Here is a 221298-nt window from a genome sequence, read left to right as displayed (position 1 = left end):
AACAGTCCGAACAGTCCGAACAGTCCGAACAGTCCGAACAGTCCGAACAGTCCGAACAGTCTGATTGGCCCCGCTTGCGATGTCAAAGACCCTGGGCGGCCAGTATAGCCCAGGACGCAGGGACGGTAGGTCGTTTGTCTGACGCAGCCGTCCGTCCTTTGAAATTCCTATGAATTCCGGGCGCGATTGCGTGCTTAGGCGGCGGCGTCCATGCGCCATTCGTGCTGGACCCGGGGATCGGTCTCGACCGTCGCGGCGCGCAGGGTCTGGAAGGCGTCCGGCGCCATCAGCCGCGACAGGGCCCAGACGGCCGCGCCGCGCACCAGCGCCGACGGGTCGTCCAGCAGGGCCTGGGCCGGGGCGATCAGGGTCGCGTCGCCCGAATTGCCGACGGCGTAGAGGACGTTCCGCAGGAAGCGGTCGCGGCCGATCCGCTTGACCGGGCTCTTGGTGAACAGGGCGCGGAAGGCGGCGTCGTCCAGCGCCAGCAGGTCGTGAAGCCGGGGGCTTTCGAAGGCAGGGCGGGGCGCCAGACGAATCTCGCGCGCTTCCTGCGCGAACTTGTTCCACGGGCAGACGGCCAGGCAGTCGTCGCAGCCATAGATGCGCGACCCAGTCATCGTGCGGAACTCGACCGGCCAGGGGTCGGCGAACTCGATGGTCAGATAGGACAGGCAGCGCCGGGCGTCGAGCTGAAACGGGGCGGGGAAGGCGTTCGTCGGGCAGGCGTCGAGGCAGGCGGTGCAGCGGCCGCAGTGTTCGATCTCGGCCGCGTCCGGTTCGATCTCGGCGGCCGTCAGTATGGTCCCCAGAAACAGCCAGTTGCCGTGGGTGCGGCTGAGCAGATTGGTATGTTTGCCCTGCCAGCCCAGGCCGGCGCGCTGGGCCAGGGGCTTTTCCATCAGGGGGGCGGTGTCGACGAAAACCTTGATGTCGGCGCCGTTGCGGGCGGCGATCTGGCCCGCCAGCTGTTTCAGCCGGCCCTTGATGACCTCGTGATAGTCGTCGCCGCGCGCATAGACCGAGATGTATCCGGCCGAACGGTCGGCCAGCTGGTCCAGCGGATTGTCCTCGGGGCCGTAGTTCATGCCCAGGACGATGGCGGTTTTCGCCGCGTCCCACATGGCGGTGGGATGCTGGCGGCGGTCCAGCGTCGTTTCCATCCACGCCATGTCGCCATGCCGGCCCTCGTCCACGAAATGACGCAGCCGCTCGCCCGCCGGCCAGGCGTCGGCCGCCGAGGCGAACCGACAGACATCGAAGCCCAGCTCGGCCGCGCGCTGGCGGATGAAGGTTTTCAGGCGGTCGGACACAGGGCTGGGGATAGCATGGATTTGGGCATGGCGGCCCACGTCGTCGCTCCGGGAGAAGGGTCGTCACGGACCCGGCGCCGCAGGGTTGGAGGCTTCCCCCTTGCTCAGGCTTTCCGTAAGCGCCCTGGCGAACCTCAATCGTCATCCGCGCCCTTGTGGCCAGGATGACGGTCAACTCCAGGCGACGCAGGGAAGGTTTACGCGCGGTCCTAGAAATCCAGATCCGCGTACCAGGCCGAGGGCGGCACGCCGACGAAGCGGTCGGCGAGCAGGGGGCGGAAGCAGGGGCGGGATTTGAGCTTGGAGTACCAGGTCTTCAGCGCCGACCACTGGGCCCAGGGGATTTCGCCGAAATAGTCCAGCACCGACAGATGGGCGGCGGCGATCAGGTCGGCTTGCGACAGGCGGCGGCCGGCCAGCCAGTCGCGGGCGGCGACCAGATCCTCCAGCATCCCCAGGTGGGATTTCAGGGCGTCGCGGCCGTCGCGCAGGGCGCGGGCCTCGGGCGGGCCCAGCTTGAGCAGGGGCTTCTCCATCCGCTCGTGCAGCAGGACGGCGTCGACCTCGTCCATGAAGCGGCGCTCGAACCAGCCGGTCAGGCGGCGCGCCTCGGCCCGTTCGGCGGCGTCGGCGGGCAGCAGCAGCGGCCCCTTCTGCTGATCCTCGATCCAGCCCAGGACGGCGGGCAGTTCGCACAGGGTCAGGGGACGGCCCCGCTCGCTGGTCTGAAGCACCGGCGGCAGGCCCGAGGGGTTCAGGTCGTGGACCGGGCAGTCCTCTTCCCAGGGGCGGACAGGGGTGTCGATCCAGTCGATCCGCGCCTCGCCCAGCGCCAGCCGCGCCGCGCGCGAGGCGGGCTGGAAGGGGAAGTGATAGAGAACGCAGGGATCGGCCATGGCGCCTGAATGCGCCCCCACCCGTTAAACGCGCGTTTACCGCGTCAGGACCACGGCCCCTTGGCCGGTCCGCTGGCGGGCCGGCTGGAGGGGTCGGCGTCCGGCGTCGCGTCGCGCGGGCCGGGCTCGGGCGCGGGCGTTTGGACCGGCGACGTCTGTGTACGCGCGCGCGGGTCGGCGTGGATCAGGATGTCGGCGGACGGATAGAGGGCCAGGATGCGGTTCTCGGCCTCCACCACGATGGCGTGGGCGGCCTGCAGCGTCAGGGCCGGGTCCAGGTCGACATGCATCTGGACCATCATCACCTGGCCCGAAAGGCGGGTGCGCAGCTGGTGGACGCCGAAGACGCGCGGATCGGCCAGGACGGCGCGGACGACGGCGGCGTGGTCCGCCTCGGGCGCGGCGCGGTCCAGCAGCGGATCGGCGGCGTCCTTAAGCAGGCCCAGCGCCCCCCAGAACAGCCAGACGGCGACGATCAGGCCGGCGGCGGCGTCCAGCCCCGGCGCCTTGAGGAAGGCGCCCGAGACCACGCCGATCAGGACGACCAGATTGGCCCCCAGGTCGGCCGCGTAATGGGCGCGGTCGCTCGCCACGGCCAGGGAGCCGGTGGTCTTCATCGCCCGGGTCTGCATCCAGACCAGGCCGGCGGTGACGGCCATGGAGACGACCATGACCCCGGTGGCCCAGCCGCCCGAGACGACGGGGCGCGGGTCGAAGATGCGCTGGATCGCCTCCCAGCCGACGAAGGCGGCCGAGGCGAAGATCAGCCCCGCCTGGACCAGGGCGGCCAGGGCCTCGGCCTTGCCATGGCCATAGCGATGATCCTCGTCCGGCGGGGCGGCGGCCCAGCGCACGGCGAAGAAGACCGCCAGGGAGGCGATCAGGTCCAAGGCCGAATCCGTCAGCGAGGCCAGGACGGCGACCGAGCCCGAGGCGCCCAGGGCGAAGGCTTTCAGCGCGATCAGCAGGACGGCGGCGGCGACCGACAGGCGGGTGATGCGCCGCGCCGCGCGATGGGCGTCGTCCAGCGGGCCAGGCGGCGGGGAGGACGGAGGGGCGGAAGGTGTCGTCATTCCCGCCCCTTGTCGCGCAATCGGGCGCGAAAGCCAACCGAGGCCGGTGCGATTGACGGCTCGCCTAGCGCGGCCCGACTGCGCTATGGGAGGCGCGCGCCGGCCGCCTGTCGCGCGCCGGCGAAAACGAGCAATCCATGTCCGACTGGCTGTCCGCGATCATCCTGGGTCTGGTCGAGGGCCTGACCGAATTCATCCCCGTGTCCTCGACCGGGCACCTGCTGCTGCTGGGACATTTCCTGGGCTTTCAGAGCGCCGGCAAGACGTTCGAGATCGTGATCCAGCTAGGCGCCCTGCTGGCCATCGTCAGCCTCTATTTCAAACGGCTGTGGACGCTGGCGACGCGCTGGCCGTTCGATGCGGAGGCGCGGCGGTTCCTGATCGGGCTTCTGGTCGCCTTCGCCCCCGCCGTCGTGATCGGCTTTCTGGCCTATGGCTTCATCAAAGGCGTGCTGTTCGAGACGCCCCAGGTGATCTGCGTCGCCCTGATCGTCGGCGGGGTGATCCTGTTGCTGCTGGACCGGATGGACAAGCGGCCGCAGTGGCTGGACGCCAGCCAGTATCCGATGCGGGTCTATTTCCTGATCGGCCTGTTCCAGTGCCTGGCCATGATCCCCGGCGTGTCGCGGTCCGGCGCGACCATCGCGGGCGGACTGCTGCTGAAGACCGACAAGCGGTCGGCGGCCGAGTTCAGCTTTTTCCTGGCCTTGCCCACCATGGGGGCGGCGGTCTTCTACGACCTGTTGAAGAACCACAAGACGCTGGATTTCAGCGACATGGGCCTGATCGCCGTGGGCTTTGTCGTGGCCTTCGTCTCGGCCCTGGCGGTGGTGCGCTTCCTGCTGGATTTCGTGTCCAGGCGCGGCTTCGGCGTCTTCGCCTGGTGGCGGATCGTGGTCGGGGTCGTGGGGCTGGTCCTGCTGCAGGCGGGGTTCTGAGACCATGACCACGCTGCTCTACGGCCGGCCGCCGGTCGTGTTCGATCCGCCTGGAGACGCCGTTCAGACCTCGCCCTTGATCCCGGATTCGGCGGCGCTGGAGGCGCAGGAGGCCGGCTCGGCCGATACGATCATGATCTACGCCCCGCCCGGCGTGCTGGAGCGGCGCTATGTGCTGGCCCTGGCGCTGAAGGCGCTGAAGGTCGGCGGGCGGCTGGACGTGATGGCGCCCAAGGACAAGGGCGGGTCGCGGCTGGGCAAGGAACTGAAGGCGTTCGGCCTGGAGGTCGCCGAGACGGCCAAGGCGCACCACCGCCGCTGCATCGTCATCAAGCCCGAGACGGTCGAGGGGCTGGACGAGGCCATCGCCGCGGGCGGGCCGCAGATCGTGCCGGGGCTGGACGCCTGGTCGCAGCCGGGGATTTTCGCCTGGGACCGGATCGACCCGGGCTCGGCCCTGCTGGCCGAACATCTGCCGCCGATGAAGGGCGAGGGGGTGGACCTGGGCTGCGGCTATGGGGCGCTGGCGATCGTGGTGCTGCGTTCGCCCGCCGTGACCAAGCTGAAGCTGGTCGATCTGGATCGCCGCGCCATCCAGGCCGCGCGCCGCAACATCGAGGACGAGCGCGCCAAGGTCTGGTGGGCCGACGCGCGCACGCTGGAGGCCAGGGGCGACAAGGATTTCGTGGTCTCGAACCCGCCCTTCCACGACGGCGGTGCCGAGGACCGGCGGCTGGGCCAGGCCTTCGTCCGCAAGGCGGCGGACCTGTTGAAGAAGGGCGGGGTGGCCTGGATCGTGGCCAACCGGCACCTGCCCTATGAGGCCGAATTGAACGCGGCGTTCAAGCGGGTTCGGCTGGTCGCCGAGGCGGGCGGCTACAAGCTGTTCGAGGCGGTGAAGTGAAAACCCCGACGTCGAGGGTCGACCGCCTGCTGGGGTCGATGGGCTATGGCTCGCGGGCCGAGATGGCGCGGATGGCCAAGGCGGGCGGCATCGTGCTGGACGGGGCGGACCTGACGGATGTGTCGAGACGGATCGCGGTGACGCCCGACCTGCCGACCCGGATGGAGATCGACGGCGAACCGCTGGATCCCGTGCAGGGGCTGGTGATCCTGCTGAACAAGCCGCTGGGCATGACCTGTTCGCACAAGGAAGAGGGGGCGCTGGTCTATGACATCCTGCCCGACCGCTGGCGCCGGCGCGATCCGGCCATCTCGACCATCGGGCGGCTGGACAAGCAGACGACGGGCCTGTTGCTGCTGACCGACGACGGCGACCTGCTGCACCGGGTCATCAGCCCCAAGCGGCATGTGGCCAAGGTCTATCGGGCGGGTCTGGCGCGCCCGCTGACCGGGACGGAAGGCGATCTGTTCGCCGCCGGAGACCTGGTGCTGGAAGGCGACGACAAGCCGCTGGCGCCCGCCGTGCTGGAGGTCGTGACGCCGACCGAGGCCCTGCTGACCGTGACCGAGGGCCGCTATCACCAGGTGCGGCGGATGTTCGCCGCCGTCGGCAACCACGTCGAGACGCTGCACCGCGAACGGATGGGGGGGCTGGTCCTGCCGGCCGATCTGGGGCCGGGACAGTGGCGGCTGCTGAACCCCGAAGAGATCGCCTCGATCTTCGCCTGATTGGACATCGGACGGCCAGATGGCTATCTTGATGGCCATGTCCAGCTATTCCGTCGCCGAAGCCAAGAACAACCTGCCCAAGCTGCTGGATCGCATGCTGGCGGGCGAGACCGTGACCATCACGCGGCGGGGCGTGCCCGTGGCGCGGCTGGAGCCGGCGCAGGCCGTCAAGCCGACATCCGGGCCGATCGATATGGAGTGGCTCAAGCGCGTGCGGATCAAGTCCGAGCCGGCGATGGATTCCGTCACCCTGATCCGCAAGATGCGGGACGAAGAGATTTGAGCATCTATCTGGACACCAGCGTCCTGATGTCCCTGTTCCAGACCGACAATCACACGGCGCGGGCGTCGGCCTGGATCGCCGGCGTCAATGATTTCGTGATGAGCAGTTGGACCGTGACGGAGTTTTCCTCCGCCCTGGCGGTGCGGACGCGGATGCGCAATCTGCTCGACAAGGAACGCCGCGAGTTCGAACTGCAACTGGACCAGTGGTTGAGCGGCAGGGTCGTCCTTTCGGTGGTCGACAACGACATGCTGGAAGCGCGGCGGCTGGTCAGGAACGACGTGAGACTGCGCGCGCCCGATGCGCTGCACCTCGCCCTGGCGGTGCGACACGGTTGCAGCCTAGCCACGCTGGACGAGGATATGGCGGCGGTCGCACGCGACATCGGACTGACGGTGATCGTCCCATGACCACCATGATCAAGATCTGCGGCCTGACGACGCCGGAGACGCTGGACGCCGCGCTGGACGGCGGGGCGGATTTCGTGGGGGCCGTGGTGTTTGCGAAAAGCCCGCGCCATCTGGCGCCCGAGGCGGCGGCGACGCTGTTCGAGCGGGCGCGGGGGCGGGCGGCGATCGTGGCGGTGACGGTCGATCCCGACGATGCGCTGCTGGAACAGATCGCGCGGACGCTGAGGCCGGACTTCATCCAGTTGCATGGGGCCGAGACGGTTGGGCGGGCGCAAGCGGTGCGAACCCTGACGGGGGCGGGGGTGATCAAGGCCCTGCCAATCCGGCAGGCGGACGATTTCGCCGCCGCCGATGAATGGGACCGCCACGCCGACCATCTGATGTTCGACGCCAAACCGCCCGAGGGGTCGGTCCTGCCGGGCGGCGTAGGGCATCGTTTCGACTGGACCCTGCTGGCGGATCGGGCCTTTCGCCGGCCGTGGTTCCTGGCCGGCGGTCTGAACCCGGACAATGTCGCCGAGGCGTTGCGGATCACCGGCGCGCCGATGGTGGACGTGTCCTCTGGCGTCGAAAGCGCGCCGGGTGTTAAGGACGCGGGCCGGATCGCGGCCTTCATCGAGGCCGTGCGCCGGTGGTAATTCCGACGCCTCCCCGCGTGAAAGTCGAAACCGTGAACGCTCAGACGCCTCTGCAAGCCGCCGATTCCGCCCCGCTGGCGAACGCCTACGCCTGGCCCGACGCGAAGGGACGGTTCGGCCCCTATGGCGGGCAGTTCGTGGCCGAGACCCTGATGCCGCTGATCCACGAACTGGACGCGGCCTATAAGGCGGCCAAGGCGGACCCCAGCTTCCAGGCCGAGCTGGACGGGTTCCTGACCCACTATGTCGGCCGGGAAAGCCCGCTGTATTTCGCCGAACGTCTGACCGACCATTTCGGCGGGGCCAAGATCTGGCTGAAGCGCGAGGACCTGAACCATACGGGCGCGCACAAGATCAACAACTGCATGGGCCAGATCCTGCTAGCCCGTCGCATGGGCAAGACGCGCATCATCGCCGAGACGGGCGCGGGCCAGCACGGCGTGGCCTCGGCCACCGTGGCGGCGCGGTTCGGCCTGCCCTGCACCGTCTATATGGGGGCGGTGGACGTGGAGCGGCAGCAGCCCAACGTCTTCCGCATGCGCCTGTTGGGAACCGAGGTCTTCCCGGTCACGGCGGGCGCCGCGACCCTGAAGGACGCGATGAACGAGGCGATGCGCGACTGGGTCACGAACGTCTCGGACACCTATTACATCATCGGCACGGCGGCGGGTCCGCACCCCTATCCGGCCATGGTGCGCGATTTCCAGTCGGTGATCGGCAAGGAGATCAAGCGCCAGTCGATGGCCCGGATGGGCAAGCTGCCCGAGGCCGTGGTGGCCTGCATCGGCGGCGGGTCGAACGCCATCGGCGCCTTCCACCCCTTCATCGCGGACGAGGGCGTGCGCCTGATCGGCGTGGAGGCGGCGGGGCATGGGCTGGATACGCCCGATCATGCGGCGTCGCTGAAGGGCGGACGGCCCGGCGTGCTGCACGGCAACCGGACCTATCTGCTGCAGGACGAGGACGGCAACATCGTCGAGGGCCATTCGATCTCGGCCGGGCTGGACTATCCCGGCATCGGGCCGGAGCACGCCTGGCTGCACGACATCGGTCGGGCCGAATATCGCTCGGCGACGGATGACGAGGCGCTGGAGGCGTTTCAACTGTGTTCGAAACTGGAAGGCATCATCCCGGCGCTGGAACCGGCCCACGCCCTGGCGCGGACGGGCGAAGTGGCGCGCGAAGTCGGCAAGGGCGGCGATGTGGTCCTGCTGATGTCGGGACGCGGCGACAAGGACATCTTCCAGGTCGCCAAACATCTGGGAGTGGAACTGTGATCCGTAGTCTGCTGGCGGCGACCGCCGCGCTTGCCCTGTCCACCCCTGTCCAAGCTCAGACGCCGGCGCCGGTCGCGCCCCAAACGGTCCAGGGCGGTCCGGCCGATGTCGGCCTGCTGCCGGGCGCGGAGCTATCGGCCGATTGCGGCGGGCTGAACAATCTGGCGGGTCGGGCCTATTGCGTGACCGCGCCGCTGGGCCAGATCGGCGCCTTGGCCGACGCCTATATCGCCGATCTGGAAGCCAAGACCTGGCTGGCGGCCGGCGGCGACGACAACCGCGTCGTTTTCATCAAGCGCCGCGAGGCCGGCGGCTGCGACGGCATGCAGATGGTCGCCTTCTACGACACGACCAAGACCGCCGTGGCCGAACTGCCCGGCTATCTGGGCTTCGCCACCATTCCGGGCGATGTCTGCGCCGCCCAATCGGCCGCCCCGGCCGCTGCTGGATCGACGCCGAAATGACCACCGCCCGTATCGATGCGCGCTTCAAGGCGCTGAAGGCCGAGGGCCGCGCGGCCTTCATTCCCTATGTGATGGGCGGCGATCCGTCGCGCGAGGAGGCGCTGGCGATCCTGAAGGGCCTGCCTGCGGCAGGCGCGGACGTCATCGAACTGGGCTTTCCGTTCAGCGATCCGATGGCCGAGGGGCCGCCGATCCAGCGGGCGGCGATTCGGGGTCTGGCGGCCGGTTTCGGCCTGCGCTCCACGATGGATCTGGCCAAGGAGTTCCGTAAGGGCGACGACGCCACGCCCATCGTGCTGATGGGCTATCTGAACCCGATCGAGAGCCTGGGCTATGACGCCTTCGCCGCCTATGCGGCCGACTGCGGCATCGACGGTCTGATCGTGGTGGACTGCCCGCCGGAAGAGGCCGGGCCGCTGGTTCAGGCGCTGGACAAGGTGTCGATCTCGCTGATCCGCCTGGCCACGCCGACCTCGGACGACGAACGGTTGAAGGTGGTGGTCCAGGGCACGTCGGGCTTCGTCTATTATGTCGCCGTCGCGGGCGTGACGGGGGTGAAGGAGGCGGACGCCGAGGTGGTGGCGCCGGCCGTGGCGCGGGTTCGCGCGGCGTCCGGCCTGCCGGTCGCGGTCGGCTTCGGCATCAAGACGCCGGAAAGGGCCGCCGCCATCGCCAGGGTGGCGGACGCCGTGGTCGTCGGCTCGGCGCTGGTGGAAGAGGTCGCCGCCGCCGTCGCCGCGAACGAGCCGGCCGCGCCGCGCGTTCTGGCCCAGGTGAAGCGGCTGGGCGACGCGGTTCGATCCGTCGCTAGTGCTTCCGTGGCGGAAACCGTCTAAGAGCGCGCGGATGAACGACAAGACCAAGCCTCAGGAAAAGCGCGGCGGCTGGCTCAGCCGCTTTGCCCCCGGCGTGCGAAAGATCGTCTCGCGCCGCGACACGCCCGACAATCTGTGGGTCAAGGACCCCGACAGCGGCGAGATGCTGTATCGCCCGGACCTGGAGACCGCCCTGTGGGTGACGCCGTCGGGCCGGCACATGCGGATCGACGCGCCGACGCGGCTGAAGGCCACCTTCGACGGCGGCGCCTATGAGGCGATCGAGACGCCGGACGTGCCCGAGGACCCGCTGAAATTCTCGGACGGCAAATCCTACAAGGACCGTCTGAACGCGGCGCGCAAGGCGGCGGGGCGCAAGGACACCATGGCCATCGGCTGCGGCGCGGTGGGGGGGCAGCAGGCCGTGGTCGTCGTGCAGGACTTCACCTTCATGGGCGGGTCGCTGGGCATGGCGGCGGGCGAAGCCTTCATCAAGGCCGCGCGCGAGGCCGTGGCCCGCAAGGTTCCGCTGATCTGCTTCACCGCCGCCGGCGGGGCGCGGATGCAGGAAGGCGCCCTGTCCCTGATGCAGATGGCGCGCACCACCCTGGCGGTGGACGAGGTGAAGGCGGCCAAGCTGCCCTACGCCGTGGTCCTGACCGACCCGACGACGGGCGGGGTGACGGCCTCCTACGCCATGCTGGGCGACGTGCATCTGGCCGAGCCAGGCGCCCTGATCGGTTTCGCCGGCCCGCGCGTGATCGAGGCCACCATCCGCGAGAAACTGCCGCCGGGCTTCCAGCGCGCCGAATATCTGCAGGAAAAGGGCATGGTCGACCAGGTGGTCGCGCGCGCCGACCTGCCGCGCATGCTGGGTCAGATCCTGTCCATGCTGATGGGCGGAAACCGCCAGGCGGCCTGACGGCCGTGGACCCTATTTCCGAGCGCCTGCGCGCGCGGCATCCGCAACGGATCGACCTGTCGCTGGATCGCATGCGAACGCTGTGCGCGGCCCTGGGCGATCCGCAGCACCGGCTGCCGCCGGTCGTGCATGTGGCGGGCACCAACGGCAAGGGATCGACCGTCGCCCTGATCCGCGCCATCGCCGAGGCCGCGGGCTTGCGGGTCCATGCCTATACCTCGCCCCATCTGGTGCGGTTCAACGAGCGGATCAGGCTGGCCGGAAAATTGATCGAGGATCAGGCGCTGAACGCCATCCTGGACCGGATCGAGGCCGCCGCTTTCCATTCTGGGGGCGAGGCGACGGTGTTCGAAAGCACCACCGCCGCCGCCTTCGTGGCCATGAGCGAGACCCCTGCCGACCTGGCGGTCATCGAGGTGGGCCTGGGCGGGGTGCTGGACGCCACCAATGTGATCGAGCGGCCGCTGTTGAGCGTGATCGCGCCGGTCGATTACGACCACGCCGAGTTTCTGGGGACCGATCTGGCGGGCATTGCGGCCGAGAAGGCCGGGGTGCTGAAACCCGGCGCGCCGGGGGTGGTCGCGCGGCAGCAGGAGGTCGCCATGGCCGCCATCGCGCGCGCGGGCGCCGCCGTCCATGCGCCCCTGACGGTGATGGGCGTGGACTTCGACGCTTGGGCCGAACGCGGCGGACTGGTGTTCCAGAACCAGGAGCGGTTTCTGGACCTGCCCGCGCCAGGTCTGGCGGGCGCACACCAGATCGACAATGCGGGCGTGGCCATCGCGGCGGCTCTGGAGCTGGACCTGCCGGAGGCCGCCATCGCCGAGGGATTGAAGACCGTGCGCTGGCCTGCGCGGCTGCAACGGATTTCGGCCGGTCCCTATGGCGAGGCGGCACGGGCGGCGGACGCCGAACTGTGGCTGGACGGGGGACATAATCCGCACGCCGCGCGGGCCCTGGCGTCGTTTCTGGCGGAGCGCCAGGCGCGGGCGCCACGTCCGCTGGCCCTGATCTGCGGCATGCTGGCCAACAAGGACGCCGGTGGCTTCTTCGCCGCCCTGAAGGACAGCCAGGCCACGGTCTTCACCGTCGGCTTCGAAGGCGCGGCGGCGGACCCGGCGGCCCTGGCGGCGGTCGCGCGCGGCCACGGCCTGGCCGCGACCCCGGCCGGATCGGTGCAGCAGGCCCTGGACCTGGCCCTGCGGCTCGGGGCGGGACGGGTGGCCATCTGCGGATCGCTGTATCTGGCGGGCCAGGTGCTGGCCGCCGACCGCGCGACCTGGCCGGACTAGAGCCCGATCGTTTTAGACGAAACCGCGCCGCGGTTCCGGCTGAAGCGCCGCGTGCGGAACCGGCAGCGCAGGCTCAAGGCGCCGACCAGCCCTTGACCGAGACAACGGCGGCGCGCGGGTCGGCGTCGAAGCGGAGATAGGCGACGGCGTGGCCGCGGCCGGGCACATAGTCCAGGGTGGCGCTCGCCGTCTGGCCGCCCAGGACGCCCTCGATAGCAACGGCGGCGGCCGTGTCGGCGCCATCGTTCTGTACACGGATGGTCGTCACGAATCCGGCGGCGGTCGGCTGAACCTGAACGATGCGGGCGGACAGGGCCGGCGGGGCGGCGGGTTGCAGCGCCTCTCCGATCACCACGGCGACGACCGCCAGGGTGACGCCGGCGCCCAGGGCGGCCATGACCCACTGAAGGATGGGGCGAGCCGTGCGAGGATCGGCTTTATTGTGGGGTCTTGTCCTGGCGGGCATGGGCGTCAGACCAGAAGACGGGCGGCGGCGGCGCCGACCGAGGCGGGAAAGCCCAGGACCACGACCGTCTGCACGACCCCGCTCAGGGCGTGGCCGTCGGTGCGGCCGAACAGGGCCAGGGCCAGAAAACTGACCGTCAGCGCGATGGCGTAGCCGGGCAGGGTGAAGTGGAAGAAGGCGGCGACGGGGTGGTCGGCCTCTTCCTGACCGGCGAACCCGGCCTTGAACACGATCAGATGCAGAAGGCCGATGGAGACGGCGATCAGGGCCAGCGCGTGCAGCGGCGTGGCCTTGTAGGCGATCAGGATCATCTCCTCGGTCGGGGCGACGTTCAGGGCGAAGAACAGGGCGCCGGCGGTCATCAGGAACAGCTCCCCGACATAGGAAGCCTCGTCTTCCTGGGTTTCGCCGGCCGCCTCGCCGCTGAGCTGGCGTCGGGCCAGAAGGGCGCCCATGGCGCCGGGTACGGCCTGAAGGGCGACCATGCCGACCGTCTTGTCCAGCGGCGCCGTCAGATCCAGCACGCCGAACAGAAACAGAAGCACAAGGGCGGCGACGAAGCCGACGGCCAGGGCCACGGCCGTGTCCAGCGCCTCGTTCACCGGGCCGCGCCGGTTCGAGAAGCCGGCGTAATAGGCCAGGCCGTACAGCAGGGGCAGGCCCGCCAGGACGAAGGCCAGGAGACGCCACCGATCCAGCGCCACGCCCGCCTGCCACATCTCCATCGTCATCAGCAGGGGGATGCCGAAGATCAGCGCCCCGCCGAAGGCCCGGCCCAGATCGCGGACATAGCCGCGTTCCTTCCCCAGATCGACAAGCGGCGCGGCGGCGGTCATGGCGCCTGAACGCCCCAGGGACGGTTCCGCTCCGGATGCGGGTCGTGTTCGGGCCGCGCCCCGGAACGATGACAAGAACGATGACAAGAGCGCTTGCCCGAGGCGGTCGGGCTGCCTAAGCCAAGGCGGGTGTCTATTCAGTCCGTCATCATCGACTGCGACCCCGGCGTGGACGACGCCGTGGCCCTGCTGCTGGCCTTCGCCGCGCCCGCGTTGAACCTGCTGGCCGTCACCACGGTCGGGGGCAACGTTCCGGGGGCCAAGACCCAGAGGAACGCCCGCATCATCCGCCAGATCGCCGGGCGCGAGGACGTGCCGGTGTTCGGCGGGGCCGAACGGCCGCTGAAGCGACCGCCTGCGGGCGCCGGAGCGTTTCACGGGGTCGAGGGTCTGGGCGACCTCGAGCCGTTCGAGCCGACGGCCATCGTCGGCGACGGGCCGGCGGCCAACGCCATCGTCGATCTGGTCATGAGCCGGCCGGAAGGGACGGTCACGGTCGTGATCCTGGGGCCGATGACCAATCTGGCCCTGGCGATGCGGCGCGAACGGCGGCTGGCCGAACGGCTGGGCCAGGTGGTCGTGATGGGCGGCGCGCGGTCGGAAGGCGGCAACATCACGCCGTCCGCCGAGTTCAACATATGGGCCGATCCCGAGGCGGCTGCGGCGGTTTTCGGTTCCGGCTGTCCGGTGATCGCCTTCGGGCTGGACGCGACCCATCAGGTGCGCGCGACCGAGGCGCGCATCGCCGCCGTCGAGGCGATCAACAGCGAACCGGCGCGGACGGCCGCGGCCATGCTGCGTTTCTCCCAGCGGGTGGAGCGGGAAGTGGTCGGCTGGCCCACGTTCGATTGGGGGGCGCCCCTGCACGATCCCTGTCCCATCGCCTGGTTGCTGAAGCCCGAACTGTTCGAGACCCGGCCCTGCCGGATCGAGGTGGAGACGACCTCGGAGCTGACGCGCGGCCATACAGCGGTGGAGTTCCGGGTCGATCCGGCGACGGCGCCGCACCGCTGGGCGACGATGGCGGACGGGCAGGGGATGTTCGACCTGATCATCGACAAGCTGAAGCATCAGGCGCTGGAGGGCGAGGCATGAGGATCACCGTCGTCGGTTCGATCAATCTGGATCTGGTCGCCACCGCCCCGCAACTGCCCGCGCCGGGCGAGACGGTGACGGGGGCGACCCTGGCGCGGCATCCGGGCGGCAAGGGCGCCAATCAGGCCCATGCCCTCAAGAAATTGGCGGCCGAGAAGCGGGGCGCCGAGGTCTGTCTGATCGGCCGGGTCGGGAACGATGCGATGGCGGGCGAGGCCCTGGCCCTGATGGAGGACCTGGGCGTCGACCTGGCTGGGGTGGAGGTCGATGTGGCGGCGCCGACGGGCGTGGCCCTGATCGCCGTCGATCCGACCGGCGAGAACCAGATCGTGGTGGCGGCCGGGGCCAATCATCTGGTGACGCCCGAACAGCTGCCGCAGCGGATCGAGGGCGCCCTGATCGTCCAGCTGGAACTGCCGGTCGAGACGGTGGAGGCGGCGGTGGGCCGGGCGACGGGCTTCGTCTGCGCCAACCTGGCGCCCGCCGCCCCGGTGTCGGAGGCCCTGCTGCGCCGCGCCGACCTGATCGTCGTCAACGAGACCGAGGCCGAGTTCTATGGCGACGGCCTGCATCGGGGCGGCGGCCGGGTGGTGGTGACGAAGGGGGCAAAGGGGGCGACCCTGTATCAGCGCGGCGTGGAGACGGCCTGGGCCGCACCGCCCGCCGTCGAGGCGGTGGACGCCACGGGGGCCGGGGACGTCTTCGTCGCGGCCATCACCGTGGCCCTGCTGGAAGGGATGGCGCCGGCCGAGGCGCTGAGGTTCGCCTGCGCGGCGGGGGCCTTTTCGGTCACGCGGCCGGGCGCGCAGCCCTCGGCCCCCGAGCGGCGTCAGGTGGAGGGATTGCTGGCCGAGTAAGGCTTCGCCTCGTCCGTTCATTCCGCTTTCGCGGAGATGAGCGGAAAGACATGCGTTCAGCCGCGACATGACACTGTCACGCCGAAACGGGTTGGCACGGGCGTGCGGGCGAGGTTAGGTCTGGCCCAGGGTTTTGCGGGGTGTCCAGACGATGACGATGCGGAAACGTGGCGCCGGGCTTGTGCTGACGACGGTGTTGCTGAGCGGCGTGGCGCAAGCGGCTCTGGCTCAAAGTACGGCCGCCCCCCTTGCGGGGGGCCAAAGCGCGGCGCCGTCGGCGTCGGGGCCGGTGGTCTATCAGCAGCCGCCGCAGCCGATCGCGGACATCCTGGACGCCAAGCCGACGCCGTCGTCGATGCTGAGCCCGGATCGCAAGACGCTGGTGCTGATGGACAGGTCGAACCTGCCCGGCATCAAGGCGCTGGCCGAGCCGATGCTGCGGCTGGCGGGGACGCGGATCAATCCCCGGAACAACGGACCGGCCGAGAGCCGGGTGTCCTGGCTGACGGGGTTGAGCCTGCAGGCGGTGGACGGGGGGCGGCCTCGCGTCGTCGCCCTGCCCAGCGGCGCGCGGTTCACGGCCCCGCGCTTTTCGCCGGACGCCAGGTCGCTGGCCTTCGTGCTGGACCGGCCGACGGGGCTGGAGCTGTGGGTCGTGGACGTGGCCTCGGCGCGGGCGAGGAAGCTGACCGATCCGGTGGTCAATATGACGGGCGGGTCGGGGTATGAATGGCTGCCCGACAGTTCGGGCCTGCTGGTCGAGGCGGTGCCTGCCGGACGCGGGCCGGCGCCCGACGTGACGACGGCGCCGACGGGGCCGAACATCGAGGAGACGGCCGGACGCGCGGCGCCGGTTCGGACTTATCAGGACCTGCTGTCGAACCCGGGCGACGAGGCCCTGTTCGATCACTATTTCACCAGCCAGCTGACCCTGGTTCCGCTGAATGGCCGTGCGCGGACGATCGGGGCGCCGGCCGTCTATCTGGACGCCTCGGTCTCGCCGGACGGCAAATATATCCTGCATGAGATCGCCAAGCGGCCCTATTCCTATGCGGTGCCGGACGACCTGTTCCCAACCGACATCCGGGTGACGGACCTGAACGGGCGGGTGGTGAAGACGGTGGCCGATCTGCCGCTGAGGGACGACGTGCCGACCGCCTTCGACGCCGTGGCGCCGGGGCCGCGCTCGGTCGGCTGGCGCGCCGATGCGCCGGCGACCCTGACCTGGGTGGAGGCGCTGGACGGCGGCGACATCCGCAAGGCGGCCGAGTTCCGCGACCGGGTCTTCATGCAGGCGGCCCCGTTCACGAGCGAGCCGGTCACGCTGATCGACCTGAAGGAACGGTTCGGCGGCGTCCAGTGGGGCAAGGACGACCTGGCCATCGTCAACAGCCGCTGGTTCAACACCCGGCACGAGACGCGGTTCGTGGTCGATCCGTCCAACCCCGGTCAGGGGCGGGTGCTGCTGGAGCGGAACTATCAGGCCCGCTACGACAATCCGGGCCAGCCGGTGATGCAGCCCAATGCGGCGGGCCGGTCGGTGATGCGCTTCACCCCTGATGGCAAAATCCTGATGCAGGGGGCCGGCGCCACGCCGCAGGGCGAGTTCCCCTTCCTGGCCGCCCTGGACCCGGCGACGGGACAGAGCCAGCGCCTGTGGACCTCGGCCAATACGGACTATGAGTTCGTGGTCGGTTTCCTGGACGCGGACGGCAAGCGGGTGGTGACGCAGCGCGAGACGCGGCTGGATCCGCCCAACCTGCAGATCCGCGACCTGATCACGGGCCAGACCACGGCCTTGACCAACTTCCCCGATCCGGCGCCGCAACTGGCCGGGGCGACGCGCCAGCTTGTGACCTATGAGCGGGCGGACGGGGTCAAGCTGTCGGGGACGCTGTATCTGCCCGCCGGCTACGACAAGGACCGCGACGGGCCGTTGCCGATGCTGATGTGGGCCTATCCGGCCGAGTTCACCGATGCGGCGGTGGCGGGCCAGACGGTGGACGTGCAGAACCGCTTCGTGCGGCCGGGCGGGTCCAGCCATCTGTTTCTGCTGACGCAAGGCTATGCGATCTTTGACAACCCCTCCATGCCCATCATCGGCAAGGACGGGGCCGAGCCGAACGACACCTATGTTCAGCAACTGACGGCCGACGCCCAGGCCGCCGTGGACGCGGTGGTGCGGATGGGGGTGGCGGACCGTGACCGGATCGCCGTCGGGGGCCACAGCTACGGCGCCTTCATGACCGCGAACCTCTTGGTCCACACCGATCTGTTCCGGACGGGGATCGCACGGTCGGGCGCCTATAACCGGACGCTGACGCCGTTCGGCTTCCAGTCCGAGCAGCGCAACTATTGGGAGGCGACCGAGGTGTATACTCAGATGTCGCCCTTCACCTATGCGGACAAGCTGAACGAGCCGATCCTGCTGATCCACGGCGAGGCGGACGACAACTCCGGCACCTTCCCGATCCAGTCCGAACGGTTCTATGCGGCGCTGAAGGGGCTGGGGGCCACGGCCCGCTACGTCACCCTGCCGCTGGAGGCGCATGGATACCGGGCGCGGGAATCGGTGGGCCATACGCTGTGGGAAATGACCCGCTGGCTGGACCAGTATGTGAAGAACGCGCCGCCGAGGCCGGCGGCGAATTGAGGCGCCTGAGCGGTGCGGACCTTCAAAGGCGTGCATCACGACGGGACCGGAGGCGGATCCTCGGCCCGGCGACAGGCGCTTGACGCAACGTCGGCGAAAACCCGAGCGGCGGGAGCCGACGCCGAAGACGGATCGCCCCTCTATTGCCGATTCATATAGGCCTTGGCCTCGTCGGAGAGGTCGATGCGGTAGGCGGAGGATCGGTCGGCGGCGGACATCTGGTCGTTGAACCGTTCGGCCCAGGCCTTGACCGCCTCGGGGTCGCCCTGGTTCACCTTGTCGAAGCTGTCGGCGGCCTCCAGCAGAAGTTGGAGGGCGGCGCTGGCCTTGCCGGTCGGCTTGCCGTCGAAACCCAGTTCGCCGCTCGCCCGCGCGTCTTCCAGGCCCTTCTGCATTTTCATCATGGCTTCGGTCTTCGCGCGCCACACTTCGGGCGTCGAACTGCCTGCCGACGCAAACATGATCTTCTCGTCCTCAGAGAGCCGATCAAAGGCATTCAGGAGCGCCTGAAGTCTTTCTGACGATGGCCGAGCGTCATCGACAGAACTCGAATAACTCATCTCGAATACCTCATGACGAAGGGAGGTGCTTTGGGACAGAAAAGAAGATGAGCTTATGCCCTTGGTCGCATAATCTTTTGTTGCTTGGTTTGCGGTAAAGAGATTTTTCGATGTCTTGCGATATTCAGCCAAAGCGGCCGCTTTGTCCGCCACACTGACCGCTCCGCTTTCGTCATTGAGCGTATCGATGATCGCCTTGAATTTGGGATCGACGTCCCCCCGCTCGGTCGCACCCGCCGAGCCCAGCGATGCCGCAGACGGGCCGGTGGAGACGTTTGTGACGTTGGACATTTAGCACCTGTTCGAAAGGATTCGGCCGAAATCGGAAGTCGCTTCATTCGAAAACCCATAGTTGCGATTCGAATGCTAAGGGGTGATGACGAGCGGGCCGGTTTATTTTGGATCACGCGAGAGTTGATCGGAGACTCGCGCTTGGGGTGTGGGGCAAGGTCGTGCTCGGCGGTCGCTATCGCGTCTTTCAAATCACCCGCCGCCAAGGGAACATCACGATGAAATCCACCCTAATGTTCGTCGGCGCTGCGGCGTCCGCCGTCCTGTTTGTCTCCGCAGGATCGGCTTCAGCCGGAACCTTGACGGCGACGTTCAAGAATATGTCGAGCGACGAGCAATCGGTTACGACGTCGAATTACAACGTTAGTTACCCGGACAGCCCAATCTCTGCTGGAGACACTGGATACGGCGCCCATCAGAATACTAGTTCAAATCCGAACTTAACCGCCAACGCGACATATCAAGGCACCACCACGAGACTCGGCTGCTTTTTCACCGCCCAGGCCGTCTATAACTCTCAGAGAAAGCGTTACACCTTCTCCAGCAACGCCCAGTCTCGCGGCGCCAGCGGGGGCACGACGGCGACCTGCACCTCGCAGATCACCAGTTCGAACTCGACCACGGGCGATTTCAGCGTCACCTATACGATCTCGGGCTTCTGATTCCGGTGCGGGCGCATCGACGGGGCGCGACCTGCGCCCCGTCGATGTCGTTCGGCGCCCTGCTTGCCGGGTTGATGTCTTCGATGGTTCCGTCGATCCCGACCGTCCTGGCGGTCGTCCTTTCGGGTGCGCCGCCCCAGGCGCAGGCGGATGCGCCGCCGGTCGTCGTTCTGGACGACGTGGAGGTGTCGGCGCGTCGCGGCGGCGCCCTGGCCGCGCCCGAGCGGGCGTATGACCCCGCCGCCATCGACGCCCTGGCCGCCCAGGACATCGCCGAGGTCGTCGGGCGCGTTTCCGAACGCCTGGGCGAGCGCGAACCGCCGGTTCTGGTCATCAACGGCCGCAAGGTGGCCGACCCTTCGATCTTCACCCGCTTTCCGCCCGAGGCGCTGGCCCGGCTGGAGGTTCTGCCCCGCGGCGCGGCCGGCCTCTATGGCGAAGACACGGGACGGCGGGTGTTGAACCTGGTGCTGGAGCGGCGGTTCAAGACGACGACGGGCCAGGTCGAGGCGGGCGGACCGACCGATCCGGGAAGCCTGCGCCTTCAGGCCCAGGGGCGCTATGCGGCCCTGGCCGACCAGTCGGCCCTGACGGCCGGAATCGACGTGAGTTCGACGACGGCCCTGAGGGTCCGCGAGCGCGAGGGATACACCCTGCGCACGCCGGGCGACGATCTGGTCACGCTGCTGCCCGGCGCACGCGGCGCCGCCCTGAACCTGGCGGCCATACGCCCGGTCGGCGCCTGGTCGTCCAGTTTCCGCGCCGATCTGCGCCAGGCGGAAACCACCTCCGTCACGGTCCTGAACCAGGACGTCGTGCGATACGGCGCGCGGACGAACACCGTGGCCGCCGCCCTGGGTCTGTCGGGAGAGGTCGGCGGCTGGAATACGCAACTGATGCTGAAACTGGACGTGGCCGCGTCCAGACAGACCGGCCTTTCCGAAACGCGACAGACGCTCCGATCGATCGACGCAAGCGGATCGGCCAGCCGAATCCTCCTGACCCTGCCCGGCGGCGACCTGCGCGCCAATCTGACCCTGTCCGCGACCGAGGCGGGAAGAAGCGGCGAGGGCGGATCGTCGGAACCGGCGGGCGCGGCGGGCACGGAGACCTGGACCGCCCGAATGACCGGCGGCGTGACCATTCCCCTGACCCGAAGGATCGCGCCGGAAGAGGAGGGGCCGTTCGGCCTGGGCGAGACCAGCCTCTCGCTGGGCGGCGCCGTCGGCGGCGGCCAGGCGCTGAACGCCGCGCTGGCGTGGTCGCCGCTGGATCGTCTTCGCTTCGAGGCGCGGCTGAAGACGGATCGCCAACCGCCCTCCGTGCAGCAGCGATACGCGCCCGTCGTCTATGGCGAACCCGTGACCGTCTTCGACCTGGCGCGAGGCGAAGCCGTCCAGGTCGTTCCGATTCGCGGAGGCGATCCCGCGCTGCGAGACGTCGAGACCCGGTCGGTGATTCTGGAACTGAGCGCAGGCCCCTATATGGCGAGCGGCGTCCTTCTGGGGCTGGTCTATGACCAAACGACGGGCGAGGACGGCGTCACCGTGCTGACGACGCCCACACCGGCGCTGGAGGCGGCCTATCCCGACCGCTTCATCCGCGATGCGGAAGGGCGTCTGACGATGATCGATCAGCGCCCGTGCAACCTGTCCGCCAGCGACACCCGCACCTTGACGCTCAATCTGAACGCGGCCTTGCCGCTGGCGACGGACGCCGCCGGAGAAACCCAGTGGATCGGCCTGAACCTGAACGCCGTGCGTCGATTGCGCGACCGGGCCGATCTCGGCGACGGCATGACGCGGATCGATACTCTGGCCGGCGGCGGCCAGCCCCGGTGGGAGGGCGCCCTCTTTCTGGACACCAGCAGGGGGCGGTGGATCGGGAGCGTTTCGGCCAAATGGCGGTCCGCCTATCGCCTTCGTCTCGCGCAAGGGGACGCTCCCGGTGACATCCTGATCCGGGGCCTGACGACGTTCAGCCTGCGCGGCGCCTTCACCCTGTCCAGCCGTCGGGCGCAAGACTCGGAACAGGCCGGGCGCCGGGCCGGCGGCGGACAGATCGTCCTGGAAATCGAAAACCTGTTCGACGCCCGGCCCGGCGCCCGACGGGCGGACGGCCGGCCGGTGCCGGGATACGGCCGCGATGATCGCGACCCGCTGGGCCGGACCGTCAGGGTCCAACTGTCACGGCGGTTCTGAAGGGCTGCGCTGAGAGCGTTTCACGCTTCGCGCCGGCCATCGCCAGTGCCTTTTGATCGCGGCCATTACCGATAGGCGCTTGACCTAACGTCGTCCAAGCGAGAGCGTCGGCATCGAGAGCGACGGTTCGCGTCGCCGAGGGAGACGACGATGCCGAAACGAGACGAGGGCGCCCTGGCCCACCGCGCGACCTACAAGGCCTTTCACATGGTCTCGACGCGCTGGGCCGACAACGACCAGTACGGGCACATCAACAACGCCAAATTCTACGAGTTCGTCGACTCGGCGGTGAACGCCCACCTGCTGATCGCCGACGCCCTGACGGAGTCCATCGGCCTGGTGGTCGATTCAGGCTGTCGCTACACCTCGTCGCTGAAGTTTCCGGACGTGATCGAGGTGGGGATCAAGGTCGACAAGATCGGCACGTCAAGCGTCACCTACGGCTTCGCCGTCTTCAAGCGCAGCGTCGACGTCCCCGCCGCCATCGGCCATTTCGTGCATGTCTATGTCGACGCCGAGACGCGCCGGCCCAAGCCCCTGCCCGAACGCCTGCGCGCGGTGGTCGAGAACCTGAAGGCGGATTGACGGGCGGGATTGCCACAGGCCCCCGCCAGGGCGAAGAGGGACGCTGGCCTACAACGGAAGCGGGCCGTCGAAGATGGCCTAACGGACGCGGACTGTTTAGTTAGCGCCCAATCATCCTTGCAACGAAAAGAAGCGCATGAGCGACGCAACGCCTGCCCCCGACATCCATGTGACCGATTGCCTGAAGACCGTCAGTCTGGATGGGCGGCTGATCGGGATGGATGTGGACGGCCTGTGCCTGATGCAGATCGACGACTTCGACGAGGTGAAGGGCCGCCCCTGGGCGGAGCTGTGGCCCAGCGAAAGCCGGCATCTGGTTCACGGGGCCGTCGCCCGGGCGGCGGCCGGACGGGTGGCGCGGTTCAACGCCGACTGCCCCACCGCAAAGGGCGTCTTCAAGAGCTGGGAAGTTTCCGTCACGCCGATCCGCAACGCGGAGGGCGAGATCATCGCGCTGCAATCCCTGTCGCAGGACGTGACCCGCCGGGAGCGCGAGCGGCGCGAGAACGCCCTGGTCTCGCGCGAGCTTTCGCACCGGATCAAGAACCTGTTCGCGGTCGTGGACAGCCTGTTGCATCTCTCCGCCCGCCAGCAAGAGGGGGTGGGGCCCTATGTCGAAAGCGTTCGGCAGAGGATCGCCGGGCTGGGGCGCGCCATCGCCTTCATTCATCCGCTGACCCCTTCGGAGGTTCCCGCCGCGCCCCGGACGGTGAAGGGATTGATCGAGGCTCTGGCCGCACCCTATGCGGAGACCGGGGCCGTAATCTCGATCGAGGGCGACGACGCCGAGATCGGGCAGAAGGCGGTGACGGCGCTGGCCATGGTGCTGAACGAGCTTGTCACCAATGCGGTGAAGTACGGCGGCTTGAGCAAGCCCCAGGGGCGGCTGAAGATCATCCTGCTGCGGCATGAGACGAATCTGGTCGTCAGCTGGATCGAGAAGAACGTCCTCGACCCCGACAAGCCGATGACGCCGGGGTTCGGGACCAACCTGCTGGATCGAACCGTGCGCCTGCAACTGCGCGGCGACCTGTCGCGGGACTGGACGTCGAACGGCCTGGTCGTGCGGCTGGACCTTCCTCTCGCATGTCTGGCCGACGACGTTTGACGGCCTTCAGGGCGTTTCCGTCACCAGAAGCGTGGCGTTCGCGCCGGTCGTCCCCAGGACGCCCACCCAGACATCGTAGCGGCCGCTGGCGGGGTTCTGGAAACGCACCTCTGCGTCTCCATCGCCATAACTGTCGTCGTCGCAGGACCAGGCGCCGTCACGACGCCGACAGCGCAGCGGGATCGGGAGGCGGCGTATGGCCTCGGCTATGCGGCGGCGCTCAACCAGGCGGGGTACAGTTCCGTGTCCTCTGCGGATTGCTCGGCGTTCGATTCGGTCGCCCAGGCGGAGGCCCGCAAGGCGTGGCTGCGCGAGCCTGCCGTGGGCGGCGGCGGCTCCGTCAGGACGACGTTCAACACCATTCCGGTGAACTGGACGCCTCCGGTCGATGCTCCCAAGCCGTCTCCCGCCCCGCCCGCCAAGCCTGCCGGGGCGTCGTAGGTCCGCGACCGCGCCGGGGCGAGGCGTCGAGACGCGGGCGCCTTCAGTCGTCCAGGCGGCCGGTCAGGAAGAGGACGCCGACGGCGGTCAGGGCGCCCAGGGCGAAGGCGGTGACGACGGCGCCCGCGGCCACGGCCGTGGGCACGGTGACGGGGCGGGCTTCGTACCATTCGACGATGTCCGCCTCGTGCAGGTCCTCGTCCATATAGCCTTCGGCTTCATAGATGGTGTCGTCGGCGGTCATCACTGGGCTCCGTACTCTGGTTCAGGATCAATACCCGCAAAGCGTCGCGGTTCCACCCCCGCCTCGGCCAACCCCAGAGCGTATCGTGACAGCCCGCCGCGCATGAGCTAGGAGGCGCGCCTCAGGTTTCAGACTCTCGAAGACGATCCCATGGCCGGCCACTCGAAATTCAAGAACATCATGCACCGCAAGGGGCGCGCCGACGCGCAGCGCTCCAAGCTGTTCTCCAAACTGTCGCGCGACATCACCGTCGCCGCCAAGTCGGGCCTGCCCGATCCGGCGGCGAACCCGCGCCTGCGCCTGGCGGTCAACAACGCCAAGGCCGAAAGCCTGCCCAAGGACGTGATCCAGCGCGCCATCAACAAGGCCGCCGGCGGCGACGTCGATACGATGGAAGAGGTCCGCTACGAGGGGCGGGGTCCGGGCGGCGTGGGCATCATCGTCGAGGCCCTGACCGACAACCGCAACCGCGCGGCCTCCAACATCGGCACGGCGTTCAAGAAGAACGGCGGCGCGCTGGGCGAGATGAATTCGGTCGCCTTCATGTGGGACAAGGTCGGCAAGATCACCTATGCCGCCGAAGCCGGTTCGGAAGACGCCGTGATGGAGGCCGCCATCGAGGCTGGCGCCCAGGACGTCGAGAGCGATCTGGTCAAGCCCGACATCTACGAGGACGCGCCGGGCCACACCATCTGGACCGCCTTCGAGGACCTGAACGAGGTGGCCGAGGCCATGTCCAAGGTTCTGGGCGACCCCAAGTCCACCGCCATCGTCTGGAAGCCCCAGTCGGAAGTGCCGGTGACGGGCGAGGCCGTGGGCACCCTGTTCAAACTGCTGGACGCCCTGGACGCCGAGGACGACGTGTCCGCCGTCTATTCCAACGAGGACGTGTCCGACGAGGATGCAGCCAAGTACGCGGGGTGATTTCCGCTGAGCGGGGGCTGTGATACGGTCCCCGCATGACCGTGCACGTGACCATCGCCCTGGACGAGGCCGTCAAGGCCAGGCTGGACGCCGTCGCCTTGGCGGAGGGTCGTCCGTCGGGCGATCTGCTGGTAGAGGCTGCAGAGCGGATCGCGCACGAAGAGGCCGCGTTAGAGGCCGCCATTGCAGAGGGCGAAGCTTCATTGGCCGCCGGCAAGGGCATTCCGCATGAAGAAGTCGTGGCGCGACTGCGAGCCCGGCGGGGGCGATGGACCAACGCCGCTTGAAGCTGCTTTGGGCCCCGGAGGCGTTGCAAGACGTCGAAGAGAGCGTTGCTTATATAGCCCGGGACAGTATCGCTGCGGCCATCGCGGTTGAAGACCGCATACTCGCGGCGGCCGAGGGGTTGCTTGATCTGCCTCACAAGGGACGTGCCCGCTCGGGCGGCTGACGCGAGTTGGTGGTCGCCTCCACATCCTTCAAGCTAATCTATCCTCTTGAGGACAGCGCGGTCGTCGTGGTGCGGGTATGGCATATGAGCCGACGCCCGCTCGCCTGACGACAAGCGAGTCGTTCGCACGGAACCGGGCGGCGGCGTAGGCGTATCGAGGCTTCACCATTACGCCGGAGCGCCTCATGGACATCACCCAGCTGATCCTCGACGACCACGCCGAACAGCGTCGGCTGTTTGCGATCATCGAACAGATCGACCCTGAGGACACGGACGCGCTGACCAAGGTGTGGGGCCGGCTGTCGGCCTTTCTGGATGTCCACGCTGAGGCCGAAGAGCGCTTTTTCTATCCCGAACTGTTGAAACAGGGCGAGGGCGCCAACGACGCGGAGGACGGCACGGTCGAGGGCGAGACCGAGGACGCCATCGAGGATCACAACAAGCTGCGCGACGCGGTCAAGGCCGTGGAGCAGCACGAGGTCGGAACCCAGGCCTGGTTCGACGCGGTGGGCGAGGCGAACGTCGTCAACTCCAAGCACATGGGCGAGGAAGAGCGTCAGGGCCTGACGGATTTCCGCATGAACGCCGATATCGAGACGCGCCACGCCCTGGCGGTCCAATTCGCGGCCTTCGAGGCCGAGCATATCACCGGCGTCAAGCCGGTGAACAAGGACCCCGAGACCTATATCGAAAAGCACGGCTGAGGCGGTCGCTGCGACCACGATGTCGCAGGATCGTCCGCCCAAGGAACATCCGCGCTGGGCTTGTCGTTGAGCGCGGATGAATCTGGGCAGTCTTGAAGGCGCCGTCCTGCCGATCCTCGGCGCGGTGATCGCGGGCGGGGTCATCGGCTTCGAGCGCGAATGGCGGGGCCGGGCGGCGGGTCTTCGCACGCACATATTGGTCAGTCTGGCGTCGGCGCTGCTGATGCTGGCGGCGATGTCGCAGGCGGACTGGGCGTTCCGCGCCTTGCCGGACGAGAATATCGTCACCGACCCGACGCGGATGGCGCACGGCGTCCTGACGGGGATCGGTTTTCTGTGCGCGGGCGTGATCTTCCGCACGGGATTTTCGATCCACGGGCTGACGACGGCTGCGTCGCTGTGGATCACATCCGCGATCGGCATTCTGTTTGGAGCCGGCATGTATGCTCTGGGCGCGGCGGCGACAGGGGTCACGGCGCTGATCCTGATCGGGCTGAAGCTGATCAGCAGCCGGTTGCCGGCGCGGACAGTGGTGGACGCCGAAGTCCGCTGGGAGCGGCGCGACCCCTCGCCCGAGGCGGCCGTCGAGGCGGCGCTGAAAACCGTCGATCCCGATGCGCGCCACGACCTGTTCGAACTGATCGACGACGGGACCCGGGTGCGGCGGACGTGGCGGCTGAGCGCGACGGGCGAGGGACCATTGAAGACCCTGGCCGAGCGGCTTTGCGCCATCCCCGGCGTCGTCGCCTATCGCCTGGACCCGCGCGACGACTGAAACCGTTCATTGCCCGCTAACCCTCTTTGCGGCATGAGGGGAACGGATGGCGAACGAACCGATCAGAATCATCGGCCTGGACCCCGGTCTCAGGCGCACCGGCTGGGGCGTGATCGCGGCCGACGGGGCGCGGCTGCGCTGGATCGCGCACGGGGTGGTGACGCCGCCCGAGACCGCGCCCTTCGCCGAGCGTCTGGTGCATCTGCTGGATCATGTCGGGGCCATCTGCGCCGACCACGGCTGCGAGGAGGCGGCGGTGGAGGAGGTGTTCGTCAATGTGAACCCGTCCTCGACCCTGAAGCTGGGCCATGCGCGGGCGGCGGTGATGCTGGCCCCGGCCAAGGCGGGTCTGACGGTTGCGGAATATTCGCCGAACCTGATCAAGAAGGCGGTGGTGGGCGCAGGCCATGCGGACAAGAGCCAGATCGCCTTCATGATCAAACGTCTGTTGCCGACCGCCGGGGACGTGAAGGCCGATGCGGCGGATGCGCTGGCGGTGGCCATCACCCATGCCCAGCTGCGCAGACGGTCCCTGCTGGAAGCGATGCATCGGGGGGCGGCGTGATCGGGCGTTTGCGCGGCGTGCTGGCCGAGGTCGGAGAGGCGGACTGCCTGATCGACTGCGGCGGCGTGGGCTATGTGGCGTCGTGCGGGGCGCGGACCCTGGGGCGGCTGCCGGCGCCGGGCGACGAGGCGACCCTGCACATCCATTCGCAATGGAGCGAGGACGCGGGGCCGCGCCTGTACGGTTTTCTGACGCGCGACGAGCGGCGGGCGTTCACGAACCTGCTGGCCATCCAGGGCGTGGGGCCCAAGGCGGCCCTGGCGGTGCTGGACGTGCTGCCGCCCGGCGAACTGGCGTCGGCGGTGGCGCGCGAGGACAAGGCGGCGGTGGCGCGCGCCAACGGCGTGGGGCCGAAACTGGCGCTGCGGATCGTGACGGAACTGAAGGGCAAACCGCTGGGCGAGATCGGCTTTGCGCCGACCGCGCCGGGGATGCACGTCGAGATCGCGCCGCCGGTTCCGTCCATCACCGGCGAGGCGGTGTCCGCCCTGCTTGGGTTGGGCGTCGCCGAGGTCAATGCGCGCCGGGCCGTGGATCAGGCGTTGATCCGTTTGGGCGAAGAGGCGGAGCTGTCGGCGGTGATCCGCGCGGCGCTGCAGGAGTTGGGGCGGTGATTCTGGAGTGGCGAGTGGCGAGTGGCGAGTGGCGAGACGTGAAAAGTGCTAGTGAGCAAGAGGTGAGCTGCGGCGCGTCTGCGGTCGTCCGTACTCGCTCACCCCTGCGCTCACTTCTCGGCTCACTTTTCACTCGCCAGTCGCCAGTCGCCACGCGCCACTCGGGTCAGCCATGACCCGCATCCTCTCCCCCGAGGCCGAGACCGGCGAGTCGTTCGACCGCGCGCTGCGGCCGCAGACGTTGTCGGAATTCGTCGGCCAGTCGCAGGCCAAGGGCAATCTGAAGGTCTTCATCGATGCGGCGCGCGGACGGGCCGAGGCGCTGGACCATGTTCTGTTGTTCGGACCGCCGGGACTGGGCAAGACGACGCTGGCGCAGATCGTGTCGCGCGAGCTGGGCGTGGGGTTCCGGGCGACCTCCGGGCCGATCCTGGCCAAGGCGGGCGATCTGGCGGCGATCCTGACCAATCTGGAGCCGCGCGACGTCCTGTTTATCGACGAGATCCACCGACTGAGCCCCCAGGTCGAGGAAATCCTGTATCCGGCCATGGAGGATCATGTGCTGGACCTGATCATCGGCGAGGGGCCGTCGGCGCGCTCGGTGCGGATCGACCTGGCGCCGTTTACGCTGGTGGGCGCGACGACGCGGGCGGGTCTGTTGGCCACGCCGCTGAGGGATCGGTTCGGGATTCCGCTGCGGCTGGAGTTCTACACCCCCGACGAACTGACGGCGGTGGTGCGCGGCACGGCGCGTAAGATGGGCGCGGCCATCGACGAGGCCGGCGCGCGCGAGATCGCGTCGCGGGCGCGCGGCACGCCGCGCATCGCCGGGCGCCTGTTGCGTAGAGTGCGGGATTTCGCATCGGCCGAAGGGGCGGAGACCATCTCGAAACTGGTGGCGGCGCGGGCGCTGGCGCGGCTGGAGGTGGACGAGGCTGGTCTGGACAGCCTGGACCGGCGCTTCCTGAAGGCGCTGATCGAGAACTATGGCGGCGGGCCGGTCGGGATGGACACCTTGGCCGCCGCCATCGCCGAGGCGCGCGACGCGGTCGAGGACGTGATCGAACCCTATCTGCTGCAACAGGGCTTCATCATGCGCACCCCCCGGGGCCGCATGGCCTGCGCCAGGGCCTATGCCCATCTGGGGCTGAGCGCGCCCGCCCAGCCCGCCGCCGGACCCGTGCCGGGCGACCTGTTCGAGTGAACGTCGCCTTCGATCCGGGCAAGGATGCGAGCAATCGCGAGAAGCATGGGCTGTCGCTTGAGCGGGCGGGCGAGATCGATCTTCGCGCCTCCCACATTCTCGCCGACGACCGCCAAGATTACGGCGAGCAACGATGGCGAGCCTATGGTATGCTGGATGGGCGACTGCATATGCTGGCTTTCACCTTTCGAGACGGGACGTTGAGAGCCATCAGTCTGCGGCGCGCGAACGCCAAGGAGAGCAAACGCTATGGCTGATCCCAAATTCAGCCTTGATCCGAGCGATTACGAGGATGTCGAGATCGACGATCACGACAATCCGGAATGGACCGATGAGGACTTCGCCAAGGCGCAGCCTCTACGAGACGTGCTGCCCGACCTGTATGCCCAATTCGACGCCGAGCGTGAGGTGGAGTTAAAACTACCCGCCGCCACCATCCGCGCCTTTGCTGACGAAGGCGACGACTGGCGCGAGCGGATGGCCGATGCGTTGACTGAGGCGGCGCGGAAGAAGCACGCGGCCTGATCTCCGATAGGCGGTTGCCAAGCGAAGCGGGCGGGGGTTTGCTGGGGGCGAACCGGAGCTGTCGTCCCATGATCCTGCGCACCCTGGCCGTGATGGCGTTTGCGGCCGGCCTGACCAGCCTGGCGCCGCCTGCAAAGGCCGCGCCGCCCGTCTTCACCGAAAAGCCCTGTCCGGCCGATTGGCCCACCGACGTGCGCCAGGTGCGGTGCGGAACCCTGACGGTGGACGAGGCGCGCGACGGGACGGTCAGCGACCGGCGCATCGGCCTGGCACTGGTGATCGTCAAGGCCAGCGCGCCGTACAAGGACGCCTCGGGTCAGGCGCTGCCGACGGTGGTGATGTTTCACGGCGGGCCGGGCGGGGCCATGGTCGGCGGAGCAGGGCGGATGCTGGCGGCGCTGCGTCGCAACCCGGAAGCCTTCGCCGCGGATCAGGACGTGATCCTGTTCGATCAGCGCGGCGGCGGGGCCAGCGCGCCCTCCATGGACTGTCCGGGGGTGCAGCTGACCGACGCCGGGCCGCCGTCGGACGCCGACCGGGACGGGCTGATCGCCTGTCTGAAGGGGTATCGGGCGCAGGGCGTCGACCTGGACCAGTACAACGCCGCCGCCACCGCCATGGATGTGAAGGACATGGTCCAGGCGCTGAACCTGGGGCGGATCGACCTGTGGGGCGGATCGTACGGGCCGCGCATCGAGGCGGCCGTCATTACGCACCAGCCCCAGATCGTGCGCGCCGCCGTGATGGACAGCCCCTGGCCGCCGGAGGGCAACTGGGCGGTCGGCACACCGGAGCAGGTGTCGGCGGCGGTGAAGATCATCCTGGGCAAATGCCAGGCGCAGGCCGTCTGCGCGGCGCGGCATCCCGACCTTCAGGCCCGGTTCGAGGCCGAGGCGCGCAAATGGCTGGCGGGTCCTGTGACGGGCAAGGACGGCAAGACCTTCACCGTCGACGACCTGTCGGCCTTTCTGATGGACACGACCTATAGCGCCAGAGGGGTGCGGCGCCTGCCGGCGGACCTGGAGAAGATCATCGCCGGCGACCTGAGCCCGGTCGCCGAGATCGCCGAGGACCGGACCTACTATTTCGAGGGCCAGCACATGGCCCATCTGTGCAAGGAAGAGCTGCCGTTCGAATCCAAGGCGCGGCTGGCGGCCGGCGCGGCGGGCGATCCCGTCGCCGAGGTGCTGGTCCCCTCTCTGTCGCGGCTGTTCGACGTCTGCGCGGCCGTGGGCGAACGGCCGGCCGCGCCGATCGAGAACCTGCCGGTCAAGACCGACATCCCGACCCTGTTCGTCGCCGCCGAGATCGACCCCGGCTGCCCGCCGCCCCTGACCGAGGCGGCGGCCAAGGGTTATTCGCGCAGCCAGGTGGTGATCGTGACCAATGCGACCCACGGCGTCATCAACGCCAGCACCTGCACCCGCAAGATGGCGCGCGACTTCCTGCGCGATCCGTCCAAGCCGGTGGACCGCAGCTGCCTGCCGCCGGCGGACACGCCGCTGACCTTCATCGAGGACGGCCCCGCGGCCTGATCGTCCATGCGCGCCCAGACCCCGCGACAGCGTTGGACCCTGGCCCTGGCGGCGGCGGTTCTGGCCCTGTGCGCGGTCGGGGCCTGGATGCGCTGGCGGCCCGTCGCGGCCCCGCCGCCCGAGCCGTCCGACGCGCGCGTGATGCGCCAGATTCGCGCCCTGGCCGGGCCGGGCGCCGAGCTGCGATACGCCGAGGCGGGCCAGAGACGGGCGGTCTGCGGCTATATCGGCCGGACCCACGACGGGCCGCCGGTCCGCTTCGTCTCCATCCCCAACCGCATCCTGTTCAGCGACGACCCCCTGCCCAAGGAGTTCCGCGAACTGCGCCAGCGGTACTGCCCCAGCTTGATGGAAGGGCCGGGCCGAATCGCACCAAGCGGTCGGCGATGATCAAGCAACTTCGCAGGCCGCTGGGCGCGGTCGGCCTTTGGGGCCTGTTCTTCGTGTTGCCCCTGCCTCTGCTGCAGGCAGGCGGACGAACGGGCTGGGCCTGGCCGGGTTCTGGATCGGCCGGGGCGGGCTACGGCGCCTCGCCCGTGATCGGCTGGCGGATGACGATCGGTCTGGCCTTGGCGGCGGCGCGCCGTAAAAGACCGGCATGACCCAGCCCCCCGACCTTCCCACCGCCGGCCGTTTCGAAGGGCGCGACCATCTGCTGCCCGTGCGCGTCTATTACGAGGACACGGACTTCACCGGCCTAGTCTATCACGCCAACTATGTGCGCTATTTCGAGCGGGGTCGGTCGGACTTTCTGCGCGCCATCGGGGTGGGCCACGCCGACCTGCTGGAAGAGGCCGAGCCCCTGGCCTTCGTCGTGTCGGAGCTGAACATCCGCTATCTGAAGCCGGCCCGGATCGACGACGCCCTGGTGGTCCGCACCGTCTATGAGCAGGTGAAGGGGGTGCGGCTGATCATCCGTCAGAGCGTGGAGCGGGCGGGCGAGGTGTTGTGCCGGGCCGAGGTGACGGCGGTGTGCATCCATCTGGACGGGCGGCCGCGCAGACCGTCCAAGGGGCTGATAGAGAAGGTGACGCCATGGCTGGCGGCCAGCGGCGGCGCCGACTAGGATCGCGCCAACAAGGGGAAAACGTCATGGGTTCGGAAACTTACAAGATGTCCGCCAGCGCGGTGATCGTCACGATCCTGCTGTTCGTGCTGCTGGTCGGCGGCGGGCTGGTGGGCTGTCCCTATTACAAGGTCTGGGAACGCAAGATGGCCGGCCAGGCCGAGCTGCAGTACCAGCAGGGCGCGCGCCAGGCGCTGATCGCCCAGGCCGCCGCCGAGGACGAGGCGGCGATCAAGCGGGCCGAGGCGGCGACGCGCCGGGTGCTGGGCTGGACCGACGCGGCCAAGCGCGGCTGCGCCGAACTGGGCCGGCCGGGCGACCGCACCTGCGAGGAGCAGTTGCTGCGCGACGCCGCCACCTATTCCATCGCCAAGGAAGGCCACGAGGGCGTCATCATCAGCGTCGGCGCCCCGGTGTCGGTGGCGGTCGATCCGAATGCGCGCCGGGCGGCGTCCGAGTAACCTGCTGTTAACCCTTATGACGCGCCTGTCAGATGACGGGCGGACGGGTCGGGGCTAAACGGGCCGGACGCCACACAATGGTCACGTCCGCTCGGTCGAAGAGGAACGTGACGATCCCGATTCCGCCCGGAGCGCCTGAATGACCACGCCTGTCGACGCCGCGATGATGAACCCGGTCCAGCTGTTCCTGACCGCCGACTGGGTGGTGAAGGCGGTGATGATCGGACTGGCGGCGGCCTCTCTGTGGTCGTGGACGGTCATCATCGACAAGGCGGTGCGCTTCACCGGGCTGAACAGACGGGCCGACGACTTCGAAAAGGCGGTCCAGTCTGGCCGGTCGCTGGAGGATGTCGCCGCCCAGGCCGGGCCGCAGCCCGAACACGCCCTGCCGCGCATGCTGAGCATCGCCCTGTCGGAATGGCGCGAGGCGCGTCAGAAGGGAGCGCTGAACGATCATCAGGGCGACCTGTTGATGACGCGGATCGACCGGGCGCTGAACAGCCTGATCGCGCGCGAGGGCCAGCGGGTCGAGAACGGTCTGGGCGTGTTGTCGGTGGTGGCGACGGCCTCACCCTTCATCGGCCTGTTCGGCACGGTGTGGGGCATCATGAACGCCTTTGGGCGGATCGCGGCGGCGGGCAACACCAATCTGACGACGGTGGCGCCGGCCATCGCCGAGGCCCTGTTCGCCACGGCCATCGGCCTCGCGGCGGCCATCCCGGCCTATATCGCCTACAACAAGTTCTCGATCGACGCGGGCAAGTTCACGGGCCGATTGGAAGCCTTCGCCGACGACCTGCAGGCCGCCGTGGCGCGCCGTCTGGGCAGCCCCTCGGCGCCGCCGCCCCCGCCGCCCGTCGAAGGCTTCGACCTGAAGCGGGGCGGCTGAGCCATGGCCCTGGGCGGAGCATCCGGCGGCGGCGGGTCGCGTCGCGGGCGGCGGGGGCGCAAGGGCCCCCTGACCGAGATCAACGTCACGCCCCTGGTGGACGTGATGCTGGTGCTGCTGATCATCTTCATGATCTCGGCGCCCCTGCTGACGGTGGGGGTGCCGGTCGAGCTGCCCAAGACCGAGGCCAGCGCGGTCGAGACCAAGTCCGAACCCCTGTCGGTCAGCATCGACCAGCAGGGCGCCATCTTCGTCGGCGACAGCGAGACGGCGTTCGACGCCCTGTCCGCGCGGCTGCTGACCGAGGCGGGCGGCGCGGACAAGGCGGCCGACCGGCCGGTGTTCGTGCGGGCCGACGGGCGCGCCCCCTATCAGGCCGTGGCGCGGGTGATGGCGCGGCTGAGCGCCTCGGGCTTCACCAAGCTGAATCTGATCACCGACACGGCGCCGGAGGCCTGAGGCTTTGCGCCGTCCGAGCCCCGCGATCCTCGGATCCCTCGCCCTGCACGCCGGGGTGGTTGCGCTCGCCTTCGTCTCTTGGCCGCGAAAGACCGACGAGCCGACGCCGCTGGTGGCCTCGGTGCCCGTCTCCATCGTGTCGGAAGAGACGGTCCAGGCGGCGGCCGTCGACAATCCGCAGCCCGAACCCTCGCCCGACGACGCGGCGACCGCGCCGGTGCAGCAGCCCGATCCCGTGCCGCCGACGCCCCAGCCGACCCCGCCCCAACCGCAACCTCAGCCGCGTCCGACGCCGCCCAGGCCGCAGCTTCGCCCCACGCCCGCGCCGGCGCCCACGCCCAAGCCGACCCCCGCGCGACCCCAGCCGACGCCGCCGCGTCCGCAGCCGCCCGCGCCCACGCCGCCGACCAAGGCCCAGCCGACGCCGCGTCCCGCGACGCCCGCGCCCAACCGGCCGGCGCCTCAGCGGCCCGAACCCAGCCTGGACCTGAACGCCCTGGCCGGCCCGCGCCGCCCGACCCCGAACACCGGCCGCCCCGCGGCGGGCCAGCAGGGCGCGGGGACCGCATCCCAGGCCACGGGGCCGCAGATCACGGCCATCTTCAACCAAGTCTATCCGAACTGGATCCTGCCTTGCGACATCCCTGGCGCGGATCAACTGAGGATCCAGGTCGAACTGACCCTGTCGCCCGATGGGCGCATCACGCGGGGGCCCGCCCTGATCAACGCCCAGTCCTCGAACGTCTATCGCGCCGCCGCCGACGGCGCCCTGCGCGCCCTGCGCCAGACCGCGCCTTTCGACGTGCCGCAGGGCTTCCCCGGCGGGGTCTATCGCCCCACGTTCAACACCGAGCGGGCGTGCCGCAATCGGTAGGGTTCAGGCGGCGATCAAGTGAAGCGCTTCGCGCCCGCCCTTGACCGCATTCGGGGAAAGGCGACGGTCGAAGGTCGCCAGGCGACCGCCGTTCGATACCGCCAGCGCCAGAAGATAGGCGTCCGTCACCTGTTCGGCCGCTGTCAGGGCCGATATGTCGAAGCGGTCTTTGTCGGCCAGGCTGACGGCGTCGGGCCAGAAGACATGGCCCTCCATGTCGCGCAGCAGGTTCAGGATGCGGGCCACCTCGGAGGGCGGGCCGACCGGATTGCGATAGCGGGGGCTGCCGACGATGCGGACCAGACCGTTTTCGGTGATCGGGCAGGTCGCCCAGGCGTGGACAGCCTCGCGCTGGAACCAGTCATTGGCGGCGTCATGGAAGACGTGACGCGGATCGACGAGCGCGATCAGCACGTTCACGTCCAGCAGATAGGTCACGGCAGTTCGTCACGAAGCGCGTTAACGTCTTCGATGGTGACGAGAGGGCCGGGCCGGTCCGGCAGAAGCGGGACGCCGTTGCGAAACCGAACCGTCGACGGGCGTTTCTCCAGCGCCTGACGCGCCAGGTCCGACACGACTTCGCCGATCGTGCGGTCCTGGTGGAGCGCGATGGCGCGCGCCGCGTTCAGGACGTCGTCGTCGATGGCCAGGGTCGTGCGCATGAAACCCATATACGACATCGCTCATCACGCATCAATCTTGAGGCGTCGTCCGCAAAGTCGCCCTATTCGCCGGGAAGCTGGCGCGTGTCCGGCGTCCCGGCGATAAGGGACGCCGTGATGCCTTGAACTTTCGGAGACTCCCATGCGTCTGAACCTTCTCATGGCCTCGGTCGCGGCCCTGGCGATGACGGCGCCCCTGATGGTGCAGGCCCAGGCGCCCCAACAGGCTCAGCCGGTCGAGGTCGAGATCGATCAGGGCGTGCTGCGGCCGTTGCAGATCGCCGTGGCGCCCTTCAGCGGCGAGCACGGGTCGGACATCACCAGCGTGGTCAGCGCCAATCTGAAGCGGTCGGGCTTTTTCGAGCCGCTGAATCCCGCCAGCTTCATCGAGACGGGCCTGACCCTGGCCAATGCGCCCAACTTTCCGCAGTGGACGCAGATCGGGGCGCAGGCGGTGCTGTACGGGGCGGTGACGCCGCGCGCGGACAACCGGGTCGACGTGGGCTTCCGCCTGTACGACCCGTACCGCCAGTGTCAGCTGGTCAGCTATCAGTTCACCGCCACGCCCGAGCAGTGGCGCCGGATCGCGCACAAGATTTCGGACATCGTCTATCAGCGCATGACGGGCGAGGCGGGCCTGTTCGATTCCCGCGTCATCTTCGTCTCGGAAGAGGGGACGGCGCTGAACCGCATCAACCGCCTGACCATCGCCGATCAGGACGGGTTCCAGCCCATCTATCTGACGCAAGGGGACGAGGTGATCATGTCGCCCCGCTTCTCCATGTCCCAGCCGGACGAGATCACCTATGTGGCGCTGGGCAAGGATTACAGCCGCATCTATCTGTACAACCTGACCACCGGCCGGCGTGAAAGCCTGGGCGAGTTCGACGGCCAGGTGCTGGCGCCCCGCTTTTCCAACGACGGGACCAAGATCGCCTTTTCGATCATCCGCAACGGCAACACCGACATCTATGTGATGGATTTGCGTAGCCGTCAGCTGAGCCGGCTGACGTCGGACCCCGGTATCGACACCTCTCCGTCGTTCAGCCCGGACGGCAGCCAGATCGTGTTCAACTCGGACCGCTCGGGTCAGGCGCGCCTCTACGTCATGCGGGCCGACGGCTCGGGCCAGCGGCCGATCTCGCGCGGGGGCGGCTCCTACACCGCCCCGGCGTGGAGCCCGAGGGGCGATCTGATCGCCTTCACCAAGTCCAGCGGGGGGCGGTTCTCGACCGGGGTGATGAACCCCGACGGATCGGGCGAGCGCATCCTGTCCTCCAGCTATTTCGAGGAGGGGCCCAGCTGGGCGCCCAACGGCCGCTATGTGATGTTCGCACGCCAGACGCGGGGCGGGGACACGCGGCTGTGGACCGTGGACCTGTCGGGCCGGGTGGTGGCGCAGGCGGGCTACGCCGGACGGGGCACCGACCCGGCCTGGTCGCCGCTGCTGGATTCGCCGCCGGCCAATCTGGGCCTGAACCAGGGCGCGGACAGCTGCCCGAACTGAGGTGTTCGCGCGCGGGAGCCTTTGCGCTCAACACTGCGTTATCGCGTCTAGCGCCCTGAAAACGCCCAAGGCTAAGACTAAAGTCAAGCTTGAGGCCGCCGTCCTCAGAAAGATCAGTCAGGAGACGACCCAATGAAGAAATCCCGCATCCTCACCGTGGCGATGGTCGGTTGCGCCGTCGCCGCCATGGCCGCCTGCACGCGCAAGCCCCCCGTCGATTCCGGCGTGACCGACACCGGCGCCACGACGCCGACCGGCCCCAGCTATCCCACCGTCCCGACCGCCCCGATCACCGGCGGCCAGGTCGGCGCCGCCCAGCCGGGCAGCGAACAGGACTTCGTCGTCAACATCGGCGACCGCATCTATTTCGATCTGGACAGCATCGAGGTGCGCCCCGAGGCCATGCCGCGCCTGGACGCCCAGGCCCAGTGGCTGCTGCGCTATCCGCAGGTCACGGTGCGGATCGAGGGCAACGCCGACGAACGCGGCACGCGCGAATACAACCTGGCCCTGGGGGCCCGCCGCGCCGAGGCCGTTCGCAACTATCTGATCAACCGCGGCGTGCCCGCCGGCCGGATCGACACCATCAGCTTCGGCAAGGAGCGGCCGATCGCGGAGGGCTCCAACGAAGACGCCTGGGCCCGCAACCGCAACGCCCACACAGCCATCGTGTCGGGCGCCCCGCGCTGAGATCGACGGGTTCGTCATCCCAGGCTATGCGCAGCCTGGGATGACGGATGGAGCGACTTGATATCGACAGAGGCGTCGGTCGCAGGCCCGGCGCCTCTTTTCGTTTCGGCGCTTGTCCCCGGCGGCGCGCGACGGCAGAAGGTCGCGGCAGGGAGTTGGGGATCACCGAATGGACATCGAGGGAGCGGGCGGCGTCGTCACGGCGGGTCTGGTCGCAGGCGCGATCGAGAAACCGACCGGCCGGGCGGGCGAAGGCCACGGCCACGGCGTCTGTTCGGACTGCGGCGCGCCGACCAGCGGTAATTTCTGCGCCAACTGCGGCCAGCCGACCCATGTTCACCGCACCCTGCTGCACCTGGGCGAAGAACTGCTGCATGGAGTCATGCATTTCGACGGCCGCTTGTGGCGCACCCTGCCGCTGCTGCTGCTCAATCCGGGCAAGCTGACGCGCGAATGGGTCGAAGGGCGGCGGACGCGCTATGTCTCGCCGCTGGCGATGTTCCTGTTCACCCTGTTCGTGATGTTCTTCGCGCTGAGCTTCATGCCGCACAAGGAAGAGCACGCCCTGCCGCTGCCGCAACAGATCCAGGCCCAGCGTCAGACGGTGGCCGAGGCCGAAAAGGTGTTGGCGGCGGCCGAGCAGGAGGTCGCGGCGGTGCAGCAGGACGCCGAGCCCGCCGATGGCTCCGAACCGCCGTCCGGAATCGGCATTCGGGCAGGCGCGACGGCAGGCGTGCTGGCGGGCGCCAATGCCGCGTTGAATAGCGAGAAGGCAAAGCTGGCCAGTCTCGAGAAGGAGGCGGTCGAGGGCCGCAAGGACGGCCTGACCACCGGCACATGGCAGGCCCAGGTCGCCGACATGGCCCAGCAGGTGAGCAAGAGCGGCCAGGCCCACGGCATCGTCGGCATGGTCGCCAAGAAGCTGAAGAACCCGGACCTGGCGCTCTACAAATTGCAGCAGACCATCTACAAGTTCGCCTTCCTCCTCGTCCCGCTGTCGATCCCCTTCATGGCGCTGCTGTTCCTGTGGAAGCGGGGCTTCACCCTGTACGACCACGGGGTCTTCGTTCTGTATTCGCTGACCTTCATGTCGCTGCTGCTGATGGTGGTGGTGCTGCTGGCCACGGCGTTCAAGGGGGCGGGCGTCGTCGCGGGCCTGATCGCCCTGCTGGCCGCGCCGGTGCATATGTTCGTCCAGTTGAAGGGCGCCTATGGTCTGCGGGTGTTTTCGGCCTTGTGGCGGACGGTGCTGCTGGTGCTGTTTTGCGAGTTCGTGGCCAGCCTGTTCCTGGTGGCGGTCCTGTATCTGGGCTTTGGCCACTGACGCCTTGCGGCGGCCCCAAATCGGTGGAAGCTAGAGGGATGACCAAGCTCTCTCTCTCTCGTGCTCATCTCCTCGCCGCCGCCGCCCTTGGCGTCCTGCTGATCGGGGGCGGCGCGGTCGCCCAGCAGGCCCAGCCCAACATCATGGAGCGGACCGAGTGGGACAACCGGCGTCTGGACCAGCTAGACCGCAATGTGCGGCGGCTTGAGCGTGCCCTGACCCAGAGAAACGCCGCCGGCCAGCCCGTTCTGGTCGAGCCCGACCCCGAGGTCGTGACCCTGCAGGGGCAGATGGGCCTGGTCAGCCAGAGGCTGGACGATCTGGAGGCCACGGTGCGCCGGATCAACGGCGACAACGAGCGGCTGACCTTCCAGCTGGATGAGGCGGTGCGCGACAATACGGCCCTGCGGACCCGCCTGACCGAGGCCGAGAACCGCATCCGGAAGCTGGAGACGGCGGCCGAACTGAATGCGCCCATCGAGGCCAATTCTCCGACCGGGGACGCGGGCCAGGACCTGGCGGCGGCGGTGCGCCTGACGGCCAGCGACCGGCCGCGCGGCGTGCGCGCCCTGGAGACGGTGGCGATCACCTGGCCCAACACTCCGGAGGGACGCGAGGCCAACGCCCGGCTGGGCGACCTGCGCGTGGCGGCCAACGACAAGGCCGGGGCCGTGCCCTACTACGCCACGGCCCTGAAGGACTGGCCGCGCATCGGCTGGGCCGGGGACACGACGCTGAAGCTGGCCGACGCCCTGTTCGCCACCGAGCGCAAGACGCAGGGCTGCGCGGCCCTGGGCGAGTTCACGCGCCGCTATGCGCCCACCGCCAGCGACGCCCAGAAGGCGCGGGCGACCCAGTTGCGGACGGCGGGCGGCTGCGGCTGACCCCGTCCCGGTCTGACAGCGAAACGGGTCTGAGCCGCCGGCTGATCGCGCGGCTGGACCGGCGGCTGGCGTCGGGGCGCGCCGCGCCCGTGGCCCTGGCCCTGTCGGGCGGCGGCGATTCCATGGCGTTGCTGCATCTGGCGGCGGATTGGGCGCGGGCGCGCCAGCGGCCGCTTCTGGCCCTGACGGTCGACCATGGACTGAACCGGGACAGCGCGCGCTGGACCGAGCAGGCGGCCGCGGCGGCGCGGGCGGCGGGGACCGACTGGCGCGGCCTGAAGTGGGACGGCGACAAGCCCGTGACCGGCCTGACGGCGGCGGCGCGGGCGGCGCGGCATCGGCTGATCGCCGAGGCGGCGCGGGGCGCGGGCGCGCGGGTGATCCTGATGGCCCACACCGCCGACGATGTGGCCGAGGCCGACTGGATGCGGGCCGAGGGCGCGACCCTGGGACGTGTCCGCGAATGGTCGCCGTCCCCGGTCTGGCCCGAGGGGCGGGGGCTGATGCTGTTGCGGCCCCTGCTGGACGAACGGCGCGCGACGCTGCGGCGGTGGCTGAGCGCGCGGGGGCTGAACTGGATCGAGGATCCGGCCAACGTCGATCCGCGGTTCGGCCGCAGCCGGGCGCGTCAGGCGCTGGCGGCCCTGGCCCTGGCGAAGGGGGAGGCGGCGCCGGCGCCGCCTCTGGCGACGTTTTCAGGCCAGGCCCAGGCGGACGCGCCGCTGTTCGTCCGCGACGACGGGCTGGTCCGCACGGGGCGGGACATCGGCGCGCCCGCCCTGGCGGCGGCCCTGGTGTCGGTCGGGGGCGGGGGACGCGCTGCCGCGCGGCGACCGTCTGGCGCGGCTGATCGCGCGGCTGCGGGCGAACGCGGATTTCACCACCGTGCTGAGCGGGGCGCGCGTCGTCGCGGCGGGGGGCGAGGTTCTGGTCATGCGGGAGGCGGGCGAACTGGCGCGTCGGCCCGTTCCGCCTCTGCGGCTGACCCCTGGCGTCGAGGCGGTGTGGGACGGACGGTTCGCCTTCACCGCCGCCGATCCCGGCTGGCGCGTGGTCGCGGCCAGGGGGCGTCTGGCGGGCCTTTCGCCAGGAGATCGCGCCCGGCTGAACCGCCTGCCGCCCGGCGCGCGCGGGGCGGCGCCTGTCCTGTTGCGGGACGGCGAACTGGCTCCGGTTCTTGCAGGAGAGGGCGTCGAACGGCGCGGGCTTGTCGCGGAACGGCTCAGGCTGGCGCTGGACGAAACGACGCATGAAGACGATCTGAATCCCGCGACCGATGGCGTAACGCCCCCGAAGCGCCTATTTTCCTGGCCAGACCATTTCAGACCGTCGCCCCCCCAAGGGACGGCGGACGACCGAGGACCCTTATGAACCTGCGCAATCTGGCGATCACCGGCGTCATCATCCTGCTGCTGCTGGCGTTTTTCGGCGCCCTGTCGCAGGGCGGACTGATGACGGGCATGCCCGGCCAGTCGGGCGCCGCCCGCACCGAAACCCTGAGCTATTCCCAACTGGTCCAGAAGGTCCAGGCCGGAGAGGTCAAGCAGGTCACTGTCCGCGTGGACAAGGTGAACGGCGAGCTGAAGGACGGCACGCGCTTCACCTCCACCACCGTCTATCCCAACGAACAGCTGATGAACGCCATGCTGCAGGCCGGCGTGGACATCGACGCCAAGTCGGGCGGCCAGTCGATCTGGATGAGCCTGCTGATCGGCATCCTGCCCATCGCGCTTCTGGTCGGGGTGTGGATCTTCTTCATGCGCCAGATGCAGGGCGGGGCGCGCGGGGCCATGGGCTTCGGCAAGTCCAAGGCCAAGCTGCTGACCGAACACAAGGGGCGCAAGACCTTCGACGACGTCGCCGGCGTGGACGAGGCCAAGGAAGAGCTGACCGAGGTGGTCGAGTTTCTGAAGGACCCCGGCAAGTTCCAGCGTCTGGGCGGCAAGATCCCCAAGGGCGCCCTGCTGGTGGGCCCTCCCGGCACCGGCAAGACGCTGCTGGCGCGCGCGGTCGCGGGCGAGGCGGGCGTGCCCTTCTTCTCCATCTCGGGCTCGGACTTCGTGGAGATGTTCGTCGGCGTCGGCGCATCGCGTGTGCGCGACATGTTCGAACAGGCCAAGAAGAACGCGCCCTGCATCATCTTCATCGACGAAATCGACGCCGTCGGTCGCCATCGCGGCGCCGGCCTGGGCGGCGGCAACGACGAGCGCGAACAGACGCTGAACCAGCTGCTGGTCGAGATGGACGGCTTCGAGGCGTCCGAGAACATCATCCTGATCGCCGCCACCAACCGTCCTGACGTGCTGGACCCGGCGCTGCTGCGTCCCGGCCGTTTCGACCGCCAGGTGGTGGTGCCCAACCCCGACGTCTCGGGCCGCGAACGCATCCTGCGCGTCCACATGAAGGATGTGCCCCTGGCCGCCGACGTCAATGTGAAGACCATCGCGCGCGGCACGCCCGGTTTCTCGGGCGCCGACCTGGCGAACCTGGTCAACGAGGCGGCCCTGATGGCGGCGCGCAAGGACCGGCGCATGGTCACGCACCGCGACTTCGAGGACGCCAAGGACAAGGTCCTGATGGGCTCGGAACGTCGCTCCATGGCGATGAACGAGGAAGAAAAGCGCCTGACCGCCTATCACGAGGCCGGCCACGCCATTGTCGCCATGAACGTCAAGATGGCCGACCCCGTCCACAAGGCCACCATCGTGCCGCGCGGCCGGGCGCTGGGCATGGTGATGCAGCTGCCGGAAGGCGACCGCTACTCCATGAAGTACCAGCAGATGATCGACCGGATCGCCATCATGGCCGGCGGCCGGGTGGCGGAAGAGCTGATCTTTGGGCCGGAGAACATCACCTCGGGCGCCAGTTCCGACATCGAACAGGCGACCAAGCTGGCAAGGGCGATGGTCACGCGCTGGGGCTTTTCCGAGAAGCTGGGCACGGTGGCCTATGGTGAAAACCAGGAAGAAGTCTTCCTGGGCCATTCGGTCGCGCGCAGCCAGAACATCTCCGAAGAGACGGCCCGCACCATCGACGAGGAGGTTCGTCGTCTGGTCACGTCCGGCTGGGACGAGGCGCGCCGCATCCTGACGACCAAGGCCGAGGATCACGAGAAGCTGTCGCAGGCCCTGCTGGAATACGAGACCCTGTCGGGCGAGGAGATCAAGGACCTGCTGGAGAAGGGCGTCGCCCCGAACCGCGACGAGAACAACTTCCCCAACGCCGGGCCTTCGGTCTCGGTGCCGGTGACGCCGGTGTCGGATGGAACAGAGATCGAGGTCCCGGTGGAAAAACCGGCCGCCACCAGCGTGCCGACGGTGCACTGAACCGAGGTTCAGGTCTGAAAGAGAGGACCCGCCGGGAGAGCGATCACCCGGCGGGTTTTTCATTGTCGGCGGCGCCCGCCGTTCAGACGTCGGCCGGATGCTCGGGGTCTTCGATCATGACCGGCGTCAGGCGGCGCTCTGCGCCCGAGGGGTCGCTCCAGGCGATGGTGCTGCCTTCGACCAGGCCGATCAGGCCCGCCCCGACGTGCGACAGGACCGAAACCCTGCCCGCGTCGATGTCGGCCTGGTGCGGCAGGACGATCTGGATGCGGCGGGGTTCGGGGGAGCGGCTGTCGACATAGTGCAGCCAGCGGTTCAGCGGGGCGGCCCCGGAGGGAAGGTCGGCAGGCGCGCAGACGATGGCGCGGTCCAGCTCCTGTTGCAGCAGTCCCGCGACGCCCTCGCCGGGCATATCGCCCACCAGGCGGGACAGGACGTCGAAGTCATCGACGCTGAGGAAGATGTCGGGACGGACGGGTGGAGTGGCGGAGTGCGGCATGGCGTGTCTTTCGCTGGATCGGAAACGCCCGCGCGCAGTTTCGCGTCGGCGGGGCGCCGGATGTTTTCAAGGATTGGATCGATGCCCGGAACGGGGCGAAAGGCGCGCGGCCGTTCCGGGTCAGGCGCCTGCGACGAGGCGGCCTGCGTGGGAAAGGCGTCGAGCCTGGCTGACGAAATGCGCGATCACGGTTACAGGCTGGTCGCATGCCTCATGAAAGTCAAACCGCGCGGACGGCCGCCTTGTCGCAGGTGATGGGCATCGTCAACGTCACGCCCGACAGCTTCTCTGACGGAGGGCGGTGGGCCTCGACGCAAGGCGCGATCGATCAGGCGATGCGGCTGGTCGCGGACGGGGCGGACGTGCTGGACATCGGCGGCGAGAGCACGCGGCCGGGGGCACGGCCGGTCGACGAGGCCGATGAGATCGACCGGGTTGCGCCTGTGATCGAAGGCGTCCGCGCCCGCTGGGGCGGACCCATCAGCATCGACACGATGAAACCGGCCGTCGCTCGCGCCGCCGTCGCGGCCGGGGCGACGATGTGGAACGACGTGACGGCCCTGGGCCATGCGCCGGACAGCGCGGCGGTCGCGGCCGAACTGGGCTGCGACGTGGTGCTGATGCACATGAAGGGCGAGCCGCGCACCATGCAGGCGGACCCGATCTATGACGACGTGGTCGCGGAGGTGCGGGACCATCTGGCCGCCCGCGCCGAGGCGGCGATGGCGGCGGGCGTGGCGCGGGGGCGGATATGGCTGGATCCCGGCATCGGCTTCGGCAAGACGGCGGGCCATAATCTGGCCCTGACGGCGGGGCTGGGCGTGCTGGTCGATATGGGTTTTCCGGTCCTGTACGCCGCCAGCCGCAAGCGGCTGATCCAGGCGGTCGATCCTATGGCGACGGACGCGGGGGACCGGCTGGGCGGCTCCCTGGCGCTGGCCCTGGAGGGCGCGCGGCGGGGGGCGCGGATGGTGCGGGTGCATGACGTGCGCGAAACGGTCCAGGCCCTGAAACTTTGCGCGGCGGTGGACGGCGCGGACTGAAAGACCCGCGACCTAGCGTCGCGGCTGGGCTATGGCGGGGCGGAACACCAACGCGGCCCCGACCCCATGCCCCCGACCCTGATCCCCTATATCGCGCCCATCTTCATGCTGGCCCTGTCGAACGTCTTCATGACCTTCGCCTGGTACGGGCATCTGAAGTTCGATCACAAGCCGCTATGGCTGCTGGTGATCGCCAGCTGGGGCATCGCCTTTTTCGAATACTGGCTGGCGGTGCCGGCCAACCGGATCGGGCATCAGGTCTATTCGGCCGCCGAGCTGAAGACGATGCAGGAGGTGATCACCCTGATCGTCTTCGCGGGGTTTTCTGTGCTGTACCTGGGCGAGAAGCTGACAGTGAACCATCTGGTCGGCTTCGCCTTCATCGGCCTGGGCGCCTTTTTCATCTTCAAGGGGCCGCTGGGCGGATAGGCGGCGCGGCCCCTTGCCCCCGTGGACGGGCTGGGCCATCTGATTACGATGTCCTGGATTCTGTCGATCAATCCGTGGGCGACGCTGGTCGTCGCTGGTCTGTTGGAAGTTCTGTGGGCGTCCGGCCTGAAGAACGTCAGCCCGCAAAGGCCGCTGACCTCGCTGGGCGTGCTGACCGCCCTGGCGGCCAGCATGGCCCTGCTGTGGGTCGCCAGCCAGAAGCTGCCGATCGGCACGGCCTACGCCATCTGGACCGGCATCGGGGCGGTGGGCGCGGCCCTGGTCGGGATCGTCGTCTATGACGAGCCGGCGACGGCGGTGCGGGCGGTGTGCATCCTGCTGATCGTGGCCGGGATCGTGGGGCTGAAGCTGTTTTCCGGAACGCACGCATGAGCCTTGCTGAAGCAGACGCCCGCCGCGCGGGCGGCGGTAGCGGAACGCCCGCTGAAGCAGACGCCCGCCGCGCGGGCGGCGGTAGCGGAAAAGGAATGGGCAGAGTCTTGATCCTGGCCGGGGTCGGACTCGGGCGGCGGCGCGGGCGTCCAGGCCGACATCAAGGCGGTGACGATGATGGGCGGGTTCGCCGCCACGGCGATCACGGCGATCACGGTGCAGAACACCCTGGGGGTTCATGGCGTCCATCCTCTGCCGCTGGAGATCATTGCGGCCCAGGCGCGGGCGGTGCTGGAGGACATCGGGACCGACGCGGTCAAGACCGGCATGCTGGGCTCGGTCGAGGTGGTGGAGACGGTCGCCGCCCTGCTGGACGAGGCCGAGGCCCCCGCCGTGGTCGATCCGGTCATGGTGGCCAAGGGGGGGCATTCCCTGTTGCCCGATGCGGCGGTCGAGGCGGTGAAGCGCCTGATGATCCCGCGCGCCGCGCTTCTGACCCCCAATGCGCCAGAGGCAGAGGCCCTGACGGGCCTGCCGGTGCGCGACCTTGACGGTCAAAGGCGGGCCGGCGAGGCCCTGCTGAAGCTGGGGGCCCAGGCCGTGCTGATGAAGGGGGGGCATGTGGACGGGCCGACGGTGATCGATCTTCTGATGACGCCCGAAGGGGAGACGGTGCTGGAGGCCGAGCGGATCGACACCCGCCACACCCACGGCACCGGCTGCACCCTGGCCAGCGCCTGCGCGGCGGGACTGGCGATGGGGCGGCCGCTGGAGGTCGTGGTCGCCGAAGCCTGGGCCTATGTCGGCGAGGCCATCCGCCGGGCGCCCGGCCTGGGCGCCGGCCACGGCCCTCTGGATCACGCCTGGCCTGTGCGCGGATGAGCGATCTTGAAGCGGAACTGGCCGCCATCGTGCGCGCCGATCCGGGGCTGATGCAGGTGCTGACCACGGTGCGGGCGCTGGACCTGCCCGACTGGCGGTTGGTGTCGGGCGCGGTCTATCAGGCGGTGTGGAACGCCCAGACGGGCCGGCCGCACGGCTATGGCGTCAAGGATTACGACCTGGCCTATTTCGACGCCTCGGACCTGTCCTGGGAGGCCGAGGACGCGGTCATCCGGCGCGTCGCCGCCGCCTTCGAAGAGCCGCTGCGCAGCCAGGTGGAGGTTCGCAACCAGGCGCGGGTCCATCTATGGTTCCAGGGCCGGTTCGGCGAACCCTATGAGGCCGTGACCGCGACCGATGCGGCGCTGGGCCGGTTCGTGGCGCCGGCCTTTGCGGTGGGGGTGCGGCTGGAGCCGGACGACCGGATCACGGTCGCGGCGCCTTTCGGCCTGGAAGACGTCTTCGCCCTGACGATCCGGCCCAATCCGACCCGGCCGCGCGCCAAGGGCTGGGCCAGGGCCATCGACAGCGCCCGCGCCCGCTGGCCCGAACTGACGGTGATCGAAACCTAGTAGGGGCCGTGCTTGCCGTTGGAGGAGAACTCGGGCGGGGCGGCCTTGTGGACATATTGTTCGGCGACCAGCCAAGCCTTGAAGGGGCGCAGGCACCCCATGCACATCGCCACCAGGATCGGCAGGGTCACGACGCCGTGGACCCAGATGGGCGGGTGGACGATGAAGTCGAACGCCATCAGCAGGATCATGCCGACCAGACCCACCGCCGTCATCACGAAGAAGGCCGGGCCGTCCGCCGGATCGGCGAAGCCGTAGCTGAGACCGCACTCGGGACATTCGGTCCTGAGCGTCAGATAACCCTTGAACAGGGCGCCCTTCCCGCAACGCGGACACCGGCAGGCCAGGCCGGTCTTCAGGGTGCTGAGGCGCGGATAGTCGGTCATGCGGGACACTATGCGCGTCTGGCGCCGTCTTGTCGCGTGGGCGACTTGTCCAAGCGGCGGGACGTCATGACGGACGGACGCGGTTAACTGCGATTAAAGGGCTTTGAGGGCATGGGTCGGAGGATATGTCCGGGGCTCCGCACAGCAAGCGCATTCTGAAGACGACCGTGGCCGCCGCCGCGGCCGGCGCCGTCGCCTTTGCGCCCCTGGCCCCCCTGGCCCAGGAGGCCGGTCGCGGACGCGATCCCCTGTCGATCGACATCGGCCAGACCGGCGACTTTACCCGGGTCGAGTTCGGCGGCGTCATCGGCGCGCGCTCTCGCGTCAGCCGCGACGGCGACCAGGTGGTGGTCCGGTTGGGCGTCAACGCCGCGCCCGACGTCTCGCGCCTGAAGGTCGACCCGCCGCCGGCGGTGAAGGGGGTCGAAACGCGCATGGCGCGCGGCGGCGGCACGGACCTGGTCATCACCCTGGCCCCCGGCGCGGAAGCCCGCTCGGGCGTGGCGGACGGGGCGGTCTGGCTGAACCTCTACGCCCCCGGCAAGGCGCCCGAGACGGCTGAGGCCGCAAAACCCGCGACCCCGTCGGTCGTGCCGGTGCGCGCCGTGTCCAGTCCCGAAAAGACCGTCCTGACCTTCCAGTGGGGCGCGCCGGTGGGGGCCGCCGTCTTCCGCCGGGGCGAGGCGGTCTGGATCGTGTTCGACGCCGCCGCCCGGATGGACATGACGGGCGCCAAGGCCCTGGGGCCGGCCAAGGACGCGCGCTGGGCGGCGGGCCCCGACTACACCGCCGTGCGGATCGCGGCGCCGGACGGCCTGGCCGTCGCGGCCGAGGGGCAGGGCGGAACCTGGAGCGTGACCATCGGCGGCGTGGCCGGCGTGAGCCAGGAGGTCGAGGTGAACCGGGCCGACGACGGCTCTGCGGCGCTGGTGGCGCGCATGGCCGGGGCGACCAAGACCGTCTGGCTGACCGACCCCCTGGTGGGCGACCGATTCGCCGCCGTCACGGCCCTGGCGCCGGGCAAGGGGTTCGCGGGCCAACGTTCCACCGTCGATCTGACCCTGATCCCGACGGCGCAGGGCCTGGCCGTCGAGACGCCGACCGACGATCTGAGGGTGGAGGCCGACGGCGACCTGGTCACGATCAGCCGGCCGAACGGCCTGACCCTGTCGGCGCCGTCCGCCGCCCTGGAGACGGGCGATCAGGCGCCGGACGCGCCGCGCCGGGCCGCCCGCCCGGCCCTGATCCTGGAAGACTGGGCGGCCGTGGGCGAGGCGGGCTTTTCCGACCGTTATCGTCGGTTGCAGGATGCGGCGGCGCAGGAGACCCTGGCGGCCGACGACAATCCGCGCGCCCCGATCGAGGCGCGGCTGGCCCTGGCGCGCTTTCTGGTCGGATCGAACCTGAACTACGAAGCGATCGGCGTACTGAACGCCCTGATCGCCAAGGCGCCGAACCTTCAGGGCGAGCCCGAGGTGCGCGGGCTGCGCGGCGCCGCCCGCGTCGGGGTCGGCCGCTTGGAGGAGGCCCAGGCCGACTTCGCCATCGGGGGCCTGTCCGACGACCCGTCCGCCCGCGTCTGGCAGGGCTATATCGCCGCCGAACAGGGCGACTGGGAGGGGGCGCGGCGCAACTTCGCCGCCGGCGCCACGGCCATCGACAGCTTTCCCAAGGTCTGGCGCGCGCGGTTCGGCACGGCCCACGCCCTGGCGGCGGTGCAACTGGGCGACCTGCCCGCCGCGCAGAAACTGCTGGCCTATGTCTTCAGCCAGGACGCCCCTGCGGCCGACCAGCTGGCGGCGCGACTGGTGCAGGCGCGGCTGTTCGAGATGACGGGCGACAAGGACCGGGCGCTGGGCATCTACAAGGCCGTGTCGCGCGCCTCTCTCGACGGGGTCGCCACCCCCGCCAAACTGGGGGCCGTGACCCTGGAGCTGGACAAGGGCGCCATCACCCCCGACCAGGCGGCCCAGCGGCTGGAGCTGCTGAAGTGGCGCTGGCGCGGCGACGCGACCGAAATGGCGGTGATCCGCAAACTGTCGAACATCTATCTGCAACAGGGCCGCTACCGCGAGGCGCTGGACGCCCTGCGCAGCGCCGGCAAGCGGATGGCCGACATTCCGGGCGCGGCCGAAATCCAGCAGGATCAGTCTGACGCCTTCCGCGCCCTGTTCCTGGAAGGGGCCGCCGACGGGCTGCAGCCGGTGCAGGCCCTGGCCCTGTTCTACGACTTCCGCGAACTGACGCCGATCGGGGCCGACGGGGACGAGATGGTGCGCCGCCTGTCGCGCCGCCTGATCGACGTGGACCTGCTGGACCAGGCCGCCGAACTGCTGAAGCATCAGGTGGACGAGCGGCTGGACGGGGTGGCCAAGGCCCAGGTCGCCACCAACCTGGCCACCGTCTATCTGATGGACCGCCAGCCCGAGAAGGCGTTGCAGGCCATCTGGGGATCGCGCACCACCCTTCTGCCAGCCGCCATGAACAGCGAGCGTCGCGCGCTGGAGGCCCGCGCCCTGATGGACCTGGGCCGGTTCGACCACGCGCTGGAGGTGCTGGACAAGGATCAGTCGGCCCCGGCGCGCGAGGTGCGGGCCGACATTGTCTGGAAGCAGCAGAAGTGGGGCGAGGCGGCTCCGATCTACGAGGCGCGTCTGGGCGAACGCTACAAGACGCCGACGCCGCTGACGCCGGCCGAGGAAAGCTGGCTGATCCGGGCGGGCGTGGGCTATTCGCTGGCGGGGGAGCGCGCATCGCTGCAAAGGCTGAACGCGCGCTATTCGTCCTTCATCGCCGGCGCGCGGTCGGGGGCGGCGATCCGCGTGGCCCTGGACGACAATCTGTCCGGCGTGGCGGGCGTGGGCGACTTCGCCAATCTGTCCAGCCAGGCCGACACCTTCGTGGGCTGGGTCAACAGCGCCAAACAGGCGTTCCGCAGGGACGCAGCGGCCAAACCCGCCGCCTGACCGATCTCCGGAAACGAAAACGGGCGGAGATCGCGCCGCGACCTCCGCCCGTCAGAGCTTTGCTCGATCCCGATCGGGATCGAAAAGGCTTAGCCGTTGACGGCGTCCTTCAGCGGCTTGGAGACGCGGAAGCGCACGGCCTTGGAGGCGGCGATCTTGATGGTCGCGCCGGTGGCCGGGTTGCGGCCTTCGCGCTCGGCGCGCTCGGCGGTGTCGAAGACGCCCAGGTTCGAGATGCGGACGTCGCCGCCCGACTTCAGGGACTTGTGGATGTTCTCGACGATGGCCGTCAGAACCTTGCCGGCGTCGGCCTGCGAGACACCGGCGTCCTTGGCGACGGCGGCGATCAGTTCGGCTTGAGTGGTCATAAGAAGCGTTTCCAGTGTTTTGATCGCCCGAGACCGGGCGAGGACCGGGGGATCAACACGGATTTTGCACGGCTTTGCAAGCGCCGATGCTGCGACAACCCCAGCAGGGCCGGGGATTATCCGGTTCCCGACGCCTTCTGGAAGCTCTCGACCAGGCTTCCGGCGACCAGTCGCCAGCCGTCCACCAGCACGAAGAAGATCAGCTTGAACGGCAGGGAGACGACCACCGGCGGCAGCATCATCATACCCATGGACATCAGCACGCTGGCCACCACCAGATCGATCACAAGGAACGGAACGAAAAGAAGAAATCCGATTGTGAACGCCTTCTTCAACTCGCTGATCATGAAGGCCGGCGTGACCACCCGCAGGGGGAGCTCCTGCACGTTCTGGGGCGGCGAAATCTTGCTGAGCCGGGTGAACAGGGCCAGGTCGCCGCGGTCCACCTGGGCCAGCATGAACGTCTTCACGGGTTCGGACGCCGCATCGAACGCCTGGGGCAGCTCCATCTGCTGATCCATCAGCGGGCGGATGCCCGAATCATAGGCGTCCTGCCAGGTCGGGGCCATGACGATGGCGCTGAGGAACAGGGACAGGGAGATCAGGACGGCGTTAGGCGGCGACTGCTGAAGCCCCAGGGCGGTTCGCAGCAGGGACAGGACGACCACGATTCGCACGAAGCTGGTGGTCATGATAACGATGGAGGGCGCCAGGGACAGCACGGTCATCAGGCCGACCAACTGGACCACCCGCTGGGTCAGCCCCGCGCCCGAGCCCAGGTCGATGTTGATGGCCGATCCGCCCTGAGCCGCTTGCTGGGCCAGGGCCGCGACCGGCCAGGCCAGGCAGACCAGGGTGGTGAACAGGGACAGGACCGCCGCGCGCTTCAGCTCGGGGCCGGTCGGCTTGACGAAGAGGGCGGGCCTCATTGGCCGCCTCCGACCTGGCGGGGCTCGATCAGTTCACGGCCTTCGCCCAGGAGGATCAGTCGTTCCTCGTCGTCGACGCGGACCAGGACCAGGCGACGGGCGGGGTCCAGAACCAGGGTCTCGACCACCTGAAGCCGGCGGGCGCCGCGCTCGGCGTTCAGTCGGGCCAGAAGCTGGGGCGCGTAGCGGCGCGTCGCCCAGGCGACCAGGCCGATCAGCCCCAGGGTGAAGGCCAGGCCGAAGACGGCGCGGGCGAGATCGAGAAAATTCATACGCTGAGAGGCCCCGCGCAATTCGCGCCGATGGGCGAAGTCTTAACCACCGCGGTTAACGAGGCGTTGAGATAAGGGCCTGTTAACCATGCAGGCGGCATTTTCTGCCCATCGCGCGCCTTTGCGCCGCACGGGAGACCGCCATGGGCGTCGCCGACATACCGTTGCTGGGTCAGATCAAGGGCCGGCTGAACTGGCTGGACTCGCGTCAGCGGGTCATCGCCGAGAACGTCGCCAACGCCGACACGCCGGGCTTCATCGGCCGCGACCTGAAGCAGCCGGCCGATTTCGCCGCCGCCCTGAGAAACGGCGGCGGGCTGCAGATGGCGCGCACCAACGCCGCCCATATCGCGCCCGCGCGGCCCTCGGTCCGGTTCGACGCGACCAATGCCCCCGATTCGGAAACCACCCTGGACGGCAATTCGGTGGTGGTCGAAGAGCAGATGCTGAAGATGGCCGAGAGCCGCATGGCCTATGACGCCGCCATCGGCTTCTACCAGAAGTCCATGTCCATGATCCGCATGGCCGCCCGCAAGCCCGGCGCCGGCTGAGAAAGATCTGATCCATGCCCGACACCATCCCTCCGTCGAACAGCGCCATGGCCGTCGCCGCCTCCGCCCTCAAGGCGCAGCAGTCGCGGATGCGCATCATCGCCGAGAACATCGCCAACGCACAGTCGACCGCCCGCACGGCGGGTGGCGAGCCCTATCGCCGCCAGATTCCGGTCTTTCAGGCCCGCGAGGTGGACGGGGCGACGGGGGTGGCCCTGGCCGAGGTGCGGCCCGACGCCAGCGACTTCAAGATGGACTATGACCCGTCCCATCCGGCCGCCAACGCGCAAGGCTATGTGATGCGGCCCAATGTCGACACCCTGGTCGAGGCCATGGACATGCGCGAGGCGCAGCGCGCCTACGAGGCCAATCTGAACGTCATCGAGACGGCGCGGTCGATGGACAGCCGCACCCTCGACATCATCAAACGCTGAGGAGCTAGGCCATGAATCCGATGATGGCCGCCAAGGCTTACGCCGCCGTCCAGGGCGGGGGAATGCCCAGCGTCGCCTCGGCCCCGGCCGTCGGCGACGGCGGCTTCGCCGACCTGGTCAAGAACGCCATGACCGACATGGCCCAGCAGTCGCGCGCGGCCGAGACCCAGATGACCCGGTCGGTCCAGGGCCAGGGCAATCTGATCGACGTGGTGACGGCCCTGAGCTCGGCCGAGGCGTCCCTGGAAACCGTGATCTCGGTCCGCGACCAGGTGATCTCGGCCTACAAGGAAATCATGGCGATGCCGCTGTAAGGCGGCCCACGGATCAGACCGCCATGTCGGCCGCCACCCGCCGGGCCAGGTCCAGGGCGGCGCCGCGCAGGTCGGGCACGGCCGTGATCTCCCACGCCGCGCCGCGCGTCAGGGGGCCGATGGCGTAGAGGCCGGGGACGGGGCGACCGGTCAGGTCCAGCGGCCGGCATTCCTCGTCGACCGTCAGTCCCAGGCCCAGCGGATCGGGCTGGACGAACCCCTTGGCCAGAAGGTCGCGGATCAAGAGGCGGGTGCTGCGCGCCACCGCGCCGAGAGGGCCGGTGCAGTTGACGACAAGGTCGAAGTCCTCGCAGACTGCATCCTGGCCGCCGCGCGGACGCCAGCAGACCTGAACCCCCGTGTCCGTCAGTCGGCTTTCGGTCAGGCGGCCGGCCTGCAACGTCAGATCGCCCGTCTTCCGCAGGGCCTCGATCTGGGCGGCGATGGAAGGGGCCAGGCGGTGGCGATGCACGTCCCACAACGGGCGCAGATGGCGCAGGAAGCGGGACCGTTCCACCGGGGTCCAGCTCCGCCACAGGTCGCGGGCGAGGCGCCGCAGCCGGTCGAAGACGGGTCGCCAGTCCTGACGCGCCGAGGCCGCCCGCACCTGGGCCAGGACCTGAGACGGGCCGCCGGAAAAGAGGCCGTCGCCAGGCGGCTGGACCTCGGCGGCGTGGGCGCGCGGCGTCAGGCCCCGGCGCGACAGGGCGACGAACCGCCGGCCGGGCGCGCCCAGGGACAGGACTGTGTCCACCATGGTCAGGCCGGTCCCGATCACCAGGATGCGGCGGGCGTCGTCCAAAGCCTGTGGGGCCAGGGCCTGCGGGTCCAGGGACCAGGGGTTCTCGATATAGAGGGGCGAGGCGCGCAGGGTCGGATCGATGCCCGGCGGCGTGCCCGGCTCCAGATTGCCCAGCGCCAGTACCACGGCGTCGGCGTCGAGCGGCGGCCCGTCCGAGGTGGAGACCCTCCAGCCCTCGGCCGTGCGGTCCAGGGCCTGGGCTTCGGCCGGCATCAGGGTCAGGCGGCCGTTCGACGCCGCCACGGCCCGGTCGCGGATCTCGCTCAGATAGTCGCCGTAAAGGCCCCGGCCGATGAAGCCGTGCGGCGCGGGCGGCGCATCGCGGGCGGCCAGCCAGTCGGCCAGATCGTCCGGCCGGTCGGGAAAGGCGCTCATATTGTCCAGGCGCACGTTCAGCAGATGGCCGGGGTCGCGGGTGTCATAGGCGACGCCGCGCCCGAAGACCGGACGCCGCTCGATCAGGGTGACGCGCAGGTCCGCCGACAGGGTCGTCAGATGCACCGCCGTCATCAGGCCGCTGAAGCCGGCGCCGATCACCGCGACATGCGCGCGTTCCCCACCCACCGTCATCCAGCCTCCATCATCCTGTACGGGCGCACAATGGCGAACCCGACGGCGGATGGCGATAGGCGTCAGGCGCCGTGACGCCGAAGGGCCGTGCGGATGTCGGCGACGATCAGCGGCAGCAGGAACCAGGGCTCGACGCAATAGCGGACGAATAGGCGTTGCGGGTCATGAAACAGGCGATAGGCCCATTCGATCCCCGCCCGCCCCATCCAGCGCGGCGCGGCCTTCTGCACCCCCGCCTCATAGTCGAAGGCGGCGCCGACCGACAGGACGACACAATCGGGAAGGGCGTCGAAATGGTCGGCGATCCACAGTTCCTGACGCGGCATTCCCATGCCGACGAACAGAATATGGGGTCGGAAGTCCGCGATCTCGGCCAGAACGGCGGCGTTGTCGGCCGATCCGGGGGCGGCCTCGAAATAGCCGTGACGGGTGCGGATCTCGGCGTCCGGATAGCGGGCCGCCAGCTTCGCCGCCGCCGCCTCGCCCACGCCGGGAGCGCCGCCGACCGACAGCACGCGCCAGGCCTTGCGGTCGGCCAGGCTCCAGAAATGATCGCGCCAGTCCAGATAGGTGCAGCGGTGGAAGGGCCGGCTGTGCAGGCCCAGAGCGCGCGAGAACCACAGCAGGGGCGTGGAATCGACCTCCACCATGTCGGCGCGGTCGTAGAAGGTCTGAAGTTCGGGCCGTCGGGTCAGCAGATACAGGCTGTGCAGATTGTGATTGGCGATCAGGCTCTTGCGCCCCTCCGCCACGGCCTGCTGCAGGTGGTGCATCACCTCCTCGGGCTTGACCAGATCCACCGCCTGACCCAGCAGGCGCACGCGCTCGCGCGACCGCCGCGCCTTGCGAAAGGCCCGGCGCGGGGCGGCGCGGCGGTCACGCGCGTGGGAAGGCAGGGACGTCTCCGTCATGCCTAGGCTCTAGTCCAGAGCCCCTCAAGACACGGTAAGGGAACAGGCTTAATCGGCGTTCAGACAGCGAAAGGCGCCGCTTGCGCAAGAAATCGGCATCCAGACGAAAATCCCTGTTGACCTCGCCCAGCCCCTCCCTTAGAGGTCCGCGCCTTCCCGATGGAAACGCCGCAAGGCGCTGCCGACGGGGCCCAGATGGCGGAATTGGTAGACGCGCTGGCTTCAGGTGCCAGTGGCTTAACGGCCGTGGAGGTTCGAGTCCTCTTCTGGGCACCAGTCAAGTGATTTATCGCGTTGTTTTTGCACGATAAATCACTTGACTGGCCCTTCGGGGTCCATACGCCTTCCCACACATAGTTCGCGCTTGCCTGCGACGGTCTGCGCTGCCGCGAGACGATCAGCCAATCTGCGCCGCCATCTCGTCAACTCCCGTGGGTCTAACAGGGGTGATCCAGACCAGTTCGACGGCGTCTGCGCTGTCGGCTTCCAACCTACCGGATCAGCTACCCACCGATTGATTTCGGGTTCATGCCAGCCCGCTCCCCTCACTGTGATCTTCACTTGGGCGGGAAAGGTCCTCTGCTTGATCTTCCGGTAAATCGTGGCTCTGCTAAGGCCCGTGCGGACCAAGACGGTTTTCAGGCGGATGATACGGCCTGTGATCTTCCCCCGCAAAAGTGGACGGCGTTAAGCCGCACCGCGCGGCGGCGAGCCTTCTCAAAAAGGGGATGTGGCCCTCCACCGCCAAGCAGGCGTGGCGGGCCGCGTCATATGCGCTGCCCGCAAGACTTCGGCCGGTTGCGGTCCACTGGGCTTGCCGATCCAGGTAGGGGAGACCGACCATCGTTCCAGCTGTCATGTCGGCATCATGAACTCGGCCTATCCGTACCGAGGGAATAACGTGATCGGGGCGACGTCGTTCGCTCCCTTGCTGTGTGCATAGGACATCCTATTCCGTATCGACCCGAACGTTCGCCACGCGGTCTGGAGACGTTGTTTCCCGTCTATTTGATCGCGCACTATGCCAAGAGCCAGCTCTGGCATGCGAGCACCCTGCTGTTCGGTTTCTTCCTGACCGAACTCTGCGGAATCGACGCCAGGTCGATGGGCTGGATCATGGCGGCGTCCCTGCTGCTTAACGCGCTGGCCGATCTCGTCATGGGGATGTGGGGGCGGAGCCGGATAACGGACGAGGCGCATGCCCGGCGCGTTCAGGCGCTGGGCGGGCCGCTGACATGCGCGTTCTTCCTTCTGTTCTGTGCGACGCCGTTCGTCGCGGCGGATGTACGGTCGGCCTGGGCGCTGGCGATGCTGCTTGGCTTTAGGGCCAGCTATCCGCTGATCGACATCCCGCAGAACACACTGCCGGCTCTGCTTTCGCTCGACGATCATGCGCGCTGCACGCTCCTTGCTAATCGCAATGTCGCATCGGGCGTCGCGACGATCGCAGTCAGCGTGATCGCCGCGCCGATTCTGATCCGGGGAGGCGATACCAACCTTTGGATGGTCTGGGCGCTGGTGCTGTCGTTGTTCGTTTGCGGCGCCGCATGCTGGCTGGCGCGTGCGCCTATGGCGAGCGGGACGCTTCCACGCTATGCGCCGGTGCGTCCCCAAGGCGATCTGGGTTTTGCGACGATCCTCTGTGCGCTGGCGATGATGATCGCCGCCAGTGCGGCCTTTCGCCTGGTAGAGCCCTACTATTCGGCGTTCGTCAGTGGCGGTGCGGGACTGTTGCTCTGGGCGGCGGTCGGGGGGACGATCAGCCAGCCCCTTTGGGCATGGCGCCGTCGTCGCCGGTCTGCGGTCTTGAGCCTAGTCGCGGCGGCCGTCACGCTGGCGGGGTCGGCGGCGCTGTTGTTGAGCCCTTTGCGATCTGCATCGGTCGGAGCCGCTCTGGCGGGCATGACGTTCGGCATCGGATCGGGCGGGTTATGGCTGATGCTCTGGAGCGCGATGACGGCGCTCGCCGCACAGGGACGCGCCACCCGCTATGTCGGGATATTCACCTGCGTTTCGAAAACGGCGCAGGCCGCCGCCATCGTCATCGCCGGGCACATGCTGGCGGCGTCGCCCTACCGCCTGACGATGCGCGATCCTTGGTCGCCGCCATCGCTGATGATGACCGGCGCGCTTGCCGCGATCGCCGTCGTGTGCCTCGCACTGGCGATCATTCTGTCCATCAATCGAAAAGCGTCTGGTGGAAAATCAACGACGCGGCGCCGAGCGGTCCCGACAGTTCAGGCTCAAGGCTAGCGACATCCATCACCGTGGGCGGTGCGCGGCGCTCGCGGCGGACCGGCCAGTGATTTTCCGGCAGGTCGATCGCATCGACGATCCGTCGCGCCAGCACCCTGGGCAGTCGCCCGCCCAGGATCAGCGCCTCGCAATCTAACGTCATTCGCAAAGCGCCGAACAGATAGGAAAAGGACTCCTGATGCTCCGCCAGCCATTCATCCACGCCGGGCCAAGTGGGATCGAAGTGCGTGATCAGATCCGACATACCCGAACAGGCGATGCCATGGTCGGCCAGCCGGTCGCGTAACGTCATAAGATTCGGGGTCGCGCGGCCGCTGCTCGTGAACAACCCTGCAATCTCTCCGGCATTGCCGTAACGCCCGCGCACCAGCGTGCCGTTCATCACGATTCCGGCGCCAAAGCCGGCGGCGACGTTAACGTAGCAAAAGCTGTCATAGCGCGCGGCGACGCCCAGCATACGCTCGCCCAGCGCCGCCGCGTTGGCGATATTCTCGACCGAGGTCGGCAGCCCCGTCTGCCGTTCGGTCGCCTCCTTTAGATCGACGAGCGCCCATTCTTCCAGTTCGCGGCCGGGGTTCACCATCGATGGACCGACGAAATAGCCCGCGACCGCGACCCCCATTCCCAGCAGTCGGCGGCGGTCGATACCCACTGTGGCCATTTGATCGAGTCCGAAGCTGACCGCTGCGTCCACCATCGCCGCGCGCGGCATCCCCGGCAAGGTGATCTGGCGCCGTGCACGAACCGATCCCGCCAGGTCGATCAACACCACATCAGCGCGGTCGGTCATCACCGAAAGGCCCAGGCTGAAAGCGGCGTCAGGCTCCATATGAATCATCACGCTGGGCTGGCCGCGCCCGGTCGCGACCGTCTCCCCGCTGCGGACCAAGCCTGCAGCCTCCAGTTCCTCGGTCGCCCGGAACACGGCCGTGCCCGACAGTCCGAGATCGCGAATCAGCTCCGATCGCGACGCGCTGCCCCGTCGTCTGATCGCGGCAAGCGTCGTCCTGCTACGAGCCGATAATTTGGGCGGCGACATAAATAACCTTTCAATTCAATGCAATAAGTCATGACCGAGTGAAAAGGCGGCCAAGTCCTCACGGCTGTCAAATAAATATCATGCTGAACGATATATAACAGGAGAGTTCCAAACGGGGTATTACAATGAAAGCCGCACATCAAATAAGCTTGGCTTGTCACCTATTGCTCGGCACGTCGCTGAGTTGCGCGCTGCCGGCTTTCGCACAGACCGCCGCTTTGCCGAGCGAAGTCCGAGGTGCTGATCCGGCGCAGGTCGATGACATCGTCGTCACCGGGTTCCGCGCGTCACAGCAATCGGCGACGCGGGTCAAACGCCAGTCGGCGGTCATTCTCGACGCCATTTCGCAGGACGATGTCGGACGTCTGCCCGATCTCAACATCGTCGAGGCGAGCCGGCGGATCACCGGCGTGTCGGTGGTGGGCGGCGCCGATCCGACCAAGAACCGCGACATCTATCAGCGCGCAACGATCCGCGGCCTGGATCCGCGCTACAATCTGGTGACGATTGACGGGATCCCTCTCGCCTCGCCCGACTGGGTCTATCGCGGCGCGCGGCTCGACATGCTGCCCTCTTCGCTGGTGTCGCGGATCGAAGCGATCAAGAGCGTCACCGCGCAGTATGATCCACATGCGCTGGGCGGGCAGATCAACATCGTTTCGAAGAGCGCGTTCGACGCGCTCGACGACCGCTTCTTTGTCGTCAACGCCAACGGCGGCTATAACGATACCGTCGGAAAGCTGATCCAGAAGGGCGGGCCGTCAATCCGCGCCGATGCGACCGGCGCATTGCGCTTCGGCCCCGAACAGAGCTTCGGCATCGTCGCCTCGGTCGAATATCAGCGACTGCCCTCGACCGCGCGGGCCGAACTGCCGGGCGACAGCAACGGTGCGGGCTGGTCGTACTTCACCGCCGCCGGCGCACGCACGCCGTTTTCGAACCTGTCGAACGGCTTTCTCGTGCCGGTGCGTAACCAAGATTATTTCTTCGAGAACATGCGCACGCGCCTCAGCGGCAATCTGAAGCTGGAATGGCGCCCAGACGATGCGACGGAAGTGTCGCTGTTCGGCGGCGATTATCACGACAAGGATGTCGAGACCCGCTACGAGATCCTGACGCTGCCGACCGGGACGCCGACGGCAGTCACCGCGACCAGCGGCGCGTTCGCGCAGGGCGATCTGCAGCAAGGGCTGACCTATCAGCCCGTCGCGCGCGACACCTGGTTGATCGACGCCAAGGGGCGTCATGATTTCGGGGGCGGCATCGTTCTCGACGCCACCCTGGCGCGGTCGCAGTCGCAGTATCGCGAACTGCGCGAGATGATAAAGTACGACACCAACCCGCGCGCCGGAACGTCGTCGGCAGGGTTCCTGCCGGCCTATGGCTATGGCTACGCCATCGTCGACGGGCGTCCGCGACTGACGCTCAACGACGCGGCCGCCGCGAATAATCCCGACAGCTACCGCGCGCTCTATTATCGCAACATCAATCGCGATCTCGACTCAACCGTCGACTTCGCCAAGGTCAATATGGGGTTCAACGCGGCCGCCGACGATCGAGGCTTTGGGGCGAATGTCGGCGCGGCGGTCACGCGGACCGACCTGTCCTACGACCAGCGCTATGTCGAATATGTCCCCGCCACGAGCGCCGGTCAGGCGACTATCGGCACATTGACCGGCATCTTCTACGACAAGCGGCCCACAGCGTATCTGACCCCTGCGGCGCCCTATCTGCTTATCAATCGGCCGGCAGCGTGGCAGCGGTTCGAGGCCAATCGCGGGTCGTTCACGACCACCAACCAGATCGCCAACAACGCCGCCGACGATTTCGGTGATCTGGAAACGACGAAGGCGGTCTATGCGCAGGGGCTGGTCCGCGTCGATCGCTTCGACGCGCAGTTCGGCGTTCGCTACGACAGCACGCATCTGGTCGTTGACACCAACCAGGCGCCGACCACGCTCGGCTCGACCGCGTATGAGCCGGTGCGGCGCACGACCGATTACGGCTATTGGCTGCCCTCGGCTTTGGCGACCTATCAGCTTGGCGACGGGATGCGGCTGCGCGCCGGCGTGTCGAAGACGATCGGACGGCCCGACTATAGCCAGTACGCTGCACGCACCTCGTTCGGGATCGGCGCCGACGGCACGTTGATGGTCAGCACCGGCAACCCCGATCTGAAGCCGCGCGAGGCGTGGAATTACGACCTGTCTTATGAATGGTACATGCCCGTCGGCATGATATCCGTCGCCGGTTTCGTGAAGGACATCCGCAACGAGATATTCACCAGCAGTCAGGTGGGACCGGCCGCGACCTTCCAGGGCGTCACCTACCAGAATGTCGTCGTCAGCACGCCGCGCAACGCGGCGGAGGCCAACGTGAAGGGACTTGAGATCGGCTACACGATGAATCACATCGCCGCGCTGCCGGGGCTGGGGTTCAATGCGAACTTCACCCTGCTGGACGGTTCCTATCGCCAGCCGGTGAGCGCCGCGGGCGTCGCATCGGGCCTGCCATCGACGCGCAAGACAAGCGGGCTTACCCAGCAACCCGGTTATATCGCCAACCTGACCGCGTTCTACGCGATCGGGCCGATCGAACTGCGCGGCTCCTACAATCGCATCGGTCGTGCGCTGCAATCGGCGGACGGCGATACGCCTACCCGCGACCTGTATCAGGAACCGCGCGAGCAGATCGACGTGCAGGCGCGCTGGAGGCTGGGTGATGGCGTGGAACTGGTCGGACAGGTGCAGAACCTCACCCAATCGCCGTTCATCGTCCGTCAGGGGGTGGACCGCGCCTATCTGAACTATTTCTTCCCGGTCGGACGGACCTTCTGGCTGGGCCTGTCGTGGAAACCCCAATGGTGAGGCGGCTTGTCGTGGCCGTCTCCGCCGCGCTCGCCCTTGTCCCCGCCGCCGTTATGGCGGCGGGGATCGACCATCGCGACGAGGTGCGGATCGTCCTGAAATTCGTGAAGCGCGACGGCGCGCAGACCCCACCTGTCCGCTTCGATCCGACGTCCTGCAAGGTTTGTCGCGTCGTCGACGAACCGCTGTTCAATGCCGACAATGCACGAGAGACGGTGATCGCGCTCGACGTGCCGCGCCGACGCACCATCGAACTCGCGTTCGAGGCGCGTTCGGGGACGGTTCGTCGGGTGCTGCTGGAGGCCGGGGAAGTGGCCTTGCGGGAGAACGGCGACCATATCGTCGTGGCGCTCCCGCCGCTTGCACAGGACGCGATCACCGCGGCTGAGGTGGCGACCCATATCGTCGAGCCGGGCATGGTGCTGCGCTTCGAGCACGCCGACCCGGCCCGGCGCGCCGGCGCCTATGCCGCCGGCGCTTTTCCCGACCGGCAACGGCGCGCCGCCAATGTGCTGGAATTCGCGCAGCGCCAGGTCGTCCGGACGCTGGGGCTGGGCGAGGAGGCGACGCGACGAAATTGGGGCGTCATTCAGATCATGGGCTTCGACACCAACGCCCCGCACGGCCATGTCGATGCGCCGCCGCATGTTCACATGCACCTGCGCTGGCCGGACAATACCGGCACGCAGATCGGCCATTACTATATCGATGACGATGGGCTGCTGTCGTACAACGTGGTGGGGGTAAAGGGGCTTGGCGCGCCCGATCGGCGGTTCGGTCGCGGCGAAACCTTCGCCACGATCGCGCCGGACGGTGCGACCGCCTACACGCACCGGATCACAGAACGCGGCTGGCTGGAGATCGGCGACGGCTGCGGACGCACCTGCCTGATCCGTCCCGTCGCGGCGGGAGGTTTCGCCGATGGCGCGGTCGTCATCTGTCCCGGCGTGGACGAACAGCGCATCACCGTCGCCGACGATATGACAAACGGCGTGCTGACGGTGACGACGGGCGAGATAGTGGAGGCCTTTTATTATGCGACAGACAGCGGCCTGCTGCTGTCTCCGACCGCCGCTCCAGCCAGCGCTCCATCGGTATCCGCGCAACAAATCGAACCGGCGCTGGACCGATAAGCAGGGCTGCCGGCCCGTCCGCAGCACGTCATCGCAAGTCGGCTCTACGCCCTGACGGTGGCGGCGATTAGCAGCCGACAGTGATCGCTATCGCAGGGTGAGCGACGTACTTTTCCAAAAGTTTCGCCACCAAGGACTTAATCGAGCGACAAGCTGCGAGGGAAGATGATGCCGTGTGGAAAGTCGCTGGCCTTATGGCCCAGCCGCTCAAGGTCAACTGCGACGCAATCCATATTGAGGCAAAAGGACGGCGTAATCCGCTCAGCGCTGGTCAGAAAAAGGCGGCGCGCAGCGGCAGGGCGGCCGCCCCGATGGCGGAGACGTCGCCGGCTATAGGCGAGGCCATGATCGTTGGCACCGGGCGACGACGTCCCGCGGCGTTCGGGGTTGGTAAAAGACAGACGGGACGCCAAAGCTTCGGCCAGTGGCGTCGGCAGACGCCCCCCCAGGACAATGGCCTGGGTATCCAGAACGCCCGATATGGCCGAAACAATTAGGTTCAGGGAAGGTACGGCGGCGGCCACCCAGCGGGCGACCGCAGGGCTGTCGCTCGGAAAGGCGGCCAGCATCTCCGCGATCGTGGCGGGACCGCCGCCCGGCTCCTGAATCATCCGCAAAAGCTGGGTCAGGTTGGGCTGGAACCAGTCGGACGGCAGGATCGAGGCGAACTCGCCGGCGTTGCCGTTCACGCCGCGCATCGGTTCGCCGTTCAGGATGACGCCGCCGCCGAAGCCGGCCGAGAAGTAAAGATAAGCCAGGCTGTCATAGCGCAGTCCCGCCCCGATCATGGCTTCGCCAATCGCGGCGGCGGCGCCGTCGTTCTCGATCCACACAGGTCCGGCGAAGGCGTCCGAGAGCAGGCGATCCAGCGGCGACAGCGCCCAGGCGTCCAGGCCGGGCGGCGGGTTCACCTGGGCGCCGTCGCCGACGAAATAGCCGGTCACGGCCACGCCGAAGCCGAGCCGGCGTTCGGGCGCCGCTCCAACTTCGTTCTCCAAGGCCTGGGCGAGGGCCAGTATCTTGCGAAAGGCGGAGGGCGGCGCGGTGTCTTGCAACCGGATTTCGCGCCGGGCCAGAACCGCCCCGCTCAGATCCATGATCGCCGCCGCCACCGCGTCGGTCATGACCGAAACGCCCACCGCATGGGCGGCGCGGGCGTCGAGCCGAAGCGGCGCTCCTGGCTTGCCCCGACCGGAGACGACGGGGCGGTCCTCCACCACCAGGCCGCGCCGCACCAGCGGTTCGATCAGCCGGGTGATCGACTGTTCGGTCAGGTCCAGGGCGCGTGACAGCTGGGCCCGGGTCTTGGGGCCGCCCCGTCGCAGCGCGGACAGGATCGCGCGTTCGTTGGTCGTCGCCGTGCGCACGCCGTCGTCCCGCAAGAACTGCGGCGCGAATCTTCCGTAACCGACTCCCATCCTTTGGATCATAGCGTCAGGACAGGGCGGCGTCCTGTCGCAAACTCACTCCGTTGGACGTAGCCAACGCACCTTGTAGAGATGCAGGTCGCCGGTCGGGACGCGCAGAACGCGACCGTCCTGACGGACGAAGAAGCCGAACGCCCACCAGCGCTCCTCGGCCTTGACCCAGGCCAGTCGGCCGGCGGCGTCGATGTCGACAGCCTTGACCTGCAGCGCCGGATTCAGCGGTTCCAGCGGCGTGAAGCTTCCACTATCGGGATCAAGGCGCCAGGCGCCGTCGTTGGTCGTGACCACATAGCCAGATCCGTCCGCCGCGCGCGAAAGATCATGGCCGTCGCGTTCGCCGGGCAGGGTCCATCGCTGCGTTTCCCGAAGCCGGGGCGCGGGGCCGTCCCAGTCCGCCAGGGCGAAGACCTGCACCAGATCGTGCGACAGGACGAACAGCGCCCGGCGATCCGGATCCCAAACCGCGCCGTGGCCCGAAGGCAGGGGCAGGGTGATGACGGGATTGTCCCCGTCGGCGAGATCATAGACGTCGAGGCGGTCGCCTTGTTCATGGATGGACAGGGCCACGGCGACCCGATCGTTCGGCAGGAGGGTCGCCGAATGGGCCATGGGGGCGTTGGTTCGGAACAGAACGGCGCCGGACGTCGCGTCCAGAAGAACGACGCCGCCGGTCGAGGCCGTGACCAGGATCCGGTCGCCGCCGACCGGCTTGCACTCGTCGATCCTTTCGAGAAGCGCCGCGCGATAGTCGGCCGGCAGATCGGCCGCCGTGGACGCCTCCCAGCGCCAGGTTTCCCGGGCGCCGTCGGCGGTCAGTTGATAGCGCCTGACTTCGTCGTCGCCGCACGCCAGCAAGGCAGGCGCGGCGGAAGAGGAGACGGACAAGGCTGCGAGAAGCGGAAGGATCATCGAGAACTCCTAGGATGGAAAACCCTCTAACCGATCCGTATGTCACAATTATCTCACCATGGGTGAGTAAATAGCCGCCTGAAGTTTTTGCGCCCCCAAAGGGGTTCTTTTCAGAGGTGGTCATGTCTCGTCGTCAGTTCTCCTTCCGCTCCGTCTGTCTGGCCACGACCCTGTTCGTCGCCACACCCGCCGCCGCCCAGACCGCTCTTCCAGCGCCCCTCCGGACGGGGGGGCAGCCCGCCCAACTGGACGAGGTGGTCGTCACCGGCGCCCGCCTTCAGGCCCGCAACGAGATCGCGGCCAAGCGCGAGGCCGCGATTATCCAGGACTCCATCAGTGCGGACGAGATCGGCAGCCTGCCCGACTTCGGTTTAGGCGAGGCGCTGGAGCGCGCGCCCGGCGTGTCCACGGTTCAAAACAACGATCGCGGGGAGGCGCAATTCTTGTCGATCCGTGGATTGAACGCCGACTACAATCTGGTGGAAGTGGACGGAGTGGCCCTGCCAGCCAATGAGATTGGGCGCCGCAACGTGTCGCTAGACGTCATTCCCTCGTCCCTGGCGCGCCGGGTGGACGTGGCCAAGTCGGTGACGGCGGCGATGAACGGCAACGCCATCGGCGGCGTCGCCAATCTGGTGACGCGCAGCGCCTTCGACGGTCGGGGCCGTCGGTTCGTGGCTGGGCGCGTCGATCTGGGCCATTGGGGCAATGAGCGCAACTTCGCCCGCAGCGGCCTGTCAGGACAGGGCGAGTTCGTCGTGTCCGACACCTTCGGCCCGGACAGACGTTTCGGTTTCGTGGTGTCGGCCAGCCGCTATGTGCGCGACTCGTCCTCGTTGAACTCGGCGGTCGACAACTACAGCTTCTTCGATCCGACGACGCATGCGCGCCTGGCCGCCGGGGATCCCGGTCTGGCCGACGCCGACGTCTCGCCGCAGCGTCGCCGCTGGCTGGCCTATGACAATGTGCGCGAACGCAAGGGCGTCTTCGGCAAGCTGGAGTATCGGCATGGCCCGCTGGAGGCCCGACTGACGGCGGCCGACTTCAGCCATACGAACGACGAGGATCGCCAGTCCAACATCCTGGTCGCCAACGGCAATCCCGTTGCGACATCGATCACCGCCACCGGCGGCTCGGTCGCCTCGGCCAACGCCCAGGTCGATCTGTCCGAATATTATCAGGATCGGGGCATCCACTACGTCGATTTCCGTGCGCGCTGGACGCCGGGTCCGCGCCAGTTTCTGGATTTCGGCGTGAACACGGCCGTCGCCTCCTATCGCCAGGATACGCGGTTGGCGACCTATCGCATCGCCAACACGCCCAATCTCGCCTTCACCTACGAGGTGTCCAAGGGCGACTTTCCCTATTTCGCGCCGGCGAATCCCGGTTTCCTTCTGTCTCCCGCAAACTATCGCCAGTTCGAATACGGCACGGCCCTGGACGATTCTCGCGAGAAGGCCCGGACGGCCAATCTGGACTGGGGCTTCAACGTCGAGTCTCAGGATCGGGGATGGGGGGCTCAACTGGGCGGTTACGCGCGTCGTCTGGAGCGGGCTTATGATCGGCAGGTGGACAACTACCGCCCGTTGTCAGCCAGCGACTATCGTTTGTCGGCGGTCGGGCGGCTGTCGGACTATGCGCCCTATAACGGACGAGGCACACGGATGCTGATCGTCGATCCGGGCTTGGCGCAGAGCTTCTTCGAGGTCAATCAGGCCGGATTCTCGGCGACCACGACCAATACGGCGAACAGTATCTCCTCCGACTACGACGTGAAGGAGGACATAGACGCGGGCTATGCCCTGGCGCGGTTCGCGACCGATCGGTTGACGATTCTGGGCGGGCTGCGCTTCGAACGAACGCGCCTTGAAACCGGATCGGCCGCCTTGGTCGGTTCCGCCTATGTCTATGGCGCGCAGACGTCGCAGTATGACGATTGGCTGCCGTCGCTTCAGGCGAATTACGACCTGACCGACAGGCTGAAACTGCGCGCGGCCGCCAGCCGAACCATCGGACGACCCGACTACGACGATCTGGCGGCGCGTGAGACTGTCTCGGTCAACACCGACGGCGACTTCACCATTCGGGGCGGCAATCCGAACCTGAAGCCCAGGCGTTCCGACAATCTGGACCTCAGTCTAGAATACTACGGCGGGCGCGACGTCATGATGTCGGTGGGCGCGTTCCAGAAAAGGATCGCCGACGAAATCCTGACGCTGAGAACCACCGCCGACGAGATGTACAACGGAGCGCTTGAGTCCGTCACGCGGATCAGGCCCGTCAATGCTGGCGATTTCCAGGTGCGTGGGCTGGAGTTGAACCTGGTCGTGGGACGGATGGACTTCCTGCCTGGGGCGCTGGCGGGCTTGGGCGCTTCGGCCAACCTGACCCTGCTGGACGCCGTTCCGCCCAGCGTGACGATGGGCGACTTTACCGAGCGTCGCCTTCCGAGCCTGTTCGAGAGTTCCGACGTCATCGGCAACGTCAAACTCTTCTACAATTTCGGCGCCCTGACACTTCAGGGCGCCTGGAACCATGTCGGCGACATGCTCTACTCCGTGTCCAACAGCGATCCGACGCAGGACCGGATCGTCAAGGCCAACGACCGCTTCGACGCCCAGGCCCGCTACCGGATCACCCCCAACCTGACCGTGGTGGCCCAGGCCAAGAACCTGACGAATACGCGGCGCCAACGTATGTTCGGCCCGGATTTCGGGCTGCTCCGCGAGGAGCTGGATAACGGCCGCGCCTTCTATGTCGGCGCTCTGTTCCGCTACTGACTGCGGCTAAAGCCCCCGCTGTCGTGCAGCGGGGGCGCCTTCAGGCGCGTCTAGGCAGAGGCGACGCCGACGAAGCTGGCGTGGAAGTCGACAGGACCCAGAATCCAGAGGTCATAGCGGCCCGCGTTCTCCTGAAGAGACCACGTCGCTTTCAGGTGCTGTGCGCGCCGATCGTGTAACGGATCGGCGTGCCGAAGATCGGCAGACTGTCGCCCGTGACGAACTCCATATACCATTGGTTCGGCGTCTCGGTACGGCCGTAGGTGTAGGCGATGTCGTAGTCTAGGGCGAAGGCTCCCCGCACGTTGCGACCGCCCAGATCCAGCACGCCCAGGCGGTTGTCCTCCTGCTTGACCTCGGCGCCCATCAACGACGAGAATCCGTCGATGGCGCCGGCGTTGCCCAGGCTGGTCCTGATGTCGATGTAGTCGTGCAATTGGGCGTTCTTCCACTGGGCGTACAGGCCGCGCAGATGGAAGGCGTCGTTGGTGTTCGGGCGGTATTCGAGGGTGAAATTACCGCCCGTGCGGTCGATGTCGTTCACGAACCGATCCAGGCCGTGGGAAATCAGACGAAGCGGGGTGGATTCAGGCAGCACCACCTCGCTGTTCGGCAGGGCGCCGTCGGGACGCCAGCTGGTGTTGTAGCTGATGTTCTCGTTACGCTCGCCCGTGATGGTCCGCTTCGTGTGGAAGACCACGCCGTAAAGACCCAGGGTCTCATTCGCGTTCAGGAAGGTGGAAAAGGCGCCGGTCAGATCGGTGGCGGTCTTGTCGGCGATGTTCTCGCGGCTGGCGCGGACGGACAGGCTGGCGAGCCGTTCGTTGAAGTCGAACGGGCTGGGCAGGCGGAAGTCGATCGTGCCGCCCACCGCATCGCCGTCCAGGTCGGGCGTCACGCTCTTGACCACGCGAACCGTATCCAGTCCGTCCGGCGGCAACAGGTCCAGCGCCACGGCGCGATCGCCGCGGTTCGAGGTCGCCAGGCGGACGCCGTTCAGCGTGTAGACGTTGAGCGCGCCGTCCAGGCCGCGGATGGTCACATAGCGGGCGTCGCCCGTGCCGCGATCATTCACCGTGCTGACGCCCGGAAGGCGCTTCAGGGCGGCGGCGACGCTGGTGGACGGAATGGTCAACAGCTCGTCGGCGGACACGACTTCCGAGACGATGTCGGCGCGGTGTTGCTCGGTCTCGGCGCGGCGGGTGGCGTTGCGCGCGCCCGTCACGATGATGGCCTCGACCTCCGTGGCCGCTTCCGTCGCCCGTTCGGGCACGGCGGATTGCGCCAAAGCCTGAGCCGGCAGGACAGCGAGCGCGACGCCGCCCAAGAGCGCGCCCATGCGGACGCGGCTGATCGAATGTCTCATGACTGTATCCCGAAAATGAAGCGACGGCCCCGTCCGTCTGATTTCGGCCTCTAAGCCGCCGCCGTGACGTCCATGTGACCTTTTGTGGTATTTTGTTCGAGTTGATGCATCGGCGAGAAGAAACGGTCATTTGCGACGCGCGTGCGTGCATTCTAAGAACGGTTCAGGGAGATCATGCCGATGAACCAAGCCATTCGTCTCGACGGCATCATCACACTGTTGCAGGCGCAGGGGTCTTGCGGGATCGCGGAGCTAGCCGAGACTTTCGGGGTTTCCGAAGAAACCGTTAGGCGCGACATCCGTCGGCTCGAACGCGACGGTGCGGTCCGCAAGGTCCACGGCGGCGTTCGCCTGCCCGACCGACGCGCCGAGGCGCCCTGGCGACAAAGACTGAACATACAGGCCGACGCCAAGCGCCGGATCGCCGCTCGGGCGGCGTGCCTGATCGAACCCGGCATGACCGTGCTGTTCGACAGCTCCACAACCGCCTTCTGGCTGGCGCAGGAAGTCGTGGGCGTGCGCGACTTGATCGTCGTGACCAACAGTCTGGAAATCGCGGGCGAGTTCTGCGCGGGATCCGACGCAAGGGTTTTCCTGTCGGGCGGGGCGGTCGACGCCACCTATCGAGCGGTCTTCGATGCGGACGCCATCGCCTTTGTGCGTCGGTTCGTGCCCGACCTCGCGATCTTCTCCTTCGTCGCGGTCGATGCGGCGCGCGGCTTTCTGGATCACGAACCGGCGGAGGCCGACTACGCGCGGGCCGTTCTGCCGATCGCCCGTCGGCGGGTCTGCGTGACGGATGCGACGAAGTTTCAGGCGGCGGGACGGGTACAGGCGGCGGGCTGGGACCAGATCGACCTGTTCGTCACCGATCAGGCGCCTCCGGCCGACGTGGCGCGCGCCGCCGCCGACAGCCAGACCGAAATCTGGATCGCCTGAGGCGGTTGACAGAGGCCGGTATCGTCAGGCCCTGCGTCTGCGCAGGAACAGGATGGCCGCGCCTGCGACCAGGACCACGCCCGCGAGACTTGTCGCATAAGCGGCTGATACGAAGAACGGCAGCCACGGCAGGTTGATGGAGCTGAAATTCTTGAACAGCAGCAGGGCGACGCTGCCCATATAGCCTGTGGCGTCAGCGACGTAGATCAGGAAACCCGCGGTCGCCACCGTTCCGGAAAAGGCGATCATACGGTCGAAAAGCATGGCGTTGAACGGCGTATAGGCCAGGTACAACCCGGCGCCGCCCGCGATCATCCAGGCGATGGGCGAAAGCAGTCCCTGCTGAAACGCCAGGGTCGAGACACCCAGAAGCGCAAAGCCCGCCAGGATGACGCCGTGCATGAACAGCAGGGCGCGACCGTTGTTCTTCACAAGGATCAGCACGCCCATCGCGACCAGCGACACAGCCGCCACCGGACCTTCGCTGGCGGTGAAGACCGAGGCGGCGTCACCATAGCCCAGGGCTCGCCAGATCTCAGCGGCGAAATTGTCGCGCAGGTCGCGGAAGGCCGTCAGCAGCACATAGGCCGTGATCAACAGAAGCAGCACAGGCCAATGGGCGCCGAGAAAGGCGGCGCGTTCCCTAGCCATCATCGGACGGCGCGCCACCCGTTCCGCCTCGTCGGCGGCGTTGGGCGCAGGCAGGGCGGCCAGAGCCAGAACAGAGACGGCCAGCAGAGGCATGAAGACGACGCCGACCGCCGCGGGCATCCAGAAGGCGCTGATGTGATTATGTTCAATCAAGACCTTGCCGACCGACTTCACCACGCCTGAGGACAGGATGAAGCTGGCGCACAGTATGGCGCCCAGAACCTCGCTGGTTCGTCGTCCCTCCATGAAGCCGAACACCAGGCCCCAGATCAAGCCCAGCGGCAGACCGTTCAGGAATAGGGCGGCGACATTCCACGGCGCTGGCATGACCGCGAACAGAACCAGGGCGATCCAGGAGGCGCCGATCAGGAGCACAATGGCCAGGGCGCGGCGCTGGGCCTTCATCTCGGCGATGACCTTGACCCCGATCAGCTTGGACAAGGCGTAGCCGGCCACTTGGGCGATCACCAACGCGATCTTGTAATCCAGGGCGAAGTCCCAGCCCGGCACGACGTCGAAGGTCGCGGCCGTGAAGGGCTTGCGGAAGGCGTACATGGAAAAGTAGGCGCAAAAACCCGCCAGGCCCGCGAACAGGACGAAGACGACAGGCTTCGCCTGAGCCAGCCACGATCGAATCCGTTTCATCGTTTGACATCATCCCGTTGCACGCATGTGGTCTAGACCACAGCTGCGACGCTTGGGTGACGAGGAAGTGGAAATGGCGAGACGTTATCAGGTCGCCGTGGTGGGCGCGGGAATCGTCGGCCTGGCCTGCGCCCTGGCGGCTGCACGGCGGGGTTTGTCGGTCGTGGTGATCGATCGCGACGCACAAGCCAACGGCGCCTCCATCCGCAATTTCGGCTTCGTCACCGTCACGGGCCAGCCTCGGGGGAACATCTGGAGCCGGGCGCATCGTACCCGCGCCGTCTGGGACGAGATTGCGTGCGAGGCGGACGTGTCGATCTTGCAACGCGGTCTGTGGCTGCCGGTCCGCCGTCCCGAGGCCGCCGCCGTGCTGGAAGCCTTCATGGCCACCGAAATGGGCGAAGGCTGTCGGCTGATGACGGCGGGCGAGGCAAGGGCGCGCGCACCGGAGATCATCGGCCCCGACACCGTCGCCGCCCTGTGGAGCCCGCACGACCTGCGCGTGGACTCGCGCTCGGCCATACCCCGGTTGGCCGCCTGGCTGGCGGCCCGCTTCGGCGTGGAGTTCTTGCGTCAGACCGCCGTTCAGGCGGTCGAGCCGCCGCGCGTCCTGACCAGCCGGGGGATTATAGAGGCCGAGCGGATCGTGGTCTGTCCCGGCGACGATCTGGTCAGCCTGTTCCCCGACTATATGACCGACGCGGGTCTGGCGCGGTGCAAGCTTCAGATGATGCGGCTAGCGTCGCCCGGTTTCGTCCTACCAGCCCCGATCATGTCGGACCTCGGCCTTGTCCGTTACGGCGGTTACGCCGATTTGCCGGAGGCGGCCGCCCTGCGTGCGCGCCTGGAAGCGGAGCAGGGCCAGGCCCTGGCCGACGGCGTCCATCTGATCGCGGTGCAAGACGCCGACGGGGCTCTGGTCGTCGGCGACAGTCATCATGACGCCGCCACCCCCGATCCCTTCGCCAGTGCGGCGGTCGATCAACTGATACTGGACGAATGGCATGCCGCAACAGGGCGACCAGCGCCAGCGGTTCTCCAGCGTTGGACCGGAACCTACGCCTACGGGCCGAAGGCCGATCTGATCGCGGCGCCGCACCCTGACGTGCGCCTGGCCCTCATTACAGCCGGCAACGGCGCTTCCACCGGTTTCGCCTTCGGCGAGGCGGTGATTTCAGACCTGTTTCAGGAAACCTTCAAACCATGACCTCCCTCCGCGATAGATTCGACATGGTCGTCTTCGACTGGGCTGGCACCATGGTCGATTTCGGCAGCCGGGCGCCCGTTCTGGCCCTGATGGAGGCGTTCGCCATCCTGGGCGTCCCCGTGACCGAGGACGAGGCGCGCCGCGACATGGGCCGGGCCAAGGCCGATCATGTGTGCGCCTTGTTCGAACAGCCGCGTGTCAGTGACGCCTGGCGCACGGCTCACGGCGCGACCCCGGATTTTGGGGCTGTCGAGCGGGTCATGACCGAACTCCAGACGCCGATGATCCGAATGGCCCGAGAGACGGCGGACCTGATCCCCGGTGGCGTCGATGTCGTCGCCCGGCTGCGGCAAGAAGGCCTGAAGATCGCCTCATGCACCGGCTATACCCGCGAGATGATGCAGGCGATCCTGCCCCGCGCGGCGGATCAGGGTTACGCGCCCGATCTGGTGGTCTGCGCCCATGAGACGGCCCAGGGGCGCCCGTCGCCCCTGATGATCTACAAGGCTTGCGCCGATCTGGGCGTCTGGCCCCTTTCGCGGGTGGTCAAGGTGGACGACGCCGAGGTGGGCGTCGCCGAGGGGCGCAACGCCGGCTGTTTCACCGTGGGGGTCGCGGCGTCCGGCAATCTGACAGGACTGACGGCCCAAGGCCTGGCGGAACTGGACTCGGATGAGCGGGCGGCCCGACTGGCCGCCGCCGCCGGCCGATTACGCGAGTCGGGAGCAGATCTGGTCATCGACACCGTCGCGGATCTGATCCCCGCCCTGGAGGCCGAGACGGCGCGGCTGACCGCCTGACGTCGATCCTCTAACGCACCCGGATGTCGACGCTGATCTTCAGGGCGTCGTGGCGCCAGTACTCGCGGTCGAACTCGACCACCTGTCCCTGGGCGTCAAAGCTGGTCCGGACCACGTTCAGACCGGGCAGGCCGGACTTGACCTGCAGCGCCTCGGCCTCGTCTCGGGTCAGGGCGCAGGGCTGCATGTCCACCCGGTTGCGGGCCACGGCGATATTGTAGGTGGATTTTAGGACGCTGGTCAGTGAGCCGTCCAGCGGATGACTGAGCAGGTCTGGGGCCATGGCGGCGTCAACGACGATGGTCTCGACCAGAACCGCACGGCCATCGACGGAACGGCGGCGGCGGATGCGGTACAGCGGGGCGCCGATCGGACGGCCGAAGACGGAGGAAAGCGCCGGGGTGCAGGCGATTGCGGTCTTGCTCAGCGTCTCGGTCGTCGGACTGCGTCCCTGCGCCTCGACATAGGACATGAAGCCTTCCCACCGTGTCGGATCATAGACGATGGGCGGGGGCGAGACGTACCAGCCGCTGCGGTCCTTCCGATAGATGATCCCCTCGGCTTCAAGCTGAAACAGGGCCTCGCGGATGGTGCCGCGGGCCACACCGCCGCCGACCTGCAGCTGACGTTCGGAGGGCAGGCGTTCGCCAGGCCTCAATTCTCCCCCCGCGATCCGCGCGGCGATGGTGTCGCGCACCCCGAGGTAATGGAGACTATCCGGCTGACCCATGGCATCGCTCGATCGACGGTCGAGTCCCGCCTGACTGCAAAATGAGAAGTCGTGTTCCGAGGGTCAAGCGACGTTCGTCCCGGCGTACCGTCAGACATCCGCTGCTCAAGCTTCATGAAAATTTCGCCGAGGATCGGCCCCGATCTGGTCTATACCAAAATTGAAGAGGGAGATTTGATCCATGCCAAAAGATCGTCGGTCTTTCCTGCGAGGAGCCCTGGGGGGCGTGGCGGCCGGTGCGACGCTGAATCTGCTGCCGGCGACGGTGCGCAAGGCGATGGCCATTCCCGCCAACAACGCCACCGGCACCCTGATGGATGTCGAGCATGTGGTTATCTTCATGCAGGAGAACCGAGCCTTCGATCACTATTTCGGGACGCTCAACGGCGTGCGCGGCTTCGGCGATCCCCGCCCGCAGCGCCTGCCCGGCGGGGCCAACGTCTGGCGTCAGCCCAGCGACCAGCACCCGGACGGTTTCGTCATCCCTTTCCATGGGGATTCGCGCACCACCGACGCCTATACGGTCGACGGCTCGGATCAGGGACACAAGGCCGCCGTCACCATCGTCAACGGAGGGCGTTATGATCGCTGGGGCCGTTCCGGCGAACTGCACAAGCGGATGGCCTATTACAAGGCCTCGGACCTGCCCTTCTACTACGCCCTGGCCAGCGCCTTCACCGTCTGCGACGCCTATCACTGCTCGACGCTGACACAGACCTATCCGAACCGGCTCCATCTGTGGACCGGCTGCAACGGCGGAGGGAAGGTCGGGGGCGACCCGGAGATGAGCAACTACGGCGAGGACGAGACGCCCAGCGCCGACATGGCCGAAGACAAGTCCATGGCCTACGGTCCGCACGACTGGACCACCTATGCCGAAAGACTTCAGGCGGCGGGCGTCAGCTGGAAAGTCTATCAGGAGTACGACAATTTCGGCGACAATATCCTGTCGGTGTTCAAGCCGTTCAGGCCATGCCCGAAGGACTCGCCCCTATATGAGCGCGGCCGATCCTGGGTGTCGGAAGACAAGACCGGCGCGGACCGCACCCGTTCGGACGGGGAGCAGTTGGTGGAGGCCTTCCGCGCCGACATCGCTGGGGGACGTTTGCCCCAGGTGTCCTGGATCGTCACGGCGGCGGATCTGTCGGAACATCCCCAGGCCGAACCGTCCAAAGGAGAGCACGTCTGCGCCAAGCTGATCGAAGCCCTGGTCGATCATCCCGAGGTCTTCTCCAAGACCATCTTCATCGTCAACTATGACGAGGCCGGGGGCTTCTACGATCACATACAGCCCCCGATGCCGCCGCTGACGCCGGATCAGGGTCACAGCACCGTCTCGGTCGCCGGCGAGGCCAAGGTCTATGGCGCCGACGCCGATCCCGACCACCGCGGCGCCCATCCCCTGGGTCTTGGCGTTCGGGTGCCCGCCATCGTGGTCTCGCCATGGAGCCGCGGCGGATTCGTCTGTTCGGAGGTGTTCGACCACACCTCGACGCTTCGGTTCCTGGAAAAACGCTTCGGCGTCCGTGAGGATAACATCAGTGACTGGCGCAGAACCGTCTGCGGCGACCTGACCTCCGCCTTCGACTTCGCGCGCCCGAACCAGGATTGGGCCACCCTGTCGCTGCCCGCCACGGCCGACTACATGCTGCGGGCCGCCCGGTCCAAGGTCTCGCCTAGCCTGCAGATTCCCGAAAACCAGAGTCCGGCCGTCCAGGACGGGCCGCAACGCGGCGCACGGCCCTTGCCCTATGATCTGGGCGCTCAGGCGCGGGTCGCCGAAGGGGCGGTGTGGATCGATCTCATAAACCGTGGTCGGGCCGGCGCCGTCTTTCAGGTGTTCGACAGCACCGATCGGGCTGGGCCGTGGCGCTTCACCCTCGCCGCCGGCGAAGCCTATGCGGCGGGTCACTGGAACCACGGCGCGCCGGGCCCCTATGATCTGACGGTTCACGGTCCCAACGGCTTCTATCGCCGGTTCGCCGGCGACGCTTCTCGACCTCAGCCCCAGGTGACGGTCGCCGCTGACGTCAAGGGGGTGCTGACCGTCGGTCTTACGAGCGACGTCGAGGGTTCGGTCATGGCGGTTCTGGACATGGACCCGGCCTATCCCCTGTCTGAAGGCGAGGCGCGTCGTCGGCTACCTCTGCATCCCGGCTTGGAAGCGCGTGCGGTCTGGGATCTGCGCGGCAGCGACCACTGGTACGACCTGACCGTGACCCTGGCGGGCGACCCCGGCTTCATCCAGCGCCTGGCGGGCCATGTGGAGACCGGCGCCCCAAGCCGCACCGATCCCGCCATCGGCCGCATGCGTCTGTGACCCTCATGGCCGCATTTCCTTTTTCGACCGCCCCTCAAGACGGATACTCAATGACCTATCCCGTGGATGCTGACGCCTTCGTCTCAGAACTGTCGGACCTGTTCATCCGGCTGGGCGGCCTGCATTACGGCGAAGACGTCACCCAGTTGGAGCATGCAGTGCAGACGGCGCACCATGCGCGGGTCGACGGCGCGCCGGACGCCCTGATCGCGGCGGCTCTGCTGCATGATGTCGGCCACATGATGCAAAAGGCTGGCGAAGATGCGGCCGACCGGGGCATCGACACCCGGCATGAACACATCAGCGCCGGCTATCTGGCGCGCGCATTCGGTCCCGAAGTGACCGAGCCAGTCCGGCTGCACGTCGCGGCCAAGCGGTGTCTGGCGGCGACTGCGCCCGGCTACGTCGATCGACTCAGCGTCGCCTCGCTTCAGAGTCTGGCCTTGCAGGGCGGCCCGATGACCTCCGCCGAAGTAGAGGAATTCATGGCCTTGCCGGCGGCCGAATCCGCGCTTCGGCTGCGCCGATACGACGAATTGGGCAAGGCTCAGGGCGTCGTGGTCGCCGGCTTCGAGGCCTATCGCGCGCTTCTCTGCGATCTGATCGAGCGCACGGCGCAAGCTGATTTGTCATTTCAACGAATGGGGGTTGTTGAATGAGTGAAGGGTTCAATCGTCGCCGCTCCGGCTAGGCGGAGATTAATAGATCGGCCCGTCGTTTCCGGCGGCGCCGTCGCAATCCAATAGATTTCGGCCGGTCCGGGCCGAGCGGTTGATGCAGCCAGGGCGCGTCCGCGCGTCACTGATTGCTGACGCCTGCCTTGAGCTGACCCGAACGGCCGATCCGAACACACATCAGGATCAATGGAGACAATCATGTCGCGTCATCTTATCGCCCGGGAACGGGCCATTCACCGTCACCCCTTCGCCGGGGCCGGCCTGCGCGCCGTTCTCATGGCGGGGTCCGCCGCCCTGGTCGCCACGGCCGCTCACGCCCAGACCATCACGCCGCAATCGACGCCCGCCGAGGTGGACGAGGTCGTCGTGACCGGTCAGCGCCTCAGCACCGCCAACGCCATCGAGGCCCAGCGCCGCTCGGGCGTGGTGTCCAGTGTGATTTCGTCCGACGATCTGGGCAAGCTGCCCGACGCCAACGTCGCCGACGCCCTGGCCCGCGCGCCGGGCATTAACGTCGTGGTCAACCAGGAGACCGGCGAGGGCGAGTATGTGTCCGTCCGCGGCCTAGCTGGCACCTTCAACGCTTATTCGATCAACGGCGTCCGCGTCGCACTGACCGATCCCGACAGCCGCAAGATGTCGATGACGGTCCTGCCGCCCAACGGTCTGAAGAGCATCACCGTCTCCAAGACCCTGACGCCGGACATGGACGGCGACGCCATCGGCGGTTCGGTGAATTTCCAGACCCCGACGGCCTTCGACTTCGCCAAGTCTGTCGCACGCGCCTTCCTCAGCTACGGGATCAACGACCGGGCTCAGGAACAGGGCGAGAAGGACGGCGTCGGTCAGGTCCAGCTGGATTTCGCCAGCCGCCTGCCGTCTGACAGCCGTTTCGGCGCCTTTGTGTCCCTTAACTATGGCAAGAGCAACGGCCTGAACGAGGAGACCGAGAACGACGGCGAGTGGGAGCCCTATCGCTGGCGCCGCAACAGCACCGAGGAGATCGACGCCCGTTCGATGTATCTGCCCGGCATCGACCTCGACTACCGCCGCATCGAACAGGAGCGGTTCGGCGGCAACTTTTCGTTCGACTATCGCGGCGACCGTCACGACTTCTATCTGCGTGGACAGTATAGCCGCCTGGAGCGAACCGGCACGAACGACTACACCGACTTCCGCAGCCGCAAGACCAAGCGCCTCCAGCAGGTCGATCTGGAAGACGTCAGCCTGATCCAGCCGGACAAGGCCGTGGTCGGCTACGGCGCCAAGGGCCGCATCTACGGCTACACCACCGCCCAGATCAAAGACTTCGACGGCGACGGTCTGATCACCGACGCTGACCGCGGCAGCAGTTCGTCCTACTGGTCGCTGTTCGGCCGGTCGGGCGTGTGGAAGCCCGAGACCTTCCAGTTCGCCCGCACCTTCCAGACCCTGGATCAGACTTCGACCCTAGGGACCATCAATCTGGGCGGCCAGAGCCGTCTGAACCGCCTGACCCTGGACTATGACCTGAGCTACAGCGCCGGGGAAAAGGGCGGGCCCGACAACTATTCGGTCTCCTACAACTGCGACGCCTGTTCGGCGCCCTTCACGCAGACGGGCCTGTTATGGTCGTCCTACGATCCGCGCTTCCCCATGCCGCAGCTTCCGGCCTTCGCTCAGAGTGCGCCGAACGATCCCGATCTGCTGCCCTATGACGGCGGCGGCCGCAGCAGCGACAAGCAGACCGACGCCCGCACCGCCTTCCGCTTCGACGCCATCTACGACATGGAAGGCGTCGTCCGTCACCTGAAGGCGGGGGTAAAGGTTCTGCGGTCCGAGCGGGAATACGACAGCACGCCGATCTGGGGCGGTTCGTTCGACAAAACGCCTCTGGCCGGCAAGACCCTGGCCCAGTCCGGCCTGATCGACCGCGAGGTCCCCACTGTTCTGAACGGCCGCTACTACTACGGCGCCATCCTGAACCGCGACCGCGTGACCGCCGCCATCGAAGCGGCCCAGAAGGCCAATCCGATCAGCTATTCCTATGCGGATCTGAACTCCGGCGACAAGCGTGGGCAAGAGACGATCTACGCGGGTTACGGCCTGGCCAGCTTCCAGTTCGACGCTCTGGACGTAATCGCCGGCGTTCGCGTCGAACATACCGAAGTCACCAACACCAACTGGATCGAGGACGGCGCACAGGCCGACTTTGGCGACACCAACAGCCACTACACCAATGTCCTGCCCGGCATCACTGCCGTGTATCGTCCGTCGGAGACCTTCGTTTATCGCGGCGCCATCTGGACCAGCTTCTCGCGGCCGGAGTTCAGCAACATTTCGCGCGGCGTCAGCATCGGCCGGGCGGCGCCCCGTCCGGGTCAGACCCTGGGCGACATCGTCTCCATCAGCCGGGGCAACCCGGACCTGAAGCCGGCCGAAGCCCTGAACCTGGACGTCTCGGCGGAATATTATCCCGACCGCTCCAGCCTGGTGTCGATCGGCGTATTCCACAAGAAGATCGATCACTTCATCTTCACCAACGGCAGCGCCGTGGACGCCGATACCCAAGAAGGCACAATCACTGTCACCCAGCCCAAGAACGGTGAAACGGCGCGAATCACCGGCGTCGAGCTGAACCTGATCAAATCCTTCGAAGGGATGGCGGCGCCGTTCGATGGCTTCGGCGTGGAGGCCAATCTGACCCGCCAAGTCAGCGAGGCCGAGACGGGCCTAGACTATCGCCACGGCCGTCCGATCTCCTTCATCCAGGCCCCGGACCTGATCTACAACGCCTCTCTGACCTATCAGAAGTACGGCTTCGAAGCCCGCCTGTCCTATCAGTACCAGGGCGCCTATATCGAAGACCTGCGCGACAACTCCATCGACAAGTGGGTCCAGCCCAACAAGAGCCTGGACTTCCACTCGCGCTACACCTTCCCGTCCCGGCCTGACGATGGACTTGGACGTGCAGAACATCCTGGACGGTCATCGCTACTACACAACCAAGGGCGAAAGCCCCTCCTATCAGAAGGACTACATGGAGCCCGGCCGTAACTTCCTGGTCCGCCTGGCCTATTCCTACTGAGCCGCTACAAACCAAGGCTCGCCCCCGATTGGATCAGGGGCGGGCCGAATCTTAGGCCGAAAACGGCCTGCGCTGGCGCCATGAGTCCTGAGTCTAGCAGTCTTATGGGCGCCACTTTTCAAACGGCGTCGTATCGAAGGGTGCGGCGCCGTTGTCGTTTGGCCTATTGGAACACGCGCGGCGGCCAGCTGATTGAGGCCGTTTCGTCGCGGGCCTTGGCCGTGTAAGAACCGCGCATGACTGTCTATCTGCACGAGGGCGACCTGCCCGACGATCTGGATCTGGGGGCCGAGGTCGCCGTCGATTCGGAGACCATGGGGCTTCGCTTCCGGCGCGATCCGCTGTGCGTGGTCCAGCTGTCGTCCGGCGACGGAAACGCCCATGTCGTGCGGATGCGCCGGCCCGGTTACGACTGCCCGAATCTGAAGCGGCTTCTGGCCGACCCGAAGGTGCTGAAGATCTTCCACTTCGGCCGGTTCGACATCGCCATGTTCCAGCTTCATCTCGGCGTGGAGACGCGCCCGGTCTATTGCACCAAGATCGCCTCCAAACTGGCGCGCACCTATACTGACCGGCACGGGCTGAAGGACGTGGTGCGCGAGACCGTCGGGGTGGACCTGTCCAAGGCGCAGCAGTCGTCGGATTGGGGGGCGGACGCCCTTAGCCCGGCGCAGCTGGACTATGCGGCGTCGGACGTCCTCTATCTGCACGCCGCCAAGGCGAGGCTGGACCAGATGCTGGCGCGCGAAGGCCGCACCGAACTGGCGGCCAGATGCTTCGACTTCCTGCCGAGCCGTTCGGCGCTCGATCTCGCCGGTTGGGACGAGGTCGACATCTTCGCCCACAGCTGAGGCGCGCTTGACCGATCCCGGCGAACAGTCCCGCATCGCGGCCGACGAGGCCCGCGTCGCCCTGGCCGGCGAACGCTGGCGCGCGCGCTCGCGCCGGGTGCGGCTGTACCGTCGGGTGCTGCCGATCATCATCCTGGTGCTGGCGGGCGGGGCCCTGACCTGGACCGTGTTCCGCACCGTCATGTCGGGGGTGGAGCGCAAGGCCAGCCAGAGTCAGGAAGTGCGGCTGGACAAGCCCCTCTTCCACGGCCAGGACGCGCAGGGCAGAGCCTTCACCGTGGGCGCGCAAGGGGCGATCCGCGACCCCAGGACCGGCCAGTTCCGCCTGGTCGGCCCGGCCCTGCGGCTGAACCTGGGGGGGCGCAAGGTGACGGAGCTGACGGCCGACGGCGGGACCTACGACGAACAGGGGCGCACCGTGACCATCGGCCCGAACGTCCGGATTTCGGACGGCGGAAGCGGTTTCGTCCTGACCACGCCCGAGGCGGTGGTCGACACCAACACCGGAATCATCACGGGTTCAAAGGGCGTTCAGGGTGTCGGCCCTATTGGAACCATCAACGCTTCGTCCTATGCGATCTACGATCAGGGACGGCGGGTGGTTTTCAACGGCTCCGGCGACACCAAGATAAGCGGGACCATCAATCCCTCGGGATCAGGCGAATGACGGCGATGACATCGAAAATCCTGGCGGGGGTCGCGGCCCTGGCGGTCGTGACCCTGCCGGCGGTGGGCGACGCCCAAAGCGCGGGCCGCAGCGTCGCCTCGAACCAGCCGATCGCCTTCGGCGCCGACAGCGGCGAACAGACCGCCGAGCGCATCACCCTGCGCGGTCGCGCCGAGGTGACGCAGGGCCAGAACCGCATCCGGGCCGACGCCATCACCCTGTACCGCAAGGCCTCGGGCGATCCGGACCGGGTGGAGGCGACGGGCACGGTCTATTTCGTGACCCCGACCCAGTCGATGCGCGGGGACCGCGCCGTTTACGCCATCGGTACGGGCGAGGTGGTCGTTACGGGCGACGTGGTCCTGACCCAGGGCCAGAACGTGCTGACCGGCGGGCGGTTGACCTACAACGTCAACACCGACGCCGCGACCATGGCGGGCGCCCCGCGCGGCGCCGCCGGAAATCGCATCCAGGGCGTTTTCTACCCCAGCAGCAACTGAGTCCCCCGTCTTGGCGCGCAAGGAGCTTTCCGCACTGAACCGGGACGAACCGGCGGCCGCGCCGGTCCAAGCCCCCGCGCGCGCCGAAAAGGGCCTGCGGGTGCGCAACATCGCCCGCGCCTTCGGACCGCGCCAGGTGGTGCGCGACGTCTCCCTGACCGTCCAGCGGGGCGAGGTGGCGGGCCTGCTGGGGCCGAACGGGGCGGGCAAGACCACCTGTTTCTACATGATCACCGGCCTGATCCCCCCGGATTCGGGTTCGATCTGGCTGGACGGAGAGGACATCACCGCCCAGCCCATGTACCAGCGCAGTCGGATGGGCCTGGGCTATCTGGCGCAGGAAGCCTCGATCTTCCGCGGCATGACGGTCGAGCAGAACGTCAAGGCGGTGGTGGAGCTGAACTATCCGCCGAAGCAGGTCGAGGCCGAGACCGACCGCCTGCTGGCCGAACTGAACATCGAACGTCTGCGCCACGCCCGCGCCACGGCCCTGTCGGGCGGCGAGCGGCGGCGGGTGGAGATCGCGCGCGCCCTGGCCGGGCGGCCGTCCTTCATCCTGCTGGACGAACCCTTCGCCGGCATCGACCCCCTGGCCATCGCCGACATCCGCTCGGTGATCCGCTATCTGGCCGGGCAGGGGATCGGGGTGCTGATCACCGACCACAATGTGCGCGAGACCCTGGACATCACCGACCGGGTCTCGATCATCTCGGGCGGCGCCGTGCTGTTCGAGGGCACGGCCGAGGAGGCGGTGCACGATCCGGAGGTCCGCCGGGTCTATCTGGGCGAAAACTACGTCTGAGCCTCGGGTTCCTGCCTGCGAAGCGGGGAGGGGGCCGCGGAGCGGTGGAGGGGCTTTTGAAGTCCCGCGGGCGCCTGGGATGCGGTGAAGGACCCCTCCGTCACGCCGCGAAGACGCGCCGCGCCATCTTCCCATTTCAGGGGAGTAGACGATGTTTGTCGGACGTTAACCTCTCCGGCGACATTCTGCCCCAGCAAGTTCCGGGCCAGTTGGGTTTCGGACGGGGTTTTCGGACGTGATCGGTCAGAGGCTGGAGGTCAGACAGGGGCAGGGGCTGGTCATCACGCCCCAGCTGCAGCAGGCGATCAAGCTGCTGCAACTGTCGAACCTCGAACTGGAGGATTTCGTCGAGGCCGAGCTGGAACGCAATCCGCTGCTGCAGCGCGACGAGCCGGAAGGCGACGGCCCCGAGCCGATCGCGACGGTTCCGGACGCCTCCGCCGACGCCGAGATGAGCTTTGGCGACGGGGTCGGCGACGTCGCCGGCTCGGCCTTGGACGCGGGGTCGGACGATGTTTACGGCGACGCGGCGCCGGGCGAACGCACCAGCGACCGTCTGACCGACGAGGCCCAGCCCGGCCTGTCCGACTGGTCGTCGGCCGGCAAGGGCGGGCAGGTGTTCGAGGGGGAGGGCGACCGGCCCGACAGCCATGAACCGACCCTTTGGGAGCATCTGCAGGCCCAGGCGTCGGCGGCCGGCTTTTCGGCGGCGGACCACGGCATCGCCCTGACCTTGATCGATGCGACCGACGAGGGCGGTTATCTGCGCGGCGAACTGACCGAGTTCGCGGACCGGCTGGGCGTTCCCCTGGCGCGGATCGAGGCCGTGCTGGCGATCTGTCACGGCTTCGAGCCGACGGGGATCATGGCGCGTTCGGTGCCTGAATGCCTAAAGCTGCAGTTGATGGAGCGCAACCGATTCGACCCGGCCATGGGCGCCCTGCTGGACAATCTGGACCTGCTGGCGCGGCGCGACCTGGCGGGTCTGAGAAGGGTCTGCGGCGTCGACGCCGACGACCTGTCCGAGATGATCGCCGAACTGAAGGCCCTGACGCCCCGGCCGGGCGCGGGCTTCGGCGGCGAACCGGCCCAGACGGTCGTGCCCGACGTCCATGTGCGCCCCGATCCGGCCGGCGGCTGGCGGGTGGAACTGAACGTCGACACCCTGCCGCGTCTGCTCGTGGACAAGCGCTATCACGGCCTGGTCCAGGCCGGAGCGCGATCCGAAACGGAGAAGACCTTCGTTGCGGAATGCGCGGCCCAGGCCAACTGGCTGGTCAAGTCGCTGGATCAACGGGCCAAGACCATTCTGAAGGTCGCGTCCGAGATCGTGCGCCAGCAGGACGCCTTCCTGGCCTTCGGGGTCGAGTTCCTTCGGCCTCTGAATCTGAAGACGGTGGCCGACGCCATCGGCATGCACGAATCGACCGTCAGCCGCGTCACCTCCAACAAATATGTCTCGACGCCGCGCGGGGTGTTCGAGCTGAAATTCTTCTTCACCGCCGCCATCCAATCGGTGGACGGAGCGTCCTCCCATTCGGCCGAAGCCGTCCGCCACCGGATCAAGACCATGATCGACGGGGAGGGTGTGGAGGGCGACGTTTTGTCCGACGACCGGATCGTCGAAATCCTGAAGGAATCGGGCATCGACATCGCCCGCCGCACTGTCGCCAAGTACCGGGAAGCCTTGAGGATTCCGTCCTCCGTCGAACGACGCCGGATGATGCGCGTCGCCTGACCCAGGCGACCACAAAACCGTGATCCGATTGACACCAAAGCGGGACCGGGGCGTTCTATCCGCATGCAAGTCCAAGTCAGCGGCAAGCAAGTGGATGTCGGCGAAGCGTTAGGCTCGCGCATCTCCCAGGAACTCGAAGACGGGGTCGGAAAATACTTCGCCCGCGGCGGTGACGACGCCGAGGTCGTGGTGTCCAAGGACGGCCATGGCTTCAAGGTGGACTGTTGGGTCCGCCTCGCGTCGGGCCAGACCCTGGTGACGACCGGCTTCGGCGGGGACGCCCATTCGGCCTTCACCGCCGCGCTGGACCGTCTGGAAACGCGGGTGCGTCGCTACAAGCGCCGGCTCAAGGATCACCACATCGGGCCCAAGGGCCTGTCGCCCGAAAAGACCGAAAACGCCGCCCGCGAAGTCGCCCGCAGCATCGTGCTGCGGGACCCCGACAGCGTGGACGACGACGCTTTCGGTTCCGCCGGCGAAGACGGCCCGCCTCCGGTCGGCATGGTCATCGCCGAGACCGAACACGAAATCCGCACCATCACGGTGGGCCGGGCGGTGCTGGAGCTGGACATGACCGGCTATCCGGTGGTGCTGTTCCGCAATGCGGCGCACGGCGGCCTGTCGGTCGTTTATCGCCGGCCGGACGGCAATGTGGGCTGGATCGACCCCGAGCGGACCAAGTCCTCCAACGGCCACGCCAAGGTCAACGGCGTGGCGCACTGATACAACCGATCCCGGCGCGCTCCTTTCGGGCGCGCCGGGGCTTTCTGGCCTTAACGGCTTCGTTTGACTTCGGCGCGGGACGCTCTAAAGGGGCGCTCGCGCAACTTTGCGTGTGTGAGGTTGTCCCATGGACATCGGTGATCTGCTCGCCGCCAATGGCGTGGTCCTGCGCGGAGGCGCGTCCTCCAAACGCCAGGCGCTGCACGCCGTGGCCGAGGCGGCCGCCCATGTGCTGGGCGTCGAGGAAGCGCGCATTTTCGAAGCCCTGATGGAGCGCGAGGCCCTGGGATCCACCGGGCTGGGATCGGGCGTCGCCGTGCCGCACGCCCGCCTGCGCGAGATCGAGCGGGTCACGGGGGTCTTCGTGCGGCTTGACACGCCGGTGGCGTTTGACGCCGTGGATGATCGGCCGGTGGACCTGCTGTTCGCCCTGTTCGCCCCGCCCAAGGACGGGGCCGAGCATCTCCGCGCCCTGGCGGCGGTGTCGCGCGCCCTGCGCTCTTCAGAACTGCGCGAGCAGCTGCGTCAGGCCCGCACCACCGACGCCATTCGCGCCCTGTTCGTCAAGGACCGGCCCGCCACCGCCGCCTGAGGCCGTGCGCGCCTCGCGGCGTTCAGTGGACGGAGACGGGCTCCAGCTCGTGGGCCACGGCGGCGGCGAAGGCGGTGTCGCGGTCCAGCATGACGGCCAGACGTTCGCCGTCCGCACCATGCACGGCATAGAGGGACTGATCGGGATCGATGTCGGCGACGACGTCCCTGAACCTGACCTGCTGATCGAACAAGTCCGAGGCCTTGACCTCGCGGACGTACACCAGATCGGGGGCGCCCAGGCCCGCGAAGTCTTCCTTGGTCATCGGCGTCATGAGGACCGCCTCCTTCATTCTGACAACGCCCGGAGCGCCGGGCGGTTCGACGCCGTGTTCAGGCGGCCGTGATAGGGATGCGCCGGACGGCGCGGTCGGCCTCGGGCCGGATCAGATCAACGTGCAGCAGGCCGTGTTCCAGCCGGGCGCCCTCGACCTCCAGCCCGTCGGCCAAAACGAAGCTGCGGACGAAGCCGCGCGCCGCGATGCCGCGATGCAGGAAGGCCTGTTCGGCCTTGCCGGCTTCGTCGCGCTTGCCGGCGATGGTCAACTGACGCCCTTCCAGGGTGATGGCCAGGTCGGTCGGCGAGAAGCCGGCGACCGCCAAGCTGATCCGCACGCCGCTGTCGCCGATCTGCTCCACATTGTAGGGCGGGTAGCTCTCGGCCGCAGCCTTGGCGGCGCGGTCGATCAGGGCGCGGGTGTGGTCGAACCCCAAAAGGAAGGGGCTGTCGAACAGGATGGTTCGGGTCGTCGTCATCTTGGGTCCTTGCAGGAAAGCGACCGGCGGCCGGTCCCCCGCGATCGGCAGGACCGTCCGTCACGGATGAAGATGGGGGCTGGGCGGGGCCGGATCAACTGTCCGGCCTGTGGGCTCAGTGGATGGCTTCGCCGTGCTGGGTGTAGTCCAGGCCCTCGACCTCCTCGTCCTTGGCGACGCGCAGGCCGGTGGTGAACTTGCAGATCATAAGGACGACGAAGGTGCCGACCGCGCTCCAGGCGACGGCGCCCAGAAGGCCGACCGCCTGTTTCCAGACGGCGGCGCCCTCGGCCAGGGCGTTGACGCTGGTGGTGGCGAACAGGCCGGTCAACAGGGCGCCGGCGATGCCGCCGATCCCGTGAACACCGAAGGCGTCCAGGGTGTCGTCGTATTTCAGCGCGTGCTTCAGCCAGACCGCGCCCGCATAGCAGGCCGGGCCGGCGATCAGGCCGATGAAGAAGGCGCCCTTGGGGTCGACGAAGCCGGCGCCCGGGGTGATGGCGACCAGGCCCCCGACCACGCCCGACAGCAGGCCCAGCAGCGTCGGGCGCTTGCGGTCGAACCATTCGAGGGTCATCCAGCCCAGCGCCGCGGCCCCTGCGGCCAGGATGGTGTTGAAGGCGGCCGTGGCGGCCAGGGCGTCCGCCGCCCCCGCCGACCCGGCGTTGAAGCCTAGCCAGCCGACCAGCAACAGGCCCGTGCCGATAGCGCTATAGACCAGGTTGGCGGGGGCCATGTTGTCGCGCCCGAAGCCATGGCGCGGCCCCAGGACCAGGGCGCAGACCAGGCCGGCCACCCCCGCATTAACGTGGACCACCGCCCCTCCGGCGAAATCCAGCACGCCCAGGCTTCCCAGATAGCCGCCGCCCCAGACCTGGTGGCAGATCGGCGCATAGACGACCAGGTGCCACAGGGCGAAGAACAGCAGGCTGGCCGAAAACTTCATCCGCTCGGCGAAGGCGCCGGCGATCAGGGCCGGGGTGATGATGGCGAAGGTCATCTGGAAGGCGATGAACAGCAGTTCGGGCAGGCCGGGCAATAGCTTGTGCGCCGTCTGGGCCGTGACGCCGTTCAGAAAGGCCGCCTGCAGCCCGCCGATCAGGCCGTCGACCGGCGCCGGCCCCCGCCCGAACGACAGGCTGTAGCCGGCGACGAACCACAGGACCGTCACCAAGGCGAAGGCCCCGGTCGACTGGGCCAGGACGCTGATGATGTTCTTCTTTCTGACCATGCCGCCGTAGAACAGGGCCAGGCCGGGCAGGGTCATCATCAGGACCAGGGCCGTGGACGTCAGCACCCACGCGGTCGCCGCCGGGTCCAGCGCCAGCGGCGCCTGGTGCGCCAGCAGGGCGGGGGCCGCGACGACCGGAGAGGCCAGCGCCGCCCCCGCTGCGAGGACGGCGGCGAAGGCGGCGGGGCGGTTCATCGGCGGCTCTCGATCAGGCGGGTCGTCAGGCGGGGGTCTTCAGGCGCTCGGCCTGGACGGCGTTGGCGGCGGCGATCTCGGTCAGGGGCGCGATCCGGGCGAACCGCGCCAGGCTGGCGGTCCAGTCGCCCAGCAGACGGCGCGCCAGGGGTGAGCCGGTCGCGGCCAGATGCGCCTCGATCAGGGCCTTCAGCCGTTCGGCCGCCGCCTCGTCCAGGTCCGCGATCCCGGCCAGGTCGCCGTTCAGGGCGCGGGCGGCGCCGTCGCGGTCCAGCACGAACACCTCGCCGCCGCTCATGCCCGCCGCCAGGTTCCAGCCGACCGCGCCCAGGACGACCACGCGCCCGCCGGTCATATATTCGCAGCCGTGCGCGCCCAGCCCCTCGACCACGGCCTCCGCGCCCGAGTTCCGAACCGCGAACCGTTCGCCCGCCGCCCCCGCGACGAACAGCCGGCCCGAGGTCGCCCCATACAGGGTGGTGTTGCCGCAGATCAGCTGATCCTCGCGCCATTCGGGCGTGCGAACCGAGATTTCGGCCCCCGACAGACCCTTGCCGACATAGTCGTTGGCCTCGCCCGTCAGGTGCAGCTCCAGACCCCTGGCCGCGAAGGCGCCGAAGCTCTGGCCTGCGATGCCTTCCAGCCGCAGCTTCAGACGGCCCGCCGGACCCTGGGCGCCGAAGCGCCGCACGATGGCCGAGGACAGGGCCGCGCCCACCGTGCGCTGGGTGTTGTTCAGCGGATAGGACAGCTCCAGCGTCTGGCCGCGATCCAGGAAGCGGACCGCGTCCTTCAGCACATGGGCGTCCAGGCTGTCGGCGATGGGCTTGCGCGCCGCCTTGTCGGCCCAGCGCCCGGCCGCGCCCTCGTCCACCTGCACCAGGAGGGGGTTCAGATCGAGGTCGTCCAGGTGCGAACCGCCGCGACGCACCTGACGCAGCAGGTCGGTGCGGCCGATGATCTCGTCCATCGTGCGCGCGCCGAGGGAGGCCAGGATCTCGCGCGTCTCCTCGGCGATGAAGGTGAACAGGTTGACCACCTTGTCGGGTGTGCCGGTGAACTTTTCGCGCAGGCGCTCGTCCTGCGAGCAGACGCCGACGGGACAGGTGTTGGAATGGCACTGGCGCACCATCAGGCAGCCCATGGCGATCAGGGCGGCGGTGCCCACGCCATACTCCTCTGCGCCCAAGAGGGCGGCGATGACCACGTCGCGGCCGGTGCGGACCCCGCCGTCGGTCCTCAGCGTGACCGAGCCGCGCAGATTGTTCAGTGTCAGCACCTGATGGGCCTCGGCCAGGCCGATCTCCCACGGCAGGCCGGCGTGCTTGATCGAGGTCTGGGGCGAGGCGCCGGTGCCGCCGTTGTGGCCGGCGATCAGGATGGCGTCGGCGTTCGCCTTGGCCACCCCGGACGCGATGGCGCCGATGCCCGAGGCGGACACCAGCTTCACCGTCACCCGCGCATCGGGATTGACGGCCTTCAGGTCGTAGATGAGCTGGGCCAGGTCCTCGATGGAATAGATGTCGTGGTGCGGCGGCGGCGAAATCAGGGTCGTGCCCGGCACCGCATGGCGCATCCGGGCGATGAACTCCGTGACCTTGAAGCCGGGCAGCTGGCCGCCCTCGCCGGGCTTGGCCCCTTGCGCCACCTTGATCTCGATCTCGCGGCACTGGTTCAGATATTCGGCCGTGACGCCGAATCGACCCGAGGCCACCTGCTTCACCGCCGAGTTGGCGTCGTCGCCGTTGGGGCGGGGATGATAGCGTTCGGGGTCCTCGCCGCCCTCGCCGGACACCGAACGGGCGCCGATGCGGTTCATGGCGATGTTCAGCGTCTCGTGCGCCTCGGGCCCCAGGGCGCCCAGCGACATGGCCTGGGTCAGGAAGCGGCGGCGGATGTCCGAGACGCTTTCGACCTGGTCGAGGGGGATGGGCGCCGCCTCGCGGAAGTCCAGGAGGTCGCGCAGGGACAGGTCGGCCTGGGCGCGCACCGCGTCCGAATACTGCTTGAACCGGCGATAGTCGCCGCGATTGCAGGCGTCCTGCAACAGGTGGATGGTCTTGGCGTCATGGGCGTGGGCCTCGCCGCCCGCGCGGATCTTGAAGAAGCCGCCGATGGCCGGCGAGGGCAGGGCCTCGCCCCAGGCCAGGCGGTGCCGCTTCAGCGCCGCCTGCTCCAGACCGGCCAGACCGATGCCCGAGATGCGCGACGGGGCGCCGGGGAAGAATTCGGCCGTCAGCGCCCGCGACAGGCCCAGAACCTCGAACTCGCAGCCGCCGCGATAGGCGGAGATGATGCTGATGCCCTTTTTCGCCAGGGTCTTCAGCAGGCCCGCCTCGATGCCGGCCTTGTAGTTCAGACAGGCGTCGCGCAGCGTCAGGCCGGGATACAGGCCCCGGTCCAGACGCTCCTGGAACAGGTCCTGGGCCAGCCAGGCGTTGACCGTGGTGGCGCCTACCCCGACCAGGACGGCGAAGCCGTGCGGGTCCAGCGTCTCGGCCGTGCGGACCACGATGGAACAGTAGGTCCGCAGGCCCGCCCGGGTCAGGCGGCCGTGAACCCCGGCCGTGGCCAGGATCATCGGCGCGGCCAGACGATCGGCCGACCCGTGCTGGTCGGTCAGGACGATCAGGGCGGCGCCGTCGCGGGCGGCGGCCTCGGCCTCGTCCATGATCCGGTCCAGGGCGGCGCGCAGGCCGGCGCCGGGGCGGGCCTCGTCTGACGGCACGTCATAGCTGCAGTCGATCACCACGGTCGAACCGGCGCCGACCGTCTCGACCATCCGCTCGTACATGCCGTTGGTCAGGACCGGGCTGTCCAGCACGAAAACGTCGGTCTGGGCCTCTTCCTCGGCCAGGATGTTGCCCAGGTTCTTGAACCGGGTCTTCAGGCTCATGGCCCCCGCTTCGCGCAAGGGGTCGATGGGCGGGTTCGTCACCTGGCTGAAGTTCTGGCGGAAATAGTGGCTGAGCGGGCGCGGCAGGGCCGACAGGACGGCGGGCGGGGCGTCGTCGCCCATTGAACCCACGGCCTCCTTGCCGTCGCGCACCAAAGCGTCCAGCAAGAGATCCAGGTCCTCGCGGCTGTAGCCGGCGGCGATCTGACGGCGGGTCAGGGCCTCGCCCGAGACCGAACGCGGCTCGGGCCCGGGGCCGATGATCGGCTCGAGATCGACCATATTGCCCAGCCAGTCTTGATAGGGGTGGGCGGTGGCCAGGGCGTCGATGGCCTCATGCTCATCATAGACGCGGCCGTGCTTCAGATCGACGGCGATCAGCTTGCCGGGGCCGATGTGCAGGCGTCGCTTCACCCGGCTTTCGGGGATCGGCACCAGGCCGGCCTCCGAGCCCGCCATCAGCAGACCGTCCACGGTCTCGACGGCGCGCAGGGGACGCAGGCCGTTGCGGTCCTTGCCCGCCACGACCCAGCGGCCGTCGGCCGCGCAGATGGCGGCCGGGCCGTCCCACGGCTCCATCACCGCATTGCAATAGGCGTAGAAGGCGCGGTGCGCCTCGGGCATGACCACGTCGTCCTTGGCCCAAGCCTCGGGGATCAGCAGGGCCTTGGCCATCGGTGCGGGCCGACCGGCGTGGACCAGCACTTCCATGACGTTGTCCAGCGCCGCCGAGTCCGACCCGCCCGGCTGGACCACCGGCTTGACCTCGCGGTCGCGGTCGCCGAAGGCGCCGGCCGCCATGCGGATCTCGTGCGACTTCATCCAGTTTAGATTGCCCTTCAGCGTATTGATCTCGCCATTGTGGGCCAGCATGCGGAACGGCTGGGCCAGTCGCCATTCCGGGAAGGTGTTGGTCGAATAGCGCTGGTGGAAGACGGCGTAGGCCGAAACGAAGCGCGGATCCTCCAGATCGGGATAAAGGTCGCCCAGCAGTTCGGCCCGGACCATGCCCTTGTAGGCGATGGAGCGCGCGGACAGGGTGCAGATATAGACCCCGGCCAGGTTCTCGGTCTTGACCGTCTTTTCGATGCGACGGCGGCACAAATACAGTTCCCGCTCCAGCGCCTCGCCGTCCAGCGGCTGGCCCGCGTCGTCCAGCGGCGGGGCCAGCATGATCTGTTCGATCTCGGGCCGGGTCGCACCGGCCTTGGTCCCGACGACCGACAGGTCGATGGGCGTCTGGCGCCAGCCATAGATCCAGAAACCGCCACGCAGGGCCTCGGTCTCGACGATGGCGCGGGCGCGGTCCTGGGCGCCCAGGTCGGTGCGCGGCAGGAAGATCTGGCCGACGCAGATCGGGCCGGGACGCAGGGACTGGCCGATGGAGGCCACTTGTTCGGCGAAGAAGCCTTGCGGCAGTTCGGCCATGATGCCCGCGCCGTCGCCCGACAGGCCGTCGGGATCGACCGCGCCCCGGTGGGCCACGGCCTTCAGGCCGCGAATGGCGTATTCGACTACGTCGCGGCGCGGCGTGCCGTCGATGGAGCAGACCAGGCCCACGCCGCAGGCATCGCGCTCGGAGTTGCGATCATAGGCGTTTCCGGCTTCCAACCGGTCGCGGGTCTCGTTGTAGGTGTCTAACCAGGTCATGCCGCGACCTCCTCGGTGCGGGTCTTGAAGTAACGGTCGATCTCGGCGGCGGCGTCCTGGCCTTCGCGGACGGCCCAGACGACCAGGGAGGCGCCGCGCACGGCGTCGCCGGCGGCGAAGACGCCGGGCAGGCTGGTGGCGAAGCTGACGGCGCCGACCTTGATCGTGCCGTCGTCGCGCAGGCGCAGATCGGGTTCGTGGGCGGCGAACGGCTCGGGCGAGAAGCCCAGGGCCTCGATGACGATGTCGGCCGGCACGTCGAAGTCGGCGCCGGGCACGGGCACGATGTCGCGACGTTCACCGGGTGCGGCCTCGGTCAACTGCATCCGCGCGGCGCGCACCCCCGTGACCACGTCCCCTTGCGACAGCAGGGCCTTGGGCGCGGCCAGCCATTCGAAGACGACGCCTTCCTCCTCGGCGTTGACGACCTCGCGGGCCGAGCCGGGCATGTTCTCGCGGTCGCGGCGATACAGGCAGGTCACGGACGCCGCGCCTTGGCGGATGGCGGTGCGGACGCAGTCCATGGCGGTGTCGCCGCCGCCGATCACGACCACCCGCTTGCCGCGCGCCTCGTGCCAGCCGTCCTGTTCGGCGTCGCCCAGGTCGCGACGGTTCTGATGGGTCAGATAGGACAGGGCGGCCACGGTCGAATCCGGCCCGCGTCCCGGCGCCGACAGGGTGCGCGGCTGATAGACGCCCATGGCCAGAAGCACGGCGTCGTGACGGTCGCGCAACTCGGTCAGGGTCACGTCCTTGCCCACTTCGCAGCCCAGCACGAACCGGACGCCGCCCTCGGCTAAACGATCCACCCGGCGCTGCACGACGTGCTTTTCCAGCTTGAAGCCCGGGATACCGTAGATCAGCAGGCCGCCCGCCCGGTCGTGCCGGTCATAGATCGTGACCTGATAGCCCTCGGAACGCAGACGGTCGGCGGCGGCCAGGCCGGCCGGGCCGGCGCCGACGATCCCCACGGTCTCGCCGCGTTCGGCGCGCGGACGGATCGGTTCGACCCAGCCCTTTTCCCACGCCTGATCGCCCAGCCAGGCCTCGACCGAACCGATGGTGACGGCGTCCCAGCCGGACTGGTTCAGGGTGCAGCCGCCCTCGCACAGCCGATCCTGCGGGCAGATGCGGCCGCAGATTTCGGGCATGGTCGAGGTCAGGGACGACACGCGCCAGGCCTCGCGCGCCTCGTTCTCGGCCGACAGGCGCAGCCAGTCGGGAATGTTGTTCTGAAGCGGGCAGGCGTTCTGGCAGAACGGCACGCCGCAGTCGGTGCAGCGCGACGCCTGTTTCTCGGCCGTCTCGGTCGAAGGCGGAATCGTGATCTCTCCGAAACCGCGCGCGCGCAGCTCGGCCGAGGCCTTGGACAGGCGGCGGGGTTCGACAACGAATGTCCCGCCTTGCTTCAGGGTCTTATGCATGTCTCGCATATGCCGCAAAGGAAGCCTGATAGGCAAATATTATTGCCGCGAGCCATTATCAGCACGAAAGAAAGAATAAATCGTCCAATATCCGACGTTTCGTCGTCAAATGATGCTGGTTCATGGCGGTTGCAGTGCAACGCTGTTTGGTTCCGCCCTGCGACATCAGGAACCGGCCGCCCTGCGGAGCGTTGCCGATCCTGCAATCAGCAGGAGAGGCGCGATCATGCCGCGATGGACAACACCCGTGGGACTGGCAGGGTGGGCGACGCTGCTTCTCGGCCTGCTTTTGGTCGTGATCGGCCTGGTTCTGACCGTGGGCGGGGTTCAACTCGCCGCGCTGGGCGGCTCCTGGTATTACCTTCTGGCGGGCCTGGCGCTGATCGCGTCAGGCTTTTTCCTTGTCTATCGCGACATCCGCGGGGCCTGGATCTATGGCGCGACCTTCCTGCTCACCCTGGTCTGGGCGCTGTGGGAGAAGGGGCTGAACGGCTGGGCGATGATCCCGCGCCTGGTCGGGCCGCTGGTGCTGATGTTCCTGGTTCTGGCGACCCTGCCCGTGCTGCGTCCCGGTCGGGGCGGCGGTCGCAAGGCGGGGATCGCCGCCCTGGGCCTGGCGGTGCTGACGGTGGCGTTCGGTCTGGTGGTCGGCCAGATCAACAGGCCCGGCGTCGACAGTCCCGTGCCCGGCCAGCGCGGGCCCTTCGGCGATCCGGCCCTGATCAAGGCCGGGATGGACTGGCCCGCCTACGGCGGATCGGACGCCGCCCAGCGCTATTCGCCGCTGAGCCAGATCAACAAGGACAATGTCGGTCAGTTGCAGCGCGCCTGGACCTTCCGCACCGGCGACTTGCCGGGCGAGCGCTGGGGCGCCGAGACCACGCCGCTGAAGATCGGCGACACCGTCTATCTCTGCTCGGCGCGCAACAAGATGTTCGCCCTGGACGCCGCCACGGGTCAGCAGAAATGGGCCTATGAACCCAAGGTGCCGGACGACCAGATCCCCTATACGGCCGCCTGCCGGGGCGTGACCTATTACGCCGTGCCGAACGTCGACCAGGCGCAGCCTTGCGCCACGCGGATCATCGAAGGCACGCTGGACGGCCGCATCATCGCCGTGGACGCCCGGACGGGCGTTCCTTGCCCCGCCTTCGGGACCAATGGGGCCGTCAGCATCAAGGAAGGGATGGGCGACCCCTATCCCGGGATGGTGTCGATCACCTCGCCGCCCGTCATAGTGCGCGGGATCATCGTGACCGGCCATCAGGTGCTGGACGGTCAGAAACGCTGGAACGCCTCGGGCGTGATCCAGGGCTATGACGCGGTCACGGGCCAACTGCGCTTCGCGTGGGACATGATGCGTCCCGAAACCACCACGACCCCGCCGGCGGGCCAGACCTACACCCCCGGCACCCCGAACATGTGGACCACGGCGACGGCGGACGAGGGGCTCGGCCTGGTCTATCTGCCGATGGGCAACTCTTCGGCCGACTACTATTCGTCGCTGCGCCGGCCGCAGGAGAACCAGTATTCCAGCGCGCTGGTCGCCCTGGACGTCACGACCGGCAAGCCGCGCTGGCATTACCAGACCGTGCATCGCGACGTGTGGGACTACGACCTGGGCTCGCAGGTGACGCTGGTCGATCTACCGACGGCGGGCGGCGTCACCCCGGCGGTGATCCTGCCGTCCAAGCGCGGCGAGATCTTCGTGCTGGACCGTCGCACGGGCCAGCCGCTCCACGGCGTCGAGGATCGTCCCGCACCACGCGGCGGCGTCGAACCAGCCCAGCGTGCGGCGACCCAGCCCTATTCGCTGTTCAACACTCTCGCCAAGCCCGACCTGCGCGAAGCCGATATGTGGGGAATGTCGCCGATCGACCAGATGATCTGCCGCATCCAGTTCAAGAAGGCGTCCTATCAGGGCCAGTTCACGCCACCGACCGTCGGCCGTCGTTTCATCGAATACCCCGGCTACAATGGCGGTTCGGACTGGGGCAGCGTCGCCCTTGATCCGCGTCGCGGCGTGATCGTCGCCAACTATAACGACATGCCCAACTACAACCGGCTGGTGCCCCGCGCCGAGGCCGACAAGCTGGGCTGGTTCCCGCGCGACGACCCCCGCTATATCGCCCGCGAGAAGGAGCTGGCCAACCGGGGCGGCAATCTGTCCAAGGCCGAGGGCGCCGGCGATCCGCAGATGGGCGTGCCCTATGCGATCGACGTCAACGCCGGCTGGCGGATGCCCTTCACCGGCCTGCTGTGCAAGGAACCGCCCTATGGCGGCATCCGCGCCATCGACGTGGTCAGCGGCCGGACACTGTGGGACCGTCCGTTCGGCACGGCGCGCAAGAACGGGCCGTTCGCCATCCCCTCCATGCTGCCGCTGGAGATCGGCACCCCGAACAACGGCGGCGCGGTGGTCACGGCCGGTGGTTTGATCTTCATCGCCGCAGCGACCGACGATCTGATCCGCGCCATCGACATCGAGACGGGCAAGACCGTCTGGTCCGACGTCCTGCCCGCCGGCGGCCAGGCCAATCCGATGATCTATGAGCAGAACGGCCGCCAGTATCTGGTGATCGTGGCGGCGGGCCACCACTTCATGGAGACGCCGGAGGGCGATTACGTCATCGCCTATGCCCTGCCCAAGGGCGGGGCATAGGCTTCCCTGGGGGGGCTATCGTGCTTCGCGCTGCTTGAGGCCGGAGAGCGTGGACTTCAGAGGTTGGCGCGGATGACAGCCATCGTTCGCGCCAGCCGCTCGTCGTCGATGCGGCCCAGGCGCGTGGCCACAGCTGTGTCGATCGTGGCGATCTTGGCGGGACGGATGACGGAGGGCGCGGGCAGGCCGGCTTCGGCATAGCGGTCGCCCAACGGCACATCGTCCGCCCATGGCCGGTTTTTGGCGCTGGTGATCATCACGAACCACAACAGCCGCTCGCCGTCGCCCAGCGGCCCGTCGGAAACGACCAAGGCGGGGCGATGCTGGCGGGTGCTGCGGTCGGTATAGGGGAAAGGCACGCGAACGACGTCGCCGCGCTCAAAGTCCGGCATAAGCCTTGCGGTCCGCGTCGCCGTCCCATTCATCGAACGCCGCAAACGGATCTTCCGCCGGCGCCCGACGGGCCTTGCTCAGTATCACCCTGTCGCCGTCCAGATCATATTGAAGTTCGTCGCCGTCCCGCAGACTGAGCGCGGCGCGCACAGCTTGGGGGATGGTCGTCTGGGACTTGGATGTCAGGCGGCTTTTGATCATCCGACCAAGGTAAGGAATTTCCTTACCGGCGGCAAGCCGGGCTTCAGGGCCTGACCTGCCCTTGTCCCCGTACGACGTATTTGTAGGTGGTCAGTTGTTCCGCGCCGACCGGGCCGCGTGCGTGCAGACGGTTGGTGGAGATGCCGATTTCGCCGCCGAAGCCGAACTCGCCGCCGTCGGCGAACTGGGTCGAGGCGTTGATCAGGACGATGGCGCTGTCCACCTGGGCCGCGAACCGTTCGGCGGCCTGAGCGTCTGTGGCGATGATGGCCTCGGTGTGGCCCGAGCCGTAGCGGGCGATGTGGTCGGCGGCCGCGTCCAGATCGTCCACGACCCGCACCGACAGGATGGGCGCCAGATATTCGGTGGTCCAGTCGGCTTCGGTCGCGGGCGTCATGGCGGGAACCAGGACGCAGGCCGCTTCGTCGCCGCGCAGTTCGCAGCCGGCGGCGATCAGGTCGGCGGCGACGGGCGGCAGAAGTTGCGGGGCCGCCGCCCGGTCCACCAACAGGGTCTCGGTCGCGCCGCAGACCGACACGCGGCGCATCTTGGCGTTCAGCACCACGGCGCGGGCGGTCTCCAGATCGGCGGATCGGTGCAGATAGGTGTGGTTCAGTCCCTCCAGATGGCTGAGCACCGCCGTCTTCGCCTCGGCCTGGACACGGGCGACCAGGCTCTTGCCGCCGCGCGGAATGATGACGTCGATGGCGCCGTCCAGGCCGGACAGCATCAGGCCCACGGCCGCGCGGTCGGGCGTGTCGACCAGTTGCACCGCATCGGCCGGGAGACCCGCCTCGGCCAGGGCGTCGGCGATCAGAGCGGCGATGGCCAGGGACGACTGTAGACAGTCCGACCCACAGCGCAGGATGGCCGCATTGCCCGAGCGGATGCACAGGGCGGCGGCGTCGGCGGTGACGTTGGGCCGGCTTTCGTAGATGACGCCCAGCACGCCGATGGGGGTGCGGACGCGGGCGATGTCCAGACCGTTGGCGGGGGTCCAGCGTTCGGTCTCGACGCCCAGGGGATCGGGCACGGCGGCGATGGTCGCCACCGCCTGCGCCATGCCGGCGACGCGCGCGGGCGTCAGCAGCAGCCGGTCGATCTGGGCCTCGGCCATGCCGCCCTGGCGCGCGGCGGCCACGTCGCGGGCGTTGGCGGCCAGGAGGTCGGGCTCGGCGACAGTCAGCTTTTCGGCCAGGGCCTCCAGGGCGCGGGTGCGGGCGGCGGGGGGGGCGTCGCGCAGGCCCTGGGCGGCGGCGCGGGCGCGGCGGCCCCGGTCCATCATCTGTTCGGTCAGTTGGGTCATCGGTCGTTCAGCACCAGGTCGTCGCGGTGGATCAGGACGGCCGCTCCGCGATAGCCCAGCACGGCCTCTATCTCGTCCGAGCGGCGGCCCCGGATGCACGCGGCCTCCTCGGCGGCGTAGGCGGCCAGACCGACCCCGATCTGGCGGCCTTCAGGATCGGCCAGGCGCACGCTGTCGCCTTTTTCGAAGGCACCGGCGACGGCCGTGACCCCGGCGGGCAGCAGGCTCTTGCCCGCCTTCAGCGCCTGAACCGCCCCGGCGTCCAGGGGTCAGGGTTCCGGCCGGCGACAGGCTGCCGGCGATCCATTGCTTGTAGGCCGCCATCGGCCCGTCGGGAGCGGTGATCAGGGTGGCGCGCGCGCCGTCGCGGATGGCGGTCAGAGGCGACAGGGGCTGGCCCGAGGCGATCAGGGTGGCGCAGCCGGCCGAGCGCGCGATCTGGGCCGCCGCCAGCTTTGTGGCCATGCCGCCCGTGCCCACCCCGGCCTCGGCGTTGGCGCCTCCGCCCATGGCCAGGACCTCGGGCGTCAGGGCGTCGATGCGGGCCAGATGGGCGGCGCCGGGGTCGCGGCGCGGATCGGCGGTGTAGAGGCCGTCCACGTCCGACAGCAGGATCAGCAGATCGGCTCGCGCCAGCTGGGCCGTGCGGGCCGCCAGCCGGTCGTTGTCGCCATAGCGGATTTCCTCGGTGGCGACGGTGTCGTTCTCATTGACCACCGGCACGACGCCGTGGGCCAGAAGGGCCTCGACCGTGGCGCGGCCGTTCAGCCAGCGGCGGCGGCGTTCGGTGTCGTCGCGGGTCAGCAGCACCTGGCCGACGACCAGGCCGTGCGGTTCGAACGCCGCCGACCAGGCCGCCATCAACAGGGACTGTCCCACCGAGGCCGCCGCCTGCTTGTCCTCCAGCCGCGCGCCGAGGTCCGGCAGCCGGCCCCGCCCCAGGGCGATGGAGCCCGAGGACACCACGATCACCTCCCGCCCCCCGGCCTTAAGGGTCGCCAGGTCCTGGGCCATGGCCGCCAACCAGTCGCGCGTGGGGCGCCGGGTCGCGGCGTCGACCAGCAGGGACGAACCGATCTTGACCACGACCCGGCGCGCGCCGGCCAGGGCGGCGGCGGCGTCCGGCGTATTGAGGGCGGCGGTCTCCAGCATGGCGGTTTCTGTAACGCCACCGTTTGCGCTTGTCTCTTGCCGAGAGGGCGGAATCCGTCGACCGGCGCGCAATTCCGTGCCGCCGCGCCGATGACGGCCGGACGGCGCTTCGGTCGACCGGCGTTCGGCTGTTACATCATTTACATCGGCGCCAGGGGTTGAACCGGGCGGGTCCGGGGGGTTAGGCCAAGATTCCGCCTCGCCAGGGACCCTCGGAGCGCCATGACAAAGACGAGACCCCTCAAGACCGCGGCCACTCGTAGAAATTTCCTGTCTGGCCTGGGTCTTCTGACCCTGATGGGCGCCGGAGTCTTTCCCATGCCTGCTTCCGCTGAAATCGCCCGCACCGTTGGACGTCACCGCCAGAGGATCGAGGATCTGATCGCGGCCATGACCGTGGAGGAGAAGGCGGGGCAGTTGAACCTGCTGGCCGATCCCTTCCGCTGGATGCCGACGGCGGTGAACCCGCTGGACGGCACCGGCGACCCGGCGCGCGTCACCGCCCTGATCCGCGCGGGCAAGGTCGGCAGCCTGTTCAACGGCATCGGCGCCGAGGCGGGCCGCCGCATCCAGCAGGTGGCGGTCGAGGAAACGCGGCTGAAGATTCCGCTGCTGTTCGCCGCCGACGTGATTCACGGCCTGTCGACCATCTTCCCCGTGCCTCTGGCCGAGGCGGCGGCTTTCGATACCGATCTGGCCTATCGCACCGCGCGGGCGGCGGCGGTGGAGACGGCGGCTTCGGCCGTGCACCAGACCTATGCCCCGATGGTGGACGTGGCGCGCGACCAGCGCTGGGGCCGCAATGTCGAGGGGGCGGGCGAGGACGTTCTGCTGAACAACCTGTTGGCCGCCGCCCGCGTGCGCGGCTTCCAGGGGGAAAAGGGCCTGGCCGACCGCGACGCCGTCCTGGCCACCGCCAAACACATGGCCGGCTACTCCGCCGCCATCGGCGGGGTCGAGTACAACACCACCGACATGAGCGAGCAGACCCTGCGCGGGGTTTTCCTGCCGCCGTTCAAGGCGGCGGTGGACGCGGGCTGCCTGTCGATCATGAGCGCCTTCAACGACGTCAACGGGGTTCCGGCCTCAGGCAGCCGCAAGCTGCTGACCGACATCCTGCGCGGCGAATGGGGCTTCGAGGGCTTCGTGGTCTCCGACTACACCTCCGAACAGGAGCTGATCGCCCACGGCTTCGCCGAGGACGCCCGCGACGCGACGCGCCTGGCCTTCAACGCCGGTGTGGACGTGTCTATGGTGTCGGGCCTCTATATGGAGCATCTGCCGGGCCTGGTGGCCTCGGGCGAGGTGTCGATGGCGCGTCTGGACGAGGCGGTGCGTCGCGTCCTGCACGTCAAGGCGGCCCTGGGTCTGTTCGACGATCCCTATCGCGGCATGGACGCGGCGCGCGAGAAGGCGGTGGTCGGATCGCGCGAACACATCGAACTGTCGCGCGAGGCGGGCCGCAAGTCGGTGGTCCTGTTGAAGAACCAGGGCGGCCTTCTGCCGCTGAAGAAGACCCAGAAGATCGCCCTGGTCGGCCCCTTCGCCGACGATGTGGACAATGTGTGGGGGCCGTGGACCATCTGGGGCGCGCCCGAGCGGCGGGTCTCGCTGGAGACCGGCTTCCGCGCGGCCATGCGCGATCCGCAGAACCTGACCGTCGCGCGGGGCTCGGGGGTGGAGACGCCCTTGGCCGGCGGGATCGAACAGGCCATCGCCGCCGCCCGCGACGCCGAGGTCATCGTCCTGGCCATCGGCGAGGCGACCAATATGTCGGGCGAGGCCCAGTCGCGCACCGAGATCGTCGTGCCCGCGCCGCAGATGGCCCTGGTCGACGCCATGGCGGCCCTGAACAAGCCGATGGTCGTCCTGTTGCGCAACGGCCGGGCCCTGGCGCTGGAGGGCAACGTCAAGAACGCCCAGGCCATCGTCGTCACCTGGTTCCTGGGCGAGCAGATGGGCCATGCGGTGGCGGACGTCGTCTTCGGCGACCACGGCCCGTCTGGTCGTCTGCCGATCAGCTTCCCGCACAGGTCGGGCCAGCAGCCCTATTCCTACGACCGCAAGACGACGGGTCGGCCCGCCAATCCCGATCTGGCGAGCGAGGAATACAAGGCCCGTTACCGCGAGACGACCAATACGGCCCTTTATCCGTTCGGCTTCGGCCTCGGCTATGGCGCCGTGACCTATGGTCCGATCGAGATGGAGCGCGACGTCCTGGATTGGGCCGGGACGCTGGATCTGGCCGTGACCGTGACCAACGCGGGGCCACACACGGCGGAGGAGTTGGTGCAGCTCTACATCCACGACCGGGTCGCCAGTCTGACCCAGCCGGGACGGCTGCTGAAGGACTTCAAGCGCGTGACCCTGAAACCGGGCGAGAGCCAGAAGGTGCGCTTCACCCTGAACGCCCGTCAACTGGGCTTCATCGGGGCGGACGAGACCTATCGGATCGAGCCGGGCCTGTTCGATGTCTGGTTGGCGCCCCATGCCCAGGGCGGGGTCCCGGCGACCTTCCGCCTGGTTGGGCCGCCCTCGATCAGCGACGGGCGCTGAACCTTGCGTTGACGGGGCGGGCCGCAGGGCTTAACGACGCCGCCGTTTGCCTTCGGCCGTCTTTCGGGCCGGATTCGAGTTTAGGAGCCCGCCCATGACGACGACGATTCTTCCGGGCGCGACGGGCGTTCTGGCGCTGGCCGACGGCACGATCCTCCAAGGACTCGGCGTCGGCGCCGTGGGGTCGGCCCTGGGCGAGGTGGTCTTCAACACCGCCATGACCGGCTATCAGGAAATCCTGACCGATCCGTCCTATATGAGCCAGATCCTGGCCTTCACCTTTCCCCACGTCGGCAATGCGGGCACGAACGTCGAAGACATCGAACAGATGGGCGGCGGGTCGGACACCTCGGCGCCCCCCCGCTCAGCAATGGGCGCGATCTTCCGCGACCTGCCGACCGATCCGGCCAACTACCGTTCGGACGCCAGTTTCGACGACTGGATGAAGCGGCGCGGCGTGGTCGGCCTGGCGGGCGTGGACACCCGCGCCCTGACCAAGATCATCCGCGACAAGGGCGCGCCCCACGCCGTCATCGCCCACGACCCGGACGGAAACTTCGACCTGGACGCCCTGGTCGCCCAGGCCAAGGGATGGACCGGCCTGGTCGGCCTGGACCTGGCCAAGCCCGCCTCGACGCTGCAGGCGTTCGACTGGGACGAGGGGCTGTGGGAATGGCCTGAGGGTCATCCGAAGACCGAGGGCCGCAAGTCGGTCGTGGTCGTCGACTATGGGGTGAAGCGCAACATCCTGCGCGCCCTGGCCTCCACCGGCGCCAAGATCACCGTGGTGCCCGCCACGACCACGGCGGAAGAGGTTCTGGCCCGCAATCCCGACGGCGTGGTGCTGTCGAACGGGCCGGGCGATCCGGCCGCGACCGGCGAATACGCCGTGCCCGAAATCCAGAAGCTGGTCGCCAGCGGCAAGCCGCTGATGGGCATCTGCCTGGGCCACCAGATGCTGGCCCTGGCCCTGGGCGCCAGGACGGTGAAGATGGATCAGGGCCACCACGGCGCCAACCATCCGGTCAAGGACCTGACCACCGGCAAGGTCGAGATCGTGTCGATGAACCACGGCTTCACCGTCGATCGCGACAGCCTGCCCGACGCCGTGACCGAAACCCACGTCAGCCTGTTCGACGGCACCAACTGCGGCATCGCGGTCGAGGGGCGCCCCATCTTCAGCGTCCAGCACCACCCCGAGGCCTCGCCCGGACCGACCGACAGCCTGTATCTGTTTGACCGGTTCGCCGATCTGATGGACGCACGCTGAGGCCATGAAACACGGGGCGTCGCGGTCGGCCTATCTGGACTGGCTGGCTCAGGCTTTTTCGGAGGCGGAGAGGTTCGAATCCCTGCCGGATGGGGACGTGGTAGTCGGCTACGCCACCGGATACGACGCCGCCGACATCGCGCCCTTCGTTCTGTCCTTGCGGGCCGTGTTCGACGGGCCGGTCGCCCTGGTGGTCGACGATGCGCCGGAGTTGCGGGCCTTTCTGAGCCGGAATCGCATCACCGCCGTGGATGCGCCGGTCTGGCGCGGCTGGGCGCCTCATCCGGTGATGCAGCGGTTCGTCGCCTTCGCCGGCCTGTTGGGGGACCGTCCCGGCGCGGCCCTGGCCTGCGACGTGCGCGACGTGATCTTTCAGGCCCCGCCGTTCGCGCCCGCGCCGACCGGACTGGAAGCCTTCGTGGAGGCCGAGGGGCCGCTGGCCGATCACGCCTTCAACATGAAACATCTTCGCGCCCTGTTCGGCCAGGCCCAGGCGGACCGGATGGCCGACAAGCCCTGCCTGTGCGTGGGGACGCTGATCGGGCCCCGCGCGGAGGCGGCGCGCCTGTCGCGGCTGATCTTGTCGCTGGCCGCCGCGCCCCGGTCCGAGATCGGCGGCGCCTTCGGGGCGGACCAGGCGGGCTTCAACCTGGCCGTCCACCAGGGACTGATCGCGGCGACGATCCAGCCCAACTACGGCCGGGTCGCCACCCTGGGTCTGACGCCGGGCGACCGGCTGTCGTTCGTGGACGGCCGGGCCGTCAATCCGGACGGGACGGCCAGCCCCATCGTCCACCAGCACGACCGCCATCCGCATCTGGACGCGCCGGTCCACGCCCGCTGGGGCGGGGGGCTGGAGCATCGCAAGCGGGTGCGGCCCAAGTCGGAGAGTCAGAAGTGGGCCAAGCTGAAGGCGTCGCTGCGGCGACGCACGCCTGAACTGCGCTAAAAATTTCCTGTGGTCGTTATCTCGGGCGCAAGGCCAGGGTTACGATCTTCTGGACGTTCAAGGCAGCGGCGAAAAGCTCTCGGCTTCGCGCAGGGCGCTGGCTTTTCGCACGGCCAGGGGCGCGGCGTGCAGCCAGTAATCGGCGTCGTCCAGACGAAGCTCGCGGCGGCGCTCCAGTCCGCGCATCCGGCGCAGGGCCGCATTTTCCAGAAGGCGCGCGTGCAGGGCGCGGGGCGACAGTTCGGCGATGGCGGGAGAGCCGGGGACGGCGACGGCGTCGGGGCCTTGGGGCTCCACCGCCGGACGGGCGATGGCGATGAACATGGAGATCTCGGATCAGGAGGAGGAGAGCGCGCTTCTGCGCCGAGGTAACATGCGGTTAACCACAGTCCCTGTGGATAGTTCCTGACTGCGTCCGAAAAAAGTCCGTGAATCGAGAGACTTATCGCCTCGATCCGGACAAAATGGTTACTGAACTCCTAATCCGAGAGCGGAGCGAAAGCTCGACGACGATCAGAGAAGGGCGACGCCGGTGGCAGTCCCTAGGGGAGTCGAACCCCTCTTTTCAGGTTGAAAACCTGACGTCCTAACCGATAGACGAAGGGACCGCAGCCGGGGCGGCGCATGTGCCCCGGATCGGTCCCTTCTGCAAGCGAAAACTTACGCCGCTTCGGCCTGGACGGGCGCCAGGGCGTCCAACGCCGGGAACAGGTCGGCGATCAGATCCTCCACATGTTCCAGCCCGACCGACAGCCGCACCAGCCCGTCGCCGATGCTGGCCGTCGCGCGCTGTTCGGGCGTCATGGCGGCGTGGGTCATGGTGGCGGGGTGGGCGATCAGGCTTTCGACCCCGCCCAGCGATTCGGCCAGGGTGAAGATCTCCAGCGCCTCGACCAGGGCGCGCACGGCCTCGACCCCGCCGTCCAGTTCGAAGCTGAGCATGGCGCCGGGGCCGTTCTGCTGGGCCTCGACCAGGGCGTGGTTCGGGTGCGACTTCAGCCCCGGATAGTGGACGGCGCGCACGGCCGGATGAGCGGCCAAGCGTTCGGCGATGCGGCCGGCGGTTGCCTGCTGCCGCTCGATCCGGGCGAACAGGGTGCGAACCCCGCGCAGAGTCAGATAGGCGTCGAAGGGCGAGCCGGTCACGCCGGTGCAGTTGGCCCACCACGCCAGGGTCTGGTGATCCTCGGCGTCGGCCGAAACCACCGCACCGCCGACAACGTCGGAATGGCCGTTGATGAATTTGGTCGTGGAATGGACCACGAAGTCGGCGCCCAGCTTGATCGGGTTCTGAAGGGCGGGCGACAGGAAGGTGTTGTCGCACACCACCTTGGCGCCGGCCGCATGGGCGCGGGTGCATATGTCGGCCACGTCCACGAGGCGCAGCAGCGGGTTGGACGGCGTCTCGACCAGAACCAGCTTCGGCTTGAGCGCCAGGGCCTGTTCCAGCGCTTCCGGATCGCCCTGATCGACCAGCAGCAGTTCGAAATGCCCCTTCTTCGCGCGGGCGTTCAGCAGGCGGCAGGTGCCGCCGTAACAGTCGTGCGGGGCGATCAGCAGGTCGCCGGGCTCCAGCAGGGCCAGCGGAAGATCGACGGCCGCCATGCCGGTGGCGGTGATCACGGCGCCCGCGCCGCCCTCCAGCTCGGCCAAGGTCTCGGCCAGGACGTCGCGGGTCGGGTTGCCCGAGCGGCTGTAGTCGTATTTCCGCTTCTGGTCGAAGCCGGCGAAGGAATAGTTGGACGACAGATACAGCGGCGGCATGACCGCGCCGTGGGCCGTGTCCGAATCCACGCCCGTGCGGGCGGCGATGGTGTGCGGATCAGCGGGGCGACGGGTCATGCTTTGATATCCTTGAAGGCGGCGCGGAGGATGTCGCCGACGAAGGCGTCCTCCTTCAGAAAGGCGTCGTGGCCATAGAGGGAGGGCGCCTCGACGAAGCGCCACAGGGTCGGCAGCCGCGCGGCCAGTTCGCGGATATCGTCGATCGGCACCAGCCGGTCGGAGGTGAAGCCGATCAGGGTGACGGGGGTGGAAATGGCTTCCGGCGTCACGGTGTGGCGATCCAGGGAATCGGACATCGACAGCCAGCGCGCCGGGGTGGTGTGGGTGCGATACGCTTGGCCCCGCGCCGTCAGATAGTCGCAGACGGGATAGGGGCCGCCGACGGCCTGGGGCGGCGTGGTCTCGAAGCGGTCGTGGAATTCTTCGGCCGTGCGATAGGTGGTCATGGCCAGTTCGCGGGCCAGGGCGACGCCCTCCTCCGGTCGGCCGGCGGCCACGGCGAACTGCAGGATGCGGCGCTGGATGCCGCGCCAGGCCGTGGCTTGCGGATGGGCGCGGTGGGCGGCGGAGACCACGATCAGCTGATCGGCCCATTCGGGGTAAAGCTCGCCGAAGGCCAGGGCGACCATGCCGCCATAGGAGCAGCCCACGAAGGCGGCGACGCGCTCGACCTTCAGATGGTTCAGCACCAGGGCCAGAAGGCGCGCCTGGTCGTGGGTGGTGATGGTGACGGGGGCGTCCAGGAATTCCGCTCCCGGCGCGAAATCGACGGCCAGGACCTGAAACCGGCTCAGGTCGATGGGGCCGCGCACCGACACGGCGCCCGACCACCAGCCCAGGCCGTTCGTCTCGGTGCGGTGGACGAAACGGCCGGCCGAAATGCCGCCGGCGACCACGACCAGGGGCGCGCCCGCGCGGCCGTGCAGACGGCCCGCCACATTGGGTTGTTTCAGCTGTTCGCCCGAGGTCAGGCGGAAGTCGGCGGGAATGGGAACGATGATGTCGCGGGCGCCGCCGCGGTCGCGCGTCGGCGTCGGCGCAAAGGTTTCGGCTGTCGCGGTGCGACAGTCGGGCTCTTCAAGCAGGGCGGTTTCGTCCAGGGTCATCGTTTGTCATCCGCGTCGTCTCGGCTCAACAAGCCCGGCTGCGGTGACAGAGGGTGGAGCGTCGCCTCGTCGATGCTCCACTCATCTCTCGCGGTCCCGAAGAACCCCGCAGGAGTTGGCACCGTTTCGGGCGGAACCCGATGGTTGCCCCGGCGTCAAAGGGCCTAATCCCTCAGCCGGTCTTGATGAGTGACTTTACGTTGATCAAAGGGGCGGCGCCGGTCAAGCGGAAAATTCAACCTTTATCGCCGTGTTGTGTGACGGCGGCGGGTGCGAAATGGGTGGAAAGAGCCTTGTTGCGAAAAAATCATCCAAGACCGCTTGACAGACCGGGGGTGCGCCAATCACCCTAGGCCAAGATTTCAACCGGACCCGCCCCGTGCCGCAGCGCTCGCTCATCGTCGAAGTTTCCCCCGTCGCCGGCCTCGCCGCGACGGACTTCGTCATGGACGCGATCCTCGGCGCGACTCTGCTCGACGCGACTGTGGGCGGAACCATTATCGGCGGCACGACCGGCACCACCACCATGCCCAGACGGGCGGGACGAGTTTAGCGCGCCGAACCCAGGCGACCGCAGAACCCGAACCCCGCCCGGTCCGCCAGGCGGGGTTTTTCTTTTCACCCCATGCTCCTCACCCGAAAATTCGAGAAACCCCCGATGTCCGCCTCCCTCGCCGTCGTAGAGAAATCCGAGCCCCGGCTCGCCGACCAGCCCGCCGCCGAGGTGGTGGTGCTGAAGTTCGGCTCGTCGATCCTGCGCAGCCCGGCCGAGGCCCCGCTGGTCGCCTCGGCCGTCTATGGCCATGTGCGTGCGGGGCGGAAGGTGGTGGCGGTGGTCTCGGCCTTCGCGGGTCAGACGGACCGACTGCTGGCCGAGGCGCGGTCGCTGGGCCTGGCCCATTCCAACGACCTTCTGCCCGGCTATGTCGCCCTGGGCGAGGAGAAGTCGGCCGCCCTGGTGGCGGTGGCCTGCGATCGGATCGGCCTGGACGCCTGCGCCCTGTCGGTGCGGGAACTGGGCATCGTGGCCGAGGGCGAGCCCGAACATTCGCGCCCCTGCGGCCTGCGTCCCGACCATCTGAAACAGGCGCTGGATCGGCACGAGGTCGTGGTGGTCCCCGGCTTCGGCGCGGTGCGGCCCGACGGGCGGGTGGCGCTGTTGGGACGCGGCGGATCGGACCTGACGGCGGTGTTCCTGGCGGCCGAGCTGGGCTTGAAGAAGGTGCGGCTGGTCAAGGATGTGGACGGTCTCTACGACCACGATCCCAACGACCGGACGGCCCCGGCCCTGCGCTATCGCCGCGCCTCCTGGGACGTGGCGCGCAAGCTGGGCGGCGCCCTGGTGCAGCACGACGCCATCGACCTGGGCCAGAGCCGCGGCGTGGAGATCGAGGTCGCGGCTCTGGACCGCGCCGACGGCACGGTGATCGGCGAAAAATCGGCGCCCCCCGGACCGGCCCCGGCCTTGCCGCCGCTGAAGGTTGCGGTCGCGGGCTGCGGCGTGGTGGGCGGCGGGGTTCTGGCCCGTCTGCTGGGCGACGCCCGCTACGCGGTGGTGGGGGTTCTGGTCCGCAATCCCGACAAGGCGCGCGACATCGACTGTCCGGGCGGCCTGTTCACCGCCAGCGCCGAGACCCTTTTGTCCCGCAAACCCGACATCGTGCTGGAAGCCCTGTCCGAGGGCGAGGCCGGTCACGCCCTGATCCGCGCGGCGCTAGAGGCCGGTTGCGATGTGGCCAGCGCCAACAAACAGGCGGTCAGCCGCGATCCCGCCGGCCTTCAGGCCCTGGCCCAGGCCAAGGGGCGGCGCATCTTCTGGTCGGCCTCGGTCGGCGGGGGCGCGCCCATGGTCGAAACGGTCCGGGCCGCCCGCGCCGCCGGCGAAGTCGTCGGCTTCGAGGCGGTGCTGAACGGCACGGTCAACTTCATGCTGGAACGGCTGGGCGATGGCGCGGCCTTCAACGAAGCTCTGGCCGACGCCCGCGCGGCGGGCTTCGCCGAGGAGGATCCGTCGGCGGACCTGGAAGGGCTGGACGCGGCGGCCAAGGTGCGGCTGCTGTGCCACGAAGCCTTCGGACGCGAGCCCGACTGCGAGGTCTCGCGCGACGCCCTGACCCCGGCGACCTCCGTGGAAGGCGGGGTGCGCCAGATCGGCGCCGCCCGTCTGAGGGACGGCCTGATCCAGCCCTCGGTCGCCCTGACGGCGGACCACGGCGACCCCCTGTTCTCCAGCCTGCGCGGAGAGGGCAATGCGTTGAAGGTCTATGGCGTCGATGGCCGGGTGTGGCGGTGCCGGGGGCGCGGCGCCGGCCGCTGGGCCACGACCGAGAGCATCATGGCCGACCTGGCCGAGATCGTGCGCGCGCGCCGCGCCGACGCGGGTTTGAACTGAACCATGGCCGTCTTCACCCCCGTCTCCCTCGATCAGGCGCACGCCTTTCTCGCCGCCTACGACCTGGGGCAGGTGCGCGAACTGGCGCCCATCGCCGAGGGGGTGGAGAACACCAACTATCGGCTGGAGACGACGGCCGGGCGCTTCGTCCTGACCCTGTTCGAGGGACGCACGGACGCCGCCTCACTGCCGTTCTGCCTGGGATTGACGGCCCATCTGGCGGCGCGCGGATTTCCCTGCCCGACACCCATGCCGGATCGGGCCGGCGGCTGGCTGGGACGGTTGAACGACCGGGCGACGGCGGTGATCGAATGGAAGGCCGGCGCCTGGCTGCGCGACCCGACCGAGGCGGATCAGGCGGCTGCGGGCGCGGTGCTGGCGCAACTGCATCTGGCGGCGGTCGACTATGCTGGGCGGAGGGTCAATCCGGTCGGCCCGGCGGCATGGCGGCGGTTGGCGGATCGCTGCGCGGCGGGCGCTTCGGGCCAGGACCGGGTCCTGCTGGACCAGGCCGAAGACGGGCTGAAGCGGCTTGACGATCCGTTTACGGACGATCTGCCGGTCGGCGCCGTCCACGCCGATTTTTTTCCCGACAATGTGCTGTTCCAGGACGGCGCCGTCTCGGGGGTGATCGACTTCTATTTCGGCTGCACCGGCCCCCTGGCCTACGACCTGGCCATCGCCCTGTCGGCCTGGGGTTTCGACGCCGAGGGGCGAGCGATCCCGTCCGCCCTGGCCGCCTTTCAGCGCGGATATGAGACGGTGCGGCCCCTGACATCGGCCGAGCGCGCGGCCCTGCCGCGACTGGGCGAGGCGGCGGCCCTGCGCTTCACCCTGACGCGCCTGCACGATCGCATCTTCCACGATCCGTCCAAACTGGTCACGCCCAAGGACCCGTCCGTCTTCCTTCGGCGCCTGGACCACTGGCGCGCACTGGAGGCGGTCTGAGACGGAATCGTCGCGCCGGGGAACCGGCGGCGCGGGGCGGGGTTTTCACCGGATGCGGCGACAGCCGCGCTCCCCGAGAACGAGATTTCATCATGACCGACGAATCGATCAACGGCGCCGCCTCCCAGGCGCAGGGCAAGGTGCAGAAGGGCCTTGGCAAGCTGGTCGGCGACCAGAAGCTGCAGGTCGAAGGCGCCTATAACGACGCCAAGGGCCGCTCGCTGGAGACCTTCGGCAAGGCGATGGACGCCGTGGATCGTCTGGTCGAAAAGGCGCCCGCCGACTATCGCGACAAGGCCCGCACCGTGGCGGCCGAGGCGCGCAAGCGTCCCCTGCTGACCACCCTGTCGGTGGCGGGGGTGGGTCTGTTGCTTTTGCGCACCCTCACGGGCGGCGGGCGTCGCTAAGACCACGCCGTTCCTGACGTCAGTGGCGGTCTGAAAAGGCCGTCACGGCGTCCAGTGCGGCCTCCATCGTACCGTCGACGATCCTCAACCGCTCGGGCTGATCGCCCAGGGCGGCGATGACAGGCGCGGGGGCGGGCTCGAAGCCCAGCACCTCGGAAACGAAGCCGCCGAACTTGGAGGGGTGGGCTGTCGATAGGGCCACGACCGGCCCCTTGGCGCGGTCCTGACGACGGGCGACGGCCAGGGCCACGGCGGTATGCGGACAGACGACCCGGCCCCAGGTCTGGTGGGCGTGGGCGATCTCGGCGCGGGTCTCGTCCTCGTCGATGGAGACGGCGGAGACCTCGGCGCGAAGGGCGTTCAGCAGGGCGGGATCGAAGACGACGGCGCCGTCGCGGGCGAAGGTTTCGAACACCGCGCGCGTGGCCTCGGCGTCTCGGCCGGTCGCCTCGAACACCAGACGCTCGAAGTTGGAGGGCGCCTGGACGTCCATGGAGACGCTGCCGCTTTCGACCGCAGGACGCCGCGAATAAAGCCCGTCGTTCAGCGCCCGGGCCAGGGCGTCGTTCTGGTTCACCGCCGCGACGAATCCGTTTGACGGCAGGCCCATGCGCGTCGCGGCGATACCGGCGAAGGCGTCGCCGAAGTTGCCCGTCGGCACGACGAAGGTGGCCGCGTGGCCCAACTGGGCGGTCGCCGAGACATAGTAGGGGATCTGGCCCGCTAGCCGCGCCCAGTTGATCGAATTGACCGAGGACAGGCGGCCGCGTTCGCGCAAGGACGGGTCGGACAGCAGGCCCTTCACCAGCCGCTGACAGTCGTCGAAATCGCCGCGCACGGCCAGGTTCAGGACATTGTCCGCCTGAACCGTGGTCATCTGCTTGCGCTGCACGGGCGACACGCGGTCCAGCGGATGCAGCACCACAAGATCGACCGAACGGGCGCCGGCGAAGGCCCGCACGGCGGCGGCGCCGGTGTCGCCCGACGTGGCGGTCAATATGGTCAGCCGCTGGCCCGAGGCGGTCAGGGCCTCGTCCGTCAGGGCGGCGACCAGCTGCATGGCCAGATCCTTGAAGGCCGCCGTCGGGCCGTGAAACAGCTCCAGCAAGAACAGGCCGGGCTCCAGCTCGACCAGGGGCGTGACCAGCGGGTGGCCGAAACCGGCGACCACCCGGTCCACGGCGCGCGCCAGGGCGCCCTCGGGCAGGGCGTCGCCGATGAAGGGGGCGATGGTCTGAAGGCCGATGGCCTTGTAGTCGGCTTCTCTGGTCCAGGCCTGGGGCGACAGGGTCGGCCAGGCGGTCGGCATATAGAGGCCGCCGTCCGGGGCCAGGCCGCGCAGCAGGGCGTCTGAGAAATCGGTTTCGGGGGAATGGCCCCGGGTGGAGACGTAGCGGGCGCTGGAGGTGCTCATGACGGCTTGGTCCTAGCCAGAGCGAACGGCGGCGTCACCCCGTTTGTGGTCGAAACGGGGATGTTTTTGGCGCCTGTGGCGAGTCTGCGCCCGGTGCGGGACAATTTCCGTGCCGAGCATCCCCTGCGACCTTGCCTGCGCTGGTATCCGGCGACCAGGGGGTCCATGTCTGGAGCATGAGACGACGCGATCTTCTGATCCGGCTGGGCCTGGTCGCCGGCGCCGTGGGCGGGGCCTGGTGGGTGCGCGACCACGTCGTCTGGCGTCGGCCGACGGCCGCGTTCGCCGACGGTCCGACCGACTGGCTTCCCTATGCAGAGGCGCTGGCGACGACCCCCACCCTGGCGCTGAGCGTCAACGGTCAGCCGGTGCGGGCGCTGGTGGATTCAGGCGCGCAATATTCGGCGGTGGATCGGTCGCTGGTGCAGCGGCTGGGCCTGACCAACCTGTTCGACATTCCCATGGTCGCTTATGGCGTGGGCGGCGGGGCGCAGATGGGGCGCGGCGCGACCCTGGACGTGTCGATCGGCGTGGGCGGCCGCGCCCTGCGGCTGGACGGACTGCGCGCCGCGCTCCTGGACCTGGGGCCGCTGGCGGGCGAGGCCGGGCTGGGGGCCGGGCTGATCCTGGGCCAGGACGTGCTGGCCGAACTGGTGCTGGAGCTGGACGCCCGGGCGCGTCGGTTGCGGTTCGCGCCGCGCGCCGGCTGGACCCCGCCTGCGGCCCTGACGGCCCTGTCCGTGCGGCGCGCCGGTCGCGCGCTGGAGACCACCATCACGGTGGAGGGCGCGACGGTGGAGGCGGTGGTGGACACCGGCGCCTCGGCCCTTGTGGCCCTGACGCGCGACGCGGCCCGCGGCGCGGGCCTGCTGGACGGGCGCGAGCGGCGGGCGGGCCGCAGCATCGTTCTGGGCGGGGTGATCCAGGCCGAGACGGTGCGCGTCCGCACATTGACCATCGGCGACGAACTGCATCGCCGGGCCGAGGTGGCCATTTATAACGACGTGCTCGTGCCCGGCTTTCCGCGCGCCTTGGTCGGCATGGCCGCCTTCGCCGAGCGGCGCATGGCCATGGACCTGGGCCGGCCGGGGCTGTGGGTCGCCCGGCCGCTGGAGCTTACGGTGGAACCCTGATCAGCCCGCCAGAGCGGCGCCGACGACCGCCTTGGCCTCGGCCTGGACCGTCGCCAGATGGTCGGCGCCCAGGAAGGATTCGGCGTAGATCTTGTAGACGTCCTCTGTCCCCGACGGCCGGGCGGCGAACCAGGCGTCCTGGGTCACGACCTTCAGCCCGCCGATGGCCTCGCCGTTTCCGGGCGCCTTCGTCAGGATGTCGACGATGGGCTGGCCGGCCAGGGTGGTGGCGGTGACGTCGGCGGGCGACAGGGCGGACAGACGCGCCTTCTCCGACCGCGTCGCCGGGGCGTCCATCCGGGCATAGGCGGGCGCGCCGTAGCGGTCGGTCAGGTCGTCGTAGAGGCGGCTGGCGCTGCTTCCCGTGCGGCCCTGGATTTCGGCGGCCAACAGGCACAGCAAAAGCCCGTCCTTGTCGGTGGTCCAGACCGTCCCGTCGCGTCGCAGGAAGGACGCCCCGGCCGACTCCTCGCCGCCGAAGCCCACCGAGCCGTCCAGCAGCCCCGGCACGAAATGTTTGAACCCCACCGGCGTTTCCACCAGGCGGCGCCCCAGGCCGGCCACGACCCGGTCGATCATGGAGGAGGACACCAGGGTCTTGCCCACCGCCACCTCGGCGCCCCAGCCCGGCCGATGGGCGAACAGATAGGCGATGGCGACGGCCAGGAAGTGGTTGGGGTTCATCAGGCCCGCGTCGGGGGTGACGACGCCGTGGCGATCCGCATCGGCGTCGTTGCCGAAGGCGACGTCATAGGCCGAACCCCCCTTCATCATGCCGATCAGACCGGCCATGGCCGAGGGCGACGAACAGTCCATGCGGATCTTGCCGTCGGCGTCCAGCGGCATGAAGGCCCAGCGCGGATCGACGGCGTCGTTCACCACGGTCAGGTCCAGTCGGTGCCGCGTTGCGATCTCGCCCCAATAGGCGACGGCCGCGCCGCCCAGCGGATCGGCGCCGATGCGGACCCCGGCATTTCGAATGACGTCCAGGTCCAGCACGCTGGGTAGATCGTCGATATAGGCGGACAGATAGTCGAACCGCCCGGCCGCCGCATGCGCCTGGGCGAAGGGGACGCGGCGCACCTGGGTCAGGCCGCCCTCGATCAACTGGTTGGCGCGGGCGGCGATGGCGGCGGTGGCCTCGCCCCCCGCCGGGCCTCCAGAGGGAGGATTGTATTTGATGCCGCCGTCGCGGGGCGGATTGTGCGAAGGCGTGATCAGGACGCCGTCGGCCTGCCGCGCGTTTGTGCGGTTGTGGGTCAGGATGGCGTGGGACACGGCGGGGGTGGGGGTATAGCCGTCGCGGGCGTCGATCAGCACCTCGACCCCGTTGGCGATCAGAACCTCCAGCGTCGTGCGGAAGGCCGGCTCGGACAGGCCGTGGGTGTCCTGTCCCAGAAAAAGGGGACCGTCGATCCCTTGCGCCGCGCGGTATTCGGCGATCGACTGGGCGATGGCCAGGATATGGGCCTGGTTGAAGGCGCCGTCCAGACTGGACCCCCGGTGGCCCGAGGTGCCGAAGACGACCCGCTGCTGCGGATCGGTGATGTCGGGCCTCACCGCCTCATAGGCGCCGAGCAGGGCATCCAGGTCGATCAGGTCTTCGGGGCGTGCGGTCAGGCCGGCGCGGTCATGCATCGTCAGTCAGTCTATCGTTTCGGGAAAAAGGTGGGCGATCAGGCGCCGGAAAAGGTGTCGCACGACGCAGGATCGCCCGACTGATATCCGCGCTGCAGCCATTCGACCCGCTGGGCCGAGGAGCCGTGGGTGAAGCTTTCGGGCGAGACGCGACCGCCGCCGCGATGTTGCAGGGTGTCGTCGCCGATGGCCTGGGCGGTCTTCATGCCCTCTTCGATGTCGCCGGGCTCCAGCGCGACCTGGCCATTGGAGACGGCGGCGGCGTTCCTGGCCCAGACACCGGCGTAGCAGTCGGCCTGAAGCTCCAAGGCGACGGAATAGCGGTTGGCCTCGCCCTGACCGCTGGCGCGCTGCTGGGCCTGACGGACCTGATCCGAAGTGCCGGTCAGGGTCTGGACGTGGTGGCCGAATTCGTGGGCGATGACATAGGCGCGGGCGAAGTCGGCGCCGGAGGCCCCGAGCTGGGTCTCCATCTCCTGCCAGAAGTTCAGGTCCAGATAGACGGTCTTGTCGGTCGGGCAATAGAAGGGCCCCATGGCCGACTGGCCGTAGCCGCAGCCGGTCGGGGTGCCCTGTTCGTAGATCGCGACCTTGGGCGGCTGATAGCCTTCCAGCTTCTGCGCCCAAACCTTGTCAATGTTCGTGCCGATGACGTCGACGAACCGACCGGCCTCGTCCTTGGGCGTGCCCATCTGCCCCTGCTGCTCGGTCGCGCCGACGCCGCCGAACTGGCTGGCCAACTGGGTCGTGGTCGCGGGATCGATGCCGAAGACGAAATAGCCGATCAGGGCCAGCACGCCAACGCCGATGCCGCCGCCTGCGATGGCGCCGCCGCCCAAACCCCGTCGATCCTCGATCCGGCCGCTCGTTTCCCCACCCCGCCAGCGCATATGTCGTTCTCCAGATGACCACCTAAGCTAGGCCGGAACGCGGGGGCGAGGGAAGGGATGCGTGGTCTTAGCGCGGCCGATCCAGCCAGGCGTCGATCTAGCTGATGCCCTGCGCGGTCTGCTGGCGGCGTTCGGCGGCGGACTGGCGCAGCGCGCGCTCCTGTTCGGAGCTGTAGAGGGGGCGGGGCGGCAGGGCGGACGCCGCCGCAGGTTCGCGGGCGGATTCGATGGCGCGCAGGCGAAGCTGGGTCTCGATCTGCTGCTGGCGGGCCTGTTCGGCGTTCGATTGGGATTGGGTGCGCAGGCGGTCGTTCTCGTAGCGATGCTGGTCGGCGATGGCGGCCGGGACGCCGCCCGGATAGGCGCCGTATGGGCGGCCGGGGGCAGGATAGGTCTGGGCGAGGACAGGCGTCGCGGCGGCCGCCAGCAGGGTCGTCAGGGTCAGGAGCGTTCGCATGACTGACAAGTGGGGCGGACGGCCGCGCGCGACAAGCGGAGCCGCAACCCTTTGACTTGCCGTGGGTTCATGGCGCCGAACCCCTTTCCAAAACGGAGTGTATCCCATGGCCCAATCCCTTTCCGGCAAGACCGTCGCCATCCTGGCGACCGACGGCGTCGAGCTGGTCGAACTGAATGAACCGATGAAGGCGCTGAAGGATGCGGGCGCGGTGGTCGAGATCGTGTCGCTGAAGGCCGGCGAGTTCCAGGGCTTCGATCATCTGACGCCGGGCGACAAGGTGACGGCCGACAAGGCGGTGGCGGCGGTGGACGCCTCGACCTATTCCGCTCTGCTGCTGCCGGGCGGGGTGGCCAACCCTGACTTGTTACGCGCCGATGCGGATGCGGTGGCCTTCGTGCGGGCCTTCTTCGATGCGGGCAAGCCGGTCGCCGCCATCTGTCACGCGCCCTGGCTGCTGATCGAAGCGGGCGTGGTCGAGGGGCGCACGATGACGTCGTTCGAGAGCATCCGCACCGACCTGAAGAACGCCGGGGCCAATGTGGTCAATGAAGAAGTGGTGGTGGATCAGGGACTCGTCACCAGCCGCTGCCCCGACGACATCCCGGCCTTCAACGCCAAGATGATCGAGGAATTCGGTGAGGGGCGCCACGAAGGTCAGGCGGCGTAAGCAGGGCGGCCCATGCAGGGCGGCCCATGCAGGGCGGCCCATGCAGGGCGGCCTGACGCGGGTTCGTCCTGCGAAGCCCCGGAATAACGGCTGACAGGCTCTCTGACAGGCTCAAGGCATGGCCCAGACGGAGGATCGCTTGATCTCCTGGTCCTCCAGCTCCCGCGTCGTCGGCACGCGGTATTCGGCTAGGAAGTTCAGGCCCGAGCGGGGGAAGTAGGTGCGGCCCGGATCGCCGATCAGCACCCGTGTCCCCTTCGCCCGCGCCTGATCCAGCCAGGCCAGAACCGCCTCGGTCATCGGTTTTTCGTAGCAGATGTCCCCGGCGCAGATGACATCCACCGGGGGCGGCGGCGCCTCCAGAAGATTGCGGTCGGTAAAGCCCAGGACCACGCCGTTGGCCTGTGCATTGGCCGCCACCGCCGCCTGGCAGAAGGGGTCGATGTCGGCGCACAGGACCTGGGCCGCCCCCGCCCGCATCGCCGCCACGCCGACCAGGCCCGAGCCGGCGGCGAAGTCCAGAACCCGCATGCCGGCGACCTCGTGCGGATGATCCAGCACATAGCGCGCCAGGGCCTGGCCGCCCGCCCAGGCGAAGGCCCAGAACGGCGGCGGCAGGCCCATCTGGCCCAGCTCCTCCTCGGTCAGGCGCCAAATCGGCGTGATCTCATCGGCCAGCCACAGGGAGATTTCGGGCGCGTGCGGCACGGGCTGCAGCCGAGTCTGGCTGCGGACGAAGGCGGCGGGATCGGCGACGGTCACGGGGCGGGGCGTGTCGTCACGCTGCGCAGCACGTCCAGATAGCCGGGCGCGACCTCCACCGCCCGCCCTTGCGGCCGGGCGCGCACGGCGCGGTGCAGGGCCGGCAGCTTCCAACAGGGCACATGCATGAACAGATGATGCTCGGCGTGGAAGTTGACCCAATAGGGGGCGATGAAGGCGCGTTCCCACCAGCGGGCGCGGGTGGTGCGGGCGGCGCGGAAGGCGTTCGTGCCACCGCCCTCGACACAGGCGTGTTCGGCGATGTTTCTCAGCCGCGTGACCATCGGGAACCAGGTCGCCATCGGCAGCAGCCACAGGGCGAAGAAGGCCCACCAGACGCCCGCCGCGATGAAGCCGGCCAGCAGGACGGCGTTGAACGCCAGGAAAGGCAGGACAGACCGTCCGATGACGATGGACTCATAATCGTGGGCGGCTTCGTGCATTCCTTTTGCGCTATCGCTTGTCGGGCTGCTTGAGCGCAGTCCCTTCGCGCTATCGCTTGAGGACGGCGCGGCGCGGATTTGGGCCAGGGGCAGCAGCACTCGCTGCTTGAAGAAGGTCTGGCCGGTCAGGTCGCGGATCAGCTTGCGTCGCAGCGAGGCGGGCGTAACGGGGAAGGGCGCCGACAGCATCCGGTCCGGATCCTCGGGCTGCTGGACGAAACGGTGATGGCGCAGATGATAGGGGCGGTAGTCCTTCAGACTGGCGCCGATGGGCACGGCGCACAGCCAGTGGCCCAGGAAATCGTTCAGGCGGGCGTTCCTGGACAGGCCGCCGTGCGCCGCCTCGTGCATCAGGATGGCCAGGCCCAGCTGGCGCGTGCCGACGACCATGACGCAGATCGGGATCAGCCAGGGGGCCATCACCCCCGCCGTCACGGCCAGGCCGATCACCGCCCAGCAATGCAGAACCAGAAGCGGCCCGACCCAGGCCGAGCGCGTTTGGAACGGCGCCCATTCTTGGGGCGTGAACAGAATCGACGGAGCGATGCGCGGTGCGGCGGGCATGGCGCAGTCTAACCCCGTCGGCGCGTCTGGAAAAGCAACGGATGAATGTGGGGATATCCTGACAAAAAGTCAGGTTGACATGACATCAAGCCAATGTAAGGTTGGCCTTACAAGAAGGAGCTCCCGATGTTCGCTGCCTGGAAGACCGGAACGCCGGCGCATCGGCGCTATCTGATCCGCACGATGGCGTTCACCGCGCCCTATGTCGCCATCTCCGTGGCGATGATGACCACGGACGCCTTCGACGAAATCATGGGCAGGCCGACGGCCTGGGTGCTGGCGGCGGTGGTTTCGGCGCCTGTGATCGGTCAAATCTGGGCGACCCTGGCGCTGATGCGCGAAAGCGATGAATTCGTGCGCGGCGTGACCGCCAAACAGTTCATCGTCGCGTCCGGGCTGACGCTGGCGGTCGCGGCGTTCTGGGGCTTCGGCGAGAGTTTCGCCGGGGCGCCGCACATGCAGACCTGGCTGATCGTGCCGGTGTTCTGGGCCCTGTACGGCATTGTCTCGCCCTTTATCCGGAGCAGCCGATGAAGAATCGTCTGAAGCTGTTGCGGGTCGAACGCGGCTGGACCCAGGAACAGCTGGGCCAGGCGCTGGGGGTGTCGCGTCAGGCGGTGATCGCCCTGGAGACCGAACGGCACGATCCGTCGCTGGACCTGGCCTATCGCATCGCCGCCGTGTTCGAACGGCCGGTCGAGGATATCTTCGAGAACCCGCATTCGGCCTGACCGGAAAGTCAGAATAACCTTACAATTGGAGACTGTGATGTCGAATCCCGTTCGCCCTTTCCGGGGCGTCTTCGCGCCCCTGCGCCTGGCCGTCGTCCTGGGCGCTCTGATCGCCTGCGCCGGCGTCGACAACGACACGGCTCGGGCCGAGGCTCGATCCGGCGGTCCGGGCGCGGCGGCCGCCGCGCCCTTCGTTTCGGACCGGCTGTCGGTGGACGTGGTCGGGCAGGGGGCGGACGTGATCCTGATTCCCGGCCTGGCGTCCTCACGCGAGGCGTGGCGGGCGACGGCGGATCGGCTGAAGGCGACGCATCGGGTGCATCTGGTGCAGTTGGCCGGGTTCGCGGGCGAGCCGTGGCGCCATGGCGACGGCGCTTTCGTCCAGCCCGAAGTCGAGGAACTGGCCCGCTACATCCGTCAGGCCGGGCTGAACCGGCCGGCGGTGATCGGCCATTCGATGGGCGGCCTGAGCGGTCTGTTGCTGGCGCAGCGACAGCCGGGTCTGGTCGGCCGGCTGATGACGGTGGACAGCCTGCCCTTCTACAGCGCCCTGTTCGGTCCGACCGCGACGCCCGAAGGCGTCAGGCCGTTCGCCGACCAGGCGGCCGCCATGATCGTGGGCGCGGACGACGCTCGGTTCCGCACTCAGCAGGAGGCCACGGCCAAGGCACTCTCGCGGACGCCGGAGGAGCAGGCGCGGATCGTCGCCTGGTCGATGACCAGCGACCGCCACGCCGTCGCCTCGGCCATGAAGGACGTGATGACGATCGATGCCCGGCCGGGGCTGGCGGCCATGACGACGCCGGTGACGGCTCTGTACGCCGCCGATGCCGACGGCGGAGCGTCGGCGGCGGGCGCCGACGCCCTGTGGGCGCGCGAGTATTCGGCTTTGCCGGGAGTGACGCTGATCCGGGTGGACGGATCGCGCCATTTCATCATGGCCGACCAGCCCGAACGGTTCGCCGCCTTGGTGGAGGCGTTCCTGGCGCACCCCTGATCCGTGCATCCCGGCTTTCGCCGGGGATGAACGGGTTGTTTATGAGGTCTTCGGCGTCACATCGCCTGCCTTGACCGGGGCGCCGCCGAACTGGTCGGCGTAGGCCGGGGCCAGCAGGGTGCGGAAGGTCGATTGCGGCAGGGCGATCCAGTAGTCGCCGTCCGAATGCGGCCCGATCTGATAGGAATCGAGCAGGAAGGTGATCCCGCCGATCTTGCCCGGCTCCGACCCCGGCGTCAGGATGAAGGGCGTGGCCAGGGCCTTGGGGCAGGTCCACATCTTGCCGCCCAGGGTCGCGGGCTCAGATCCCGGCGAACGGGCCTGTTTGGCCGCGTTGGCGGCGGCGCACAGGGCCTTGTCCAGGGCGACCGTGTCCGGCCCGGCGCGGAACAGATCGGCGAAGCCCAGAGGCCGCTTGGCCGTCTTGTCCCAGACGACCCCGCCATAGGTGACATTGGGGTGGGCGCCGCCCGTGTCCTCGAAATTGGTGCGCGCCAGGCTGATCAGCCTGGGCGTCTCGCCGCCCGGCGAATAGGCGACGGTGCGCGTATAGGGACGGTCGCCGCCGCCCGCCTCGCTGAGGTCCGCCTGGGCGCCCTCGGCGAACTGGCCCAGTTCGCGCACCCCGGCCTCGTACAGGGCCGCGCGCAGGCCGGGGGCGGTCTTCACCGTCTCGGGCAGGGTCAGTTCGACGCTGGCGTAGTCGGTCTTGGCGTCATAGGCCAGCGGCCCGTCCACGGCGGCGGGGGCCGGCGCCGGCGTCGGCTGGGCGGGCTTGTCCTCGCGGCGCTGGCAGGCGGCCAGGGTTGCGGACAGGGTTGCGGCGACGGCGACGGTGATCAGCAGGATCTTGGCGGGGGAGGAGCGCATGCTTTCGGTTCCTATCGCGGGGCGCGTCGGGGGGACGCTAGGGGAGGGGAAATCAGGACGGCGACCAGACTGCGCCCAGGCCGATGGCGAAAAGCAGGATGAAGCCCGCCTCCCGGTTCGACCGGAACAGCCTCAGGGCCAGGGGGCCGTCCGCCGGAGCGATCCGGCGCGTCTGCAAGGCCAGATGCGCGGCGTAGGCGATGAGGCCGATCCAGAACAGCGGCCCCAGCCCGGCCGCCAACCCCGCCAGGGCGGCGAACACCACGGCCAGCGCGTAGAAGACGGCGACCCCCGGCCGCACGGCCGAGGCAAGCCGCCGCGCCGAGGACTTCACCCCGACCATGGCGTCGTCCTCGATGTCCTGAAGGGCGTAGATGGTGTCATAGCCCAGGGTCCAGAAGACGCCGCCGATCCACAGCAGGATCGCGGGCAGATAGACCTGCCAGGCTAGGCCGACGGCGTAGCCGCTGTCGCTGGCGGGCGACCATAGGAAGGGGCGGAACTCGCCAGCCAGGTCGGCAGGGAGCAGAAGGGCGGCCGCCGCCAGGGGCAGGGCGGCGGCGAACCCCATCAGGGCGCCCCAGTTGAAGGTCAGTCCCAGCCAGGCCTGGGGCCACCAGGTGATCCGCTTCATGAAGGGATAGGCCGCGACCAGGGCCAGCGAGCCGACGCCCAGCAGGATCGCCACGGTCGGCAGGGTCAAAAGGATCGACAGGCTGACCAGGCTGCAGCCCACGACGAAGGCCCACGCCTGCTTGACGCTGAGCCGGCCCGAGGGAATGGGTCGTTGAGCCGTGCGGGCGACCTTGGCGTCGAAGTCGCGGTCGACGATGTCGTTGAAGGCGCAGCCCGCCGCTCGCATCAGACAGGCGCCGACGCCGAAGCCGACGAAAAGCCAGACATCATACAGCCATAGATCATACAGGCCCGGCGCCTGGCGATACTGCGCCAGGGCCAGGGCGATCCCCTGCCAGCCGGGCAGCAGCAGAAGCCAGATGCCGATGGGCCGGTCGAACCGCCCCAGCTTCAGCCAGGGTTTCAGTCCTTCGGGCGCATGGCGGTCCACCCAGTTGGCGCCGGCGTCGGGTAGGGGGGCGAACGTCATGCGGCCCAGACTAGCGGCGAAAGGCGCAGGGGTGAAGGCGTGGACGACGCGACCGACCTCGCTGTTCGTCACGCCGGGGCTGAGCGGAGCGAAGGGCCCGGAACCCAGGGATGCCGCAGCGGCGTCAAACGCATCCGGCGACGGAGAGGTCCCCCTGGGTTCCGGGTTCGTCCTTCGGACGCCGCGGAATGACGACTATCGACCATGCGCCGATTGCGCTCAGTTCTGGTGAACTTCCCCCGAGCCCGAGATGCTGCTGTTCAGCTTGGCCGGACGCAGGGCCAGGTTGATGTCGCCCGAGCCGTTGATGTCGACGTCCACCGTGCCGGTGGCGGCGACCGTCGCCTCTCCGGAGCCGGCGATGTCGATCTTGGCGTCCTTCAGCGTCAGGCTGGCCAGGTCGGCGTCGCCCGCACCGGCGATGTCCAGGCTCAGCCGATCGGCGCGGCCCGAGGCCGAGACGTCCGACGACCCGGCGATGTCCAGCGCCAGCGACGGTTGGTCGTAACTGCGGATGGTCAGATCGCCCGAGCCGTTGGCGACGAAGCGGGTCACATTGGGGGCCGTGACGACGACCTTCAGTTCGTCGCGCTCCGTGCGGGCCGAAAAATTCCCGCTGTCCCAGCCGAAGACGACGCGCTCGTCGCCTTCGCCCAGACGGATATGGCCGTCCTCGATCCGCACCCGGTCGGCCAGGGCCTTGGGTCCGGTGACGACCACGGAGTTGGCGTCGCCCTGGACGTATTCGACATCGACGCTGGAATCGACGGTCAGGGTCTCGCCGCCGGTCCAGGCCAGGGTGCGGGTGGTGAGGGGGCCGAGGTCGGCGGCGTCGCCCTGGACCCGTTCGAAGCGAACGGTCTCGCCGTCGCGGTTCTTGATGGTCCAAGCCCAGCCGTGGCGTTGCAGGTCGTGGCCGCCGATGGCGAGGGCGCCGCCCACAGTGACCAAACACAGCACCAAGGCGGCGCCGGCGATGATGAACAGGGTGCGGATCATGCCGAAACTCCCGAAGGCGAGGTGGATTGGGAGGAAGAAGAAGGCTCAAGCGCGGGCTTGAGCAGGCGGTAATGCAGGCGGGCGAACCATACAACGCCGTTGACCAGCCAGATGGTGAAAATGGTCAGGAGGGCCGCGATGAAGACGGCCCCGGCCATCAGGCCCAGCCCCATCAGGATCGCCGCAAAGGGCCCGCCGGGGAAGCCGGCGAAGGGGCCTGCGACCATGACCACCCCGCCGCAGACGAACATGACGACGGCGGCGATGAAGAAGCCGAACACGGTCCCCACCACGCCCATCAGCAGGGGCAGAAGGATCAGGATGTCCAGCGCGCCCAGGCCCAGCACCGCGAAGACGGCGCCGGCGGCGGCGGACGGGTTCTTTTCCTGGCGCCAGCGCTGGATGCCGGCCTCGGCCTTCAGTTCGCGGGCCAGCCGGACCGGATCGCCCAGCGCCGCCGCGACCTCGGCCTCGGTGCGTCCGGCGGCCAGGCCGTCGTCGAAATGGGTCTGGTAGTCAGCCAGTATGTCGTTGGCCGTGGTGGTCGGCAGTCCGACCAGCCCGTCCTTCAGGCGATTGATGAACTCGGCGCGCGTCATTGGGCGGCTCCCTGGTCGGCGTCGTTCGCCACGATGGCGTCGACGGCCTTGGTGAAGGCGGACCATTCGGCGGTCTGGGCGGCCAAGGCCGCGCGGCCCGCCTCGGTCAGGCGATAGTATTTCCGGGACGGCCCGGACGAGGATTCGACCAGATAGGTCTCGACCTGGCCCTCGGCCTGCATCCGCCGCATCAGGGGGTAGATGGTGCCTTCCCCCATGTCGATGGCGTCCGCAAGCCGGCTGGCGATCTCGTAGGCGTAGCTGTCCGCCCGGTTCAGAAGGGCCAGGACGCATAGCCCAAGCACCCCCTTCTTCAGCTGTATCTCGATGGTTTCAGGCACCTCGATCTCTCCCTGTGATGGAAATCGAATACGGCAAGGTATCTTGTGACGCAAGGTAGCTGTCGAAACATGACAGCGATTTAATCGTGGCGCTTAGCGGCCCAGCTTGCGGCGGCTTTGCGGCCGGATCGGCGTTGATCGCTTGGCAAGGCTGGAACGATCCGATAGGTGATCGGCAAAGCGCCGGGCGTGGCAATCACGTCAGCGTGACAGTTGCGATTCGTTCGCAAGCGTCTGCTGAATAACGGTTTTATGGGGAAGACTCCTATGGGGATGGGCAAGCGAGCCCGAGGGACGGTCAAGGGCGCAATCCGCGCCGCGTCCCGGATCGTGCTGGGGGCCGGACTGGCGGTGGCCGCCGCGGCGCCGACCTGGGCGCAGGACCTGATGGGTCAGCCGACGCCGGGCGGGATCGGCTTGCAGCCGGCCGCCTCGCCGCTGAAGCACGACGCGCATTTTTTCCACGACGTGATCCTGCTGCCGATCATCGTCGGCATCACCCTTCTGGTGCTGGGCCTGCTGACCTGGATCGTCTTCCGCTACAACAAGAAGGCCAATCCGACGCCCGCGCGCTGGAGCCACAACACCACGGTCGAGGTGATCTGGACGGTCCTGCCGGTCGTGATCCTGGTTTTCATTTCCCTGTTCTCGTTCCGCCTGCTGTTCGCCTATCACGACATGCCGCGTCCGGACCTGACGGTGAAGGTGACGGGCAATCAGTGGAACTGGGCCTATGAGTATCCCGACCAAGGCGTGGCGGAATACATCTCTAACATGCTGCCCGAGGATCAGCTGGCCTCCCGTGGCCTGCCGCACAGCCTGTATCGCCTGGCCGCGACCGAGCCGATGGTGGTTCCGGTCGGCAAGACGGTGCAACTGGTCATCACCGCTTCGGATGTGATCCACGCCGTCGCCCTGCCGGCCTTCGGTCTGAAGACCGACGCCGTGCCCGGCCGAATCAACACCACCTGGTTCAAGGCCGAACGCACCGGCGTCTTCTATGGCCAATGCTCGGAACTGTGCGGCGTCGATCACGCCTTCATGCCGATCGAGATCCATGTCGTCAGCCAGGCCGAGTTCGAGCGCTGGGTCGCCTCCAAGGGCGGCTCCATGACGCCCAAGGCCGCCGCGCCCGCCGCCGCTCCTGGTGCCGCCCCGGCTGCAGAAAGCGCCGCTGCGACCCCCGCGGCCGCGGCCGCCGCGACGACCCAACCCGTTCCCGTCGCGGCGCCCGCCGCGCCGGCCGCCCAGTAAGAGGCGAACAGAAATCCATGGCTGACGCTATCCTCACCCGTGACGCCGCCCACGACGGGCACGCCCACGACGATCACCACGACCACAAGGTCGGCTTCTTCACCCGCTGGTTTCTGTCCACGAACCACAAGGACATCGGCACCCTGTACCTGATGTTCGCCATCATGGCGGGCATCGTCGGCGGCGCCCTGTCGGGCCTGATCCGCTGGGAACTGGCCGAGCCGGGCATCCAGATCTTCAAGGAAGGCTCGTCGATCCAGCTGCTGGGCCTCGTGGAGCAGTCCAAGCACGGCTATAACGCCGTGGTCACGGCCCACGCCCTGATCATGATCTTCTTCATGGTCATGCCCGCCATGATCGGCGGTTTCGGCAACTGGTTCGTGCCGATCATGATCGGGGCGCCGGACATGGCCTTCCCGCGCATGAACAACATCTCCTTCTGGCTGCTGGTCGCCGCCTGGTGCCTGCTGATCCTGTCGATGTTCGTCGACGGCGGGCCGGGCAAGGGCTTCGGCGGGGGCTGGACGGCCTATCCGCCGCTGTCGACCACGGGCCACGTCGGCCCCGCCTTCGACCTGGCCATCTTCGCCCTGCACGTCGCGGGCGCCAGTTCCATCCTGGGCGCGATCAACTTCATCACCACCATCCTGAACATGCGCGCGCCGGGCATGACCCTGCACCGGATGCCGCTGTTCGCCTGGTCGGTGCTGATCACCGCCTTCCTGCTGCTGCTGTCGCTGCCCGTCCTGGCCGGCGCCATCACCATGCTGCTGACCGACCGCAACTTCCACACCCACTTCTTCGATCCCGCCGGCGGCGGCGATCCGATCATGTACCAGCACCTGTTCTGGTTCTTCGGCCACCCGGAAGTGTACATCCTGATCCTGCCGGGCTTCGGCATCATCAGCCACATCGTCTCGACCTTCAGCCGCAAGCCGGTGTTCGGTTATCTGGCCATGGCCTACGCCATGGTGGCCATCGGCTTCGTCGGCTTCATCGTGTGGGCGCACCACATGTACACGGTCGGCATGAGCATCAATCTGCGCGCCTATTTCATCGCCGCCACCATGATCATCGCGGTGCCGACGGGCGTGAAGATCTTCAGCTGGATCGCCACCATGTGGGGCGGCTCCATCAGCTTCAAGACGCCCATGCTGTGGGCCATCGGCTTCATCTTCCTGTTCACCGTCGGCGGCGTGACCGGCGTGGTCCTGTCGAACGCCGGCATCGATTACAGCCTGCATGACACCTATTACGTCGTGGCCCACTTCCATTATGTGCTGTCGCTGGGCGCCGTATTCGCCATCTTCGCGGGCTTCTACTACTGGTTCGAGAAGATGTTCGGCGTGAAGTACAACGAATTCCTGGGCGCGTTGCACTTCTGGATCATGTTCGTGGGCGTGAACCTGGTCTTCTTCCCGCAGCACTTCCTGGGCCTGCAGGGGATGCCGCGCCGCTACATCGATTATCCGGACGCCTTCGCCCTGTGGAACCACGTCTCGTCGATCGGCTATGTCATCACCATCGTCGGCGTGGTCGTCTTCCTGATCATGCTGCTGGAGGCCGCCATCCGTCGCCGTCCGGGCGTCGCCAACCCCTGGGGCGAAGGCGCCACGACCCTGGAGTGGACCCTGTCCTCGCCGCCCCCGACCCACCAGTTCAACGAACTGCCGGTGGTCAAGGGCGACGACGGCCACTGATCCCGTTTCGGACCGCCAGTGGGCCGCTCTTTCCATAGGAAGGAGCGGCCTTCTGCTTTCCAGTGTGCTATGCCGCGCGCGCAGATGACCGAAGTTCAAACCCCCACCGAGGCCCCGACCCAGGACCGCCCCCCGGTCTCCACCGCCCAGCCGGAAGACTTCTTCCAGCTGTTGAAGCCGCGCGTCATGTCGCTGGTGGTCTTCACCGCCGCGACCGGCCTAGTCGTCGCGCCGGGATCGATGAACCCCTTCGCCGCCGCCATCGCCATCCTGTGCATCGCCGTGGGCGCGGGCGCGGCCGGCGCCCTGAACATGGCGCTGGAGGGCGAGACCGACGCCCTGATGCGGCGCACGCGCGGGCGTCCCGTCGCGGCCGGCCGCATCCGGAAAAATGATGCGATGGCCTATGGGGTGATCCTCAGCCTGTTCTCGGTCATGCTGCTGGGCATGAACGCCAACTGGCTGGCGGCAGGGCTCCTGGCCCTGACCATCGTCTATTACGCCGGATTCTACACCCTGCTGCTGAAGCGCCGGACGCCCCAGAACATCGTCATCGGCGGGGCGGCGGGCGCCTTTCCCCCGGTGATCGGCTGGGCGGCGGCGACGGGCCAGGCGCCATGGCAGGCCTGGCTGCTGTTCCTGATCATCTTCCTGTGGACCCCGCCGCACAGCTGGGCGCTGGCGCTGTATTCAGCCGGCGACTACGCCAAGGCGGGCATTCCGATGATGCCGGTGGCGCGCGGCGCCAAGTCCACTCGCCTGCAGATCCTGATCTACAGCCTGGTGTTCGTGCCGGTGGCGATCCTGCCCGGCCTGACAGGTCTGGGCGGCCTGGTCTATCTGGCCGTCTCGATCCTGGGCGGGGTCGGCTTTCTGGGTCTGGCGCTGCGGCTCTATCGCTCGCGCGCGGGCGACGAGCCCGACAAGGCCGAAGCCGTGGGACGCGAGGCCGCATTGTACGATGTCCGCGCCCAGGCCAAACCGGCGCGCGACCTGTTCGCCTTTTCCATCCTCTATCTGATGGCGCTGTTCTCGGCGCTGCTGGTCGAGGCCCTGTCCGGTGTGGGAGCCTAATGCCATGCGTCTGACGCCCGAAGAACTGCGCGCCCGCAAGCGCCGCAACCTCTGGATCGCCCTGGCCCTGGTCGCCTTCATCGTCCTGGTCTTCGCCACCACCGTCATCCGTCTGCAGCAGAACCAGGCCGACGAGCGGGCCCTGCGCGACGCGGTCGAAGGCGGGCCGCTATGAAACCTGGCCGCAAGAACATGATCGCCGTCATCTGCGTGCTGACGGTGATGGGGATGACGGGCGCCGCCTTCGCCGCCGTGCCGCTTTACCGGATGTTCTGCCAGGTCACGGGCTTCGACGGCACGACCATGCGGGCGGACAAGGCGCCCGACACCGTGCTGGACGAGACGGTCACGGTGCGGTTCGACACCAATGTGCGCGGCGTGCCCATGATCTTCCGCGCCGAAAGCCCGACCCAGCGCGTGCGGATCGGGGAAACGGGCCTGGCCTATTTCGACGTGACCAACACCTCGGACAGGCCGATCCAGGTGCGGGCCAGCTACAACGTCTCGCCCGAACAGACGGGACCGTATTTCCAGAAGCTGCAATGCTTCTGCTTTACCGACCAGACCCTGGCGGCGGGCGAGACGCGCCAGTTTCCGGTCCAGTATTTCATCGCCCCCGAACTGGCGACCGACCGCGAGGCCAAGGGCGCGCGCGACATCACCCTCAGCTACACCTTCTTCCCCTCCGTGGACGCGCCGAAAGCCTGATGGGCAAGCCCGGCGTGGACTTTCCCGGCGTCGGCTGCGGCCTGGTCATCCGGCGGGCCGACGGACGGGTGCTGCTCTACAGACGGTTGAAGGCGCCCGAGGCCGGGTTCTGGAGCATCGTCGGCGGCAAGGTCGATCATATGGAGCCCAGCCTGGAGGCCGCCCGGCGCGAGGCCGAGGAAGAGAGCGGTCTGACGATCGGCGACGTCGACTTCCTGTGCCTGGCCGAAGCCCTGCTGCCCGACGACCGCCAGCATTGGGTCTCGATGATCTATGTCACGCGCGACTTCTCCGGAGAGGCGCGGCTGACCGAGCCGCAGGCCTTTTCCGACATGGGCTGGTTCGACCCCGAAACGCCGCCCCAGCCCCTGTCGGTCTTCACCGCCCAGGCCCTCGCGGCGCTGGAAAAAGGCGGAAAGACGGCGCCCCTCTGGCGCGGTGAAAGAGGGAACGCTATAGCCGAAAGCAAAGGCGACTCTATCGCCTGACGACAGGGATGAAACGCATGGCCGATGCGCACGCTGCTCCGCAGCACGACTACCATCTGGTGCCGCCCAGCCCGTGGCCGTTGCTGTCCTCCATCGGCGCGACCGTCATGTTCATCGGCGCCGTCATCTGGATGAAGGGCCTGGCCCCCGCCGAGGGCGGTCCGATCGCCGCCAACTTCTTGGCCCAGGGCAAGCCGGCCGTCTTCTTCGCCGGCCTGGCGGGGGTGCTGATCTCGGCCTTCGGCTGGTGGTCGGACGTGATCAAGGAATCCAAGGCGGGCGATCACACCCCGGTCGTGTCCCTGGGCCTGCGCTACGGCATGATCCTGTTCATCGCATCCGAGGTGATGTTTTTCGTCGCCTTCTTCTGGATGTTCTTCGACATGGCCCTGTTCCATGAATCGCGCGCCCTGACGCCGGAAGTCGGAACCTGGGCCGACACCGCCAAGGCCTGGTCGACCTGGCCGCCCAAGGGGGTCGAGGTCCTGTCGCCGTGGCAACTGCCGCTGCTGAACACCGTGACCCTGCTGCTCTCGGGCTGCACCGTCACCTGGGCGCACCACGCCATCCAGATCGGCGACCGCAAGGGCGCCAAGATCGCCCTGGCCATCACCGTGGCCCTGGGCGTCCTGTTCACCTGCGTCCAGGCGTATGAGTACCACCACATCCTGCACGAGAAGCTGTTCTTCAACGAAGAGGCCGTGAACTCGGGCCTGTACGGGTCGATCTTCTTCATGGCGACGGGCTTCCACGGCTTCCACGTCCTGATCGGGACGATCTTCCTGGCGGTCTGCCTGATCCGCCTGCTGGCCGGAGACTTCACCCCGCAGAAGCATTTCGGCTTCGAGGCGGCGGCCTGGTACTGGCACTTCGTGGACGTGGTCTGGCTGTTCCTGTTCGCCTTCGTCTATGTCGTCTTCGGTTGATCCAAGACGGGCCTGAGGTTTCCGAGGCGGCGCGGCGGGGCGAGCCATCGTCCCGCGCCGTCGCCGTTTGCACAGACCCGGTGCGGGCGGGTCTGCGGGGGCGGTGTCCGCGCTGCGGGAAGGGCGCGCTGTTCGACGGCTTCCTGAAGGTCCGTCCCGCCTGCGCCGCCTGCGGCCTGGACTATTCGACCATCCAGACCGGCGACGGGCCGGCGACCTTCATCATGCAGATCGCGGGCTTTCTGGTCGGCTTTTCGGCCCTGTTCGTCGAGATCAAATTCCATCCGCCGATGTGGGTGCATCTGGTCGTCTGGCTACCGCTGGTCGTCGTCCTGTCCCTGGCCCTGATGCGGCCGGGCCGGGGGCTGATGATCGCCCTGCAATACCGGAACCAGCGATGAAGCGTTTTCCCTGGATACTGACGGTCCTGACAGCCGCCGCCCTGGTTCTCTTGATCGGCCTGGGCGTCTGGCAGGTCGAGCGGTTGAAGTGGAAGGAAGGGCTGATCGCGGCGGCGGATGCGGCGGGCGCCCAGCCGCCCGCGCCGCTGGAGACCCTTCTGGCCGGGGCGGAAAAGGGTGCGGGGCTTGAGTTCCGCAAGGCCCTCATGACCTGCCGGGGCCTGGCCACCGCGCCCTTCGTGGAGCTTCAGACCATCCATGACGGGGCGCCGGGCGTGCGCCTGATCTCGGCCTGCCGCCCCGAAGGCCAGGTCTTCACCCTCCTGATCGACCGGGGCTTTCTTCCCGACGCCGTCACGGCCCGGCCGGCCGTCGCGCCGTCCACCCTGCCTGTGGTCCTGATCGGTGAGTTTCGCACGGCGCCCAGGCCCGGCGCCCTGTCGCCCCCGCCGCGCGACGGCCGCTTCTTCGCCCGCGACACGGCCGCCATGGCCCGCGCCCTGAACGTCTCAGGCCCGCTGCGGCCCGAGGTGGTCTATGCCCTGACCGCGACCAATCCGGAGATCGACGCCATGGTCGTCTCGGCGCCGCCGGCGGCCTTTTCCAATAATCATTTCGGCTACGCCCTGACCTGGTTCGGACTGGCGATCGCGCTGGTCGGCTTCTATGTGGCGCTGCTCCGTCGGCGAACGAAGAAAGACATTCCTCAAGCAGCCGCGCACCGCGTACGCGGCGATAGGAAAGAGTAGAGTCCTGAGCGCGCAACTGCACACCCTGTCCAACGGCGTCCGCGTCGTCTGCGACCCCATGCCGGGGCTGAAGACCCTGGCCGTCGTCGTCACCATGAAGGGCGGCGCCCGCTGGGAGGCCGAAAACCGTTCCGGCTGGTCGCACCTCCTGGAGCATTTGGTGTTCAAGGGCGCCGGCGACATGGCCGCGCGCGAGATCGTCGAGCGGATCGAGGCCGAGGGCGGCTCCATCAACGCCTCCACCGGCTATGAACGCACCAGTTTCGAGGTGCGCGGCCTGGACGGTTCCCTGCCGCTGGCGATGCAGGTGCTGTCGGACCTGGTGTTCCGGCCCACCCTCGATCCAGCCGAGATCGAGCGCGAGAAGGACGTGGTGGCCCAGGAGATCGCCGAGGCCTTCGACACCCCCGACGACCATGTGTTCGAAATGGTCCAGACGCGCGCCTTCGCCGGCCAGCCGCTGGGCCGGCCGATCCTGGGTTCGGTCGCCAGCCTGAAGCCCGCCGATCGCGCGACCATGGAGGATTGGCGCGCGCGTCTCTATTCGCCCGACCGGATGGTGGTGTCGGTGTCCGGGGCGGTGGAGGAGGGCGAACTGCTGGCCTTGGCCGAACGCTGGTTCGGCCAGGCGACGCCTACCCCGGTCGAAACCCCGGCGCCCGCGGTCTTCGTGGGGGGGCACGCCCGGCTGACGCGCCGGATCGAACAGGCCAATCTGGTCTTCCAACTGCCCGCCCTGGGCGCGACCGATCCGGCCCTGCCGGCCCTTCGTCTGTACGGCGAAATCCTGGGCGGGGGCATGGCGTCCCGCCTGTTCCAGAGCGCGCGCGAAGCCCGTGGCCTGGCCTATGCCATCGACGCCTATCAGGAGCCGTATCAGGACGCGGGCGTCCTGGGAGTCTACGCCGGGGCGGCGGCCGAGCGCGCCGGGGAGCTGGCCGAGGTCTGCGCCCACGAGGTGCGGGGCCTGGCCGAGGCGGGGCCGACGCCCGCCGAAATCTCGCGCGCCAAGGCGGTGATGAAGGCGGGCCTGTGGATGTCGGACGAAAATCCTATGAGTCGCGCGGGCCGCAACGCCGCCCAGACCCTGATCTTCGGCGCGCCGCGTTCCAGCCTGTCCCTAACCGAGGAGCTTGAGGGCCTGACGATCGAGGACGTGCGCGCCGTCGGCGGCCGCCTTTTGGCGTCGCGCCAGGCCGCCAGCGCCGTCCTGGGCCCCAAGGCTGCGGCCACGGCGGGGGAGACCTTCGCCGCGGCCCTGTTCGCCTGAGTTTTTGCAGGAACGCGCGGCGGCTCTTTCGGGTTATGTTGACGCTTTCAAATCCCGGAGATGTCATGCCCGTCCGCGTCGCCCTGATCGTCGGCAGCCTGCGCAAGGGCTCCTATTCGCGCGCCATCGGCCTGGCGATGAAGGCCATCGCCGCGCCCGGCCTGGAGATCGAGCCGGTCCAGATCGACGACCTGCCCCTGTACGATCCCGATCTGGAGACGGACACGCCGCCCCCGGCCTGGACCCGCTTCCGGGACGAAATCTCGGCGACCGAGGCGGTGCTGTTCGTGACGCCGGAGTACAACCGTTCCATCCCCGGCGCCCTGAAGAACGCCCTGGACGTCGGCTCGCGCCCCTACGGGCAAAGCGTCTGGTCGGGCAAGCCAGCGGCCATCGTCAGCGTGTCGCCCGGCGCGCTGGGCGGCTTCGGCGCCAACCACCATCTGCGCCAGCCCCTGGTCTTCCTGCACATGCCCACCATGCAGCAGCCCGAGGCCTATATCGGCAACGTCGCCAGCCTGCTGGACGAGAACGGCCAACTGAAGAAGGACGACACCCGCCAATTCCTCAACAGCTTCACGGACGCCTTCGCGGCGTGGATCGAGAAGACGAAGGGGTGAGACGCCCGAGCTGCAGAGGCCCTGCGGCGGACCCTTCGCCCAATTGAAAACGGCGGCCCGTTGCGGGGCCGCCGTCGTCGTTTCGGATGGGTCCGACCTTAGGCGGTCTGGAGCTGGCCAGCCGATTCCTTGCCCGAACGCTTGTCGCGTTCCAGCTCGTAGGAAACCTTCTGGTTTTCGTCCAGGCCGCGCAGGCCGGCGGCTTCGACGGCCGAGATGTGGACGAAGACGTCCTTGCCGCCGTCGTCGGGTTGAATGAAGCCGTAACCCTTGGTGGGGTTGAACCATTTGACAGTGCCGGTAGCCATTTTAGACCTCCGTTAGAAGTTGACCGAGGGAACGTCCCTGCGGCCTGTCGGGTCTGAATGGGATCGGCCTGGACTCATGCGTTCGCAAGGAGAGTGGGCGTTACGCAGAGAGATCGACGAGGCTCATTAGCGCAGGCTTTTCGGATAAAAGCAAGGCGGGGCGAATTAGGGCGGTTGGGCGACGGAACGGCCGCGCTTCCAAGGCGTTGTCTCTGCTCACGAAAGGTCTACCGTCATGAACCGCACCCATGTGGTCGAGCGTGCCTACCAGCTTGCCCGGACGCCCGAATGTCTGAACACCGGCGATGTCGTGAAGGCCCTGTCGGCCGAGGGCTACTCGAACGCCGACATCTCCCATTTCCAGGGGGCGTCGATCCGCGCCGATCTGAACCGCATCTGCAAGGCGACGGCGGCCCAGGCCGCCTGATCCCGCCTTACGCCAGCCTGCTTAAGCCAGCCCGGCCAGAACCGGCGCCTCGGCCGCGCTGTCGGGGAAGACGCGCGTATCCAGCGCCGCCCGGTCGATGCCCATGTGGTCGCGCAGGACGCCCTTGAACACGGATCGGATGTCCAGGGTCGGGCGCAGGTCTCGATCCTCGAACAGCTGACCCTGGGCCAGGGTGGGCCAGTCGCCGACCGGCCCGCCGCGCTTCAGGGCGCCGCCGGCCAGCAGCAGGGACGAGGCCGTGCCGTGATCGGTCCCTTGCGTCCCGTTGGCGCGGGCGGTGCGGCCGAACTCCGTGGCCGCCACCACCAGGGTGCGGCGCCAGTCGTCGCCCAGCGCCGTCATCAGGCCGGTGGTCAGCTGGTCCAGCCCGGTCAGCCGCGTCTGGAGCTGGGCCTTCTGGCCCGCGTGGGTGTCCCAGCCGTCCAGGGAGACGGCGACGACGTCGGCCCCCTCCGCGCCCGTCATCAGCCGGGCCACCGCCTCCCCCAGGGCGCGCGCATCGTTGCGGCGCACAGACCCGTCGCCCGAAGCCTCGGCCTGGGTCTCGGTCGCCAGGCCTCGCATCAGGTTCGGCCCCAGCAGCGGATCGTCGGCATAGAGGTCCTGCAGCCGCAGGGCCAGGCGGTCGTCGGGCCGCACCTGACTGCCCGGCGACCAGCTTGAGACGGCCGCGTCTCCGCGCAGGATCAGCGGCGTCTGGGCGCCGATCGACAGCCCCTTCAGGGGCCGCCCCCCGGCGGCGGCGATGGCGCGGTTCAACCAGCCGTCCTCCCGCCGGCGCAGGGTGGCGGCGCCGTTCTCCAGCACGTCCTGCGCCTCGAAATGCGAACGGATGCGCACGGGCAGGGCCACGGCGGGCGCGAAGCGCAGCTGTCCCCGACCGTACAGGCCGTGCAGTCCCGTCAGGGCCGGATGCAGGCCGAAACCCTCGCCCAGGGGCAGGGCGCCGTCCGGCTGGCCCGGCGGAGGCACGGCCAGTCCGCCGCGCAGCGGAACATAGGCGGCGTCGCCATAGGGCGGCGTGACGGACAGGCCGTCCATGGCCCCGCGCGCGATCAGCACGACCAGCTTGGGGCGGGCGGCTGGCGACAGGGCCGAGACACGCCCGGCGAAGGCCAGGCTGATCCCGGCGGCGGCCCCGCCCAACAGGGCGCGGCGATCAAGGGCGAAGCGGGTCATCGGCGCTGGAACTCCGGCGACATGAACAGAAGGGCGAGGGCTTCGGGGCGGCTTTCGGCGCGGGCGACGCTCTGTCGGGTGCGCGCGCTCATGCGGTCGCCCAGGGCCTGGTCTGCGGTCTGGACGGGATCGGCGCCCCGCGCGCTCTCGGCCATGGCGCGCGACCAGTCCAGCCGCTTGACCAGGGCGTCCGGCCCGGCCCAGTCGCCGGCGGCATCGGGCCATCCCTGTGGCGAGGGCGGCGAGAACGGCGGCTGGCCCATGGCGATCAGGGCCTGGCGCAAGGGGGGAAGCCGCTGGGGCCAGACGCCCAGGGCGCGATGGGCGGACACCACGAACTCATATGGCGTCTTCACCTTGGCAGGCTGGGGCGTCCAGATCTCGGGCGCGGCGATCAGGGCCTGGGCCACCTGGGACAGGTCGCCGCCCGTGCGCGTCCAGATCCGCTCCAGCCGCGCCGCCAGGGCCGGGGGCGGGTCGTCGGCGACGAAATGGGCCGCGATCCGGTGCGACAGACGCCGCGCCGTGGCCGGGTTGCGGGCCAGGTCGCGCAGGATCGCCTGCCCCTGGGCCAGGCCCGCCTGGCGATAGGTCTTGCCCATGACGGTGCGGGCGCCCGGCTCATGCACATTGGCGCGGAACAGGAAAGCGCCCGTGACGCCATTGTCGCGGTCGCGGGCGTTCGGCGTGGACCAGCCGGTCAGGGCGCGGGCCAGTTCGGTCACATCGCCCTGCGTGTAGCCGCCGTCGACGCCGACGGTGTGCAACTCCATCATTTCGCGTGCCAGGTTCTCGTTCAGTCCGGCCGAGCGGCGGCGCCCGGCGGGACTGTCCGGCCCGACGGAGCGCGCCTGATCCAGATAGAACAGCATGGCGGGGTGCTGTTCCGCGGCCAGGGCCAGATCCTCGAACTGGCCGAAGACGTGGGGGCGGATCGCCTCGCGCTCGAACGGGTCGGCCAAGGCGCCGGCGTCGAACTTGACCAGGGAGACGGTGAACAGGTTCGACCAGAACAGGGCCCATCTTTCCGCAAAGCCGTCGTCGGTCGTGGCGGCGAAGCGGGCGCGCGCCAGGAAGGCCTGGTCCGTGTCGTCGGCGATGGCGCGCCGCGCCGCCTGGCGCGCCTCGCGCTGGGCCTCGGCGGCGGGGTCCACGGCGCCGGGCATGACGCCGGGCATGGCCCAAGCCGCCGGACCTGGCGGCGTGGCCGGCCGGGACGCGGCGGCGCGATAGTCCTGAAGCTGGTCCAGACGCCGGGCCGAGTCGGGAAAGTCGCCAGGCGGTTGGGGCGCGCCCTGAGGCCGGACCTGGGCAGTCAGCCAGCCGCGCGGATCGGGCGCGACGCGGGCGATCTCGCCGGGCCGCGCGCCCAGGCCAAGCCGGGTCAGGGCCAAGGCGGCGTCATGCGCGGATGCAGCCATTGCAGTCTCCTCGTCGCCCCCGAGGAGTATAACGTAACGGGCTAAAATCTCCGTCGCCGTCTTCACCGACGATGCGAAAAATCCGGCCGTCCGATCGGGCGGCTTGTCAGGCGGCCTGGGCCAGCCCCGCCTCGGCGTCGGCGATCAGGTCGCGGTCGTCCACCTGCCACGGATGGAAGTCGGGCTTGTAGAAGGCCAGATAGTCCCCGATCATCCGCCGATACAAACCCGGCTTCAGCCACAGCCAGCGGAACAGGCCAAACCGCGCCTTCCAGCCCACGATTCCGTCCTGTTTCAGCAGCATCAGCGTCGTCTCGCGCACCGTCCGTGTGAAAAGAAGGGTCGTCAGGACCATGGCCCAGCGCCGTATGCGCCAGCGTTTCAGCGGGCTGAGATCGCGGGTCGCGTACAGGAAGACGTCATAGGCCACGCCCTTGTGCTCGATCTCCTCGATGGCGTGCCAGCGCCACAGGCGGGCCAGATCGGGCGGCGATCCCTTCAGAAAGTCGGGGTCCGCCAGCAGCCTGTGGGCGAAGGCGGCGGTGAAATGCTCCAGCGCCATGGTCGCCGCCAGCTGGGCCAGGGCCGGGCGGGCGCGGGCGATGTTCAGGCGGGCCGTCACATGGGCCTCGATCTCGGCGGTCTCGTAGCCGGCTCGGGCGGTGATGGCGTTGAAGGCCATGTGTTCGCGGGTGTGGGCGCCTTCCTGAACGGTGAAGGCGCGGATGTCGGCGGCCAGGGCCGGCGGCGCGTCCTTGGCGAACCGCTTGACCGACTGGATGAAGAACCGCTCGCCGTCGGGGAAGGTCAGGCTGAGGGCGTTCATCACGGCCGTGCCGAACGGGTCGCCGTTCAGCCACCAGCGTGGCGTCGCGGCTTCGCGGTCGATATGCAGGTCGCGCGGCTTGATCTGGAGGTCGGCGGGGGTGGCGGATTTCGCCATTTTGCGGCTCCTCGGCGTTTGTCGTCGATTTCGAGCGGAACATGGAGTTAACTGACATCAATGTCAACTAATGGTCCGGTGAGGCGGCGGCGCGGCTCGGTCGCGCGCGAAGAGGCGCTGGAGGCGGCGCGCGACCTCTTGCTGTCGGGCGGCCCGGCGGCTGTGACGCTGAAGGCGGTGGGACAGCGGATGGGCGTTGGTCACGCCAATCTGATCCACCACTTCGGCTCGGCGGCGGGGCTTCAGGGCGCGCTGATGGACGCGATGGTGCGCGACCTGGCCCGGCGTATCGAAGACGGCCTGGGCGAAGGGCGCGCGGATGTCGAGCCGGGTCGGCTGATGACCGTCGTGTTCGACGCCTTCGGCAAGGGCGGCGCCTCGCAGATGGCCGCCTGGCTGGCCCTGGCGCGCGAACAGGGACGGGCCGAAAGCTTCGCCCAGGTGGTGCGCGATCTGGCCGAGCGCCTGGCGGCCATGGCGCCGGACGATTCCCGCGCGGCGGAACGCGCGCGGTCTCTGGTCATGACGGCCGCCTACATGGCCTTCGCCGAGGGTCTGATCGGAGACATATTGACGCCCATGCTGGGGGCGCCCCAGGGCCTGGGTCAGGATCTGGCGCTGAAGCTGACCGCGACGCTCTTGGCGGAACCGTGAGTGCAGGCCACACTGATCCTGGTGTATGAGGGGTCATGGCCCTATTGGACTGGATGAGCGATGTGACCGGGCCGGTGGTCCGGGGCGAGGGGGTGCTGCTGCGCCCGCCGCGCGCGTCCGACCATGCGGCCTGGGCGGCCCTGCGCGACCTGTCGCGCGACTATCTTCAGCCGTGGGAGCCGGCCTGGCCCGACGACGACCTGTCCAAGGCCGCCTTCCGCCGCCGCCTGTCGATCTATGCGCGCGAAATGGAGCTGGGCAACGCCTGGCCCTTCTTCGTCTTCATCGACGAGGGGCGGACCCTTGCCGGGGCCGTGACCCTGTCGAACGTGCGGCGCGGCGTGGCCGAGACGGGCACATTGGGCTACTGGATCGGTCGTCCTTTCGCCGGACAGGGCCACACCACGGCGGCGGTGCGCGGCGTGGTCGGCTTCGCCTTCGACCGGGTCAAGCTGCACCGGCTGGAGGCCGCCTGCCTGCCCACCAATGTCGGTTCGCGCCGCGTGCTCGAGAAATCGGGTTTTCGGCAGGAGGGCAGAGCCCGGGCTTATTTGAAAATTAACGGCGAGTGGGCAGACCATCTGTTGTTCGGCCTCGTCGAGGACGAGTTCGATCGCAGCGGGCGAGCCCCTTTGCCGTGAGGAAATGAGCAACGCCTTGAAAACCCGAGCCCGATCCCTGGCCTGGGATGCGACGACCGCCATCGAGGCGTTGGCGGCCGCCGATACCGCCCTGTGGATCTGGACGCCGTCGGAGGATCAGATCCGGTTCACGGGCGCGACGCGCGCCCTGGGCCTGGGGCCGCTGGCGCCGGAATGTTCGGGCGCGGGCTTCGTCGCCCTGGCCCTGCCGCAGGACCGGGCCCTGGCCGAACAGATGCTGAAGCCGAAGGCGGAAGGGACCGAGGTGGTCGTGCGCCTGCGCATGCGCGGGTCCGAAACCTGCGTTTGGCGCGGCGTCTGGCTGGAGGACGGGCTGCGCGCCGCCGGCGTGGTGGCCCTGGAGACGCGGCTGGCGGGCCTAGATCGCGACGTCCTGACCGGTCTTCTGGACCGCCGCGCCTTCCTGGCTCGGGTGGGGGAGGTGCTGACCCAGCCCGGCGAATACGAACTGGTCGTCGGCGATGTGGACCGTCTGAGGCGCCTGAACGAGGCCCTGGGCCACGAAAGGACGGACCTGGTGCTGTCAGCCCTGGCCTCGCGCCTGGCCGCCGCCTTTCCCCAGGACGCCTCGGCCGCCCGCATAGGCGAGGACGAGTTCGCCATCATCGTGCCCCGCACCGCCGGCCACACCAGCTATCGCGTGCGCGAGGCGCTGGAACAGCCGCTGCGCGTCGCCGGCTTCGACATCTATCCGACCGTTTCCATCGGCGCCCTGGTGGTCGAAGGCGGCCCCGACGCCCCCGACGCGGCCGAACTGCTGCGCCGGGTCGAACTGGCGGTGGAATCGGCCAAGACCGCCGGCCGGGGCGGATCGGCCGCCTATGGCCGCGCCCTGGAAAGCGACAGTCTCAGCCGCCTGGCGCTGGAGGCGGACCTGCGCAACGCCTTCGTGCGGGGCGAGATCCTGCCCTTCTTCCAGCCCATCGTGAACCTGAACACCGGGGCCGTGGCGGGGTTTGAGGCCCTGGCCCGCTGGCGTCATCCGCGTCGCGGCCTGGTCCCGCCGGACGAGTTCCTGGGCCTGACCGCCGATCTGGGCATGATGAACGACCTGGGCCTTCTGATGATGACCCAGTCGGCGCGCCAGCTGGCCGAATGGCTGGATCGTCACCCCATGGCGGGTCGCCTGTTCTGCAGCGTCAACCTGTCGGTGGGTGAGATCGAACGTCCCCACCTGTGCGAGGACGTGGCCCGCGTCATCAAGGAAAGCGGCCTGCCCAGGGGCGCCCTGAAGTTGGAAGTCACCGAAGGCGACATCATGCGCGACACCGCCCGCGCCGCCGAGATTCTTCAGTCGCTGAAGGATGTGGGAGCGTCGCTGGCGCTGGACGACTTCGGCACGGGCTTTTCGTCCCTGTCCTATCTGGCGCGCCTGCCGTTCGATACGCTGAAGATCGACCGCTATTTCGTTCTGACGATGAACAAGGACGAGGGGTCGGCCAAGATCGTCAAGTCGGTGGTCAACCTGGGCCGCGACCTGTCGCTGGAGGTCGTCGCCGAAGGGGTGGAGAACGCCGAACTAGCCCGCCTGCTGCTGGAGGACCAGTGCCACTACGGCCAGGGCTTCGGCTACGCCCCCGCCCTGCCGGCCCAGGAGGCCGAGGTCTATCTGGCCGAAAGCCTGGCCGACGGTTCGGCGCCGATCAGGCAGCGGTCGGCCTGATCGACGCCTGTTGGCTTCAGCGCAGCACCGCCTCGGGGTCCGCCTGTGGCCCAAGCGTCGCCGCTGCGCCCGTTGAAGTTTTGGACAGCTAGTCATACGGCCACGTTTGGCGGAGAGTGGGTCGTCATGACCGACGCCAGACTGGAGATCGCGGCCGGGTTCGCCACGGCCCAGGGCCCCAAGGCCGACAATCAGGATTTCGGCGGCGTCCATATCGGCACGGCGGCCGAGCAGCGCGAGCATGGGGTGGTCGCCGTCATCGCCGACGGGGTGTCGGGCTCCAAGGCCGGGCGGATGGCGGCCGAGCTGACGACCCGCAGCTTCATCGACGGCTATCTGGACCAGAACCCGCTGAACGGGATCGCGCCGAACGGGATCAAGGCGCTGAGGGGTTTCAACCGCTGGCTTCACGCCAAGGGCCGCAGCGACCCGGCCATGGAGGCGGCGGCCACCACCTTCACCGCCCTGATCCTGCGCGGACGCGAGGCCGTGGCCCTGCATGTCGGCGACAGCCGCGCCTGGCATTTCCGCGACGGCGTCCTGACCCGCCTGACCGAGGACCACACCCGCGCCCAGCAGGGGCTGAGCCATGTGCTCTACCGCGCCGTCGGGATCGAGGCGGACGTCAAGCTGGATGTGCGTCCGGTTCGGCTGGCGCCGCACGACCGGCTGCTGCTGACCACCGACGGGGTCCATGGGGTGTTGGGCGAGGCGGCCCTGGCGGCCCTGCTGGGACGGCGCGGTTCGCCCGACGCCGACGCCAGGGCCATCTTGGCCGAGGTCGAGGCGGCGGGCCAGCGCGACAACGCCACCGCCATCGTCATCGACGTGATCCGCATCGGCGCCCCGGACTGGGAGGCGATCACGGCCGAGGCGGAAGGTCTGGCCATCCTGCCCCCGCCCGAGGCGGGCGACGCCGTCGACGGCTTTCAGCTGCTGCGGCTGGTGGCGGACGGTCGCTACACCCGCCTGTTCCTGGCCCGGGACACGATGGACGAGGCCGCCGCGCCCGTGGTGCTGAAATTCCCCAAGCCCGCCGTGGTGTCCGAACGCGGTGCGCGCACCGCCTTCCTGCGCGAGGCGTTCATCGGCCGCCGCATCGACAACCCCTTCGTCGGCAAGGTCCAGACCCTGGAACCCGGCCGCCAGAGCCGCCTCTATATCGTCCAGCCCTTCTACGCCGGACGCACCCTGCATGCGCGGTTGGCCGACGAGGGCCCGCTGGAGATCGCCGAGGGCGTGGCCGTGGCCCTGAAGCTGGCGCGCGCGGTGTCCAGCCTGCACCGCGCGGGCGTCACCCACCGCGACATCAAGCCCGACAATGTGATCCTGGAGGCGAACGGCGGGCTGAAGCTGGTCGATCTGGGCGTCGCGCGTCTGCGTCAGGCCGAGGAGTTCGCCGAGGCCGAGGCCCCCGGCACCGCCGGCTACAAGGCGCCCGAGATGTATGCGGGCCAGAGCGGCGATCCCGCCACCGACCAGTTCGCCCTGGGGGTGACGCTGTATCGGCTGTTCACGGCGACCTATCCTTGGGGGGCGGTCGATCCGGCCGACGCCCCGCGCTTCGACCGGGCGCCGACACCGGCCTCGCGGCGGCGGCCCGACATGCCGGCCTGGCTGGAGGCGGCCCTGATGCGCGCCGTCGCCGTCGATCCGAACGATCGGTTCGAAGACGTCGAGGAGCTGATCCATGTGCTGGAGACGGGCAGCGCCGTCGCCGCCCAGCCGCCGCGCCATCTGTCGCTGATCGAACGCGACCCGGTGCGGTTCTGGCAGGGGGTCAGCCTGCTGCTTCTGATCGCCCTTCTGGTGGCGATGACGACGCGCTGAGGCGCGTCACGCCTGCTTCAGGCCCGACCGCCCTGGGCGGACAGCATCGCCGCATCCACGCCCAGCTGGGCCAGGGCGCGGGTCCATTTGGAGGCATGGTCGGCGTCGAAGATCAGGTCCAGGTCCGCCTCGGCCGTCAGCCAGACGTTCTCGGCCAGTTCGTCCTCCAGCTGACCCTCGCCCCAGCCGGCGTAGCCCAGCAAAAGGGCCGAACGGCGCGGGCCGGCGACGGCGTCGGTCATGGCCGTCAGGGCCTCGCGCGTTCCCGTCATCGCCAGGCCGTCGCCGAAGGCCAGGCTGTCGTCTCCGATCATCCAGTCGTCGGTGTGCAGGACGAAGCCGCGCTCGCGCTCGACCGGCCCGCCCATCAGCACGGCCCGACCGATGGACTGGTCCGGGGCGGGGGCGTCCAGCTTGTCCAGCACCGTCTTCAGATCCACGCCCGGCGCGGGCCGGTCCAGCCGCAGGCCCATGGCGTGATCCGGGCCGTGGGCGCAGATCAGGATGACGGCGTGTTCGAACCGGGGATCGCCGATGCCCGGCATGGCGACCAGCAACCGGCCGGTCAGGGAAGGGACTTCGCTCATGGTCCGCCTATCATCGGGTCGGAAACGGGCGGACGCAAGGCGGGTGGAACGATCGGCCGTCTGGACGCTTGCGGTCCCGGCCCCAGCTTCTATGTGTCGCAGGCGCTGTTCCCATTTCGGACCCAAAACCGCGGAGATTTTCCATGACCATCCAGATCGGCGATCACATCCCCGACACCACCCTGGCCCAGGCCACGGCCGAGGGTCCCAAGCCCGTCAGCACCGCCGAGATATTCGCGGGCAAGACCGTGGCCCTGTTCGCCGTGCCGGGCGCCTTCACACCCACCTGCTCGGCCCGCCACCTGCCGGGCTTCAAGGACCATCTGGCCGACATCAAGGGCAAGGGCGTGGACACGGTCGCCTGCCTGTCGGTCAACGACGCCTTCGTCATGAAGGCCTGGGCCGAGAACCAGGGCATCGCGGACGACAGCATCGTCATGCTGGCTGACGGCAACGGCGACCTGACCCGCGCCCTGGGTCTGGTGCTGGACGGCAAGGGTTTCGGCCTGGGCGAACGGTCGCAGCGCTATTCGATGCTGGTCAAGGACGGCGTGGTGGAGCAGCTGAACATCGAACAGGGTGGCGAGTTCAAGGTCTCCTCGGCCGAACACCTGCTGGCGCAGCTTTGATCTGCGTCGGTCCAGGCGCAGGCGGCGAAGCGGTCGCCTGGACCGACAAAAGATGAGTACGGACGTCTTCAGCCCCGAGCAACGCAGCGCCGTCATGCGTCGCGTGAAGGGCCGCGATACGTCGCCGGAACTGGCCGTGCGCGCTCTCCTGCGCGCGGCCGGGATCGGCTATCGGCTGGGCGGCTGCGGCCTGCCGGGTCGGCCCGACGTGGTGATGAAGGGGCGACGTACGGCCCTGTTCGTCCACGGCTGCTTCTGGCACGGCCACGACTGCCCGCGCGGCGCGCGACAGCCCAAGACCAACGCCGACTACTGGATCGCCAAGATCGAGCGCAACCGCGCCCGCGACGCCCGGAACGCGGCCGACCTGACCCAGGCGGGCTGGCGCGTTTTGATCGTGTGGGAATGCGCGTTGCGCGATCCTGATTTCGCCGCGCGCCTGACGGCGGCGGTGAGGGCTCAGGCCGCTTCTGCGGCCGCCCGAGCGTCCATCTCGGACAGGACGTGCTGCAGCGCGCCCAACAGGGCCGGCGGCGTCAGGGGTTTGGAGACGAAATAGGCCATGCCTGCGGCCTGGCAGGCGGCGATGTCCTCCGGCGCCGTATCGGCCGTCACGGCGATGACGGGCGTGCAAGCGTTGAGACCGTCGCCGGCCCGCAGGCGGCGCGTCGTCTCTCGGCCGTCCAGCTCGGGCATACGAACGTCCATGAAAATGACGTCGAAAACCACCTCGGCGCAGCGCTGCAGGGCGATCACGCCGTCGGCGGCCGTGGTGATCTCGCAGCCCAGCGGCTGCAGGATCAGCTGCACCGCGCGGCGGTTGATGTCGTGATCGTCCACTACCAGCAGCCGCAGCGGCCGTTCCTGGTCCTCGACGGCCTGATCGAGGGCCTGATCGGCGGCTGGCTCTTCCAGGGGCATGGCGGCCGCCGTCTGACTCTGGGTTTCGGGCGCGGGTTCGGGGGGCAGGGTTGTCCGTTGGCTGGGCGCGATCAGGGCGCGCGCGACCGCCAGCCGGCTTTCGTCCAAGGCTTCCAGCGGCGCCGGCGCCGGGTCTGCGGCGGTTCCGGTCGGCAAAAAACAGGGAGACGGTGAACTGGGCGCCCTGGCCCGGCGCGCTGCGCGCCGTCAGCCGACCGCCCATCAGTTCGACCAGGTTGCGGCTGATAGCCAGGCCCAGGCCGGTGCCGCCGTGACGGGCGCTGACGCCGTCCTGGGTCTGATCGAAGGGGGTGAACAGGCGTCCCAGCTGAGCGGCCGACATCCCAGGCCCGGTGTCGGCGACTTCCAGCAGCATCAGATGGCCGCCGGGCTCCTCGCTCCAGGCATCCAGCCGCAGGGTGATCGCGCCCGTCTCGGTGAACTTGACGGCGTTGGAGAGCAGATTGTTCAGCACCTGGCGCAGCCGCATTGGATCGCCGCGCACGGCGCGCGGAATACGCCCCGCGCTTTGCAGCCGCAGCTTCAGCCCCTTGGCCTCGATCGGCCCGCGCCACAGGCGGATCGTCTGGGCCAGAAGCTTGCGCAGGTCGAAATCCACGGCCTCGACCGTCATGCGCCCGGCGCCGATCTTGGAATGGTCCAGGAGGTCGTCCAGCAGGGCCTTCATCATCAGGCCGGCGTCGGTGATCAGATCGACATTGGCGCGCGTCTGGGCGTCATGGTTCTGGATGTCGGCCGCCCCCGTCAGGATGGCGCCGATGGGGGTGCGCAGGTCATGGCCGACGGCGGCCAGGAAGGCGGTGTGGGCGGCCAGATCCCGCTCGGCCTTCAGCCGCAGGCGATCCGCCTCCGCCTTGGCGACCAGCCCCTCTTCGATGGCTTCGCTCATCTTGCGCCAGCCCAGGACGATGTAGAGGAAGAAGGCGGCGACGGACGCCGTGGCGCCGATGACCAGGGTGGTCGGCGCCTCATAGGCCGCCGTGCTGATCGGGATGGCCGCCAGATAGAGGAAGTAGGGCGCAACATTGGCGATCAGGATGGCCTTTGACCGCCGCGTGTTGATCATGACGAACAGCAAGGCCGCCGGAATGATCAGGGCCGCCAAGATCGCGCCGGCCGCGCCGCCGATCATCCACATCGGCACGGACAGGCTGCCGAAGAACAGGGCGCCCAAAGACACTGTCGCCAGGCCGAGCGCCTTGCGCCAGCGCGGCAGAACCTGTGGATCGCTGATCGCCGCCGGGCGGAAGACCACCTGCTCCAGCAGTTGGATCGCGATATAGGCCGCGACCCACGACAGACAGCCCATCCAGCCGACCAGGGGACTGATCACCAGAGCCACGGCCACGCCCATGCCGACGCGCTGCGGCAGGGCGGCGCGTCGCTGACGCAGGGCGCTGGTCCAGACGGCCTCGGCGTTTTCGAGCTGGGTGCTCTTGGTCATTCAATGTCCCGACCGCGAGCCACCACGGTTCGCATCGGGACATATTGGCGCAGGGGTGACTAACGCTCCGTCAACGCGCCGCGCCGACCGCGTCGGACAAGGCGCTGAAGCCGTCCGCACGCAGACGATTCGCCAGATCGCGCTTGATGCGGCCGACCAGGCCCGGCCCTTCGTAAATCAGGGCGGAATAGATCTGCACCGCCGTCGCGCCCAGCCGGATGCGGGCATAGGCTTCGGCCCCGCTGTCGACCCCGCCGACCGCGATCAACGGCAGACGTCCCTCTGCGGCCTCGGCGGCGGCGCGCAGGGCCTTTTCGGCGAAGGGGCGAATCGGCGCGCCCGACAGGCCGCCGGCCTCGTGCGCCTGAGGGGATCGCAGGGTCTGGGGCCGCTCCAGCGTGGTGTTGGACACGATCAGACCGTCGACGCCATGGGCCAGGGACGCCTCCACGATCAGGCCGATCTCGTCGGCGACCAGGTCCGGCGCGATTTTCAGGAAGACAGGCACGCGCAGGGCCGTCTCGTCGGGCCGCGCCGCCGCGATCCGGCCCAGGAGGTCGTCCAGCTGGTCCCGGCCCTGCAGCGCCCGCAGGCCCGGCGTATTGGGCGAGGAGATGTTGACGGTGAAATAGCCGGCCCGGCCCGCCAGCCGCTTCAGGCCCGCGACATAGTCGGCGGCCTTGTCCTCCGTATCCTTGTTGGCCCCCAGATTGGCCCCGACCACGACCCCGGCGGGACGACGCTCCAGCCGGTCGGCGAAGGCGTCCAGGCCGGCGTTGTTGAACCCCATCCGGTTGATGATGGCCCGGTCCTCGCTCAGGCGGAACAGGCGGGGCAGGGGATTGCCGTCCTGCGGGCGGGGCGTGACCGAGCCGCATTCCACGAACCCGAACCCCAGCCGCGACAGACCGCGCAGTGCCTCGCCGTTCTTGTCCAGCCCTGCGGCCAGGCCCACCGGATTGGGCAGGTCCAGGCCCGCCAGCCGGATGCGAAGGATCGGATCGTCGGCCGCCGGCGCCGGAAACGGCAGGGCCGACAGCCCCTTGATGGCCAGCCGGTGCGCCTGTTCCGGGTCCATGCGGCGCAGCAGGGCGCCGCCCAGATCGATCACGCTCATCGCCCGTCCTCGAATCGCATCTCGCCCGCGTCGGTCACGGCGAAGGGGCGCAGGGCCGTGACAGCGGCGACGGGCAGGGGCGCGTAAAGATGTGGAAACAGGGCGCCGCCGCGCGACGGCTCCCACACCAGCTCTCCGTCGAACCGGCCCAGGTCCACGCTCAGCAGCAGCAGGTCGGACTGGCCTGCGAAATGTTTGCGCGCCGTTTCGGCCAACTGATCCTGCGTCGACATGTGGATGTAGCCGTCGGCCAGATCGACGGGCGCGCCCTCGTAGCGCCCCTCGGCCACGGCGGCCCGCCAATCCGCCGCGTCCACGATCTTGTAGGCGATCTCGGTCATCCGGCGGCGCCCGGAGACCCAGAGTCCAGAGACTGGGGGCCGATGGATGGGGGGGCGGCGGATTGGGGCGTCAGGAAGCCTTCATAGGTGCAGCGTCCCGCCACATCGACGGTGAAGACGGCCGCCGCCCCGGTTGGAAACCCGCCCGCCAGCCGGTCCGTCACGGCGGGCGATGCGGCGCTTTCCGTCAGATATTCGACCGCCAGCACATGGACCCCCGGATTGTGGGCCAGGACCAGCAGGCAGCCCGCCTCCTCTTCGCTGTTCTCCACGAACCGGCGCAGGGTGTCGGCCGAGGCGTTATAAAGGGCGGCCTCGTCGCGCACCTCCACATCGCCCAGCAGGTCGTGCATCTGGGCCCAGGTCTGGCGCGTCCGCGTCGCGGTCGAGACCAGGGCCAGGTCCGGACGCAGGCCGCGTTCGGCCAGGGCGCGCCCCATCAGGGCGGCCTCGTGCAGGCCCGTTTCGGACAGGGGGCGCGCCTCGTCCCCGCCGGCGGGGGCCGAGGGTCGGGCCTGGGCGTGGCGCATCAGGATCAGTCGGTGCATGGGCCTCGCCATAGGACGGTTCGCGCGCGCCGACCAGATGGGACCACGCTCGACCGATCGTCAATCCAGGGCCGCGCCGCGCCGATCCGTCGGGGCGGCGGTCGAGGCGACGGGCTGGGGCGTCAGGGCGGGCTTGGCGACCCGCTGCGCCTGGCCGCTGGGCCGGATGCGGGCATAGGCCTGGCGCGTGGCCTCCAGCAGGATCAGCCCCGCCGCGCCCGGCGCCACATGACGGCCGATCTGTTCGAACCCGTCGGCCAGGGGCAGCAGCGGCCCCCAGGGCGGCGCATACAGGGTCTGGGACCAGGCCAAGGGCTCCAGCCCCGTCTCGCGCACCAGCCGCTCTAGCTGACGACGGGTGAAGGGCCGGCCGTGGCCGAAGGGGGTGTTCTCGGCCCGCGCCCACAGGCCGCCCCGCGCCGCCGCGGCCAGGATGATCCGCCCCGTCGGCGCCAGGGCCCGCACCGCCTCCAGCAGAAGGGCCGCCGGATCGTCCGCCTCCTCCAGCGCATGGACGAGAAGGATGCGGTCGAAGGCGCCGGCGGCGAAGGGCAGGCGCCGGTCGTCCACCAGCAGGGTGCGGTTACGACCCACGCCGGGCCACTGCTCGACGCCCTGCCCGCCCGGCATGGCCGCGACCACGCGCCGGGCGCTGACGAAGGCGTCCAGCCATGGGGTGGCGTAACCCAGGCCCAGCACGTCGCAGTTCGCCGCTTCGCCCCAGGCGTCCTCCAGTCGCCGTGCCAGCAGCCGACGCGCCAGGGCGCCGGTCGGCTCGCCGTAGAAGGTCCGAAGCTCGTCGATGCTGCGCCGCATGGGCTCCACTATAGGCCGGGGATCGTCGATCCTGCTAGGATGCCGCCATGACCCTGGATGTCCATCTGTTCCCGTGCCGCAGCGACAACTACGGCTTCCTGATCCGCGACAGGGCGACCGGCGTGGTCGCCACGGTCGACACTCCCGACGCCGAGCGCATCTTGCAAGAACTGGACGGCCTGGGCTGGGGCCGGCTGGACCTGATTCTGAACACCCACTGGCATCCCGACCACACCGAGGGCAATGCGCGTCTCAAGGCCGAGACGGGCTGCGAAATCGTGGGGCCGGAAGAGGTTCGCCGCGTCGCCCCTCTCGACCGTGTCGCGGCGGACGGCGAGGTGGTCCAGGTGGGCGAAACCCGCTTTGAGGTTACGGGGACGCCGGGCCACACCCTGGGCCATGTCGTCTATCGCGCGGCGGCCGACGACCTGGCCTTCGTCGGCGACACCCTGTTCGCCCTGGGCTGCGGCCGGCTGTTCGAGGGCACGGCCCAGCAGATGTTCGACAGCCTGCAACGCCTGAAGGCATGGCCGGCGCAGACCGTCCTGTGGTGCGCCCATGAATATACGGCCTCGAACGCCCGTTTCACCCTGAGCCTGGACGACCGGCCAGAGACCCGCGCCCATGCCCAGGCCGTTTTCGCGGTGCGCGAACGCGGCGAACCCACCGTGCCGACGCGGCTGGACGTGGAGTTGCGGTTCAACCCCTTCCTGACGGCGACGGACGCCGATCAGTTCGCCGCGCGCCGGGCGGCCAAGGACGGCTTCAGCGGCTGAGCACGTCGTCAGCGACCAGGCGCACGATCCGGGCCGAGGACGGCCGACCCGCCACGCCCGCGCCGGGCTCGATGATGATCCGCAGCGTGCCGTTGCGAAAGCTGGACTGGCCGACGCGGCCCTGGTCCGACACCTCGATGCGACGAATCCTGTCGGCTTCGCGCCGCAGGTTGGGCGAGCGGGCCATGCGGGCCACGGCGTCGATGGCCGTCGACAGGGCGTCGGCCGCTACGGCCTCCGACCCTGGCTGGATGTCCACGTCCACCACCACCAGCCGGCCCAGGGTGCGGCTGGCCCGGTCGCTTTGGCGGACGATGTAGTTCCACATCTGCATCGGCGTCAGGCCCGGCGACGCCAGGGGCGGGGCCTCGCCCGCCTGGGACACCGGCGAGCCCTGCGGCGCCGTGGTGGTGTAAAGGGTCAGTCCCCCGTCCGCCGTGACCCGCAGCACCTGATCGCCGTTGTCGTTGCGATAGATGATGTCGCCGCGCGGCGCGGGCGTGGGGCGCAGCACCCAGATCTCGGTTGAACGGTCGAATCGCAGCAGTGGCCGCGCGCCTGTCACGTCCAGAACGAAGCCCTGGCCCGTTCCGCGCGACATAGCGGGCCGAGGCCGGCAGGCTGCGGCGCGTCTGGGCCTGGCTTTCGGTGGGGGCGACCACGGGCGCGACGACGCACACGCTCGCCGCCGCCGCGACGGCGACGAACGCCATCGCGGTCAGGAGCGGCGATTTTTTCGCCCTGACCGATCCCGTCAACTTCATGGAAGAACGGATGAAAGCCGGGCGCGGCGGATTTTGGGCGAAGGTCGCCTCAACCCACCAGGTACTGACCGCCGTTCAGCGACAGGGTGCAGCCTGTGACATATCCGGCACGCTCGCCCACCAGCCAGGACACCATGTCGGCGATCTCCTCGCCCTTGCCCAGGCGGCCGACGGGGATGTGGCTGATGATGCCTTCCAGCACCTTGGGATCCATGGCGCCGACCATTTCGGTGTCGATATAGCCCGGCGCGATGCAGTTCACGGTCACGCCCTTGCGCGCATTCTCCAGCGCCAGCGCCTTGGTGAAGCCGATCATCCCGGCCTTGGCGGCGGAATAGTTGGTCTGGCCGATCTGGCCCTTCTGGCCGTTGATCGAGGAGATGTTGACGATCCGGCCGTGGCCACGATCCCGCATGCCGTTGATGACCTGGCGCGTCATGTTGAAGACGCTGTCCATATTGACGCGGATCACGTCGGACCACTGGTCGTGGCTCATCTTGTGGAAGAAGCCGTCGCGGGTGATGCCGGCGTTGTTGATCAGGATGTCGATGGGCCCCAACTCGGCCTCGACCTCCCGAGCCGCACGGGCGCAGTCGTCGAAGCTGCCGACATTGCCCTTGACCACCATGACGCCCAGCGCCTGGGCGATGGCCTGGGCCGCCTCGTCGTTGCCGGAATAGCCGGCGGCGACCTTGAAGCCGTCGTCGTGCAGGCGTTGAACGATGGCCTTGCCGATCCCTCGGGTCCCGCCCGTCACGAAAGCTACGCGCGTCATATCGTTTCCTGTCCCTGCGCCGGCCCTTGGCGGGCCTTGTCGGGGTTCAGGATTAACCTGCGCGCGAAACCGCGCAAGGCGAGAATCTGACGCGACGGAAGTTTCATCCTTCCGTCGCGTTTCGCCGATCTTCGCCCTGGGCGATCAAGCGGCCAGCCTTTCCATGTCGATGACGAAGCGATAGCGGACGTCCGACTTCAGCATCCGCTCATAGGCGTCGTTGATCTGGTCCGGGGCGATGGTCTCGATGTCGCAGACGATGCCGTGCCGGGCGCAGAAGTCCAGCATCTCCTGGGTCTCTCGAACGCCGCCGATCAACGAGCCGGCGATGCGACGACGCCGCCACAGCAGCGGCATGGCGAAGACCGGCAGCCCCTCGGTCGTCAGCCCCAGCATGACCATGGTGCCGTCGCGGGCCAGCAGTTGAACATGGCTGGCGATCTCGTGGGTGGCCGAGACGGTGTTGATGATCAGGTCGAACTTTTCGGCCGCCGCCTTCATCGCCGCCTTGTCCGAGTTGATCAGGAAGTGTTTGGCGCCCATCCGCTCTGCGTCCGCCTTCTTGCGGTCCGAGGTGGACAGCACGGTGACCTCCGCCCCCATCGCGGCCGCCAGCTTGACCGCCATATGGCCCAGACCGCCCAGACCGATCACCGCCACCTTCGATCCCGGCCCGATCTTCCATTCCTTTAGCGGCGAATAGGTGGTGATGCCGGCGCACAGCAGGGGCGCGGCGACGTCCAGCGGCAGGCTGTCGGGGATCGACAGGACGAAATGCTGATCGACGGTGATATGGTCGGAATAGCCGCCCTGGGTGATGGGTTCCGACGTGCCGCCCTTCTTGTCCTTGCCGCCATAGGTGCCGGTGAAGCCGGGGATGCAGTATTGTTCGACGCCTTCCTGGCACGAGGCGCATTCCCGGCAACTGTCGACCATGCAGCCGACCCCAACCCGGTCGCCCGTCTTGAAACGGGTCACAGCGGACCCGACCGCCTTCACCACGCCCGCGATTTCGTGTCCCGGAACCAGGGGGAAGGCCGAACCGCCCGTCTCGTCGCGCGCGGCGTGCAGGTCGGAATGGCAGACCCCGCAGTACTTGATGTCGATGACCACGTCGTTCGGGCCGGGATCGCGTCGCTCGAAGCTATAGGGCTCCAGGGGCTGGTCGGCGGCGGGGGCGGCGAAGGCGCGCGTGGCGATCGGCATGGTTTGTCCTTCAGGCTTGCAAGGGGGCGTGGCTTGGGGATGAGCGGGCGGGTCGCATCTCGCAACCGCCGACTCGGCCTATTTCAGCTTGGCGATCAGCGCCTGAGCCGCCGCCGGGTTCCGCACCTTCGCGCCCGAGATGAAATAGGCGAAGACCTCGCCGCGCCTGGCCCAGGCGCGGGCCTGATCGGCCACCGCGTCCAGTTCGGTCGCGGTCATGCCGGTCGGTTCGTCCTCGCGGCTGGACATCAGCCGGGCGTAGGTAAAGTCGGCGGTCGCCTCGTCGATCTGGGGCCAGGTCGGCTCCTCGTCGTCGACCGCGTAGACGATGGCCGCGCCGTATTTGCGGGCCAGATCATAGAACTGTTCGGTGGCGAAGGTCGGGTTGCGAACCTCCAGCGCGTGACGCAGCCGCACTCCGTCCTTCTCCTTGGGCAACAGCTTCAGGAAGCCCTCGAAATCTTCCGGGTCGAACTTTTTCGTGCCCATGAACTGCCAGTTGATCGGCCCCAGCTTGTCGCCCAGTTCGGTCAGGCCCTGGCCCAGAAATCGGTCAAAGCTTTCGCCTCCTTCGGACAGCACCTTGCGGTTGGTGCAATAGCGGCTGGCCTTGACCGAGAACACGAAGCCGTCGGGCGTCTCGTCGCGCCATTTCCGCCAACTGTCGGGCTTGAAGGTCGAATAATAGGTGCCGTTGATCTCGATCGAGGTCAGTTTCGACGCCGCATATTCCAGCTCGCGCTTCTGCACCAAACCCTCGGGATAGAAGACCCCGCGCCACGGCTCGAACGTCCAGCCGCCGACGCCGACATGGATGGGGTGGGTCATGGTCTGCTTCCTTCGTCGTTCGACGGGATGTCTTACGCCGCGGACTGCCAGTCTTCGAGAGCGTGTCGAATGCGCCGGACGAAGACATCGGCGCGGTCGATGCGATAGAGGATGGCGTGGCTCTTGTAGAAAGGACGTGAGCGTCCGCGCTCAAGTCCGGCCGCGCGGCGCCCCGTCCCGGGTAGCCCGAAAGCAAGTTCAGTTTCGTGAGCAGGCCCTCGACGAAGCATCAGGAGGCGCGGCGCAACTGCGCGCGCAGGTTCTCGATGATTTCACGAGGAGACTGGTCGGAAACGCCCGAAGCGTCGGCCTCCTCAATCAGTCTCCGCCAGTGCGCGATCTTTTCGGCCTTGATCTGCTCGCGGCGGATCAGGTCGCGCACCACGTCCGAAGCGTTGGCGTAGCGGCCCGACTTGGCCTGGTCCTCGACCCAGGCCTTCATCTGGTCGGGCAGGGAGATGTTCGTCGCCATGGTCGGCCTCCTGTGCACGGATCCGGTGACCCTTTGGCAAACCTAGTCAAGAAAGGTCAGTAGGCGAAGTCAGCGTAGATGCGTTTGACGTCGCCCTGCCACGCGCCGTGATACAGGTCCAACAGCCGCTCTGCGGGGGTGATCCCGCTGTCGGCGATGTCTTCCAACTCGGACAAATAGCCGCGCTCGTCCACCATGCCGCCCGAGAATTTGGCGCGGTTTTTCAGCCCCTGTTTGGCGATGGCGACCAGGTCGACGGCGATGTCGCGCACCGACCGTCCGGCCACCTCGGCCTTCAGGCCCAGGCGGGTCACGTCGCGGCGCAGGCGTTCGTGGTCTGCGATGTCCCAATCCTTCACCAGGTCCCAGGCGGCGGCCAGCGAGGGGGCGTCGTACAGGACCCCGGCCCACAGGGCGGGTAGGGCGCAGATGCGGCTCCACGGCCCGCCGTCGGCGCCGCGCATCTCCAGATAGGCTTTCAGCCGCACCTCGGGAAACAGGGTCGTCAGATGGTCGTTCCAGTCCTTGAGGGTCGGATATTCGCCGGGCAGGGCGGGCAGTTTCCCAGCCTGGAAATCGCGGAACGACTGGCCCGAGGCGTCGACGTAACGGCCGTCGCGCTTTGCGAAATACATCGGCGTGTCCAAAGCGTAGTCGGCGTAGCGTTCGAAGCCGAACCCGTCCTCGAACACGAAGCCCAGCATCCCCGTGCGGTCGGCGTCGGTGTCGGTCCAGACGTTGGCGCGCGCCGACAGGAAGCCGTTGGGCCGCCCCTCGGTGAAGGGCGAACAGGCGAACAGGGCGGTGGCGATCGGCTGCAACGCCAGCGAAGCGCGGAACTTGGCCACCATGTCGGCCTCGCTGTCGAAGTCCAGGTTCGCCTGGATGGTGCAGGTCCGCAGCATCATGTCCAGACCCAGCGACCCGACCTTGGGCATATAGGCGCGCATGATGTCGTAACGGCCCTTGGGCATGACCGGCACCTGTTCGCGGGTCCACAGCGGGTCGAACCCGGCGCCCAGGAAGCCGACGCCCAACTGATCGGCCACCTGCTTGACCTCCATCAGGTGCTGGCCGGTCTCGTTGCAGATGTCGTGGATGGTCAGAAGCGGCGCGCCCGACAGTTCGAACTGTCCGCCCGGCTCCAGGCTGACCGAGGCGACGAAGCCCTCGGCGTTCCGGCGCTCCAGCCCGATCAGGAAGCCGTTCTCCTCGACCCGCGACCAGCCGAACCGCTCCAGCCCCTCCAGCATCGCCTTGATGCCGTTCGGCCCCTCATAGGCGGGGCGCGCCAGGGTCGTCTTGTCGAAGCCGAACTTCTCGTGCTCGGCGCCGATGCGCCACTGGTCCTTGGGCTTGATCCCCTTGGACATGGCCTCGATCAGAGCGTCTCTGGAAAGCGGCGCGTTCTCGGCCATCTGTAACCCCTGCTGTCGCGGCTAGATGGCGGCTAAAGCCACGTTCCTCAAGGGGTCAAGCAGAGTATTCTATCGTTCCCAATCGCCCACGGCCGCCTGCCACAGGGTCATGGCGGCGATGGCGGCGGTGTCGGCCCGCAGGATTCGCGGCCCCAGCGAGACGGCGGTGGTGAAGGGCAGGGATCGCAGCCGCTCGCCTTCTTCCGGCGCGAACCCGCCCTCAGGCCCGATCAGGATGGACCACGGGCCTTCACCCGCGTCGCGCAGGGCCGAGACGGCGGGCGCGCCGCCGGTCTCGTCGCAGAACATCAGCCGGCGTCCGGCTTCCCAGCCATCCAGCAGGGCGTCCAGCCTGATCGGGTCGTCGACCACAGGCACGTCCATGCGCCCCGTCTGCTCGGCGGCTTCCTCGGCGATGGCGTCCAGCCGGTCCAGGCGGATGCGGTCGGCGTTGGTCCGTTTCGTCAGCACCAGCCGCACCCGGCGCGCGCCCAGTTCGGCGGCCTTTTCCACGATGGTCTCGACTCGCGCCTTCTTCACCACCGCCACGATCAGATCCAGATCGGGACCGAAGGTCTGGGGTCGCATCTGTTCCTCGGCCCGCAGGATGACGCCCTTCTTCAGCACCTCGGCGACCGTGCAGCGCCATTCCCCGTCGCGCCCGTTGAACGCCAAGAGGTCGTCGCCCGCCTTCAACCTCATCACCTGGGTCAGATACCGCGACTGATCCAGCGTGGGGGCGACGGGAGCGGCGGGGGCTAGTGCTCCGTGAACATGCAAACGGATCATGGCTTCAATAGTGAAAACGGCACTGGATTATTTCCAGGCCGGTCTGGGTCGCGCGATAGACTAGGCGATGCTCCTGATCGATACGTCGCGACCAAAATCCCGCCAATTCGCCCTTCAAGGGCTCCGGCTTGCCGGAGCCTGTGAACGGCGTTCGTTGGCATTCTTTGATGAGGGTGTTCAGCTTCTTGAGCGCTTTGCGATCCGTATCCTGCCACTCGGTATATTGAGACCAGGCGCGGGCCGTAAAGAGGACGTTCATTCTTCAATCAGATCGCGCGCCTGGCCACCACCCGCTTCAAGTTCGGCAATTGAGGCTCGCAGCGCTTCGCGGTTGGCCGGGCTGCGCAGCAGATACTCCGTCTCCTGCCACGAGGCGAAATCCTCCAGCGACATCAGCACTGCAGCCGGCTTGCCGCCCTCGCGCGTGATGATGGTGTAGTCGTGGTCCGCCGTCACCCGGTCGATGGCCGAGGCGAGGTTCTTGCGGAGTTCGGTGACGGATATCGCGTTCATGACGACAATGTACGAAGTATCGTACATTGTCGCAAGCGGCGAGTATCAGGCTTTCACAGCGTCCGCGCGATCAAGATCTTCATGATCTCGTTCGTCCCGCCATAGATGCGCTGGACCCGCGCGTCCTTGTACAGCTGGGCGATGGCGTATTCGTTCATGTAGCCATAGCCGCCGTGCAGTTGCAGCATCTCGTCGATGGTCTCGCCCTGGATGTCCGTGACCCAGTATTTGGCCATGGAGGCCGTGGCGGCGTCCAGCTTGCCCTGCAGATGCAGGCCGATGCAGTGGTCGACGAAGACCTTGGCGACGGTCAGCTTGGTCTTGATCTCGGCCAGCTTGAACTGGGTGTTCTGGAAGTCGATGATCCGTTTGCCGAAGGCCTTGCGCTCCTTGACGTAGGCCAGGGTGGCCTCAAGCCCGCGCTCGGCGGCGGCGACGCCCTGAACGGCGATGTTCAGCCGTTCCTGCGGCAACTGCTGCATCAACTGGACGAAGCCCTGGCCCTCGGTCCCGCCGATGATGTTGTCGCCCGGAACCCTGACGTCGTTGAAGAACAGTTCGGAGGTGTCGTTGGCCTCCATGCCGATCTTGTGCAGGTTTCGCCCGCGCTCGAACCCTTCCGCGCCATCGGTCTCGACCACGATCAGCGAGGTGCCCTTGGCGCCCTCGGCCGGATCGGTCTTGGCGACCACGATCAGGAAGTTGGCCAGTTGGCCGTTGGTGATGAAGGTCTTGGACCCGTTGACGACATAGCCGTTGCCCGACTTGACCGCCGTGGTCTTGACGCCTTGCAGGTCCGAGCCGGCGCCTGGCTCGGTCATGGCGATGGCGCCGACCAGTTCGCCCGATTGCAGGCGCGGCAGCCAGCGCGCCTTCTGCTCCTCGGTGCCGTAATGCCAGATGTAGGGCATCACGATCGCATTGTGCAGCGAAATGCCGAAGTGGTCCGCGCCCTTCCAGCCCAGCTGACGCATCAGCACGACCTCGTGCCGATAGTCGCCGCCAAAACCGCCGTCCTCTTCCGGCAGCGACAGGCCCAACAGACCCGCTTCGCCCGCGTCGTTCCACAGCTGGCGCGGCACGGAGGAGTCGGCGATCCACTGCTGCACCTTGTCCAGCGGCGCGTGTTCGTCGATCCATTTGCCGACGCTGTCGGAGAAGAGGGTGATCTCTTCTTCACGCATGAAATCGGGGTCTGGGCTGTTGAGCACGTTCATGGGAAGCCTGTCGACTATGGGACTTGGGAGGGATGATTATGAAGGCAGGTTTGTTGGTGACGGCGGCGTGTCTTTTGGTCGCTGGGTGTGGTGCGCCAGTTTATGACAAGAAAGTCGATGGCCCTTACCGGCTCTTTTCGGCCGACAATCCTGATGCCATATCGCTCTGCCGCCGCTTTGAAGGTGGTGGGGGATGCGCCGGTCTCGTTGGACCGACTGTCATCGCGGTCGGCTATAACGCCACCTACCTTGTTGCTGCGCGGCTGCCTTTTGAAGATCGAGCCCCATTCGATGGGCAGCCGGACAAACTCGAACGGCCGATCCAATACTTCTACGTTGTTCGGGCTCCTCAGGCTGCGATCAGCGACAGGGTCAACGGGCCGCTGGATGAAGCGACATACTTTGCAGAAAGAGATCGGCTGAACTTGCCTAGGCTCATGCCGATCCCTCACTAGTCAGCGCCTCAGAACGCCTCGGCCGGCATGGCCATCAGCACGTCGGCGCCGGTCTTCATCTTCTTCAGATGGGCTTCCGCGTCGGGCAGGATGCGCTCGACGAAGTAGCGGCCGGTCTGCAGCTTGGTGGCGTAGTAGGGATCGGTCGAACCGGCCTCGACCTGGGCTTGAGCCACCTTGGCCATCTGCGCCCACATGTACGCCAGCGCCGTCAGGCCGAAGACGTTCAGATAGTCGGTCGAGGCGGCGCCGGCGTTGTCCGGGTTGGCCATGCCGTTCTGCATCAGCCACATGGTGCCGTCCTGCAGCTTGGCCTTCACATCGGCCAGGCCGTCGACGAAGGGTTTGATGGCTTCATTGCCGCCGTTCTCGGCGACGAAGGCGTCGATCTCGCCGAACCAGGTCATGATGGCGCGGCCGCCGTTGGCGGGCAGTTTGCGGCCAACCAGGTCCAGCGCCTGGATGCCGTTGGTGCCTTCATAGATCATGGTGATGCGGGCGTCGCGCAGATACTGCGAGGCGGTGAAGTGTTCGGTGTAGCCCGAACCGCCGTGGACCTGCATGCCCAGGGACGCGACATGGAAGCCCTTGTCGGTCAGATAGGCTTTCAGCACCGGCGTCAGCAGGCCCATATAGTCCTTGGCCTTGGTGGCGACGGCCTCGTCCTCGGACTTCTCCAGATCGGCGTGCAGCGCGGTCCACAGGATGAAGGCCTGGCCGCCTTCGACGAAGGCCTTGGACTCCAGCAGCATCCGGCGCACGTCGGGGTGGACCATGATGCTGTCGGCCGGGCCGTCCGGGTTCTTCGGTCCGGTCAGGCTGCGGCCCTGCAGGCGGTCCTTGGCGAACTCGACAGCGGCCTGATAGGCGGCGGTGCCGATGGCCAGGCCCTGCAGGCCGGTGCCGAGGCGGGCCTCGTTCATCACCACGAACATATTGTTCATGCCGCGGCCTTCTTCGCCGATCAGCCAGCCCTTGGCGCCGTCGTACTGCATGACGGCGGTGGCGTTGCCGTGGATGCCCATCTTGTGCTCAAGCCCGGCGCATTCCAGGCTGTTGCGCTCGCCCAGCGAGCCGTCCTCATTGACCAGGAATTTCGGCACGACGAACAGCGACAGGCCCTTGATGCCCGGAACCGCGCCTTCGACGCGGGCCAGCACCGTGTGGATGATGTTGTCGGCGAAGTCGTGCTCACCGGCCGAAATCCAGATCTTCTGGCCGGTGATCGAATAGGAGCCGTCGCCGTTCGGCACGGCCTTGGTGCGCACCAGGCCCAGATCGGTGCCGCACTGCGGTTCGGTCAGGTTCATCGTGCCCGACCATTCGCCGGTCGCCATCTTGGGCAGGTATTTCTGCTTCAACTCTTCGGACGCATTGGCGTGGATGCCGGCGTAGGCGCCCGCCGTCAGGCCCGGATACATCGAAAACGCCGCCGAGGCGCCGGCCGTCATCTGACCGAAGGCCGAGGCCACCACGCTGGGCATGCCCTGACCGCCATAGGCCGGGTCGGCGGCCAGCGCCATCCAGCCCGCTTCGGACATGGCCTTGTAGGCTTCTTTCCAGCCTTTCGGACCCGTCACCACGCCGCCCTCGGCCCAGTGACAGCCTTCCTTGTCGCCCGGATTGTTGATCGGGGCGATCACCTCGTCGGCGAACTTGGCGCCTTCTTCCAGGATCTGGTCGACCAGATCCGAAGAGACGTCCTGGAAGCCCGGCTGGTTGGTGTAGCGGTCGATCTCCAGCACTTCGTTCAGGATGAAGGTGAAGTCGCGGACGGGCGCCTTGTAGGCCATGGGTTACGCTCTTGCTTTGAAGGGGTGGTGGTCTTGGTTGAGGCGCGCGCGCAGCAACCGCTCATAGTCCTCGGCGCCCGGCAGCAGGTCGGGCCGGTGCTCGTTCAACTTGGACTCCATCCAGGCGCAGGCTTCCTCGGCCGTCTCGATGGCGCCCTCGATGTCTTCCAACTGCTGTTTCAGCGCCGAGATCTGGGCGCGGTGCCGCACCAGGGCCACGGCCATCTGATGGACGTTGTGATCCTTGCGATCATAGAGATCCATCATCTCCTGGATCTCCTGCAAGGTGAAGCCGATGCGGCGTCCCCTTAGGATCAGCTTCAGGCGCGCCCGATCGCGGGCGTCATAGACGCGGGTCTGCCCCTTGCGCGCCGGGGTCAGAAGGCCCTTGTCCTCGTAGAAACGCAGGGCGCGCGCCGTGGCGCCGAACTCGCGGCACAGCTGGCGAATGGAATAGGTGCGGTGGTCGTCGGCAGTGGCCATGGCGCGACCATAACTTGACGTGCGGGTAAAGGGAAGAGTTTACGCGCGCGTAAAGGTAAGCTTTTTGACGCCCGGCCTTTCGTGCAAAAAGAAGCCCGGAACCTGGGACAGGTTCCGGGCGCGATCCGCCGGGCTGGAGGGGGAGAGGGCCCGACGGTCGAAGGCGTGCGGTTCAGCCGTGGCGACGGCCCAGCAGAACCGGAAGGGTAAGCGCCAGCAGGATGACGTTGACCGCCGCCAGGCCGATGTCCCGATTGACGGCGTGGACCGTCAGCATGACCGCTTCCATCACGGTCAGACCGAAGGCCGAGACCAGCAGCAGCGGCCGGCCGACGCGCCAGGAAACCAGGGGGCTCAGCACGCCCAGGGCCAGCACCAGCTCGACCACGCCCAGCCCCCGCACCATGTCCACCGGCGCCACGGCCGGCCAGCCCATCAGGGCGATCAGATTGCTCATCGGCTCGGTCAGCTTGGCGTAGCCGGCGGCGACGAAGAACATCGCAATCCATCCCTGCAGCGTCCACAGGGCGATGTTGCGATAGGCGGCGCGGCTGCGCGCCTCGGCCGTGGCCTGGGTCGTGGCATGGGGGGCGGCGGTCGACGCCGCAGGAAGAGTGGTAGTCGTCATCGAGAGGGCCTAAATTCGTAACAGTTGCGATATCGGATCGCTCGGTCCCATTCGCAAGAGGGGATATAGCCACGCCTCTCCGATTTGTCATCATTGGATGACATCAACTGATGACATCAGTTGATGACTTAATGTTACAGCCGCCTCAGACGCCATAGCCCCAGGCCGTGCGCGCCGCCTCCAGCCGGGCCAGCTTGGCGTGGAAGGCGGTCCAGTCGTCCGTCTCGGCGATGGGCGCCCAGATCGCCTCGACCTCCTCGATCAGCAGTTCCTCGGGTTCGCGCGCGGCGAACATCGCGTGTTCCAGCCGCTCGATCCGGTCCGGCTCGTGTTCCATCAGGGCGAAGCGGAAGGCGTCGAAGGCTTCGCCCTGATAAAGCCGGGCGCGCGGTCCCGACAGGGCGCGGGCCGAGGAGGCGAAGCCCCCGAACCAGTCGAAGAACAGCGGCTCCCACCGGATCGCCTCGCCGCCTTCCCGCAACAGGGCCAGGGTCGTATCAAGCAGGCGCTGGTCCGCCGCCTCGCCCAGGCTCCGGACCCCCAGCCGCATCAGGAAGGCGGCGCGCAGTTCGCGGATATAGGCCGGGCCGAACCCGTTCAGCGCCTGGGTCAGCGGCTCGACCGCGGCGACCAGCTTCAGACAGCCGGCCAACTGCGTCAGGTTCCAGAACACGGCTTCGGGCTGGCGCGCGAAGGCGTACAGGCCCGTCTGGTCGAAATAGGCGGCCGTGAAGCCGGGGTCATAGAAGGGCAGGAACCGCCACGGCCCATGGTCGAAGCTTTCGCCCGTGACATTCAGATTGTCGGTGTTCAGCACGCCGTGGACGAAGCCCGCCGCGATCCAGCGCGCCGTCAGCCGGGCCGAAGCCTCCACCACCGCCGCCAGCAGGCCGGGCGCGTCGCCGGGCGCGACCGTCGGATGATACAGGCCGCGGACGTGTTCGATAAGCGTCTCGATCTGGTCCCTGCGGCCCAGATAGGCGGCCCGCTGAAACGTGCCGAACCGCACATGGCTGTGCGACAGCCGCACCAGCACGGCCGACCGCGTCGGCGACGGCTCGTCCCCGCGCTCCAGCGCCTCGCCGGTCTCGATCAGGGACAACGCCCGGCTGGTGGGGACGCCCAGCGTCTCCAGCATGGCGGCCGCCAGCACCTCGCGCACCCCGCCCTTCAGCGTCAGCCGCCCGTCGCCCCCGCGCGACCAGGGCGTCCGGCCCGAGCCCTTTGTTCCCAGGTCGAGGAGGCGCCCTGGGGCGGTATCGCTCGCGGCGCGGTCGCTCCGCGCCCCGGCGCCAGGCGTCTCGCGCATCTGCGCGGCCAGGAAGCCGCGCCCGTCGCCCAGGTCGGGGTTGTAGTGGCGGAACTGATGCCCGTGATAGCGCATGGCGAGGGGGCCGGGCTGGCCGGGCAGAGGCTCGAACCGGCCGAAGGCGGCGATCCATTCCGCGTCGTCCAGCGTCTCCAACCCCACCGTCGCCGCCGCCCGGTCGTTGCGATGGCGCAGCACGGTCTGCGGAAACGCCGCCGCCTTAACCGCATCGGCGTAGTCGTCGCCCAGATCGAAGAAACGGGGCTCGGGGCGATAGGCGGGGGAGACGGGCATGACCGCTAGGTGCGTGCCCCAGACAACGAACGCAACCGCGCCCCTCCCATCTTTCGTCATTCCAGGCGCAGCGAAGCGGAGATATCGAACCCCTTGTGCGTCCTTCACCCCCGTCACTCTCGGGGCAAGCCAGAGGATGAGGGTTTGTCGGATGTTCGGGAATCGCGCGTCGCATTGGGACTGTCCGGTTTCGATTGAACCCGCCCGCCGCTCGACTATTCTCCGCCCCAGAGATCAGGTCGCCGCGCGCGGCCAGGCCGCGTCGCGCCCGCGACGAATCCGGTCCGACGCCCGTCGATAACCTGGCGTCACGACAGCTTCAGTTTTTCGATTGGAGGTCGCCGTGGCGCGCAAACCGACCCTGGATTTTCTCAAGACCGAGGCCGCCTCCGGCCTTGCCCTGGCCCTGGCGGCGTTCGCGGCCCTGGTCGTCGCCAACTCCCCCTGGTCGGGCGACTATTTCGCCTGGCTGAAGAGCAGTCAGAGTCTTCAGATCGGCCCGATCCGGCTGGAAGAGACGATCTCCGACTGGATCAAGGAAGGGCTGATGGCGGTCTTTTTCCTCGTCGTCGGGCTGGAGATCAAATACGAGATCGTCCGCGGCGAACTCAGTGATCCGAAGAAGCTGGCCACCCCCGTCCTTGCGGCGCTCGGCGGCATGGCCGGGCCGGCCGTGGTCTATCTGCTGCTGACGGGTTGGATCGGCGCGCCGCATCGGGGCTGGCCCATTCCGCTGGCGACCGACATCGCCTTCGCCCTGGCCGTCTTCGGCGTCGTGGGCAGGGGCCTGCCGTCGTCGCTGCGGGTCTTCCTCCTGACCCTGGCTATCGTCGACGACCTGGGGGCCATCGCCCTGATCGGCCTGTTGTTCAGCCAGGGCGTGACCTGGACGCCGCTTCTGTGGGCGCTCGGGGCCCTGGTCCTGGGCGGTCTGGTCGCCCGGCGCGTTCGCGTTCCCGCGCCCTTCTGGGTTCTGGGTTTCGCCCTGGTCTGGCATCTGACGGTCCTGTCGGGCCTCAGCACCTCCCTCACCGCCGTCGCCTTCGCCCTGATCGTGCCGATCGAACCCCGCGCCGAGGGTGGCCGCAGCCCGCTGAAGGCGGCGATGCACGACCTGCATCCCTGGAACGCCTTTATGATCCTGCCCCTGTTCGCCTTCGCCAAGGCGGGGGTCTCCTTCGCCGGCCTGTCGCTGGACCAGGTCTTCACCCCCCTGGTGATCGCCGTCGCCCTGGGCCTGTTCGTGGGCAAGCCGATGGGCGTCTTCGGCCTGGCCTGGCTGGCCTCGGCCTTGAAGATCGGCGAGCGGCCGACGGGCGCCGGCTGGCTGCAGCTCTATGGGGTGGCGCTGCTGTGCGGGGTGGGTTTCACCATGAGCCTGTTCATCGGCGTCCTGGCCTTCCCCGGCGCGGTCGACAGCCCCGAACAGATCGAGGTCAAGCTGGGCGTGATCGGCGGCTCTGTCCTGTCGGCCCTCGCGGCGGCCCTGGTCCTGGGCCTGGCGGGGCGTCGAAGGGCCTGAAAGTCTGCGAAATCGGGCAAATACTGACCTTACGTCAGGGTATTCTGTCGCTTCATCGACACACAAAGGCGATTCTGCGGCGAAAAATCGTCGCGGGCAACAACGCTCGCTTGTCGCTGGGGCCGAAGCGCGCTTAGCCTTCGCCTTACTGAACGTCTCTCCACGCAGAGGGGCGTCGATAGGGAACAGGAAACCGCCGCGATCGCTCCCGATCGCCGGCCCGAGCCGGGAGGACGCCTATGCGCCGCAACCACCATCTCAGAACCACCGTGTCCGCCGCCGTCGTCGGCGCGGTCGTGTTCGGCTTCGCCGGCGTCGCCGCCGCGCAAGAAGCCCCCACCAATGTCGACGACATCATTGTCACCGCCCAGAAGCGCGAACAGAGCCTTCAGGACGTGCCGATCGTCGTCACTACCCTGTCGCAGGAAACCCTGGCCGGCGCGGGCGTGCAGGACATCAAGGATCTTCAGATCCTGACGCCTGGCATGACCGTCACCTCGACCCAGTCGGAAGCCTCCACCACCGTTCGCATCCGCGGCGCCGGCACCGTGGGCGACAACCCCGGTCTGGAAAGCTCGGTCGGCGTGGTGATCGACGGGGTCTATCGCTCGCGCAACTCGGTCGGCTTCGGCGACCTGGGCGAACTCAGCCGCATCGAGGTGCTGAAGGGGCCGCAAGGCACCCTGTTCGGCAAGAACACCTCGGCCGGCGTCATCAACATCATCACAGAGCGGCCCTCGTTCGATCCGTCCGTCTCGGCGGAGCTGACCGGCGGCAACTACGGCGCCTGGGGCGGTTCGGTCTCGGTCACGGGTCCGCTCAGCGACCAGATCGCCGGCCGTCTGTTCGTCGCCCACCGCGAACGCGACGGTTTCTACGACGTCAACAACGGCGACGGCCCCAACACCCGCAAGGACGACCAGAACCAGAACTACTGGACCGGCCGAGGCCAGCTGCTGATCCTGCCGAACGACAACACCTCGATCCGCCTGATCGCCGACTACACCAAGCGCGACGAGTACTGCTGCGTGGCCGTCCAGACCCGTGTGGGTCAGACCCAGCCCTTCATCGCCGCCCTGACCGCGCCGAACGGTCCCGGCCAGACGCCGCCGAACGCGACCTTCGGCCCCCGTGCCCTTCTCGCGCCTGGCCTATTCCAACCGCGAGACGCCCCAGGAAATCGAGGACATGGGCCTGTCGGCGGAAGCGACCATCGACTTCCCCAGCCTCAACGCCACTCTGACGTCCCAGACCTCGTGGCGCGACTGGTCGTTCCAGCAGGGGATGGACCTGGACTACACCGGCGCCGACATCCTGTACCGCGCCAACGACGGCTCCAACGGCTACGGCGTCGACAACCTGACGCAAGAGTTCCGCCTGGCCGGCACGTCGGACAAGCTGGACTGGCTGGTCGGCGTGTTCGCCACCAAGGAAGGCGTCTATCGCGACGACAGCTACGTCTATGGCTCGGACTACAACGCCTTCGCCTCCCTGCTGCTGACGGCCAGCCTGCCCGCCTCCGTGGGCGGTCCCAGCCCGTCGCGCCTGGGCTGTTTCACCAATCCGAACGGCTTTCTGGTCGGCACGGCCGGCGCGGCCGCAGGCCAGCCGCTATGCGTGATCGGCGCCGTGCCGCCCAGCGCCGCCGCCCCGACCTTCGCCGCCGGCAAGGCGTATGAGGACCACTATTCGCAGAAGTCCGACTCGGTCGCCGTCTTCACCAACAACACCTGGAAGGTGAGCGAGGCTTTCGACATCAATCTGGGCCTGCGCTACACCTACGACAGCAAGCGTCTGCTGGGCCTGCAGGACAATCTGGGAACGAACGGCGCGGCCTGCGGCGGCGCCCTGACCAACCAGAACCCGGCCAACCGCACGGTCTCGCCGATCCCCGGCACGGCCAATATCGCCACCCCGGCCGCCGCGCTGGGCCTGCTGTGCTTGCCCTGGTCCAACCCGCAGTACGACAACCGCCGCATCCAGGAGAAGTTCAGCGACACCGACCTGTCCGGCACGATCAAGGCGTCCTACCGCTTCAACCCCTCGATCATGGTCTATGGTTCTTATGCGCGGGGCTACAAGGGCGCGGGCTACAATATGGACCGGGTGCAGACGGGCGTGACGCCGGACGCCTCGCTGTTCTTCAAGGCCGAGACGGTCGACAGCTATGAAGCGGGGGTCAAGACGACCCTGTTCAACCGCACCATGCTGCTGAACCTGACCTACTTCGACCAGAAGTTCGAGAACTTCCAGCTGAACACCTTCCTGGGCACCGCCTTCGTGGTGGAATCGATCCCGGAACTGACCTCGCGCGGCGTCGACGCCGACATGGTGTGGTTCACCCCGGTCGAGGGCCTGTCGTTCCAGGGCGGCGTGACCTACACGGACGCCAAATACGGCCAGTTCGGCGCCGGCGACATGTCCAACCCCGGCCGCTTCCCGCAACTGTCGCTGCTGCCGGGCGCGCGCGCCTCGTTCGCCCCGGAATGGTCGCTGACCGGCGCCCTGGCGTTTGACCGCGAACTGGGCGGCGGACTGCGCGGCGGGTTCAACCTGTCGGCCAAGTATTCGACCGAATACAACACCGGCTCGGACCTGTTGCCGTACAAGAACCAGGACGCCTTCACCGTGGTCAACGGCCGCGTGTCGATCGGTTCGGCCGACGAACGCTGGACCCTGGACGTCTGGGCCCAGAACCTGCTTGACGAAGAATACACCCAGGTGGGCTTCGCGGCCCCGCTGCAGGGCACGGCCTTCACCAACACCACCACGCCCCAGGCCAACGGCACCTACTACAACATCGCCACCGACACGGCGACCTACAACGCCTACCTGGGCGCCCCGCGCACCTGGGGCGTGACGCTGAAGGTCAAGTACTGATCCTCATGCCGCACGGCGGAACGACGAAGGGCCGACCGGGCGACCGGCCGGCCCTTTTTCTCTGCGAGGGGGCGGCGCTCTCGGCGGTGGTTTCTCTTGAGAACGGCTGTCTTCGCAGGCGGGTCGGGTGCTTTCTATCTGGGCACAAGCTGGTTCGTCGCTTGCGTTGATCCACCGTCCGCTTTCGACACATTGCGGACATTCAGGGCTGCGTTTCCGCTTCCTCAATCATCTCGGTTAGGGTCGCTTGAGAGATCTTCTTGAGGTCTTCAAAGGCAGGAGCAGTCGCCCTATGATCGCCGTTGCCTTCGCCGCTGATGCGGACACCATCATCTGTCTTTGACAGCTTAAAAACGAACGGCATCGCCGGATTGCCCGGTGCTGACACCACAATAAGTGTGGAGTGGTCGGCACAACCATATGCCAGCCACTCCGTCCCGCCAAAGGACCGATGGATGGGACCAGCCATACATTGAAGTGGCTCCGGGGCAGCATGTTGGTCCTGCTGGATCGGAACAGCCAACAGAATATACCCCGATAGAAGCCCGACAATCGACATGGTTGAACACCTCTTCGGATGGACAATGCCCGATGGCATGTCCGCTTTCCATCCATAGCTGACGCTCACCAAGTCCGCATCCCGTCTGCCGACGCCCGCCATGACCAACTGGGCGTCCATCGCAAGAAAAGACCCGGCCGGAGGGCTCCGGCCGGGTCTCATCGTGTCAGGCGCTGCGGCGTAGATCAGCCGATCCGATCCTCGCCCGCCGGTTCCTCATGCCCGTGCTGGCCGTGGAACATCTTGTCCAGTCGGCCTTCCAGGCGGCGCTTGACCCCGTCGATCAGGCTGAACACCACCGGCACGAACAGCAGCGATAGGGCGGTCGAGGTGATCAGCCCGCCGATCACGGCGATGGCCATGGGCGAGCGGAAGGCGGTGCCTTCGCCGAACGCCGCCGCGATGGGCAGCATCCCCAGGCCCATGGCCATGGTCGTCATGATGATCGGCCGCGCCCGCTTGTGGGCGGCGTCCATCAGGGCGTCGTGGCGGTTCATCCCCTTCTCCATGGCCATGATGGCGTAGTCGACCAGCAGGATGGAGTTCTTGGCCGCGATCCCGGTCAGCATGATGATGCCGATCAGGGCCGGCATGGACAGGGACTTGCCCGTCACCAGCAACAGGAAGAAGGCCCCGCCGAAAGACACCGGAAGCGCCGCCAGGATGGTGATCGGGTGGAAGAAGCTTTTGAACAGCAGGACCAGCACGACGTACATCAACAGGATGCCCGTCACGATGGCGAAGGCGAAGCCCATGCCCAGCTCCTGGAAGCTTTCGGCGTCGCCCGACGGCTTCTGGCTGACCCCGGCGGGCAGGGCCTTGATGGCGGGCAGGGCGTTCACCGCCTGCGTCCCCTGGCTCAGCGTCAGGCCGCTCAGTTCGGCGGTGATGTTGGCGACCCGCAGCCGGTCCAGACGGTTGATCTGGTTCGGGCCGGCGCCGAAGGTGACGTCCGCCACCGCCGACAGGGGCACGGTGGCGCCCGACGCCGTCGGCACCTGCAGGTTCTCCAGCACGCCCAGGTCGGATCGCGCCCGTTCGGTCAGCATGACGCGGATCGGCACCTGGCGGTCGCCCAGGTTGAACTTGGGCAACAACTGATCGGCGTCGCCCAGTGTGGCGACCCGCGCCACCTGGCTGATGTCCTGGGTCGACACCCCCTGCAGGGCGGCGACGTCGGCGCGCGGCGTGACCAGGATTTCAGGCCGCACCAGGGAGGCGGACGACACCACGTTGGACAGGCCGGGGATGTTGCGCATCTCCCGCTCGACCTTGGCGGCCGCCGGTTCCAGCACCGCGGGATCGTCGCCGACCAGGGCGATGGTCAGAAGGCTGGACCCGCCGCCCGCGCCCGAGGCGCCGAACTGCACCCGCGCGCCCGGAGTCTTGCGCAGGATGGGACCCATCTCGCGTTCGAATTCCTGCTGGCTCAGCTTGCGGTCCCAGCGCCCGACCAGATTGACGGTCAGATTGGCGCTGCGGACCTCTCCGGACGAGCCGCCCCCGCCGGGGCCGAAGCTGACGGTGGCCGAGCCGACGGAGGAATAGACCGACTTCACTTCGGGCCGTTTCAGCAGTTCGCGGTTGATGTTCTGCACCGCGCCGTCGGTTTCGGCCAGGGTCGCCCCCGGCGCGAACTGCACCGTGACGGTGGAGCGCGAGATGTCCTCGACCGGAATGAACTCGCCCGGCAGTCTGGACGCCATGAAGATGGAGGCGAAGAAGAACAGCACCCCCATCCCCAGCACCCACAGGCGGTGGTCGAACACCCGGTCCGCCACCTTGCGACGGAACCAGCCGGCGCGCGGATGGTGCGCGGCCCGACGCCTGCGCCAGTCGTCGCCCAGGGCCCAGTTCAGGGCCTTCAGATAGGGCGCCATCCAGAACGGCTCTCCGTGTTCCTTGCCTTGGTCCTTCTTCAGCAGATAGGCGCCCATCAGCGGCGTCAGGGTCCGCGCCACCAACAGGGAGAACAGAACGCTGACGCAGGTGGCGATGGCGAAGCTCTTGAAGAACTGGCCCACGATGCCCGGCATGAAGCCGGTGGGGGCGAACACCGCCACCAGGGTCGCCGTCGTCGCCATGACCGCCAGGCCGATCTCGTCGGCCGCCTCGATGGCCGCCGGATAGGGCGGCTTGCCGTCGCGGATGTGGCGGACGATGTTCTCGATCTCCACGATGGCGTCGTCCACCAGAATGCCGATGGTCAGCGACAGCGCCAGCAGCGTGACCACGTTCAGCGACTGGTCGGTCAGGTCCATGATCCAGAAGGTCGGGATCAGCGACAGCGGCATGGCCACCGCCGCGATCAGGGTCGCGCGCCAGTCCCTGAGGAAGATGAAGACCACGGCGATGGCCAGAAGCGCGCCCAGCACCAGGGTCTCGACCGAGGCGTGGAAGTTGTTGATGACGTCGGTAGTGGTGTTGGCCACCTCCTCGATAGTGACGTCGCCCCGCTCCTGATCCAGCTTTCTGATCTCGGCGTTGACGCGGTCATAGACGTCCACCTCCGACGATCCGATGGCGCGCGACACGCCGAAACCGACCACCTCCTGGCCGTTGAACCGGGCGCGGCCGCGCGGTTCGGACCATTCGTCGGTGATCTGGCCCAGGTCGCCCAGGCGCACGCTGCGGCTGCCGATGGGGATCAGGGTCTCGCGCAGTTGCTCGACGGACTGGGCCGAACCGACGGTGCGGATGGCCTGTTCCTCGCCCGCGATCTCGCCCCGTCCGCCGGGCAGGTTGATGTTGGAGGCCCGCAGCTGGTTCGACACCTGGGCCGCCGTCACGCCTGAGGCGGCCAGGCGCGCGGGGTCCAGCTTGATGCGGATCTCGCGGCTGACGCCGCCGTCGCGGCTGATCTGGCTGACGCCGCGCACCGACAGCAGGCGTTTGGCCACGGTGTTGTCGACGAACCAGCTTAGCTCCTCGGGGTTCATGCCCGGCGCCCGCACCACATAGTTGGCGAAGGGGATGGCCGTGAACTCGATGCGCTGGACGATCGGCTCCTGCACGTCGGCGGGCAGGTTCTGGCGGATGCCGCTGACGGCGTTCCGGACGTCGTTCGTGACCTTTTCCAGGTTCACGCCCAGCTGGAATTCGATGGAGGTGGTCGACACCCCCTCGTTGACCACTGAATTGATATGTTTGACCGACCCCAGGCCCGCCACCGCGTCCTCAACCAGGCGCGTCACCTGGGTCTCCATTTCTGTCGGGGCGGCGCCCGCCTGAACCACGGTCACGGCCACGACCGGCAGGTCCACGTCGGGGAAGTTGTTGGTGCGGAGCTTGAAATAGCTCATCGTCCCCGCGATCGTCAGGACGACGAACAGCAGGACGATGGGGATCGGGTTCCTAATCGACCAGGACGAGATGTTCTGAAAGCCCATCGGTCCGGTTCCCTAGCGCGTTGTCGCAGGCGCGGCAGCGGCGGGCGCCGGCTGCGGCGTTCCCGTCGCCGGGGCGACCGTCACATGGTCGCCCTCGCCCAGGAAGCCTGCGCCCTGGACCACGACGCGCTGTCCGGCCTGAACGCCCGTGACCGCCACCCCGTCGCCGCTGCGGATCCCGGTCGTGACGGGGGCGAAGCGCACGACGTCGCCCTGGCCGACGACATAGACCCCTGCCTTGCCTTCCCGGTAGACGACGGCCGATGCGGGCACGACCAGAGCCGGCTGGTCGCCGACCGCGATTTCGGCGCGGGCGAACATGCCCGGACGCAGCTGGGCGTTGGGGGCCAGGGTGATGCGGGCCAGACCCAGGCGGGTCTGCGGATTGACCTCGGGCGTGACGATGCGGACGGTTCCCGACGTCGCTCCCGCCTCGCTGGAGGTCACGGTCGCCGACTGGCCGGCGCGCACCAGGCCCAATTCGGTCTCAGGCACCTGGGCGTCCAGCTCCAGCCGGCCGTCGCGCACCATGCGGAACAGCTCGGTCCCGGCGCTGATGATCTGGCCCTTGGTGACGCTGCGGCTGACGATCAGGCCGGCGACGGGCGCGCGGATGGTCGATTGGTTCAGCCGCGTCTGGGTTTCCGACAGGGCCGCGCGGGCGGCGGCCAGACTGGCGGTGGAACTGCGCTGGTTGGCCAGGGTCGTGTCCAGCGACGCCTGGCTAAGGAAGCCGCGTTCCTTCAGTTCCTGCGCGCGGGCCAGGGCGGCGTCGTCGCGCGCGGCGTTGGCCTGGGCCAGCTGGACCTGGGCCTGCTGCTGGCGCAACTGGGCGCGCAGCAGGACGTCGTTCATTTGCACCAAGGGTTGGCCCTGGCGGACATAGGCGCCTTCGTCGACATACAGGGCCACAGCCGTCAGGCCGCCCGTCTCGGCCGCGACCGGCACCTCTTCCCAGGCTGAGACCGAGCCCGAGGCGCTGACCGTGCGGCTTAGGCTTGTCCGGGTCACGACGGCGGCCGTCACCGTCTGGCGCGCGCCGGCCTCGACCTGGCCGTCCGTCTTGGCGTCGTCCTTGCCGCCGCAACCGCTCAGGCCGGCGGCCGACAGGGCCAGGAGGCCCAGGACAAGGAAGGGGCGGCTCGGCGGGGTTCGGGTCGTCATGGCCACGGACAGAATCCTCGATTGCGGGCGGGCAAGGGGCAGGCGAAACGGACCTCCGGCGCAGGGCCGGCGGGGAGGGGGTTCATACCGTGTCCGAAAACCGTTCTCAAACGCGAAGCCCATTGTTGCAAACGCTTAATGTAACGATGGTCCGGCCTGCGGCGGACGTGCGACTGGCCCCCAGTGCTTACGCATGATAGGGGCGCGCGGATGACGACTCCCCCGATCTCGAACATTCGCAACTTCAGCGTGGTCGCCCACATCGACCACGGCAAGTCGACCCTGTCCGACCGCCTGATCCAGTTCACCGGCGGCCTGTCGGCGCGGGAGATGTCGGAACAGGTCTTGGATAATATGGAGATCGAGCAGGAGCGCGGGATCACCATCAAGGCCCAGACCGTGCGTCTGAACTACAGGGCCAAGGACGGGCAGGACTATGTCCTGAACCTGATGGACACGCCGGGCCACGTCGATTTCGCCTATGAGGTGTCCCGTTCGCTGGCCGCCTGCGAAGGCTCGCTGCTGGTCGTGGACGCCTCGCAGGGGGTCGAGGCCCAGACCCTGGCCAACGTCTATCAGGCCATCGACAACAACCATGAGATCGTCCCGGTCCTGAACAAGATCGATCTGCCGGCCGCCGAGCCCGAGCGGGTCAAGGCCCAGATCGAGGAGGTCATCGGCCTGGACGCCTCGGACGCCGTGGAGTGTTCGGCCAAGTCCGGCCTGGGCATCGAGGACGTGCTGGAGGCCATCGTCACCCGCCTGCCGGCGCCCAAGGGCGACATCGACGCCCCCCTGAAGGCCATGCTGGTCGACGCCTGGTACGACCCCTATCTGGGCGTCGTCCTGTTGGTCCGGGTCTTCGACGGCGTTCTGAAGACCGGCCAGCGCATCAAGATGATGCAGTCCGGCTCGACCCATCTGGTGGACCGCGTCGGCGTCTTCCTGCCCAAGAACACGCCCGTCGATCAGCTCGGCCCCGGCGAGGTCGGCTTCATCACCGCCCAGATCAAGGAGGTCGCCCACGCCGCCGTCGGCGACACCATCACCGACGAGAAGAAGCCGACCGCCGAACCGCTGAAGGGGTTCAAGGAAGTCCAGTCGGTGGTCTTCTGCGGCCTGTTCCCCGTGGACGCCGCCGATTTCGAGGACCTGCGCGCCGCCATCGGCAAGCTGCGCCTGAACGACGCCTCCTTCACCTATGAGATGGAATCCAGCGCGGCCCTGGGCTTCGGCTTCCGCTGCGGCTTCCTGGGGCTGCTGCACCTTGAAATCATTCAGGAACGCCTCAGCCGCGAGTTCAACCTGGACCTGATCGCCACGGCGCCGTCCGTGGTTTACAAGATCCACCTGCGCGACGGGTCCGAGATGGACCTGCACAACCCGGCCGACCTGCCCGACGTGATGCAGATCGAGACCATCGCCGAGCCCTGGATCAAGGCCACCATCCTGACGCCCGACGAATATCTGGGCGGGGTCATCAAGCTGTGCCAGGACCGGCGCGGCCAGCAGGTGGAGCTGTCCTACGTCGGCAGCCGCGCCATGGTGGTCTATGAGCTGCCGCTGAACGAGGTGGTGTTCGACTTCTACGACCGGCTGAAATCCATCTCCAAGGGCTACGCCTCCTTCGACTACGAGATCACCGACTACAAGGTCGGCGATCTGGTCAAGATGTCCATCCTGGTCAACGCCGAGCCGGTCGACGCCCTGTCCATGCTGGTTCACCGCGCCCGCGCCGAGACGCGCGGCCGGGGCATGGTCGAGAAGATGAAGGAGCTGATCCCGCCCCACCTGTTCCAGATCCCGATCCAGGCGGCCATCGGCGGCAAGATCATCGCCCGCGAAACCGTCCGCGCCCTGAGGAAGGACGTGACCAGCAAATGCTACGGCGGCGACGCCACCCGCAAGAAGAAGCTGCTGGAAAAGCAAAAGGCCGGCAAGAAGCGCATGCGCCAATTCGGCAAGGTCGAAATTCCCCAGGAAGCCTTCATCGCGGCGCTTAAGATGGACGAGGATTAAGGCGAGTTCTCGCGCCCTCGAAAATGCGGAATTCTGCGCGCAGAAACCTGTAAAAGCGCGCATCGATTCCTGTAGATTCAGCGACATAGGCTGTAAATTCGGCGATCTGCGCGCCTGGGTTTGTCCATGCCCCATACTGCGGCGCATGGAACCGAGACGAAAATACAAGATCCAGCCGGCGTCGGTCTGGGAGCAGGTGCGCAAGGATTATCTGGCGGGAGAAGGCGCGCGGGTGGTGGCCGAGCGGCACGGTGTGGGCGAAGAGGCCCTGCGCGCCCGTGCGACGCGCCAGGGCTGGTCCCGCTACCTCCAGAAGTCGACGATGCCGGCGGAGGGCGCGGACGCGCCTGTGTCGGCCCTGTTCGAGGGGCTGGCCGACGACGGGACCGACGACCCCGCCGACCTGGCCCAGACGGCCACGCGGGCCTCGGCCCAGGCCATGCGCGCCGGGGAACTGGCCCGCGCCCACGCCCTGGCCGGCCTGGCCGAGCGGTATCGCAAACTGGTCGGGCCGGACGACGGCCGCCACAAGGCCCTGACGCCCGACACCGCCCCGCTGCAACTGGTGGCCGACATCCTGATGGATGACGACCTGGTGAACCGCCGCCTGGTCCTGAACAACCCCAAGGACCCGCCCTGTCCGACCAAGATCGCCTATCAGGACTGGGCCAGCCGCCAGGCCCGCGCCAGCTACAACTTCCACTTCACCCTGGTCCACCGCCGCGCCGCCTGCGAAGGCTATATCCAGCTTCTGGAACAGGCCCTGACCGCCGCCGGCCTGCCCCTGCCCGACGAACCGGACCAGAACCGCCGCCTGCGCCTGGGCCTGGACGTGCGTGTGGGCGACACGGTCATGTCGCACGAGGCGTATCAGGAGACGTTGGGGGAGGAGTAGGGGCCGATCAGACCCGCCGATAGACGCCGCGCCCATCGAACGCCAACCAGCCCCGGTCGCGCAGCACCTGCAACTGCTGCCTGATCTTGGGCCGGAAATTGTTGTTGCCGGGATAGAGGGCCGCCAGCGCCGCTTCGTGGGCATAGGCTGAACGCCGGCCATAATTGCCATCAGGTACTGTGCGACCGCGATATCCACCGCTGCCGCCATTTTGTGCCGCCAGCTTTCCAAGAGATGTAGATTATACTCCGTCGAACCTCAGTCGCGTGCGTCCCAAGATAGCTGCGTGGTCGATTCGGCATCTCAGATTAACGCAGCGATTGCGGACCTTGTCCGCGAGTATCGACTTGCGCGTGGCTTCAGCCAAGAGCATCTCGCTTCGCTGTGTGGACTCGACCGTACTTATATCTCCTCAATCGAGCGCAAGAGAAGCAACATATCTGTTCAGGCTCTAGCCAAAATAGGAGATGCATTAAGTTTGCCTCCGGGTCAGATGTTGAACAGGATTGCGACCATTATCGAATCTTCGTCATGACTTATACGTTTGATCGAAAATCGTATCTCGTGAACAAAAGGCGAGGAAAACTGTCTATTGCGCGAGATTTTTCCATGGATCCGGATTTTGTCTGGGACGCAGTGGAGATGTCTCACCGCCTTATCGATCAGATCGTTGGCTTTGATATAGAGCTTTTTCCTTTGTTGGGTATGCGCAATCTCAGTGCGTTCATTGGAGAGTTATTCGCAGCGTCCGTAATTAAAGTGACCAACGGAACGTTTGTTAAGAACCCTCATCAAGATGGTTATCCCGACCTATTGTTGATGGATAAGGCAGGGAAGTCTCATTATGAAGCTCTGAGAGATCGCCTCAGGGACAAGTCTCCCTTTAGCCCTTTTTCGACGGGTGGGGTGGAGGTCAAAGCAACCTGCGGATCTGTTCCAACTCCAGCCGCACTCATGAAGCGTGGTTTAACCAAGCCTGACATTGGTCAGCAGCGGGTCAGAATGTTGGTGGGCTATGACTGGAAAGCTCATCACCAAGATACCAACAATTTAATGTCGCTGTTTTGGGACTTTATCGACGGCGCGCCTCGTATAATCGCAGTGTTCTACTGTGATACTTTGACGAGGGATGATTGGGGAAAGATCGTCCAGCCCAGAGAAGGGGGTGGGCGCACGACATCGGTTTCCATCATGACCCGAGCGGGCGTTCGGAAAATGTTCGACAATTGGGTCATAATGCTCGATGACGCAGATTACAAAGGCTTCTTTGAAAGACGAAATTCCGCCAAGCTTGCCTAAGCTGCGCTGAGCATGCGGTCAGTTCGTACTAACCCCAGTATATGATCAAAGATCGCCTTAAGTCCCAGGGGGGGGATGCTTTCTCCGATAACATCCCTGATGAGTTTGTCGCTGACCCGGCCGCCATCGGCTCTGATCCACGAATACTGATTTTCGTCAATAGTATGTATCAAACAAGCTTCATATAGTGAGAGAACTCTGTTTTGCGTGGGGTGAAGTTTCTGGTCGCTGCAAGCATAAGACAAGTTCCGTGTTAATGCGCTTGCTGGAAGGTCGCCGCGCATTCTCTTGTAAGCGGAGGTGAAGCCAGACATCAGGCAGTGCTCGCCATCACGGATGACCCACGGACGAGGTAGCAGGGAGCCGCATTTCTGGCACCTTACGGGGGTTGTTTTACTGGACTGATTTATGCCGCCAGCGCTCCGCTGATTGCCATGAGTGGCGTTTCCGTCGTAACCGCAATCGATCGCTACGCATTGATTATCGAAAGCGCCCCCGCCCGGAGGCGTGTTGGATACCCAAAAATACTTGCTCTCGTCCAGCAGTGGTACGCGGTGCAGAGGTATTTCAGACTTTGCCGTTTGCGGTGATCCAGCGTCGAGAGGCGGCAGATGACCGATGGTTTGCTCGACTGTTATCCAAGGCTTTTCAAGCAAACTAGGGCGCTTTGCATGAGTCGGTTGCGGCAGCCACTGCTTGGTTAGGAAAGCCGCTTGAACGCTTGGAATTCTCGAAAATACAGTAATGAGCCGCTGTCGTCTTTGGGGTACGCCGTAGTCCGCAAATTCTATCACCGATGATCGGCCTGTGTAACCGAGTGGCGTGAGTATTTCGTCTATCAGGTCGAGCAAGCCGATATATCGCCCGTCGCGTGAAAGGATGATCGTCTGCTCCATCTCTGGAACGTTCTCTACGACGAAGACTTTTGGGCGCAGGGCGGTCACGACATCCAGCGTTGGCAACATCAACTGGTTGCGGACGTCGAGCGTAGGTTTCCGTCCCGCTCGGATGCCCTGAAGAAGCTTGCCTCGTCCGTTCTTGGACATTCCCTGACAAGGAGGGGTGGCGAAAATAATGTCCAGTTCGCCGCCGCGAAGGCGGCTTTCGGCGGTTGAGATAATTTTGCTGGCCGTTTGCCAAATATCGCCGACGACGAGTGTGGCTTCGGGAAAGTTCTGCTGAAACAGCGCAGCCCGCTCTGCTAATATTTCGCTAGCAACGAGCGTGCGCACGCCGGCGGCATGCAGTGCGATGTCACCGATGCCTCCCGAACTGAACAAGCTGACTGCGGTAGGCGATTCGCTCATATTTGAAGAATATAAACTGCATTAGGGAAGTCAACGCAACTACCGCCCCTTTCTGAACGCCGCCGCCTTTTCCGCCGCCGCCTCCGCGCGCCACTTCTTCGGGGCGGACTTGTCGACCTGCTCCCCCGCGCCGGTCAGGGCTTCGTTGGCGAACTCCAGGTCCATCAGCTTCATGCGCTTGATCTCGTCGCGCAGGCGGGCGGCTTCTTCGAACTCCAGGTTGGAGGCGGCCTCGCGCATGCGGCCTTCCAGATCCTTGAGCGCGGCCTGGAAGTTGGAGCCGACGAAGGGTTTGGCGGTCTCGGCCACGCCGGGCGTGGTCAGGCGGTCCAGGGCGCGGGACTCATAGGGGCTGTCCAGGATTTCCTTGATGTCGCGCTTGACGCTTTCGGGCGTGACGCCATGCTCGGCGTTCCATTGCATCTGCCGTTCGCGGCGGCGGTCGGTCTCGGCGATGGCGCGCTCCATCGAGCCGGTCATGCGGTCGGCGTACAGGATGACGCGGCCGTCCACGTTGCGCGCGGCGCGGCCGATGGTCTGGATCAGGGAGGTCTCCGAGCGCAGGAAGCCCTCCTTGTCCGCGTCCAAAATGGCGACCAGGCCGCACTCGGGGATGTCCAGACCCTCGCGCAGCAGGTTGATGCCGATCAGGCAGTCGAAGGCGCCCAGCCGCAGGTCGCGCAGGATCTCGATCCGCTCAAGCGTGTCGACGTCGGAGTGCATGTAGCGGACGCGCACCCCCTGTTCGTGCATGTATTCGGTCAGGTCCTCGGCCATCTTCTTGGTCAGGGTGGTGACGAGGGAGCGATAGCCGCGGGCCGTCGTGGCCTTGACCTCGTCGATGACGTCGTCGACCTGGTTGCGGGTCGCGCCGCTGACCGGGCGGATGTCCACCGGCGGGTCGATCAGGCCGGTGGGGCGGATGACCTGCTCCACGAAGACGCCGCCCGCCCGCTCCATCTCCCACGGGCCGGGGGTGGCGCTGACATGCACCGTCTGGGGCCGCATGGCGTCCCATTCCTCGAACTTGAGGGGTCTGTTGTCGATGCAGGAGGGCAGGCGGAAGCCGTATTCCGCCAGCGTCGACTTGCGGCGGTAGTCGCCCCGGAACATGCCGTTGATCTGGCCGATGGTGACGTGGCTCTCGTCCACGAACAGCAGGGCGTTGTCGGGGATGTATTCGAAGAAGGTGGGCGGCGGCTCGCCCGGCGCGCGGCCGGTCAGCCAGCGGCTGTAGTTCTCGATGCCGGCGCAGCTGCCGGTGGCCTCCATCATCTCCAGATCGAAGCGGGTGCGCTGTTCGAGGCGTTGCGCCTCCAGCAGCTTGCCGTTCTCGACCATCCAGTCCAGCGTCTCCTTCAACTCGGCCTTGATGCCGTTGACGGCCTGGTTCAGCGTCGGGCGGGGGGTGACGTAGTGGCTGGCGGCGTAGACGGTGATCTCGTTCAGGTCGGCGGTCTTCTTGCCGGTCAGGGGGTCGAACTCCTGGATCGCCTCCAACTCGTCCCCGAACAGGCTGATGCGCCAGGCCCGGTCTTCCAGGTGGACGGGGAAGATTTCGATCACGTCGCCGCGTTTGCGGAACATGCCGCGCTCGAACGCAGCGTCGTTGCGCTTGTACTGCAGCGCGATCAGATCCGCCCGCAGCTTCGCCTCGTCGATCTGGTCCCCCACCTTCAGCGTGAACGTCATCGCCGTATAGGTCTCCACCGACCCGATGCCGTAAATGCAGGAGACGGAGGCCACCACGATGACGTCGTCCCGCTCCAGGATCGCCCGCGTCGCCGAGTGGCGCATCCGGTCGATCTGCTCGTTTATGGACGAGTCTTTTTCGATGTAAGTGTCTGTTCTTGGGACATAAGCTTCGGGTTGATAATAGTCGTAGTAGCTGACGAAATACTCGACCGCATTGTCGGGGAAGAAGCTCTTGAACTCGGAATAGAGCTGGGCGGCCAGGGTCTTGTTCGGGGCCAGGATCAGGGCCGGGCGTTGGGTCTGTTCGATGACCTTGGCCATGGTGAAGGTCTTGCCCGAGCCGGTGACGCCCAGCAGCACCTGATCGCGGTCCCCGGCGTCCGCCTGGGCCACCAGTTCGGCGATGGCGGCGGGCTGGTCGCCGGCGGGGGTGTAGGTCGTCTCCAGCCGGAACCGGCCGCCCTTCCTGGTCCCCTCGCGCGAGGGGCGGTGCGGAACCCAGTCGGCGGGGGCGGCGACCGGCTCCTCCGGCGTCAGGCGCGGGCCGGCGACCGGGGCGAACATGGGCATCTTGCCCGTATCGCGGATGAAGGCCGCCGCCGCCTCGCGCACGCCGGGATCGGGCGTATGGACGGGCTTGGCGGACCGGGGCGCAGCGGGCTTCGGCGTCGAAGAACGGTTCATGAACAGAACTTAGTGCGTGACGGACGGTCCCGCCATAGCGCCGCAGGGCCGCGAGGGTTGCGGACGGTCAGGCGTCGAGCCGCGCGGCCTCGGCCTCGATCCGGCGGCGCCAGTCCGCAGCCTCGTCCGGCGGCAGGACGGCCAGCATCTTGGGCACGTTGCGCCCCATCCGCGCCGCCTTCATGTCGGGGTCCCAGGGCCAGACCTCGGCCGCCTGCAACATCTCCAGCGTCCGCCGCAGGGTGTTCACTGCGATGGGATAGGGCACGACATAGGCGGGCGCCGCCGGGGCGGGGTCGCCGAAGAGGTCGGGTTGGGGCGAGGCAAACAGTTCAGCCTGTGCGGAGGGCATGGGCGGGCTTTCGGTACGATTCGTCCCAGTATCGCGCGGGCCGCCGCCGGGCGCGAGCGGAGCCGGGAATTTATCCCCCGCTCTCTCGGGTCGAGAGAACGATCACTGCGACGGAAACGCCTTCAGATATTCGGCGTCGATCCGGGCCATCTGGGAGATGGTGAAGCTGAGGCTCTCGGCGATGTTTCCGACGTGGGTCTGTTCGTCCAGGTTCAGGACGCGGCCCTTGCGGCTCTTCAGATACTTGTCGATCACCTGATAGCCGCCGATGTGGAAGTCCCACACGCCCTGGGGCAGGTTGGCGAACCCTTGCGTCTTGTTGATCCAGACGGTCTGCTCCTCGGGCGAATAGCGCACGGCCTCGACGGTGTGATCGCCCTTGCCCGTATAGTCGCCCAGTCGCGGCTTTGAGCGCGGGACGGTCTTCAGCAGATGGGTCTGGATCAGCGCCCAGCCGAGGGCCGACAGGGCCTCGAACTGTTCCGGCGTCTCGGCGAAGGGGATGCGCGGGAAGTCGATGCGCAGGAACTCGGCATAGCGTGTCCGATAGGTCGGGGCGTGCAGGATGGCGTAGATGTAGCCAAGGATCTGCTCGGGATCGTAGTGTTCGCCGTAGCGGGCGTCGAGGAAGTCGCGGAACGTGGTCCCGAATGTTTCCACTCCGTCCTTGTATAGCGGAAACGCGAATCCGTTGTTTGACGTCAACGGCGACATGCAGATCGCCTCGATTGGCATGTCGGAAACTTGGGCGTGTCGGAAATCTTCGCCTTTAGTCATCCTTGACGTGACGAGGGCTAGCGTCCCCTTTCGCAGTTCCCCCATCACCCGTTCTCGGCGATGTACGGCTACGTTGCGATCCCAGATCGTCCAGCGGCGATCAAAGGGCCGATAGAGAATTGGTGTCGTTTCGTCAGCAAGGTTTATCGTCGGCAACTCGCTCTTCGCGCGCTCATAGCTCCATTGTTCTTGGGTGCAGAGGCGGAAGTGTTTGCGTGCTTCAGCTTCACTGGCCGAGGCGAGCAAGGTTGCGACTTTGCCGCGCGCCTCGTCGGGCGAGAATGAGATTGCGAACTGGTCGTGTGTGGTCACGAACCCCGGGGCGGGATCGCCTAGTTCGGCAAAGATTTCCCGGATGGAGGGATGCTCCCGGTATCTGGCCGCTCCAGCTTCATCGTGAGGCCTAAAGAGCCAGTCGGGGTCTGCTGGGCTCAAGCTTGTTATTGAGTCGACAGACAGCACGCGATCAACCAGAGCTTGATACTTAGCTAGGCGCTTACCCCACAGATCGGAGTGAAAAACGCCCTTGTTGATGCCCGATCGCTTAATGAAGATTGTGACTGAAACGCCTTGGCTGATGTCGAACACATTTTCGTCGGCCGACCCATCAGGCGCTCGTTCCTTCTTCTTGGTGCTGCCGTGCAGATCAAGGACGTGAATCTGATCAAATGTTTCCAGCAACGACTTTCGCATGCCTTTGAAGGTGGGATTGTCGAGCCATGAGTGGTTCGTGATGATGCCGACGACGCCCTCGTCAACGCTGTCCATCTTCATCTGGGCGAAGCGGATGAACTTGACGTAGTCGTCCTGAAGCCACTTGCCCTGAGCGGGCTTTGACAACTCTGGGAAGCCCTTGCGGTATTCGGCGATAGAGGCCGTGATCCATGCGCCCGTATTCTTCGAGTGCCCCGAGTACGGCGGGTTCCCGGTTATCACGAGGATCGGCTTGTCCTTGACCTCCTGTGCGCCCTTCACCTCCTCGGCCAGGGCGGGCATCAGCAGGTTGCCTTGGGGCTCAACCGGCTCCAGCGTGTTGGTCAGGAAGACCTGCAGCCGCTCCTGATCCTGCAACGGATGGCCCTTGTCGCGCAGGTATTGCGACAGTTTCAGATGGGCGATGGTGTAGGGGGCGATCAGGTATTCGAAGCCGTAGATGTTCTTCGTCAGGTGCTCGCGGACGATGCCGTCCGCCTTGCCCGCCTCCGGCCCGCCGATGGTGTCGAAGATGCGTTCGAACACCTCCAGCAGGAAGGTGCCGGTGCCGGTGGCGAAGTCCAGAACCGTGACCCGCTTGTGGTCGGCCAGACCGTCCGCGATGCCGAAGGTGTCCTTCAGGATGTCGTCGATGGCGCGGACGATGAAGTTCACCACCGGCGGCGGGGTATAATAGACGCCGCGCCCCTTGCGCATCGCCGGGTCGTAGGCCTTCAGGAAGTCCTCGTAGAAGTAGATGAAGGGGTCCTTCTCGAAGAGACGATGCTCCTCTTCGTCGCCGGCCTTGATCTTGCGGCTGATGGCCTTGCGCGCCCGGAACGACAGGTCGTTGTGGATGCTGGCCAGGTCGATGCCGTTCACGATGGACAGGATTTCGTCCACCACCCAGCGGCTGGGGCGATACTCGGGCTCGTCCATCTCCTCCAGGAAGCGGACCAGTTCGCGGATCAGGCTGAAGCTGCCGGGGATGAATTTGCGGACGTTGTCCAGCGTGACCTCGACGCCGGCGCCCGCGTTGAGGCGCGCGAGGAACAGGCCGTAGGCCAGCATCTGGGCGAAGGCGTCGGCGAAGGCCTTGATGTCCAGGTCGTGGAAGATCTGATCCCGGAAGGCGGCGTAGAGGCCGTGCAGCTTGCCGAGGTCATTGTCCTTCTGCTGGCGGACCAGTTCTTCGGTCAGAAAGTCGCGCAGCAGGGCCGCGCGGGTGGCCAGTTCGACCGCAAGCGTCTGGCCCCGCCCGATGTTCTGGGGCGCGGTGGAGAAAAAGGCGCGCAGCAGTTTGGCGACCTGATCGGTCGCCTCGGGCTTGAGCGCCAGCATCTTGCCCGACAGGTCGGTGGAATGGGCCAGACGTGCGCGCTGGGGGTCCTGGCCCTTCTTGAGCCAGACGAATTCCAGATAATCCGTGAGTAGCAGGTTCTCGGACAGCCTCTGGTATTTCTTGATCTGGTCCGAGCGGATCAGCTTGTCCAGGCTGTCGTCGATCTGCTTGTTCTCGACGTAGCCGACCACACGGGCGTCGCGCTTGACCATGAAGTCGGGGCGGCCGCCGCCGTCCTTGTCACCACGCGGCTCGTGCCGAACGTGCAGGCGCGTGTCGGCGTCGGCGGCGGCGTCTTTCAACAGGCGTTCCAGCGCCCCGCGATCGGTGTGTTCGGTCTTGGCGTCGATCGGAGTGGCGGCCAGGGCCTTTAGATAGTCGTCGAAATTCAGCGTCACATCGTGCCCCACAACCGTAGCGGGACTGTAGGCGGGCCGAGTGCGGCTGCCAAGCCGTCGCGGCTTGACGCTCTCACACAGTATGCCCCATACACTGTGCATCACACACTATGTGGCGCACGGAGATGGGCGGGTGAGTCAGGACGAGGAACTGCTGTTCGAGAGCCTGCGGCTGGAGCTGAGGCGGGGATCGTTGATCCTGGCCGTGCTGGCCAGTCTGAGGCGCGAGCAATACGGCTATTCGCTGCGGGTCGCCCTGGGCGAGGTCGGGGTCGAGATGGAGGAGAGCACCCTCTATCCGCTGCTGCGCCGGCTGGAGAGCCAGGGGCTGCTGAACAGCGAATGGCGCGAAGAGGAGCGGCGCAAGAAGCGGTTCTACCGCCTGTCGCCGCGCGGGGAGGCGATGCTGGCGCGGCTGGCGTCCGAATGGCGCGGCCTGTCGGCCTCGCTGGAGAAAATGCTGTGAAAGACGCAATGGAAGGAGGCGCCGGGATGGACCTGGTGGAACGCTATCTGAACGCCGTGGCGGCTCAGCTGCCCAAGGAGACGCGCGACGACATCGTCGCCGAACTGCGCGACGAGATCATGGGGCGCATCGAGGCGCTGGAGGCGCGGCTGGGCCGGGCGGCGACCGACGACGAGGTCGAGGTCTTGCTGCGAGAGGTGGGCCATCCCTTGACGGTGGCCGCGCGGTATCGGTCGGGACCGCAGGCCCTGATCGGGCCAGAGCTTTATCCGTGGTGGATGTTCGGGGTGAAGGTCGGGCTGACGGTCATGGCCTGCGTCACCCTGATCGGCCTGGCGGTGCGGGTGCTGGTCGGCGACGTTGATGTCGGCCCGGCCATCGGTCAGGGCGTTTCCAGCCTGATCAGCGGCGCAATCGCGGTCGTCGGCCTTCTGACCGCCATCGGTTTCGTGCTGGAGCGTCAGCAGAAGAAGCCGGACTTCATCGCCCGATGGCGCGTCAAGGATCTTGGCCTGTTCCAGCTGGGCGGGGACTTCGACGCCGAACGCTGGGGCGAACGGCTGGCGCGCGGCGACTGGTCCCGGGCGCCGGCCAAGTCGGGCCGGGAGGTGCGAAAGGGCGCGCAGATGTCCCCGGTCGCGCGTGCGGTGGCCAGCGCCATCGGCTGGACGGTGGTGCTGCTTTGGTGGACGGGCCTGCTTCAGGTCGCGCCGATCCGGCCCGACGAGCTGGCCGGGGTGGTCGACGGCGTCGATTACGGACGCATTCTGGCGGACATGGTGCGGGTCGCCTACTGGCCGGTCGCCCTGTTCGCCGTCTGCCGCATCGGTTTCGACCTGATGCGGGCGGCGTCCGGCGGCAATGTGCGAGTGACGGCCCTGGGCGACCTGGCGTTCGGTATCGCCGCCGCCTGGGGCGTGCTTTGGATCTGGTTCTGGTCGGCCCTGTCGCCCATCGTCTGGGTCGGCACGGCGACGGAGTTCATGGAGCGGGTGCGTCGCCTACTGGATGGGTCGGGCGATCAGGTCGGCGGTCTGGCGACCATTCTGATGATCGTTGTGGTCTGGGCGTTCGCCGCCGAGGTCGCGCGGGTTGTCCGGGCGACGGCGCGGCTGATCGTCGGGCGCTGATCGTGTCGAAAACGGCGCTTGACGATGTGTAACCTATAGGTGATATGTAACCTCAAGGTGACTTGAGGAGGTCGAGATGATTTCGGATGATGACGGGGTGGTTCGGCGCGTGAAGGCCGAGCGCAGCCGATGCTGGTGGACGGCGATCGTCGTGGTCGGCGTCGGCGCCGCCGCCCTGATCGGCGGATCGGGCTATGCCGTGATGAAGGGGGTCGAGGGCGACCAGGCGACGGTGGCGGGCGTAGTGGCCGGCATGGGGTTCGCCCTCGTGGTCCTGGGGGCGTTGATGGCCTGGTGGTCGCGCCCGGGACGGCCCATCGACATCGCCGCTTGCCGTGAGGGCGCACGGCGCGACAAGCTGCAACGCGAGCGGACCCAGCAACTGGTTCTGTTCCCGGTGATCCTTCTGCTGTTCATGGCCCAGGCGCACACCGCCATGCACAGGGTCCTGGGCGGGGACCACAACTTCGGCGCCTATATCCAGATTCTGCTGCCGGTCCTGTATGGCTGGTTGATCCCGGTGCTGGTCATGGGCTGGGACTGGCACGCGCAGAAGAACCGGCGCTTCCTTGAGGACGAACTGACCCAGCTCATGCGGGCGCGTTCGATGATCCTGGCCTTCATGGTGCTGATGGGCGGCGCGACCGTGGCGCTGGGGCTGGGGTTGTGGCGGGCGGATTACGGGGTCATGGCGCTGCCCTATGTTCTGGCCCTCGGCGGGGCGTCGGCGGGGCTGCGGTTCGCCTGGCTGGACCGCGAGGCCGGGCGCGATGGGTGATCCGCGACTGGGCTCGCGCCTGAAGGAGGCGCGCACGGCGGCGGGCCTGACCCAGCAGGGCCTGGCGGACAGGGCCGGCGTTTCGCGCAAGACCATCAATACGGTCGAGAACGGCGTCTTCGTGCCCTCGACCGTGCTGGCCCTGGAACTGGCCCGGGCCCTGGACACGACGGTGGAGGCCCTGTTCTTCCTCAAGGACTGAGTGATCCATCCAGGTCCGAAAACCGCGAGACAAGCGCCGGCCCAGCGCCCATTCTGCGGGTCATGGAACGGCCCCCGACACAGCGTCTGGATCAGAACGCCTGCTGGCGCGCGCTGACGGCGCGGGACGCCCGGTTCGACGGACGATTCTTCACGGCCGTGGTGTCGACGGGAATCTATTGTCGGCCGGTCTGCCCGGCGCGCACGCCCCGGCGCGAGAACGTCGTCTTCCACCCCAGCGCGGCCTCGGCCGAGGCCGCGGGCTTTCGCGCCTGTCTGCGCTGTCGGCCCGAGACGGCGCCCGAGATGGGCGCCTGGCGCGGCACGTCGAACACCGTCAGCCGCGCCCTGGCCCTGATCGAGGCAGGGGCGCTGGATACGGGCGACGCCGAGGCCCTGGCGGCGCGGCTGGGGGTTGGGGAGCGGCACCTGCGCCGCCTGTTCCGCCGCCATCTGGGCGCCGCGCCGGTCAGCGTGGCCCAGACGCGGCGGGTGCTTCTGGCCAAACAGTTGATCCACGACAGCCATCTGTCGATGGCCCAGGTGGCCCTGGCCTCGGGCTTCGGCAGCGTGCGGCGGTTCAACGAGACGTTCCAGGCGCTGTACGGACGGCCGCCGTCCGAGCTGCGTCGTCGCCGTGTCGAAGCGGCGGGAGGGGAGGCCGTGCGCCTGGGCCTGACCTATCGCCCGCCCTATGACTGGGCGGCGATGACGGCGGCCCTGGCCGCGCGGGCCGACGTCGATGAGCGCGTGGAGGGCGGGGTCTGGATTCGTCGCCTGCGCCGCGCCGTCGACCAGACCGACGGGGCGGTGTCGGTCGCGGCGGGCGGCCCCGGCCAGGTGCGGGTGGAGGCGCGGATCGACGATCTGAAGGCCCTGCCGGGCGTGCTGGCGCGGGTGCGGCGGGTGTTCGACCTGGCCGCCGATCCCGAGGCCATCCAGCGCGACCTGTCGCTGGACCCGGCGCTGGCCGAGGCGGTGAAGGGCCGCCCCGGTCTGCGGCCGCCCGGCGACTGGTTGGACCCGGCGATGGACGACCCCAGCGACCGTGTCACGACGACCGACCCCCGGCTTCTGGCCCGCGCCGAACGGTGGCGGCCCTGGCGCGCTTACGGCGCCCTTTACTGGACCCTGATCGAGGAGGGCCGCGATGCCCAGGCTGCCTGAAACCCTGCAACTGACGCTGGACCGCCTGACCTCCCCGCTGGGCGAGGTGCTGGTGGTCGTCGACGCCGAGGGCGTGGTCCGGGCGCTGGATTTCCACGACTACGAGGAGCGGCTGCGGCGGTTGCTGCGTCTGCACTACGGCGCGGTCGTCCTGACCGAAGGCCCCGCGCCCGAGGCGGTGCGCCGGGCGGTTCGGGCCTATTTCGCCGGCGATCTGGCGGCCTTCGACGGGGTTCGGGTGGAGACGGGCGGCACGACGTTTCAGCGGGCCGTCTGGCGCGCGCTGCGCGACATTCCCGCCGGCCAGACCCGCACCTATGGCCAGCTGGCCCAGGCGGTCGGGTCGCCCAAGGCGGTGCGGGCGGTGGGCCTTGCCAATGGCGCGAACCCCGTCGGCGTCATCGTGCCCTGCCACCGCGTCATCGGCGCGAACGGAACCCTGACCGGCTACGCCGGCGGTCTGGAGCGCAAACGCTGGCTGCTGGCGCACGAGGCGGCCGGGCGGCTGCCTTAGAGCCTGATTCACGCTTGAATCAGGCGCTAGCGGCGGGAATGTCGCGGCCAGGCAACGGCTTGGGCGCGGGTTCGTTTTCCTGAGCCACGACAACAGGAGAACCCGAGCATGAAACTGTCCAAAGGCGCCTTGGTGGCGGTGGTCGATGGCGAGAAGCTGGCGCTGTTCCGCAACGAAAGCGGGGCCGAGATCAGGCTGAAGGCCATTGAAAATCCGCCCATCGAGGACCGCGTCTCGGGCTCGGCCGGGCGACGCTCCAGCGAGGCCAATCCGGACAACGACACCCAGGCCGAGGACGGATTCGCCATGGGCGTGGCCCAGGTGCTGAACAAATGGGTCGTCACCGACAAGATCGACGAACTGCTGGTCATCGCCGCGCCCAAGACCCTGGGGGAACTGCGAAAGCACTGGCACAAGGACCTGCAGGCCAGACTGGCGGGCGAGATCGCCAAGGACCTGACCGGCCATTCGACCGATCAGATCGCCGCCGCCGTCGAAAAAGCCTGATCGCGTTCAGCCGCCGTCCAGAAAGCGGCGGCACGCCGGGTTCAGCGTCTCGTCCACATAGGGATAGCCCAGCAGGACCAGGGCGTCGGTCAACTGGTCCTGTTCCTCGGGCGGCACGCTGATCCCGGCCAGCACCCGGCCCACATCGTCGCCATGGTTGCGATAGTGGAACAGGGTCAGCGCCCAGGCGGGCTGAAGGCTGTTCAGGAACCGCAGGAAGGCGCCGGGCCGTTCCGGGAACTGGAATCGCAGGATACGTTCGTGCGGCAGGCCGCCCGCCCGGCCGCCGACCATGTAGCGGACGTGCAACTTGGCGGTTTCGTTGTCGCTCATGTCCTCCACGGCGTAGCCGCCAGCCGTCAGGCGGGCGATCAGATCCTCGCGCTCCTGGGCGCCGTCGCGCAGGGCCACGCCGACGAAGATCTGGGCCTGGCCGTCAGGAGACCAGCGATAGTTGAACTCCGTCACCGAACGGCCGTCCAGACTGTCAATGAAGCGGCGATAGTCGTCGCGGTCGTCCTTCATCTCCACGGCCAGAAGCGCCTCGGCGCCCTCGCCGATCTCGGCCCGTTCGGCGACGTGGCGCAGCCGGTCGAAATTGACGTTGGCGCCCGAGTTGATGGCGATCAGCGGCCCCGCGCCCGGATGGGCGGCGGCCCAAGCCTTCAGCCCCGCCAGCGCCACTGCGCCCGACGGTTCGGCGATGGCGCGGCTGTCGTCGAAGATGTCCTTGATCGCCGCGCAGATGGCGTCGGTGTCCACCAGCACGATCTCGTCCAGCAGGTCGCGGCACAGGTCGAAGGTCTTCTCGCCCGCCCGGCGCACGGCCACCCCGTCGGCGAACAGGCCGACCTCGTTCAGGGTGACGACCTCGCCGGCCGCCAGGGCCGACTTCATCGTGGGGGCGTCGACCGGCTCCACTCCGACGACGCGCGTTTCGGGGCGCAGGAATTTGAGGATGGCGGCGACGCCGGCGGCCAGGCCGCCGCCGCCGATGGGCACGAAGACCGCCGCGATGGGATCGGCGTGCTGGCGGGCGATCTCCAGCCCGACCGTGCCCTGACCGGCGATCACATCGGGGTCGTCGAAGGGATGGATGAAGGCCGCGCCGGTCTGGTTTTCCACCTGGCGGGCATGGGCGTATGCCTCGTCGAAACTGTCGCCGTGCAGCACCACCTGGCCGCCCAGGGCGCGGACGGCGGCGACCTTGATGCCTGGCGTGGTGGTCGGCATGACGATGGTGGCGGGGATGTTGCGACGCGCGGCGGCCAGGGCCACGCCCTGGGCGTGATTGCCGGCCGAGGCGCAGATGACCCCGCGCGCCAGCTCGGCCTCGGACAGGCTGGCGATCTTGTTGTAGGCGCCGCGAATCTTGAACGAAAACACAGGCTGAAGGTCCTCGCGCTTCAGCAGCACGGGGCGGTCCAGTCGCGCGGACAGGCGGCGCAGCGGATCGAGCGGGGTTTCCTCCGCCACGTCATAGACGCGAGCGGTCAGGATGCGGCGGATGATGTCTTGCACGTTTCTATCGGGTTTCAGGCGATGCCGAGGGCGAACGTGTCGATAGGGTGCGTGGCGCGTCGGGTCGAGCAAAAATATGCCCAGACCCGATGTCCGTCAGAGCTGCCGCGCCGACAGCCTTTGCGCCCAAAGGGCCGCGCGCCGCCTCAGCTCGTCCTTCCGCGCCATGTCCGACAGGTCGGGCGACAGCCGATCCAACTGTTCGAAGCGGAAGTCCTCGGGCCGATGCGCCGCCCACGCGCGTTGCAGATCGGGATAGGGGCAGGAGCCCAGCTTCAGCGCGAACCACAGGCCGTTCCGATGGGTGTCGATATGCCGGCTTTGCCCCACCCAGGCTTCGCCCGTCGCGGTGCAAAGCACGGCGAAGACGCCGGCGACGGTGGGTTGCTCCCTGTAGGCGGCGATCAGGGTCTTGCGGCGTTCGGCGTTCATGACGGTCTCCATTTCACCCGGACGAAATAGACGATAATTCTATCCGGGTAAATATTTGCTCCGAACTTCTTCCTTGCGCCCTATGGCCAAGAGCCTACATTGGTTCTGCTTATGCTAAATCTGAGCATAAGTTCGCGAGGAGGCGGTTATGGCGGACGGCGCATTCGGGCTGACGCAGGAATTGGAGCGGGAGACCGCCGGGGTGTGGGCTAAGGTCAAGGACCATGTCACCCCGCTGGAATGGCCCGAACAGGCCCGTCTGATCAGCGCGATCAACCGGCTGAAGGGCGAGCGCGACGCCGTGATCCTGGCCCACAACTATATGACGCCGGAAATCTTTCACGGGGTCGGGGACTATGTCGGCGACAGCCTGGGCCTGGCCAAGGAAGCGGCGCGGTCCGACGCCAGGGTGATCGTCCAGGCGGGCGTCCATTTCATGGCCGAGACGTCCAAGATCCTGTCGCCGGAAAAGACCGTGCTGATCCCCGATCTGCGCGCCGGATGCTCGCTGGCCTCGTCGATCACGGGGGCGGACGTGCGGCTGATCAAGCAGCGCTATCCGGGCCTGCCGGTCATCACCTATGTGAACACCACGGCCGAGGTGAAGGCCGAGACCGACATCTGCTGCACCTCCGCCAACGCCGTGCAGGTGGTCGAATGGGCGGCCCGGGAATGGGGCGTCGATCGGGTCATCCTGATCCCGGACGAGTTCCTGGCGCGCAATGTGGCGGCTCAGACGACGGTGGGGATCATCGCCTGGAAGGGCCATTGCGAGGTGCACAAGCGGTTCACCGCCCAGGACATCGCCGACATGCGCGACGCCTGGCCCGACGCCGAGGTCCTGGCTCACCCCGAGTGCCCGGAAGAGATCCTGGCGGCCTCGGACTTCGCCGGATCGACGGCGGCCATGACCGACTATGTCGAGCAGCGTCGGCCCAAACGGGTGGTGCTGATCACCGAATGTTCGATGGCCTCCAACATCAAGGGCGACGTGCCCAGCGTGGAGTTCGTCGGTCCCTGCAACCTGTGCCCGCACATGAAGCGGATCACCCTGCAGAACATCCACGACTGCCTGCTGAACATGCAGTTCGAGGTGACGGTTCCCGAAGAGATGATCGAACGCGGACGCAAGGCCGTGCAGCGGATGATCGACCTGCCGCCGCCGTCGATCCCGGCCCGCTACGACATCGTCAAGGCGCGCCATCACGTCGATGTGGAGCTGATCTGACGGCGGCGCGGCGATCGGTCCCCTCGCCGGGACGGCCGCGCGCGCCCATCTGGACGCCATGAGCGATATCGAAACCCCCTCCCGAAAGCCCGGCCCCTGGGACGCGACCCCCGCGCCCAGCCCCGCGCGCGACACCGTTCCGGATTCCGCCGTCGTCGAGCCGGCCGAGAAGGATCAGAGCCTGGTCTGGGCCCTGATCTCCACCGGCCTGATGGCCGGTTTCCTGTGGTGGATCAGCGGCAGCGTGGTGGTGGCCGGCGCCGTCCTGGTCGGCCTGTTCGTGCACGAGACGGGCCACGCCCTGGCGATGAACAAGCTCGGCATGGGGCCGGCGCGCATCTACATCATCCCCTTCCTGGGCGGCCTGGCCAAGGCGCGGCGGGCGGCCAGGAGCGAGTGGGACGGGGTGCTGGTGTCCCTGGCGGGACCGGCCTTCGGCCTTCTGGCCATGATCCCGTTCCTGGCCGTGGGTCTGATCCTGGGGCAGCCGGAATGGCTGATCGGGGCCTTCTTCGTCGCCCTGCTGAATCTGGTGAACCTGGTTCCCGCCCCGCCGCTGGACGGGTCAAAGGCCCTGGGGCCGGTGCTGACGCGGGTGCATCCCCGGCTGGAGCAGGCGGTGCTTCTGGTCATCGGCGTGGCGGTGGTGGCGTGGGGTCTGACGACCGGGCGTTACATCCTGGCGGCGTTCCTGGCCCTGTCGGTTTTCGCCCATCTGAAGCGGGGGGTCTGGCGCGCGGCCTGGGGCGCGCTGAGTTGGCCCGAGGCGGGGCGCAGCCTGGCCCTTTATCTGCTGGTTCTGCTTCTGTGCGCGGGCGCGTCCCTGGGGGCGCTGCTGCCGTTGACCGGGGGCGATCCGGCGGCCGCCCTGGCGCTGGGCCTGCGCCATCTGGGCGTTCGCGCATGAACCGCATCCGACATGAGGGGCCGCTGATCGTCGGCGCGGGTCTGGCGGGCCTTTCGGCGGCGCTGGAGGCGGCCAGGGCAGGGGCCAAGGTTCTGGTCGTCACGCCCGAGCCCCTGCTGAACGCCTGTTCCTCGGCCTGGGCGCAGGGGGGGATGGCGGCGGCCCTGACGCCGCAGGATTCGCCCGAACGCCACGCCCAGGACACCCTGGCGGCCGGCGCCGGCCTGGTCGAGGTCGAGGCGACGCGCGTTCTGACCGAACACGGGCGCGAAACCGTGGAGTGGCTGGCCGCCTTGGGCGCGCCGTTCGACCGCGACGCAGGCGGCGGCTTCGCCGTCAGCCTGGAGGCCGCCCACGCCGTGCCGCGCGTGGCCCGCGTCGGCGGCGACGGGGCCGGACGGGCCATCCTGACCGCCGTGGTCGCGGCTGTGCGGGCCGAAAAGACCATCGCCGTCTGGGACGATGCGCGGCTGAAGGCCCTGGCGCGCGACGCGGACGGTCGCGTGGTCGGCGCCGTGATCGCGCGCGGATCGGAGGCCAAGCCGACCCTGGTGACGGCGACCGCCGTGGTTCTGGCCACCGGCGGGGCGGGCGGGCTGTTCAAGGCCACCACCACGCCCTCGGCGCTCAAGGGGGAAGGGCTGGCCCTGGCCGCCCTGGCGGGGGCGGACATCCTGGACCCCGAGTTCGTGCAGTTCCATCCGACCGCCCTGGATGTCGGGATCGATCCGGCCCCCCTGGCGACCGAGGCCCTGCGCGGCGAGGGGGCGCGGCTGATCGACGGGGAGGGGCGGTTTCTGCTGGGCGCGGAGGACGACGCCGACCTGAAGCCGCGCGACGTGGTGGCCCGCGCCGTCCATGCGGCCCGGGCGTCGGGGCGCGGCGCCTATCTGGATGCGCGCACGGCGGTGGGCGACGCCTTCCCGCACGAGTTTCCGGCCGTCTTCGCCGCCTGCATGCGCGCCGGTCTGGACCCGCGCGTCAGCCCCATGCCCGTCATGGCGGCCTGCCACTATCATATGGGCGGGATCGCCGCCGACGCGGACGGGCGCACGACCGTGCCGGGGCTTTACGCCGTGGGCGAATGCGCGGCCACGGGGGTGCACGGGGCCAATCGTCTGGCCTCCAACTCCCTGCTGGAGGCCGCGACCTTCGGGCGGCGCGCGGGCCGGGCGGTGGTCGCGGAGCAGGGCGGGGGCAAGGCCCTGCCGACGTCTGACCTGCCCGATTTGCCGCACGTCGCCCTGGCCGAACTGCGCGCGGCCATGACGGCCCAGTGCGGCGTGGTGCGCGACGCGGAGGGGCTGACGGCGCTTCTGGCCCTGATCGAGCGGCTGGAGGCGCGCCACGGCCCGGCGGCCGTCCTGCTGGCGGCGCGGCTGATCGCCCAGGCGGCGCTGGACCGGCGCGAGAGCCGGGGCGGCCACTATCGGTCGGACTATCCCCGGACGGCCGCGCGGGCGGAGCATACGCGGGTGCGGCTGGTCCGCCCGGCCGAACTGGAGGCGGCGGAATGAGCCGGAGACTGCCGGACCTGATGATCGAGCCGGTCGTGCGCCTGGCCCTGGCCGAAGACCTGGGCCGCGCCGGCGATGTGACGGCGGCGGCCTGCATTCCCGAAGACGCGCGGATGAAGGCGGCCTTCGTCGCGCGCAAGCCGGGCGTCCTGGCGGGCGTCGACGCCGTGCGTCTGGCGATCCTGGCGCTGGACCCCGAGGCGCGGATCGATCTGCATCTGCAGGATGGGGCGGCCTTCGAGACCGGCGCCGTGCTGGCGGTGGCGGAGGCGGACGCCCGCGCCTTCCTGTCGGCCGAGCGGACGGCCCTGAACATGGTCGGACGGCTCAGCGGGGTGGCGACCCTGACGCGCGCCTATGTGCAGGCGGTCCAGGGCACGGGCGCCCGGATCGCCGACACCCGCAAGACCACGCCGGGCCTGCGGGCGCTGGAAAAGCATGCGGTGGCCTGCGGCGGCGGGACGAACCATCGCTTCGGTCTGGATGACGCCATCCTGATCAAGGACAACCATGTCGCCGTCTGCGGCGGCGTGGCCCAGGCCGTGCGCCGCGCCCGCGCCTACGCCCCGCATCTGATGAAGGTGGAGGTGGAGGTCGACGGCCTGGATCAGCTGGACCAGGTGCTGGCCCTGATCGACGAGGGCCTGGCCCCCGACGTCGTCATGCTGGACAACTTCGGCCTGGACGACCTTCGCACGGCGGTGACGCGCGTGGCGGGCCGCCTGGTGCTGGAAGCCTCGGGCGGAGTGGACCTGACGACGGTGCGCGCCATCGCAGAGACGGGCGTGGACGTGATCTCGGTCGGCGCCCTGACCCATTCGGCGCCGGTGCTGGATATCGGCCTGGACGCCCACTGAAATCGCCGGCCAGCCCGGCGGCCAACCGACCTAGACCGGGTTGGCGGCGGCTTCGACCTTGGCGACCGCAGCGGAGCGGGCCGTGCGAACCGGCGCAGGCGCAGGGGCCTCGGTCGCGGCGGCGGCCTGGCGCGGAGCCGGCGTCGCGGCAGGCGTCGTCGCAGTCGGCTTCTCCGGGGCCGCGACGGCCGAATAGGCGACGGGCTGCGACGGCTGGGCTGCGTCCGCCGGGGCGCGGTCCACGGCGTGGATCAGGCGGGGTTGGTCCGCAGAGGTCGAGGGGCGCGCGGCGTAGGTGAAGGCGCTGCTGGCGCCCGAACGACCGCCGAAACGATAGAACAGGTGGCTGCCGATCTGACTGACCTGAACCAGGGAGCCGCGCCAGCCCGGCGACACATGGGTGGTGTGGAAGTGGGTGGCCGAGCCGACGGCGGCGAAGACCGAACCCGACAGGGCGCCGGAGGCCACCGCGCGGGCGCGGTCCCAGGCGGCGGGGTTGACCCGCCCGCGCATCACGCCCGAACAGGTGAAGGAGAACTGACAGCCGCTGCCGCGGGTCGCGCCCTGGAAGACCACGCCGCAGACGGTCTTGGGGAAGGCGGGGTGGCGAACGCGGTTCAGGACCACCTGGGCCACCGCCTTCATGCCGTCGCGGCCTTCGCCGCGCGCTTCGTAATAGACGGCCTGGGTCAGGCAATCCAGGTCGCGGCTGGCGTCCAGGGCGTGACCCAGTTGGAAGGGGCGGGCGGGCGTCGGGACGCCGAGACTGGCCTGGCGCAGGTCGCCAGGCGCGCGGAGCTGTTCGAGGCGGGCCGACAGCAGTTCGGCCTGGCGGTCGCGCTGGGGGGCGCCGACGCTGGTGTAGGGGTCGTGGCGGCGGGCGATCGACAGGGCGCTGGCGTCCAGACCGCCGGCCGCGGCGGCCAGGGCCTCTTCGGTGAAGCCGGCGGAGGCCGCGCCCTGAATCTGTTCGGCCTGGGCGCGCAGCGCCGTCGCGCGCGCCGTCGTTCCGCCCAGATAGGCGCACCCGATCGCCAGTCCCACCAGACCGCCAAAGGCCGCCGCCGCCGTCATGGGCTTGATTTTGACCACATGATCGGCGCGCGAAACGGCGCGCGTCTGCGAGGAATGCGACAACGAGTTAATCCTGTTAAGCAGGGCGAGAAACGCAGCCCCCGGGGTAGTCTTGCCGGCCGGGCGACGAAAACGTCGCGCTCCAGCCTGCGAAATCCGGCGCTCGGCTCACTGGCCCGGGCGTCGAGGACGGGCCTTTAGCCAGCCCTTTATGTTGGAAATGTGTCTGATTCGCAATCTGATAGCTGACCGTCAGAAATGATTGAACTTTTTCCAGATCAGCGTCGATCCATGGCTGAAATCAGGCGAGAAGTGCGATGAATACAGACCGATTACTGTATTTAATCGCGTCCTATCTTTGAGTGATAACATAGAGAATTGTGACATAAGCTTTGTCTATTGGTTGAGATGTTCAAAAATGCGGCGATCCATCGTTTTTTCGACCTGAGGACTGGAACCCAGGTCGTCCTTCGGCGTTCAAGCGCCGCCATTAGGGAGAAGCCGTCATGTTTCGCATCAAAAACACCGTCGTTCTGAGCGCGGCCGCCGTCGTCACCTTGGGTCTGTCGGCCTGCGGCGCGACGGTCGAGCAGAAGGCCGCGACGGGCGCGGTCGCCGGCGCTGTCGTGGGCGGTCCGGTCGGCGCGGCCGTCGGCGGCGCGGCCGGCACGGCGGTCGGCCAGGCGCAAAAGCCCAACTGAGGGCGGCGGCGACGCCTCTGTTCGGGGTCTTGTTCGGAGTGCGGGCGCGACCTATCTGCATCACTGGCGGCGGTCCCTTGCGGGAATCGCTCGCCAAAACCGCGCGTCAGAGTGATTTCGCCGTGGCGAACCTTGATTTCGGCGCGAGTTTCGGCTTTGTCCGGCCCGCTTCGGGCTGTGCGTGCGTGTTTTCGCCGCCTGATTTCCGACGGCCGCTTTGGGCCGCCCCATAAGGAACCTATCGCTTTCGCATGAAAGATTTGAAGACCGGATTCACCGACCGCCTGAGCGCTCAGCAGGAAGCCAAGAAGGCCCTGCTGGCCAAGTTCAAGCCCAAGCCCGCCGCCCCCGATCCCGAGTTCGAACGCCTGGCTGAGAAGCGGGCCGCCGAAAAGGAGGCCCTGCGTCAGCAGCACGAACTGGCCAAGGCCGAACTGCGCCGCGAAAAGGCCGAGAAGGACGCCGCGCGGCTGGCCGCCGAAATGGCCGCCCAGGAAGCCATCGACGCCGAGAAGCGCGCCGACCGCAAGGCCCGCAAGCAACTGACCAAGGAAGAGCAGAAGGCCAAGCGGGACGCCCGCTACGCCGCGCGCAAGGCGCGCCGCTAAACCTCAGGTCTGTTTCAGGATCGACGCGCCGGAGCCCCTTCGGCGCGTTTTTCTTTGGGCGTAGGCTGCGCCATAACGTCGATCCGCGAGGGTCCGAAAACGGCCCATAAGTTCGGCCATTGCATCCTTATGGCGGCCTTCTCATTTGAACCCGTCGCCTCTTTACGGATTTGGAATGACCCTGACGCAGTGGACATCGGTGTGGCGGGCGCTGAAGCGTTCGGCGGCGACGCTGCCGGCCGTCGGCGCCGTGCTGGGTGTCGCCCTGGCCGCCGGATCGACCGAACGCCCCGACGTCGACCGCACCGCCGAGGCGGTGGCGCACATCACCGGCGGCGACCTGGGCGGCAAGGGGCTGTCGGCGCTCGAAGCGCGTCTGACGCCGTCTCAGCTGGCCCTGGCGCAACGGCATGACCCGCGCCTGCTGCAGCCAGCCCTCTATGGCCTGACGCCGGGGTGGGAGAGCCTGACCCTGGGGGGCAAGCCGTCGCTGGACCTGGGCAAGACCGGGCTGGAGGCTCAGCGGCTGAATGCGGCCTTGCCCACGGCGGCGGGGGCGTTGCGGCCCGCCCAGCCGTTCGTCTTCAAGGGCGGCGCAGAGGACCGCCGCCGGGCCCTGCGCTGCCTGACCCAGGCCGTCTATTTCGAGGCGGCGCTGGAGCCCGACGCCGGCCAGGCCGCCGTCGCCCAGGTGGTGCTGAACCGGGTGCGCGATCCCAACTATGCCGACACCGTGTGCGGGGTGGTGTTCGAGGGCGCCGAGCGGACGACCGGCTGCCAGTTCAGCTTCACCTGCGATGGCTCCCTGGCCCAGTCGCCCGTGCCCTGGGCGTGGGAGCGGGCGCGCAAGGTCGCGGACCGCGCCCTGAACGGCGCCGTGGCCCAGCCGGTCGGAACCGCCACCCACTATCACGCCGACTACGTCCACCCCTGGTGGGCGCCGACGGTGGCCAAGGTGACGCAGATCGGGGCGCACGTCTTCTATCGCTGGAAGGGATTGGCCGGCGAAACCGCCGCCTTCAGCAGCGTCTATCGCGGGCATGAGCCGACGATCGACGAGGCGCGCTTCGCCAGGCCGCGCTTGCCCGTGCTTCAGGCCGGTCAGGCCAAGGGCGGCGCCGACCCGAACGCCGTCGTCTCGGGCGCGCCGATGAAGACGGTGGAGGTCGAAGGCCGGCAGCGCGTCGTCGGCGTGGTCAGTCTGGGGGGACGCCGCCTGCCGACCCGCGAGGAGGTGGCGGCCATCAACGCCCGACTGTCGACCCTGGACGCGCCCAAGCCCGCCGCCCGGCCGGCGCCGGAGGGCGTGACGCCGATGGAGGTCGAGGAAGTCGGTCGGCCTGCGCGCTGAGGGGCCGGCGCCGTCCTACCAGACGCCGATCTTCTCGGCCTCGGCGTGGCTGATCGGATGGTTGGCCCGGACGTGGTCTTCCTCGGCCAGGAAGCGGGCGGCCTCCAGCGCGGCCATGCAGCCCATGCCGGCGGCGGTGACGGCCTGGCGATAGACGTCGTCGGTCACGTCCCCGGCGGCCCAGACCCCCTCGATGGCGGTGGAGGCCGTGCCGGGCCTGACGCGGATATAGCCGCCCGCGTTGACCTCTAGCTGGCCCTTGAACAGTTCGGACGAGGGGGCGTGGCCGATGGCGATGAAGACGCCGTCGGCGGGGATTTCCTGGGTCGAGCCGTCCTTGACGTTCTTCAGGCGCACGCCCGTGACGTTTCGGGCGACGCCGTCCACGACGCCCACGATCTCTTCCACCGCCACGTCCCAGATCACCTCGACCTTGGGGTGGGCGAACAGGCGGTCCTGAAGGATCTTCTCGGCGCGGAACTCGTCGCGGCGGTGGACGACCGTGACCTTGGACGCGAAGTTGGTCAGGAACAGCGCCTCTTCGACGGCGGTGTTGCCGCCGCCGACCACCACGACCTGTTTGCCGCGATAGAAGAAGCCGTCGCAGGTGGCGCAGGCGGAGACGCCGAAGCCCTGATAGGCGGCCTCCGAGTCCAGACCCAGCCATTTGGCCTGGGCGCCGGTGGAGATGATGACCGTCTCGGCCAGGATCTCGTCGCCGCCGTCCAGCGTCAGCCGGAACGGGCGCCGGGACAGGTCGGCGGAGACGACGATGTCGTGGATGACCTCGGTTCCGACGTGCAGGGCCTGGGCCTGCATCTGCTCCATCAGCCACGGGCCCTGGATCGTCTCGGCGAAGCCGGGATAGTTCTCGACGTCAGTGGTGATGGTCAGCTGGCCGCCGGGCTGGAGGCCGGCGATGACGACGGGGTTCAGCGAGGCGCGGGCGGCGTAGATGGCGGCGGTCCAGCCGGCGGGGCCGGAGCCGATGATGGCGACGCGAACGGTGCGAGCTTGGGTCATGGCTCTATTTAGGGGCTGATTCTCGTTTGCGCGATGCTAGTCGTCGCCTGACGATCAGGGGAGATGAGGATGACCAACAAGAACGCGGCCTTCCTGCCGATCGGGATCGGCATGGGTCTGTCGATCGGCGTCGCTCTGGGCGCGGCGCTGGACAATGTCGGCCTGGGGCTGGCCCTGGGCACGGCCATCGGATCGGGCCTCGGCGTGGCGCTGATGGGCGCGGCGAACGCCAAGGCCAAGAAGGACGACGACGCGGACGGCGGGTCGAAGGGCGGCTGAACGTCACTCCAAATTTTTTGAGTGCACTTTCGTGCAGATTTTTGCGAACCGTTCTTAGTATCCCTTCCAGACTCCGGATTTCAAGCGAGAGCCTATGCGGCGCCTGCGTCAGGATCGGACGGGGCTCACCGTGTCCGCATCACCTCCAGCACCGCACGGGCGGCGCGGTCGGTCTCGGCCAAAGGGGCGTAGGTCCAGGGGGCCAGCGTCCCGTCGAACGGGCGGGCGGCGCCGCGCGCGCGAAGGTCGGCGTGCAGGCGGGCGAACTTGCCGGCGGGCTTCAGCGGGACCATCGGCAGGATGTGGACCGGCTGGCCGGTCGACGCGGCCTCTGCGGCCATGTTGGCGCTGTCTTCCGTCACCAGAATGTGGTCGGCGGCGTGCAGGAAGGCGAACAGGGGGTTGTCGCCGGCGCCGTCCCAGATCCAGCCGGGCAGGTCCGACAGGCGCGCGGTCAGGACGGCCCTGGCCGCATCGGGCGTGCGGCGCGAGAAGGTCAGCATCAGCGAGCCGCCCGCCGTCCGAACGGCCTGCGCGATCCGGTCGGCCAGGGCGGCGGCATGGGCCTCGGTCAGGTCGAAAGCCCGGGAGCGGCCGCCGATCAGGACGGCGACGCGCGGGCGCGGCAGGGCGTCGATCCGTTCGGCGAAGGCGGGCGCCGCCTCGGCGATGCGCCGGGGCGTGATGCGGTGAGGCGAGCCGGTGATCTCGAAGACATTGTCGCCCGACAGGCCGTCATGGGCCGGAGCCACCACCATGTCGTAGCGGGACGTCTTCCAGCGCGGATCCTGCACCTGGACGACCAGGGGGCGTTCGCCCTCAAGCCGGCTCATCCGCAACGACAGGGGCAGGGTGGCGCGCCCGGCGGCGATCCACAGGTCGGGCCACGGCGGGGCCAACGGCGCCGACGCCGGGTCCAGCATGGCCGGCGTCTTCAGGGCCGAGGGCCAGCGGTCGAACAAGGGGCGCCAGCGGATGCGTTTGACGACGATCTGGGCCGGGGTCAGGCGCTGGACCGCCTCTGCCAGGCCCAGGGCCTGGTTCTCGATCCCCGCCCGGCCGTCCGAAATGACCCAGAGGGAGAGGGGAGCGGACATCAACTCGCCCTCTCAGGCGCAGGGAGAGCAGGCGACGTTTCGCGGAACGGCTTCACGTCGAGCGGACGCCACCGTGTCGGCCGCCCCCACCCCATCGCTGCGCGACGACCCTCCCCCGCTGGGGGAGGGAGAATCCTGTACGCGGGCCGGCCTACTTCCACTCGACCTTGAGGATTTCGTAAGCCTTCACGCCGCCGGGGGTGTTGACCTCGACCACGTCGCCGACCTCCTTGGAGATCAGGGCGCGGGCGATGGGGGAGGCGATGGAGATCTTGCCCTTCTTCACGTCGGCTTCGTGTTCGCCGACGATCTGATAGCGGCTCTCTTCCTCGGTGTCCTCGTCGACCACGGTGACGGTGGCGCCGAACTTGACCTGGCTGCCCGACAGTTTCGATACGTCGATGACCTGGGCGCGGCTGATCTTGTCCTCGATCTCGGCGATCTGGCCCTCGATCCAGCCCTGACGCTCCTTGGCGGCGTGATACTCGGCGTTTTCGGACAGGTCGCCGTGCTCGCGGGCCTCGGAGATGGCCGCGATGACGCTGGGCCTTTCGACCGACTTCAATTGCTTCAGTTGATCGTCGAGGGCCCGATAGCCCTCGCCCGTCATCGGCACTTTTTCCATTTGTGTCGTGATTTTTCTGGTTCGCCCGGAGACTGGAAAGACGCAAAATAGGCAGACAAAAGGCCGCGGGGCGGGCGCGGCCGGGCATCAAAGCTAGGGCAAACAGGGCCGGAATTCAAGGGTTGTCCTCTCAACCCTCGCGCGCGCACTCCGTTCGACGGGCGGGCCTTCGGCCCGCGCTCAAGCGCGGGCGGGGGGCTCGGCCTTGCGGTCGCGGCGCAGCACGCCCTTGATGAGGCTGAGCGCCAGCCAGGCGACGGCCGCCAGGCCCAGGAGCATGAACAGGCCCGACAACAGGGCGGCGCCGGCCGCCATGAAGGCCAGGACGAAGGCGATGGCCGCGCCCAGCGCGGCGACGATCTGAAGGGTTCTGAGGCGCATGAGACGTTAACGCCTCAACGGCCTTGGGGTTGCCCCCGATCCGTCAGGCGTAGGCGTAGGGACCGCCGCGTTCCAGCGCGCGCCGATAGGCGGGCCGAGCATGAATGCGGGTCAGAAAGTCCCGAAGACGCGGGCGTTCGGCGGGGTCGAAGGCGCGGTCGGCCCCGGCCTCGACGGGAAAGCTCATCATGATGTCGGCCGCGGTGAACCCGTCGCCGGCGAACCATTCCGATCGGCCCAGCTCCGCCTCCCAGAAGCCGACGTGATCGCGCAACTGGGGTTCGACGAAACCGGCGATGGCCTTGTTCGAAACGCCCTGGACCAGGGGACGCAGCAGGGCGGGCGCGCGACGGGGCAGAAGGCTGAACACCAGCTTCAGGAGCAGCGGCGGCATGGCCGAGCCCTCCGCATAATGCAGCCAATAGGTGAAGCGCCGCGCCTCTTGCGTTCCCGCCGCCGGCCGCAAACGGCCCGCGCCATAGGCGTCCAGCAGATATTCGACGATGGCGCCGGTCTCGGCCACGACGACCTCTCCGTCCTGGATGACCGGCGATTTGCCCAGGGGGTGGACGGCGCGCAGGGCCGGGGGCGCCAGACGGGTGCGGGCGTCGCGCGCATAGCGCACGACCTCGTACTCCAGACCCAACTCCTCCAGCAGCCACAGAACCCGCTGGGAGCGGCTGTCGTTCAGATGGTGGACCTTGATCATGACGGCGCTCCGTTCGATGTCCGGACTATCGGAGGCTCCCGTTACCGAGTCGAGCCCTGGAGCCTGATTCACCGCGTCGGCCGGAATCGTGGCGCGCTTCCGAAAAACGATCAGGCTCTAACGCGGCGTGCGGCCGCTCCAGCGCGGCTGGCGCCGGGGCTGCGGCGGGGTCGTCGTCGGGTTCGTGGTCGGGGTCGTCGGGGCGGCGTTCGCGCGGCCGCGCTCGCGGCGGCTGCGCCAGACCTCGTAGGCCAGGGTGGCCAAGGCCAGCTTGCCGGCGTGGCGGCCCGCCAGGCGGCGTCCGCCCTTGGACAGCAGAAGGCCGCCGATCATCGGAACCAGCTTGTGCAGTCGGGTCATGGAAATCTCCTTCGCGGATCGAACGCGCAGGTCCGGCGGCGGTTCGGGGTGCGACGATCTGAACTGACAACCGTGTGCAGAAGGTTTGGCGCGCGCGCCGGACAAGGCGGTGCTAGGCCAGGGGCATGAGCCGTTCCCGTTTCGCCGCCTTCTTCACCTCTCTGAGCTTCTTCGTCGTCGTGGCCCTGGTCGCCGGGGTGGCGGTCGGCGCGGCCGCCCAGAACGCCCACGCTTCATGGCTGGCCCCTGCCCTGGGGGCGCTGGAGGGGCTGGGCCAGGTCTGGCTGAACGCCCTGAGGATGACGGTCATGCCGCTGGTCTTCAGCCTGCTGGTGACGGGGATCGTCTCTATCGCCGATGCGGCGGCGACCGGGCGGATCGCGGCGCGGTCGCTGATGGTGTTCGGCCTGATGCTGGTCGCGGCGACAGTCTATGCGATCCTGGCGGGTCTGGGCCTGCTGAGCCTGTGGCCCGTCGATCCCGAGGCCGGGCGCGCCATGCTGGCGGGGATTCCCGCCGATGCGGCGGCGACCGTGGGGCAGGCCGCCCAGACCAACGCCCTGGAGGCGTTCCTGTCCAGCCTGGCGCCGTCCAACGTCATCAAGGCGGCGGCCGACGACGGGGTGCTGGCCGTCGTGGTCTTCGCCGTGGCCTTCGGTTTCGCCGCCACGCGCATCCGCCCCGATTTGCGGCGCCCCCTGGCGGGATTCTTCGAGGCGGTGGCCGAGATCATGGTGGTGATCGTCCACTGGATCCTGCTGGCCGCGCCGTTCGGGGTCTTCGCCCTGGCCCTGGGCGTGGGCCTGCGCGCCGGCCTGGGGGTGGCGGGGACGCTGGCCCACTATGTCGCCATCCTGTGCCTGAGCCAGATCGGCCTGATCCTGCTGATCTATGCGGCAGTGAGCCTGGGGGGGCGCATCTCCTTGGGCCGGTTCGCCCGCGCCGCCGCCCCGGCCCAGGTGGTGGCGGTGTCGACCCAGTCGTCCCTGGCCAGCCTGCCGGTGATGATCGAGCGGGCGCGCGAGGGGCTGGGCGTGCCGCAGGCGTCTGCGGGCCTCGTTCTGCCCCTGGCGGTGGCGGTGTTCCGCATCACCAGCCCGGTCGCCAATCTGGCCGTCTGTCTCTATGTGGCCCAGTTGAACGGAATCGAGCTGGGGCTGGGCGCGCTGGTCGCCGGCGGGCTGACGGCCATCGCCGTCTCCATCGCCTCGGTCGGCCTGCCGGGCCAGGTCAGCTTCTTCGCCGCCATCGGCCCGATCTGCCTGGCCATGGGCCTGCCCATCGGCGTCCTGCCGATCCTGCTGGCGGTCGAGGTGATCCCCGACATCTTCCGCACCGTCGGCAACGTCACCGCCGACCTGGCCGCGACCCGGATCGTGGCCGGCGAAGATGGGGCGGGAGAGGACGCCGCGCCGGAAACCGACCCGGCGTCCTGATCCTTCGTCAGGCGTAGTTCTGGATCGGGCGGACGTCCAGGTCGCCGGCCTTGATCGCGCCGATGGCCTGGGCCGCCGCAAGGGAACCCGCCGTGGTGGTGTAGTAGGGAATCTTCATCATCAGGGCGGTGCGCCGCAGGCTGAAGCTGTCCTGCAGCGACTGCTTGCCCGAGGTGGTGTTGAAGACCAGCTGGACCTCGCCGTTCTTCATGGCGTCCACGATGTGCGGGCGGCCTTCCAGCACCTTCTTGACCAGTTTCACCTCCAGCCCCTGTTCGACCAGGTAGCTGTGGGTGCCGCCGGTGGCCATCAGGCTGAAGCCCTCGGCCAGCAGGGTGCGGGCGGCGTCGACGATGAAGGGCTTGTCCTCGTCCTTGACCGAGATGAAGGCGCAGCCCGAGGTGGGCAGGGTCGTGCCGCCGCCGATCTGGGATTTGGCGAAGGCTCGGGCGAAGGCGGGGGCCATGTCGGCCTCGCCGTCGCGCTTCCAGTCCAGGCCCATGACCTCGCCGGTCGAACGCATTTCCGGGCCCAGGATGGTGTCGACCCCGGCGAAGCGGGCGAACGGGAAGACCGCCTCCTTGACCGCGATATGGTCATACGGCTTGTCGGTCAGGCCGAAGGACTTCAGCGGCACGCCCGCCATGACCTTGGCGGCGATGGCGGCGATGGGCTGGCCGATGGTCTTGGCGACGAACGGCGCCGTGCGGCTGGCGCGCGGGTTCACTTCCAGCACGAAGATGCGGGGTTCGGCGCTGTGCGGCTCCTCGATGGCGAACTGGACGTTCATCAGGCCGCGCACCTTCAGGGCCTTGGCCATTTCGGTGGTCTGGCGCTTCAGCTCGGCCACCGTCTCGGGCCGCAGCGACCAGGGCGGCATGGAGCAGGCGCTGTCGCCCGAGTGGACGCCGGCCTCCTCGATATGTTCCAGCACCCCGGCGACGAAGACCGTCTCGTCGTCGCACAGGGCGTCCACGTCCACCTCGGTGGCGCGGTTCAGATAGTGGTCGATCAGGACCGGATCGTCGCCCGACACCCGCATGGCCTCGTGGACGTAGCGGTCCAGTTGCTCGCGGTCGTGGACGATCATCATGCCGCGTCCGCCCAGCACATAGGAGGGGCGCAGGACGACCGGATAGCCGACTTCTTCGGCCTTCTGCGCGGCTTCCTCGGCCGAACGGGCCAGGCCGTTGGGCGGCTGGCGCAGGCCGATGGCCTCCAGCATCTGCTGGAAGCGTTCGCGGTCCTCGGCCAGGTCGATGGAGTCGACGGACGTGCCCAGCACCGGAACGCCGTCGTCCTGCAGCGCGTGGGCCAGCTTCAGCGGGGTCTGGCCGCCGAACTGGACGACGCAGCCGATCAGCGTGCCGTTCGAGCGTTCGACCTCGATCAACTCCAGCACGTCCTCGGCCGTCAGGGGCTCGAAATACAGGCGGTCGGAGGTGTCGTAGTCGGTGGAGACGGTCTCGGGGTTGCAGTTGACCATGATCGACTCGACGCCGATGTCGTCGAAGGCGAAGGCCGCGTGGCAGCAGCAGTAGTCGAACTCGATCCCCTGGCCGATCCGGTTCGGACCGCCGCCCAGGATGACGGCCTTCTTCCTGTCCGAGGGCTGGCTCTCGCACTCCGGAACCTGGCCCAGGGCGCCGGTCTCATAGGTCGAATACATATAGGCGGTGGCGCTGGCGAACTCGGCCGCGCAGGTGTCGATGCGCTTGAACACCGGGCGGACGTTCAGGCCGCGACGGGCGGCGCGGACCGCCTTTTCCGTCTTGCCGGTCAGGGCGGCCAGGCGGGCGTCGGAGAAGCCCTTGGCCTTCAGGCGGCGGAACTCGGTCGGGTCGGTCGGCAGCCCCTTGACCCGGACGTGGCCTTCCTCGCGCACGATGTCGGCGATCTGGCGCAGGAACCAGGGCTCGTAGGAACAGGCGGCGTTGACCTCTTCCACCGTCAGGCCGTGGCGGAAAGCCTGGGCGATGACGCGGATGCGGTCGGGGGTGGGCACGCCCAGGGCGCGGACCACGGCGGCGCGGGCGGCCGCGTCGTCCTGCGACCCCGCGACGTCCTCGATCTCCACCTCGTCGAAGCCGTTCAGGCCCGTCTCCAGCCCGCGCAGGGCCTTCTGCATCGATTCCTGGAAGGTGCGGCCGATGGCCATGACCTCGCCCACCGACTTCATCGAGGTGCCCAGCAAGGGTTCCGAGCCCGGATATTTCTCGAAGGCGAAGCGCGGGATCTTGGTGACGACATAGTCGATCGACGGCTCGAACGACGCCGGCGTGACCTGGGTGATGTCGTTCTGAAGCTCGTCCAGCGTATAGCCGACGGCCAGACGCGCCGCGACCTTGGCGATGGGGAAGCCGGTGGCCTTGGACGCCAGGGCCGAGGAGCGCGATACGCGCGGGTTCATCTCGATCACCACCATGCGGCCGTCGGCGGGATTGATCGCCCACTGGACGTTCGATCCGCCCGTCTCGACCCCGATCTCGCGCAGGACGTTGATCGATCCCGTCCGCATCCGCTGATATTCTTTATCCGTCAGCGTCAGGGCCGGGGCGACGGTGATCGAGTCGCCGGTGTGGACGCCCATCGGATCCACGTTCTCGATGGAGCAGATGATGATGCAGTTGTCCGCCGTGTCGCGGACGACCTCCATCTCGTATTCCTTCCAGCCCAGGACGGACTCTTCGATCAGCACCTCGGTGGTCGGCGACAGGTCCAGGCCGCGCAGGACGATCTCCTCGAACTCCTCGCGGTTGAAGGCGATGCCGCCGCCGGTGCCGGCCAGGGTGAAGGACGGGCGGATCACGGCGGGCAAGCCGACGAACGCCAGCCCCTCCAGCGCCTCCTCCATCGAATGGGCGGCCTTGGAGCGGGGGCTCTCCAGACCCAGCTTGTCCATGGCGTCGCGGAACTTCTGACGGTCCTCGGCCTTGTCGATCACCTCGGCCTTGGCGCCGATCATCTCGACGCCATGCTTTGCCAATGCGCCGGTTTCATGCAGGGCCAGGGCCGTGTTCAGCGCCGTCTGGCCGCCCATGGTGGGCAAGAGGGCGTCGGGTTTTTCCTTGACGATGATCTTCTCGACCATCTCGGGCGTGATCGGCTCGATATAGGTGGCGTCGGCCACCTCCGGGTCCGTCATGATGGTGGCGGGGTTGGAGTTGACCAGGATGACCCGGTAGCCTTCCGCCTTCAGCGCCTTGCACGCCTGAACCCCGGAATAGTCGAACTCGCACGCCTGGCCGATGACGATGGGGCCGGCGCCGATGATGAGGATGGACTTGATGTCTGTGCGCTTGGGCATGGGGAGCCTCTTGTTCTTGTTCTGCGGGGCTAGTGGGTCACGACCGCGCATTCCCAGCCGTCGTACTCTAGCTGGAAGGCTGCGGCCCAGGTCTGCATCATGGCCGAGACGGGGGCGAAACTGTCCGCGTCGACCGCCATCGTGGTCTCTAGAATGGTCATGTCGCCCTCGCCGCGCGCGATGAAGCCGGCGCGGCGGGCCACCTCGCACAGGTCGCCGTGGCCGTCCTCGTCGCCCAGGAAGTAGAACAGGGTGTGGCGCGGGGTCACGCCGCTGTCGCCCTTCTCGGCCAGCGCCGCACGCACCATGGCGTCGCGTTCGTCATGACTGATGTGCGAAGCGTCCAAGAGACTGCGCCGTCCTTCATTCCCTGCGCGCGCAAGAAGCCGCCGCAGGGCATGGCCCTGCGACACCTGCGCCGTGTTGTCGGTTAAGCGGCCCGTTTAGAGAGGGAGGGTCCGACTGGCAAGACAGATGACAAAGCAGCCATGAAAAAGGGGGCGGCCGAGGCCGCCCCTTCTCCCGTCCAGATTCCTTCGCCTCTTACCAGGGACGGTAGTTCAGTCCGACGAAGAAGCGACGACCATAGGGGTCGTAGTTGGAATAGATGGTGGTTCCCAGAATGTCGCGTTGCTCCGCGTCAAACAGGTTCACCACCCCGGCCCGCAGCGTCAGATCATCGCGCACATTGTAGCGAACGGTCAGATCGTGACGAACGAACGGTCCGGTCTCCATCTGATCGGCCAGTCGCGCGTCGGCGTTGTTGATGAAGTCGCGCGCCCGAATGATGTTGGCGCTCGACTGCCAGTCGGCCGTCCAGTTGACGTTCCAGGTGTCGTTGGGACGCCAGGCCAGCGTGGAGCTGAGCCGGACGCGCGGATAGACGTTGGTGCCGCTGAGACCGATGCTTCCGGCCAGTTCGTCATAGTCGCCGGGGTCCGACTCGTTCAGAAACTGCTTCTGCTCGATCAGCCACGAACCGTTCAGGCGCCAGTCGAACGCACCCCAGTTCCTGCCGAAGTCGGCCGTGTCCAAGGTGTAGTTGGCGCCGAAATCGAGGCCGCGGGTTTCAAGGGCGGCGTAGTTGAAGGACCGCTCGATGAAGCCCCCGATCGGGTCGCCGGAGGGCGCGCCGACGCCGAAGGGAATGTTCGGCGCGTTGCGGAAGATCGAGTTGCAGGCATCCACGTTCAACTCCGCGCCATTGACGCAGTTGTTGGCGATGCCTTCGGCCGAAACCGAGGCGATGACCTTGTCGATGCGGATTTCGTAGTAATCCAGCGTCAGGGTCAAGCCGGGGGCGAAGCGCGGCTGCAGAACCGTCGAGAAGGTGAACGATTCGGATTCTTCCGGCTCCAGGTTCGGATTGCCGCCCGAGACGCCCGCGATGCCCGAGGTGTAGTTGGGGCGGAAGTCGTCGGTGTTGGTGGCGGTGGCGCCGGCGAAGTCGAACGTCAGGCCCTGCTGAGCGGCCAAGGCCGTGCAGTTCTTGATGCGGTTCGCGCGGGTTTCCTGGTCGTTGACCGCGGCGATGTTGGCGGTCGCACAGGGGTCGGAGAAGTTGTTTGCGAACGTCTGGCCATAGGGCGAATAGTTCTCGCCCAGGTTCGGCACGCGGACCGAGGTGTTGAAGCTGGTCTTGAAGGTGATGTCGCGGATCGGGCGGTAAACCAGGTTCACGCCATAGACGTCGACATTGCCGACGGTCGAATAGTCCGCCCAGCGATAGGAGCCGCTGAGTTCAGCATATTCGCCCAGCCGCGAGTCGCGGAACAGCGGCACGGACAGTTCCGTGAACACTTCCTTGGATTCGTAGCTGACTTCAGGGAAGTCGTCGCCGGTGTTCAGGAACAGCAGCCGGTCGCCAGCGGTCGCGCTACGGCCGATGGCCGACGTCGTTTCCTTGCGCCATTCGCCGCCGAACGCAAAGCCCAGGTTGCCCGCGCCCCAGAAATCCCACAGCTCGGTGGAGAAGGAGCCGACAGCCTGCTGCTGCTCGTTCATTTCCTTAACGGTGACGGCGGCGTCCACATACTGAAGCGCTTCGGCCGACTGATTGCCCGCGCCGAAGATGTTCAGCGGGGCGCACTGGGCGATCGAGTTGCGACCGTATTCCGTGTCCAGCAGATTGGTCGGATCGCCGTTGGCGTCCAGGCGATGCTTGTCGGCGATGAAGGTCGCGCCCTGGGCCTGAAGCAGTCTGGAACGACAGACGATCGAACCGGCGGGGCCAGCGGCGCCCAGGGTGTCGATGACGGAATCGGCGGCCAGGGCCATGCGTTGCGTATCGACCGCGCGTTCGATGTTCTCGATCTCGGCCTTGCCGTAGGTGTAGCCGATGTCCCAGGACAGGGACTTGGCGAAGCCCATCGGGCCGTGGTCGCCCCGGAAGCCGGCGACATAGCGCTGAATGTCGCGCGTGTTCGACTGCGTCCGATCGGGGCCGAAGAAGCTGTGGCGCGCGATCGGCAGGGCTTGGCTGCCGATCAACTGGCCGGCGTTGGCCGCGGTCGGCGGAGCGTAGATGTCGATCCGGTTCGCCGCGATCGCGGTTTTCAGGTTCTGCGGCAGGAAGGCGTTGTCGTCCCAGCGCAGGTCGAAGGCCGAGGTGCCCCAGATGGAGTTCGTGTCGTCCGCAGCGTACGAGCTGTTGTCCAGATCGACGTCGAAGAACGTGCGCTGACCCCGCATGAAGGTGTCTTCGGTGACGTATTTCGCTTCCGAGTAGAAGCTGACGGAATCCGTGATCTTGAAGTTGACGCCGACCTGATAACGCTGCGACTCGGAGGCCGGGACGCGGCTGTATCCCGCCACTTCGCCCAACGGCATCCCGTCGCCGCCGATGTTGTAGGGGCGATTGATGCCGACATTGCCGACGCGCTGGCCGAAGTTCGCCAGGCGGCCGTTGGCGCCGTCGTACACATAGGTCTTGCCAGGCGTGATGCCGTAGCAGTTGGCGGCGTAGGTGAAACCACCGCCGCTGAAGCAGTTCTGATAGGGGATGTTGGGGTTGGTCAGGTCGCTGGGCTGCTGGAGATTGGCCAGCGTGGTCTGGCCCCAGGGCAGGATGTCCAGGCGGTTGACGCCGTAGAAGACCGCCGCGTCGAGTTGGCCGTCATAAGGGGCGGTCGTCGGATCGGCGTCGATCGACAGGCGGATGGGCGCGCGACGAATCCAGTCGATGTCCATCGAGTCGACGTTGTCGATCTTCTCGTATTCGGCGTGGGCGTAAACGTTCAGGCGGCCATCGAGAAAGTTCTTTCCGATCAGGCCGGAAATGCGGCGGCTGGCTTCGCCGTTGTCGTTGATCTGGCCATAGTTGGCGTCGATCTCCAGGCCCTCGAAGTCCTTCCTCAGGATGAAGTTGACCACGCCGGACACCGCGTCGGCGCCATAGACCGAAGAGGCGCCGCCCGTGATGATCTCGACGTTCTGGATCAGCAGGCGCGGAATGGTGTCCACATCGACCGACAATTCGCCGCCTGACGATCCGACATGCCGGCGACCATCCACCAGCGTCAGGGTGCGACCCGCGCCCAACGAACGAAGGTTCGGCAGGGAGAGGCCGCCCGTGTTCAAGCTGGATCCCGTGGTGTCGGAGGGCACGGTGGAGTTCTGAAGCGCCGGAATCGTGGCCAGATAGTCGATGACGCTGGTCTGGCCGGTCGACAGGATTTCGTCCTGCGAAATCTGAATCAGAGGCGTGGGCGCATTGGCGGCGCTGCGGCGAATGCGCGAGCCGGTGACGACGATTTCATCAAGCTGCGTGGCCGAGGTGTCCGAGGGAGACACGGCCGGCAGGTCTTGTGCGAAGGCGGTGGTGGCGATCAAGGCGCCCGCCAGCACCGTCGATGACAATAGAATATTTCGCATATGAACTCCGTACAGCGCGGCCGATGGGGGAAAGACGCCAAAGGACGCCGTTGATCTGCCGCTTGCGGGTCACAAACCTGACACAGAAGGTCGCGTCAAGAAGAGCGATGATTATTCTAAGTATAACGTTGTTATACATAAAAGGTGTTTTGCAATAGCCACACCTGTCGCTGGCTTCCGGGAATTTATCTTCCAACATGCTCTGCCACTGTCAAAGCTTATTGAAGCGTTGCTGTAAATGGTTCCGAGCGGCGTCGATATGTCGCAGCGAACACGCGCCCTCAGCCTGTGATCGCCGCGATCCAGTCGGGCAGTTCGGCGATGCGGGACAGGGAGACGTAGCGGGGTTCGTCGACGGGGGCGTCGGCCAGTTCATGGGCCCAGGTGACGGCGTAGGGGATGTGGACGCCGAAGGCGCCGGCGGCGATGGCGGGCAGGACGTCGGACTTCATGGAGTTGCCGGCCATGACGGCCTCGGGCGCGCCCGTGCCGTGGCGGGCGAAGACCCGCGCATAGGTGGCGCGATCCTTTTCGGAGACGATCTCGACCGCGCTGAACCGTTCGCCCAGGCCCGAGGCGGCCAGTTTGCGCTCCTGGTCCAGCAGGTCGCCCTTGGTGATCAGGACCAGGCGATAGGTCTCGGATAGTTCGGCGACCACCTCGTCCACGCCGGGCAGGGTCTCGACCGGGTGGGCCAGCATCTCGCGGCCGGCGGCCAGGATTTCGCGCACGACATGGGGCGGGGCCTCGCCGCCCGTCAGCTCCATCGCCGTCTCGATCATCGACAGGGTGAACCCCTTCACGCCGTAACCATAGAGACGCAGGTTGCGTTGTTCGGTCTCGGCTAAACGCGCCTCGATGGTCGGTTCGTCGCCGTGTTCGGCCAGCAGATCGACGAACCGCGCGTGGGTCAGGCGGAAGATCGTCTCATTGTGCCAAAGGGTGTCGTCGGCGTCGAGGCCGACCGTGGTGATGAGCGTGGGCATGGGCGGGGTCCGTGGTCTGGGGCGCTCTTGGCCCGTGTCCGGAGCGAAGGCAAGGCGCGCGCCCGCCTTCGTGACTTGCAGGCGCGGCCGGGTTCGGACAAGGCTGAGGTCATGAGCGGTCGTCGTTTTTCATCACTGTCGGGCGTCCTGGCGCTGAGCCTGGCGTTGGCGGCCGGATCGGTCGCGGCGTCGTCCCAGGCGCCTGTGGAGACAGGGGCGCGGTTCTCGGACATCATGCGGACGCCGCCCTCGGCCCAGCGGGCGCGGCTGAACGCGCGGGTGTTCGACCGGGTCTGGAACGAGGTGCGGCGCGGCTATTACGACCCGCACCTGCACGGCGTGGATTGGGACGCGGCGCGGGCGCGGTTCCGGCCCCAGGCCCTGGCGGCCACGGACGAACACGGCCTGTATCGGACCATCAACGCCATGCTGGACCTGCTGGATGACGGTCACGCCGCCGCCAGCCCGCCCGCCGCCGTCCGCCGCCAGGACGCCCGCTACGCCCGGCGCGCCGTCATGGGCATGACCCTGATGCGGGGCGATGCGCCCGATGTCTGGACGGTGGAGCGGGTGCGGCACGGCTCTCCGGCCGAGGCGGCCGGGGTGCAACTGGGCTGGACCCTGACCAGCCTGGACGGACAGCCGTGGTCGCCGGACGTGGAGACGCATGAGGGACGACCTGTGCATCTGGTCCTGACCGACGAGACGGGGACGCGGCGCGAGACGACCCTGGTTCCGCAACTGATGGACGGGATCGAGCCCTTCACCGCCGACGATTCCCATGCCGGCGTTCTGGTCCTGACGGTCGAGCAGTTCGACCAGGGGCTGGGGCGCTGGCTGGGCCAGGAATTGGACGGTCTGCCGCCCGACGTCGGGGTGATCCTGGATCTGCGCGCCAATCCGGGCGGACGGCTGTGGGAGGCCGAGTCCGTGCTGACCTGTTTCCTGCCGCGCGACCAGCCCTGGGCCACGCGCACCGGCCGGACCGGGCGGGCGGTGGTGCTGAGGGCGTCAGGCGACTGCGGCGATCGGCGCGATCCCGTGCCCAATCCCGTCGCGGTCCTGGTGGACGGGGCCAGCCGGTCTGCGGCCGAGCTGACGCCGGCGGCCCTGCAGGAGGCGGGGCGCGGCCTGGTGATCGGCGAAAAGACGCCCGGGTCCGTGCTGATCGCGCAGGAGACGGACCTGCCCGACGGCGGTCGGCTGACGCTGAGTCGGGCCGATTTCGTCACCGCGCGCGGGGTGCGTCTGGAAAAGCGGGGCGTCACGCCCGACATCGCCGCCCCGCGCACCCTGACCCAGAGGCGCGCCGGCGAAGATCCGGCGCTGGAAGCGGCGATCGCGGCCCTGAGGGGCCAGGATCGGGCCGGGAGCGCGAACCGGCCCAGCGGGCTTTAGGGCCTGATTCAGGCTCTAGCAGCATTTGAACCCGCCAGCCCCGCCGAACCGGCGCTGTTCGTGCAGGCGGAAGAAGGCGACCTTGTCCAGCGGCGGCTGGTCCGGGTGGGTCGTCTGGGCGTGGGCGACATAGGCGTCGTAGTCCGGCTGGCCGATCATGGCGCCGGCCGTGCGCCGGACGCCGCGACCCCAGCGCAAGGCCGTGTCGCGGCAGCGGCAGATCAGAGCGTCGCCGCCCTCAGGCACGGGCCGCGTCCGCCGCTTCGTCGGCGGCGGTCAGGTCGTGGCTCTCGGGATATTCGCGCACGGTCGGACGGTTGTTCAGATGGGCCTTGCGGCACGCCAGGACGCCATAGACGACCATGGTGACGACCACGAACAGGAAGCCCGCCGTCAGCGCCGAGTTGACGTAGTCGTTGACGATGATGCGGTGCATATCGCCCGTCGTCTTGGCCGGGGCGATCAGTTCGCCGGCGCCCAGGGCGTCCTGGTACTTGCGGGCGTGGGCCAGGAAGCCGATGCGGACCTCGGGGTGGAACAGCTTCTGGAAGCCGGCCGTCAGGGTGCAGATCAGCAGCCAGGCCGCCGGCGCCGCCATGACCCAGGCGAACGTCTCGCGCTTCATCTTGAACAGGACGACCGTGCCCAGGATCAGGGCGACGGCGGCCAGCATCTGGTTGGCGATGCCGAACAGGGGCCACAGGCTGTTGATGCCGCCCAGCGGATCGACCACGCCGGTGTAGAGGAAGTAGCCCCACAGCCCGACCGTCAGGGCCGTGGCCACGACGTTGGCGCCCCAGGACTTGGTCTCGCGCATCTTGGGCACGGCGACGCCCAGCAGGTCCTGGATCATGAAGCGGCAGACGCGGGTGCCGGCGTCCACCGTGGTCAGGATGAACAGGGCCTCGAACAGGATGGCGAAGTGATACCAGAAGGCCATCATGGCCTTGCCGCCGATCACGCTGGACAGGATGTGGGCCATGCCGACCGCCAGGGTCGGCGCGCCGCCCGCGCGCGACAGGATCGAATGTTCGCCGACGTCGCGGGCCAGCTGCTCCAGCTCTCCCGGCGTGATGTGGAAGCCCCACTGGGCCACGGCGGCGGCGGCCGAGACGGCGTCGTGACCGATGACGGCGGCCGGGCTGTTCATGGCGAAATAGACCGCCGGATCCAGCACCGTGGCGGCGATCAGGGCCATGACGGCGACGAAGCTTTCGCACAGCATGGCGCCGTAGCCGATCATCGGAATCTGGCTCTCGTTCTCCAGCAGCTTGGGCGTGGTGCCCGACGAGATCAGGGCGTGGAAGCCCGACACCGCTCCACAAGCAATGGTGATGAACAGGAAGGGGAACAGGGCGCCGGCGAAGACCGGGCCGGCGCCGTCGATGAAGGGAGTGACGGCCGGCATCTGCAGATGCGGCCGCACGATCAGTATGCCGACGGCCAGGGCCGCGATGGCGCCGATCTTCAGGAAGGTCGACAGATAGTCGCGCGGCGCCAGCAGCAGCCAGACCGGAATGACCGAGGCGATGAAGCCATAGACCATCATCAGGATGGCCAGGGTCGGGCCGGTCAGGGTGAAGGCCGGGCCCCAATAGGGATCGGCCGCGACATGGCCGCCGCCGATGATGGCCAGGATCAACAGGACGACGCCGATCACCGACACCTCGCCCACGCGGCCGGGCCGCAGATAGCGGGTGTACAGGCCCATGAAGATGGCGATGGGGATGGTGGCGGCGACGGTGAAGGTTCCCCACGGGCTTTCGGCCAGGGCCTTGACCACGACCAGGGCCAGAACCGCCAGGATGATGACCATGATCATCAGGACGCCGATTTGGGCGATGACGCCCGGGATGTTGCCCATCTCGGTGCGGATCATGTCGCCCAGCGACTTGCCGTCGCGGCGGGTGGACATGAACAGGACCATCATGTCCTGAACCGCACCCGCCAGCACCGCGCCGACCAGGATCCACAGCACGCCGGGCAGATAGCCCATCTGGGCGGCCAGCACCGGGCCCACCAGCGGCCCCGCGCCGGCGATGGCGGCGAAGTGGTGGCCGAACAGGACGTTTCGGGGCGTGGGCACATAGTCCAGCCCGTCGTTGCGCCGCACGGCCGGCGTCAGGCGCGCGGGGTTCAGCCCCATGACCTTGTTCGCCAGATAGCGGGCGTAGAACCGATAGGCGATGGCGTAGGTGCAGACGGCGGCGACCACCATCCAGACCGCGCTGATGCTCTCGCCCTGATGCAGGGCGATGACGCCCAGAGAAACGGCCCCCAGGATGGCGATGGCGCCGAAGATTACGGGTGTGCTGAGTTTGCCCACGACAAATCCCTCCCGACCGGCTGACTGCGGCCCTCGCCCTTGGTTTGCACCACAACGCGGCCCCAGGCCAAGCGGCTAAAGTCGTAGAAGACGCCGGACCGAGCGGGTTTGGCGCGCGGCGTGGGTGAGTAGTGTTAGTGAGCGAAGAGGTGAGCTGGCATCGCATGGGCGGGGCCGCCTCGGCTCACCCCTTCGCTCACTAACACTATTCACCAAGGGCGGCTTCAGCCCCGAACCACCTTCACCCGCCCGGCCGCCTCTCGCGCCCGTTCGCGGGCTTCCTCGACATCGGCGCCGCGCGCGGTCGCCACGCCCATGCGGCGGCGCTCGAAGGCTTCGGGCTTGCCGAACAGGCGCAGGTCGGCGGTGGGGACCGACAGGGCCTCCGCGACGCCGTCGAAGGCCACGCCCTGCGCCTCCATGCCGCCGTAGATGACGGCGCTGGCGGCCGGTTCGCGCTGGGTCACGTCGACCGGCAGGCCCAGGATGGCGCGGGCGTGCAGGGCGAATTCGCTCAGGATCTGGCTGGCCAGGGTGACAAGGCCGGTGTCGTGCGGGCGGGGCGAGACCTCGGAGAACCAGACCTGGTCGCCCTTGACGAACAGTTCGACGCCGAACACCCCGTAACCGCCCAGGGCCGCCGTGACCTTGCCGGCGATGTCCTGCGCGGCGGCCAGGGCGGCGGGGCTCATGGTCTGGGGCTGCCAGCTCTCGACATAGTCGCCCTTGACCTGACGGTGGCCGATGGGGGCGCAGAAATCCGTGCGGGTCTCGCCGTCGGCGCCGCGCGAGCGGACGGTCAGAAGCGTGATCTCGTAGTCGAAGTCGATCCGGCCCTCGACGATGACGCGGGCGCCCGCGACCCGGCCGCTGTCCTGGGCATAGGTCCAGGCGTCGGCGATCTGATCGGCGCTTTCGACGAAGGATTGCCCCTTGCCGGACGAGGACATGACCGGCTTGACGAAACAGGGATAGCCGACGGCCTCGGCCCCCGCCGCCAGTTCCTCGGCCGATCCGGCGAAGGCGTAGGGACTGGTGGGCAGGCCCAGGTCCTCGGCCGCCAGTTTGCGGATGCCCTCGCGGTTCATGGTCAGTTGCACGGCGCGGGCGGTGGGGACCACGCGCGCCAGCGCCGCCGCCTCGATGTCGGCCAGAACCTCGGTGGCGATGGCCTCGATCTCGGGCACGACGATGTGCGGCGCCTCGGCCAGGATGACGCCGTTCAGCACCTGGGCGTCGGTCATGGGGATGACGTGGCTGCGGTGCGCGACCTGCATGGCCGGGGCGTTCGGATAGCGGTCCACGGCGATCACCTCGCAGCCCAGCCGCTGAAGCTCGATCGCGACCTCCTTGCCCAGTTCGCCCGAGCCCAGAAGCATGACGCGGACGGCGGTGTCGGAAAGCGGGGTGCCGAGTTTCATGATTATTCCGTGAAGATTTAACGGGGTAGGTGACGCCAGCGGCCGTCGCGGTGTGCGTCTTCAAGGGCCGTGACAAGCTCAGCAGCAACTCCACGCTGGCGGAGTTCGCTGGGCGACATGAGGACGGTTTCAGCGCAGGCCGAGGCCGCGTAGGCCAAACCAACGACCCGTAGAGCTAGTCCGCCCTTTTCCGCGTCCAACCATGCGTCCAAAGGCTCGTCACCCAACAAAACTTCGGCGCAATCCCCTTCGCCGTTATCTCGCCGTTGCTTGCGGGCTTGCTGACCATACCAGACCTTGAGCGACCGCGATCTAAGGAGCTGCGGCCAGTGAGCGGTGGCCTCATATCGCGGAAAGGGCATAGTCTGCGGCAGCATCGTCGACCAATCGATCGTCTCGCCGGTTGAGAGGTCGAAGGTCATCGACGTCTGCTCCCCATTCCCATGGGCGCCCCCGCAATAGCTGTCTGTGGTGATGAGCAGACTGATAAAACGTGGCCCGGTCATTGGGGTTTCGACAGAACGTGTCCACACCACATTATCGTTTTCGGGCCTCATCGCCAGGCAGTCTGATCGGTTCATCCGATCCACATCGTCTCTCAGGTCGAGCCGCGCGTTGATCGCCCGCGCCTGCGGGCTATCGGCGTTGACACGCGGCAGGGCGGCGAAACCCTCGGCGAGGTCTGGCGAGAAGGTCAGCGCGGATTGAGCGTCCGCTTCAGTCGAACGCCCGCAAGCGGCCAGCAGCGTAAGACACGCCAAGCTGGCCGCAGCCCGCATTACAGCCGCGCCTTGACCGCAGCCACGATGGCGTCCGAGGTGATGCCGAACTTCTCGTACAGGACTTCGGCCGGGGCCGAGGCGCCGAAGCCGGCCATGCCGATGAAGGCGCCGTCTTCGCCGATGAAGCGTTCCCAGCCCTGTTTGATGGCGGCCTCGACGGCGACGCGCACCGTGCCGCGACCGATGACGGCGGCCTGATAGGCGGCGTCCTGCTGTTCGAACAGTTCGAAGCTGGGGACCGAGACGACGCGGGTGGGCGTGCCTTCGGCCTCCAGAACCTTGGCGGCGTCCAGCGCCAGGGCCAGTTCCGTGCCGGTGCCGAACAGCGTGACCTTGGCCTCGCCGTCTGCGGCCTTGATCTCATAGGCCCCCTTGGCCGACAGGTTCTCGGTCGACGGGGTGGTGCGGACCGCCGGGGTCTTCTGGCGCGACAGGGCCATGGCCGAGGGGGCGGTCCTGGTCTGAAGCGCGACCTGCCAGCACTCCATCGCCTCGACCGTGTCGGCGGGGCGGAAGACCAGCAGATTGGGGATGGCGCGCAGGGCGGCCAGATGTTCGACCGGCTGGTGCGTCGGGCCGTCCTCGCCCAGGCCGATGGAGTCGTGGGTCAGGACGTGGATGGCGCGCACGCCCATCAGGGCGCCCAGACGGATCGCCGGACGGCTGTAGTCCGAAAACACCATGAAGGTGCCGCCGTAGGGGATGACCCCGCCGTGCAAAGCCAGGCCGTTCATGGCGGCGGCCATGCCGAACTCGCGGATGCCCCAGTTGACGTAGCGACCCTCATAGGTCGGGGCGTCCAGGATCGGCGTGCCCTTGACGAAGGTGTTGTTCGAGCCGGTCAGGTCGGCCGAGCCGCCGACCAGTTCGGGGATGGCGGCGAACAGTTCGTCCAGGGCGGCGCCCGACGACTGGCGCGTGGCCTGGGCCGGTTGCGTCTCGACCAGTTCGGCGATCTTGGCGTTCAGGGCGTCGAAGGCGGCCTCGGGCAGGTCGCCCTTCATGGCGCGGGTGAAGTCGGCGGCCTGGGCCGAGGCGGCGAGGCGGGCCTCCCACTTCTTGCGGTCCTTCGATCCACGACGGCCGACCTTATGCCAGGCCGACAGGATGGTCTCGGGCATTTCGAACGGGTCGTGATCCCAGGCCAGGCCCAGGCGGGTGGCGGCGATCTCGGCGGCGCCCAGGGCCGCGCCGTGGGTCTTGTGGCTGCCTTCCATAGTGGCGGCGCCCTTGCCGATCTTGGTCTTGCAGGCCAGCAGGACGGGCTTGTCCTGGCGGATCGCCCACTGCATCGCCGACTTGATCGCCTTCATGTCGTGGCCGTCGACGGCCTTCACCGCCCAGCCGGCCGCCTTGAAGCGGGCCTTCTGGTCCACGGCGTCGGACAGGGAGACCTTGCCGTCGATAGTGATCTCGTTGTCGTCCCACAGGACGGTCAGCTTGTTGAGCTTATAGCGGCCGGCCAGGGCGATGGCTTCCTGCGACACGCCCTCCATCAGGCAGCCGTCGCCGGCGATGACCCAGGTGCGGTGATCGACCAGGTCGTCGCCGTATTTGGCGGCCAGATGCCGCTCGGCCATCGCAAAGCCGATGGAGGTCGCCAGACCCTGGCCCAGCGGGCCGGTCGTGA

At 68.0% G+C, this 221298-nt stretch carries 221 protein-coding genes, 2 tRNA genes, 4 pseudogenes and 1 riboswitch (1 of these 228 only partly in view); of the genes and pseudogenes, 128 read left to right on the top strand and 99 right to left on the bottom strand.

Features of this window, described 5'->3' with window-relative positions; translation table 11 throughout:
• Positions 1–194: 194 nt before the first annotated feature.
• The 3 genes from queG to QE389_RS08390 form a co-directional block, all read right to left on the bottom strand.
• On the bottom strand, positions 195–1313 hold the full coding sequence (queG, locus tag QE389_RS08400; protein ID WP_307368984.1) for a tRNA epoxyqueuosine(34) reductase QueG: 1119 nt from the start codon (positions 1311–1313) through the stop codon (positions 195–197).
• Positions 1314–1522: 209 nt separating this feature from the next.
• Positions 1523–2209, bottom strand: coding sequence for a glutathione S-transferase family protein (locus QE389_RS08395; RefSeq protein ID WP_307366284.1), 687 nt, complete (start codon positions 2207–2209; stop codon positions 1523–1525).
• A gap of 44 nt (positions 2210–2253) precedes the next feature.
• Entirely contained in the window at positions 2254–3282 is a 1029-nt protein-coding gene (locus QE389_RS08390; RefSeq protein WP_307366282.1) for a cation diffusion facilitator family transporter, read from the bottom strand.
• Positions 3283–3419: 137 nt separating this feature from the next.
• Between QE389_RS08390 and QE389_RS08385 the strand changes: the two genes are divergently transcribed.
• The 11 genes from QE389_RS08385 to QE389_RS08335 all read left to right on the top strand — a co-directional run bounded on the left by QE389_RS08385 (position 3420) and on the right by QE389_RS08335 (position 11953).
• Positions 3420–4220 carry an undecaprenyl-diphosphate phosphatase gene (locus tag QE389_RS08385; RefSeq protein ID WP_307366280.1) on the top strand — a complete coding sequence of 267 codons (801 nt, stop codon included), beginning with the start codon at positions 3420–3422 and terminating at the stop codon, positions 4218–4220.
• A 4-nt stretch (positions 4221–4224) separates the two neighbouring features.
• Positions 4225–5124: a class I SAM-dependent methyltransferase gene (locus QE389_RS08380; RefSeq protein WP_307366278.1), complete on the top strand. Its 900-nt coding sequence runs from the start codon at positions 4225–4227 to the stop codon at positions 5122–5124.
• 38 nt (positions 5125–5162) lie between these two features.
• Entirely contained in the window at positions 5163–5852 is a 690-nt protein-coding gene (locus tag QE389_RS08375; RefSeq protein WP_307368981.1) for a pseudouridine synthase, read from the top strand.
• 19 nt (positions 5853–5871) lie between these two features.
• The gene (locus QE389_RS08370; protein ID WP_307366276.1) at positions 5872–6135 is read left to right on the top strand and encodes a type II toxin-antitoxin system Phd/YefM family antitoxin; all 264 of its coding nucleotides are present in this window, start codon (positions 5872–5874) and stop codon (positions 6133–6135) included.
• A complete protein-coding gene (locus tag QE389_RS08365; RefSeq protein WP_307366273.1) occupies positions 6132–6545 on the top strand; it encodes a type II toxin-antitoxin system VapC family toxin in 414 nt (137 codons plus the stop codon). The genes QE389_RS08370 and QE389_RS08365 overlap by 4 nt, the downstream gene beginning before the upstream one ends.
• On the top strand, positions 6542–7183 hold the full coding sequence (locus QE389_RS08360; protein ID WP_307366271.1) for a phosphoribosylanthranilate isomerase: 642 nt from the start codon (positions 6542–6544) through the stop codon (positions 7181–7183). The genes QE389_RS08365 and QE389_RS08360 overlap by 4 nt, the downstream gene beginning before the upstream one ends.
• A 74-nt stretch (positions 7184–7257) precedes the next feature.
• Positions 7258–8460 carry a tryptophan synthase subunit beta gene (gene trpB, locus QE389_RS08355; RefSeq protein ID WP_307368978.1) on the top strand — a complete coding sequence of 401 codons (1203 nt, stop codon included), beginning with the start codon at positions 7258–7260 and terminating at the stop codon, positions 8458–8460.
• Positions 8457–8924, top strand: a complete 468-nt coding sequence (locus QE389_RS08350; protein ID WP_307366269.1) for a hypothetical protein — start codon at positions 8457–8459, stop codon at positions 8922–8924. Before trpB ends, QE389_RS08350 begins: the two co-directional genes overlap by 4 nt.
• Positions 8921–9760, top strand: coding sequence for a tryptophan synthase subunit alpha (trpA, locus tag QE389_RS08345; protein ID WP_307366267.1), 840 nt, complete (start codon positions 8921–8923; stop codon positions 9758–9760). The genes QE389_RS08350 and trpA overlap by 4 nt, the downstream gene beginning before the upstream one ends.
• 10 nt (positions 9761–9770) lie before the next feature.
• Positions 9771–10661: an acetyl-CoA carboxylase, carboxyltransferase subunit beta gene (gene accD / locus QE389_RS08340; protein ID WP_307366265.1), complete on the top strand. Its 891-nt coding sequence runs from the start codon at positions 9771–9773 to the stop codon at positions 10659–10661.
• Between the two features lie 5 nt (positions 10662–10666).
• Complete coding sequence (locus tag QE389_RS08335) at positions 10667–11953, top strand: folylpolyglutamate synthase/dihydrofolate synthase family protein (RefSeq protein ID WP_307366263.1); 1287 nt, start codon at positions 10667–10669, stop codon at positions 11951–11953.
• A 73-nt stretch (positions 11954–12026) separates the two neighbouring features.
• Here the strand turns inward: QE389_RS08335 and QE389_RS08330 are convergent, their stop codons facing one another.
• Together QE389_RS08330 and QE389_RS08325 are read right to left on the bottom strand one after the other, a co-directional pair.
• Positions 12027–12350 (bottom strand): hypothetical protein, encoded by a 324-nt coding sequence (locus tag QE389_RS08330; RefSeq protein ID WP_307366261.1) that lies wholly within the window; start codon positions 12348–12350, stop codon positions 12027–12029.
• Between the two features lie 74 nt (positions 12351–12424).
• Positions 12425–13255: a TIGR02587 family membrane protein gene (locus tag QE389_RS08325; protein WP_307366259.1), complete on the bottom strand. Its 831-nt coding sequence runs from the start codon at positions 13253–13255 to the stop codon at positions 12425–12427.
• Positions 13256–13384: 129 nt separating this feature from the next.
• Between QE389_RS08325 and QE389_RS08320 the strand changes: the two genes are divergently transcribed.
• The 3 genes from QE389_RS08320 (at position 13385) to QE389_RS08310 (ending at position 17860) form a co-directional block, all read left to right on the top strand.
• Positions 13385–14350 (top strand): nucleoside hydrolase, encoded by a 966-nt coding sequence (locus tag QE389_RS08320; RefSeq protein ID WP_307366257.1) that lies wholly within the window; start codon positions 13385–13387, stop codon positions 14348–14350.
• On the top strand, positions 14347–15207 hold the full coding sequence (locus QE389_RS08315; protein ID WP_307366255.1) for a ribokinase: 861 nt from the start codon (positions 14347–14349) through the stop codon (positions 15205–15207). The genes QE389_RS08320 and QE389_RS08315 overlap by 4 nt, the downstream gene beginning before the upstream one ends.
• Before the next feature lie 151 nt (positions 15208–15358).
• Complete coding sequence (locus tag QE389_RS08310; RefSeq protein WP_307366252.1) at positions 15359–17860, top strand: prolyl oligopeptidase family serine peptidase; 2502 nt, start codon at positions 15359–15361, stop codon at positions 17858–17860.
• Between the two features lie 140 nt (positions 17861–18000).
• Here the strand turns inward: QE389_RS08310 and QE389_RS08305 are convergent, their stop codons facing one another.
• Complete coding sequence (locus QE389_RS08305) at positions 18001–18711, bottom strand: hypothetical protein (protein WP_307366250.1); 711 nt, start codon at positions 18709–18711, stop codon at positions 18001–18003.
• 146 nt (positions 18712–18857) lie between these two features.
• On the opposite strand from QE389_RS08305, the gene QE389_RS08300 reads away from it, so the two are divergent.
• The 5 genes from QE389_RS08300 (at position 18858) to QE389_RS08280 (ending at position 23708) form a co-directional block, all read left to right on the top strand.
• On the top strand, positions 18858–19373 hold the full coding sequence (locus tag QE389_RS08300) for a hypothetical protein (protein WP_307366248.1): 516 nt from the start codon (positions 18858–18860) through the stop codon (positions 19371–19373).
• A gap of 83 nt (positions 19374–19456) precedes the next feature.
• A complete protein-coding gene (locus tag QE389_RS08295) occupies positions 19457–21574 on the top strand; it encodes a hypothetical protein (RefSeq protein ID WP_307366246.1) in 2118 nt (705 codons plus the stop codon).
• 150 nt (positions 21575–21724) lie between these two features.
• Positions 21725–22159 (top strand): thioesterase family protein, encoded by a 435-nt coding sequence (locus tag QE389_RS08290; RefSeq protein WP_307366244.1) that lies wholly within the window; start codon positions 21725–21727, stop codon positions 22157–22159.
• 136 nt (positions 22160–22295) lie between these two features.
• On the top strand, positions 22296–23267 hold the full coding sequence (locus tag QE389_RS08285; RefSeq protein ID WP_307366242.1) for a PAS domain-containing protein: 972 nt from the start codon (positions 22296–22298) through the stop codon (positions 23265–23267).
• Between the two features lie 243 nt (positions 23268–23510).
• Complete coding sequence (locus tag QE389_RS08280; RefSeq protein WP_307366240.1) at positions 23511–23708, top strand: hypothetical protein; 198 nt, start codon at positions 23511–23513, stop codon at positions 23706–23708.
• A 43-nt stretch (positions 23709–23751) separates the two neighbouring features.
• Here QE389_RS08280 and QE389_RS08275 read toward each other — a convergent pair whose 3' ends face one another.
• Positions 23752–23952 carry a hypothetical protein gene (locus tag QE389_RS08275; protein WP_292086996.1) on the bottom strand — a complete coding sequence of 67 codons (201 nt, stop codon included), beginning with the start codon at positions 23950–23952 and terminating at the stop codon, positions 23752–23754.
• Positions 23953–24102: 150 nt separating this feature from the next.
• Here QE389_RS08275 and QE389_RS08270 point away from each other — a divergent pair, with 150 nt between their 5' ends.
• The 18 genes from QE389_RS08270 (at position 24103) to QE389_RS08190 (ending at position 34998) form a co-directional block, all read left to right on the top strand.
• Positions 24103–24876, top strand: coding sequence for a YebC/PmpR family DNA-binding transcriptional regulator (locus tag QE389_RS08270; RefSeq protein WP_307366237.1), 774 nt, complete (start codon positions 24103–24105; stop codon positions 24874–24876).
• Positions 24877–24911: 35 nt separating this feature from the next.
• Positions 24912–25163, top strand: coding sequence for a hypothetical protein (locus QE389_RS08265; RefSeq protein ID WP_307366235.1), 252 nt, complete (start codon positions 24912–24914; stop codon positions 25161–25163).
• The gene (locus QE389_RS14685) at positions 25145–25327 is read left to right on the top strand and encodes a type II toxin-antitoxin system RelE/ParE family toxin (protein ID WP_373458302.1); all 183 of its coding nucleotides are present in this window, start codon (positions 25145–25147) and stop codon (positions 25325–25327) included. Before QE389_RS08265 ends, QE389_RS14685 begins: the two co-directional genes overlap by 19 nt.
• A 185-nt stretch (positions 25328–25512) precedes the next feature.
• Complete coding sequence (locus tag QE389_RS08260) at positions 25513–26031, top strand: hemerythrin domain-containing protein (protein WP_307366233.1); 519 nt, start codon at positions 25513–25515, stop codon at positions 26029–26031.
• Positions 26032–26107: 76 nt separating this feature from the next.
• Positions 26108–26806 carry an MgtC/SapB family protein gene (locus tag QE389_RS08255; protein WP_307366230.1) on the top strand — a complete coding sequence of 233 codons (699 nt, stop codon included), beginning with the start codon at positions 26108–26110 and terminating at the stop codon, positions 26804–26806.
• Between the two features lie 46 nt (positions 26807–26852).
• On the top strand, positions 26853–27371 hold the full coding sequence (gene ruvC / locus QE389_RS08250; protein WP_307366228.1) for a crossover junction endodeoxyribonuclease RuvC: 519 nt from the start codon (positions 26853–26855) through the stop codon (positions 27369–27371).
• Entirely contained in the window at positions 27368–27985 is a 618-nt protein-coding gene (ruvA, locus tag QE389_RS08245) for a Holliday junction branch migration protein RuvA (protein ID WP_307366226.1), read from the top strand. The genes ruvC and ruvA overlap by 4 nt, the downstream gene beginning before the upstream one ends.
• Positions 27986–28157: 172 nt before the next feature.
• A complete protein-coding gene (ruvB, locus tag QE389_RS08240; RefSeq protein ID WP_307366224.1) occupies positions 28158–29189 on the top strand; it encodes a Holliday junction branch migration DNA helicase RuvB in 1032 nt (343 codons plus the stop codon).
• Entirely contained in the window at positions 29186–29446 is a 261-nt protein-coding gene (locus tag QE389_RS08235) for a BrnT family toxin (RefSeq protein ID WP_307366222.1), read from the top strand. The genes ruvB and QE389_RS08235 overlap by 4 nt, the downstream gene beginning before the upstream one ends.
• On the top strand, positions 29439–29714 hold the full coding sequence (locus QE389_RS08230) for a BrnA antitoxin family protein (protein WP_307366219.1): 276 nt from the start codon (positions 29439–29441) through the stop codon (positions 29712–29714). The genes QE389_RS08235 and QE389_RS08230 overlap by 8 nt, the downstream gene beginning before the upstream one ends.
• 68 nt (positions 29715–29782) lie before the next feature.
• Entirely contained in the window at positions 29783–31249 is a 1467-nt protein-coding gene (locus QE389_RS08225) for an alpha/beta hydrolase (RefSeq protein WP_307366217.1), read from the top strand.
• 6 nt (positions 31250–31255) lie between these two features.
• Positions 31256–31639: a hypothetical protein gene (locus tag QE389_RS08220; RefSeq protein WP_307366215.1), complete on the top strand. Its 384-nt coding sequence runs from the start codon at positions 31256–31258 to the stop codon at positions 31637–31639.
• Positions 31636–31851, top strand: coding sequence for a hypothetical protein (locus tag QE389_RS08215; protein WP_307366213.1), 216 nt, complete (start codon positions 31636–31638; stop codon positions 31849–31851). Before QE389_RS08220 ends, QE389_RS08215 begins: the two co-directional genes overlap by 4 nt.
• Positions 31848–32315, top strand: coding sequence for a tol-pal system-associated acyl-CoA thioesterase (gene ybgC, locus QE389_RS08210; RefSeq protein ID WP_307366210.1), 468 nt, complete (start codon positions 31848–31850; stop codon positions 32313–32315). Before QE389_RS08215 ends, ybgC begins: the two co-directional genes overlap by 4 nt.
• A gap of 26 nt (positions 32316–32341) precedes the next feature.
• Positions 32342–32776: a hypothetical protein gene (locus tag QE389_RS08205; RefSeq protein ID WP_307366208.1), complete on the top strand. Its 435-nt coding sequence runs from the start codon at positions 32342–32344 to the stop codon at positions 32774–32776.
• A 139-nt stretch (positions 32777–32915) separates the two neighbouring features.
• Positions 32916–33665, top strand: coding sequence for a protein TolQ (gene tolQ, locus QE389_RS08200; RefSeq protein WP_307366206.1), 750 nt, complete (start codon positions 32916–32918; stop codon positions 33663–33665).
• A 3-nt stretch (positions 33666–33668) separates the two neighbouring features.
• Complete coding sequence (gene tolR, locus QE389_RS08195) at positions 33669–34124, top strand: protein TolR (protein ID WP_307366204.1); 456 nt, start codon at positions 33669–33671, stop codon at positions 34122–34124.
• 4 nt (positions 34125–34128) lie between these two features.
• Complete coding sequence (locus tag QE389_RS08190; protein WP_307366202.1) at positions 34129–34998, top strand: hypothetical protein; 870 nt, start codon at positions 34129–34131, stop codon at positions 34996–34998.
• Positions 34999–35001: 3 nt separating this feature from the next.
• On the opposite strand, the gene QE389_RS08185 is transcribed toward QE389_RS08190, so the two are convergent.
• Together QE389_RS08185 and QE389_RS08180 are read right to left on the bottom strand one after the other, a co-directional pair.
• Positions 35002–35436: a TA system VapC family ribonuclease toxin gene (locus tag QE389_RS08185; RefSeq protein WP_307366200.1), complete on the bottom strand. Its 435-nt coding sequence runs from the start codon at positions 35434–35436 to the stop codon at positions 35002–35004.
• Complete coding sequence (locus QE389_RS08180; protein ID WP_307366198.1) at positions 35433–35660, bottom strand: CopG family transcriptional regulator; 228 nt, start codon at positions 35658–35660, stop codon at positions 35433–35435. Before QE389_RS08180 ends, QE389_RS08185 begins: the two co-directional genes overlap by 4 nt.
• Before the next feature lie 142 nt (positions 35661–35802).
• Between QE389_RS08180 and tolB the strand changes: the two genes are divergently transcribed.
• From tolB to ftsH, 6 genes are all read left to right on the top strand, one after another.
• On the top strand, positions 35803–37167 hold the full coding sequence (gene tolB, locus QE389_RS08175; protein ID WP_307366196.1) for a Tol-Pal system beta propeller repeat protein TolB: 1365 nt from the start codon (positions 35803–35805) through the stop codon (positions 37165–37167).
• A gap of 132 nt (positions 37168–37299) precedes the next feature.
• Positions 37300–37857, top strand: coding sequence for a peptidoglycan-associated lipoprotein Pal (pal, locus tag QE389_RS08170; RefSeq protein WP_307366195.1), 558 nt, complete (start codon positions 37300–37302; stop codon positions 37855–37857).
• 169 nt (positions 37858–38026) lie between these two features.
• Positions 38027–39181 carry a DUF3667 domain-containing protein gene (locus tag QE389_RS08165; RefSeq protein ID WP_307366193.1) on the top strand — a complete coding sequence of 385 codons (1155 nt, stop codon included), beginning with the start codon at positions 38027–38029 and terminating at the stop codon, positions 39179–39181.
• Between the two features lie 38 nt (positions 39182–39219).
• On the top strand, positions 39220–40065 hold the full coding sequence (locus tag QE389_RS08160) for a tol-pal system YbgF family protein (protein ID WP_307366191.1): 846 nt from the start codon (positions 39220–39222) through the stop codon (positions 40063–40065).
• Positions 40066–40154: 89 nt separating this feature from the next.
• On the top strand, positions 40155–41318 hold the full coding sequence (gene tilS, locus QE389_RS08155) for a tRNA lysidine(34) synthetase TilS (protein ID WP_307366189.1): 1164 nt from the start codon (positions 40155–40157) through the stop codon (positions 41316–41318).
• 114 nt (positions 41319–41432) lie between these two features.
• On the top strand, positions 41433–43391 hold the full coding sequence (gene ftsH, locus QE389_RS08150) for an ATP-dependent zinc metalloprotease FtsH (protein WP_307366187.1): 1959 nt from the start codon (positions 41433–41435) through the stop codon (positions 43389–43391).
• Between the two features lie 82 nt (positions 43392–43473).
• On the opposite strand, the gene QE389_RS08145 is transcribed toward ftsH, so the two are convergent.
• Positions 43474–43890 (bottom strand): GreA/GreB family elongation factor, encoded by a 417-nt coding sequence (locus QE389_RS08145; protein ID WP_307366186.1) that lies wholly within the window; start codon positions 43888–43890, stop codon positions 43474–43476.
• Positions 43891–44096: 206 nt separating this feature from the next.
• Between QE389_RS08145 and folP the strand changes: the two genes are divergently transcribed.
• From folP to QE389_RS08120, 5 genes and pseudogenes are all read left to right on the top strand, one after another.
• Complete coding sequence (folP, locus tag QE389_RS08140; protein ID WP_307366184.1) at positions 44097–44933, top strand: dihydropteroate synthase; 837 nt, start codon at positions 44097–44099, stop codon at positions 44931–44933.
• Positions 44934–44999: 66 nt separating this feature from the next.
• Entirely contained in the window at positions 45000–45362 is a 363-nt protein-coding gene (locus QE389_RS08135; protein ID WP_307366182.1) for a DMT family protein, read from the top strand.
• A gap of 48 nt (positions 45363–45410) precedes the next feature.
• Positions 45411–45755, top strand: coding sequence for a multidrug efflux SMR transporter (locus tag QE389_RS08130; RefSeq protein WP_307366180.1), 345 nt, complete (start codon positions 45411–45413; stop codon positions 45753–45755).
• A gap of 95 nt (positions 45756–45850) precedes the next feature.
• A pseudogene (thiD, locus tag QE389_RS08125) lies at positions 45851–46637 on the top strand (bifunctional hydroxymethylpyrimidine kinase/phosphomethylpyrimidine kinase).
• Positions 46634–47209: a nucleotidyltransferase family protein gene (locus tag QE389_RS08120; protein WP_307366177.1), complete on the top strand. Its 576-nt coding sequence runs from the start codon at positions 46634–46636 to the stop codon at positions 47207–47209. Before thiD ends, QE389_RS08120 begins: the two are co-directional and overlap by 4 nt.
• On the opposite strand, the gene QE389_RS08115 is transcribed toward QE389_RS08120, so the two are convergent.
• On the bottom strand, positions 47206–47595 hold the full coding sequence (locus QE389_RS08115; RefSeq protein ID WP_307366175.1) for a DUF983 domain-containing protein: 390 nt from the start codon (positions 47593–47595) through the stop codon (positions 47206–47208). The two genes, QE389_RS08120 and QE389_RS08115, sit on opposite strands and share 4 nt — an antisense overlap.
• Before the next feature lie 125 nt (positions 47596–47720).
• Here QE389_RS08115 and QE389_RS08110 point away from each other — a divergent pair, with 125 nt between their 5' ends.
• Positions 47721–50561 carry a hypothetical protein gene (locus tag QE389_RS08110; RefSeq protein WP_307366173.1) on the top strand — a complete coding sequence of 947 codons (2841 nt, stop codon included), beginning with the start codon at positions 47721–47723 and terminating at the stop codon, positions 50559–50561.
• An 89-nt stretch (positions 50562–50650) separates the two neighbouring features.
• Here QE389_RS08110 and QE389_RS08105 read toward each other — a convergent pair whose 3' ends face one another.
• The 3 genes from QE389_RS08105 to QE389_RS08095 form a co-directional block, all read right to left on the bottom strand.
• A complete protein-coding gene (locus tag QE389_RS08105; protein WP_292089163.1) occupies positions 50651–50929 on the bottom strand; it encodes an HU family DNA-binding protein in 279 nt (92 codons plus the stop codon).
• Between the two features lie 116 nt (positions 50930–51045).
• Positions 51046–51858 carry a flagellar type III secretion system pore protein FliP gene (gene fliP / locus QE389_RS08100; protein WP_307366170.1) on the bottom strand — a complete coding sequence of 271 codons (813 nt, stop codon included), beginning with the start codon at positions 51856–51858 and terminating at the stop codon, positions 51046–51048.
• A complete protein-coding gene (locus tag QE389_RS08095) occupies positions 51855–52130 on the bottom strand; it encodes a flagellar biosynthetic protein FliO (protein ID WP_307366168.1) in 276 nt (91 codons plus the stop codon). The genes fliP and QE389_RS08095 overlap by 4 nt, the downstream gene beginning before the upstream one ends.
• A 143-nt stretch (positions 52131–52273) precedes the next feature.
• Here QE389_RS08095 and flgB point away from each other — a divergent pair, with 143 nt between their 5' ends.
• Genes flgB through QE389_RS08080 form a run of 3 tightly spaced genes read left to right on the top strand, consistent with a single transcriptional unit; the run spans position 52274 to position 53429 of the window.
• On the top strand, positions 52274–52681 hold the full coding sequence (gene flgB, locus QE389_RS08090) for a flagellar basal body rod protein FlgB (RefSeq protein ID WP_307366166.1): 408 nt from the start codon (positions 52274–52276) through the stop codon (positions 52679–52681).
• Positions 52682–52695: 14 nt separating this feature from the next.
• Complete coding sequence (gene flgC, locus QE389_RS08085; RefSeq protein WP_373458301.1) at positions 52696–53115, top strand: flagellar basal body rod protein FlgC; 420 nt, start codon at positions 52696–52698, stop codon at positions 53113–53115.
• A gap of 11 nt (positions 53116–53126) precedes the next feature.
• The gene (locus QE389_RS08080; RefSeq protein WP_307366164.1) at positions 53127–53429 is read left to right on the top strand and encodes a flagellar hook-basal body complex protein FliE; all 303 of its coding nucleotides are present in this window, start codon (positions 53127–53129) and stop codon (positions 53427–53429) included.
• Positions 53430–53442: 13 nt separating this feature from the next.
• Here QE389_RS08080 and QE389_RS08075 read toward each other — a convergent pair whose 3' ends face one another.
• Positions 53443–54801, bottom strand: a complete 1359-nt coding sequence (locus tag QE389_RS08075; RefSeq protein ID WP_307366162.1) for an FAD/NAD(P)-binding protein — start codon at positions 54799–54801, stop codon at positions 53443–53445.
• A gap of 62 nt (positions 54802–54863) precedes the next feature.
• On the bottom strand, positions 54864–55712 hold the full coding sequence (locus tag QE389_RS08070) for a WecB/TagA/CpsF family glycosyltransferase (RefSeq protein ID WP_307366160.1): 849 nt from the start codon (positions 55710–55712) through the stop codon (positions 54864–54866).
• A gap of 189 nt (positions 55713–55901) precedes the next feature.
• On the opposite strand from QE389_RS08070, the gene QE389_RS08065 reads away from it, so the two are divergent.
• Positions 55902–55988 (top strand) — tRNA-Leu (locus tag QE389_RS08065).
• 36 nt (positions 55989–56024) lie between these two features.
• On the opposite strand, the gene QE389_RS08060 is transcribed toward QE389_RS08065, so the two are convergent.
• The gene (locus tag QE389_RS08060) at positions 56025–56387 is read right to left on the bottom strand and encodes an AlpA family transcriptional regulator (RefSeq protein ID WP_307366158.1); all 363 of its coding nucleotides are present in this window, start codon (positions 56385–56387) and stop codon (positions 56025–56027) included.
• Between the two features lie 318 nt (positions 56388–56705).
• Between QE389_RS08060 and QE389_RS08055 the strand changes: the two genes are divergently transcribed.
• Positions 56706–57965, top strand: coding sequence for an MFS transporter (locus QE389_RS08055; protein ID WP_307366156.1), 1260 nt, complete (start codon positions 56706–56708; stop codon positions 57963–57965).
• On the opposite strand, the gene QE389_RS08050 is transcribed toward QE389_RS08055, so the two are convergent.
• Positions 57892–59007: an ROK family transcriptional regulator gene (locus QE389_RS08050; RefSeq protein ID WP_307366154.1), complete on the bottom strand. Its 1116-nt coding sequence runs from the start codon at positions 59005–59007 to the stop codon at positions 57892–57894. The two genes, QE389_RS08055 and QE389_RS08050, sit on opposite strands and share 74 nt — an antisense overlap.
• 125 nt (positions 59008–59132) lie before the next feature.
• On the opposite strand from QE389_RS08050, the gene QE389_RS08045 reads away from it, so the two are divergent.
• Both QE389_RS08045 and QE389_RS08040 read left to right on the top strand, forming a co-directional pair.
• Positions 59133–61874 carry a TonB-dependent receptor gene (locus QE389_RS08045; protein ID WP_307366153.1) on the top strand — a complete coding sequence of 914 codons (2742 nt, stop codon included), beginning with the start codon at positions 59133–59135 and terminating at the stop codon, positions 61872–61874.
• A gap of 11 nt (positions 61875–61885) precedes the next feature.
• Complete coding sequence (locus QE389_RS08040) at positions 61886–63007, top strand: hypothetical protein (protein ID WP_307366151.1); 1122 nt, start codon at positions 61886–61888, stop codon at positions 63005–63007.
• Positions 63008–63144: 137 nt separating this feature from the next.
• Here QE389_RS08040 and QE389_RS08035 read toward each other — a convergent pair whose 3' ends face one another.
• Positions 63145–64425, bottom strand: a complete 1281-nt coding sequence (locus QE389_RS08035; protein ID WP_307366149.1) for an ROK family transcriptional regulator — start codon at positions 64423–64425, stop codon at positions 63145–63147.
• Positions 64426–64470: 45 nt separating this feature from the next.
• A complete protein-coding gene (locus QE389_RS08030; protein WP_307366147.1) occupies positions 64471–65343 on the bottom strand; it encodes a DUF6528 family protein in 873 nt (290 codons plus the stop codon).
• Positions 65344–65465: 122 nt separating this feature from the next.
• Between QE389_RS08030 and QE389_RS08025 the strand changes: the two genes are divergently transcribed.
• A complete protein-coding gene (locus QE389_RS08025; protein ID WP_307366145.1) occupies positions 65466–68123 on the top strand; it encodes a TonB-dependent receptor in 2658 nt (885 codons plus the stop codon).
• Positions 68124–68173: 50 nt separating this feature from the next.
• Here the strand turns inward: QE389_RS08025 and QE389_RS14680 are convergent, their stop codons facing one another.
• Both QE389_RS14680 and QE389_RS08020 read right to left on the bottom strand, forming a co-directional pair.
• Positions 68174–68359: a phospholipase domain-containing protein gene (locus QE389_RS14680; protein WP_373458300.1), complete on the bottom strand. Its 186-nt coding sequence runs from the start codon at positions 68357–68359 to the stop codon at positions 68174–68176.
• Positions 68275–69489, bottom strand: a complete 1215-nt coding sequence (locus QE389_RS08020) for a TonB-dependent receptor plug domain-containing protein (RefSeq protein ID WP_307366143.1) — start codon at positions 69487–69489, stop codon at positions 68275–68277. Before QE389_RS08020 ends, QE389_RS14680 begins: the two co-directional genes overlap by 85 nt.
• Before the next feature lie 180 nt (positions 69490–69669).
• Here QE389_RS08020 and QE389_RS08015 point away from each other — a divergent pair, with 180 nt between their 5' ends.
• Positions 69670–70428 carry a DeoR/GlpR family DNA-binding transcription regulator gene (locus tag QE389_RS08015; protein WP_307366141.1) on the top strand — a complete coding sequence of 253 codons (759 nt, stop codon included), beginning with the start codon at positions 69670–69672 and terminating at the stop codon, positions 70426–70428.
• Positions 70429–70452: 24 nt separating this feature from the next.
• On the opposite strand, the gene QE389_RS08010 is transcribed toward QE389_RS08015, so the two are convergent.
• Complete coding sequence (locus QE389_RS08010) at positions 70453–71724, bottom strand: DUF5690 family protein (protein ID WP_307366139.1); 1272 nt, start codon at positions 71722–71724, stop codon at positions 70453–70455.
• 73 nt (positions 71725–71797) lie between these two features.
• Between QE389_RS08010 and QE389_RS08005 the strand changes: the two genes are divergently transcribed.
• Both QE389_RS08005 and phnX read left to right on the top strand, forming a co-directional pair.
• Positions 71798–72931, top strand: a complete 1134-nt coding sequence (locus QE389_RS08005) for a TIGR03364 family FAD-dependent oxidoreductase (RefSeq protein ID WP_307366137.1) — start codon at positions 71798–71800, stop codon at positions 72929–72931.
• Positions 72928–73731 (top strand): phosphonoacetaldehyde hydrolase, encoded by an 804-nt coding sequence (gene phnX / locus QE389_RS08000; RefSeq protein WP_307366135.1) that lies wholly within the window; start codon positions 72928–72930, stop codon positions 73729–73731. The genes QE389_RS08005 and phnX overlap by 4 nt, the downstream gene beginning before the upstream one ends.
• 10 nt (positions 73732–73741) lie before the next feature.
• Here phnX and QE389_RS07995 read toward each other — a convergent pair whose 3' ends face one another.
• Positions 73742–74461, bottom strand: a complete 720-nt coding sequence (locus QE389_RS07995) for a UTRA domain-containing protein (RefSeq protein WP_307366133.1) — start codon at positions 74459–74461, stop codon at positions 73742–73744.
• Positions 74462–74642: 181 nt separating this feature from the next.
• On the opposite strand from QE389_RS07995, the gene QE389_RS07990 reads away from it, so the two are divergent.
• From QE389_RS07990 to ptsN, 10 genes are all read left to right on the top strand, one after another.
• The gene (locus QE389_RS07990; protein WP_307366131.1) at positions 74643–76781 is read left to right on the top strand and encodes a phosphocholine-specific phospholipase C; all 2139 of its coding nucleotides are present in this window, start codon (positions 74643–74645) and stop codon (positions 76779–76781) included.
• A gap of 50 nt (positions 76782–76831) precedes the next feature.
• Complete coding sequence (locus QE389_RS07985; protein ID WP_307366129.1) at positions 76832–77440, top strand: HD domain-containing protein; 609 nt, start codon at positions 76832–76834, stop codon at positions 77438–77440.
• A 216-nt stretch (positions 77441–77656) separates the two neighbouring features.
• A complete protein-coding gene (locus tag QE389_RS07980) occupies positions 77657–80494 on the top strand; it encodes a TonB-dependent receptor (RefSeq protein WP_307366127.1) in 2838 nt (945 codons plus the stop codon).
• Positions 80495–80761: 267 nt separating this feature from the next.
• On the top strand, positions 80762–81376 hold the full coding sequence (locus QE389_RS07975) for a ribonuclease D (RefSeq protein WP_307366125.1): 615 nt from the start codon (positions 80762–80764) through the stop codon (positions 81374–81376).
• A 7-nt stretch (positions 81377–81383) separates the two neighbouring features.
• Positions 81384–82043 carry an LPS export ABC transporter periplasmic protein LptC gene (gene lptC, locus QE389_RS07970; protein WP_307366123.1) on the top strand — a complete coding sequence of 220 codons (660 nt, stop codon included), beginning with the start codon at positions 81384–81386 and terminating at the stop codon, positions 82041–82043.
• Positions 82040–82543 carry an LptA/OstA family protein gene (locus tag QE389_RS07965; RefSeq protein ID WP_307366121.1) on the top strand — a complete coding sequence of 168 codons (504 nt, stop codon included), beginning with the start codon at positions 82040–82042 and terminating at the stop codon, positions 82541–82543. The genes lptC and QE389_RS07965 overlap by 4 nt, the downstream gene beginning before the upstream one ends.
• A gap of 10 nt (positions 82544–82553) precedes the next feature.
• Positions 82554–83345, top strand: coding sequence for an LPS export ABC transporter ATP-binding protein (lptB, locus tag QE389_RS07960; RefSeq protein ID WP_307366118.1), 792 nt, complete (start codon positions 82554–82556; stop codon positions 83343–83345).
• Between the two features lie 235 nt (positions 83346–83580).
• Positions 83581–85083: an RNA polymerase factor sigma-54 gene (rpoN, locus tag QE389_RS07955; RefSeq protein ID WP_307366116.1), complete on the top strand. Its 1503-nt coding sequence runs from the start codon at positions 83581–83583 to the stop codon at positions 85081–85083.
• A 63-nt stretch (positions 85084–85146) separates the two neighbouring features.
• Entirely contained in the window at positions 85147–85806 is a 660-nt protein-coding gene (hpf, locus tag QE389_RS07950) for a ribosome hibernation-promoting factor, HPF/YfiA family (protein ID WP_307366114.1), read from the top strand.
• Between the two features lie 127 nt (positions 85807–85933).
• The gene (gene ptsN, locus QE389_RS07945) at positions 85934–86398 is read left to right on the top strand and encodes a PTS IIA-like nitrogen regulatory protein PtsN (protein ID WP_307366112.1); all 465 of its coding nucleotides are present in this window, start codon (positions 85934–85936) and stop codon (positions 86396–86398) included.
• Positions 86399–86420: 22 nt separating this feature from the next.
• Here the strand turns inward: ptsN and QE389_RS07940 are convergent, their stop codons facing one another.
• The 5 genes from QE389_RS07940 to QE389_RS07920 form a co-directional block, all read right to left on the bottom strand.
• A complete protein-coding gene (locus QE389_RS07940; protein WP_307366110.1) occupies positions 86421–86672 on the bottom strand; it encodes a DUF1150 family protein in 252 nt (83 codons plus the stop codon).
• Positions 86673–86730: 58 nt separating this feature from the next.
• The gene (locus QE389_RS07935) at positions 86731–87153 is read right to left on the bottom strand and encodes an Hsp20 family protein (protein WP_307366108.1); all 423 of its coding nucleotides are present in this window, start codon (positions 87151–87153) and stop codon (positions 86731–86733) included.
• Between the two features lie 115 nt (positions 87154–87268).
• Positions 87269–88579, bottom strand: coding sequence for an ammonium transporter (locus tag QE389_RS07930; protein ID WP_307366106.1), 1311 nt, complete (start codon positions 88577–88579; stop codon positions 87269–87271).
• A gap of 25 nt (positions 88580–88604) precedes the next feature.
• Positions 88605–93125: a glutamate synthase large subunit gene (gltB, locus tag QE389_RS07925; RefSeq protein WP_307366104.1), complete on the bottom strand. Its 4521-nt coding sequence runs from the start codon at positions 93123–93125 to the stop codon at positions 88605–88607.
• On the bottom strand, positions 93122–94549 hold the full coding sequence (locus QE389_RS07920) for an NAD(P)-dependent oxidoreductase (protein ID WP_307366102.1): 1428 nt from the start codon (positions 94547–94549) through the stop codon (positions 93122–93124). The genes gltB and QE389_RS07920 overlap by 4 nt, the downstream gene beginning before the upstream one ends.
• Positions 94550–94796: 247 nt before the next feature.
• On the opposite strand from QE389_RS07920, the gene QE389_RS07915 reads away from it, so the two are divergent.
• A complete protein-coding gene (locus tag QE389_RS07915; protein ID WP_307366100.1) occupies positions 94797–97211 on the top strand; it encodes a membrane-bound PQQ-dependent dehydrogenase, glucose/quinate/shikimate family in 2415 nt (804 codons plus the stop codon).
• Positions 97212–97267: 56 nt separating this feature from the next.
• Here QE389_RS07915 and QE389_RS07910 read toward each other — a convergent pair whose 3' ends face one another.
• From QE389_RS07910 to proB, 4 genes and pseudogenes are all read right to left on the bottom strand, one after another.
• Positions 97268–97603 carry a type II toxin-antitoxin system PemK/MazF family toxin gene (locus tag QE389_RS07910; RefSeq protein WP_307366098.1) on the bottom strand — a complete coding sequence of 112 codons (336 nt, stop codon included), beginning with the start codon at positions 97601–97603 and terminating at the stop codon, positions 97268–97270.
• The gene (locus tag QE389_RS07905; RefSeq protein WP_307366096.1) at positions 97590–97805 is read right to left on the bottom strand and encodes an AbrB/MazE/SpoVT family DNA-binding domain-containing protein; all 216 of its coding nucleotides are present in this window, start codon (positions 97803–97805) and stop codon (positions 97590–97592) included. The genes QE389_RS07910 and QE389_RS07905 overlap by 14 nt, the downstream gene beginning before the upstream one ends.
• Positions 97806–97848: 43 nt before the next feature.
• On the bottom strand, positions 97849–99111 hold the full coding sequence (locus tag QE389_RS07900; protein ID WP_307366094.1) for a glutamate-5-semialdehyde dehydrogenase: 1263 nt from the start codon (positions 99109–99111) through the stop codon (positions 97849–97851).
• Positions 99108–100263: pseudogene (gene proB / locus QE389_RS07895) on the bottom strand (glutamate 5-kinase). The gene QE389_RS07900 and the pseudogene proB overlap by 4 nt, the downstream one beginning before the upstream one ends.
• A 318-nt stretch (positions 100264–100581) precedes the next feature.
• Here proB and bglX point away from each other — a divergent pair.
• From bglX to QE389_RS07880, 3 genes are all read left to right on the top strand, one after another.
• A complete protein-coding gene (gene bglX, locus QE389_RS07890) occupies positions 100582–102819 on the top strand; it encodes a beta-glucosidase BglX (RefSeq protein ID WP_307366092.1) in 2238 nt (745 codons plus the stop codon).
• Positions 102820–102913: 94 nt separating this feature from the next.
• Positions 102914–104089 carry a glutamine-hydrolyzing carbamoyl-phosphate synthase small subunit gene (carA, locus tag QE389_RS07885; protein WP_307366090.1) on the top strand — a complete coding sequence of 392 codons (1176 nt, stop codon included), beginning with the start codon at positions 102914–102916 and terminating at the stop codon, positions 104087–104089.
• Between the two features lie 4 nt (positions 104090–104093).
• Positions 104094–105038: a hypothetical protein gene (locus QE389_RS07880; protein WP_307366088.1), complete on the top strand. Its 945-nt coding sequence runs from the start codon at positions 104094–104096 to the stop codon at positions 105036–105038.
• Positions 105039–105095: 57 nt separating this feature from the next.
• Here QE389_RS07880 and QE389_RS07875 read toward each other — a convergent pair whose 3' ends face one another.
• The 4 genes from QE389_RS07875 to QE389_RS07860 form a co-directional block, all read right to left on the bottom strand.
• A complete protein-coding gene (locus QE389_RS07875) occupies positions 105096–105362 on the bottom strand; it encodes a hypothetical protein (RefSeq protein WP_307366086.1) in 267 nt (88 codons plus the stop codon).
• A gap of 209 nt (positions 105363–105571) precedes the next feature.
• Positions 105572–105646, bottom strand: a tRNA-Glu gene (locus QE389_RS07870).
• A 52-nt stretch (positions 105647–105698) separates the two neighbouring features.
• Entirely contained in the window at positions 105699–106880 is a 1182-nt protein-coding gene (gene metB / locus QE389_RS07865) for a cystathionine gamma-synthase (protein ID WP_307366084.1), read from the bottom strand.
• Positions 106877–107929, bottom strand: coding sequence for a homoserine O-succinyltransferase (locus QE389_RS07860; RefSeq protein WP_307366082.1), 1053 nt, complete (start codon positions 107927–107929; stop codon positions 106877–106879). Before QE389_RS07860 ends, metB begins: the two co-directional genes overlap by 4 nt.
• Positions 107930–108007: 78 nt before the next feature.
• A riboswitch (SAM riboswitch) is annotated at positions 108008–108121 on the bottom strand.
• A gap of 187 nt (positions 108122–108308) precedes the next feature.
• Between QE389_RS07860 and QE389_RS07855 the strand changes: the two genes are divergently transcribed.
• From QE389_RS07855 to QE389_RS07840, 4 genes are all read left to right on the top strand, one after another.
• A complete protein-coding gene (locus tag QE389_RS07855) occupies positions 108309–108482 on the top strand; it encodes a hypothetical protein (RefSeq protein WP_307366079.1) in 174 nt (57 codons plus the stop codon).
• A gap of 105 nt (positions 108483–108587) precedes the next feature.
• On the top strand, positions 108588–110321 hold the full coding sequence (locus QE389_RS07850) for a homoserine dehydrogenase (RefSeq protein WP_307366077.1): 1734 nt from the start codon (positions 108588–108590) through the stop codon (positions 110319–110321).
• Between the two features lie 3 nt (positions 110322–110324).
• Positions 110325–111269: a homoserine kinase gene (locus QE389_RS07845; protein ID WP_307366075.1), complete on the top strand. Its 945-nt coding sequence runs from the start codon at positions 110325–110327 to the stop codon at positions 111267–111269.
• A gap of 92 nt (positions 111270–111361) precedes the next feature.
• Complete coding sequence (locus QE389_RS07840; protein ID WP_307366073.1) at positions 111362–111676, top strand: CsbD family protein; 315 nt, start codon at positions 111362–111364, stop codon at positions 111674–111676.
• A 19-nt stretch (positions 111677–111695) separates the two neighbouring features.
• Here QE389_RS07840 and thrC read toward each other — a convergent pair whose 3' ends face one another.
• Positions 111696–113090 carry a threonine synthase gene (gene thrC / locus QE389_RS07835; RefSeq protein ID WP_307366070.1) on the bottom strand — a complete coding sequence of 465 codons (1395 nt, stop codon included), beginning with the start codon at positions 113088–113090 and terminating at the stop codon, positions 111696–111698.
• A gap of 176 nt (positions 113091–113266) precedes the next feature.
• On the opposite strand from thrC, the gene QE389_RS07830 reads away from it, so the two are divergent.
• Entirely contained in the window at positions 113267–114223 is a 957-nt protein-coding gene (locus QE389_RS07830; RefSeq protein ID WP_307366068.1) for an aspartyl protease family protein, read from the top strand.
• Here the strand turns inward: QE389_RS07830 and pgm are convergent, their stop codons facing one another.
• The 3 genes from pgm to QE389_RS07815 form a co-directional block, all read right to left on the bottom strand.
• Positions 114224–115861, bottom strand: a complete 1638-nt coding sequence (pgm, locus tag QE389_RS07825; protein WP_307366066.1) for a phosphoglucomutase (alpha-D-glucose-1,6-bisphosphate-dependent) — start codon at positions 115859–115861, stop codon at positions 114224–114226.
• A gap of 38 nt (positions 115862–115899) precedes the next feature.
• A complete protein-coding gene (locus QE389_RS07820) occupies positions 115900–116751 on the bottom strand; it encodes a neutral zinc metallopeptidase (RefSeq protein WP_307366064.1) in 852 nt (283 codons plus the stop codon).
• Between the two features lie 97 nt (positions 116752–116848).
• Positions 116849–117208, bottom strand: a complete 360-nt coding sequence (locus tag QE389_RS07815; protein ID WP_307366062.1) for a hypothetical protein — start codon at positions 117206–117208, stop codon at positions 116849–116851.
• Positions 117209–117314: 106 nt separating this feature from the next.
• Between QE389_RS07815 and QE389_RS07810 the strand changes: the two genes are divergently transcribed.
• On the top strand, positions 117315–117878 hold the full coding sequence (locus QE389_RS07810; RefSeq protein ID WP_307366060.1) for a type 1 glutamine amidotransferase domain-containing protein: 564 nt from the start codon (positions 117315–117317) through the stop codon (positions 117876–117878).
• A gap of 111 nt (positions 117879–117989) precedes the next feature.
• On the opposite strand, the gene QE389_RS07805 is transcribed toward QE389_RS07810, so the two are convergent.
• Both QE389_RS07805 and QE389_RS07800 read right to left on the bottom strand, forming a co-directional pair.
• On the bottom strand, positions 117990–118640 hold the full coding sequence (locus QE389_RS07805) for a methyltransferase (RefSeq protein WP_307366059.1): 651 nt from the start codon (positions 118638–118640) through the stop codon (positions 117990–117992).
• On the bottom strand, positions 118637–119647 hold the full coding sequence (locus QE389_RS07800) for a fatty acid desaturase family protein (RefSeq protein ID WP_307366057.1): 1011 nt from the start codon (positions 119645–119647) through the stop codon (positions 118637–118639). Before QE389_RS07800 ends, QE389_RS07805 begins: the two co-directional genes overlap by 4 nt.
• Before the next feature lie 126 nt (positions 119648–119773).
• Here QE389_RS07800 and QE389_RS07795 point away from each other — a divergent pair, with 126 nt between their 5' ends.
• From QE389_RS07795 to QE389_RS07785, 3 genes are read left to right on the top strand one after another with little or no spacing between them, the layout of a single operon-like run.
• On the top strand, positions 119774–120181 hold the full coding sequence (locus QE389_RS07795) for a hypothetical protein (RefSeq protein ID WP_307366055.1): 408 nt from the start codon (positions 119774–119776) through the stop codon (positions 120179–120181).
• On the top strand, positions 120178–120378 hold the full coding sequence (locus tag QE389_RS07790; RefSeq protein ID WP_307366053.1) for a helix-turn-helix transcriptional regulator: 201 nt from the start codon (positions 120178–120180) through the stop codon (positions 120376–120378). Before QE389_RS07795 ends, QE389_RS07790 begins: the two co-directional genes overlap by 4 nt.
• Before the next feature lie 37 nt (positions 120379–120415).
• Positions 120416–121375: an alpha/beta fold hydrolase gene (locus QE389_RS07785; RefSeq protein WP_307366051.1), complete on the top strand. Its 960-nt coding sequence runs from the start codon at positions 120416–120418 to the stop codon at positions 121373–121375.
• A 39-nt stretch (positions 121376–121414) separates the two neighbouring features.
• Here the strand turns inward: QE389_RS07785 and QE389_RS07780 are convergent, their stop codons facing one another.
• From QE389_RS07780 to QE389_RS07760, 5 genes are all read right to left on the bottom strand, one after another.
• The gene (locus QE389_RS07780) at positions 121415–122245 is read right to left on the bottom strand and encodes a DUF3298 domain-containing protein (RefSeq protein WP_307366049.1); all 831 of its coding nucleotides are present in this window, start codon (positions 122243–122245) and stop codon (positions 121415–121417) included.
• 52 nt (positions 122246–122297) lie between these two features.
• Positions 122298–123350, bottom strand: coding sequence for a UbiA family prenyltransferase (locus QE389_RS07775; protein ID WP_307368971.1), 1053 nt, complete (start codon positions 123348–123350; stop codon positions 122298–122300).
• 219 nt (positions 123351–123569) lie between these two features.
• A complete protein-coding gene (locus tag QE389_RS07770; protein ID WP_307366047.1) occupies positions 123570–124349 on the bottom strand; it encodes a GIN domain-containing protein in 780 nt (259 codons plus the stop codon).
• Positions 124346–124948 carry a DUF1700 domain-containing protein gene (locus QE389_RS07765; RefSeq protein ID WP_307366045.1) on the bottom strand — a complete coding sequence of 201 codons (603 nt, stop codon included), beginning with the start codon at positions 124946–124948 and terminating at the stop codon, positions 124346–124348. Before QE389_RS07765 ends, QE389_RS07770 begins: the two co-directional genes overlap by 4 nt.
• A complete protein-coding gene (locus tag QE389_RS07760; protein WP_307366043.1) occupies positions 124945–125289 on the bottom strand; it encodes a PadR family transcriptional regulator in 345 nt (114 codons plus the stop codon). Before QE389_RS07760 ends, QE389_RS07765 begins: the two co-directional genes overlap by 4 nt.
• Before the next feature lie 273 nt (positions 125290–125562).
• Here QE389_RS07760 and coxB point away from each other — a divergent pair, with 273 nt between their 5' ends.
• From coxB to QE389_RS07705, 11 genes are all read left to right on the top strand, one after another.
• Positions 125563–126543, top strand: a complete 981-nt coding sequence (gene coxB / locus QE389_RS07755) for a cytochrome c oxidase subunit II (RefSeq protein ID WP_307366041.1) — start codon at positions 125563–125565, stop codon at positions 126541–126543.
• Between the two features lie 17 nt (positions 126544–126560).
• Entirely contained in the window at positions 126561–128243 is a 1683-nt protein-coding gene (gene ctaD, locus QE389_RS07750; protein WP_307366039.1) for a cytochrome c oxidase subunit I, read from the top strand.
• 84 nt (positions 128244–128327) lie between these two features.
• Positions 128328–129317, top strand: coding sequence for a heme o synthase (cyoE, locus tag QE389_RS07745; RefSeq protein WP_307366036.1), 990 nt, complete (start codon positions 128328–128330; stop codon positions 129315–129317).
• A gap of 4 nt (positions 129318–129321) precedes the next feature.
• Positions 129322–129492 carry a hypothetical protein gene (locus QE389_RS07740; RefSeq protein ID WP_307366035.1) on the top strand — a complete coding sequence of 57 codons (171 nt, stop codon included), beginning with the start codon at positions 129322–129324 and terminating at the stop codon, positions 129490–129492.
• Positions 129489–130025 (top strand): cytochrome c oxidase assembly protein, encoded by a 537-nt coding sequence (locus tag QE389_RS07735; protein WP_307366033.1) that lies wholly within the window; start codon positions 129489–129491, stop codon positions 130023–130025. Before QE389_RS07740 ends, QE389_RS07735 begins: the two co-directional genes overlap by 4 nt.
• The gene (locus tag QE389_RS07730) at positions 130025–130513 is read left to right on the top strand and encodes an NUDIX domain-containing protein (protein WP_307366031.1); all 489 of its coding nucleotides are present in this window, start codon (positions 130025–130027) and stop codon (positions 130511–130513) included. The genes QE389_RS07735 and QE389_RS07730 overlap by 1 nt, the downstream gene beginning before the upstream one ends.
• A 17-nt stretch (positions 130514–130530) precedes the next feature.
• The gene (locus QE389_RS07725) at positions 130531–131439 is read left to right on the top strand and encodes a cytochrome c oxidase subunit 3 (RefSeq protein WP_307366029.1); all 909 of its coding nucleotides are present in this window, start codon (positions 130531–130533) and stop codon (positions 131437–131439) included.
• 80 nt (positions 131440–131519) lie between these two features.
• Entirely contained in the window at positions 131520–131840 is a 321-nt protein-coding gene (locus QE389_RS07720; protein ID WP_307366028.1) for a DUF983 domain-containing protein, read from the top strand.
• A complete protein-coding gene (locus tag QE389_RS07715) occupies positions 131837–132589 on the top strand; it encodes an SURF1 family protein (RefSeq protein ID WP_307366026.1) in 753 nt (250 codons plus the stop codon). The genes QE389_RS07720 and QE389_RS07715 overlap by 4 nt, the downstream gene beginning before the upstream one ends.
• A gap of 58 nt (positions 132590–132647) precedes the next feature.
• The gene (locus QE389_RS07710; RefSeq protein WP_307366024.1) at positions 132648–133859 is read left to right on the top strand and encodes a pitrilysin family protein; all 1212 of its coding nucleotides are present in this window, start codon (positions 132648–132650) and stop codon (positions 133857–133859) included.
• Positions 133860–133924: 65 nt separating this feature from the next.
• Positions 133925–134479 (top strand): NADPH-dependent FMN reductase, encoded by a 555-nt coding sequence (locus QE389_RS07705; RefSeq protein ID WP_307366022.1) that lies wholly within the window; start codon positions 133925–133927, stop codon positions 134477–134479.
• Between the two features lie 98 nt (positions 134480–134577).
• Here the strand turns inward: QE389_RS07705 and QE389_RS07700 are convergent, their stop codons facing one another.
• The gene (locus tag QE389_RS07700) at positions 134578–134787 is read right to left on the bottom strand and encodes a cold-shock protein (protein ID WP_292180508.1); all 210 of its coding nucleotides are present in this window, start codon (positions 134785–134787) and stop codon (positions 134578–134580) included.
• A 235-nt stretch (positions 134788–135022) separates the two neighbouring features.
• Here QE389_RS07700 and QE389_RS07695 point away from each other — a divergent pair, with 235 nt between their 5' ends.
• A complete protein-coding gene (locus tag QE389_RS07695) occupies positions 135023–135214 on the top strand; it encodes a hypothetical protein (protein ID WP_292086649.1) in 192 nt (63 codons plus the stop codon).
• A 21-nt stretch (positions 135215–135235) separates the two neighbouring features.
• On the opposite strand, the gene QE389_RS07690 is transcribed toward QE389_RS07695, so the two are convergent.
• From QE389_RS07690 to QE389_RS07680, 3 genes are all read right to left on the bottom strand, one after another.
• Positions 135236–136414 carry a DUF1501 domain-containing protein gene (locus QE389_RS07690; RefSeq protein ID WP_307366020.1) on the bottom strand — a complete coding sequence of 393 codons (1179 nt, stop codon included), beginning with the start codon at positions 136412–136414 and terminating at the stop codon, positions 135236–135238.
• Positions 136411–137835, bottom strand: a complete 1425-nt coding sequence (locus tag QE389_RS07685) for a DUF1800 family protein (RefSeq protein ID WP_307366018.1) — start codon at positions 137833–137835, stop codon at positions 136411–136413. The genes QE389_RS07690 and QE389_RS07685 overlap by 4 nt, the downstream gene beginning before the upstream one ends.
• A gap of 106 nt (positions 137836–137941) precedes the next feature.
• Positions 137942–138778, bottom strand: a complete 837-nt coding sequence (locus QE389_RS07680) for a metal-dependent hydrolase (RefSeq protein WP_307366016.1) — start codon at positions 138776–138778, stop codon at positions 137942–137944.
• A 60-nt stretch (positions 138779–138838) separates the two neighbouring features.
• Between QE389_RS07680 and QE389_RS07675 the strand changes: the two genes are divergently transcribed.
• The 4 genes from QE389_RS07675 (at position 138839) to QE389_RS07660 (ending at position 143587) form a co-directional block, all read left to right on the top strand.
• Positions 138839–139432 carry a TetR/AcrR family transcriptional regulator gene (locus QE389_RS07675; protein ID WP_307366014.1) on the top strand — a complete coding sequence of 198 codons (594 nt, stop codon included), beginning with the start codon at positions 138839–138841 and terminating at the stop codon, positions 139430–139432.
• 35 nt (positions 139433–139467) lie between these two features.
• On the top strand, positions 139468–140073 hold the full coding sequence (locus tag QE389_RS07670; protein ID WP_307366012.1) for a GNAT family N-acetyltransferase: 606 nt from the start codon (positions 139468–139470) through the stop codon (positions 140071–140073).
• A gap of 16 nt (positions 140074–140089) precedes the next feature.
• On the top strand, positions 140090–141757 hold the full coding sequence (locus QE389_RS07665) for a putative bifunctional diguanylate cyclase/phosphodiesterase (protein WP_373458299.1): 1668 nt from the start codon (positions 140090–140092) through the stop codon (positions 141755–141757).
• A gap of 126 nt (positions 141758–141883) precedes the next feature.
• Entirely contained in the window at positions 141884–143587 is a 1704-nt protein-coding gene (locus QE389_RS07660) for a bifunctional protein-serine/threonine kinase/phosphatase (protein WP_307366008.1), read from the top strand.
• Between the two features lie 17 nt (positions 143588–143604).
• Here QE389_RS07660 and QE389_RS07655 read toward each other — a convergent pair whose 3' ends face one another.
• Complete coding sequence (locus QE389_RS07655; protein WP_307366007.1) at positions 143605–144174, bottom strand: YqgE/AlgH family protein; 570 nt, start codon at positions 144172–144174, stop codon at positions 143605–143607.
• A gap of 143 nt (positions 144175–144317) precedes the next feature.
• Between QE389_RS07655 and QE389_RS07650 the strand changes: the two genes are divergently transcribed.
• Both QE389_RS07650 and QE389_RS07645 read left to right on the top strand, forming a co-directional pair.
• On the top strand, positions 144318–144803 hold the full coding sequence (locus QE389_RS07650; RefSeq protein WP_307366005.1) for a peroxiredoxin: 486 nt from the start codon (positions 144318–144320) through the stop codon (positions 144801–144803).
• Positions 144804–144855: 52 nt separating this feature from the next.
• Positions 144856–145362, top strand: a complete 507-nt coding sequence (locus QE389_RS07645; RefSeq protein WP_307366003.1) for a very short patch repair endonuclease — start codon at positions 144856–144858, stop codon at positions 145360–145362.
• On the opposite strand, the gene QE389_RS07640 is transcribed toward QE389_RS07645, so the two are convergent.
• The gene (locus QE389_RS07640; RefSeq protein WP_307368969.1) at positions 145263–145724 is read right to left on the bottom strand and encodes a response regulator; all 462 of its coding nucleotides are present in this window, start codon (positions 145722–145724) and stop codon (positions 145263–145265) included. The genes QE389_RS07645 and QE389_RS07640 overlap by 100 nt on opposite strands.
• A 220-nt stretch (positions 145725–145944) precedes the next feature.
• Positions 145945–146634, bottom strand: a pseudogene (locus QE389_RS07635) (sensor histidine kinase); the annotation flags it as partial.
• Positions 146635–146782: 148 nt separating this feature from the next.
• Here QE389_RS07635 and QE389_RS07630 point away from each other — a divergent pair.
• A complete protein-coding gene (locus QE389_RS07630) occupies positions 146783–147028 on the top strand; it encodes a hypothetical protein (RefSeq protein WP_307366002.1) in 246 nt (81 codons plus the stop codon).
• Between the two features lie 231 nt (positions 147029–147259).
• On the opposite strand, the gene QE389_RS07625 is transcribed toward QE389_RS07630, so the two are convergent.
• From QE389_RS07625 to QE389_RS07610, 4 genes are read right to left on the bottom strand one after another with little or no spacing between them, the layout of a single operon-like run.
• Positions 147260–148306 carry a quinone-dependent dihydroorotate dehydrogenase gene (locus tag QE389_RS07625; protein WP_307365998.1) on the bottom strand — a complete coding sequence of 349 codons (1047 nt, stop codon included), beginning with the start codon at positions 148304–148306 and terminating at the stop codon, positions 147260–147262.
• A complete protein-coding gene (locus QE389_RS07620; protein ID WP_307365996.1) occupies positions 148303–148647 on the bottom strand; it encodes a DUF952 domain-containing protein in 345 nt (114 codons plus the stop codon). The genes QE389_RS07625 and QE389_RS07620 overlap by 4 nt, the downstream gene beginning before the upstream one ends.
• Positions 148644–149195, bottom strand: a complete 552-nt coding sequence (locus QE389_RS07615) for a histidine phosphatase family protein (RefSeq protein ID WP_307365994.1) — start codon at positions 149193–149195, stop codon at positions 148644–148646. Before QE389_RS07615 ends, QE389_RS07620 begins: the two co-directional genes overlap by 4 nt.
• Before the next feature lie 60 nt (positions 149196–149255).
• Positions 149256–150011 (bottom strand): methyltransferase domain-containing protein, encoded by a 756-nt coding sequence (locus QE389_RS07610; RefSeq protein ID WP_307365992.1) that lies wholly within the window; start codon positions 150009–150011, stop codon positions 149256–149258.
• Positions 150012–150058: 47 nt separating this feature from the next.
• On the opposite strand from QE389_RS07610, the gene gloB reads away from it, so the two are divergent.
• Positions 150059–150787: a hydroxyacylglutathione hydrolase gene (gene gloB / locus QE389_RS07605; RefSeq protein ID WP_307365991.1), complete on the top strand. Its 729-nt coding sequence runs from the start codon at positions 150059–150061 to the stop codon at positions 150785–150787.
• Here the strand turns inward: gloB and QE389_RS07600 are convergent.
• The 10 genes from QE389_RS07600 to QE389_RS07555 form a co-directional block, all read right to left on the bottom strand.
• Positions 150777–151388 carry a DUF4908 domain-containing protein gene (locus QE389_RS07600; protein ID WP_307365989.1) on the bottom strand — a complete coding sequence of 204 codons (612 nt, stop codon included), beginning with the start codon at positions 151386–151388 and terminating at the stop codon, positions 150777–150779. The two genes, gloB and QE389_RS07600, sit on opposite strands and share 11 nt — an antisense overlap.
• A 212-nt stretch (positions 151389–151600) precedes the next feature.
• On the bottom strand, positions 151601–152326 hold the full coding sequence (phbB, locus tag QE389_RS07595) for an acetoacetyl-CoA reductase (protein WP_307365988.1): 726 nt from the start codon (positions 152324–152326) through the stop codon (positions 151601–151603).
• 144 nt (positions 152327–152470) lie between these two features.
• Positions 152471–153532 carry an NAD(P)-dependent alcohol dehydrogenase gene (locus QE389_RS07590; protein WP_307365986.1) on the bottom strand — a complete coding sequence of 354 codons (1062 nt, stop codon included), beginning with the start codon at positions 153530–153532 and terminating at the stop codon, positions 152471–152473.
• A 78-nt stretch (positions 153533–153610) separates the two neighbouring features.
• Positions 153611–154360, bottom strand: a complete 750-nt coding sequence (locus QE389_RS07585) for a DUF72 domain-containing protein (protein WP_307365984.1) — start codon at positions 154358–154360, stop codon at positions 153611–153613.
• A 229-nt stretch (positions 154361–154589) separates the two neighbouring features.
• A complete protein-coding gene (locus tag QE389_RS07580) occupies positions 154590–154832 on the bottom strand; it encodes a type II toxin-antitoxin system ParD family antitoxin (protein ID WP_307365982.1) in 243 nt (80 codons plus the stop codon).
• Between the two features lie 56 nt (positions 154833–154888).
• Positions 154889–156250 carry a glutamate--cysteine ligase gene (locus QE389_RS07575; RefSeq protein WP_307365980.1) on the bottom strand — a complete coding sequence of 454 codons (1362 nt, stop codon included), beginning with the start codon at positions 156248–156250 and terminating at the stop codon, positions 154889–154891.
• Positions 156251–156319: 69 nt separating this feature from the next.
• Complete coding sequence (locus QE389_RS07570; RefSeq protein WP_307365976.1) at positions 156320–157039, bottom strand: 16S rRNA (uracil(1498)-N(3))-methyltransferase; 720 nt, start codon at positions 157037–157039, stop codon at positions 156320–156322.
• A gap of 4 nt (positions 157040–157043) precedes the next feature.
• Positions 157044–157298, bottom strand: coding sequence for a Txe/YoeB family addiction module toxin (locus QE389_RS07565; RefSeq protein ID WP_307365973.1), 255 nt, complete (start codon positions 157296–157298; stop codon positions 157044–157046).
• Positions 157295–157579, bottom strand: a complete 285-nt coding sequence (locus tag QE389_RS07560; RefSeq protein ID WP_307365969.1) for a type II toxin-antitoxin system Phd/YefM family antitoxin — start codon at positions 157577–157579, stop codon at positions 157295–157297. The genes QE389_RS07565 and QE389_RS07560 overlap by 4 nt, the downstream gene beginning before the upstream one ends.
• 26 nt (positions 157580–157605) lie before the next feature.
• The gene (locus tag QE389_RS07555) at positions 157606–158769 is read right to left on the bottom strand and encodes an acyl-CoA dehydrogenase family protein (protein WP_307365968.1); all 1164 of its coding nucleotides are present in this window, start codon (positions 158767–158769) and stop codon (positions 157606–157608) included.
• Between the two features lie 32 nt (positions 158770–158801).
• Between QE389_RS07555 and QE389_RS07550 the strand changes: the two genes are divergently transcribed.
• Entirely contained in the window at positions 158802–159224 is a 423-nt protein-coding gene (locus QE389_RS07550; protein ID WP_307365966.1) for a hypothetical protein, read from the top strand.
• A gap of 8 nt (positions 159225–159232) precedes the next feature.
• On the opposite strand, the gene QE389_RS07545 is transcribed toward QE389_RS07550, so the two are convergent.
• The 4 genes from QE389_RS07545 to QE389_RS07530 form a co-directional block, all read right to left on the bottom strand.
• Positions 159233–161017 (bottom strand): acyl-CoA dehydrogenase C-terminal domain-containing protein, encoded by a 1785-nt coding sequence (locus QE389_RS07545; protein ID WP_307365964.1) that lies wholly within the window; start codon positions 161015–161017, stop codon positions 159233–159235.
• Between the two features lie 3 nt (positions 161018–161020).
• A complete protein-coding gene (locus QE389_RS07540) occupies positions 161021–161500 on the bottom strand; it encodes a MerR family DNA-binding transcriptional regulator (protein WP_307365963.1) in 480 nt (159 codons plus the stop codon).
• A gap of 172 nt (positions 161501–161672) precedes the next feature.
• Complete coding sequence (locus tag QE389_RS07535) at positions 161673–162128, bottom strand: DoxX family protein (protein WP_307365961.1); 456 nt, start codon at positions 162126–162128, stop codon at positions 161673–161675.
• Positions 162129–162273: 145 nt separating this feature from the next.
• Positions 162274–163731 (bottom strand): protein adenylyltransferase SelO, encoded by a 1458-nt coding sequence (locus QE389_RS07530; protein ID WP_307365959.1) that lies wholly within the window; start codon positions 163729–163731, stop codon positions 162274–162276.
• A gap of 343 nt (positions 163732–164074) precedes the next feature.
• Here QE389_RS07530 and nhaA point away from each other — a divergent pair, with 343 nt between their 5' ends.
• The 3 genes and pseudogenes from nhaA (at position 164075) to QE389_RS07515 (ending at position 168133) form a co-directional block, all read left to right on the top strand.
• Positions 164075–165253: a Na+/H+ antiporter NhaA gene (gene nhaA / locus QE389_RS07525; protein ID WP_307365957.1), complete on the top strand. Its 1179-nt coding sequence runs from the start codon at positions 164075–164077 to the stop codon at positions 165251–165253.
• A 239-nt stretch (positions 165254–165492) separates the two neighbouring features.
• A pseudogene (locus tag QE389_RS07520) lies at positions 165493–165906 on the top strand (TonB-dependent receptor plug domain-containing protein); the annotation flags it as partial.
• Between the two features lie 535 nt (positions 165907–166441).
• Positions 166442–168133, top strand: coding sequence for a TonB-dependent receptor (locus tag QE389_RS07515; RefSeq protein WP_307365955.1), 1692 nt, complete (start codon positions 166442–166444; stop codon positions 168131–168133).
• 202 nt (positions 168134–168335) lie between these two features.
• Here the strand turns inward: QE389_RS07515 and QE389_RS07510 are convergent, their stop codons facing one another.
• The 3 genes from QE389_RS07510 to QE389_RS07500 all read right to left on the bottom strand — a co-directional run bounded on the left by QE389_RS07510 (position 168336) and on the right by QE389_RS07500 (position 173245).
• Positions 168336–168794: a hypothetical protein gene (locus QE389_RS07510; RefSeq protein ID WP_307365954.1), complete on the bottom strand. Its 459-nt coding sequence runs from the start codon at positions 168792–168794 to the stop codon at positions 168336–168338.
• 83 nt (positions 168795–168877) lie between these two features.
• Positions 168878–172081 (bottom strand): efflux RND transporter permease subunit, encoded by a 3204-nt coding sequence (locus QE389_RS07505; RefSeq protein WP_307365952.1) that lies wholly within the window; start codon positions 172079–172081, stop codon positions 168878–168880.
• Positions 172082–172093: 12 nt separating this feature from the next.
• Complete coding sequence (locus QE389_RS07500; protein ID WP_307365951.1) at positions 172094–173245, bottom strand: efflux RND transporter periplasmic adaptor subunit; 1152 nt, start codon at positions 173243–173245, stop codon at positions 172094–172096.
• A 210-nt stretch (positions 173246–173455) separates the two neighbouring features.
• Between QE389_RS07500 and lepA the strand changes: the two genes are divergently transcribed.
• Positions 173456–175264 (top strand): translation elongation factor 4, encoded by a 1809-nt coding sequence (lepA, locus tag QE389_RS07495; RefSeq protein WP_307365949.1) that lies wholly within the window; start codon positions 173456–173458, stop codon positions 175262–175264.
• Positions 175265–175409: 145 nt separating this feature from the next.
• Entirely contained in the window at positions 175410–176159 is a 750-nt protein-coding gene (locus QE389_RS07490) for a hypothetical protein (RefSeq protein WP_307365947.1), read from the top strand.
• Positions 176160–176166: 7 nt separating this feature from the next.
• On the opposite strand, the gene QE389_RS14675 is transcribed toward QE389_RS07490, so the two are convergent.
• Positions 176167–176382, bottom strand: a complete 216-nt coding sequence (locus QE389_RS14675) for a hypothetical protein (RefSeq protein WP_373458343.1) — start codon at positions 176380–176382, stop codon at positions 176167–176169.
• Positions 176383–176445: 63 nt separating this feature from the next.
• On the opposite strand from QE389_RS14675, the gene QE389_RS14670 reads away from it, so the two are divergent.
• Together QE389_RS14670 and QE389_RS07485 are read left to right on the top strand one after the other, a co-directional pair.
• On the top strand, positions 176446–176694 hold the full coding sequence (locus QE389_RS14670; protein WP_373458298.1) for a helix-turn-helix domain-containing protein: 249 nt from the start codon (positions 176446–176448) through the stop codon (positions 176692–176694).
• Complete coding sequence (locus QE389_RS07485; RefSeq protein ID WP_307365945.1) at positions 176691–177458, top strand: hypothetical protein; 768 nt, start codon at positions 176691–176693, stop codon at positions 177456–177458. Before QE389_RS14670 ends, QE389_RS07485 begins: the two co-directional genes overlap by 4 nt.
• Here the strand turns inward: QE389_RS07485 and QE389_RS07480 are convergent.
• The 4 genes from QE389_RS07480 to QE389_RS07465 form a co-directional block, all read right to left on the bottom strand.
• Entirely contained in the window at positions 177455–178765 is a 1311-nt protein-coding gene (locus tag QE389_RS07480) for a DNA cytosine methyltransferase (protein WP_307365944.1), read from the bottom strand. The two genes, QE389_RS07485 and QE389_RS07480, sit on opposite strands and share 4 nt — an antisense overlap.
• Positions 178766–178804: 39 nt before the next feature.
• Positions 178805–181144, bottom strand: coding sequence for an excinuclease ABC subunit UvrB (uvrB, locus tag QE389_RS07475; RefSeq protein ID WP_307365942.1), 2340 nt, complete (start codon positions 181142–181144; stop codon positions 178805–178807).
• A gap of 67 nt (positions 181145–181211) precedes the next feature.
• Positions 181212–181496, bottom strand: coding sequence for a hypothetical protein (locus tag QE389_RS07470; protein ID WP_307365940.1), 285 nt, complete (start codon positions 181494–181496; stop codon positions 181212–181214).
• A 102-nt stretch (positions 181497–181598) separates the two neighbouring features.
• Positions 181599–184706 carry a type ISP restriction/modification enzyme gene (locus QE389_RS07465; protein ID WP_307365938.1) on the bottom strand — a complete coding sequence of 1036 codons (3108 nt, stop codon included), beginning with the start codon at positions 184704–184706 and terminating at the stop codon, positions 181599–181601.
• 133 nt (positions 184707–184839) lie between these two features.
• Between QE389_RS07465 and QE389_RS07460 the strand changes: the two genes are divergently transcribed.
• The 7 genes from QE389_RS07460 to QE389_RS07430 all read left to right on the top strand — a co-directional run bounded on the left by QE389_RS07460 (position 184840) and on the right by QE389_RS07430 (position 189469).
• Positions 184840–185172: a PadR family transcriptional regulator gene (locus tag QE389_RS07460; RefSeq protein ID WP_307365935.1), complete on the top strand. Its 333-nt coding sequence runs from the start codon at positions 184840–184842 to the stop codon at positions 185170–185172.
• Positions 185173–185198: 26 nt separating this feature from the next.
• Positions 185199–186302: a hypothetical protein gene (locus QE389_RS07455; RefSeq protein WP_307365933.1), complete on the top strand. Its 1104-nt coding sequence runs from the start codon at positions 185199–185201 to the stop codon at positions 186300–186302.
• A 76-nt stretch (positions 186303–186378) separates the two neighbouring features.
• Positions 186379–187080, top strand: a complete 702-nt coding sequence (locus tag QE389_RS07450; protein ID WP_307365932.1) for a hypothetical protein — start codon at positions 186379–186381, stop codon at positions 187078–187080.
• Entirely contained in the window at positions 187073–187282 is a 210-nt protein-coding gene (locus QE389_RS07445; protein WP_307365930.1) for a helix-turn-helix transcriptional regulator, read from the top strand. The genes QE389_RS07450 and QE389_RS07445 overlap by 8 nt, the downstream gene beginning before the upstream one ends.
• A gap of 62 nt (positions 187283–187344) precedes the next feature.
• Complete coding sequence (locus tag QE389_RS07440; protein ID WP_307365929.1) at positions 187345–188448, top strand: bifunctional transcriptional activator/DNA repair enzyme AdaA; 1104 nt, start codon at positions 187345–187347, stop codon at positions 188446–188448.
• Positions 188432–188962 carry a methylated-DNA--[protein]-cysteine S-methyltransferase gene (locus QE389_RS07435; RefSeq protein WP_307365927.1) on the top strand — a complete coding sequence of 177 codons (531 nt, stop codon included), beginning with the start codon at positions 188432–188434 and terminating at the stop codon, positions 188960–188962. The genes QE389_RS07440 and QE389_RS07435 overlap by 17 nt, the downstream gene beginning before the upstream one ends.
• A gap of 108 nt (positions 188963–189070) precedes the next feature.
• Positions 189071–189469: a host attachment protein gene (locus QE389_RS07430; RefSeq protein WP_307365925.1), complete on the top strand. Its 399-nt coding sequence runs from the start codon at positions 189071–189073 to the stop codon at positions 189467–189469.
• A 6-nt stretch (positions 189470–189475) separates the two neighbouring features.
• Here the strand turns inward: QE389_RS07430 and ilvA are convergent, their stop codons facing one another.
• Together ilvA and QE389_RS07420 are read right to left on the bottom strand one after the other, a co-directional pair.
• On the bottom strand, positions 189476–190990 hold the full coding sequence (gene ilvA / locus QE389_RS07425; protein WP_307365923.1) for a threonine ammonia-lyase, biosynthetic: 1515 nt from the start codon (positions 190988–190990) through the stop codon (positions 189476–189478).
• Positions 190991–191086: 96 nt separating this feature from the next.
• The gene (locus tag QE389_RS07420) at positions 191087–191422 is read right to left on the bottom strand and encodes a GIY-YIG nuclease family protein (RefSeq protein WP_307365920.1); all 336 of its coding nucleotides are present in this window, start codon (positions 191420–191422) and stop codon (positions 191087–191089) included.
• A gap of 148 nt (positions 191423–191570) precedes the next feature.
• Between QE389_RS07420 and nadA the strand changes: the two genes are divergently transcribed.
• From nadA to nadC, 4 genes are read left to right on the top strand one after another with little or no spacing between them, the layout of a single operon-like run.
• Positions 191571–192650, top strand: a complete 1080-nt coding sequence (gene nadA / locus QE389_RS07415; protein WP_307365918.1) for a quinolinate synthase NadA — start codon at positions 191571–191573, stop codon at positions 192648–192650.
• 58 nt (positions 192651–192708) lie between these two features.
• On the top strand, positions 192709–193557 hold the full coding sequence (locus QE389_RS07410; RefSeq protein ID WP_307365916.1) for a metalloprotease: 849 nt from the start codon (positions 192709–192711) through the stop codon (positions 193555–193557).
• Entirely contained in the window at positions 193554–195074 is a 1521-nt protein-coding gene (locus QE389_RS07405; protein WP_307365914.1) for an L-aspartate oxidase, read from the top strand. Before QE389_RS07410 ends, QE389_RS07405 begins: the two co-directional genes overlap by 4 nt.
• A complete protein-coding gene (gene nadC, locus QE389_RS07400; protein WP_307365911.1) occupies positions 195071–195931 on the top strand; it encodes a carboxylating nicotinate-nucleotide diphosphorylase in 861 nt (286 codons plus the stop codon). Before QE389_RS07405 ends, nadC begins: the two co-directional genes overlap by 4 nt.
• A 30-nt stretch (positions 195932–195961) precedes the next feature.
• On the opposite strand, the gene QE389_RS07395 is transcribed toward nadC, so the two are convergent.
• Positions 195962–197068, bottom strand: a complete 1107-nt coding sequence (locus tag QE389_RS07395; protein ID WP_307365909.1) for a cell wall hydrolase — start codon at positions 197066–197068, stop codon at positions 195962–195964.
• Between the two features lie 443 nt (positions 197069–197511).
• Here QE389_RS07395 and QE389_RS07390 point away from each other — a divergent pair, with 443 nt between their 5' ends.
• The 3 genes from QE389_RS07390 to QE389_RS07380 all read left to right on the top strand — a co-directional run bounded on the left by QE389_RS07390 (position 197512) and on the right by QE389_RS07380 (position 199665).
• The gene (locus QE389_RS07390) at positions 197512–197706 is read left to right on the top strand and encodes a hypothetical protein (RefSeq protein ID WP_307365907.1); all 195 of its coding nucleotides are present in this window, start codon (positions 197512–197514) and stop codon (positions 197704–197706) included.
• 251 nt (positions 197707–197957) lie between these two features.
• A complete protein-coding gene (locus tag QE389_RS07385) occupies positions 197958–198314 on the top strand; it encodes a DUF6481 family protein (RefSeq protein ID WP_307365905.1) in 357 nt (118 codons plus the stop codon).
• Positions 198315–198489: 175 nt separating this feature from the next.
• Positions 198490–199665 carry a cell wall hydrolase gene (locus tag QE389_RS07380; protein WP_307365903.1) on the top strand — a complete coding sequence of 392 codons (1176 nt, stop codon included), beginning with the start codon at positions 198490–198492 and terminating at the stop codon, positions 199663–199665.
• A 15-nt stretch (positions 199666–199680) separates the two neighbouring features.
• On the opposite strand, the gene trxB is transcribed toward QE389_RS07380, so the two are convergent.
• Positions 199681–200688: a thioredoxin-disulfide reductase gene (trxB, locus tag QE389_RS07375; RefSeq protein ID WP_307365901.1), complete on the bottom strand. Its 1008-nt coding sequence runs from the start codon at positions 200686–200688 to the stop codon at positions 199681–199683.
• Between the two features lie 69 nt (positions 200689–200757).
• Between trxB and QE389_RS07370 the strand changes: the two genes are divergently transcribed.
• Complete coding sequence (locus tag QE389_RS07370) at positions 200758–200967, top strand: hypothetical protein (protein WP_307365899.1); 210 nt, start codon at positions 200758–200760, stop codon at positions 200965–200967.
• Positions 200968–201092: 125 nt separating this feature from the next.
• Here QE389_RS07370 and QE389_RS07365 read toward each other — a convergent pair whose 3' ends face one another.
• The 5 genes from QE389_RS07365 to QE389_RS07345 form a co-directional block, all read right to left on the bottom strand.
• A complete protein-coding gene (locus QE389_RS07365; RefSeq protein ID WP_307365898.1) occupies positions 201093–202064 on the bottom strand; it encodes a mitochondrial fission ELM1 family protein in 972 nt (323 codons plus the stop codon).
• A gap of 151 nt (positions 202065–202215) precedes the next feature.
• Positions 202216–202689 (bottom strand): transcription elongation factor GreA, encoded by a 474-nt coding sequence (gene greA, locus QE389_RS07360; RefSeq protein ID WP_307365896.1) that lies wholly within the window; start codon positions 202687–202689, stop codon positions 202216–202218.
• 180 nt (positions 202690–202869) lie between these two features.
• Complete coding sequence (locus QE389_RS07355; protein ID WP_307365894.1) at positions 202870–203070, bottom strand: hypothetical protein; 201 nt, start codon at positions 203068–203070, stop codon at positions 202870–202872.
• A 43-nt stretch (positions 203071–203113) separates the two neighbouring features.
• On the bottom strand, positions 203114–203779 hold the full coding sequence (locus QE389_RS07350) for a glutathione S-transferase (protein WP_307365892.1): 666 nt from the start codon (positions 203777–203779) through the stop codon (positions 203114–203116).
• Positions 203780–203896: 117 nt separating this feature from the next.
• Positions 203897–204139, bottom strand: coding sequence for a cysteine protease (locus QE389_RS07345; RefSeq protein ID WP_307365890.1), 243 nt, complete (start codon positions 204137–204139; stop codon positions 203897–203899).
• 125 nt (positions 204140–204264) lie between these two features.
• On the opposite strand from QE389_RS07345, the gene QE389_RS07340 reads away from it, so the two are divergent.
• Positions 204265–205575, top strand: coding sequence for a dicarboxylate/amino acid:cation symporter (locus QE389_RS07340; RefSeq protein WP_307365888.1), 1311 nt, complete (start codon positions 204265–204267; stop codon positions 205573–205575).
• 7 nt (positions 205576–205582) lie between these two features.
• Here QE389_RS07340 and carB read toward each other — a convergent pair whose 3' ends face one another.
• The 4 genes from carB to QE389_RS07320 form a co-directional block, all read right to left on the bottom strand.
• Entirely contained in the window at positions 205583–208882 is a 3300-nt protein-coding gene (carB, locus tag QE389_RS07335) for a carbamoyl-phosphate synthase large subunit (RefSeq protein ID WP_307365886.1), read from the bottom strand.
• Positions 208883–208911: 29 nt separating this feature from the next.
• Positions 208912–209229, bottom strand: coding sequence for a ribonuclease E inhibitor RraB (locus QE389_RS07330; RefSeq protein WP_307365884.1), 318 nt, complete (start codon positions 209227–209229; stop codon positions 208912–208914).
• Positions 209230–209425: 196 nt separating this feature from the next.
• A complete protein-coding gene (locus tag QE389_RS07325; RefSeq protein WP_307365883.1) occupies positions 209426–212755 on the bottom strand; it encodes a TonB-dependent receptor domain-containing protein in 3330 nt (1109 codons plus the stop codon).
• Between the two features lie 281 nt (positions 212756–213036).
• On the bottom strand, positions 213037–213741 hold the full coding sequence (locus QE389_RS07320) for an HAD family hydrolase (RefSeq protein ID WP_307365881.1): 705 nt from the start codon (positions 213739–213741) through the stop codon (positions 213037–213039).
• 111 nt (positions 213742–213852) lie between these two features.
• On the opposite strand from QE389_RS07320, the gene QE389_RS07315 reads away from it, so the two are divergent.
• Positions 213853–215139, top strand: coding sequence for a S41 family peptidase (locus QE389_RS07315; protein ID WP_307365879.1), 1287 nt, complete (start codon positions 213853–213855; stop codon positions 215137–215139).
• A 15-nt stretch (positions 215140–215154) separates the two neighbouring features.
• On the opposite strand, the gene QE389_RS07310 is transcribed toward QE389_RS07315, so the two are convergent.
• The 5 genes from QE389_RS07310 to tkt all read right to left on the bottom strand — a co-directional run.
• Positions 215155–215385: a YbdD/YjiX family protein gene (locus tag QE389_RS07310; protein WP_373458297.1), complete on the bottom strand. Its 231-nt coding sequence runs from the start codon at positions 215383–215385 to the stop codon at positions 215155–215157.
• Positions 215378–217465, bottom strand: a complete 2088-nt coding sequence (locus QE389_RS07305) for a carbon starvation CstA family protein (protein ID WP_307365877.1) — start codon at positions 217463–217465, stop codon at positions 215378–215380. The genes QE389_RS07310 and QE389_RS07305 overlap by 8 nt, the downstream gene beginning before the upstream one ends.
• A gap of 224 nt (positions 217466–217689) precedes the next feature.
• Positions 217690–218892: a formate-dependent phosphoribosylglycinamide formyltransferase gene (gene purT / locus QE389_RS07300; protein ID WP_307368965.1), complete on the bottom strand. Its 1203-nt coding sequence runs from the start codon at positions 218890–218892 to the stop codon at positions 217690–217692.
• Between the two features lie 11 nt (positions 218893–218903).
• Entirely contained in the window at positions 218904–219665 is a 762-nt protein-coding gene (locus tag QE389_RS07295; RefSeq protein WP_307365875.1) for a hypothetical protein, read from the bottom strand.
• Positions 219665–221298: the 3' portion of a transketolase gene (gene tkt / locus QE389_RS07290; protein ID WP_307365873.1), read on the bottom strand. 358 nt of this gene lie beyond the right edge of the window; 1634 of the gene's 1992 nt are visible here — the last part of the coding sequence; the start codon falls outside the window, past its right edge; its stop codon occupies positions 219665–219667. The genes QE389_RS07295 and tkt overlap by 1 nt, the downstream gene beginning before the upstream one ends.

It is taken from the genome of Brevundimonas sp. SORGH_AS_0993 (assembly GCF_030818545.1).
Classification (GTDB): Bacteria; Pseudomonadota; Alphaproteobacteria; order Caulobacterales; family Caulobacteraceae; genus Brevundimonas.
Note: the sequence above shows the minus strand (reverse complement) of the source record. Positions and strands in the feature narration are given on the sequence as shown.

What these genes read in the sequence shown, in the direction of transcription:
- QE389_RS08395 (WP_307366284.1), bottom strand. Translation starts at nt 2,209, where the DNA reads ATGGCCGATCCCTGCGTTCTCTATCACTTCCCCTTCCAGCCCGCCTCG.
- QE389_RS08390 (WP_307366282.1), bottom strand. Translation starts at nt 3,282, where the DNA reads ATGACGACACCTTCCGCCCCTCCGTCCTCCCCGCCGCCTGGCCCGCTG.
- QE389_RS08385 (WP_307366280.1), top strand. Translation starts at nt 3,420, where the DNA reads ATGTCCGACTGGCTGTCCGCGATCATCCTGGGTCTGGTCGAGGGCCTG.
- QE389_RS08380 (WP_307366278.1), top strand. Translation starts at nt 4,225, where the DNA reads ATGACCACGCTGCTCTACGGCCGGCCGCCGGTCGTGTTCGATCCGCCT.
- QE389_RS08375 (WP_307368981.1), top strand. Translation starts at nt 5,163, where the DNA reads ATGGGCTATGGCTCGCGGGCCGAGATGGCGCGGATGGCCAAGGCGGGC.
- QE389_RS08370 (WP_307366276.1), top strand. Translation starts at nt 5,872, where the DNA reads ATGGCTATCTTGATGGCCATGTCCAGCTATTCCGTCGCCGAAGCCAAG.
- QE389_RS08360 (WP_307366271.1), top strand. Translation starts at nt 6,542, where the DNA reads ATGACCACCATGATCAAGATCTGCGGCCTGACGACGCCGGAGACGCTG.
- trpA (WP_307366267.1), top strand. Translation starts at nt 8,921, where the DNA reads ATGACCACCGCCCGTATCGATGCGCGCTTCAAGGCGCTGAAGGCCGAG.
- accD (WP_307366265.1), top strand. Translation starts at nt 9,771, where the DNA reads ATGAACGACAAGACCAAGCCTCAGGAAAAGCGCGGCGGCTGGCTCAGC.
- QE389_RS08330 (WP_307366261.1), bottom strand. Translation starts at nt 12,350, where the DNA reads ATGGCCGCCCTGGGCGCCGGCGTCACCCTGGCGGTCGTCGCCGTGGTG.
- QE389_RS08325 (WP_307366259.1), bottom strand. Translation starts at nt 13,255, where the DNA reads ATGACCGCCGCCGCGCCGCTTGTCGATCTGGGGAAGGAACGCGGCTAT.
- QE389_RS08315 (WP_307366255.1), top strand. Translation starts at nt 14,347, where the DNA reads ATGAGGATCACCGTCGTCGGTTCGATCAATCTGGATCTGGTCGCCACC.
- QE389_RS08310 (WP_307366252.1), top strand. Translation starts at nt 15,359, where the DNA reads ATGACGATGCGGAAACGTGGCGCCGGGCTTGTGCTGACGACGGTGTTG.
- QE389_RS08305 (WP_307366250.1), bottom strand. Translation starts at nt 18,711, where the DNA reads ATGTCCAACGTCACAAACGTCTCCACCGGCCCGTCTGCGGCATCGCTG.
- QE389_RS08295 (WP_307366246.1), top strand. Translation starts at nt 19,457, where the DNA reads ATGGTTCCGTCGATCCCGACCGTCCTGGCGGTCGTCCTTTCGGGTGCG.
- QE389_RS08290 (WP_307366244.1), top strand. Translation starts at nt 21,725, where the DNA reads ATGCCGAAACGAGACGAGGGCGCCCTGGCCCACCGCGCGACCTACAAG.
- QE389_RS08285 (WP_307366242.1), top strand. Translation starts at nt 22,296, where the DNA reads ATGAGCGACGCAACGCCTGCCCCCGACATCCATGTGACCGATTGCCTG.
- QE389_RS08275 (WP_292086996.1), bottom strand. Translation starts at nt 23,952, where the DNA reads ATGACCGCCGACGACACCATCTATGAAGCCGAAGGCTATATGGACGAG.
- QE389_RS08270 (WP_307366237.1), top strand. Translation starts at nt 24,103, where the DNA reads ATGGCCGGCCACTCGAAATTCAAGAACATCATGCACCGCAAGGGGCGC.
- QE389_RS08265 (WP_307366235.1), top strand. Translation starts at nt 24,912, where the DNA reads ATGACCGTGCACGTGACCATCGCCCTGGACGAGGCCGTCAAGGCCAGG.
- QE389_RS14685 (WP_373458302.1), top strand. Translation starts at nt 25,145, where the DNA reads ATGGACCAACGCCGCTTGAAGCTGCTTTGGGCCCCGGAGGCGTTGCAA.
- QE389_RS08260 (WP_307366233.1), top strand. Translation starts at nt 25,513, where the DNA reads ATGGACATCACCCAGCTGATCCTCGACGACCACGCCGAACAGCGTCGG.
- QE389_RS08255 (WP_307366230.1), top strand. Translation starts at nt 26,108, where the DNA reads ATGAATCTGGGCAGTCTTGAAGGCGCCGTCCTGCCGATCCTCGGCGCG.
- ruvC (WP_307366228.1), top strand. Translation starts at nt 26,853, where the DNA reads ATGGCGAACGAACCGATCAGAATCATCGGCCTGGACCCCGGTCTCAGG.
- ruvB (WP_307366224.1), top strand. Translation starts at nt 28,158, where the DNA reads ATGACCCGCATCCTCTCCCCCGAGGCCGAGACCGGCGAGTCGTTCGAC.
- QE389_RS08230 (WP_307366219.1), top strand. Translation starts at nt 29,439, where the DNA reads ATGGCTGATCCCAAATTCAGCCTTGATCCGAGCGATTACGAGGATGTC.
- QE389_RS08225 (WP_307366217.1), top strand. Translation starts at nt 29,783, where the DNA reads ATGATCCTGCGCACCCTGGCCGTGATGGCGTTTGCGGCCGGCCTGACC.
- QE389_RS08220 (WP_307366215.1), top strand. Translation starts at nt 31,256, where the DNA reads ATGCGCGCCCAGACCCCGCGACAGCGTTGGACCCTGGCCCTGGCGGCG.
- QE389_RS08215 (WP_307366213.1), top strand. Translation starts at nt 31,636, where the DNA reads ATGATCAAGCAACTTCGCAGGCCGCTGGGCGCGGTCGGCCTTTGGGGC.
- ybgC (WP_307366210.1), top strand. Translation starts at nt 31,848, where the DNA reads ATGACCCAGCCCCCCGACCTTCCCACCGCCGGCCGTTTCGAAGGGCGC.
- QE389_RS08205 (WP_307366208.1), top strand. Translation starts at nt 32,342, where the DNA reads ATGGGTTCGGAAACTTACAAGATGTCCGCCAGCGCGGTGATCGTCACG.
- tolQ (WP_307366206.1), top strand. Translation starts at nt 32,916, where the DNA reads ATGACCACGCCTGTCGACGCCGCGATGATGAACCCGGTCCAGCTGTTC.
- tolR (WP_307366204.1), top strand. Translation starts at nt 33,669, where the DNA reads ATGGCCCTGGGCGGAGCATCCGGCGGCGGCGGGTCGCGTCGCGGGCGG.
- QE389_RS08180 (WP_307366198.1), bottom strand. Translation starts at nt 35,660, where the DNA reads ATGCGCACGACCCTGGCCATCGACGACGACGTCCTGAACGCGGCGCGC.
- tolB (WP_307366196.1), top strand. Translation starts at nt 35,803, where the DNA reads ATGCGTCTGAACCTTCTCATGGCCTCGGTCGCGGCCCTGGCGATGACG.
- pal (WP_307366195.1), top strand. Translation starts at nt 37,300, where the DNA reads ATGAAGAAATCCCGCATCCTCACCGTGGCGATGGTCGGTTGCGCCGTC.
- QE389_RS08165 (WP_307366193.1), top strand. Translation starts at nt 38,027, where the DNA reads ATGGACATCGAGGGAGCGGGCGGCGTCGTCACGGCGGGTCTGGTCGCA.
- QE389_RS08160 (WP_307366191.1), top strand. Translation starts at nt 39,220, where the DNA reads ATGACCAAGCTCTCTCTCTCTCGTGCTCATCTCCTCGCCGCCGCCGCC.
- ftsH (WP_307366187.1), top strand. Translation starts at nt 41,433, where the DNA reads ATGAACCTGCGCAATCTGGCGATCACCGGCGTCATCATCCTGCTGCTG.
- QE389_RS08145 (WP_307366186.1), bottom strand. Translation starts at nt 43,890, where the DNA reads ATGCCGCACTCCGCCACTCCACCCGTCCGTCCCGACATCTTCCTCAGC.
- folP (WP_307366184.1), top strand. Translation starts at nt 44,097, where the DNA reads ATGCCTCATGAAAGTCAAACCGCGCGGACGGCCGCCTTGTCGCAGGTG.
- QE389_RS08135 (WP_307366182.1), top strand. Translation starts at nt 45,000, where the DNA reads ATGCCCCCGACCCTGATCCCCTATATCGCGCCCATCTTCATGCTGGCC.
- QE389_RS08130 (WP_307366180.1), top strand. Translation starts at nt 45,411, where the DNA reads ATGTCCTGGATTCTGTCGATCAATCCGTGGGCGACGCTGGTCGTCGCT.
- QE389_RS08120 (WP_307366177.1), top strand. Translation starts at nt 46,634, where the DNA reads ATGAGCGATCTTGAAGCGGAACTGGCCGCCATCGTGCGCGCCGATCCG.
- QE389_RS08115 (WP_307366175.1), bottom strand. Translation starts at nt 47,595, where the DNA reads ATGACCGACTATCCGCGCCTCAGCACCCTGAAGACCGGCCTGGCCTGC.
- QE389_RS08110 (WP_307366173.1), top strand. Translation starts at nt 47,721, where the DNA reads ATGTCCGGGGCTCCGCACAGCAAGCGCATTCTGAAGACGACCGTGGCC.
- QE389_RS08105 (WP_292089163.1), bottom strand. Translation starts at nt 50,929, where the DNA reads ATGACCACTCAAGCCGAACTGATCGCCGCCGTCGCCAAGGACGCCGGT.
- fliP (WP_307366170.1), bottom strand. Translation starts at nt 51,858, where the DNA reads ATGAGGCCCGCCCTCTTCGTCAAGCCGACCGGCCCCGAGCTGAAGCGC.
- QE389_RS08095 (WP_307366168.1), bottom strand. Translation starts at nt 52,130, where the DNA reads ATGAATTTTCTCGATCTCGCCCGCGCCGTCTTCGGCCTGGCCTTCACC.
- flgB (WP_307366166.1), top strand. Translation starts at nt 52,274, where the DNA reads ATGGGCGTCGCCGACATACCGTTGCTGGGTCAGATCAAGGGCCGGCTG.
- flgC (WP_373458301.1), top strand. Translation starts at nt 52,696, where the DNA reads ATGCCCGACACCATCCCTCCGTCGAACAGCGCCATGGCCGTCGCCGCC.
- QE389_RS08080 (WP_307366164.1), top strand. Translation starts at nt 53,127, where the DNA reads ATGAATCCGATGATGGCCGCCAAGGCTTACGCCGCCGTCCAGGGCGGG.
- QE389_RS08075 (WP_307366162.1), bottom strand. Translation starts at nt 54,801, where the DNA reads ATGACGGTGGGTGGGGAACGCGCGCATGTCGCGGTGATCGGCGCCGGC.
- QE389_RS08070 (WP_307366160.1), bottom strand. Translation starts at nt 55,712, where the DNA reads ATGACGGAGACGTCCCTGCCTTCCCACGCGCGTGACCGCCGCGCCGCC.
- QE389_RS08050 (WP_307366154.1), bottom strand. Translation starts at nt 59,007, where the DNA reads ATGTCGCCGCCCAAATTATCGGCTCGTAGCAGGACGACGCTTGCCGCG.
- QE389_RS08045 (WP_307366153.1), top strand. Translation starts at nt 59,133, where the DNA reads ATGAAAGCCGCACATCAAATAAGCTTGGCTTGTCACCTATTGCTCGGC.
- QE389_RS08035 (WP_307366149.1), bottom strand. Translation starts at nt 64,425, where the DNA reads ATGGGAGTCGGTTACGGAAGATTCGCGCCGCAGTTCTTGCGGGACGAC.
- QE389_RS08030 (WP_307366147.1), bottom strand. Translation starts at nt 65,343, where the DNA reads ATGATCCTTCCGCTTCTCGCAGCCTTGTCCGTCTCCTCTTCCGCCGCG.
- QE389_RS08025 (WP_307366145.1), top strand. Translation starts at nt 65,466, where the DNA reads ATGTCTCGTCGTCAGTTCTCCTTCCGCTCCGTCTGTCTGGCCACGACC.
- QE389_RS14680 (WP_373458300.1), bottom strand. Translation starts at nt 68,359, where the DNA reads ATGGTATATGGAGTTCGTCACGGGCGACAGTCTGCCGATCTTCGGCAC.
- QE389_RS08020 (WP_307366143.1), bottom strand. Translation starts at nt 69,489, where the DNA reads ATGAGACATTCGATCAGCCGCGTCCGCATGGGCGCGCTCTTGGGCGGC.
- QE389_RS08015 (WP_307366141.1), top strand. Translation starts at nt 69,670, where the DNA reads ATGAACCAAGCCATTCGTCTCGACGGCATCATCACACTGTTGCAGGCG.
- QE389_RS08010 (WP_307366139.1), bottom strand. Translation starts at nt 71,724, where the DNA reads ATGAAACGGATTCGATCGTGGCTGGCTCAGGCGAAGCCTGTCGTCTTC.
- QE389_RS08005 (WP_307366137.1), top strand. Translation starts at nt 71,798, where the DNA reads ATGGCGAGACGTTATCAGGTCGCCGTGGTGGGCGCGGGAATCGTCGGC.
- phnX (WP_307366135.1), top strand. Translation starts at nt 72,928, where the DNA reads ATGACCTCCCTCCGCGATAGATTCGACATGGTCGTCTTCGACTGGGCT.
- QE389_RS07995 (WP_307366133.1), bottom strand. Translation starts at nt 74,461, where the DNA reads ATGGGTCAGCCGGATAGTCTCCATTACCTCGGGGTGCGCGACACCATC.
- QE389_RS07990 (WP_307366131.1), top strand. Translation starts at nt 74,643, where the DNA reads ATGCCAAAAGATCGTCGGTCTTTCCTGCGAGGAGCCCTGGGGGGCGTG.
- QE389_RS07985 (WP_307366129.1), top strand. Translation starts at nt 76,832, where the DNA reads ATGACCTATCCCGTGGATGCTGACGCCTTCGTCTCAGAACTGTCGGAC.
- QE389_RS07980 (WP_307366127.1), top strand. Translation starts at nt 77,657, where the DNA reads ATGTCGCGTCATCTTATCGCCCGGGAACGGGCCATTCACCGTCACCCC.
- QE389_RS07975 (WP_307366125.1), top strand. Translation starts at nt 80,762, where the DNA reads ATGACTGTCTATCTGCACGAGGGCGACCTGCCCGACGATCTGGATCTG.
- QE389_RS07965 (WP_307366121.1), top strand. Translation starts at nt 82,040, where the DNA reads ATGACGGCGATGACATCGAAAATCCTGGCGGGGGTCGCGGCCCTGGCG.
- hpf (WP_307366114.1), top strand. Translation starts at nt 85,147, where the DNA reads ATGCAAGTCCAAGTCAGCGGCAAGCAAGTGGATGTCGGCGAAGCGTTA.
- ptsN (WP_307366112.1), top strand. Translation starts at nt 85,934, where the DNA reads ATGGACATCGGTGATCTGCTCGCCGCCAATGGCGTGGTCCTGCGCGGA.
- QE389_RS07940 (WP_307366110.1), bottom strand. Translation starts at nt 86,672, where the DNA reads ATGACGCCGATGACCAAGGAAGACTTCGCGGGCCTGGGCGCCCCCGAT.
- QE389_RS07935 (WP_307366108.1), bottom strand. Translation starts at nt 87,153, where the DNA reads ATGACGACGACCCGAACCATCCTGTTCGACAGCCCCTTCCTTTTGGGG.
- QE389_RS07930 (WP_307366106.1), bottom strand. Translation starts at nt 88,579, where the DNA reads ATGAACCGCCCCGCCGCCTTCGCCGCCGTCCTCGCAGCGGGGGCGGCG.
- gltB (WP_307366104.1), bottom strand. Translation starts at nt 93,125, where the DNA reads ATGACCTGGTTAGACACCTACAACGAGACCCGCGACCGGTTGGAAGCC.
- QE389_RS07920 (WP_307366102.1), bottom strand. Translation starts at nt 94,549, where the DNA reads ATGCATAAGACCCTGAAGCAAGGCGGGACATTCGTTGTCGAACCCCGC.
- QE389_RS07910 (WP_307366098.1), bottom strand. Translation starts at nt 97,603, where the DNA reads ATGCCGGACTTTGAGCGCGGCGACGTCGTTCGCGTGCCTTTCCCCTAT.
- QE389_RS07905 (WP_307366096.1), bottom strand. Translation starts at nt 97,805, where the DNA reads ATGATCAAAAGCCGCCTGACATCCAAGTCCCAGACGACCATCCCCCAA.
- QE389_RS07900 (WP_307366094.1), bottom strand. Translation starts at nt 99,111, where the DNA reads ATGACCCAACTGACCGAACAGATGATGGACCGGGGCCGCCGCGCCCGC.
- bglX (WP_307366092.1), top strand. Translation starts at nt 100,582, where the DNA reads ATGCCTGCTTCCGCTGAAATCGCCCGCACCGTTGGACGTCACCGCCAG.
- carA (WP_307366090.1), top strand. Translation starts at nt 102,914, where the DNA reads ATGACGACGACGATTCTTCCGGGCGCGACGGGCGTTCTGGCGCTGGCC.
- QE389_RS07880 (WP_307366088.1), top strand. Translation starts at nt 104,094, where the DNA reads ATGAAACACGGGGCGTCGCGGTCGGCCTATCTGGACTGGCTGGCTCAG.
- QE389_RS07875 (WP_307366086.1), bottom strand. Translation starts at nt 105,362, where the DNA reads ATGTTCATCGCCATCGCCCGTCCGGCGGTGGAGCCCCAAGGCCCCGAC.
- metB (WP_307366084.1), bottom strand. Translation starts at nt 106,880, where the DNA reads ATGACCCGTCGCCCCGCTGATCCGCACACCATCGCCGCCCGCACGGGC.
- QE389_RS07860 (WP_307366082.1), bottom strand. Translation starts at nt 107,929, where the DNA reads ATGACCCTGGACGAAACCGCCCTGCTTGAAGAGCCCGACTGTCGCACC.
- QE389_RS07850 (WP_307366077.1), top strand. Translation starts at nt 108,588, where the DNA reads ATGTCCGCCTCCCTCGCCGTCGTAGAGAAATCCGAGCCCCGGCTCGCC.
- QE389_RS07845 (WP_307366075.1), top strand. Translation starts at nt 110,325, where the DNA reads ATGGCCGTCTTCACCCCCGTCTCCCTCGATCAGGCGCACGCCTTTCTC.
- QE389_RS07840 (WP_307366073.1), top strand. Translation starts at nt 111,362, where the DNA reads ATGACCGACGAATCGATCAACGGCGCCGCCTCCCAGGCGCAGGGCAAG.
- thrC (WP_307366070.1), bottom strand. Translation starts at nt 113,090, where the DNA reads ATGAGCACCTCCAGCGCCCGCTACGTCTCCACCCGGGGCCATTCCCCC.
- QE389_RS07830 (WP_307366068.1), top strand. Translation starts at nt 113,267, where the DNA reads ATGAGACGACGCGATCTTCTGATCCGGCTGGGCCTGGTCGCCGGCGCC.
- pgm (WP_307366066.1), bottom strand. Translation starts at nt 115,861, where the DNA reads ATGCATGACCGCGCCGGCCTGACCGCACGCCCCGAAGACCTGATCGAC.
- QE389_RS07820 (WP_307366064.1), bottom strand. Translation starts at nt 116,751, where the DNA reads ATGCGCTGGCGGGGTGGGGAAACGAGCGGCCGGATCGAGGATCGACGG.
- QE389_RS07815 (WP_307366062.1), bottom strand. Translation starts at nt 117,208, where the DNA reads ATGCGAACGCTCCTGACCCTGACGACCCTGCTGGCGGCCGCCGCGACG.
- QE389_RS07810 (WP_307366060.1), top strand. Translation starts at nt 117,315, where the DNA reads ATGGCCCAATCCCTTTCCGGCAAGACCGTCGCCATCCTGGCGACCGAC.
- QE389_RS07800 (WP_307366057.1), bottom strand. Translation starts at nt 119,647, where the DNA reads ATGCCCGCCGCACCGCGCATCGCTCCGTCGATTCTGTTCACGCCCCAA.
- QE389_RS07795 (WP_307366055.1), top strand. Translation starts at nt 119,774, where the DNA reads ATGTTCGCTGCCTGGAAGACCGGAACGCCGGCGCATCGGCGCTATCTG.
- QE389_RS07790 (WP_307366053.1), top strand. Translation starts at nt 120,178, where the DNA reads ATGAAGAATCGTCTGAAGCTGTTGCGGGTCGAACGCGGCTGGACCCAG.
- QE389_RS07785 (WP_307366051.1), top strand. Translation starts at nt 120,416, where the DNA reads ATGTCGAATCCCGTTCGCCCTTTCCGGGGCGTCTTCGCGCCCCTGCGC.
- QE389_RS07780 (WP_307366049.1), bottom strand. Translation starts at nt 122,245, where the DNA reads ATGCGCTCCTCCCCCGCCAAGATCCTGCTGATCACCGTCGCCGTCGCC.
- QE389_RS07775 (WP_307368971.1), bottom strand. Translation starts at nt 123,350, where the DNA reads ATGACGTTCGCCCCCCTACCCGACGCCGGCGCCAACTGGGTGGACCGC.
- QE389_RS07770 (WP_307366047.1), bottom strand. Translation starts at nt 124,349, where the DNA reads ATGATCCGCACCCTGTTCATCATCGCCGGCGCCGCCTTGGTGCTGTGT.
- QE389_RS07765 (WP_307366045.1), bottom strand. Translation starts at nt 124,948, where the DNA reads ATGACGCGCGCCGAGTTCATCAATCGCCTGAAGGACGGGCTGGTCGGA.
- coxB (WP_307366041.1), top strand. Translation starts at nt 125,563, where the DNA reads ATGGGCAAGCGAGCCCGAGGGACGGTCAAGGGCGCAATCCGCGCCGCG.
- ctaD (WP_307366039.1), top strand. Translation starts at nt 126,561, where the DNA reads ATGGCTGACGCTATCCTCACCCGTGACGCCGCCCACGACGGGCACGCC.
- cyoE (WP_307366036.1), top strand. Translation starts at nt 128,328, where the DNA reads ATGACCGAAGTTCAAACCCCCACCGAGGCCCCGACCCAGGACCGCCCC.
- QE389_RS07740 (WP_307366035.1), top strand. Translation starts at nt 129,322, where the DNA reads ATGCGTCTGACGCCCGAAGAACTGCGCGCCCGCAAGCGCCGCAACCTC.
- QE389_RS07735 (WP_307366033.1), top strand. Translation starts at nt 129,489, where the DNA reads ATGAAACCTGGCCGCAAGAACATGATCGCCGTCATCTGCGTGCTGACG.
- QE389_RS07730 (WP_307366031.1), top strand. Translation starts at nt 130,025, where the DNA reads ATGGGCAAGCCCGGCGTGGACTTTCCCGGCGTCGGCTGCGGCCTGGTC.
- QE389_RS07725 (WP_307366029.1), top strand. Translation starts at nt 130,531, where the DNA reads ATGGCCGATGCGCACGCTGCTCCGCAGCACGACTACCATCTGGTGCCG.
- QE389_RS07715 (WP_307366026.1), top strand. Translation starts at nt 131,837, where the DNA reads ATGAAGCGTTTTCCCTGGATACTGACGGTCCTGACAGCCGCCGCCCTG.
- QE389_RS07710 (WP_307366024.1), top strand. Translation starts at nt 132,648, where the DNA reads ATGCCGGGGCTGAAGACCCTGGCCGTCGTCGTCACCATGAAGGGCGGC.
- QE389_RS07705 (WP_307366022.1), top strand. Translation starts at nt 133,925, where the DNA reads ATGCCCGTCCGCGTCGCCCTGATCGTCGGCAGCCTGCGCAAGGGCTCC.
- QE389_RS07700 (WP_292180508.1), bottom strand. Translation starts at nt 134,787, where the DNA reads ATGGCTACCGGCACTGTCAAATGGTTCAACCCCACCAAGGGTTACGGC.
- QE389_RS07695 (WP_292086649.1), top strand. Translation starts at nt 135,023, where the DNA reads ATGAACCGCACCCATGTGGTCGAGCGTGCCTACCAGCTTGCCCGGACG.
- QE389_RS07690 (WP_307366020.1), bottom strand. Translation starts at nt 136,414, where the DNA reads ATGACCCGCTTCGCCCTTGATCGCCGCGCCCTGTTGGGCGGGGCCGCC.
- QE389_RS07685 (WP_307366018.1), bottom strand. Translation starts at nt 137,835, where the DNA reads ATGGCTGCATCCGCGCATGACGCCGCCTTGGCCCTGACCCGGCTTGGC.
- QE389_RS07680 (WP_307366016.1), bottom strand. Translation starts at nt 138,778, where the DNA reads ATGGCGAAATCCGCCACCCCCGCCGACCTCCAGATCAAGCCGCGCGAC.
- QE389_RS07675 (WP_307366014.1), top strand. Translation starts at nt 138,839, where the DNA reads ATGTCAACTAATGGTCCGGTGAGGCGGCGGCGCGGCTCGGTCGCGCGC.
- QE389_RS07670 (WP_307366012.1), top strand. Translation starts at nt 139,468, where the DNA reads ATGGCCCTATTGGACTGGATGAGCGATGTGACCGGGCCGGTGGTCCGG.
- QE389_RS07660 (WP_307366008.1), top strand. Translation starts at nt 141,884, where the DNA reads ATGACCGACGCCAGACTGGAGATCGCGGCCGGGTTCGCCACGGCCCAG.
- QE389_RS07655 (WP_307366007.1), bottom strand. Translation starts at nt 144,174, where the DNA reads ATGAGCGAAGTCCCTTCCCTGACCGGCCGGTTGCTGGTCGCCATGCCG.
- QE389_RS07650 (WP_307366005.1), top strand. Translation starts at nt 144,318, where the DNA reads ATGACCATCCAGATCGGCGATCACATCCCCGACACCACCCTGGCCCAG.
- QE389_RS07645 (WP_307366003.1), top strand. Translation starts at nt 144,856, where the DNA reads ATGAGTACGGACGTCTTCAGCCCCGAGCAACGCAGCGCCGTCATGCGT.
- QE389_RS07640 (WP_307368969.1), bottom strand. Translation starts at nt 145,724, where the DNA reads ATGCCCCTGGAAGAGCCAGCCGCCGATCAGGCCCTCGATCAGGCCGTC.
- QE389_RS07630 (WP_307366002.1), top strand. Translation starts at nt 146,783, where the DNA reads ATGGCCTTTGACCGCCGCGTGTTGATCATGACGAACAGCAAGGCCGCC.
- QE389_RS07625 (WP_307365998.1), bottom strand. Translation starts at nt 148,306, where the DNA reads ATGAGCGTGATCGATCTGGGCGGCGCCCTGCTGCGCCGCATGGACCCG.
- QE389_RS07620 (WP_307365996.1), bottom strand. Translation starts at nt 148,647, where the DNA reads ATGACCGAGATCGCCTACAAGATCGTGGACGCGGCGGATTGGCGGGCC.
- QE389_RS07615 (WP_307365994.1), bottom strand. Translation starts at nt 149,195, where the DNA reads ATGCACCGACTGATCCTGATGCGCCACGCCCAGGCCCGACCCTCGGCC.
- QE389_RS07610 (WP_307365992.1), bottom strand. Translation starts at nt 150,011, where the DNA reads ATGCGGCGCAGCATCGACGAGCTTCGGACCTTCTACGGCGAGCCGACC.
- gloB (WP_307365991.1), top strand. Translation starts at nt 150,059, where the DNA reads ATGACCCTGGATGTCCATCTGTTCCCGTGCCGCAGCGACAACTACGGC.
- QE389_RS07600 (WP_307365989.1), bottom strand. Translation starts at nt 151,388, where the DNA reads ATGTCGCGCGGAACGGGCCAGGGCTTCGTTCTGGACGTGACAGGCGCG.
- phbB (WP_307365988.1), bottom strand. Translation starts at nt 152,326, where the DNA reads ATGACGCGCGTAGCTTTCGTGACGGGCGGGACCCGAGGGATCGGCAAG.
- QE389_RS07590 (WP_307365986.1), bottom strand. Translation starts at nt 153,532, where the DNA reads ATGCCGATCGCCACGCGCGCCTTCGCCGCCCCCGCCGCCGACCAGCCC.
- QE389_RS07585 (WP_307365984.1), bottom strand. Translation starts at nt 154,360, where the DNA reads ATGACCCACCCCATCCATGTCGGCGTCGGCGGCTGGACGTTCGAGCCG.
- QE389_RS07580 (WP_307365982.1), bottom strand. Translation starts at nt 154,832, where the DNA reads ATGGCGACGAACATCTCCCTGCCCGACCAGATGAAGGCCTGGGTCGAG.
- QE389_RS07575 (WP_307365980.1), bottom strand. Translation starts at nt 156,250, where the DNA reads ATGGCCGAGAACGCGCCGCTTTCCAGAGACGCTCTGATCGAGGCCATG.
- QE389_RS07570 (WP_307365976.1), bottom strand. Translation starts at nt 157,039, where the DNA reads ATGATCCGTTTGCATGTTCACGGAGCACTAGCCCCCGCCGCTCCCGTC.
- QE389_RS07565 (WP_307365973.1), bottom strand. Translation starts at nt 157,298, where the DNA reads ATGAACGTCCTCTTTACGGCCCGCGCCTGGTCTCAATATACCGAGTGG.
- QE389_RS07560 (WP_307365969.1), bottom strand. Translation starts at nt 157,579, where the DNA reads ATGTACGATACTTCGTACATTGTCGTCATGAACGCGATATCCGTCACC.
- QE389_RS07555 (WP_307365968.1), bottom strand. Translation starts at nt 158,769, where the DNA reads ATGAACGTGCTCAACAGCCCAGACCCCGATTTCATGCGTGAAGAAGAG.
- QE389_RS07550 (WP_307365966.1), top strand. Translation starts at nt 158,802, where the DNA reads ATGATTATGAAGGCAGGTTTGTTGGTGACGGCGGCGTGTCTTTTGGTC.
- QE389_RS07545 (WP_307365964.1), bottom strand. Translation starts at nt 161,017, where the DNA reads ATGGCCTACAAGGCGCCCGTCCGCGACTTCACCTTCATCCTGAACGAA.
- QE389_RS07540 (WP_307365963.1), bottom strand. Translation starts at nt 161,500, where the DNA reads ATGGCCACTGCCGACGACCACCGCACCTATTCCATTCGCCAGCTGTGC.
- QE389_RS07535 (WP_307365961.1), bottom strand. Translation starts at nt 162,128, where the DNA reads ATGACGACTACCACTCTTCCTGCGGCGTCGACCGCCGCCCCCCATGCC.
- QE389_RS07530 (WP_307365959.1), bottom strand. Translation starts at nt 163,731, where the DNA reads ATGCCCGTCTCCCCCGCCTATCGCCCCGAGCCCCGTTTCTTCGATCTG.
- QE389_RS07515 (WP_307365955.1), top strand. Translation starts at nt 166,442, where the DNA reads ATGGGCCTGTCGGCGGAAGCGACCATCGACTTCCCCAGCCTCAACGCC.
- QE389_RS07510 (WP_307365954.1), bottom strand. Translation starts at nt 168,794, where the DNA reads ATGGCGGGCGTCGGCAGACGGGATGCGGACTTGGTGAGCGTCAGCTAT.
- QE389_RS07505 (WP_307365952.1), bottom strand. Translation starts at nt 172,081, where the DNA reads ATGGGCTTTCAGAACATCTCGTCCTGGTCGATTAGGAACCCGATCCCC.
- QE389_RS07500 (WP_307365951.1), bottom strand. Translation starts at nt 173,245, where the DNA reads ATGACGACCCGAACCCCGCCGAGCCGCCCCTTCCTTGTCCTGGGCCTC.
- lepA (WP_307365949.1), top strand. Translation starts at nt 173,456, where the DNA reads ATGACGACTCCCCCGATCTCGAACATTCGCAACTTCAGCGTGGTCGCC.
- QE389_RS07490 (WP_307365947.1), top strand. Translation starts at nt 175,410, where the DNA reads ATGGAACCGAGACGAAAATACAAGATCCAGCCGGCGTCGGTCTGGGAG.
- QE389_RS07485 (WP_307365945.1), top strand. Translation starts at nt 176,691, where the DNA reads ATGACTTATACGTTTGATCGAAAATCGTATCTCGTGAACAAAAGGCGA.
- QE389_RS07480 (WP_307365944.1), bottom strand. Translation starts at nt 178,765, where the DNA reads ATGAGCGAATCGCCTACCGCAGTCAGCTTGTTCAGTTCGGGAGGCATC.
- uvrB (WP_307365942.1), bottom strand. Translation starts at nt 181,144, where the DNA reads ATGAACCGTTCTTCGACGCCGAAGCCCGCTGCGCCCCGGTCCGCCAAG.
- QE389_RS07470 (WP_307365940.1), bottom strand. Translation starts at nt 181,496, where the DNA reads ATGCCCTCCGCACAGGCTGAACTGTTTGCCTCGCCCCAACCCGACCTC.
- QE389_RS07455 (WP_307365933.1), top strand. Translation starts at nt 185,199, where the DNA reads ATGGACCTGGTGGAACGCTATCTGAACGCCGTGGCGGCTCAGCTGCCC.
- QE389_RS07450 (WP_307365932.1), top strand. Translation starts at nt 186,379, where the DNA reads ATGATTTCGGATGATGACGGGGTGGTTCGGCGCGTGAAGGCCGAGCGC.
- QE389_RS07445 (WP_307365930.1), top strand. Translation starts at nt 187,073, where the DNA reads ATGGGTGATCCGCGACTGGGCTCGCGCCTGAAGGAGGCGCGCACGGCG.
- QE389_RS07440 (WP_307365929.1), top strand. Translation starts at nt 187,345, where the DNA reads ATGGAACGGCCCCCGACACAGCGTCTGGATCAGAACGCCTGCTGGCGC.
- QE389_RS07435 (WP_307365927.1), top strand. Translation starts at nt 188,432, where the DNA reads ATGCCCAGGCTGCCTGAAACCCTGCAACTGACGCTGGACCGCCTGACC.
- QE389_RS07430 (WP_307365925.1), top strand. Translation starts at nt 189,071, where the DNA reads ATGAAACTGTCCAAAGGCGCCTTGGTGGCGGTGGTCGATGGCGAGAAG.
- QE389_RS07420 (WP_307365920.1), bottom strand. Translation starts at nt 191,422, where the DNA reads ATGAACGCCGAACGCCGCAAGACCCTGATCGCCGCCTACAGGGAGCAA.
- nadA (WP_307365918.1), top strand. Translation starts at nt 191,571, where the DNA reads ATGGCGGACGGCGCATTCGGGCTGACGCAGGAATTGGAGCGGGAGACC.
- QE389_RS07410 (WP_307365916.1), top strand. Translation starts at nt 192,709, where the DNA reads ATGAGCGATATCGAAACCCCCTCCCGAAAGCCCGGCCCCTGGGACGCG.
- QE389_RS07405 (WP_307365914.1), top strand. Translation starts at nt 193,554, where the DNA reads ATGAACCGCATCCGACATGAGGGGCCGCTGATCGTCGGCGCGGGTCTG.
- nadC (WP_307365911.1), top strand. Translation starts at nt 195,071, where the DNA reads ATGAGCCGGAGACTGCCGGACCTGATGATCGAGCCGGTCGTGCGCCTG.
- QE389_RS07390 (WP_307365907.1), top strand. Translation starts at nt 197,512, where the DNA reads ATGTTTCGCATCAAAAACACCGTCGTTCTGAGCGCGGCCGCCGTCGTC.
- QE389_RS07385 (WP_307365905.1), top strand. Translation starts at nt 197,958, where the DNA reads ATGAAAGATTTGAAGACCGGATTCACCGACCGCCTGAGCGCTCAGCAG.
- QE389_RS07380 (WP_307365903.1), top strand. Translation starts at nt 198,490, where the DNA reads ATGACCCTGACGCAGTGGACATCGGTGTGGCGGGCGCTGAAGCGTTCG.
- trxB (WP_307365901.1), bottom strand. Translation starts at nt 200,688, where the DNA reads ATGACCCAAGCTCGCACCGTTCGCGTCGCCATCATCGGCTCCGGCCCC.
- QE389_RS07370 (WP_307365899.1), top strand. Translation starts at nt 200,758, where the DNA reads ATGACCAACAAGAACGCGGCCTTCCTGCCGATCGGGATCGGCATGGGT.
- QE389_RS07365 (WP_307365898.1), bottom strand. Translation starts at nt 202,064, where the DNA reads ATGTCCGCTCCCCTCTCCCTCTGGGTCATTTCGGACGGCCGGGCGGGG.
- greA (WP_307365896.1), bottom strand. Translation starts at nt 202,689, where the DNA reads ATGGAAAAAGTGCCGATGACGGGCGAGGGCTATCGGGCCCTCGACGAT.
- QE389_RS07355 (WP_307365894.1), bottom strand. Translation starts at nt 203,070, where the DNA reads ATGCGCCTCAGAACCCTTCAGATCGTCGCCGCGCTGGGCGCGGCCATC.
- QE389_RS07350 (WP_307365892.1), bottom strand. Translation starts at nt 203,779, where the DNA reads ATGATCAAGGTCCACCATCTGAACGACAGCCGCTCCCAGCGGGTTCTG.
- QE389_RS07345 (WP_307365890.1), bottom strand. Translation starts at nt 204,139, where the DNA reads ATGACCCGACTGCACAAGCTGGTTCCGATGATCGGCGGCCTTCTGCTG.
- QE389_RS07340 (WP_307365888.1), top strand. Translation starts at nt 204,265, where the DNA reads ATGAGCCGTTCCCGTTTCGCCGCCTTCTTCACCTCTCTGAGCTTCTTC.
- carB (WP_307365886.1), bottom strand. Translation starts at nt 208,882, where the DNA reads ATGCCCAAGCGCACAGACATCAAGTCCATCCTCATCATCGGCGCCGGC.
- QE389_RS07325 (WP_307365883.1), bottom strand. Translation starts at nt 212,755, where the DNA reads ATGCGAAATATTCTATTGTCATCGACGGTGCTGGCGGGCGCCTTGATC.
- QE389_RS07320 (WP_307365881.1), bottom strand. Translation starts at nt 213,741, where the DNA reads ATGCCCACGCTCATCACCACGGTCGGCCTCGACGCCGACGACACCCTT.
- QE389_RS07315 (WP_307365879.1), top strand. Translation starts at nt 213,853, where the DNA reads ATGAGCGGTCGTCGTTTTTCATCACTGTCGGGCGTCCTGGCGCTGAGC.
- QE389_RS07295 (WP_307365875.1), bottom strand. Translation starts at nt 219,665, where the DNA reads ATGCGGGCTGCGGCCAGCTTGGCGTGTCTTACGCTGCTGGCCGCTTGC.